This is a genomic window from Haloferax sp. Atlit-10N, from assembly GCF_003586325.1.
Classification (GTDB): Archaea; Halobacteriota; Halobacteria; order Halobacteriales; family Haloferacaceae; genus Haloferax; species Haloferax prahovense.
Genome location: NZ_PSYX01000003.1, coordinates 1 through 218,390 on the forward strand (window position 1 = coordinate 1; position 218,390 = coordinate 218,390).

Below are 218,390 nucleotides of genomic sequence, written 5' to 3' on the forward strand. Positions count from 1 at the left end.
TAAGCTCACCTGCGTTCTGGTCAGTACTGGAGTGAGCGATCCTCTGGGAAATCCAGTTCGCCGCCCCCACTCATACAGAGCCCACTGGACTTCGGTCCAGTGGGCTTTTTTCATTTATAGCGAGCGGCAATCGCTCGCTCGCACACTACACAGACAGCGACCGCTCTCTCGGTCGCGTCTCTCATGTCGTCCGAGAGTGGCAACGCTCTCGTCGAACGCACCGGTTCCGCCGACACCACTCGCGTTCGACCGTGACGGTGTTTCGACGGGACCCGGGCGGCCGTTCGGCTCGAAACTCGGCGAAATCGACAGACGAAGGCCCGATTTCGAACACGTTGATTGGGGTGAAATTCAGCGAAAACCGGGGTTACGATTCTCCCCTTTTACCGTATCAGGGTTAGAAGGGAGGGTTGCATGCGCGGCAGCAAACACCTCACCGTAGTCATGGTCGTTGCGATGCTCGCCGTCGCGATGGTCCCCGGGACCGTCAGTGCAGCGAGCACCGATGCCCTCCAGGTCGGCGTCACGCAGGACGCCGACACGGGCGACGCGACAGTGACCGTGACGCGGAACGAGACGGCCGTCGAGAACGCGACGGTCGTCGTCGAATCGAGCAGTAACTACTCCGGGAACGGAACGTACGCGACGGGTGCGAACGGCACCGTCGACCTCCCCAATCCGCAGGAGCGTGTGAACGCGACGTTCACCGTCACGGAGGGGAACAACACGACCACCGCGTCAGCCGTCCTCGTCCCGCTCGACGAGTCCCTCGATATCTCCGTCGAGGCTGACGACGCCAACGACACGCTCACCGCCACCGTCACTCAGTACGGCGACGCCGTCGAAGGTGCGTCAGTCGTGGTCAACGGAACCGCGTACGACAACGGAACGTACGAGACGGACGCGAACGGTACCGTCGAGGTTGGCGAACCGACGACCGCGACGAACCTGACGTTCGTCGCGATGGACGGCGACCTCTCCGCGGAGACCACGGTCGCGGTCGAGGCTGACGACCTCAACGTCTCTGTCGAGGTTGACGACGCCAACGACACGGTCGTCGCCACCGTCACGCAGGACGGAGAACCGGTCGAGAACGCGTCGGTTCAGGTCAACGGGACCGATTACGCCGACAACGGGACGTACGAGACGGATGAGAACGGTACCGTCGAGGTCGCCGAGCCGACGACCGCGACGAACCTGACGTTCGTCGCGACGGCCGACGGCCTCTCCGCCGAGACGACGGTCGCCGTGGAGGCTGACGACCTCGACGTCGCCGTCTCGCAGGACGAAAACGAGTCGGTCACCATCACCGTGACCGAAGACGGCGAACCCGTCGAGAACGCCTCGGTCGCGGTCGAGGGCAACTACACGGACGCGGGCGAGTACGAGACGGACGCGAACGGTACCGTCGAACTCACCGCGCCCCTGCAGACTGTCACGGTCGACGTGACCGCCGAGTACGACGGCCTCAGCGTCGAGACGACCGCCACCCTGCAGGGAGAGGTCGCCGAGGACGACCCGTTCGGCCAGCTCGTCAGCCGGTTCGTCGAGCGGCTCAAGGACACGGGCGGTGACGGCCCCATCGGACAGGCCGTCTCCGACTTCGTGACCGAGAACAACCCGGGTAACGCGGACGACAAGCGTCCGGACCACGCTGGCCCGAAGAACAGCAGCGATGACGCTGACGGCGAGGAGGACGCACCCGGAAACTCCGGCAAGGCCAAGAACGGTAGCGCCGGTGGCCCGCCGGAGCACGCGAACAACGACAAGGCGAGCGACGAGGACGAACAGCAGACCGCCGAGACTGAGGAGACCGACGAAGAGGAGACCGACGACGACTCGGACGACGAGTCAGAAGACGATGACGAGTCCAACGGTAATGGTAACGGCAACGGTGGTGGCCCGCCGGAGCACGCGAACAACAACTAACTAATCGAACACGGGTTCCCACGCATCAAGCGTGGGTTTGGGTTTCACCCTTCGCACGCGCCCGGGCGGGTACTGTGGACAGAGGCACCCCCACATCTCTTACGTCCCCGACCGTGGTTGTCAGAGCACGACGGTCGGGCTACTCACTCGCCCGACGCGACTTTTTCTGTGGAAACGTCACCGAGCGCGCCGACGAGCGCCGGGTCGACGTCGAACCGTCGAACCGCGAGCCGTGCGCCCGCGACCACGAGGTCGTCGTCGACGCGGGCGGGCGCGCCGCTGGGATACCACGCCGAGTCGTCGGACGCGCGGACGCTCGACTGGAGCGACTCGCGGAGCCGACGATGTGCGAACAGCGTCGAGACGAACGCGAGCGACGCCGCGAGTGTCACGCCGCCGCCGTCGAACCCCGTCTCGGTCGCTTCCGTTCTGGCCGTTTCGAGCGCACCGGCGACGGCGAGCGACTGTCTCGCGTGGTCGCCGTCGGTGAGCGCGCGGCTAAGCGCGGCGTCCTGAATCTCTCGAATCGCGCTTGCTGTCGTCGGGTCGGTCATCGGAGGAGAGACGGAGTTAGCTCACGCCCCGTCGAGCGGCGGCACGCGGAGCGTGTGGTCGACGACGGTCTCGTCCGGTCGCAGCGTCACCGTCCCGAGGAACACCGTCTCGCCCTCGGCGGCGTTGGTCGCGACGGTCTGAAGCGTCGCTCGCTGGTCGAGTTGCTCCCAGGTGACGCGCTCGACGAGGCGCTGGAACGCGTCGGGATCGGTCCACCCCGAATCGATATCGGACGGGACGTTGACCACGAACCGAAGTTCGGTCTCGGTGACGTGGATGCCGACGCGAAACGTGTCCGCGTCGATCGAATCGTCCGGCGAGGGCTCGGTGGCGGCCGCGTCGGAGTCCGTGTTCGACGCGGGTGCGGTTTCGCTCGCCGTCTCGTCGGGGTCGGTCATGCCCGGCTGTCGGAGACGTGGAGACAAAGATGCACCGGACGTGAGCCGAAAGGCGAACCACGAGCGTGCATCGTCGCCGACTCCCCGGCGTGGCCCGGCTACCGCGTGCTGCGAACCCGGCGACGAAGCCGCATCTCCGGCACTCGAACCGGGGCGTTGTGCGCGGAGAATCGCTCTCCTCGGCCCCGGAAGCGTGCGAATATCACGCATGCAGAGACGAACGTCGAACGGTTATTAGCGTTCGAGACACCAGTCCGACCAACGAATGAGTTACAAGATCGGTCTCGTCGGAAAACCGTCCGTCGGGAAGTCGAGTTTCTTCAACGCGGCGACGATGAACGACGTGCCCGAGGGCGCGTACCCGTTTACGACCATCGACCCCTCCATCGGCGAGGCGTACGTCCGCGTCGAGTGTGCGGCCCCGGAGTTCGACGAGTCGTGTACGCCCTCTGTCGGCTACTGCGACCACGGAATGCGATACGTCCCGGTCAAACTCGTCGACGTGGCGGGTCTCATCCCCGGCGCGCACGAGGGGAAAGGGCTCGGGAACCAGTTCCTCACCGACCTCAACGAGGCGGACGTGCTCGTCCACGTCGTGGACTTCTCCGGTGAGACGGACATCGAAGGCGAGGCGACGGAGGGCCACGACCCCCGAGAGGACATCGACTTCCTCGAGAACGAACTGGACATGTGGTACCTCGGCGTCCTCGAGAAGGGCATCGACCGCTACCGTTCGGGTTACCACGGCGAGGACAAAGACGTCGAAGTCGACCTCGCGGAGCAGATGTCCGCGTTCAAGACGAACAAAGACGAGATCAAGCAGATCATCCTTTCCCTCGGCCTGGAGCTCGACCCCGACGAGTGGGACGACGCGGACAAGGAATCGCTCGCCCGCGAGATTCGAAAGCGGACGAAGCCCATCATCATCGCGGCGAACAAGATGGACAAGCCGGTCTCCCAGGAGAACTACGAGGAAATAACGGCCGACGCCGACTACGAACACCTGACGTTCGTCCCGACCTCGGCGCACGCGGAGAAGGCGCTGAAGAAGGCCGACGAGGGCGGCGTCGTCGACTATCGCCCCGGCGACGACGACTTCGACATCGTCGGCGACGTGAGCGACGAACAGGAGGCGGGCCTCGAACAGATTCGCGAGTTCGTCGCGGAGTTCGGCGGCACGGGCGTCCAGCAGTCGCTCGAAAACGCGCTGTTCGACGTGATGGGTGCCATCGCTATCTTCCCCGGGAGCGCGAACGGCAAGAGCGACTCGCAGGGCGTCTTCCGCGACTGCTTTATCCTCCCCGAGGGCTCGACGACCGAGGATTTCGCGTACCACCTGCACTCGGACATCGGCGACGGTCTCCTCCACGGCATCGACTGCCACTCGAAGCGGCAAATCGGCTCGGACCACGAACTCGCGCACCGGGACGTGGTCGAAATCGTCTCGACGAACTGACTCTCTCGGACGCCAACCGCAACACCGTTATATCCGTGGCTGTAGGACCCGGGTATGGGTGAGGCCGAAACGACGGCCGCGACACTCGACGTCGAGATTGGGGGTCTCGGCGGCGAGGTGACGCTGGCCGACTTGTTCCCGTCGTCGTGGGTCGAGTCACATTGTCAGGCGGCATCGATTAGTGAATTCCTCGAAGAGAGCGGTTTCGCGGTCGCAGACCAGGAGTCCTTCGAGTCGATACCGGCCCACGAGTTGGACCGGTACGTCGACGCGAACACCGAGTTCGACGACTGGCAGGAGATGCTCTCCGCCGGCGTCGAGCGCTACGTGCTCGAACAGGCGGGGTCCGACGGCCCGGCTGCCGACGCGGCCGCCGAGGTTGACGACGTCGGCGAAGTCGAGGCGGTCGAGGGGAGCGACTCGGCGGAAACCGAGACGGAAGACTCCCTCGAAGCCGGCGTCTGAACGCGGGTGACGGGCCGGGAGATGGGAAGGAACCTCGGCTTAGGTAGTGCTGTTCTGTCCGGTGTCTTCGACGAGCGCAGCGCCGCGAGCGAGCGCGTCGTCCCACCAGTCGCATTCCCGAGCGTCGGCCACGGACAGCGGTGCTGCAGGTTCTTCGGGTCGCTCGCCGAGGTCGAGACTCCACCACTCCACGTCGTGCCACGCGTCGTGTTTGTAGCCGACGCGCTCGAAACGGCCGACGCGCTCGAAGCCGAACGACTCGTGGAAGGCGATGCTCGCGGGGTTCGGGGTCGTGACGACGGCGACGGCAGAGACGTAGCCCTGCCGTTCGAGCAGGTCTAAAAGCGCCGTGTAGAGGCCGCGGGCGACGCCCCGGCGCTGAAAGTCCGGGTGGACGTAAATCGAGGTCTCGACGGCCCACTGGTAGGCGATGCGCTCTCGAATCGTCCCGGCGTAGGCGTAGCCGGCCACCTCACCGTCGAGTTCGCAGACGAGCCACGGGTAGTCGGTCTTCTTCTCCAGCTTCGATTCGAGGTCCGCGACGCTCGGCGGGTCGTAGGCGAACGAAATCGCGGTGTCCTCGACGAACGGCGCGTAAATCTCCCGAATCGCGGGGAGGTCGGACGCCGTCGCCGTGCGGAGGCGGACAGTCATGACTCAGGAGGGGTCACGCGGAGAGAAAGATGCGACGATGGCGGCCGGTCTCGCGGGTGATTCGACTCGAGGTCGAACCGGCGCTCAGTCGCTCGTCGGCGCCGCGTCGAGGCCGTCGGCGACCGCCCGCGCCCGCTCGCGGATGTCGTCGGCGTCCGCGCGGACGTGTTCGCCACCATCGTAGAGCACGTCGCCGTCGACCATGGTGAACACCACGTCGTCGCCGTGGGCGGAGAAGACGAGGTGCGAAAGCACGTCGTGCATCGGCGTCGCGCGGGTGAGGTCGGTGTCGATACCGACGATGTCGGCTTTCCACCCCTCACGGAGCGCGCCGACCCGGTCGAAGCCGGCGGCCTTCGCGCCGTTTCGCGTCGCCATCTCGAAGACGGTCGCGGCCGGCGTGCTCGTCGAGTCGAACGAGTCGACTTTCTGGAGGAGGCTGGCCTGCCGCATCTCGGTGAAGGGGTCGAGCGTGTTGTTGCACGGCGGGCCGTCGTTGCCGAGGGCGACGTTGATGCCGCGGTCGAGGTAGTCCGGAATCGGCGCGATGCCCGACGCGAGCTTCATGTTCGACGACGGGCAGTAGGTGACGTGCGTGCCGGTCTCGGCGAGCACTTCGCGCTCGGACTCGTCGGTGTGGACGCAGTGGGCGAGCACCACGTCGTCGCCGGTGATTCCAACCTCGTCGAGCCAGTGGATGTTCCGCATGCCCGTCTCCTCCTCGACGGTGGCGATTTCGTCGCGGTTCTCGCTCGCGTGGGTGTGGATGCGGACGCCGTCGTACCGGTCTGCGAGTTCGCGGACGCCCCGCAGACACGCCTCCGAGCAGGTGACGGCGAACCGCGGCGTGACGGCGTACTGGATACGCCCGCCGAAGCCGTCGTGGTAGCGCTCGATGAGGCGCTCGGACTCGGCGAGGCCGGCGTCGGTGTCTTCCTGTAGTCCCTCGGGCGCGTTCGTGTCCATGAGCACCTTCCCGATTCGCCCGCGGATGCCCATCTCGCCCGCCGCCTCGAACGCCTCCTCGGCGTGTCGAACCGAGAGGTGGTCGACGACCGTCGTCGTCCCGGACTCGATACATTCGAGGTAGCCGAGCTCGGCGGCGACGCGCATCCCCGCCGCGTCGAGGCCGGCTTCCATCGGAAGCACGTGGTCGAAGAGCCAGTCGAGAAGCGACGTGTCGTCGGCGATACCGCGTCCGAGCGACTGTACCGAGTGGACGTGCCCGCCGACCAGCCCCGGCGCGATGACGTCGAACTCGCGTCGCTCGTGGCCCGGATACCGCTCTGTCAGGGTAGCGCGCCCTCCGACCGCGACGATGCGGTCGTCGTCGACGACTACGGCTCCCTCTTCGATGATAGTGGACGCGTCGGCGACCACGGTTCCCGCGAGTAACATCCTCGTGCGGGTAGACGACCGGGCGTGAAATAGGTGGTGACCCGGTCGCCGTCCGAGGTTGGTTGGAGTGAGCTTGCGGTCGGTGGCGGTGTGGGTGGTCGGGACCGGTTCTCGCGGGGCGAGCGGACCCCGCGTCACTCCGACTCTTGTTCCGTCCGCAACTTCCCTCACAATTCCGCTAGTATATGCTAACCAGTTCCGGCCCGAGCGGTATCGCTCCAGAAATACTCGGATAGGACTCCGAACACGCATGGGTAAGATTAGTACATGCTAAGTCAGTTCGCGACAGAGCGGAGACCGAATGCGCGAGTTCGAATTCGTCGTTCGCTTTTCCGAGGGCACCGACGTGCTGATGGACCTGTTTCACGAGTATCCGAGTCTGCGCTCCCGGTCGTCGGTCTGTTCGTCCACGGAGGACGTGATGTGGCGGGTCGACCACGTCGTCGGCACGCCGGAGGCGCTGTCGGCGTTCGAGGGGGTGTTCCTCGACGAGACGCGGTGCAACGAGTGTCTCGACGCACCCGACTGCCACACTCACCGCGACTACCACGTCCTCGACCGGTCGGACAACTCGATGACCGTCTACACCTACCGCGAGGAGGTGAGCAACTGCCACTCGATTCCGCGGTACGTCCTCGAACACGTCGGACCGGGCGTCATCTTCGAGTCGTCCCGCCGTGCGGGCGCGTACCGCTGGCGCATCCTCTACCCCGGCGACCACCCGCTCGGCGAACTGTACGAGACCATCGAGGCACAGCTCAGGGAGGGGCTACAGCTGGACGTCGAACACCTCACGAGCGCGGGCAACTGGGACGCCGAAGCGCGTATCGCGGCCGACCTCTCGTCGGCTCACTGGGAGGCGCTCGAAACCGCCGTCGAACACGGCTACTACGAGCGGCCGCGAAAAGTGACCGTCGAGGACCTCAGCGAGGTGCTCGACGTGCCGCGCTCGACGGTCCAGTACCGACTGCGAACCGCCGAAGACCTCGTGATGTCGAAACTCGGCGACCGGAATCGGTAAGGAATCGACGCCGCTCGGAAGCGAACGCTCGCTGTCGCTCGCGGTTCAGGGGTTGAGAGAAGTGCTCCGTCAGGGATTCGAACTCACTCGCAACGCGTCGCGTTGCTCGCTGCTCGAACCTTTCTGTCGCATTTCGGACCAGAACACGCTCGCTGTCGCTCGCGGTTCAGGGGTTGAGAGAAGTGCTCCGTCAGGGATTCGAACCCTGGTCATCACCGTGAGAGGGTGATATGATTGGCCGGACTACACCAACAGAGCACGTTGGTACATCCTTTCGTATTGCTCGTGATTGTAAAAGGTTGTCGCTTCAAATCGGGTATGATACCGACTGCCGTGTTGCGATTAGACGACCTGCTCGCCCTCGCGATACACCTGCTTGACCGTCCGCCACGCGCCCGCGTCCTCGCTCGGGTCGGCGTCGAGGACGACGAGGTCCGCGACGTAGCCCTCGGCGACCTTCCCCACGTCGTCCAGTCCGAGCAGGTCTGCGCCGCCGACGGTCGCGGCTTCGAGGGCCTCGGCGGGCGACAGGCCGTACTCGACGAGCAGGTCCATCTCGCGGAGCGCGTTCTCGCCGTGGTCGTTGAACGGCGTGCCCGCGTCGGTTCCCATGGCGATTTTCACGCCGGCGTCGAGCGCGTGTTCCCACGCGCCTTCGAAGCGCTCCACGGCGTCTTCGGCTTTCGCGACCGCCTCGGGCGGGATGCCGGCTTCGACGCCCGCCTCGACGATTTCCCGGACCGCCGAGGCCGTCGGGACCCAGTACGTACCGTGTTCGACCATGAGCGCCGCGGCCTCTTCGTCCATGAACATCCCGTGTTCGACGCTCGAAATCCCCGCGCGGACGGCGTTCTTGATACCTTCCTCGCCGTGGGCGTGGGCCGCGGTCGGGACGCCCTTCGCGCTCGCGGCGTCGACGAGGGCGCGAATCTCCGCCTCCGTGAACTCGGGCGCGCCCGTGACCGCGCCGGTGGTGAGGACGCCGCCGGTCGCCATGCACTTCACCACGTCGGCGCCGCGTTTCAGTTGCTCTCGGGCGGCCTTGCGGACCTCGGTCGGGCCGTCGGCCTCCCGACCGAACCAGTGGCCGTGGCCGCCGGTCATGGTGATGTTCTCCCCGGCGGCGAGGACGCGCGGCCCGTCGAGTTCGCCGTCGGCGACCGCGGCCTTCGCGCTCGTCGCGAGGTCGCCGGGAGAACCGAGGTCGCGGACGGTCGTGACGCCCGCTTCCAGCGTCTTCCGGAGGTTGGCCGCGGCTCGATAGCAGGCGCGTTCGACCGGCTCAGACTGGTAGGCCGCCACGTCGGGGCGGCCGTCCATCATGAGGTGGACGTGTGCGTCGACGAGTCCCGGCGCGACGACCGCGCCCGAGTGGTTCCGCGTCTCGCCTTCGGTCTCGTCGCCGACGGACGCGATGCGCCCGGTCGACTCGTCTACCACCACGTTCGCCTCGCGGGCCCCGTCGGCGTCGACGACCCGCACGCCGGTCAGCGTGAACATGGGTCTCTCAACCGAGCCAGACGACGTAAATCCGCGGGTGTCGGCGAGGCGGAACCGCTCGACTGCGGGGCGTTCGAACGCTACGAAAAACGGACCGACTCACTCGGAAACGACGTCGCCGACGGTGACCGCGTCGCCGACAGACAGCGTCTCACCCCACGAGGACTCCGGGACGGTGGTGTTGACCATGAGCCGGAAGTCGTGGTCGAACCAGTCGCCGCCGGACCACTCGGGGAGCGTCTCGCGGCGCTTCCTCATGAGCGTCGTCCGGAAGTCGGGCGTCTGCTCGCCCGTATCGGGGTCGCGGCTCGGAACGACACAGCGCTGGCAAGGGTTGACGCCCTCGAAAGCCACCCCGCCGATAGTGAACTCGACGACCGTCCCGCGCCGGTCGAACAGGTGGTCCTCCCAGAACGGCTCGGCCGCGTCGAGGACGAGGTTCGGCCGGAGGCGACGGCGCATCTCGTCGGCGTCGACGCCGTCGAACCACGAGGCGACCGCGTCGAGCGTCCCCGTCGAGATAACCGTCGGGCCGCTGGCCTCGGTGTCGTCGGGAAACCCGCCGGCGGGGTCGCGTCGGAGTTCGACCGGGTAGCCGAAGTACGCCGAGAGCCAGTCGTCGGCCTCGGCTATCGGGCCGTCGTAGTCGGTCATCTCGGGGGCCGAGAGTTCGACCGTGCCGTCGTCGAGCGAGACGGAACTCCGGATGCCGTGGACCGCCCGTTCGCGCTTCCCGTTGACGTACTCGCCGTCCTCGTCGAAGATGGCGTACTCGCGGTCGCCGCGGAGCCCGCCGTTCTCGACGATATCGGCGGCGTCGACGAACTCGGCGTCGAGCGACTTCACGGGGTAGACCGCGATGCGGTCGAGCGTCACGGCCGCCGCGCCGGCGGTCGCGCCCGCTCCCGAACCCGCCGATTCCGACGCGTCCGCGTCGGTCGTCTGGACGCTATCGTCGGTCGGGCTCCCGTCTGTCATCTACTCCTCGGCTTCGTCCGCGTCGTCGTCCTCTCCTTCCGTCGCGTCGGCGAACAGTTCGGCGATGGTCTCCTCGTCGACGATTTCGTAGCCCGCCTCGGAGACGGTGACGAGGTTCAGCTCGTCGCTCTCGATTTCGTCGTCGGCCGCGACGAGCGCCTGGACGGCGAGCGCGAGGCCGTCTTCGAGCGACAGGTCCTCGGCGTACCCGTCTTCGAGGGCGGCCTGTACGTCTTCGCGGTGCCCGCCGATGGCGACCGCCTTCCACTCTTGGGGCGTCCCCGACGGGTCGGTCGCAAAGAGGCGACCCGAGCCGTTCTCGACGCCGCCGATGAGGAGCGACGCGCCGTACGGGCGGGTGCCGCCGGACTGCGTGCTCTCTTGGATGTTGTCGGTGATGGTCTTCGTGAGCGTCTCGACGCCGATGGGCTCGCCGTAGCGCAGGTGCTCGCGCTGGGCGGTCGTCCGCGCGAAGTCGACGAGCTTCCGCGCGTCGGCGACGTGGCCGGCCGTGGCCGCGCCGAGCGCGTCGTCGAGCTTGTGGAGCTTCTCGATGCTTTCGGCTTCCATGAGTTCCGATGGGGTCGACCGGAGAGCGGCCAGAACGACGCCGTCGGCGGTACGGACGCCGAGGACCGGCGCGCCGCGCTTGACGGCCTCGCGGGCGTACTCGACCTGATAGATGCGTCCGTCGGGAGAGAAAAGCGACGTACCGCGGTCGTAGGCCTGCTTGTCGTTTCGGTTCATCGTGCGACCTCCTCGCTCGCGTCGGCGACGTTCGTCATTACTCCGTGGTCAGTTCCGGAGGCGGAAAAAGCCTCCACACCCGGCATCGGTGTGGGGGTAACGTTCGAATCGCCGCGAAATCCGACGATTCCCGACGAATCGAGGGCTGGAAGCCCCGAACTACGCCTCGACCACGTCCGCGTCGGGCGCGTTCCGCTTCACGCTCTCGATTCCCTGTTTCGCCTTCTGTTTCGACGCGTAGCCCTCGCCGGAATCGGCGAGGATGTTCCCGTTGTCGTGGACGAGTCGCCACCGGTACTTGTCCGCCGCGTCGACGAACACCTCGAAGTGCGCCTTGCTCATACTCGGACACTGTTGTCAGCAAATAAAAGTGTACCCGCCAAGACGGGATTCGAACGCCGACTTACGCCGCCTCGGGTTCGAGCGCGTCGGCGTCGACCTCCAACAGTCGTTCCTCGCAGTCGTCACAGCGGACGACGAACACCTCCCACGACCGGCAGCACGACTCGGCCGTCTCGGTGCCGAATCGAACGTCCCCGCCGCAGGCCGGACAGCGGTCGAGGTAGATGCGGAGCCCTCTCGCCAGCGCGCTCCGCTGTTCGCCCGTCAGGCGGTCCCAGTCGTCGAAGCGGTCGCCGAGGGCGGCGTCGGCGGCCACGTCGGCGACGAGCGCGGCGCGCGACTCCCACGTGCCGACGGTGGTACCGTCGACGACCGCGACGAACCACCGGTTCCGAGACCGGGATTCCAGCGAGATGTCGTCGGCGTCGAGGCCGGTGAGATCGGCGAGTCGCCGTCGAATCGTCGCGTCGTCGGTGCGCTCGATTTCGTCGTTCCACGCCGACTCGAACGCGGGGTCGAGGCGCAGTTCGTCGCCGCTTTCGTCCCAGTCGAGCGCGCCGGCCTCCAGGAGCGACGACTCCACGTCCAACTCCTCGGCAGACTCGCCGCCCTCGTCTAACTGGCCCGCCTCGACCTCGTCGCTCGGCGACTCGGCGTCAGCGTCGTTCTCCGTCGCCGGCGCGGCCGGCGCGGACCCGACGCGGGTCGGCGTCGGTTCCTTGTCGAACCACCGGAGGACCCGGTCGGGGAAGTACGTCTTCGTGAGCGTCGGCGTGCCGGGAATCAGGTAGCCGCGGAAGTAGATGGCCCCCGCGAAGACGGCGAACGAGACGAGCGCGAGCGGCGGCCACGCGACGCCGAGCAACAGGCTCAACGCGGCGGCGATGACGACGTTCACGACGGTACACGGGGTACACCGGTTCTCGCCGGTGTACTCGGGCTGACGGAGTCGGTCTGCGAGTGTCGAGGCGGTCATAGCGAGGGAAACTACGTTCCCTGTTATGAGGACTCACCCGTCAATAAACCTACCCGTCATCTGCCACGAATCGCGCGGACACTCCGCGCCGCGGATGTCCCGCCGGTCTCACAGACGACTTGCAGACGAACGTGTCAGTCGGCGACGACCCTTCCGATAGCACGCGTCACGCACTCGCTTATCGCTTCGTGGCGCGTGTATCGAGTATGGCTTCGTACTCCGCTGTCGCCCTTCTCGCGGTGTTCTTCGTCGGGCTCGTCGTCGGTGCCGGCGTCGTCGTCTACTCGCTTCCGACGGAGACGACGACCTCGCCGACCAGTTCGATGACCACCGCGACCGGCTGTCTGCTCGCCGACGAGACCGCGCCCAGTTCGTGGGTCGGTCGGATGCCCGCCGGCGAGCAGACGACCGTCGCGTTCAACCGGACCTTCACGCACGACGCGCCGAGCGTCGTCGTCCGCGGCGAACTCGACACGGCCGAAGACGGCGTCTACGTCTACCGAATCACGACCACACCCGACGAAGACGGCGAAAAGGAGCCGTCAGACGACTGCGTGCCGCGCACGACGCTCGACGCCGTGGTCTCGGTCCCCAGCGACTACGACTCGGTCACGGTCACCTTCGACGGCGAGGAGATGGTCCGGTTCGAGGGCGGCGACTCGTCACCGCTGTTCCGGACGCTCGAAGACTGAAGAGAGTAGGTAAAAACGGGGACCGAACGGAGAACGGCGAATCTCAGCGCTTCGGCCGCTTGAACACGAGCGCCGTCTGCCCGCTGTTCGCGCCGGCACCGCGCGAGTCGGAAATCGTGTCCACGAGCTCCCAGCCGTCGCCGCCGAGGGAGTTGAGGGCGTCTTCCATCGGGGAGGTATCGCCGCTGAACAGGCCGCCGTCGGCCGTGCGGACGATTTTGTACTCCCACTCGCTCGAGTTAGTCATCGGATTCCTCCGTGCCGCGGTCGGCTGCGTCGGGTTCCCGGCGTTCCCGGCGCTCGTACGTGACGAACGAGAAGCCGTCTCGGTCGTCGCGGTCGGCCTCGACCCACCCTTCGCGGTCCCACTCGGGGAACCGCGTGTCGCCCTCGTGGGTCTCGTCGAGTTCGGTGCGAACTAGCCCCGCGGCGCGGTCGAGGAACTGCTCGTAGACGGTCGCGCCGCCGACGACGTACACCGTCTCGACGCCCATCTCGTCGGCCGCGTTCTCGGCGGCGGCGACCGCCGATTCGACCGAATCGACCGCCTCAGCCCCCTCGGGGAGGTCGAGGTCGCGGGTCGTCAGAACGACGCTGTGGCGGTCCGGAAGCGGGCCGCCGAGCTGGCGGGCGATGCTCTCGTAGGTCTTGCGGCCCATCACGACCGGGTGGCCGGTCGTCGTCCGCTTGAAGTGCTTCAGGTCCTCGGGAATATGCCACGGCATGTCGCCGTCGCGGCCGATGACGCGGTTGTCGGCGACGGCGGCGACGAGGACGAACCGGACCGCGACGTCGCCCTCGGTTCCGGACCCAGCGGGCTCCTCGCCGCTCATTCGGCCACCGCGAAGCGAATCCCGTCGGCGGGGTCGTAGTCCCGGAGGACGATGTCCTCGAACGAGAGGTCTTCGAGCGGCACGTCGGCCACGTCGAGCGTGGGGCGCTCGCGGGGTTCGCGCGAGGCCTGCAGGAGCAGTCCGGGAACGTGGTCGTAGTCCTCCTCGCCCTCGGCCTCCTCGGGTGCCGCGTCGAGGAGCCACTCGCGCACGTCGAGGTACCCTTCGGGGGAGTCCACGTCGGCGAGGCGGGACTGGAGTTCGTCGAGGTGGTCGCCGTACCACGCGCCGCGCTCGCCGGTGCCGCAGTAGACGTGGGCGTCCACGATGGTGTGGGCGAACGACCCGAGTTCGAAACCGGCGCGCTGGGCGACGACCTGCGCGAGGATGGCGTACGCCGCGAGGTTGAACGGGACGCCGAGCGCGATGTCGCCGGAGCGCTGGGTCAGATGGAGGTTGAGTTCGTCGCCCTGCACGTTGAAGACGAAGGTGTAGTGACACGGCGGGAGCGTCGAGACGGCCGCGTTCGCGGGGTGCCACGCGTTGATGACCAGCCGGCGGGAGTTCGGGTTCTCGTCGAGCGTGTCGAGGACGTACGCGAGCTGGTCGAACGTCCCCTCGTCGTTCATCCAGCGGTGGTCGTCCTCGGGCCACGCCTCGCCTGCAAGCCCTTCCTCGGGGACCGGATAGCGTCGCCAGAACCGGCCGTAAGCCGTGTCGAGATGGCCGTCGTCGTCGGCCCACGCGTCCCAGATGCCCGTTTCCTCGCGCAGGGTGCGGATGTGTTCCTCGCCGGAGAGGTACCAGAGGAGTTCGTGGATGAGGGAGTTCCACCGGAAGCCCGAGAGGTCCTTGGTCGTGAGGAGCGGGAAGCCCTCCTGCAGGTCGACGGTGTAGTGCTTCGAAAAGCCCGAGATAGTGTCGACGCCCGTCCGATTCGGTTTGTGTCGCCCGGTTCCGAGAACGTCTGTCACGAGGTCGAGATATTGGCGCATGAGAGGTGCCCTGGTTGGATGTTGGTCGTCGTCGGCCCCTCTAAACCCTACCGTCCTCGGCCCGGATTTCCGCAGCGCCCACAACACGGAATAGCCCGCTTTTCGTACCTGTGCCCATGATTCGCAACCTCGCGCAGGGAATCCGGGTCTTCACGAGCAACGCCTTTCTCGTCGACGGCGAGACCACCGCGCTCGTCGACGCCGGCGCGAACTTCGACGTGGTGCCCAAAATCCGCGAGTTCACGGACTCGCTCGACGCGGTGTATCTGACCCACACCCACCCGGACCACATCGGAAACGTCGACGCCGTCCGCGACGCGTTCGACGTGCAGACGTGGGGTTACGACACCGGAAACCTCGCCGTGGACAAGCGCATCGACGACGGCGAGCGCATCCAAATCGGCGACGACGTGTACGAGGCGGTCCACACCCCGGGACACAAAGACGACCACCTGTGCTTTTTCTCCCGCGGGGCGGGCGTCTGCTTCGCGGGCGACCTGGTCTTCGCGAACGGCGGATTCGGCCGAACCGACCTCCCCGAGGGCGACCGCGGTGCGCTCGTCGAGAGCATCGACCGCCTGCGCGAGGTCGTCGGGGACGACCTGACCGAACTCCACACCGGTCACGGGCCGAGCGTCACCACTCGCCCAAAAGACGACATCGACCTCGCGGCGAAAGCGGCGCGGACGAGGTGAGTCGCCGAAGCGACCTCGCCGCCGGCTCGTCGTCCCGTTACGCCTCGCCAACTCGTTACGTCGCGCTAACTCGTTCTACCGACTCGTGTAGCCGCCGTCGACGGTGAGCGCCTCGCCCGTCGTGAACGACGCGCCGTCGGAACAGAGCCAGACGACCGCGGAGGCGATTTCGTCGACGTCGCCGAGGCGGTTCATCGGGTGGAGCGACTCGATTCCCTTCCGCGCCTCGGGGTCGTCGAGGCCGCCTTCTCCGAGTAGTGGCGTGTCGATGAAGCCCGGACACACCGCGTTGACGCGGACGCCCTGCTCGGCGTACTCGATGGCCGCGCTCTTCGTCAGTCCGAGGACGCCGTGCTTCGCGGCGACGTAGTGGCTCGCGTTCGCGAAGCCGACCTTTCCGAGAATCGACGCCATGTTGACGACGACGCCCCCGCCGTTTTCGAGCATCGCGGGAATCTCGTGCCGCATCGACCGCCAGACGCCGTTGAGGTTCACGTCGATGACCTGTTGCCACTCGTCGAACGAGAGGTCGGCGGCTGGTTTCTGCGCGCCGCCGATGCCCGCGTTGTTGCAGGCGAAGTCGAGTCGGCCGTACTCGGAGACCGCCGTCTCGACCATCGCGGCGACGGCGTCGCCGTCCGTCACGTCCGTCTCGACGAACGTCGCCGTCCCGCCGGCCTCCTCGATGCGCGCGACGGTCTCTTCGCCGCCCTCGACGTCCACGTCGGAGACGACGACTCGCGCACCCTCCGCGGCGAACGCCTCCGCCACCGCGCGGCCGATTCCCGAGCCAGCACCAGTTACGACCGCGACTTCGGTGTCGAATTGAGCCATAGTACGCTATAGTCAACAACCACCTGACAGATAACCGTTTGTGCGACTCTCAGGTCGGGAGAACGTCGCGACGCCGACCGGCGCGGTGGGTTCGTGGCGGCGGTTACTCCTCGTCTTCTTCGGGGATAGCGTCGGGGTGGAGGCCGAAGTAGCCCGGCTCGTCGCTCCGGGGGTCGTTGATGACGAAGTCCTCCTGGTTGGCGACGATCCACGGGATGGTCCACTGAACGATGCGGTCTTCGGTCTCCTCGCTGAGGTCGTCCTGCGGGGACAGCCCCTGCATCAGGCGGGCGATTTCGCCCACGGTGTACATGTAATCGGGGTCGAGGATGTCGGCGGGTTCGTACAGGAGATACCCGTAGAGGGTTTCGAACTCGTCTTTCGGCTTGGGCATACTCACGCTTCTCGGTCGACGGGCAAAACCCCGACGACCGCAGGCAGCGAGCGGCCGGCGGCGTGCTGGTCGACGGCGGGCGTCCGTCGCCCGTGCGACCGCCAGCGACCTCATGAGTAGGCTTATCAGGCGCGACGCGAGACCCGAAGCGATGAGCGACGCCGCTGCACGACTGGTTGAGACCTTCCGAGACTTCGGTGGGGACGACCTCCGAGACCTCTGGGTCTTCGACCACCACGGCTACGAACACCTCTATCTCCGGGCGGACGTCTCGAACGCGCTCGAATGCCTCGACATCTCCCGATTCATCGACAACGAACGGTTCGGCTACATCACGAGAGACACCTACGAGACGCTGTACTACGCCGACTACGGCTACACCGTCCGCGGATTCGACTCGTTCGAGCAGTTCCGAACGTTTCTCGGCGACCGTCCCGTCGGCATCTTGGCCAGCTTCGACCGCGGCACCGACGGCCGGGATTTCGCCGCCCTGAACGACCGAGTCTGCGAGCTGAACGAGGCGTTCGACGGAGCGGAACTGTTCGATGACGCGGCCGCCGGCGACCGACAGTCCTGAGAAGGCGACCGTACCCGCGAGAGACGACCCTCAGCACTTGGTTCGACGCGGAGAGCGCCGCCGCTGGCGACGTCGCGTCCGAAAGAAAAGTCGGGATGTACCGGGTCTACTCGAAGAGTTCGACGGCTTGGTCGTAGCGGGCGGCGGGTTCGTCCCAGTCGACGACCTCGAAGAACGCGGAGACGAAGTCGCCGCGGGCCGGGCCGTAGTCGTGGTAGTAGGAGTGCTCCCAGACGTCGAGCGCGAGGATGGGGTGGGAGCCCCAGAGCGCACCCTGGTCGTGCTTGTCGACGACGACGTTCCGAAGCTGGTTCGAGAACGAGTCGTAGACGAGAAGCGCCCAGCCGCCGGCTGCGCCGGCCGCCGCTTCGAATTCACCCTTCCAGGCTTCGTAGGAGCCGAAGTCCTCGGCGATGCGCTCTGCGAGCGCGCCTTCGGGCTCGTCGCCGCCTTCCGGCGACATGTTCTGCCAGAACAGGTCGTGCAGAATGTGTCCCGAGCCGTTGTGGGTGACGTTACGAAGCGCGCCGGCGGACGAGCCGAACTCGCCTGCTTCGCGGTTGTCGGCGAGGGTCTCCTCGGCCGCGTTCCAGCCGTTGACGTAGCCCTGATGGTGGGTGTCGTGATGCCACGTCAGCACCTGCTCGGAGATGTGCGGTTCGAGGGCGTCGTACTCGTACGGAAGCGGGTCGAGTTCGTAGCTCATACTGTGTAACCTCCGTATCACGGGTCGGGCGGAATCCTGTTAAAACTTGAGGAGAGGTATGCTAGCACAAACCACGCCGTGCGGGTCGCTGTCGGTCGATTTCTCCGATTCGAGAAACTCCGTTTCGCGCGAGCGTGTCAGCCGTCGAACGGGTCAGCTCGGCGCTCGTACTCGATTTCGGTCGAGACGGCGTCGGCGATGTCCGACCCGAACTCCCGTTCGACGACGTGTAACGACAGGTCCAGTCCGGAGGTGACGCCGCCCGCGGTGAGCACGTCGCCGTCGTCGACGACGCGGGCGGAGACGACTTCCGCGGCCGTCTTGCGGAGGTCCGAGAGCGCGCCGCCGTGGGTGACCGCGGGGCGGCCGTCGAGGATGCCGGCGCGGGCGAGGAGCATGCCGCCGGTACAGACGCCGGCGACGGTGGTTCCGGCCTCGTGGAGCGCCGCGATGGCGTCCGGAATCTCGCCTTTCTCGGCTTCGGCCCACGCGCTCTGTGCGGCCCGGGAGTTCCAGCCACCGCCGGGGACGACGAGGAGGTCCGGGCGGTCGGTCTCGGGGTCGAGGACGCCGTCGACGCCGACGCGCATCCCGTGGCTCGCGGTCACGAACTCGCGGTCGGAGAGCGCGACGAGTTGGGCCTCGCAGTCGGCCCCGGCCGCGCCGGCGTTCTGGAACACTTCGAACGGCGCGACGGCGTCGAGTTCGTCGAAGCCGTCGTAGAGGATGATAGCGACCTGCATGCTTGCGGAGTCGGTTTCCGGGGAGAAAGTCGTTCGCGCCGCGGCGACCGAGGGTGGAGAACAGCGGACGGGCTCGGTCGTCGGTCAGTCGTCGCCGCGGGCGGCCTCGAACATCGAAATCGCCCGCTCGCGGCGCTCGGAGTGGTCCACGATGGGTTCCGGATAGTCGGGCGCGAGGCGCTCGCGTTCGAGGTCGGTCAGCTCGTGCCACTCGTGGATGGTGTTGGCCGTCACGTCCGATAGCTCGGGGACGTACCGCGTGATGTACTCGCCGTCGGGGTCGTAGCGCTCGCCCTGCGTCATCGGGTTGAAGATGCGGAAGTACGGTTGGGCGTCGGTCCCGGTCGAGGCGGCCCACTGCCAGCCGCCGTTGTCGTTTGCGGTGTCGTGGTCCGCGAGGTGCTCGCGGAAGTGCGCGTAGCCGTGTCGCCAGTCGCACAGGAGGTCCTTCGTGAGGAACGACGCGACGATCATCCGGACGCGGTTGTGCATGTACGCCTCCTCGCGGAGCTGTCGCATCCCGGCGTCGACGATGGGGTAGCCGGTCTTCCCCTCCTTCCACGCCGCGAGTTCCTCGGCGTCGTCGCGCCACGCGATGTCGTTTTCGTACTCCTTGTAGTTCTCCGTGACGACGTTCGGATGCTCCCGGAGGACGTGGGCGTAGAACTCCCGCCACGCCAACTGCGACTGGAACTCCTCGACCGACTCGTCTCGCTCCCCGCCGACGCCCTCGCGGGCCGCCGCGGTCGCCGCGTACACCTCGCGGATGCCGATGGTCCCGAACTTGAGGTCCGTCGAGAGCCGCGACGTGGCGTCCCGCGTCGGGTAGTCGCGGTCGTCGGCGTAGCGGTAGATGGCGTCCGAACAGAACGCCGAGAGGCGCTCGCGGGCCGCCTCGGTCCCCGCCGGCTGGACCGATGCCGACGGCTCCTCGAAGCCGAGGTCCGAGATGGTCGGCAGGTCGCCGGCGGCGACGTCGAACTCGGCGTCAGCGAGCGCTTCCGCCGCGGTTTCGAGCGTGTTGGCGTCGGCGAGGTCGTCGGCGTCCGGTTCCGGATAGGGGTCGGGTTTGTCGCGGTCGCGCCACTTCTTCCAGAAGTAGGTGTAGACGGAGTAGGTGTCGCCCGCGTTTGTCGTAATGCTCCCCGGCGGGTGGAAGATGGCGTCGTGGACCGGCTCGCGGGCGACGCCGGCGTCGTCGAGGGCGAGTCGCACGTCGGCGTCGCGCTCGCGGGCGAGTCCGGAGTAATCGATTGCCCAGGTGGCCCGTTCGGCGTCGAGCGCCGCCGCGACCGCCGGGACGACGACTCGGGGGTCGCCGCGGGCGACGAGCAGGTCGCTCCCGCGCTCTTGGTACGCGCCGCGGAGTTCGGCGAGCGCGTCGAGTAAGTACCTGACGCGGGGCGCGCCGGCGTGGTCGAGCACGTCCCGGTCGAAGACGAAAAGCGGGGCGACGGGGCCGGCCTCGGCGGCCGTCGCGAGGCCGCGGTTGTCCGCGACTCGCAGGTCCCGGCGGTGCCAGTGCAGTTGCATAGCCGCGCCTCAGGACGGCGGCTATGTCAATGTAGCGGCAGTCCGACCCCCGACGCGAGAGCGAAGCCGCCTAACCCGTCCGTTCGAACGAACTTAATCAGCCTACGGCTCGGGAAACGGTATCCTACCGCGTCTAACGGCCGTCACTGCCCCGTTTTCGGACGCCTGCTGGCATGGATATGGTACGGTGGCCGACCCTCGGGACGGCGCGACTGTCTCGGGTAATATGATGTTATCGACCGAATTCCGGGACGGGAGCACGTTTACGTTCTTGCTATCTGGTGTACCCGGTTCATACCTATACCGCGTCGAACCCACGGTTCTGGTATGTCCGGGCATCGCCTCCTTCCTGACTCCGCGGTCCGACAACCGCGTCTCCGCTCCCCACTCGTGTTTCCGCTCCTCCTCTTGACGTTCGTCTGCGGAACGCTCGGGTGGCTCGTCTGGGTTCCCTACGGCGTGTTCCTCGGTGTGCTTCCGCCCCTGGTCGTCTTCGGCTTCGCGTTCGTCGAACTCTCGTCGGCCTCGCCGTCGCCGCCGATGCTCCCGTCGGCGCGTCCCTCACCGCCGCTCTCGCTCGACGGTCGCGTCGACCTCGCCGCCGCGCTACACGGTGCGGGCGTCTTCGCGACCGACGCGGACGACAACCTCTCGCTGTCGCCGCGGTTCGCTGAGGACTGGCGTGCCCGCATGCTCGAAACCGACGGGCGGGACCACGACCGCGAGGCGCTCGCGGCGCTCCTCGGCGTCGACCCAGACAGAATCGAGATGGGGTGGAACGAGCGGGGACTGTTCGCGCGACTCGACCGCGGAACCGTCGGCCAGTGGACCTCCCGGGCCGCGTTCGTCGCCGACCTCACGGCCGTCGCGACGTTCCGCCGGTACTATCCCGAGTGGTGGCGGTTGCCGACGGCGGACCGGAACCGCGTCCTCGGCGCTCTTCGGTTGTGTCTCCGCACGTGCCCGACCTGCGACGGTGCAGTCGCGGTCGAGAGCAAACGGGTGGCACGGCCCGACAGCGAGCGGACGAAGCGACGCGTCTCGGCGACCTGTCAGGGGTGCGATTCGGACCTGTTCGACGGCGTCGTCGAGCAGTCGGCGGGCGTGCCGTCCGGGTCCGACGAGGGGGCCGGCGTTCACCCGCAGAACACGCGCTGAGCGCGACGCTCCGCCCGACTGAGCCGCGACGGCGGGAACTCGGACTCGCGGCGGACCGCCGCTCTCAGGGGAGCGGGTCGATGCCGTCGCGTCGGCCGTCGAGAACCGAAAGACGCTCTCCGCGGCGTCGTTCGAGCCACCGGAGCAGGCGCTCGGCCCACCGGAGCTTCTGCGCTTTCACCGCCCCCACGCTCGGGTCGTCGAAGTCCCAGCCGACGAAGACGAGCCGTCCCGCGCCGAGTTCGTCGGCGATGAAGGCCGCTCGGTCGCCGTCGGTGAAGCCGCCCCAGTTGACGACGGGGCCGACCGGGGCCGCCTGCGTCGTCCCGAGGACGTTGTCGGCGTCGAACCGCGGCACCCACTCGCGGACCGCGGGGAGGTTGTCGCCGTGGGCGTGGGCCGCGACGGGCACGCCGGATTCCGTTAGCTCGATCGCAGTCTCGGGGTTCTTGTCGAGGTCGGTCACCATCAGGTCGAGGTCGAACCCGGCGGCTCGGACCGCGTCGGCGGCGGTGGAGGCGGCGACGACCACGTCCACGTCGGGGGCGTCGAGCCTGTCGAGTTCGTCGTCGAGCGTCGGGGCCGCCCCGCAGACGGCGACGGTCGCGTCCGCCCAGTCCAGTCGGTCGCGGTCGAAGGGGCTCACGAGGTCCGCGAGCGCGTCTCTGGCGCGCTCGTCCCCGGCTCGTTCGAAGCCGAAATCGTCGAGAATCCGCTCGTAGACGGGTTCCCAAGTGGTGAAATCCATGGTGTAGCTGTCGCTCAGAATGTAACTGTATGGGCCGGAATGGCACTCGTGTACCCCTACCCGCGTGCCCTTCCGGCGTCCACAGGACCGTTTTAGAGTCGGATGGTATAAGTTTTCTCTTAGTAGAACGGTCAACGTCTGCCGAACGTCAGACGGATAGACGGGTCTGGTACGAGATAGCGTACCAGTTAGTTCGTCGCCCGCTCGACGGTCTCTAAGGCGGCTTCGAGGGCGTCTGAGGCATCCGTGACGAGGTCCGAAAGTCGAGTGAGCGCGGCGGGACTTCCGACCAGAAGCGCCCCGGTGTCGCCGGCGGCCAAGACGGCTCCCGCGTCGCCGACGGCGGCGGCGAGAGATTCCCGGTCGTCGGACCCGAGCCCCTCCAGTTCGAAGACGCGCGTGACGCTCTCGGCGGCGACTTCGCGGTTCGCACCGACGCGGTCGAGGTGTCTGGCGGCCTCGCCGGAGGTCGTCACGTCGAGTTCCTCGACCGACACGTCGCCGGGTTCGCGGATGCGGCGGCGCTTGAACTCGTGGCCGATGAGGGCGGCGTCGCGGGTCTCTCTGACGTCGTGAGTCCGGACGACGTGCGCGCCGCGTTCGACCGCCATCGACGTGGCCGCGAGGCTGACGGGCAGCGCCTCCTCGGTCGAGCGGCCGGCCACGTCGCGGAGGAAGTTCTTGCGGTTGATGGAGACCAAGATGGGGTGTCCGTAGCCGCGGAACTCCCGCAGTCGGTCGAACGTCTCGCGGTCGTGTTCGAGCGTCTTCGCCTCCGACCAGCCGCCGAAGGCGGGGTCCACGATGGTCTTGTCGGTGAAGCCGTTCAGTTCGAGGGCGTCGTAGATGTCGTCGACCTCCGCTATCGCGCCGGGGCGGGTGAGGTCCGGCGGGCTCGCCATCTTGGCGACGGCGGCGTCGTGCGCCTCGCAGACGCGGGGCATCTCCGGGTCGGCGAAGCCGCAGATGTCGTTGACCATGTCGAAGCCGCCGTCGAGCGCCGCCTCGGCGACCTCGTGGTAGCGCGTCTCGATGGAGAAGACGGCGTCGCCGGAGACGCTGTCGAGGACCGAAAGCGCCGTGTCGAGCCTGTCGAGTTCGTCTTCGGCCGACAGCACGTCGAGGCGCTTGTTCGCCGATTCGAGGCCGACGTCGACGATGTCGGCCCCCTCGTCGATGAGTTCGCGGTCGACGTACTCGGCGGCCTCGCTCGGGTCGTTGAACACGCTCGGCTTGTACGGGGACTCCTTGGAGACGTTCAGCACACCCATGATTCGCGGCGGGTGGTCGTCGCCGATTTCGAGTCCTGCCGCATCGACGGTTCGCATACCCGCCGGTTGGACCACACGAACATATGCCGACCGGTCGCGGAAGACGCGTCGAGTCGCCCCCGCGGTGGCGGCTCGCCGTCTCTGGCGGACGGCTGACCGGCATCACGCCATTTTTATCCGCCGCTCGGCTACCTCGGATCATGGCGAAGGTCAGCGTCGGACTCCGCGGATGGCGGTTCGAAGAGTCCGAGATATTCACCGACGAGGGCGAGTTCAAACCGCTCGACGAGATTCCCGAGGACCCGCGGGAGCGACTCATGCGCCTCGTCTCGCTCGTCGAGGAACCGTGCGACGCCTGCTATCTGGTCCACGGCGACGAGGGGATACAGCAGTGCCGACAGGCGTCTATCGTCTACGGCGAGCCCCGCGAGGAGGTGCTCCTCTGCGAGCGCCACGAGCCGGACTTCCTCTACTGGTTCCGCGAGGAGGACGGCCGCGACCTCGTCGGCGACGCGGTGTTCGCCGACGCCTTCCACGAGTGGTTCGCGGACGGCGGTCGCGCCCCCGACGGCTACGGCGGACTGGACTACGTCGACACCGACCCCGACGAACTCCCGTCGCCGCCGGACGCCAACGAAATTCAGCGCCGGCTGGAGGAGAACTTCGTCGAGGGCGAGCGCATCAACCTCCGCGACTACGGTCCCGGCGCGGACGACGACGAGGACGTGACGCCCCTGACCGAAGACGACCTCGACGCCGTCGACCTCGACACGGACTACCCGACCAAATGAGCGGCGACCGAGACGCCGGTGCGGGCGGGAACCGCGAGTTCGTCGTCGTCGTCGTCGAACCCGAGACGCCCGGAAACGTCGGCACCATCGCGCGGGCGATGAAGAACTTCGGCATCTACGACCTCCGTCTCGTCGACCCGCCGGAGCTGGACCCCGACGGCGAGGCGTACGGCTTCGCCGGCCACGCTCGCGAGGACGTGCTCCCGAACGCCACCGAGACGACCCTGAAGGAGGTCGTCGAGGAGTTCCACACCATCGGGACGACCGCGGTCTCCCACGAGGACTCCACCCGGCACATCCGCTACCCGTTCAAGACGCCGGTCGAAATCGCCGACTCGCTCGAGTCGGTGGAGACGAAGACCGCGCTCGTCTTCGGCCGCGAGGGGACCGGCCTCGACAACGAGGAGTTGGCGATGCTCGACGAGGTCTGTTGCATCCCCGCCGACGACCGCTACCCCGTGCTCAACCTCGGGCAGGCGGCGACGATTCTCATGTACGAGCTTCGCCGCTTCACCGTCGAGGAGACGCAGCTTCCCGACGTGGAGCGCGAGCGCGCCTCCGAGGCCGAAATCGAGGTCGTCTACCGCTTCTTCGACGAGTTGCTCGACGCCGTGGACTACCGCGAGCACAAGCGGACCAAGACCTCGCGGATGATGCGGCGACTGCTCGGCCGCGCCCACCCGACCGAGCGCGAGGCCGCGACGCTCACGGGCGTGTTCCGCCGCGCCGCCGAGGCCGTCCGCGACCCGGACCGCTTCCGCGACGACGAGAACTGACGCGCCCCGCGCTATTCGCCGCCGTCTCGCCGGGCGAACATCACGTAGCTCACGAACGAACAGACGTCCTCGACTTCTCCGGACTCGCGCTCGGCGCGGGTCGTCGTCCGAATCTCCACGAGCCCTCGGTCGTCGGTCTCGGCGGTCGTCTCCAGCACTTCGGTTTCCACGACGAGCGTGTCGCCCGGGTACACCGGCTTCCACCAGCGGAGTTCGTCGACGCCCTTCGCGCCGAGGGACGCCGAGTCGGCCAGGAAGCCGTCCACGAGCAGGCGCATCGTCATCGCCGTGGTGTGCCAGCCGCTGGCGATGACGCCGCCGTACATCGACTCTGATTCGGCGCGCTCGGGGTCGGTGTGGAACCACTGCGGGTCGTACCGCCCGGCGAACTCCAGAATCTCCGATTCGGTCACGTCGTACTCGCCGAACTCGTGGGTGTCGCCGACCGCGAAATCCTCGAAGAACTGCATGACTCCTCTTCGGCCGCCCCCGTGGAGAAACTAGCGGTGCCGGCGGTCCGGGCGGCGCGGTCGCTCGGCCGCGTTCGACGACTCCGCTCCGCCGGCGCGCCAGACAGCTTTTGCGACCCGACGCCCTAACGTCACGCGAGATGGCATCGTCCCCGCGCCGCTCCCGCCTCCCGATGGTCGTCGTCGGCGTCGTCGTCCTCACGTTCTACCTCTCGCTCAGCGCGCTCAGCGCGTTCGCGGTGGTGACGCTGTGGCGGCTGCGTCCGGACCCCCTGACCGCCGCCGTGGTCGGCGTCGTCGTCGCCGTCGTCCTCGGCTACCTGAGCTTCCGCTTCGGCACGGTGCGACTGCTCAGCCAACTCGACGCACGCGACATGTCACCCGCAGAGTCGCCGTCGGTCCACCGCCTGCGCGACCGCCTCGCCGAGCGGATGGACCTCGACCCGCCGACGCTGAAGCTCGCGCGTTTCTCCGCGCCGAACGCGATGGCGCTCGACCCGATGGGGCGCGACGTGGTCGTCCTCGACGCCGCGCTGTTTCGCCTCCTCGACGCCGACGAGTTCGAGGCGCTGCTCGCGCACGAACTCGCGCACCTCGAACGGAAAGACGGGTTGGTCCAGTCGCTCGTGGCGAGCGTCCTCCAGACGGTCGTCGGCGTCGGCTACCTGTTCGTCTCGCCGGTGACGTTCCTGACGACGGGCGTCGCCCTCGGCTCGGCGTGGATTCGCGGCCAACCGGGGTCGTGGCACGAGACGCTCGCCGGGCGGCTTCGCCTCCGACTGGACGAGTTCGTCGGCCTGTTCGGCTTCGGACTCACCGTGTTCGTTCGGTCGCAGTCGAGAAAGCGGGAGTTCGCGGCCGACGCGCGGGCCGCCGAGGTGACGGGTAAGCCGATGGCGCTCGCGTCGGCCCTGCGAAAGTTAGAGCGGGCCGCCCGGCCGCAGTTCGGCCTGTCGCCGCTGTGGGTGTACGGCGAGGTCGAGGTCGAAGACCCGGTTTCGGACCTGCTTTCGACCCACCCCTCGACCGACGAGCGCGTCGAGCGACTGGCCACGATAGCCGAGGAGTCGATGACGCGAATCGAGGTGCGGTGAGATGCCCGGTTCGCCCGACCCGGTGCTCGGCGACTGGCTTCTCACCCACGTCGTCGCCGTCGCCGCCGCGCTCGGCACCGTCGGCGTCGTCTACGCGACTCGCGCCCGGAGCGCCCGTGGCTTCCTGATACCCGCGCTCCTCGGCGGCGGCTACGCCGTCGCCACGCTCGCCGTCTGGACCGCGGCGCGACTCGCCACCGACGCGTTCCCCTCGGGCTTCGTCGAGGACTCGCTGGCCGCGGCGGGCTTCTTCGGGTTCTCGTTCCTCCTGCTCGCCGGGTTCGTCGTCGTCGCGGCCCTGCTGTTCGCTCGCCGGGGACTGGTCGCGCCGCTCGTCGGCCTGTTCGGCGTGACGGAACTCGTCTGGTGGGCGTTCCTCCACGTCCGCGGCGAGACGGACGCACTCGGGATGTTCCTCATCGTCGGGCCGGCGCTGTTGGTCCTCCTCTTCGTCGCGGCCGGCGTCGAGTACGCGGGTCGATGGGTCTGGCGGCGGTTCGTCCGCGGTGGCGGGCGCTCGGCGTCGTGAGAACGGAGAGAAAATTGGATGCGGTCCGAAGCCTCGGCGTTCAGGCCCGCTTTTGAATCTCCTCGCGGAGCACGTCGCTGACGACGCCGCCGTCGGCCTTGCCGCGGAGCGCGCCCATCGCCTCGCCCATGAGCGCGGAGAACGCGCCCATGCCCTGTTCTTCGACCTGGTCGGCGTTGCGCTCGACGACCTCCGCGATGGCCTCGCGGACCTCGTCCTCGGAGACGCCGGAGAGGCCGGCCTCCTCGACGGCTTCCTCGGCCGTGAGGCTCGGGTCCTCGGCGATGGTGGCGAGCACGTCGTTGACGCCCTCTTTGGCGAGGTCGCCGTCCTCGACGAGGTGCATGACCGCGAGCAGGTGGTCGTCGGTGAGTTCCGAGACGGCCACGTCGTCGCGGCGGAGTTCGGTCAGCGTCGATTCGAGCAGGCCCGCCGCGAACGTCGCGTCGATGCCGGCGTCCACCGCTTCTTCGAACAGCGGCATCTTCCGGCCGTAGGCGACCTGTTCCGCGAGGCCGGCGTCGAGGCCGAACTCGTCTTGGTAGCGGTCGACCTTCTCGGTCAGGAGTTCGGGCGTCTCCACGTCGCTCGGGTCGAGGTCGACGGTGAGCACGTCCGTCTCGGGGTACATCCGGGCCGCGCCGGGGAGCGGGCGGAGGTAGCGCGTCGTCCCGTCGTCGTTAGCTCCGCGGGTCTCCTCGGGGACCTCCTCGATGGCGACGGCGGCGCGCTCGGCGACCGCGTCGATGGCGAGGTCGGCCGTCTCGGGGTCGTCGGCGACGATGGCGACCGCGTCTTCGGGACCGGCGTCGACCGCCTCGCGGAGCGCTTCGACCTCGGTCTCGGTGACGCCGTACGCCGGGAGTTCGTCGGTGTGGAAGATGCCGCCCGCGCCGTGGCGCTTGGCGTGGTCGGAGAGTTCGGTACCGAGGCGGCGGTCCGGCTGCAGCTCGCGGCCGACGAGGCCGTCGAAGCCGTACAGGGGGACGGCCGTGACCTTTCCGCCCGCGTCCAGCGCGCCGCGGATGACGCCCGAATCGCTGTCCTCGAACACGTCGGTCACGTCGGCCACGTCGCCGACCGAGGCGTCCCGCGACTGGAGTTCGTCGCGAATCTCGACCAGTTCGGCCTGTCGGCCGACCTCGAAGCGGACGATTTCGTCGATTTGGTCGAGCGCCTGCACGCCCTTGATTTCGACGCGCGCGCCGTCGGCGATGGAGACGTTCACGTCCTGCCGGATGGTGCCGAGGCCGCGTTTGACCGTGCCCGTCGAGCGCAGGAGCATGCCGATGGTCTGGGCCGCCTCGCGCGCCTGCTCGGGCGAGGAGATGTCCGGCCCGGTACCGATTTCGACGAGCGGGATGCCGAGGCGGTCGAGGCTGTAGAGGACGCCGTCGTCGCGCTCTTCGACCCGCTGGGCGGACTCCTCTTCGAGCATGAGGTCGACGACGGAGACGGGGCCCTCGCTGGTCTGAATTTCGCCTTCCTGCGCGATGAGCGACGAGCGCTGGAACCCCGAGGTGTTCGAGCCGTCGATGACGAGCTTGCGCATGACGTGCGCCTCGTCGACGACGTTCATGTCGAGCAGTTCGGCGATCTGCATGGCGACCGTGCGCGCCTCGTGGTCGAGTTCGTGCGGCGGCTCGTCGTCCTCTTCGACCAGACAGGTCGAGTCGTAGGCGAGGTACTCGAACTCGCGTTCGACGCGGCTCTCTTCGAGCGCGGCGTCGTCCAGTTCGCCCAGTTCGCTCTTGGTCGGGTGGAGGAAGCGCGTGAACGTGCGCGCCGCCTCGTCGGGCTCGCGGAGGTCGGTCGGACACCCGCAGAACAGCTTCGTCTCGGTGTCGAGTTGCTGGTGAATCTCCAGCCCAGCCACGAGGCCGAGGTCCTCGTAGTCGTAGTCGTAGTCGGTCATTGCTACTCCCTGCGTTCGGGGGGAGTAAAAAAGGATTCAGTCTGCCGTCAGAGGCGACGAAGCCCCTCGCCGATACCTTCGACCTGTTCACACTCGGGACAGACGTACGTCCACCCGTCGTTCGTCGCTCGTCCCTCCGGGAATACGGCCCCACAACCTCGACACTCCAACATGTCTCGCCCGCGGGCCCGCTGCTCTTGCAGTCCGGCCATACTGGTATAATCGTCAAAATCAGGCTTCAAAATACCGATTTTCGAGATTTCGTGACAGTTCTTCACTCGGGGGTGACTGTCACGGCGGTGCCGGAGTGCGATTGCTACCGCGAGCCGAGTAAATATAACGGTCTCTACGACTGAACCGACTGAAATCGTCGAGCGCGCGCCTCGAATCGGGGCGTCCACCCGCCCGCCCCGACGTATCAAAAAGTGGACTGCTTTTTCTCGGCCGGACTCAGTCGTCGCCGAGGATGCCGCGGTGGGTCATCTTCTCGGGGTCGAGCACCTCGTCGGCTTCCGCCTCGGTGAGGTAGCCTTCGTCGACGGCGACCTGCCGGACGCTCTTGCCGTCCGCGAGCGCCTTCTTGGCGACCTTCGAGGCCTTGTCGTAGCCGATTGCGGGGTTGAGCGCCGTCGCCAGCGCCATCGACTGTTCGACCCGCGTCTCGCAGTGTTCCTCGTTGGCTTCGAGCTTGGCGACGAACCGCTCGGCGAACACCTCGGAGGAGTTCGCCAGCAGCTTCGCCGATTCGAGGAAGTTGTGCGCGAGGACGGGCTTATAGAGGTTGAGGTCGATTTGGCCCTCGGCGGCACCGGCGGAGACGGCGGCGTCGTTGCCGACGACCTGCTTGTGGACCTGATTGACGGCCTCCGCGACGACCGGGTTGATTTTGCCGGGCATGATGGAGGAGCCGGGCTGGTTCTCCGGCTGTTCGAGTTCGCCGAGCCCGTTGCGCGGGCCGGACGCGAGCAGGCGGAGGTCGTTGGCGATTTTGTTGAGGGAGCCGGCGACCGTGCGGAGCGCGCCGTGGGCCTCGCTCATCGCGTCGTGGGCCGCCTGCGCCTCGAAGTGGTTGTCGGCCTCGCGGAACTCGACGCCGGTCTCCTCGGACATGTACTCTGCGGCCTTCGCCGGGAACTCGGGGTGCGTGTTCAGCCCCGTGCCGACCGCGGTGCCGCCGAGCGCGAGTTCGCCGAGGTGTTCACGGACGTTCTCGACGCGGCGGATGCCCTTTTCGACCTGCGTGCGGTAGCCGCCGAACTCCTGTCCGAGGCGGACGGGCGTGGCGTCCTGCAGGTGGGTGCGACCGGTCTTGACGACGCCGTCGAACTCGTCTTCCTTGTCGCCGAGCGCCTCGGCCAGCGTCTCCAGCGCGGGGAGGAGGTCCTTCTCGACGGCTTCGAGGGACGCGACGTGCATGGCCGTCGGAATCACGTCGTTCGAGGACTGTCCGAAGTTGACGTGGTCGTTCGGGTGGACGACGCGGTCGCCGATGCCCTCGCCCATAATCTCCGCGGCGCGGTTGGCGATGACCTCGTTGGCGTTCATGTTCGAGGAGGTCCCGGAGCCGGTCTGGAACACGTCCACGGGGAACTGGTCGTCGAGTTCGCCGGCGATGACCTCGTCGGCGGCCTCGACGATGGCGGCCGCGACGTCCTCGTCTATCATGCCGAGGTCGCGGTTAGCCTGCGCGGCGGCCTTCTTCACCACGCCGAGCGCGCGGACGAAGCGCCGCCCGAAGGTGATACCGGAGATAGGGAAGTTCTCGACCGCCCGCTGGGTCTGTGCGCCCCAGTAGGCGTCGACAGGAACTTCCATCTCGCCGAGACTGTCCCGCTCGATTCGATAATCATCGTCGCCCATGGTTCGGGGGTCGTTTTGGCAGGGGGTAAAATCCATTGGTCCGTGTGTCTGCCCCTCGTTCATGAAAATTTACTCATGTTTAAATACTTATTAATTGGTCTCGTGACTGGGTGCAGTCTTCCGATTCTAACCAGACAGTTCCTTGATGACAAAAAAATTTACTCGATTTCGAATTGTTGATTTGGAAAGTCTTAAGTAAATCGTGTAAAATTCATTGTCTGGACTTGTCACGGACCAACAATCATGACTGACACACCTGATTCGGACGACGTTTCCCGACGCACGTATCTCAAACTCGCCGGCGGTGCCGGAACCGCGACGTTCCTCGCGGGCTGTACCGGCGGCGGCGGAGAGTCGACGACGGAGTCCACGGAGAGTTCCGGCGACTCCGAGAGCACCGAGGAGACGAGCGGTGACGACTCCGACTCTTCGACGGAGTACAACGCGCTCGAAGTGCAGCACTGGTGGACCGGCGGCGACGGCGGCGCGGCGGTTCAGGCGCTGTTCGAGGGCTTCGAAGAGCAGCACCCCGACATCGAACTCACGGAGAACCCCGTCGCGGGCGGCGCGGGACAGAACCTCCGCGCGGTCATCAAAAAGCGCATCCTGAACAACGACCCGCCGAGCTCGTGGCAGGCGTGGCCCGGCGCGAACCTCCAGCCCTTCACGGACGCCGACAAACTGGAGGATATCGAGGAGTCCGTCTGGGGACACAACGACATGAAGAACGCCTACCTCGACGGCCCCCAGGAGGCGGCGCAACCGGCGGGCAACTACGTTTCGGTCCCGCTGAACATCCACCGCCTCAACAACCTCTTTTACAACGTCGAGGTCGTCGAGGACGCGGGCGTCGACCCCGCGAGCATCGACTCGCCGAGCGCCCTCGTGGACGCGATGGCGACCGTCGACGAGGCGGGCTACGTCGGGATGGCCCAGCAGACGAACTCCGCGTGGTCGACCGGCCAGCTCTGGGCGCAGGTGCTCCTCGGCGAGTACGGCGCGGACGTGTACGCCGACGTGACCGCGGGTAACGTCGAGGCCAACGCGGACGCCGTCCGCGACTCGCTCGACATCGTCAAGCAGTACTCCGAGTACTACCCGAACGACGCCGGCTCCATCTCGTGGCAGGACGCCAACTCGAAGATTATCGAGGGCGACGCGGCGTTCTTCCACCAGGGCGACTGGGCTGCGGGCATGTACCGCGGGCAGGACGGCTTCGAGTACGAGTCCAACTGGGACCACGTCCCGTTCCCGGGTACCGAGGGACTCTACTCGCTCAACATGGACTCGTTCCCGATGCCGACGAACAACCCGTCGCCCGAGGCGACGAAGGCGTTCCTCCGCTACGTCGGCTCGGTCGACGCCCAAGAGCGGTTCAACCCCAAGAAGGGCTCCATCCCGCCGCGCACCGACGTGCCGCAGGACGCCTTCGGACCGTTCCTCCAGAACCAGATGGACGACTTCTCCAACTCCGAGGCCCAGCCGCTTTCGATTCAGCACGGCCTCGCGGTCGCCCCCGACGCGCTCACCGCGTTCGAGGACGCGATGGCCTCGTTCATCTCCAACTACGACGTGGAGGCGGCCTACAGCGCCGTGCAGTCGGCGTTCCAGTAAGGGAGCACTCCCCCATTTCCGATTATGTCAACTCACATCCTCAAGCGACTCCTGGACCGTCTGCGAGACGGCGGTCCGCCGGTTCGAACCGACGGCGGGACGGCCGCCGCGGGGAGCGAAACGGCCGGGGGCGACTCCGACGTCGGGTCGGCGCTGTCGTCGCTCCGCGAGAGCGACGCGGTCCGCTCCGCGCCGTTTTGGCTCCCGCCGTTCCTGCTGATGGGCTTTTTCGTCTACGGCGCTATCAGCTGGAACATCGTCATCTCCCTCACCGACTTCGGCGGGCTCACACTGCCGACGTACGACCCCTCGACGTTCGACCTGGAGATGTACCGGCGGGCCTTCTCGGACGGCCAGTTCTGGATCGCCACCCGGAACACGTTCGTGCTCCTCATCTCGTTTACCGGCCTCTCGCTGGCCGGGGGGCTCGGCCTCGCCATCCTCGTCGACCGCGGCATCCGGTTCGAAAACTGGTTCCGCACCGTCTACCTCCTGCCGTTCAGCCTGTCGTTCGTCGTGACGGCGGTGTTCTGGCGGTGGATGTACAACTTCGACTCGGGGCTCATCAACGCGTTCCTGCGGGGAATCGGCCTCGACTTCGTCGCGTCGAAGTGGCTCACCGGCAGCATCGACACGGGCGCACTCGGGGCGATACCGCTCGTCCCCGACACGTTCTACTTCAAGCTGTTCGCCGTCATCTTCGCGCTGCTCTGGCAGTTCAGCGGCTACGCGATGGTCGTCTACCTCGCCGGTCTACGCGCGATTCCGAACGACCAGTACGAGGCCGCGCGGGTCGACGGGGCCTCCATCCTCCGGATGTACCGGCGGGTCATCCTGCCGCAACTCCGCGCCTCGACGGTGAGCGCCGCGGTCGTCCTCATGGTGTTCGCGCTCAAGGCGTTCGACTTCCTGTACGTCCTGTTCGGGAGCAACCCGGGCCCGACAGCGGACATCCTCTCGACGATGATGTACCGACAGGCCTTCTCGGCCAACGAGTGGGCCTACGGCTCCGCAATCGCCGTGGTGCTCTTCGTCGTCGCGCTGACCGTGGTCGCGCCGTACCTCTACGGCGAGTACCGGCGGGGTGAACTATGAGCGTCCGCGACGACCTCGCAGAGCGAGTCGGCGTCGACCTCGAAGCCATCGACCCGCTGCGCGTCGCCCTCTACGCGACGCTCGTCGGACTGGTGGTGTTCTACCTGTCGCCCCTCGAATCGGGGCTGATGACCGCGCTGAAGACCGAAGCCGAGTTCGCCACGTCGCCGCCGTTCGTGCCGCCGACGGTCGAGGGCTTCACGCTCGAACCGTTCGGCGTCGCCATCGACACGCTGTCGTCGGCTATCCTCAACAGCATCATGCTGGCCGTGCCGGCGACGGTGCTGTCGGCGCTGTTCGGCAGCTTCGCGGCGTACGGCCTCACGAACTTCGAGTGGCGCGGCCAACTCGGCGTCGTCGCGCTGTTCATCGCGGGTATCTTCATCCCGTACCAGGCGGTGCTCATCCCGCTGTCGCGGCTCTGGGCCATCGTGGACACACAGGAGTTGCTCGCGCCGCTTCTCGACATCACGGTGTTCTCGGCGCAGGTGCCCGTCCTCGGGACGGTCGAACTCGCCACCCACCCGCACTACGCGAGCATCATCAACCTCATCATCACCCACACGGCGTACGGGATTCCCATCACGACGCTGCTGTTCCGAGGCTACTACAAGAAGCTCTCGACGGAGATGCTGGAGGCCGCTCGCCTCGACGGCGCGGGCGCGTTCACCGTCTACCGCCGCATCGTGCTCCCGCTTTCGATGCCGATGTTCGCGGTGACGCTCATCTACCAGTTCACGCAGGTCTGGAACGACCTGCTGTTCGCGCTCATCATCATCCCCTCGGGGTCCGGCCCCGCGGCGGTGGCGACCATCGCGCTCAACGAACTGACCGGCGGCATCATCCAGACGTTCAACACGCAGATGGCCGGCGCGTTCGTCGCCGCCCTGCCGACGTTGCTCGTCTACGTCCTGTTCGGGGACAAGTTCGCGAAGGGGGTCGCGGGCGGCACATGAGCCGACTCGCACGCGGCGCGGTCGGCTTCCGCCGCTCCCGTCGCACCTCCCTCGTCGCATCGCAGACGACCACCACGACACGCACACAGACCCATGGCTGACCTCACGCTCGACCACGTATCGAAGTTCTTCGACGACGGCGGCTCCAAAGTCGTCGCCGTCGACGACGCCTCCGTGACCATCGAGGACGGCGAGTTCCTCGTCCTCGTCGGTCCCTCGGGGTGCGGGAAATCGACCACGCTCCGCATGATTGCGGGGCTGGAAACCGTCTCCGAGGGCGAGATTCGACTCGGCGACGACCGGATGGACAACCGCCCGCCGCGCGACCGGGACATCGCGATGGTGTTCCAGTCGTACGCGCTGTACCCGCACATGACCGTCCGCGGGAACATGCGCTTCGGGCTGGAGGAGTCGACTGACATGGGCGACGCCGACATCGACGAACTCGTCGAGGAGACGTCGTCCATGCTCGGCATCGCCGACCTGCTCGACCGCAAGCCCGGCGAACTCTCCGGCGGCCAGCAACAGCGGGTCGCCCTCGGGCGCGCCATCGTGCGCGACCCCGAGGTGTTCCTGATGGACGAGCCGCTGTCCAACCTGGACGCCAAACTTCGCTCGCAGATGCGGACGGAGCTCCAGCGCCTGCAGGAGGACCTCGGCGTCACCACCGTCTACGTCACTCACGACCAGACGGAGGCGATGACGATGGGCGACCGAATCGCCATCCTCAACGACGGCGAACTCCAGCAGGTCGCCACGCCGCTGGAGGCGTACCACCGTCCGGCGAACCGCTTCGTCGCGGGCTTCATCGGCGAGCCGTCGATGAACTTCTTCGAGATGGACGTCCAGGGCGACGAACTCGTCGGCGACGCCTTTTCGTACGAACTCTCGGCGAAGTCCGCGGAGGCGGTCGAGGGCTCGGAGCGCGTCACCCTCGGTATCCGCCCCGAGGACGTCGAAGTCATCGACGACGCGGCCGCGGACCACGCCTACGAGACGACCGTCGACGTGGTCGAACCGATGGGTAACGAGAACGCTGTCTACCTCGAACTCGGCGGCGAGCGCCGCTTCGTCGCCACCGTCGGCGGCATGCGCCGAGTCGAAGCCGGCGAGTCGGTCGTCGCCCGCATCCCCGAGGACGCGGTTCACCTGTTCGACGCGACCACCGGCGAGACGCTCCAGAACCGGTCGTTAGAATCGGCCGACCTCGACGCGCCGGAAGCGAACCTCTGAGCGGGCCGTTCGGGTTCAGTCGGGTTCAGGCGGGTCGGTCTCTTTTCGGTCCGTTCGCCGTTCTCAGTACGTCGGTCGCGGTGGTTCGTTCACTCCTCCAGCGCTGCGTACTCCTCGGGCGTGTACGTCTTCAGTTCCATCGCGTGGATGTCCGTCGTCATGTGGTCGCCGAGGGCGTCGTAGACGAGTTGGTGCTGCTTGACCAACGACTTCCCCTCGAAGGCGGGCGAGACGACGACGGCGGCGTAGTGGTCGTCCTCGTGGTTCTCGTCGACCGTTCGCGGCCGCGAGACTGTCGCGTCGGCGTCCTCGATGTTCGATTCGATGAGTTCCTCGATGGCGGCGAGTTCCATGTGCGTACTGGCGGCCCGCGCCGGCAAAAAGCGTCCGGGAAGTGACGGGCGTACTCGCGGAGGTTTTTATACGGCGACGACCCACCACGGCTCGTGACTGACGTGACATCTCACGACGGACTCGCCGAGGAGGCCGCTCGCGTGCTCCGCGACGAACACGAGCGACTGTTGACCGTCGTCGGCCAGTGCGCCACCGCCGTCGCCGCCGAGTGGGACGGCGATTCGGTGGCGGACCGCGAGCGCGTCATGCCGCCGTTCAGGCGCGCGCTCGACGGCTCCGGCGCGCTCTCTCGACTGCCGCGAGCCCTCGCCGACGCGGTGACGGCCACCGGCAGACCGATGGCCGCGCCGCCCGTCGCGGCCCCGCCGTACGTGGTCGTCACCGGCGAGGGCGTCGTCCTCCGCGCCAACCTCGGCGAGGAGCGACTGGTGGTGCTCCTCCGGGCGTTCGAAGTCGTCCGCGACGGCGACGACGGCTCCCACCGCTACCGCCGCATCGACGGCGTCGAAATCGAGGCCGAAATCGTCTGAGTCGAGCCGTCCCGTCTCGACCGCGGTTACATCTGGTAGCGGCGCACGTCGTCCCGCGGCGGGGCCTGCGACTGTCCGGTCATCTCCTCGTAGGTCATCCCCGCGAGGTACTCGTCGTAGGTCACGTCGTAGCCCTGCCGGAGGTGGAAGTCGAGTTGGCCGCGGTCGAGTTCCGACTGGAACAGCGCGTGGACCGCCCGGCGGACGAGTTCGTCGGCGTCGTCGGGGTCGAACAGGGCGACGAGCATGGCGAGTTCGTGTCGCGTCTCGCGGTCGAGCGACACGTCGAGGCTGTCGCCGAGGTCTCCGTAGGCCGCGTCAACGTCGTCTGTGAGTTCGTCGAGCGTCATCGCCCGGCGATGGGGTCGTCACGGGGATACGCGTTTCGACCGCGGAGAGGAGAGTCGACTTCTCGTCCTCGCGGCGTGACGACGCTCCGGCATCGCCACGGCTAAACGCGGGCCGTCCCAAGCCGGGGCGATGAGCGACGCGCCGTCCGAACTCCCCGCCGACCTCGACCGCGAAGCAGTCCAGTCCGCGCTCACCGAGTGGTACGAGGCCGACCACCGGGACTTCCCGTGGCGGCGCACCGACGACCCCTACGAGATTCTCGTCTCCGAGGTGATGAGCCAGCAGACCCAACTCGGCCGCGTGGTCGAGGCGTGGGAGGCGTTCCTCGACGAGTGGCCGACGACGGCCGACCTCGCGGCGGCCGACCGCGCCGACGTGGTGGGCTTCTGGACGAACCACCGACTGGGGTACAACAACCGCGCGAAGTACCTCCACGAGGCCGCCCGGCAAGTCGAAGAAGACCGCGGCGGCGAGTTCCCACGGACGCCCGACGGCCTCTCGGAGCTGATGGGCGTCGGCCCCTACACCGCCAACGCGGTCGCCTCCTTCGCGTTCAACAACGGCGACGCGGTGGTCGACACCAACGTCAAGCGGGTGCTGCACCGCGCCTTCGCGGTCCCCGACGACGACGCGGCCTTCGAGGCCGCCGCCTCGGAACTCATGCCCGACGGCGAGTCCCGCGTCTGGAACAACGCCATCATGGAACTCGGCGGGGTCGCCTGCGGGAAGACGCCGACGTGCGACGAGTCCGGCTGTCCGTGGCGGCGGTTCTGTCACGCCTACGAGACGGGCGACTTCACCGCGCCCGACGTGCCGACCCAGCCGAGTTTCGAAGGGAGTCGGCGGCAGTTCCGCGGTCGGGTCGTCAGAGTTCTCGGCGAGTACGACGAACTCGGCCTCTCGGAGTTGGGGCCGCGGGTCCGCGTCGACTACGGCGGCGACACGGGTACGGAGTGGCTCCGCGGCCTCGTGGACGACCTCGAATCCGACGGGTTAGTCGATGTCGCGGAGAACGACGACGGCGTCCGCGTCTCGCTGGCGAAGTAGTTCGCGCTCCGCCGGTGGTTCTCGCCGCGCTTGTTTCGCCGCTCGTAGTTATCCCACCGCACTAGTCCGGCACCAGTCGCACTCCTCGTCTCCGACTACGTACAGTCGATGGCAACACGCGACGCGTCGTCGTTCGACCCTCGCGAAGCCGCGGAGTCCGCCGAAGCAAAGACCCTCACGCTGGACGGCGGGCGGCGACTCGCCTACGCCGAGTACGGCGATTCCGACGGCATCCCGGTCGTGTTTCTCCACGGCGCGCCGGGGTCGCGCCTGCTCGGGGCACTGTTCGACGCGTCGGCCGAGGAACGCGGAATCAGAGTCCTCGCGCCCGATAGACCCGGCTACGGGTTGTCGTCGCCGCGCCCGACACCCGAGGAATCGGACGGCCCGAGCCAGCGACCCGCGACACCTGCACCCGCGGAGTTCTTCGACGCGCTTCTCGACGACATCGGCGCGCAGTCGGCGGGGCTGGTCGCGTTCTCCGGCGGGAGCCGCGACGCGCTGGCTGTCGCGGCGGCGCGGCCGGACAGGGTTCGGCACGTAAGCGTCGTCGCGGGGGCGGTTCCACCGGCAGCGAGCGAGGAAACGCCCCGAACGCAACGGCTCCTGTCGTGGCTGGCGACGAACGCGCCGGCGCTCCTCAGCTATCTCTTCCGCGGGCAGGCGTGGCTCGCCGGGAGGCTCGACCCCTCGCTCGTCGTCGCGCAGTACACGGCCGACGACGCGACCGGAGCAGTTCCAGACGGGGTCGCCGCGGTGGTTCGAGACGACTTCGCGGCGTCGGTCAGTCGCTCGCGGCGGGGCGTACTCTGCGACTTCCGGGCCGCGGCCGCGCCGTGGGGGATTCCCTTCGACGACATCGAGGCCGGCGTGTCTCTGTGGCACGGCGACGCCGACACGAACGTCCCGATAGCCGGCGCGAGACGCCTCGAACCGGAGGTACCAGGCGCGCGGCTTCGAGAGGTGCGCGGCGCAGACCACCTCCGGACGCTCCTCCGGAGCGCCCCCGGCGTGCTGGACGAACAACGCCGCGCCGCGGGGTCGCTCGACCCGGACGCTTCGGACGGCTCGTCGGAGCCGACCGCCGCCGCCGAATCGCACCACTGCGTTTGATATACCGGACCGAAAAACGGTCGTTCGAAACGGAATGAAACACGCCCAGTTCTCGGTCGACTACCCGGACCGGCTGGTCCACCCGCTCCAGCGCGGGATGATGCGCGACTCGCCGGTCGACCGGGCGGAGCTGTTGATGTGGAGTCCGACGGCCGACGCGACGACGCTGTTCTGGTTCGACGGCGACCGAGACGCGGCCGACGCGCTCGTTTCGGACGTCGATTCGCTCGTTCGGGCGCACTTCGTCGAGGGAGCTGAGGGGACCTACGGCTTCCTCCACCAGCGCGACTACGAGTTCGCGGACCCGCTTCTCGGGGTCATCGCCGACGCTCGAGTGATATTCCTCCCGCCGGTGGTGTTCCACGCCACCGGCTCCGTCCGGTTCGAGGCTGTCGGCGAGGTGTCGGCGCTCAGCGCGTTTTACGACGACATCGCGGCGCTCGGCGACCTCACGGTCGAGCGCGTGAAGCCCTTCGACCGGCGGCGGGCCCCCTCGCAGCTCACCGACCGACAGCGGGCCGCGCTGGAGACCGCGGTGTCGGCCGGCTACTACGAAATCCCTCGCGAGGGGTCGGTCGCGGACGTGGCGAACGCGCTCGACTGCTCGACGAGCACGGCCGGCGAGCTACTCCGAAAGGCCGAGGCGACGGTGCTCCGGGAGTTCGTCGGTTCGGGGTGACGCGCGCCGACGCCTACGGTACCTTCAGGTAGGCGTCGCCCGCCGCCTGTCGCGCCACGAGCTCGCCGACGCCCGAGGGAACGACCTCGACGCCGTCGGCCAGTTGGTCGGCGTCAAACCCGCGGCCGTCGAGCGAGTTTCGACAGGCGCAACAGCGAACGCCGGCCTCGAACAGCGGGTCGAGGCGGTCGCGGACGGGCGAGTCGGCGAGGAACAACAGCGCCGCGTCGCCGTTTGCGAGAAGCGTGACCTCGTCTGTCTCGACCGTCTCGTCGTCGAGCAGGTTTCGGACGTTGCGGATGGCGTGCCGCCAGTCGCCGAGGTCGGCGCTGGAGACGTGGAAGACGACGTTCACGGTTGGTTTTCGCGGTCCGGGTTCCTGTGTGTTGTGCCCGTCCGACACGCTCGACTGCGGCCGACGAGATTTTCACGGCGCTCTCGGAGATACAGGGTATGACGCAGCCACACGTGGTCGCCATCTGCGGCAGTCTCCGCGACCACAGCTACACCCGATTGGCGCTCGAACATGCCCTCGCCGGCGCGTCGGCCGCCGGCGGTACGACGGAACTCGTGGACCTCCGCGAGTACGACCTCCCGCCGCTCGACGCCGATTACGACGAGCAGGGCGATTCGGCCGAACTCGTCCGCGTCGTCGACGGCGCGGACGCGGTCATCCTCGGCACGCCGGTCTACCACGGCTCGTACTCCGGCGTCCTCAAGAACGCCCTCGACTACTGCGGCTTCGACGAGTTCGGCGAGAAGACCGTGGGCCTCCTCGCCGTCGCCGGCGGGTCGTTTCCCGTGACCGCCCTCGAACACCTCCGGTCGGTCTGCCGGTCGCTGAACTCGTGGGTGCTCCCCCATCAGGTCGCCATCCCTCGCGTCTCCTCGTCGTTCGACGGCGACGGCCTCGTGAGCGAGGACCTGCGCGAGCGGGTCGAGCGACTCGGCCGCGACGCGGTCGTCTACGCCAACATCGAGCCCGAGCCGCCGACGTTCGAAAGCGGCGAGAACGTCGGCGCGGACGACTGAGCAGTCGCCACGCGCTGTTTCGAACGCGGCGTGGGTTCGGTCGACCGACCCGTCTCGACTCCCGACCGTCGCGGCAGATGAACAATCGTTTTGACCCTCCTCGTCCCCCAGTCAGGATATGCACGCCATCACGCAGAGCGGATGGATAGAGGTCATCTCCGGCTCTATGTTCTCGGGGAAGACGGAGGAGCTCCTCCGACGCCTCCGCCGGGCCGAAATCGCGGGTCAGGAGATTTCGGTGTTCAAACCCCAGCTCGACGACCGCTACGGCGAGACGACGGTCGGCTCTCACGCCGGTCGTTCGTGGGAGGCGAGCGTCGTCCCCTCCGAGGGCGAGGGCGTCTGGCAAATCGCCGAGGAACTCAACGGCGAGGACGTGGTGGCCATCGACGAGGCCAACTTCTTCTCGGCCGAACTGGTCGACGTGTGCGAGGCGCTGGCCGCCGACGGCAAGCGCGTCGTCGTCTCCGGGACCGACCAGACGTTCCGCGCCGAACCGTTCGACCCGCTTCCCCAACTGATGGCGCTCGCCGAGTACGTCGACAAGCTGCAGGCCATCTGCACCGTCTGCGGCGAGCCGGCCACACGGAACCAGCGACTCATCGACGGCGAGCCCGCGCACGTAGACGACCCCACTATCCTCGTCGGCGCGGAGGAGTCCTACGAGGCGCGGTGCCGGAACTGTCATACCCTCCGGCGGGACTAGAGGCTAACGTGACTACTTGGGTCGAAACCCCACGCGAGGGCCGCGACCGCGGGCTGACCGGCATCCTCCGCGCGTGGGTCGCTGTGGTCGTTCGCCCCCGCCAGTTCTTCCGCGACGGCGTCGCCCCCGGCGACCAAGCGCCCGGCCTCGTGTTCGCCATCGCGGTGGCACTCGCCTATCAGGGCCTCGGGTTCGCCTTCGAGCCGGCGACGATTCCGGCCATCGAGGGCGGCCCGCTCGTCTCGGCGCTCGTCGCCCTGCTCGTCGTCGCGCTGTTCGTCGCGCCGGCGCTCCTCCACCTGACGGCGGCCATCCAGACGGCCCTTCTCATCCCGCTTTTGTCCCGCCGCGCGGGGGTGAGCGAGACGGTGCAGGTCATCGCCTACGCCGCCGCGCCGTGCGCCTTCGCCAGCCTCCCGATTCCCGGCGTCCGCGCGCTGTGCGCCGTCTACGGTGCGGTGCTCCTCGTCGTCGGCATCAGCGAGGTCCATCAGACGACGGTTCCGAAGGCGGCGCTCGCCGCGGCCGTCCCCGCCGGCGTGGTCTTCGGCTACGCCTTCGGCGGCTTCCGCGCCCTCTCGGAACTCGCCGCGGCGCTCGCGCTCGTCTGAGCCGAACCTCGCCTCGAATCCCCGCGTTTCGACCGACGGAGCGGCGGTTTCCCGCCCGCACACGCGCCACTCTCCCCTGAGCGTTTTTCGACAATCGTTTTAGTTAGGGGTTGTTTGCTCAACGCAATGGATTGGATTACGCACGAGGAGGACGTCTGGTTCGAATTCCGGGGCAATAGCCCCCACCAGCTCGTCCCCGGCCGATTTTACAAAGGCACCGTCGACGGGTACGCCGACTTCGGTGTCTTCGTCGACCTCGCTTCGAACGTGACCGGATTACTGCACCGCAGCGAACTCGACCGCCGCCTCGAATCCCTCGAATGGGAGCCGGGCGACGAGGTGTTCGTTCAGGTGAAGAACGTCCGTGACAACGGCAACATCGACCTCGGCTGGTCGATTCGCCAGTCCGACTCGGAGTTCCGCGGCGCTCGCATCCACGACCCCGACGGCGACGCCGACGGCCAGCCCGTCGAGCAGGAAGCCGAAAGCGACGGCCCGACGGCCGTCAAGACGCGCCCGAAGACGGGCAAGACCGCGAAGCCAGCCGGCGCGAGCACGTCGTCCGAGACGGTCGAAACCGAATCGGAGCCAGAACAGGAAGCCGAGCCCGAGCCCGAGCCCGAGCCCGAGCCCGAGCCCGAACAGGACGCCGCGTCCGAGTCCGAGTCCGACGCCGGAGACGAGGACCGCGCGCCGACCGCCGGGGACGTCGTCGACGACATCGCCGCCAACGGCGAGTCCGAGCAGGACGTCGAAGCGGAACCGGAGAGCGAACCCGAGTCCGAGTCGGAGCCCGAGCAGGACGACACCGACGCCGAGCAGGAAGCCGAGACCGAGGTTGACGCCGACGCCGACGAGGCGGAGCGCGTGACCCTCGGCAGCATCGACGACCGCGTCGGCGACGTGATTCGCGTCGAGGGCGAAATCGCCAGCGTCCGCCAGACCGGCGGCCCGACGGTGTTCGAACTCCGCGACGAGACGGCTATCGCCGACTGCGCGGCCTTCGTCGAGGCCGGCGTCCGTGCGTACCCCGAAGTCGAAGTGGGCGACTACGTCCGCATCGACGGCGAGGTCGAGCGCCGCCGCGGCGAACTGCAGATAGAGACCGAGGAGCTGACGATTCTCGACGGCGACGAGGCCGACACCGTCGCCCAGCGCCTCGCGGACGCCCTCTCGGACGAGGCCCGACCGGACGCCGTCGCGCCGCTCGCGGCCCACGAGCCGGTCGCCGCCGTCGGCAAGTCGCTGCTCGACGCCGCGGAGGCCATCCGCCGCGCCGTCCTCGAATCGCGCCCCATCGTCGTCCGCCACACGGCCACCGCCGACGGCTACGTCGCCGGCGCCGCCGTCGAGCGCGCCGTGCTCCCGCTCATCCGCGACGAGCACCCCCGTGACGACGCCGAGTACCACTACTTCACCCGTCGCCCGCTCGAGGAGGCCGTCTACGGCATGGACGCCGCCACGAACGACGTGACGCGGATGCTCGAAGACCGCGACCGCCACGACGAGAAGCTCCCGCTCGTGCTTCTCCTCGGTGCCGGCTCGACCGCCGAGTCCCTCGACGGCCTCGGCCTGCTCGGCGTCTACGGCTCCGAGCGCGTCGTCGTCGACGCCGCGCCCGCCGACGACGAGGTCGCCGAGGAAGTCGACGTGCTCGTCAACCCCGCCCGCGAGGGAGCCGACGCCCGCGACCTCTCGGTCGGCGCGCTCGCGTCGACGCTTTCTGTCGCCGTCAACGAGGACATCCGCGACGACGTGTCGCACCTCCCCGCCGTCAGCTACTGGGAGAACTGCCCGCAGCAGTACCTCGACCTCGCCGAGTCCCACGGCTTCGACGCCGACCGCGTCCGCGAACTCCGCGAGGCCGTCGCGCTGGAAGCCTACTACCAGTCCTATCAGGACAAACGCGAACTCATCGCCGACCTGCTGTTCGACGCCGACGAGGGCCTCGCCGGCCACGTCTCCGAGCAGTTCCGCATCAAGCTCGAAGACGAAATCGAGACGGCGCAGGCGAACCTCGAACGCCGCGACGTCGGCGCAATCTCCGTGGCCGTCCTCGATTCCGACGCCTACAGTCACCGCTTCGACTTCCCGCCGACGGGCCTGCTCGTGGACGAACTCCACCGCCGCACCCGCGAGGGTGACGCCTTCGTGACCGTCGCGCTCGGCATGGACGAACTCTACCTGCGCTCGACGGGCGACCTCGACCTCCGCGCGGTCGTCGAGTCGGCCGCCGAGAAAGCGCCCGCCGCCGGCCTCGCCGCCGCGGGCATCCGCGAAGGTCGCATCGAGTTCCTGACCGGCGCGCGCGACGAGGCGCTCGAAGCCGTCCTCGACGCCGCCGCCGAGCAGTTCTAAGCCGCAATCCAGACTCCTCCTCGCGCGGTTCGACGGAGGGCTGTATTCCAGCCTCCCGAGCGACACGCTTATCCACGAAACGACCCGATTCGCGCCCATGAACCGCCACCACGTCGCCGAACGGGAGGTGTGTCCGTGAGCGCCGAGACCGAGACGGAGTCCGAGGCGTTCGAGCGGACCTGCGAGGCGCTCGTCGACCGCATCCTCGCGGGCGACGTCGACCGCGACGACCTCGAATCGGCAAAGCTCGACGCCTGTTCGGAACACTCCTCGCCGAAAGTTCCGAAGAACGCCGAGATTCTGCAGTACGCGCCCGAGGACCGACGCGAGGAGGTCAAAGAGGTCGTCCAGCGCAAGCCCGTCCGGACCGCCTCCGGCGTCTCGCCGGTCGCCATCATGACCTCGCCGCACATGTGCCCCCACGGGAAGTGCCTCTACTGTCCCGGCGGCCCCGCGAGCGAGTTCTCCTCGTCGCAGTCGTACACGGGCCACGAGCCCGCGGCCGCCCGCGGCGTCCAGAACGACTACGACCCCTACGGGCAGGTCACGCTCCGCCTCGAACAGCTTCGACACATCGGCCACCCCGTGGACAAGGTCGAACTCATCTTGATGGGCGGGACGATGACCGCCCGGAGCCACGACTACCAGGAGTGGTTCGTCAAGCGGGCGCTCGAAGCCATGAACGACTACGACCTCGACAAGGAGCCCGAACCGGCGGAAGACCGGTCGTTCAAGCCCGACCCCGAGGATGTCGAGTTCGAGTACATCGAGGACGTCATCGCCGAGAACGAGACGAACGACATCCGTAACATCGGGACGACCTTCGAGACGAAGCCGGATTGGTGCGACCCCGAGCAGATAGACCGGATGCTCGACTTGGGCGCGACGAAGGTCGAAGTCGGCGTCCAGACGACCTACGAGCGAATCAACCGCGAGATGCACCGCGGTCACGGCGTGCAGGCCTCCATCGACGCCAACCGCCGGCTCCGCGACTCGGCGTTCAAGGTCGGCTTCCACATGATGCCCGGCCAGCCGGGCATGACCAAGGAGATGTGTCTGGAGGACTTCCGCCAGCTGTTCGAAAACAGCGACTGGCGGCCCGACTACCTCAAAATCTACCCGACGCTCATCGTCCGCGACACCATCACCTACGACATGTGGCGTCGCGACGAGTACGAGCCGCTGAACAACGAGGAGGCCGCCGACATCGTCGCGGAGGTCATGGGCATGATTCCGAAGTACACCCGCCTCCAGCGCGTCCAGCGGGACATCCCCGCGGACTTCATCGACGCCGGCGTCTGGAAGTCGAACCTCCGACAACTGGCCGCCCAGCGCGCCGAGGAACGAGGTATCGTCCAGCGGGACATCCGCGCCCGCGAGGTCGGCATGAACGAGGCCGACCCGGACCCAGAGCGCATCGAACTCGACGTGATGACCTACGAGGTCGCCGGCGGCACGGAGCACTTCATCTCGTTCGAGGACCCCGTCGAGGACCTGCTCGTCGGCTTCTGTCGCCTCCGGTTCCCCGGCAACCCGGTCCGCCGCGAACTGCAGGACGCGGCGCTCGTCCGCGAACTCCACGTCTACGGCTCCGAGGCGGGCATCGGTGCCGACGGCGACTGGCAGCACAAGGGCTACGGGAAGAAGCTCCTCGCGCACGCCGAGGAACTGTCCCGCGACGCCGGCTACGACAAGATTTCGGTCATTTCGGGCATCGGCGTCCGGCAGTACTACAAGGAGAAACTCGGCTACCACCAGGACGGTCCGTACGTGTCGAAGCGGCTGTAGGGAATAGTCGGATTTTTGGTCCACCGTGAGGCCGTGCCTCACGAGCCTTCGGTCGCAGTCGCTCCCGAAGACAGATTTTTGCGAGACGAGCGTAGCGAGTCCCGGAAAAAGTGGGCGCTACGTGTCGAAGCGGCTGTAGACTGAGCACCAGTTTTTTGGTCCAGATTTTTGCGAGACGAGCGCAGCGAGTCTCGGAAAAAGGTGGGCGCTACGTGTCGAAGCGGCTGTAGCCGACGAAAACACCAACCTCGGTCGATTCTCACCACTGATTGTCGCTCCGCCACGTTTTTACTTTTCGGCCGACCGCACTCGGTAGAATGGCACCACAGGGGGGTGCGGCGGTTCAGGGGCAGGCGACGACGTGGCTTCAGGACCTCCGCTCGGCGCTCGCACAGTTCGTTTCGACCGAAGAACGACTCGGTATCTCGGCGGCGCTCGTGGCGCTCGCGCTCGGAGTCGCGGTCTTCCTCGCGCCACGACTCGTCTCGCGGGCGACCGCCGAGTTCCGAACGCGAGTGTTGGCCCACCCGCGGGTTCCCGACGCCGTCACCGACGCGGCGTGGCTGTTCCCCGCGACGGTCGTCGTCCGGACGCTCCAACTCGCGGTCTTCGTCGGCGTGGCGCTGTCGCTGTTGCTTCTCTGGGGATACACCGGCCTCGCCGCGGATTTCGCCGAGGTACTCGCCGTCGCTATCCCGAACGCCGCCAAACTCGGGGCCACGGTCGCGCTGTTCGCCGGGGCGCTCGTCGGGACGAACGTCCTCGAAGAGAAACTGGACTCGTACGCGACCGCCTCGGACAACATCAACGCCCACCAGCAGGGCATCGTCTTCCGCGTCCTCCAACTGGTCGTCCTCCTCGCGGTCGGGATGGCGGCGCTCACGGTCTGGCAGGTCAGAATCGGCGGCCTGCTCGTCGGCGCTGGCTTCCTCGGCATCGTGGTCGGGATGGCCGCGCGACAGACCCTCGGGTCGCTCATCGCGGGCTTCGTGCTGATGTTCTCCCGGCCGTTCGAACTCGGCGACTGGGTGGAGATAGACGACGCCGAGGGCATCGTCACCGACATCACCATCATCAACACCCGGCTGAGCAACGCCGACGGCGAGACGGTCGTCTTCCCCAACGACCGCGTGACGAACGCGAAAATAACCAACCGGACGAAGCGCAACCGACTCCGACTTCGCCTCGATGTGGGCATCGACTACGAGGCCGATATCGAACACGCCGAGTCGGTGGCCGAGGAGGCGCTCACCGACCTCAAGTTCGTCGAGGACGTGCCGAAACCGCAGGTGATGCCGACGACGTTCGGCGACTCGTCAATCGGGCTCCAACTCCGCTTTTGGATTACGAACCCCTCGGCCCCGCGTCGGGCGCAGGCGAAAGCCGAGGTGCTTCGGAGCGTGAAACTCGCGTTCGACCGCGAGGGAATCAAGATACCCTACCCGCAGCGCGAACTGCTCGCCCGCGAGGAGGCCGACGGCTTCCAGCTCCGAGAGGCCCGTCGCAGTCGGCCGGTGGAGAAGTCGGTCTCGAAGGAGTAGGTGTCCCGGCTACAGCGATTTTCGCATCTCGACGTGCGGGATGCTGGCCTCGTCGAACTCGTCGCTCGTCGTCTCGTAGTCGAGGCCGTGGTAGAATCCCTCCGCGGTCGTCTGGCCGTGGAGCAGAAGCGAGTCGAACCCGCGCTCGCGCGCCTCGGCTTCGAGCGCGTCCATGAGTCGTCGCCCCCAGCCCTCGCCGCGAGCCGATTCGAGGACGGCGACGCGTTCGACCTTACCGACGCCGGGTTCGTACTCGCGCAGGCGGGCCGCGCCCACCGGGTCGCCGCCGCGGTAGGCGACGAAGTGGACCGCCTCGGCGACGGGGTCGTCGTGTTCGTCCCACTCCAGTTCCTCGTCGACGCCCTGTTCGTCCACGAAGACGGCCTTTCGGACGGCGAAGGCGTCGTCGCGCTCGCCTTCGCTGACCGCGACGCGGACCTCGGTTTCGCTCATGGAAGCAGTTCCGCGGGCGGCCACCTGACGGTTGCGGAGCGGGTTTTATCATGTCGTTCCACTGACTAACGTCCGTGAGTACGCTCGATAGGTTCTTCCTCGGACGCGAGGACGCGCCCGTCCGACAGCATCAACTGGGCGGCGTCGCCCTCTTCGCGCTCGTCTTCGCCACGCACCTCCCGCCGGACGCGGTCGGTCCGCTTTCGTACCCGTTCGGGCTCCGGCTGTGGCCCGTGGTCGCGCTCGGCCTCGGTGGCGGCGCGGTCGGTGCGCTCCGCGGCGACGGTGTCTTCGGGGCGCTCCCGCTCGGCGTCGGTCCGGTACTCGGGTTCTTCGCGGCGCTCGGCGCGGCCGAGTTGACGACGCCGAGCATGGGGCTCTGGCAGGGAGTCGCGACCGGCCTCGTCGCCGGTGGGGTCCTCGCGATCCTCGGGTTCGCGCTCGGTTTCGGCGGGCGCTACGCCGTCGCTCGCGTACTGTCGTCGGCGTGACCCCGCGCCGACTCGCCGCCGAGCGCCCAGCCGAGCCGGTAGACGAGCGACCCGGTCGCGAGCGTCACTAGCACCCAGACGACGAGCAGTATCCCGACGAACAGGACGCCGTAGCCGCCGAAGGGAACCAGCGGAAGTGCGAAGGTCACGGGTGCGGCGACGATGGCGAGCGACAGCGGGCGCGTGCTCCCGCCGCGCCGGGCCGCGTAGCCGAGGGGGAGAAACAGCACGACGGCGGCCTCTAACGCGAGCGCGCTGAGCGAGAACCACGGATTCGGTCCCGGCATCGCAATCGCGGTGGCGACCGCGAGCGCGACCTGCGGCCCGACGGTCGCGGCGACGAGACGACGGAATCCGAGCGCTTTGGGGCGAACCGCCGAGACGACGCCGAGCGCGACGAGTTGGAGTGCGAGGAGCCACGCCATCGCGGCGACGCTCCCGGAGAACGCCCGGACGACGAGGAGGCAGAGGCCCCACAGGACGCCGAGTCCCGCGACGACGGGGCCGAACCGCCGCGCCCCCCGGTCGCCGTCGAACCGGCGGTCGAAGTGCCGGATGAGGAGGACGCCGATGGTGAGCACGAGCGTCGGGACGAACGCGACCCACGCGACGTTCGTGAGGACGCCGGGGCCCGAGTCAGCGGCGAGGCTCGCGTAGGCCGCGGCCGTGGTCGCCAGCCCCGCGTCGGGGCCGAACGTGAGGTACGTCTGGCTTCCGACGCTGGACGGATCCCCGTCGTCGGCGCTCCAGACGGCGGCCGTCTCGTTGGTCCGCGTCCCGGGGGGCGCGGTGAGGAGCGCCGACTCCTCGGGGCCGGTGACGACGAATCGGTCAGCATCGACGTAGACGGTTCCGCTGACCTCGTCGTCGTGGAAGTAATCCACGACCAGCACGTCCCCGTAGCCGCGATACGCCATCCCGGGCACCTCGAAGGTCACGACCGCGGTGTCGCCGTCCATCCGGGTTTCGAGGCGTCTGCGGTCGTCGGTGAACACGCGGTGTTCTTCGAAGGTTCGGCGGACGACGCGTTCGAGTCGGTCGGGGCGCTCACGGAACGTCGCGGCCGACTCGTCGTCGAGTTCGACGCGGGCGGTCCACGCACCGACGCCATCGTCGCCGACGCGGACTCGAAGCGCGCTCGATTCGACGGTGAGCGGGACGCCTGCGGCGTCTCCTGCCTCCTCGAACGTCTCGCCGCAGACGCCGCAGACGGCCTCGGGCGGCGGTCGCGCCTCGGCGGGGACGCTCCCGACGGGGAGCGCGGCCAGCGCGACGAGGAGGGCGAGGGCGGCGAGAGCGAGGGTGCGGGGACGCATTCACCGAATACATTCTGTCTGGCTGATAAGTATCTTCTCCCCGATTCGGGCGGTCGCAGAACCCGCGGAAACGACACCCCTTTTCGTTCGCCGCCAAAAAGCGAGTCCATGGACCCGAAGCGGGAACTCACGAGCGTCGACCTCGCGGCCCTCGTCACCGAGTTGAACCGGTACGAGGGCGCGAAGGTCGACAAGGCGTACCTCTACGGCGACGACCTGCTTCGCCTCAAGATGCGGGACTTCGACCGCGGTCGGCTCGAACTCCTCCTCGAAGTGGGCGAGATAAAGCGCGCGCACCTCGCCGCACAGGAGCACGTGCCGGACGCTCCCGGTCGGCCGCCGAACTTCGCGATGATGCTCAGAAACCGGCTCAACGGGGCCGACTTCGCGGGCGTCGAGCAGTACGAGTTCGACCGCATCCTCACGTTCACGTTCGAGCGCGGCGACGAGAACACGAAAATCGTCGTCGAGCTGTTCGGACAGGGCAACATCGCGGTGCTCGACGAGACGGGTGAAGTCGTCCGCAGTCTGGAGACGGTGCGGCTCAAGTCGCGGACGGTCGCTCCGGGGTCGCAGTACGAGTACCCCGCCTCGCGGCTCGACCCCCTCACCGTCAGCCGCGATGCCCTCGGCCGGAATATGGAGCAGTCCGATACCGACGTGGTGCGGACGCTCGCCACCCAGTTGAACCTCGGCGGCCTCTACGCCGAAGAGCTGTGTACCCGCGCCGGCGTGGAGAAGACGCTCGATATCGCCGACGCGACCGCCGACGACTACGACGCCGTCTACGATGCCATCGTCGACCTCCGCCAGCAGGTGCGCTCCGGGGAGTTCGACCCGCGGCTCTATCTCGACGAGGACGGCGAGGTCGTGGACGTGACGCCCTTCCCCCTGCGCGAACACCAGAACGCCGGGCTCGACGAGGAGGCCTACGACACGTTCAACGACGCACTCGACGAGTACTTCTTCCGGCTCGATTTGACCGCCGACGAGCAGGAGGCGACCTCTGACCGCCCGGACTTCGAGGAGCAAATCGCCAAGCAACAGCGCATCATCGACCAGCAGGAGGGCGCAATCGAGGGCTTCGAACAGCAGGCCCAAGACGAGCGCGAGCGCGCCGAACTGCTGTACGCCAACTACGACCTCGTCGACGACGTGCTGTCGACCGTCCGCGGCGCGCGCGAGGAGGGCGTCCCGTGGGACGACATCGGCGAGACGCTTGCGGAGGGAGCCGAACAGGGTATCCCCGAGGCCGAGGCCGTCACGAACGTCGACGGCGCGAACGGCACGGTCACCGTCGACCTCGACGACGCGACCGTCACCCTCGAGGTGTCGATGGGCGTCGAGAAGAACGCCGACCGCCTCTACACCGAGGCCAAGCGTATCGAGGAGAAAAAGGAGGGCGCGCTGGCCGCCATCGAGGACACTCGCGAGGAGCTCGCGGCCGTGAAGAAGCGCCGCGACGAGTGGGAGGCCGACGACGACGAGGACGACGAGGACGACGAGGACGAAGAGCCGGAGGAGACAGACTGGCTCGCGCTCGATTCGGTCCCCGTCAAGTCCACGGAACACTGGTTCGAGCGGTTCCGTTGGTTCCACACCTCCAGCGGCTACCTCGTCGTCGGCGGCCGCAACGCCGACCAAAACGAGGAGTTGGTGAAGAAGTACATGAGCAAGCACGACCGCTTTTTCCACACGCAGGCCCACGGCGGGCCGGTGACGCTCCTGAAGGCGACGGGGCCCAGCGAGCCCGCGCAGGCGGTCGATTTCTCCGAGGAGACGCTCCGCGAGGCCGCGCAGTTCGCCGTCTCGTACTCCTCCATCTGGAAGGAGGGCCGCTTCGCCGACGACGCCTACATGGTCGAGCCCTCGCAGGTGTCGAAGACGCCCGAGTCGGGCGAGTACATCGAGAAGGGGAGCTTCGTCATCCGCGGCGACCGCGAGTACTTCGAGGACGTGGCCGCGAAAGTCGCGGTCGGCATCCAGTGCGAGGACGAGACGCGCGTCATCGGCGGTCCGCCGTCGGCAATCGAGGCGCGCGCGGAGACGACGCTGACGCTCACGCCGGGGCAGTACGCCCAGAACGACGCCGCGAAACTGTGTTATCGCCGGCTCCGCGAGCGCTTCGCCGACAAGTCGTTCGTCAGAAAAATCGCATCACCCGACCAGATTCAGGAGTTCCTCCCGCCGGGCGGCAGCGACATCGTCGACGAGTGAACGTCGACGCCGTCCCCCGGTAATCAGACGCTAGACGGCTTAATATTCAATTATTCGGTTGCGTCGGGTACAAGATTATATACTTTCTCGTCGTAATGTTGCTTCGAGCGCGCGTGTCAACCCGCGAATCTCACATTCGGCCGAACGGCCGGTGGGTGGGTGGGTGGTGGCGCTCGGTGAATCCCAATGCTTTCAGAATCACTCAATTACCTTCGAAACGGCGAGGACTGGGTAAAGACGGTCCTCATCGGCGGCGTCCTCGGCCTGTTGAGCTTCCTCATCGTCCCGACGTTCCTCGTCATCGGCTATCTCCTTCGGGTCGTTCGCGCGACCATGAAGGGCGACGAGGTTCCCCCGGTGTTCGACGACTGGGGCGACATGGCGATAGACGGCGTGAAAGGCTTCGCTATCGTGTTCGTCTACGCGCTCGTCCCGGCCATCATCGCGGGCGTGTTCGGCTTCGCCGGCATCGTCGGCGCGGCGGCCGGCGGCTCCGACGCCGCGGGCGCGCTGGGCGGCATCGTGGCGCTCGTGGGCCTCCTGCTCGCGTTCGTCCTCGGCCTGCTCGCCGCGTACCTCATCCCGGCGGCGCTGTCGAACTACGCCGAGACCGACCGCATGGGCGCGGCGTTCGACTTCGGCACGCTCCGGCCCATCCTGACCTCGGGCAAGTACGCCACCGCGTGGCTTACGGCCTTCGCGGTGCTGTTCGCGTCGTCCATCGTGGTCGGCGTCCTGAACGTCATCCCGCTTCTCGGCTTCGTCGTCGGGGCGTTCGTGACGTTCTACGCGGCCGTCGCAGCCTACTACATCATCGGCAAGACGTGGGGCGAACTCCACGACATCGAGATGATGGACGAGGGCGAGACGCCGGGCGAACAGCCCGCCGTCTGAACTGTCAGCGAAAAACCGAATTTTCGACGGAATATCTAAGCCGCTAGCGGCGCGACACCCCAACGGTATGCTCTCCGACGCGCTGTGGTTTCTCAAGCGAAGCGACGACTGGGTTGCGACGACGATTATCGGCGGGGTTCTCTCGCTGCTTTCTGTACTGATACTCCCGGGGATTATCCTGCAGGGCTACTTCGTCAGGGCGATGCAGGCGGCCGCGAACGGCGAGCGGGCCGCGCCCTCGTTCACCGACTGGGGCGGCCTGTTCGTCGACGGCCTGAAGCTGTTCGTGGTGACGTTCGTCTGGGCGTTAGTGGCCATCGTCCCGTCGATGCTGCTCTCGGTCATCATCGGCATCGGCACCTTCACCGTCTCCGAGGCGGCGACGGGGAGCGCGGCGGCGTCCTCCGCGGGCGGTGTCGGGCTCGGTATCGTCTCGGTCGTCCTCGGCCTCCTCGTGTTCGTGCTCAGCCTGCTCGCGGCCTACCTCGGGCCGGCCGCAGGGGCGAACTTCGCCATCGAGGGGAATCTCGCTGCCGGCTTCGACGTGCGTACTATCCTCTCGGGCGCGTTCACCGGCGAGTACGCCGTCGCGTGGTTGCTCGCGCTCGTCGTCGCGGTCGTGCTCGGCTTCATCGGGGGTCTCCTTTCGGTCATCGTCGTCGGGCTCTTCGTCCTGTTCTACGTGCAGGTGATTACGTACTACCTGTGGGCTCGCGGCTTCGCCGACGCCACCGGCAAGGGCCAGCAGCCGACGCAGTCGACTGGCTGGTGAGCGGCGCAGGGCGGCAGGCGGCGGCCGGGTTGGCGTCCGCGACGCCGACTCGCGACGGGTGACCGCGATAGCAGGACTCTTTTCCGTTCCCCGACGACCGGACGTGTATGCGCATTTCGAGCCGCGGTCGCGGCGAGGAGGGGCGCGAGCGAATCACGCTCGTCCCCGAGAACGTCGACGACCTCTGGCACCTCTCGTACGTCCTCGAACCGGGTGACCTCGTCTCCGGCGACACCACCCGCCGCATCCAGCGCGACGACGAGCAGATGCGGGACACCGGCGGCGAGCGCGAGCACCTCAACGTCACCATCGAGGTCGACGACGTGGAGTTCGCGCGCTTCGCCAACCGCCTCCGCGTCGGCGGCGTCATCGTCTCCTGTTCCCGCGAGGACCAACTCGGCCACCACCACACGCTCAACGTCGAGGAGCGCGCCGAGATAACCATCGAGAAGCACTTCAAGGCCGACCAGATAGACCGCATCGAGACGGCCGAACAGGCCGCCGAGAACCCCGACGTGGCCATCGCGACCGTCGAGGAGGGCGCGGCCTACATCCACACCGTCGCCCAGTACGGCACCGACGAGTACGCCTCGCTCACGAAGCCGACGGGGAAAGGCGAGTACGCCCGCCCGCGGTCCGAACTGTTCGACGAACTCGGGTCCGCGCTGTCACATCTCGACGTGGACGCCATCATCCTCGCCGGACCGGGCTTCACGAAGAACGACGCGATGGACTACTTCGAGAACAACTTCCCCGAGGTCGCAGAGACAATCGTCACGACCGTCGACACCGCCGGCGTCGGCGACCGCGGCGTCCACGAGGTGCTCAAGCGCGGCGCGGTCGACGACGTGCAGAAACAGACCCGCATCGCCGAGGAGGCTAACCTCATCGACGAACTGATGGAGAACATCTCGACGGGCGCGAAGGCGGCCTACGGCGTCGAACAGGTCGCGGAGGCCGCGGAGTTCGGCGCGGTCGAACACCTGCTTCTCCTCGACTCTCGACTCCGAGCCGAGCGACAGGGCGACGGCGACTGGGACGTGGACGTGAACGACATCATCGACTCGGTCGAACAGAAAGGTGGCGAGGTCACCGTGTTCTCGGCGGAGTTCCAGCCCGGCGAGCAGTTGAAGAATCTCGGCGGCATCGCCGCGGTCCTCCGGTACCGGCTCCAGTAGACCGCCTTCGCCGCCATCGCCGGAGAAACCGTTTAGCCGCCGGAAACCAACGTCTAGTCGTGATTCGGAGGGGGCTCTCGGAGGCGACGAGGCGGGTCGACCGCTGGCTCGACCAGGTGTTTTTCGCCGCGTGGGAGGTGTCGGTACTGGCGATTCCGACGCTCTGGCTCCTGCTTTTCGCGACCCCGAGAGCCGCGGTATCGCTGTCCGGTCTCACCGCCCTCGCAGCGAGCGCCGTCGCCGTCGGCACCTTCCGCGGCGGCTACGTCGGAACCGGGTCGTGGCCGCGGCCCGGCCACCTGCCGACGCTCCCGATTCGCTCGGCGTACTACAGCCTCGTCGTCGGTGGCACGGCCCTGCTCGGCGCGTTCGCGCAGACCGAACTGGGGGCGTTCTGGCCGGGCATCGTCGTCCCGGCGGTCGTCGGGGTCGGCGCGCTGGCGCTCGTTCCGGTCGTCCTCGTCGGGACCGAGCGGGTCGCGCGACTGACGATTTGACCGGCCGGCGGACGCTTACTGGCCGGTGAGTGACTCGCTCGCCGGCGAGAAGTCGATGGTCGTTCCGAGTCCCTCGTCGCGTGCCTTCTCGTAGAGCATGTGCGCCGCGGCGACCGTCTCGATGCCCGTGCCGCCGCTGTCGAAGACGGTTATCTCCTCGTCGTCCTCGCGCCCGGCGGCGACGCCCGCAACGACCTCGCCGAGTTCGGCGTGGATGTGGTCCTCGTCGACGACGCCGGCCTCGACGGCGGCGAGGAACGACCCGGCGTCCATCGTGGCGCGCTCGCGGAGGTCGGGGACGTACGTCGCGCGCTCGATGGTCGTCTCGTCGAGTTCGCGCTTTTCGGGGTGGTACTGACCCATCGCGGTGACGTGCGTGCCGGGTTCGAGCAGGTCGCCGTCGAACACCGGCTCCGCGGCGGTCGTGGCGGTGACGACGATGTCGGCACCCTCGACGGCCGCGGCGCTGGAGGCGACGGCGGCGACGCTGGCGTCGAGGGTGCGGTCCAGCTCGCCCGCGAACGACTCGCGGCTCTCCTTCGTCGGCGAGTAGACCCAGACGGTGTCGAGGTCGCGGACGGTCGCGGCGGCCCGGAGCTGTCCGCGGGCCTGCGCGCCGCTCCCGATGAGCGCGAGCGTCGAGGCGTCGTCGCGGGCGAGGGCGTCGATGGCGACTCCGCCCGCCGCCCCGGTCTTGAAGGGATTCATACTCGCGCCGTCGAGGAGCGCCAGCGGCTCGCCGCTCTCGGCGTCGAAAAGCGGCGTCATGAACCACGCGTCCTCCGCGCCGAAGCCGGCGGAGTACATGTAGCCGCCCATCGCGCCCGTCTCGGGGAGCACGGCCGCGTAGGAGGTGAGCATGCCCGGCGGCTCGCGGTTGAACAGTTTCGTCCGCGGCTCGGCCGGCGCGCCCTCGCCGCGCTGTCTGTAGCCCTCGCGGACGGCCTCGACGTACTCGGAAGGGGTCGCCAATCCGCTAACCTCGTCGCTCGTGAGGAACAAGGTCGCTGTCATGGTCGGAAAAACGAGACCTGCGGTCAAAACCCTGCGGGCCGGCGAACCGACCGGACGGGCGCGGGTTGGGGGTTAGTCTGCGTCGAGGACCGAAGGAGAGGGTGCGTCAGCGGCGTTGGGACCGGCGTGTTCGTCGAGGCGGGCGGGGGACGGCGACGAGGGCCCGTTCACGAAGAGCGCGTGGCCGGTGAGGAGCGCGGCCATGCCCGCTGCCATCGGCACTGCCGTGGTCAACTGCAACCCGGCGACGGTAAGCGTGCCGGTGATGCCGAGGAGTGTGAGCGGAATGAGCCCAAGAATGTAGTCGTAATATCCGGTCATAATATATAGCATACTACGGACGTAAGTGGTATAATTCTTTCCCATAGATGACCGATACTGTTTTTGTGACCTTCCGATACCTTTCTCATAACTTATGGCGAGATAATCGCAAGACGACGGAGGGTTTGTAGCCCCACGAGAACATCACAAATTCGATACTGTGGATTGTGCCTCTCGCCCGAACAGTCGGGCCGGCGCTCGCGTCGTCTGCCGGAACTCCACACGATTATGGGAGTCGGTGCCGTGGCCGGAGACGTGAACCGCAACGACCGCTCAATCGTCGCGTTGGTGATGCTCGCCCACGGGATGGTCCACACGTACGAACTGTCCATCCCCATCTTCGTGGCCATCTGGCTCGGGGAGTTCGCGAGTATCGACCTCGGCCTCGCGACGGTTCCCGTCACGACCGCCTCGCTGGGCGTGATGACCGGCCTCGGATTCGCGCTGTTCGGCCTCGGGGCGCTGCCCGGCGGCATCCTCGTCGACCGCGTTGGTTCCAAGCGTCTCATCGTCGCCTGTCTCCTCGGCATGGCCGGGTCGTTCGTCCTGCTCGCGCTGTCGCCGAACCTCGTCGTCGTCGCCCTCGCGCTCGTCGTCTGGGGTGCGGCGGCCAGCGTCTACCACCCCGCCGGACTCCGGCTCATCAGCACCGGCGTCGAGGAACGCGGAACCGGTTTCGCCTACCACGGCATCGCCGGGAACCTCGGCATCGGCTTCGGCCCCTTCCTCACCGCGCTCCTCTTATTGTTCTTCGACTGGCACCTCGTCGCCGGCGTGCTCGCGCTCCCGGCGCTCGTGGCCGCCGCGCTCGCTACCCGCGCCAACTTCGAAGAGCAGGCCGCGGTCGCCGCGACCGACGGCGGTGAGACGGGCGACACCGACGACGACAGCGACACCGGCGGCGACGGTAAAGCCGGCGCGGGCGTCTCCTCGTTCGCGGAACTGGTCTCGCAGTCGAAGCACCTCTTCGCCGGCGGGTTCGCGCTCGTCTTCGCGCTCGTGATGTTCTCGGGGCTCTACTACCGCGGCGTCACGACGTTCCTGCCGGACCTCCTCGGTTCGGTCATCGGCATCGAGCCGATACCCGTCTCCGAACTCCTCCCCGCCGCCCTCGCGTCCGGGTCGGCCGGTGGTGCGCCGACGCTCGACGTGGAACTGTTCGTCTACGCCGGTCTCCTGACGGTCGGCGTCTTCGGGCAGTACGTCGGTGGGAAGCTCACCGACCGCATCAGGACCGAACGCGGTATCGTCGCCGGCTTCGGCGCGCTCGCCGTCATCGCCGTCGCCTTTCTCCCCGTGGCGAGCCTCGGCGTCGGCCCGCTCCTCGCAATCTGTGCGCTCCTCGGCTTCTTCCTGTTCATGGTCCAGCCGTTCTATCAGGCGACCGTCGCGGAGTACACGCCCGCCGGGCTCCGCGGGCTCTCGTACGGGTTCACCTACCTCGGCGTGTTCGGCGTCGGCGCGCTCGGCGGTGCCATCGCCGGCTACATCCTCACCGTCGCCGACTCGACGGCGCTGTTCGTGGTCCTCGCCGGGTTCGCGACGGCCGCGACGCTCCTCGGCGTGACGTTGTTGCGACGACGGCCGACGCCCGCCTGAGGGCGGTCGATCGGCCGAAAAACAGTTTTTGACGGACGGATTCGGTCCGGTCTCCGCGCCTCAGACGAGTTTGAAGTACAGCGTCCGCCAGACGCCGAGCGCGACGGAGCCGAGCACCAGCATGACCGCGACGAACGTGAGTTCGACGCCGCCTTCGAAAAGCGGCGTCCAGCGAATCGCCATGCCGATGACGGTCGCCGCGAGCCAGGAGCGAATGCCGAGCGGGACGGCCGACTTCGCCGACTCGGCCGCGCCCGGCGAGTACGCGCCCAACAGCGGGGCGGTGACGAGCCATCCGATGAGGAACGGGACCGAGGTGAGTACCCAGCCGACCGGGTCGGCCGAGAGGTACGACACCCCGTTGTGCTGAACCACGCCGACGGTGACGAGGAGGAAGATGGCGAGCACGTCGCCCACCGCGATGGGTAACGCCCCGGCATCGAGTCGCTCCTCTAAGAACGAAGTCGAGGTTGCCATAGGCGAGGATTCGTCGCCCCCCTAATGGCTTTCCCGCTTTTTTCCGACCACCGTGTACTCGAAGCCCCGTTCGACCACGTCGGCCTCGAACCCGACGCGTTCGAGAAAGCGCACGAGCTCGTCGGGCGTGGCGAACGCCGAGCCGAAGCCGACGACCCGCTCGGCGGCGACGAGCCCCCGTCCGAGGAGCGTCTCGGGGTCGAACTCGTTGACGGCGAACACCCCACCGGGCGCGAGCACGCGGAAGACCTCCTCGGCGACGCCCCGCTGGTTCGGCATGTGGTGGAAGGCGTCCACGACGGTCACGGCGTCGAGTGAGTCGGCGGCGAAGGGAAGCCCTCGGGCGTCGCCGCGGACGCAGTCGAGGCCTCGTTCGCGCGCCCGACGGAGCATCCCGGCCGAGCGGTCGAGGACGACTCGCTCGGGAACGTCGAGCGCGAGAGTCGCCCGCCCGGAGCCGCCGCCGATGTCGACGACGCGCTCGACGGGGCGGTCGGCGCGGTCGAGCGCGGTCCCGAGCGCGCCGGGGTCGGCGGGCGGCATCACGAGGTCGTAAACGGGTGCGAAGCGGTCGAAGAACCGAACGTCGCCAGCGCCGTGCATGCCCGACTCCACGGCCCCGTCGGGGAAGGTTCTTGCGCGCGGCGGTCCCATCTCGGCCATGGAGTTCGACCTGCTCGGATGGCCCGAAGACGGGCCGCGACTCCGCCTCGACTACCGGCGGTTCGCCTACGCGGGGAAGTTCGTCACCGCGGGGACGGGCAAGACGGTGTTTCGCGACCCCGACGCGCCCCTGCCGGCGCTCGACGACGACCGACCCGCGCCGACCGGCGGCCCCGATTCCCTGCCGCCGCTGGCCGAGGGCGTGGTCGCCGCCGTCGCGTTCAACGAGGACCGAACGGACCCGACGACGCTCTGGCTCCGGTACGTCACGGTCCGGCGGGACCGCCGGGGCGACGGACTCGGTCCCGATCTCCTCCGGCGGACCTGCGAAGCCGCCGCGGACCGCGGCTACGAGACGGTCCGCATCGCCGCGAACAACCCCTTCGCCTACGAGGCGTGCCACAAGGCCGGGTTCGGATTCACGGGCCGCGAGACGGGCGTCGCCGAGTTGGTCTTGGAGCGCCCCGCCGACGTGCCCGTCGCGGTCTCACGCGAGACGTACCAGTCCGGCCTCGACCGTTACCGCGCCCGCGACCTCGGCGACCCGGAGCGGTCGTTTCTCGCGGCGCGCGAGGGGGCGGAGCCGCCCGGAGTCGGCGGACTTCACTCGGACGATTGAAACCCTCGGCCCCCGAAGGCCGAGCAAATGGGAAACGCAGACCTGCGGACGCTCGCCGCGCTCTCCGAGGTGTCGTTCGACGAGGTGGCCGGGAGCGTCGTCGCCGTCGACGCCCACAACTGGCTGTACCGGTATCTCACGACGACGGTCAAGTGGACGAGTTCGGAGAAGTACACGACCGACGCGGGAGAAGAAGTCGCCAACCTCGTCGGCATCGTCCAGGGGCTCCCCAAGTTCTTCGAACACGACCTGACGCCGGTGTTCGTCTTCGACGGCGGCGTCACGGAGATGAAAGACGACGAGGTTGCGAAGCGCCGCGAACAGCGCGAGAAGGCCGAAGCGCGGCTCGAAGAGGCCCGCGAGGCCGGCGACGCGGTCGAGGCAGCCCGGATGGAAGCGCGCACCCAGCGGCTCACCGAGACGATTCAGGACACCAGCCGCGAACTCCTCTCGCTGCTCGACGTGCCGGTGGTCGAAGCGCCCGCGGAAGGTGAGGCGCAGGCGTCCTACATGGCCCGCAAGGGCGACGCTGACTACGTGGGCAGCGAGGACTACGACACCCTCCTGTTCGGCGCGCCCTACACGCTCCGACAGCTCACGAGCAAGGGCGACCCCGAGCTGATGGACCTCGACGCGACGCTCGACAAACACGACATCACCTACGAGCAACTCGTCGATATCGCCATGCTCTGCGGGACCGACTTCAACGAGGGCATCACGGGAATCGGCCCGAAGACGGCCGTGAAAGTCGTCACGGAACACGGCGACCTCTGGTCGGTCCTCGAAGCCCGCGGCGCGAGCATCCCCAACGCCGACCGCGTGCGCGAGTTCTTCTTGGACCCGCCGGTCACCGACGACTACGACTACGACACCGACATCGACCCCGACGTGGCCGCCGCCCGCGAGTTCGTCACCGAGACGTGGGAGGTCGACCCCGAGGAAGTCCGCCGCGGCTTCGAGCGAATCGAGGAGTCGGTCACGCAGACCGGCCTCGACCGCTGGACGTAGGGCGCGTTCGCATCGAGACAACAGCCCGCCGACACGTTTACACGGACTGCTTCGGAACTCCGCCGTGTGTCCCCCGACGACGCTCCTCCCGCGGACGACGCCCCTCCCACAGACGACTCTCCCTCCGACGAACGCTCCTCGCTCTCGCGTCGCCAACTGCTCGGCCTCGTCGGCGGTGCGGGCGCGGTTGCCGGCGTCGGCTGGTTCAGACCGACGTGGCTCCCCGACCCGATTACGGACTGGCTGACGACGATGTACCCCGACCCGCCGAGCAACTACGTCTGGCAGCCGCCGGTGAGCGACGAACACGCCGACGCGGCGGTGGCGAACCTCGAAGAGACCGTCGAGCAGGCGAAGCAACTCCGCTCGCAGGTCGACCTCGACTCGGTGGACGAGGATATGCGGTTTCATCTCCGCGGGTCGCCCGCCGGCGGCCACCTCGACGCCGCGAAAGAGGAACGAGATGCCCGTGAGCGTCTCTTCTCGGCAACCTACGGAATGCTGTTCGCCGGCGAAGCCGTCGGTTACGCGAAGGTTGCACTCGGAGAGGAGGACCCGGATGCCCGTCTCGAACGCGGCCGTGAACTGTGGGAGGCGAGTGACGCGGTTGCGGACTCCATCTCTGCGTACCGTGTCTCCGACCCCGGCCGTGACCTCGGGTATCTCTACGCCATCGAACGCCAACTGGCCTTTGTGCGAATCAGTTCGAACTGGAATGGGACGTCCGTCGGCGGCGACCCCGACTCGGTAGACGAGTACTCTCCCCACGGACTCGCGAACACCTGGGGGTCGCAGTTGCAGGCGGAACAACGACTCGAAAACGCACGACACTACCGAGAGCAGTATCGCTCGGGTCTCGGAGACGACCCACAGCCGCATCGCGAGCGACTGGACGACGCGCTTCTCGGCCTCCTCGCCGAAACCGACCGGTTCCCGAGACGTGACCAGATGCGGACGAAACTCGAAGACGAACTCGAACTCGACCGGTCGTCGCCCTACGGTGCTGCCCGCTGGGAGTTGTACACGCTCTGCTTCGACAACGGCTTCAGATTCTACGGCAACGACCTCCGCCGAGACCTGACGGTCCTTCGCGTCGTGAAGACCGGTCAGGCCCTCCTCGCGCGACAGGCCCACGAGTACGCCCTCGAGGAACTCGGCGTTACTCCTGCCGACACCGGCTACGACTCGGGTCGAGCGTTCCGGGCGAAACGCCGTTCGATGCGCGACTTTCGGGCGACGCGCGACGAATACGACTCGAACTTCGCGGGCGTCGTCGCGAACGAGGCGGCGAGCATTATCCGCGCCGGCGACGTGAGTCTCGAAATGGGCGACGGTCCCGCGTGGAAAGAGCGCGTCGAGTCGGCGGTGTACTACCTCGTCGGTGCTGGAATGATGCGGGAACTCGGGAACGTGGTCGAACCCGTCGTCAGCCTCGACACGAACTGACCGACCACGTTACGACACGTCTTCGATGGCGTCCAGCAGCATCGTCGCGCCGAGGTCGATTTCGCGGGCGGTCACGTCGAGCGGCGGGAGGATTCGAAGCACCTTGTAGCCGCACGAGAGAGTGAGGAGACCGCGCTTGAGAGCGGCTTCCTGCACGGCGTCGCGGCGTTCTTTGGTATCGAACTCGACGGCGAGCAGCAGGCCCTTGCCGCGCACGTCGACGACGGTGTCGGGCGCGTCGTCGCGCATCCGCTCGATGAACTGGCGGCCGCGGGCGACGGCGTTGTCGAGTAGGTCGTACTCCTCGATGGCTTCGAGGGTGAACACGCCCTGCATCGAGGAGACGATGTCGCCCGCGCCCCACGTCGAGGAGAGCCGCGAGGTCTCGTCGGGGAATATCTCGTCGTTCGAGATGGTCGCGCCGACGCGGAGGCCCTTCGCGCCGGTGATGATGTCGGGCTCGATGGGGTAGTGGTCGGAGCCCCACAGCTCGCCGGTTCGGCCGACACCGGTCTGAATCTCGTCGGCGATGAGCGTCAGGTCGTAGTCGTCGACGACGGCGGCGAGTTCTTCTGCGAAGGCGTCCGACGGGAAGCGGTAGCCGCCCTCGCCCTGTATCGGTTCGACGATGACGTAGGAGACCTCGTCGGCGTCGATGTGGCCCTTCTTCGGGTGGAGCTTCTGCCGGAGTTTGGAGACCGCGGAGTCGGCGTCGGGAAAGAAGCCGCAGGAACACGTCTCGGGCGAGCAGGTCCGGTCGTCGCAGAACGGCACGTCGAGGACGCCCGAAATCTCGGGAAACTTGCGCCGGTAGACGGACTTCGAGCGGTTGAGCGAGAGCGCGCCGAGGGTGCGGCCGTGGAACGCGCCCTCGAAGGTGACGCCGTACTTCGCGCCGTCGGCGTGGTCGTAGGCGATTTTGATGGCGTTCTCGACGGCCTCGGCTCCGGAGTTCGACAGGAACACCGTGTCCATCCCGTAGTGGCTCGTGAGTTCGGTCAGTTTGTCCATGAGCGCGGCGGGGCCGGGAAGCCGCTCCTCGCCGGGCGCGGAGCCGTCGCTGACGTAGAAGTCCTGCCCGGCGATTTTCGTCGGGTCGACGAGGTCGAACTCGGCCATGCGGTCCAGTATCTTCGGGTTGTTGTAGCCGAGCGGGGCGGCCGCGACGTGGCTCGTGAAATCGAGGAGGACGTTGCCGTCGACGTCGGTGCAGAAGGGCCCCTCGGACTCCGCCGTGATGTCCCAGACGAAATCGTAGACGTACGTGCTCGGCGCGGCGTGCTCGTGGTGGTACTCGACCCACTGGCGCGCTTTCTCGCCGGGCATCGAATCGACGCGTGGCACCGCCGTCTCTCGGTCCATGCGGCTCGGTACGAAGACACGTGTGTTAAGATATTCGTTATTAATGGTGCAATATCGGCCGGGGCGCGGTCCAGTCGGTCGGTTTCGCCGCGCGAGAGGACGCCTTCGACGGCGGAACGTGACGGTGTGACGTCGTGACCTGTCGCTCCCGCGATAGGCTTTTGACGCCTCCGCGTCCGTGTTGGGTATGGCTCTCCCCGACATCCAGCGTTCCCGCGCGATGTGGTGGTCGCTCGCGTTGGTCCTCGCGGGCGCGCTCACCTACGTCGTCTACTCTTTTATCGGAACGTTCGTCTTCGGTCTCTTCATCTACTACGCCACGCGACCCATCTACCGGCGGATTCGGAGGCGGGTGAAGCCCCCGAGCCTCGCGGCGGCCGTGGCGCTTTTCGCCCTCGCGCTCCCCGCGCTCGGACTCGTCGTCTACGCCGCGACCATCGCCCTCCGCGAGTTCCTGAAATACGCCGACCAACTCTCTTCCGACGAGGTGCCCATCGACCTCGAAGCCTACGGCATCGACCCCACGCTGTTGGAGGGAATCGCCAGCCCGCAGGCGCTGTTGGAGTACGACTTCCGGTCGGTGTTGACTCCCGAGGCGATCAGCTCGGTGTTCGACTCGCTGAGCGTCGCCGCCAACACCTTCGCGTTCCTCGGTATCGGCGCGATTCACCTGTTCGTCATGATCGCGTTCGCGTTCTATCTCCTCCGCGACGGGCACCGACTCCGCCGGTGGGGCCAGTCGATGTTCGCCGACGACCACGGCATCCTCGAAGCCTACATGCGCGGCGTGGACCGCGATTTCAACAATATCTTCTTCGGCAACATCCTGAACGCCATCCTCACGGGCACTATCGGAGTCATCGCGTACTCGCTTTTGAACGTCATCGCGCCCGTGGGCGTCAACATCCCCGCACCGGCGCTTATCGGCCTGCTCGCCGGCGTCGCGAGCCTCATCCCCGTCGTCGGGATGAAGCTCGTCTACGTCCCCGTCGCTGCCTACATGGCTCTCGAAGCGACGATTGCCAACCCGCCCGGGTTCTGGTTCGTCCTGCTTTTCGCCGCCGTCTCGTTCGTCATCGTGGACACGATTCCCGACCTCGTGCTCCGGCCGTACGTCTCCGGACGGAGCCTCCACGTCGGGGCCGTGATGCTCGCCTACACGTTCGGTCCGCTCCTGTTCGGTTGGTACGGCATCTTCCTCATGCCGATGATACTCGTGCTGTTCGTGAACTTCGTCCGGCTCGTTCTGCCGGAGCTCCTGGCGGGGAAGCCGATTCGGCCGTACATGGTCGACCCCGGACATCTGGTCGACGGCCCGCCGGTCGAGGAGTTGACGGCCGACGAGGCGGACGACGCACCGCGAGAACCAGCCGCGACCGACCGACCGGAAGAGAGCGAATCGGACGAGCTAGAGACGTTTACCGACCGAGATGAGAAATCGAGTCGTGACTCACGGTCGCCGTCCGACGCCGGTGTGGACGGGTAGTCCGAGTCGCCCGCTCACGCTTCGAAGTCTTCGGGGACGTACTCCGCTTCCCACTCGTCGCGGGCCTTTATCTCGCGGCGACCGCGGCGGGTGAGCGTGTAGTAGTTGGTCCGGCGGTCGCGCTGGCCCTTGTCGACTAGCCCCTTCTCGACGAGCGTGTCGAGGTTGGGGTAGAGCCGCCCGTGGTGAATCTCCTTTTCGTAGTAGGCTTCGAGTTCTTCTTTGATGGCGAGTCCGTGCGGCTCTTCGAGACCCGCGATGACGTACAGCAGGTCTCGCTGGAATCCTGTCAGGTCGTACATCGGTAAATTCGACTCGTATGTTACTGTCTAATTCAGATAAGCATATCGGCCTCGACCGACGATTCTCCCTCGAAAACCCGCTAGTCTCCGAGATACTCCATCAGCAATTATGTAGTCCAAATTACTAATTCCCCGAAATTGCCGTTTCGATGTCCGGATATGTCCACAAATGGACGGCTCGGGCGCATTAAGGGAGTAGATTGTTAAGTGTTATCAATGAACAACCACTCGACTATCCAAAACGGAAATCCGAGGTGAGGTGGCGGCGTCACCACTCTCTCGGAACGACTGGCGGCGGGTCGAACACGTAGCCTGTGTGATAAGAACGAGCTGACGACTCGGATGACCACCGAGAACGGCCGGAGCCGGAGCTCGGGTGTACTCGAACGCGGCGCGAATGAAACAGTCGCTCTCGGGTCGTAGCTTCGCGCAGAAGGAAAGCAAGCCGTGCCGGAAATCTCCGGCACGGCATGCCGCCCTGAATTGGTCCCCGCTGACGCTTCGGCCCTCCAAAGCGAAGCGTCACTATCGGCTACTGTTCGGTTTCACTTAAAGATAACGACGCGTGCCAAACATTGACAATTCGGCCAACTGTCCGTCTGAGTGGCACGCACGCGCCGAATTCCGGAAACGATGCGGTTCCGCTCTGCTCGAAGATTTATGTTATGGAATTCACATGTGTTCCTCTTCCAAGACCCAGCCGAGTGCCCGCTTATAATGGGTCATGAGCTTTCTGACCCCCTCGTGTCGCATCTCGTCGGAGTCGAGTTCGTCCTTCAGGAACTCGTACTGCTCTCGGACCTCGGATTCGCTTCGCATATGCCGACGGTGGGCCGCCGGACGTATGTAGCCCGGCGGTCGTCTCGGCTGGCGACCGCTCGCGGCCGCGTCGACTCGCCTCGCACTTGATGCCCCGGCGTCGGGTCGCCGTGCTTTTGCGCCGCCGGGTCGAACCCAGTCGCATGGAGATACGCGGCGAGCGCGAGTGCAAGGAGTGCGACCACCGGTGGTCGTACTACGAGACGGGAAGCGTATCGTGCCCGCAGTGCGGGAGCCTCCGGAGCGTCGGCGTCGGCGACAGGGAACGCCACACCGCCATGCAGATCAACCTCGACCTCTCGGCGCACCGATCGGCCGTCGGCGACGGGTCGATTCGCGACGCCGCCCCGGCGTTGAAGTCCGACCTCCGCGACTACATCCGGCAGACGGGCTACATCCGCGGGGGCGAACTGCTCCCCCTCGGCGACACCCCGCTGGCGGCTCACGAACTGCTCCACGCAGTCGATGTGGTCGCCCGGTCGAACCGGCCCACGGACGACGAACAGCTGTACGTCATCACCCTGCTCCGCCGCGCCGACGAGGGAGAGCGCCCCGACCCCGACGCCGTGCCCAAGTCGATGGCCGACTCCCGCGGTCTCGCCTACGCCGAGGCCATCGACGACTACTGCCGCGACCTCTCGACGTGGCTCGACGACAACCCGAACCCCGAGGTCAGGACGACGCTCGAAACCCTCTCGAACCATCGCAAGCGCGTCGAAGCGCTCGACGGGGCCGTCTCGTTTTCGGAGTCCGAGGCGCTCGTCGAGGCCGCCCGCGAGATACACACCGCGCTCGTCGACGACGACCTCGACGCGCTCGCGTCGGCCCGCGACACGCTCGCGGCGCTGTTCTGACGCTTCCGAACGTTTTTCCTCCACGACGACCCTTCGCCGACGATGACTGCCGGATTCGACATCCACGACGTGCGCCACCGGGTGAAACTGCTTCGCGACGACGGCGACACGATGCTCGTCGAGAACCGCGACGGCGTGGCCTGTCCGGCCTGCGGCGACGACTTCTCGCAACTGCTCATCTCCGACCGAGCGGCCCACAGCTTCGACGTGGACGCCGACACCCGGTTCTGTGTTCGGCGGGGCGACGACCAGTTGCTCGTGGCGACGCACGAGTGAGAACAAGTTGCGGTCGGACGCGCGTCAGCGCCCGAGCAGGAACCGAATCAGCCCGCGGTCCAGCGTGTCGTCGGGGAGCGTCTCGAACCACGCTACGTCGGCGATGGCCTCGTCTTGGAGGCCGGGGTCGTCGGTGAGGTCGCCCGCGACGGTCGCCTCGTAAATCGCGAATCGAAAGCTTGCGGCGTCCTCACCGTAGTGGAACGACTGCTCCGTGACGACTCGAAGCGCGCCCGCGTCGGCGTCGAGGCCGGTCTCCTCGGCGACCTCGCGGACCAGCGCCTCGCGTCTCGTCTCGCCGGCTTCGACCCCGCCGCCGGGGAGGACCCACTGGCCGTCCTGCCGGACGAGAAGCACCGCGCCGTCGCGCTCGCAGAGCGCGCCGACGCCCCACTCGAGGCCGTCTTCGATACGCTCGACGGCGCGGGCGAACGCCTCGGCGTCGAGGTCGTGGCGGTTCCGACGCCGGACGACGCCGTCCACGTCGTACGTCCACTCGCCGTCGATGTCGGCGTCTGACGGGGGATTCACGTCCCGAACTCAGGGAAGGTCCACGTCGACGCCCTCGGCCTCGGCGGCGGCCTTCACGGTGTTCCAGAGGAGCATCGCGCGGGTCATCGGGCCGACGCCGCCGGGGACGGGCGTGATGGCGCTGGCCTTCTCCTTCGCGGACTCGAACTCCACGTCGCCGACGAGTTCGTAGCCTTTCTCATTGTCTGCATCGACGCGGTTGACGCCCACGTCGATGACGACGACGTCCTCGGAGAGCATGTCGCCGGTGACGAGTTCGGGGACGCCCGCGGCGGCGACGACGATGTCGGCCTCGCGGGTCTTCGCTGCGAGGTCGTCCGTGCGCGAGTGGCAGACCGTGACCGTGGCGTTGCCGCCCTCGGCCTTCTGGATGAGCAGGTTCGCCATGGGCTTGCCGACGATGTCCGAGCGGCCGACGACGACCACGTCAGCGCCCTCGGTCTCCACGTCGGCGGCGGCGAGGAGCTTCTGGACGCCGTGGGGCGTACAGGGCTTGAAGCGGGCGTCGCCGGCGACGAGGCGGCCCACGTTTTCGGGGTGGAAGCCGTCGACGTCCTTGGCGGGATCGATGCGACGGAGGACGGTCCGGTCGTCGACGTGGTCGGGGACGGGCATCTGGACGAGGATGCCGTGGACCTCGTCGTCGTCGTTGAGGTCGTCGACGAGCGAGTAGAGTTCGTCGGCGGGCGTCTCGGGGTCGAGTTCGTAGTCGAACGCCTCGATGCCGACCTCCTCGCAGTCGCGCTGTTTCATCGAGACGTACGTCTCGCTGGCGGGGTCGTCGCTCATCAGCACGGTCGCGAGCCCCGGCTTCACGCCGGCCTCGTCGAGCGCGTCGATAGCATCAGACAGCCCGTCGCGAATCTCCTCGGCGACGGCGTTGCCGTCGATGATGGTCGTCATTGTCTCAGACAGCGCGCCCCGCCCATTTCAAAGATTCGGATTCGTGCGTATTATCGGCCTCAATGAGTTCAAAATATACACGAATGTGGTCACAAACAGTCACCCGAACAGCAGGTTCACCGCGGCCACCGCGACGCCCGCGAGCGCCATCCGCAGGCCGGCGACGTACCACCGCTGGTCCGATATCGACCCCATGTACGCGCCGAACGAAAAGAGGATGCCCGTCCCGAGGCCGACCGAGGCGAGCGTCGCCCACGTCATCGACAACAGCGTGCCGACCGCGAGAAACGGGAGCAGCGGGACGACGATGCCGACGAGCGGTCCGAGTCCGCTAGCGGCCGCGTTGATTCCCCGCGCCGCGACCTTGTCGCGTTCGACCGCGGTCCCGCCGAGGTCGGTCAGCATGGCCTCTTCGATGCGGCCCAGTTCGGCCCGCTTCTCGGCGCGCTCTATCTCCCAGACGCTCCAGACGCCGGAGGTCGTCAGGCCCACCGCCGCGCCGACGCCGATTTTCACGACCGTCAGCCCCTCCGTGACGCCGGTGAGGTACGCGCCGATGACGAGACCGATGCAGGTCAGCGCGCCGTCGAAGCCGTTCGAGACGAAGTACCGGCGGGAGATGGCGCGGACGCGGTCGTCGCGCAGGAGCGAAGCGAGGCGAGCCGACATCACGACGACGACGGGTCCTGCGGCTGGTCCCGGTACGCAACCAGCGTCTCGCCCGCAACCACCTCGTCGACGGAGTGGACCGTCCCGCCGAGGTCGCGAATCCGCCGTTCCACCTCGTCGTCGTCGACGGCCTCTCCCTCCACGACGAGTCTGAGGTTCTGGACCTCGCGGTCGGTTTCGAGGAGCGTCGCGTTCACGCCGGCCACGCCGGCCGCGTCGGCGACCTCGCGGGCGAACTCGACCGTCGACGGCGAGTGCGGTTTCAACACGTCGAGAACGAGCCGACGAATCGGAGCCATATCGAGTGGTGATACGGCGGCCCGGGTAATAGTGTTACTCGGGTGAAGGGTTAGAAAAACCGGGCGGGTGCGACCGCGACGGTCGCCTGCGAGCGTCGCTTACTCGTACAGCGGATTCGCGTCGCAGAGTTCCTGCACGCGCTCGGAGACTTCCGCGAGCACGTCGTCGTCTTCGGGGGCGTTGACGACTTTCACGATGAGTTCGCCGACTTCGCGCATCTCATCCTCACCGAAGCCGCGGGTGGTGAGCGCGGGCGTGCCGGCACGGATGCCGCTGGGGTTGAACGCCGAGCGCGTCTCGCCGGGGACGGTGTTCGCGTTCAGCACGACACCCGTCGATTCGAGCGCCTCCTCGGCGGTGCCGCCGGTGAGGTCGGGGTGCGAGTCGCGGAGGTCGACGAGCACGAGATGCGTGTCGGTGCCGCCGGAGACGACGCTGAGGCCGTGGTCCTGGAACGTCTCAGCGAGGACCTTCGCGTTGTCGACGACCTGCTGAGCGTACTCCTCGAAGGCGGGTTCGAGCGCCTCTTTGAAGCCGACCGCCTTGCCGGCGATGTTGTGCATGAGGGGGCCGCCCTGACCGCCGGGGAAGACGGCGCTGTCGATGTCGGAGGCGTACTCCTCGTCGCACATGATGATGCCGCCGCGACCGGCACGGATGGTCTTGTGGGTCGAGCCGGTGACGAAGTCGGCGACGCCGACCGGCGAGGGGTGGACGCCGGCGGCGACGAGGCCCGTGATGTGGGCGATATCGGCGAGGTGGAGCGCGTCTACGTCGTCGGCGACCTCCTGAATCGTCTCCCACTCGACGGCGCGCGGGTACGCGGAGTAGCCGGAGACGATGATGTCCGGTTCGAACTCCGCGGCCTTCTCGGCGAGCTGGTCGTAGTCGATGTAGCCGCTTTCGGCGTCGACCTCGTACTGCTCGACGTCGTAGAGCTTCCCCGTGAAGTTCGCGGGGTGACCGTGGCTCAGGTGGCCGCCGTGAGTCAGGTCCAAGGAGAGAATCTTGTCGCCGGGTTCGAGCATGGCGAGGTAGACGCCCATGTTGGCCTGCGTGCCGGAGTGCGGCTGCACGTTGACGTGTTCCGCGCCCCAGAGTTCCTTGGCGCGCTCGATGGCGAGGTTCTCCACGTCGTCGGCGTACTCACAGCCAGCGTAGTAGCGCTTGCCGGGGTAGCCCTCGGCGTACTTGTTCGTCAGCGCGCTCCCCTGCGCTTCGAGGACCGCTTCGCTGACGTGGTTCTCCGAGGCGATCATCGCGAGCGTGTCGCGCTGGCGTTCGACCTCGCCGTCGAGGGCGTCTGCCACGGCGGGGTCGACGTCGCGGACGTGGCTGTAGTCCATACGTAGTATCCGGTCCAATTACGGCATAAATGTGTCCCATTTGGCTACGCCTGCCGGTGTTGTGTTGCACGCCCGTGTATATTCTGTGGTGTGCTACCGTGAACAGATACACGAACGCGCGATACCGACCGTCTCCGACGTGTCCCCGAGCCGAACTGACTGCCGAGGCCGACCGCCGCGGGCGACAACTCCCGGACGCACGGGGTTCTCGGTTCGCCATCGATTTTCCCGCTCGCCGATAGGAGTAAAATTTCTGAAACGAAATGCTCAATTCGCGCGATACAGCGTTGGTACAACTCGATTTCGAATACGTTCTGCCGGTCGTCTTGCGTTAATATTAAATATATTACTGGCGATATTCAAGCTATGGCTATTCGTTCTAATCTACTCGCTGAGGGGGTAGGAGACATCATCGAGTCCGTCCTTTCCTCGTCGGAAGACGAGGTGCTGGTCGCGAACCCGACCGCCGAGGTCATCGAGGGGCTCGTCGCCGTGGCGACCGACATCGATGGTGACCTGCCGAAAATCCGTCTCGTCGCCGACGAGGGCGTCCTGAAGGACGTGCTCGACGACTTCATCGTCGCCTCCAACGCCGCGAACCTCGTCGCCGACGGCACGCTCTCGATGCGGACCGCCGACGACGAAGTCGAGAACACGCTGTTCGTCACGCCGAACTCGGTCGTCGCGCTCGTCGCCGCCGGTGACAAAGTCGCCGGCCTCGTCACCGACGACGAGGCGTTCGTCGAGACGGCGTTCGAGGCCCATCAGGCCCACTGGGCGGACGCGCCCGAATTCAAGCTCCGGACTCCGCCGCTCTCGCGCGTCCGCGAGACCCTCGGCGAGGACATCGGCGAAGAGACGCTCGCCGACTTCGACGCCGTGCTCGCTTCGCTGTCGTCGGCTCGCGGCGACGGCGACGGCCTCGACGAGGTGACTATCTCCCTTCTCGTCGCCGCCCGCAACGAAGTTCTCCTCTACGACATCTCGAAGTGGGGCGAAGACGTGGGCATCGCCAGCAAGGCGACCTTCTCCCGGACGAAGACGAAGCTCGAAGAACTCGGCCTCATCGACACCGAGAAAGTACCCATCGACGTCGGTCGCCCGCGGCTCCGCCTGAAGCTCGGCGCGGACGCGCTCGTCGCGGCCGCCGCCGACGAACTGGCCGACGAGGCCCAGAAACTGCTCGACGCGTAGCCGACCGCGACCCCCTCGCTTTTTCCCGCCGCCGCTCGTCGTCGCGCGCATGAACATCGGACTCGTCGGGAGCGGCCCCGCCGCCGAGTCGATTCGCGCGGCGTGCGCCGACATCGACGCGACGGTCTCGGAGACGACCCCCGACTCGCTCGGTTCGTTCGACCTCGGCTTCGTCGTCGCCGCGGCCGGCAGCGACGCCTTCGACGCGGCCGACGAAGCCGCTTCGAGATGGTTCGCCGTCGAAATCGGCGGTGTCGGCGGCCACCCCGTGGACGACCTGGACGCGGCCGTCTCGGCGTTCGACCCCGCCAGCGCCGACTTCGCGGACCTCCGGGCGCGCGTCGCGTCCACCACGGAGTCGGAGGGCCGCCCCGGCGGTGACCGCGCGGCCGTTCGACTCGCCGGCGCGGTGGCCGGGCGGCGCGGTATCGCGCTCCTCTCGGGCGACGACGTGGCCGGGACCGTCGTCGAAGTCCCCGGTCCCGAGCGGTCGTTCCTCCCCGCGCCGTCGCCGATGGAGCGGGACCGAGCCCTCGACCGCGACTTCCGCGCCGTGGAGTTAGACGACGCGCTCGCGCGGGCCGAATCGGCCGTGGACGACCGCGTCGGCATCGTCACGCAGGTCGGCGAGCGCGAGTCGTTCCCGCTGCCGTACTACGTCGCGCAGACGGCGGACACGACGGTCTACGCCGACGCTCGGGCGGCCGAACTCGCCGGCGGCGCGGCCGCAGGCTGGGACGAGGCCTACATGAAGGCGCTCGGCGAGGCGCTCGAACGCTACTCGGCGGGCGTCTACCGCTCCAGCGAGTTCGCCGTCGCGCCCGCGGCGTCTCGGCCGGCCGCGGTGCCGCCGAGTCGCTTCGTCAGACCCGACTCCTTTCGCGACCCCGACCCCGAGGAGCCGATTCAGTGGGTCGAAGGCGAGGACCTCGCGACCGACTCGACCGTCTCGCTCCCGGCGGAGTTCGTCCACTACCCGCCGCCGTCCGAGCGACACAAGCCGTCGATTACGACCGGGCTCGGCCTCGGCAACTCCGGGACCGAGGCGATTCTCTCGGGGCTCTACGAGGTCGTCGAGCGCGACGCGACGATGCTCGCGTGGTACTCGACGTTCGACCCGCTCGGACTGGACGTGACCGACGAGACGTTCGAGACGCTGGCGGCCCGCGCCCGCTCGGAGTCCCTAGAAGTGACCGCGCTCCTCGTGACGCAGGACGTGGACGTGCCGGTCGTGGCGGTGGCCGTCCACCGCGACGGCGAGTGGCCGAAGTTCGCGATGGGCTCCGGCGCGGACCTCGATGCGAACCGCGCCGCTCGCTCCGCGCTGGCCGAGGCGCTCCAGAACTGGACCGAACTGCGCGGCATGGGACCGGAGCAGGCCGCGACGCAGGGCGGCGCGATTGCGACCTACGCCGACTTCCCGAAGCCGGCTCGGACGTTCGTCTCGCCGGACGCGACTATCCCAGCGGACTCGGTCGGCCCCGACGAGGTCCCCGAAGGCGCGGCCGAACTCGACGCGGTCGTCTCGGCGGTCACGGACGCCGACCTCGACGCGTACGCGGCGCGGACCACCCCGCGCGACGTGGAACGACTCGGCTTCGAGGCGGTCCGCGTGGTCGTTCCGGCCGCACAGCCGCTTTTCATCGGCGAGCCGTACTTCGCCGACCGCGCCGAGTCGGTGCCGCGAGACCTCGGCTTCGAGCCGCGACTGGACCGCGAGTTCCACCCGTTCCCGTAGCTGGCGGGTCCCGGGGGTCGCGGGCGTCAGAGCTGACAGCCGGCACGGGCGGCCGCGTGACAGGCGGGCCGTCGAATCCGCGCGCCGGTGTGCCGGACACCCGCAGGCCGCCGCACGGCGTGAGTCACAGAATAGCGGCGTTGGCCGCGGCTCGGTACTTGAACCTTCGCCGGGGGAGAAAACGAGTGGTCGGAAAGCGGGAGACGGCGGGGCGGTTAGACGCCGAACGTCGCGCGGAGCATGTCGCGGCTCCCCGGCCCGAGGCCGACTGCGAGGACGGCGATGAGGAGCAAAATCGCGTAGCGCGGGCTGTCTTCGAATATCTGCTCGTCGAACACCCAGACGACGGCCGTCGCGGCCACGAGTTTGACGAGCAGGAACGGCCACGCGTCGCCCGTGACGGCCAGCACCGACTCGGGGAGCGTGGAGGCGGTAAAGTCGACGACCGCCTGGTTCACCGGGTGCTTCGGGACGAGGTTGTTCCCCGCCCCGAGCGCGACCATCCAGTCGAGGCCGATGACGTTGGCCACGCCGTCGATGGCGTGGCCCCAGATGACGACGAGACCGATGTATCCCGTTCCCTCGTTGACCTCGGGAGCGAAGCGCTCGACGAGCCACCACGTCGCCGCGGTGACGAGCGTCGCGCCGACGAGGATGACGGCGAGCACCTGTGGATAGAACGTCGCGCCCTGCGCGCCGGTGAGGCCGGCCCACAGGAGGTAGCCGACCGCCACCGCGAGCACCGCGAGGCCGGCCACGAACAGCGGTTTCACGTAGTCGTCGACGAGGCCCTGCCGTTCGGCGAAGACGCTCCCGACGACGGCGACGAGCGTGATTGCGAAGACGGTCACGTAGATAACCGGGCTGATGACGAGCGTGTTCAGCGGGTAGCTGATGAGCGCGTCGGCGACGCCGGGCGAGTCGTTAGCGTCCTCGACCACGCGGAACGCGCCGCCGAACAGCATGAACGGAAAGAGCGCGTAGAAGAACCGCGGGCGCTCGCCGATGTCGAGGCGGCGGAGGAGGAACACGACGCCCGAGAGCGCGATGACGAGCGTGACCATGTAGCCGACCTCGGAGACGAGGGTGTAGCCGGGGTACGCGACGGGTTCGGCCGCCGCGGCGCAGGCCGACGCCGTGTCGAGATACTGCGTGACGCCGTTCGCCCGAACCGCACAGACGGCCGAGTTCGCGTCGGCTTGGACGGGGCCCCAGAAGTAGTGCCAGATGAAGCCGTCGTAGACGACACGAGGGAACGCGAGCGACCCGCCGACGAGGGCGACGAGGATGGCCGCGACGCCGAGCCCCCAGAGGCGCTCGGGGTCGAGACCCATTCGCTCTGCTACCGTTGCCATAGGCGATACCCCGACGGCGGGCCTGTTTAGGGTTCCGGTCTCTCGCATCCGCCGCGCACGCCTCGGCGTGGCGAGTCGGCGTCGCAGCGAGGTGGCGCTCCGCGGCGGGCGTGGTTCAGTCCTCGTCGTCGGGGTCGCGAATCGGCAGCACCGGGTCGTCGTACTCGGTCCCGAGGATGACCATCGTCTGGGACCGCGAGAACCCGTCGAGCTCGGCGATGTGGTCGAACATGAGCTCGCGCAGGGCGTCGGTGTCCTCGGCGTACACCCGGAGCATCACGTCCCACTCGCCGGTGGTGAGGTCGATTTCCTGGACGCCCTCGATGTCGCGAAGCTGTTGGAGCGCCTCCTTTTCGCGACCCTGCTTGACCCGGAAGCCGACCAGCGCGGAGGTGCCCAGCCCGACCTGCCGCGGGTCGACGTGGGCGTGGTAGCCCTCGATGACGCCGGCGTCTTCCATCCGACCGACCCGGTCGTGAACCGTCGCGCTCGACATGTCGATTCTGCGGGCGATTTCGCTGAACGGGGTCCGCGCGTCTTCCATCAGAATCCGGAGAATCGCCCGGTCCGTCGCGTCGAGGTCCATGCTATCCCTACTGATGGGGGGTGACTTCGCACTTGCGGATGGGAAGCACGCTCGCGCCCGCGGCGAGCGCCGTCCGGTTCCGGTTTTCGTCCGTCTACCGCCCGTCGATTTCGCGGGCCGCCTCCAGCACGACGTCGTGGACGCGCCCGTTCGACGCGACGAGTCCCTCCGAATCGTGTCGCCACTCGTTGCCGTCGAGGTCTGTGACCGTCCCCCCGGCCGTCCGAATGAGGTGTGCACCGGCGACCGAGTCCCACGGGTTCGCCCGCTTGTTCGTGATGACGCCGTCGAGCGAGCCGTCGGCGACGTACGAGAGCACGACCTGCATGCTCCCGTAGCGACGGAGGTCGCCGAAGCGCGTGACGATGGCGCGGGCCGCCGCGGCGTACTCGTCGCGGACGTCGTAATCCCACCAGAACGTCGGACAGACCGTACACGTCTCGGGGTCGTCGCGCTGGCTCACCGAAATCTCCTCGCCGTTGCGGTAGGCCGCCCCGTCGTCGGCCGCGTAGCAGTCGTCGAGGGCGGGCAGGTAGTTGGCCGCCGCGATAGGGTCGCCGTCGCGGACGGCGGCGACCGAGGTCGCCCAGACCGGCACGTTGCGCACGAAGTTGTTCGTCCCGTCGATGGGGTCGACGACCCACGCCGGTCCCGACTCGGGAACCGACTTGAGTTCGTCGTCCTCCTCGCCGACGATGGGGTCGTCGGGGAACGCCCCGCGGATTCGCTCGACGACGCGGCGCTGGGCGTCCTTGTCGGCTTGGGTGACAACGTCCGTTTTGCCGTCTTTCGTCTCGACGGCGATGCCGGTTCTGAAGGCCCGTCGCGCGACTGCGCCGCCGTCGCGGGCCGCGCGCTGTGCCCGGTCCGCCCGGGCATCGAGTTCGTTCATGGGCGTGACAGGACCGGCAGGTGCCTATATCCACCGACCCGACGCCGACGCGGCCCGGTGGCTTATGTCGATGGACGGTTTACCTCGTGTCGTGTCAGACGCTATCGACCTCCCGGCGCGGGTCCGCGAATCGCTCGCGGAGTCCTTCGACGACGCCAGAGCGGCCGTCAGAGCCGGCGACGCCGAAGCCGCGCTGGAACACGTCGAGACGGCGTCCCGCGTGCTCGGCCACAAGGTTCCGCCGAGCCCGCTCAAGGAGAAACTCCGGCACGGCGTGGCGGCCGTCGAGCGCACCGCGGCCGACGAACCGCTCGTGGCCTCGGAGTACCTCCGGCTCATGAGTCAGTTGGTTCGGCCGTAGCGTCGCGGACTGCGCCGTCCCGCCAGACGGCCGGCTCGCTCGGGGGTCGGAAAACGGAAAAAGCCAGAATCCGCAATTAGAACCCGGACGGAAGACGTTTTCCACAGCCCTCACGACCGTTTTCGGCTTGCGCCGAGTTCCCGAACTCCGATTCCTCGTGGTCCGGTACTTGGTCTTCCCGCCGCTCGCTCGCAGAGCGGTTTACGGGGCTGTTTCGGTTCCTCTTCGGCACTTTGACCTCGTCTTCCTGTTACGAAAGACTCGGTGTTCGTGTCGATCCCATTCCTCCGCGTCTTGCGATGCGTACCATCGTCGACGCCTTTCACGTCGCCCGACGGATTCGGTTTGGTCATCCGGTGCGTCCTTGCGCTTCCGGCAACACTACAGTAGGTCGGAGAATATAATGAATGTTTCTGATAAACTCTGGACTGTCCGGAGATACTGATAGTTCGGCCGACGGAACGGTGGTGACGCTCGTCGCCGAACGTCGTCCTCGGTCGGCCCCCTTCCGGCGCTTTTCACCGGAAACCCGGTCTGTTCATGATGAATCGTTCGGGATACTGGCGGCGGCGCTGTGGTGGCGTCGTAACCGGATGACCGGCGGGGGACAGAAGAGAACGTGTCCGCCATCGAGCGACCGGGTTTATACCGGGGTTGCGGGCCGCCTCGGTGCCCGCTTCCCGCCGTGGGGTGCGCTGCACTCGCCGCTCGTCACGTCGTTTCTCGCCATAAGTGCGAGGGGAGGGATTTGAACCCACGGACCCCTACGGGAGCGGATCTTGAGTCCGCCGCTTTTTCCTGACTTAGCTACCCTCGCGCGTACTCAAGTACGACAGGGGGACCGCTAAAACGTTGCGAAACGTCAGACGAGGCCGCCGAACTGTTCGACGACGAGGAGGCCGCCGACGGCGATGCCGACGACGCCGGCCGCGGCGCGGAGGACGCGCGTCCCGCCGACCGCCATCGAGCGGCCCCAGAGGAACGAGACGGTCGCCATCGTGGCGATGGTCAGGAGGCTGAACGCCGCGAGGAACGCGACGGCCTGCCCCACCGCGGGTGCGGTCGAGACCATCGCGATGACGAGCGCGCCGCTGCCGGCGAAGCCGTGGAGGACGCCGACCCCGAACGACTCGTCGTGGACGTGCGTGTGTTTCGTCCCGAACGCGACGTTCCCGAGCGAGAGGTGTCGGTGGACGCCGCTGTCGTGGTCGTGGTCGCGGAGCGTCGGCACGGAGACGCCGGCGGCCCGGAGAAGCATCCGCGCCCCGAGGAGGACGAGAATCGCACCGACGACGACTTCGAAGAAGTGCGTCACCGACTCGGGCAGGCGGACGCCGAGCGCGACGAAGGTGAGACCGACGACGGCAATCGGAATCGAGTGCCCGGCGCCCCACGAGGCGCCGACGATGCTCGGTCGGTCGCCGTCTTCGACCATCGTCGCGACGGCGGCGAGGTGGTCGGCTTCCAGCGCGTGCCGGACCCCGATAACCCCGCCGGCCACGAGTGCTGATGCGAGTGCCATACGCTCGAAAGGACGAATCGCGGTAAATAGGTCAGGGGTCCCGACGGGTACTCCGACCCGGTCGGAGCCTACTCCGGCCGCCACTCGCAGGACGCGCCGGTCGTCAGCCCCGCCGCGTCGATGTGCGACGAGAGGCACGCGTAGTTGCAGAACGCGCCCGCCGGCACGCGCTCGCCGGCTTCGAGCTCCGCCACGAAGACGGGGTCGTGACGCCGAACGTCGCTGCCGCAGTAGGTGCATTCGATTGTGTCCGTCACGTCCGACCGTTGTCGCGCTCGCACGAAAAAACTGCGCGGCCGGTGTCGCCACCGATGGAGTTACCGGCTTCCCGGTCGCCCTGACTCACATGGACGAACACACCCGCGACCCGAGCGTCGCCCCGCCGCTCGGCAACCCGACGGGGTGGAACGACGACCTGCGGCTGTGGGAGCACGCGACGCTCCGCCGGGCGGTCGAACACGGCGTCCGCCTGTTCAACTCCGGCGACTTCCACGAGAGCCACGACTGCTTCGAAGACGAGTGGTACAACTACGGCGCGGGGACCGCGGAAAGCGCCTTCCTCCACGGGATGGTGCAGGTCGCCGCCGGCGCGTACAAGCACTTCGACTTCGAGAACGACGCGGGGATGCGGTCGTTGTTCGAGACGGCACTCGAGTACATCCGCGGCGTTCCGAGCGACTTCTACGGCGTCGACGTGGACGACGTGCGCGACACCCTCCGGGCGGCGCTGGACGACCCGACGGCACTCCACGGCTGGCAAATCGAACTCGACGGCCACCGGGCGACCGCCTACCCCGCCGACTACGAGTACGTCGAGGGACTCGACCACTAACCGCGTCGGGCCGCGGTCTTCGCCCGCCACGAACCGTCTCCTCCGACTAACACGTCCGCGAAAGCGGCGCGAACCGGGAGAATCTAAAGGTCCATTAGCGTCCAGTTCTAGGAACCGGCAATGCGAATCTACGAACTCGGTGACGGCACGCCCGAAGTGTCTGTCGTCGGGTCGATCCACGGCGACGAACCGTGCGGCGCTCGCGCCATCGAGCGGTTCGTCGCGGAGGACCCCGACGTCGAGCGCCCGGTGAAGCTCATCGTCGCCAACGAGGAGGCGCTGGCGGCGGACGAGCGCTACCTCGACGAGGACCTCAACCGGGCGTTTCCGGGCGACCCCAACGCCGAGAGCCACGAGCGACGCCTCGCCCACGACCTCGGCCGCGAGGTCCGCGGCACCACCGCTTTCTCGCTTCACTCGACCCAGTCGTACGCCGAACCGTTCGCCATCGTGGACACGGTCGACGCCATCTCCCGGTCGATTCTCCCCCGGCTCCCGGTCGACGTGGCCGTCGAGACGAACCACTTCGCGGAGGGCCGACTCATCGAACACGCCCACACCATCGAGGTCGAAGCCGGCCTCCAGAAGTCCGACGAGGCGGCCGACAACGCCTACTGGCTCATCCGGGCGTTCCTCACCGCGACCAACGTTCTCCCCGCCCCCGCGGTTGCGAGCGACGGGAGCGGCGAGCTCGACGAGGAGTCCGAGTCGCAGACCGAAGACGACCGCCTGAAACTCGCGATTCCGGAGGAGAACAGCATCGACGTGTTCCGCCTGCTGGAACGGCTTCCCAAGCCGCCGGCGGACCAGTACGAGGTCCACGCGACCAACTTCGAACCCGTCGCCGCCGGCGAGACGTTCGCCCGCGCCGACGCCGAGCAGTTCGTCGCCGACCGGGACTTCTACCCCATTCTCCTCTCCGCGTACGGCTACGCGGACATCTTCGGCTACGCCGGCGACAAAGTCGGCACGCTCCCGTAGTCGGCAGACCGTCTCGTCTCTCCCGCGCTACGCGTCGTCCTCGCCGAGGATTCGAGCGGCCGCCTCGGCGACCGATTCGACCGCCGCCGGGTCGTCGCCGGGGCCGTCGTCGCCGACGTGGTACGCCTCCCACCCGGCGTCTCGCGCCCCGACAACGTCCTCGTCGTAGGTGTCGCCGACGTAGACGTAGTCGTCCGCCGGGAGGGCGGTCTCCGCGGCCTCGAAGACCCCCGAATCGGGCTTCCGCGAGGCGACCGCGGGGTCGTTCGAGACGACGACGGCGTCGACGACGCCCGCGAGGTCGTGGCGTTCGAGCTTCGCCCGCTGGACCGCCGGCGCGCCGTTCGTGAGAATCCCTGTCGGTCGACGGTCGGCGACGCGGACGAGCGCCTCGCGGGCCGACGCGGGGACCGTCGTGGCGGCGAGTTCGGCCTCCGCGTAGCGCGCCACGAGCGCCTCCGGGTCGCCGCCGATGTCGAACTCGTCGGTGATTGCCTCGAAGCCGACCGCGTAGGGGTCCACGGCGAGGTCCTCGAACGCGTCGAAGAAGACGGAGAGATACCGGTCGTAGGCACCGCCCGGAGCGTCCGGGACCGCGCGGTCGAAGATGGTCTCGAAGTCGGCGGTGTAGCGGAGGAGCGTCAGGTCGAGGTCGAAGAAGACGGCGGTCGTCATATCAGGGCCAGCGGCCGGGAACCACAAAAATCCCTACTCGTCGGCGGGTTCGAACTCGACGAGCGTCAGGTTTCGGTCGAGGTGGCAGTGGTCGTGCGGCGGGTCGCCGAGCACGTCGCTGATGCGGTACTCCTGGTCGAACTCGGCACCCTCGGGGACGCAGTACTCGTGGCTGGGGCACTCGGTGTGCGGACACGGGCCCTGCAGGCTGGCCTTGCTTCCGGCGTACGCCCCCTTCGAGGGGACGTTCGCCGTGACCGGTGCCGGTTCGACCTCGACGGCGCGGACGCCCTCGTCGTGGACGGCGCAGTCGAGGACCTGCGTGTTCTCGCGCACGCCGAGGACCCGGTAGCGGACGCCCTCGGTGAGGTTGAGGCACTGCTGGCGGTACGGACACCCCTCGCAGGCGCTCGATTCACCGTGGTAGACGAACTCGGTGCCGGGGTCGGTCAGGCGGGCACCGACAAGCGTGACGGAGGTCATAGCGGTGGTTCTCCTGCGAGGTGGTTAAGGCTCCCGCCCGGTCAGCTCGTCGAGCTTCTCGAAGTAGTCCTCCCGGGGGATTTGGTAGGCGCTCCGGTAGTCTATCTCGCCGTCTGAAAAGCGCCCGGCGATGTCGGTCGCGCCCTCGACGGCCGCCTCGCGGGAGTCGAACTCCTCGACGACGACCTCGATTTCCGGTTCGAGATAGAGCACCGCGTGCCACGTCTCGGTGCGTATCTGCGTCGCGCCCGGGCGGTTCGCCCGCGACCCGTTCCACACGAAGACGGTCGGCATGCACTCGGCGGGAAAGGCGCTCTCGTTGAACACGTCGGGGCGGAACGCGAGGATGCGCCGACCCTCGTGTTCGTCGTTCCAGAGGGTCCACCCGTCGGGCAGGTTGGTCATGGGTGTGCTAGTCCGCCGCGCGTCCTAAGCCTTCCCGCTTCCGCGCCGAAGGCCGGTCGTCTCGACCCGGCTCGAAGCGCGTGGTTCGGGCCTCGAACGCGACCCATCGGAGACGACATGAATCCCAGCCGACCCGATTAACGACACCGACAGTCGACTGAACCGCCGATTAAATCGATACACTTCGGCAGGTTGGAGGGTCACGAGACGTGGTACGTATCTGGATTGGTTGGCGTTCGAGACAATATGTTGACTACTTTCAGAGAAAGCGTTATATGTTAACGTCCCTCATTGATTGGTAGTCTCGGTCCCCGGGCCGAGCGAGCCGTCGCGCATCGTCCGCAAATTGCCGATTCTGTCGCCAGTCGCCGACCCGTCGTAAGCGCGCAGCGGCGGCGACGCACTTCGACCTACTGCCCGCGGTCTGCGCCGCGGGTCCGTGGTTCGCGGTGTGTCGTCTGCGACCCGCGAATGCGGGCGCGTCGCCCTCGGTCGTCTAACCGGACGGCTGGTCCGACGAGGCTCCACGAACAATGACCGGCGAAATTGAAACACTCGCAGACCTGAGCAAGCACTACAAAGACTCCGTGCCCGCGGACCTCCGCGAGGCGAAGAGCTTCGAGTGGTACTTGGAAGAGGTCTACGCTCACCCAAAGATCGCTCGCAACGCCCACCAGCGCGTGGCGGACATGTTCGACTTCTACGGCACCCGTTACGACGAGGACGCGGGCGTCGTGGAGTACCTCATGGCCTCCGAAGACCCCCTTCACGACGGTGAAAACGTCTTCTACGGCCGCGAAGTCCACGAGTCGATTCACGAGTTCGTCAACAAGGTGAAATCGGGGGCCCGCGGCCTCGGCCCCGAAAAACGCATCAAACTCCTCTTGGGTCCCGTCGGCTCCGGGAAGTCCCACTTCGACTGGATTTCCCGGCGCTACTTCGAGGATTACACGATGTCCGACGAGGGGCGGATGTACACCTTCCGGTGGACGAACCTCGGCGACGTCATCCGCGACCAGGACCCCTCCGACGACGTGGTCCAGTCACCGATGAACCAGGACCCGCTCGTGTTGCTCCCGCAGGAACAGCGCGACGTGGTCATCGAGCAGTTGAACGAGAACCTCGATGCGCCGTACACCATCCGGAACGACCAGGCGCTGGACCCCGCCTCGGAGTTCTACATGGACCGGCTGCTCGCCCACTACGACGACGACCTAGAGGAGGTCGTGGCGAACCACATCGAGGTTATCCGACTCGTCGCCTCCGAGAACAAACGGCAGTGCATCGAGACGTTCGAGCCGAAGGACAAGAAGAACCAAGACGAGACCGAACTCACCGGCGACGTCAACTACTCGAAACTCGCGGTGTACGGCGAGTCCGACCCGCGGGCGTTCGACTACGCCGGCGCGTTCTGTAACGCGAATCGCGGCATCTTCTCCGGCGAGGAACTGCTGAAGCTCCAGCGCGAGTTCCTCTACGACTTCCTGCACGCCTCGCAGGAACAGACCATCAAGCCGAAGAACAACCCCCGAATCGACATCGACCAGGTCATCGTCGGGCGGACGAACATGCCGGAGTACAGAGAGAAGAAGGGCGACGAGAAGATGGAGGCGTTCAACGACCGGACGAAGCGCATCGACTTCCCGTACGTCCTCGAGTACGAACAGGAGGCCGAAATCTACCGGAAGATGCTTCGGAACGCCGACGTTCCCGACATCCACGTCGAGCCGCACACCTTAGAGATGTCCGGGCTGTTCGGCGTTCTGACCCGCATCGTCGAACCCGACTCCGACACCATCTCGCTCGTCCAGAAGGCGAAGGCCTACAACGGCGAGTTGGACGACGGCGACGACGTAGACGTGCGAAAACTCCGCGAGGAGGGCGAGAAGAAAGCCGACATCGCCGAGGGGATGGACGGCGTCTCCGCCCGCTTCATCGGTGACGAAATCGCCGAGGCAATCATGGACGCGACCCACCGCGGCCGCGGTTACCTCTCGCCGCTGTCCTCGTTTACCCACCTCGAAGAGAACCTCGAGAACCACGGCTCGATTCCCGAGGAGAACCTCGAACGCTACCACCGCTACCTCGAGATGGTCCGCGAGGAGTACAAAGAGCGCGCCATCGAGGACGTGCGCCACGCCCTCGCCTACGACATCGACGAGATTCGCCGGCAGGGCGAGAAGTACATGGACCACGTCATGGCCTACATCGACGACGCGACGGTCGAAGACGAACTGACGGGCCGCGACCAGGAGCCCGACGAGAAGTTCCTCCGCGCGGTCGAAGAGAAGCTCAACATCCCCGAGGACCGCAAGGACGACTTCCGACAGGAGGTCTCCAACTGGGTCTCCCGGCGCGCCCGCGAGGGGACGTCGTTCAACCCGCAGGACAACGACCGCCTCCGCCGCGCCCTCGAACGCAAGCTCTGGGAGGACAAGAAGCACAACATCAACTTCTCGGCGCTCGTGAGCGCGAACGAGCTGGACGACGACGAACGCAACGCGTGGATAGACGCGCTCGTCGACCAGGGTTACTCGCGCGACGGCGCACGGGAGGTGCTCGAGTTCGCCGGTGCGGAGGTGGCGAAGACCGAACTCGAAGGGTGACCATGCGAGACTACATCCGCGAGGCGGACGAAGCGCTCCGCGGCACCTACGAGGAGCCGATGAGCCTCGGCGAGTACGTCGACGCCGCGTTCGAGTCCCCGTCTATCGCCTCCCACGCGTCGAAGTACCTCTTGGAAGCCATCGAGTCGATGGGGACCAGACAGGTGGTCGAACAGGGCGCGGAAAAACAGCGCTACCGCTTTTTCGACGACCCCGCCAACGACGGCGAGCACGCGGTCCTCGGCAACACGGAGGTGCTCAACGCTTTCGTGGACGACCTGCGGACCATCGCCGCCGACCGCGGCAAAGCCGAGAAAATCGTCTGGTTCGACGGCCCGACGGCCACGGGGAAATCCGAGTTGAAACGCTGTCTCATCAACGGGCTTCGGGAGTACTCGAAGACCGACGCGGGGCGACGCTACACCGTCGAGTGGAACGTCGCCAACGCCGACGACACCCGCGGGCTGTCCTACGGCGGCGAAGTCGACGCCGCCGACGAGGACTGGTACGAAAGTCCGGTCCAGTCGCACCCGCTTTCGGTGTTCCCCGCGGAGGTTCGCAAGCGGCTGCTCGCCGACCTCAACAGCAGGAACGGCGACCACATCCCCGTCGACGTCGACGAGGACCTCGACCCGTTCTGCCTGGAGGCGTACACCTTCCTCGAAGAGGAGTTCCGGAGAGCGGGCAAGCAGGACCTCTTCAGCGCCGTCACCGACCCGAAACACCTTCGGGTGAAAAACTACGTCGTCGACGTCGGCCGCGGCGTCGGCGTCCTCCACTCGGAGGACGACGGGTCGCCCAAGGAGCGACTGGTCGGGTCGTGGATGCCGAGCATGCTCCGCGAACTGAACTCCCGCGGCCGGAAGAACCCGCAGGCGTTCAGCTACGACGGCGTGCTGTCGCAGGGCAACGGCCTCCTCACCATCGTCGAGGACGCCACCCAGCACGCCGACCTGCTCCAGAAGCTCCTGAACGTCCCCGACGAGGGCCACGTCAAGCTGGACAAGGGAATCGGGATGGACATCGACACGCAACTCGTCATCATCTCGAACCCGGACCTCGACGCCGAACTCGACAAGTACGCCGACAGGAACGGCCGCGACCCGCTGAAGGCGCTCAAGCGCCGGCTCAACAAACACGAGTTCCGCTACCTGACGAACCTCTCGCTGGAGGCCGAGCTCATCCGCCGCGAGCTGACCAACGAGACGAGCGTCTGGACCGACGACCCCGAGGCGATGGCCGACCGCGTCGCCGAGGCCGTCTTGCTGGACGTCCGCGAGGGGCCGGGCGAGGTCCGTACGCGCGAACTCGCGCCCCACGCCGTCGAGGCCGCGGCGCTCTACAGCGTCGTGACCCGGCTCGACGGCGACGACGTGCCGCGCGACCCGGACATCGAGTTCGACCTCGTCGACAAGGCGCTGTTGTTCGACCGCGGCTACCTGCAGGTCGGCGACCAGCGCCGCGAGGTGTCGGCGTTCGAGTTCGTTGGCGACTCGGAGGGGACTCACGGGATTCCCGTGACGTTCACCCGGGACGTCATCGCCGACCTCCTGCACGACCGCGTCGACCGCAGACACCCCGACCTCGACGTGTCTTCGGTGGTGATGCCGACCGACGTGCTCGACGAGATGGTCGCCGAGCTGTCGGACGCGCCCGTGTTCTCGCGGGCGGAGTCCTCGGAGTACGAGGGCCGCATCGCCATGGTCAAAGAGTACATCTTCGACCAGCAGGAGGCGGACGTACTCGACGCGCTTCTCGCCGACAAGGGCGTCGAGCGCGAGACGGTCGAGGAGTACGTCGAACACGTCTACGCGTGGGCGTCCGACGGGCAGATAGAGACCGAGCGCGGGCCGGTCGACCCCGACCCGCTTCTCATGAAGCTGTTCGAGACCGAGCACCTCGGGCGCTTCTCGCCGAACGACTACGAGGGCAACGACCCCTCCGAGACGGTCGAAGACTTCCGCAATGAGAAGGTCATCACCGCGCTCAACCGCTACGCGTGGGAGAACCGCGACGAGGGCTTTACGGTCTCCGACGTGGACCTGACCGAGATTCCGGTCATCCGGACGGTGCTCGAAACCCACGACTGGGAGGACGTGCGCCGGCTGTTCTCTGACCTCGACCCCCGCCAGTGGGACGACCCACCGGCGAACACCGAGACGGCGCGCGTGAAAGCACGCACCATCGACGAGTTGGTCGACCGCGGTTACACCGCCGCGTCGGCCGAACTGACCAGCCGTGCCGTGATGAAGGAGGTGAGCCACACATGGGACTGAGAGACGACCTCGAACGATTCCGCGAAGTGGGCGAAGAGCGCCGCGAAGACCTCAAGGAGTTCATCTCCTACGGCGACCTCGGCGCGTCCGGCTCGAAAGACATCAAGATACCCATCAAGGTCGTGGACCTGCCGGAGTTCAAGTACGACCGCCTCGACATGGGCGGCGTCGGGCAGGGGAAAGGCGGCACGCCCGACGTGGGCCAACCGCTCGGCCAGCCCGAACCCGGTGACGGCGAGGGCGAAGACGGCGAACCCGGCGAGGAGGGGGCCGAACACGAGTACTACGAGATGGACCCCGAGCAGTTCGCCGAGGCGCTGGACGAGGAACTCGGCCTCGAACTCGAACCGAAGGGCAAAGAGGTCATCGAGGAGGTCGAAGGCGACTTCACCGACATCACCCGCAGCGGCCCCCACAGCACCCTCGACTTCGAGCGCCTGTTCAAGGAGGGCCTGAAGCGCAAGCTCGCGATGGACTTCGACGAGGAGTTCGTCCGCGAGGCGATGAAAGTCGACGGCACCTCGGCCCGCGAGGTGTTCCGGTGGTGCCGCGAGCACAACATCCTCGTCTCGATGGCGTGGATCGAAGACGAGTGGAGCCGCATCCCGGACGACGAACGCGGGACGTGGGCGTCCTTCGAGGAGATGGAGGAGAACGTCGAGCGGACGACGGCCATCCAGCGCATCCGCCGCGAGGGGCTCCGCGAGATTCCGTTCCGCCGCGAGGACGAGCGCTACCGCCACCCCGAAGTCATCGAGAAGAAGCAGTCGAACGTCGTGGTCGTCAACATCCGCGACGTGTCGGGGTCGATGCGGGAGACGAAGCGCGAACTCGTCGAACGCACGTTCACCCCGCTGGACTGGTACCTCACGGGCAAGTACGACCACGCCGAGTTCGTCTACATCGCCCACGACGCGGAGGCGTGGGAGGTCGAACGCGACGAGTTCTTCGGCATCCGCTCGGGCGGCGGGACGCGCATCTCGTCGGCCTACGAGCTGGCGAAGGAGGTGCTGGACGAGCGCTACCCGTGGCGCGAGTGGAACCGCTACGTCTTCGCCGCGGGCGACTCCGAGAACTCCTCGAACGACACCAAAGAGCGGGTCGTCCCGCTCATGCAGGAGATAGACGCGAACCTCCACGCCTACGTGGAGACCCAGCCCGGCGGGACCGCCATCAACGCCACGCACGCAGAAGAGGTCGAACGGAGCCTCGGCGAGCAGGGTAACGTCGTGGTCGCGTACGTCTCGGAGCCCGACGACGTCATCGACGCCATCTACACTATCCTCAGCACGGAGGCGACAGCAGAATGAGTTTCAGACGACACCGCAGAGACGCACAGCGCGAGGCCGCCAGACTCGACGAGCCCGTCCGGGAGGCCGGCGCGCTCGCGAAGAAGCTCGGACTCGACCCCTACCCGGTGAACTACTGGGTGGTCAACTACGACGAGATGAACCAGCTCATCGCCTACGGCGGCTTCCAAGAGCGGTATCCGCACTGGCGGTGGGGAATGACCTACGACCGCCAGCGGAAGACCGACCAGTTCGGCATGGGCAAGGCGTTCGAAATCGTCAACAACGACGACCCGGCGAACGCCTTCCTCCAGGAGTCGAACTCGCTGGCCGACCAGAAGGCCGTCATCACGCACGTCGAGGCGCACTCGGACTTCTTCAAGAACAACCAGTGGTTCGGGCTGTTCTCCGACGAGGGGCAGTTCGCCGCCGCGGCGATGCTCGAACGACACGCCCAGACCATCGAGCGGTACGTCCAGAACCCCGAAATCAGCCGGGACGACGTGGAGAAGTTCATCGACGCCGTCCTCTGTCTGGAAGACACCATCGACCAGCACCGGACCATCCGCGAGGCCGCCGCCGACGAGGACGGCCGCATCCCCGAGGACATCCGCGCGCAGTTGGACAGTCTCGACATCTCCGACGACGTGCGCCGCGAGGTGTTCGACGACGCGTGGCTCGAACAGGTCGAAGAGGCCGAACGCGAGGCCGCGAAGCTCACCGACCCCCGGAAGGACGTGCTCGCGTACGTCCGCGAACACGGGATGCGGTACGACGAGGAGACGGGCAAGGCCGAAGAGATGGAGCCGTGGCAGAAGGACGTCCTCGACATGCTCCGCGAGGAGGCGTACTACTTCGCCGCCCAGAAGATGACGAAGGTGATGAACGAAGGTTGGGCAGCCTACTGGGAGTCGCTCATGATGGGCGACGAGCGCTTCGCGGGCACGGACGAGTTCATCACCTACGCTGACCACCAGTCGCGCGTCCTCGGGTCCCCCGGGCTCAACCCCTACAAGCTCGGCAAGGAGCTGTGGGAGTACATCGAGAACTCGACGAACCGCGCGGAGGTCGCCGACAAACTCCTGCGCGTGAAGGGCGTCACGTGGCGCAACTTCCACGAGACGGTCGACTTCGACGAGGTGCAGACGCTCCTCCGGACGGACCCCGCTATCGACGGCGTCAGCGCCGACTCACTCGACGAACTGTCCGAACTCGGCCCCGACGACCCGAGAGTCGACCACGAGACCCTCGACAGGGCGCTGTCGGGCGACGAGTCGCTCGACCTCGAAGCGTACCCGTGGAAGCTCCTCACCTACGAGGGGCTCGCGGAGCGACACTACTCGCTCGTCAAAGCGCAGAACCGCGGGTTCCTCAGCCGGATTCGGCGCTCCGAACTCGAACAGCTCTCGCGGTACATGTTCGACGACGAGGTGTACGACAGCGTCGAGGAGGCCGTCGCCGACGTGGACAAGACCGCCGGCTGGGACCGGATGCGCGAGATTCGCGAGAGCCACAACGACGTGACGTTCCTCGACGCGTTCCTCTCCGAGGAGTTCGTCCGCGCGAACCACTACTTCGCCTACGAGTACTCCCAGTCGTCCCGGCAGTTCCGCGTCTCCTCGTCGGAGTACCGGGACGTGAAAAAGAAGCTCCTGTTCCAGTTCACCAACTTCGGAAAGCCGACTATCGCGGTGTACGACGGCAACTTCGACAACCGCGGGGAACTCCTGTTGGGACACCAGTACAACGGCGTCATCCTCGACATGAAGCAGGCGAAGGGCGTCTTGGAGCGCGTCTATCACCTCTGGGGCCGCCCGGTGAACCTGATGACCATCACGAAGGAGTTCGACGAGCACGAGGTCGAAGTCGCCCGTCGACGGGGGCGCGAGCCGACGCCCGAAGAGCGGGCCATCCGCATCCGCTACGACGGCGAATCGTTCGACGAACACGACCTCGACCCCGAACTGGAGGCGCGTATCGCCGCCAGCGAGGTCGACTACGACACGAAGCCCGATGATTGGCTCTGAACGGGGCGATGGCCGAGCCTGACTCGCCGACCGTCTCCGGCGAGCAGGCGGACGGCTCGCTCGACGAGGCCGACATCCACGACGTGCTCAGAAACGAGCGGCGGCGGCTCGCGCTCGAACGACTGCGCGACGGGGACGGTCCGGAGTCGGTCGGCGACCTCGCGGAGCACATCGCCGAGATAGAGTCCGGCGAGTCGCCACCTCCCAAGAACGTCCGCCAGAGCGTCTACATCTCGCTGCATCAGACCCATCTGCCCAAGCTCGATTCGCTCCGAATCGTCGCGTACGACTCGCGGGCGAAGACCGTCTCGCTCGGGTCGAGCGCGGCGGAGCTCGACCACTACTTGGCGGACGGGGAGCCGACGCAAGCTCCCTTCGCGCTCCTGTCGCTCGCGACGTGTCTCGCCGGGCTCGCGCTCCTCTTCGCCGGCTGGATGGGCGTCCCCGTCATCGACCGCGTGGACCCGCGGCTCGTCGCCGGCCTCGCGCTCACCGTCGCCGCCGTCGCCGCCGGCGCGGAACTCGGCCTGCAGACGCGAAGCCGGACGTAGACCCGGAGACACGGCCGGGGGTCGCCCCAGAACCGCCGTTCGACTCAAGTCAGCCCCATCCTAAGCGCCGCCGACGATGTCCGAGTCAACTTCGCTCGCGTGGTTCCGCCGCGACCTCCGTCTGCACGACAACGAGGCGCTCGCGGCCGCCTGCGACGCCGACGGCGTCCTCCCGGTCTACTGTCTCGACCCCCGCGAGTACGGCGACCGGCCCTTCGGCGGGTCCGACTCCTTCGACTTCGACAAGACCGGCGCGCACCGCGCCCGCTTCCGCCTCGAATCGCTGTCCGACCTCCGGGCGTCGCTCCGTGACCGCGGGAGCGACCTCGTCGTCCGCGAGGGAACACCCGAGTCCGTCCTTCCGGAGTTGGCGGCGACCGTCGACGCCGACTTCGTGACGGTCCACACGCGTCCGACCCCCGAGGAGTCGAGCGTCGAGTCGGCGGTCGAGCGAGGACTTCGAGACGACGGCGTCGACCTCCGTCGCTTCTGGGGCCACACGCTCACCCACCTCGACGACCTCCCGATGGCGCTCTCCGAACTTCCGGACACGTACACGACGTTCCGGAAGGCGGTCGAATCGGCCGCCGAAGGCGACGAGGGAGGTGACGCAGGCCAAAGTGGCGAGTCAGCGGGCGACGGCGACCCAGCCGGTCGTGACCCGCTCTCCGAACCGGACGTCCCGCCGCTCCCGGTCGACGCACCCGCCGCGGGCGACCTCCCCTCGCTTTCGGACCTCGTCGGGACTGGGGCCGCCGAGTCCCCCCGCACCCCCGACGACCGCGGCGTCCTCCCCTTCGACGGCGGTGAGACGGCCGCGTTCGATCGCGTGGAGTCGTACATCTGGACGGGCGACCACCTCCGCGAGTACAAGGAGACGCGAAACGGACTGCTCGGGGCCGACTACTCCTCGAAGCTCTCACCGTGGCTGAACGAGGGCTGTCTCTCGCCGCGGTACGTCAAGGCCGAGGTGGACCGCTACGAGGACCGACGGGTCGCAAACGACTCGACGTACTGGCTCGTCTTCGAACTCCGCTGGCGCGACTTCTTCCAGTTCCAGTTCGCCAAACACGGGAGCGACTTCTTCCGCCGCGGGGGCATCCGCGAGCGGACCGACATCGACTGGCGGGCGGACGAGACGCAGTTCGAGCGCTGGGCGGCGGGCGAGACGGGTATTCCTTTCGTCGACGCGAACATGCGGGAGTTGAACGCGACGGGCTACATGTCGAACCGCGGGCGGCAGAACGCGGCGTCGTTCCTCGCCAACGACCTCCGACTGGACTGGCGACGCGGTGCGGCGTACTTCGAGACGCAGCTCGTCGACTACGACCCCGCGTCGAACTACGGCAACTGGGCCTACATCGCGGGCGTCGGCAACGACTCGCGGGACCGCTCGTTCGACGTGCGCTGGCAGGCGAAGCGCTACGACGAGGACGCCGAGTACGTGAGGACGTGGCTCCCCGAACTCGACGTGTTGCCCGCCGAGTACGCCCACGAACCGTGGGAGCTAAGCGACGAAGAACAGGCGACCTACGGGGTCGAGTTGGGCGTGGACTACCCCGAACCGATGGTCGACCTCGACGGGAGTTAGAGCGGCGACGGCGCTCGGAGTGCGGGCCCAACCGCGGTCACATCCCCCACGCGTCGTCGGCCGACCCGCCGAGGCGGGCGGCGGCGAGCGCGAGGACCGTCACGAGCGCGAACCCGATGAACGCGAGTCGCGGAATGGTCAGGATGCCGCCGAGCATGGGATATTGGATGGACGTACACGGGCCGCCGACGGTACAGGTCGCGCCCGGTGCGACCTGCAGGTACGAGTGGTAGCCCGAGAGGGCGAGCCCTCCCAGCGAGAGGGGAAGCACCGTCTTCCAGACGCCGGGTCGGTCCTCGACCGCAGCGACTCCGAGCACCACGACGAGCGGGTACATCAGGATGCGCTGGTACCAACAGAGGTCGCAGGGCGTGAGTCCGAGACCGAGGCTGAAATAGAGGCTCCCGCTCGTCGCGGCGAGGGCGACGAGCGTTCCGGCGGCGAGCGCGGCGCGCGTCGTGTCCGACACGGTCAGACGCTCCCGAGATCGTTTCTCGCCCGGTTCGGCTTCGGGGCCGACTGTTGTCGCTTCGCGTGCGGTTCGCCACGGTCTCGTCGGGTCGGGTCGCGTATCATCGCTCGGTGGACGTAGAGCCACGATAGACGCCGGCGAACCTCAAGCCATCGGCTTCGCAGTCGAGCCGTCGGCGCGGACGGGGGTGGTCGGACGAATCGGGGTACTCAGACGAGCGCAGTCGCTCGGGAGGGTGGATACGTGGAGTGACCCTCGCCCGTCGGGGGACGACCGACGGGCGAATCTTCGTGGGTCGCTCGGTCACGGGATACGCGCCGAACCAGTGCGATTTGATTGCCGCGGCACGGTGCTATCAATGTTGTGTCGCTGACTGTTGTGTCGGTTCGGTAATTCCGCGTGCGCGTGTCTCCGTGCCGCCCGCCTTACGGGCGAAAGACGACGATAGCGACGCCGGCGACGCCCGCCGCCACGAGGAGCGCGCTCCGCCGGGCGACCGGCCCGAGGAGTTCGCGGTCGACGCTCGCCGCGAGAGCCACCTTGACCGCGATGCTCGCGGCGGTTCCGGCGAGGACGCCGACGACGGCGGTCGTCCCGTCGATGTTGCCGCCGCCGTAGAGCGTGACGGCGGTCGTGACGACCGACCCGCTCGACACCAGTCCGCCGAGGAAGCTCGTTACGACGAACCCGGTCGCGCCGAAGTACTCCTGTGCCGCCGCGGAGGCGAGCAACACGAGGAGGAAGAAGACGCCGAAGCGGAGGGCGCTTTCGAGGCTGAACGGCGACTCGAACGCGACGTCGAGGTCGACGCCCCACTCGCGGGAGTGAAGCGCGTAGCCCACCCCAACGAGCGCGACGAGTCCGAGGGGAATCCCCACTTGGACCGCGAGCTCCGGGACGAACACGACGACGAGCGAGAGGTTTCGAAGCGCCATCGCCGCGTCGGCCATGAGAATCGCGCCGGCCGCGAGCGGCCGAATCGACGGGTTTCGCCTCGTTCGTCCGGCGATCTCGCCGATGACGGCCGTCGAGTTCACCAGCCCCCCGAAAAACCCCGTGATGGCGATGCCGCGCTCGCCGTACCGCCGGATGATGACGTAGTTGATGAAGCCGATTGCGCTCACCGCGACGACGAGCAACCAGACGGTTCGGGGACTGACGGCGTCCCACGGCCCGATTCGCCCCTCGGGGAGCAACGGATAGACGACGAACGCGATGATGGCGAACTCGACGGCGCTTCGAGCCTCGTCGGTCGTCAGCCGCCGGGCGAACCCGTGGAGTTCACGCCGCAGGACCAACAGCAGCGACGACGTGAGCGCGACGACGACGCCCTCGATGACGAAGCCGCTCACGACAGCCGCGCCGACCGCGTAGGCGACCAGAAGCGACGTGGACGTGGTGAGCGAGAGGCTCACGCCGAGGTCGTCCAACCGTGCGGCTCTGGCGTCGTCGAGGCGGGCTTCCCCGGAGTCGGAATCTGAATCGACGTCGAAATCCGCGTCGGAGTCGGGTTGCGGGTCGTCGTGGCTGTCGGTGTCCCGGGCGTCCAACTGGTGCTCGACTAACCCACGGCTCCCGAGCAACACCGCCTGCACAACCACCAGTAACCCGCCGACCGCGAGGAGGATGTCGCTCCCGACCGCAACGGCGACACCACCGAGAAGGCTCGTCAGCGTGAACGTCCGCACGCCGGCGCTCTTTTTCGACCGCTCGCGCTCCAAGCCGAGGAACATCCCCAGCGCCGCCGCGACAAACAGGCGGACGACGACGGGGTCAACCTGCGAGACGAACTCTTCGAGCATCATCGAACTCCCGTCCCGGGACGCTCGTGCTCCATGCTATGTGTATATTTAATTGCTATCGTTAAAAACGTGTAAGCTAACTACTGTGGGCGCGAGTCGAGTCGGTCGGTGACCAAGAGACGCGGAAGTCTCTCGGAGGGTTGTGTTCGACAGAAGTGCTCGGTCAGGGATTTGAACCCTGGTCCTCGGCTCGAAAGGCCAAGATGATTGGCCGGACTACACCAACCGAGCGTCTGCATTCACGAGTGGTCGTTGGACTATTTTAAGCGTTGCGTTCCATCGTGGGTGAGTGAGAGGAACCCACCCACGGCTTCGACTTATTCGCCCGTGAACTCGGGGTCGCGGTCGCTCGTGAAGGCGGCGATGCCCTCCATCAAGTCCGAGGTGGTAAACAGCAGGCCGAACGCCTGCGCTTCGACTTCCAGCCCCGAATCGGTGTCTTCCCAGCCGTTGTGCATGGCGCGCTTGGTGTAGCGCTGGGCGACCGGCGGGCCCTGTGCGAACCGCTTCGCGTACTCGAAGGCCCGTTCTTCGAAGCCGTCGTTCTCGACGACCTCGTTGATGAAGCCGTAGTCGGCCATCGTCTCGGCGTCGTAGCGGTCGGCGCTGAAGATAATCTCCTTCGCGCGGCCGGTGCCGACGATGCGCTGGAGACGGACCGTGCCGCCCCAGCCGGGGAGGAGCCCGAGGTTGTGCTCCGGCTGGCCGAGTTCGGAGCGCTCCGTGGCGATGCGGAGGTCGGCGCACATGGCGAGTTCCATCCCGCCGCCGAGACAGAAGCCGTCGATGCCGGCGATGACCGGCTTGTCGAGTTCCTCGAGCTTTCCGAACGTCTGTTGGCCCTTCCGGGAGATTTCGACGCCCGAGACGGCGTCGCCGCCGCCCGCGGCGATGCTCGTCACGTCGGCCCCGGCGGAGAACGCGCGGTCGCCGGCCCCCGTGAGGAGCACGGCGCGGACCTCGTCGTCCTCGGCGAAGGCGTCGACTGCCTCGGAGAGTTCGTCCATCAGTTCGATGCTGATGGTGTTGAGTCGGTGCGGGCGGTCGAGGGTGATGTGACCGATGCCGTCGCGCACCTCGATGGAGATGTCGTCGAACGCGGGAGCCTCGTCGGATTCCTCCTCGCCGCCGTAGAAGCCCTCGCCGGACTGGGCGAGGTCGCGGAGGTACTGCACGGCCTCGTAGCGCTCCTCACCGGTTTCGTCGTGGAGGTTGTCGAGCGCGCCGACGAGGGTCGCGATGCCGGCGCTGTCGGCCATCTTCGCCGGGCCGTCGGGGAAGCGTCCGCCGAGTTTGACCGCGCGGTCGATGGCGGCCGGGTCGGCCACGTCGTTGCCGACGAGGCCGGCGACCTCGTTCGCCATGACGCCGAGGAGTCGGTTCTTGACCGCTTCGCTCCCTTTGTCGTGGGGAACTTCTGCGCCCTCGCCGTCCTCGTAGTCGTAGAATCCCGTGCCGGTCTTCTGGCCGAGGTCGCCCTCTTCGACCTTTTCGGAGAGGAGCGGGCACGGCTCGTAGGCGTCGCCGAGCACCTCGTGCATGTATTCGAGGACGTGATAGCCCACGTCGATGCCGACGTAGTCGGCGAGTTCGAAGCTCCCCATCGGGAGGCCCATGTCGTACTTCGTCGTGGAGTCCACTTCGGCCATCGTCGCGTCGCCGGCGTGGACGATCCACGCGGCCTCGTTCATCAGCGGGACGAGGATGCGGTTCACGATGAAGCCGGGGCTGTCCTTGCGGACGCGGACGGGCGTCTTGCCCATCTCTTCGGCGAGGTCCTCGACGAGTTCGAGCGTCTCGTCGGCGGTGTGCGCGCCGGAGATGACCTCGACGAGGTCCATGCGGACCGGCGGGTTGAAAAAGTGCATTCCGCAGAAGCGCTCGGGTCGCTCCGTCACTTCGGAGAGTTCGGTGATGGAGAGACTGGAGGTGTTGGTGGCGAACACCGTGTGGTCGGGAGCGTGTTCCTCCAACTCGGTGTACACCTCCTTTTTGATGGACATCTTCTCGGGGACAGCCTCGATGACCACGTCGGCGTCGACGACGGCCTCGCCGAGGTCCACCGCCGTCGAGACGCGGGCGAGCGCGGCGTCGGCGTCGTCCTGCGACAGTCGGTCCTTCTCGGCGAGTTTGTTCAGCGACCACTCGATCTGGTCGTAGCCCTTCTGGACGAACTCGTCTTTGATGTCGCGCAGTACGACGTCGTAGCCGGCGAGAGCCGCGACCTCCGCGATGCCGTGGCCCATGTTGCCCGCTCCGAGAACGGTGATACTGTTGACGTCATCTACGTTCATGGACGAACGTTATAGTGCGCGGCGGTTTCAACGTTTCCCTCGCGTGAAATATAAACGTAACAGTCGTTTATTCTCTCGATCGGAGAAGCCACCGCAGTCTGTCGATTATTCGACTCACTCTAGCTTTCCACCCGTTCGAAGTTAGTCCACACACCGCCAGAGATACCGGCTGGCGTAGCTTCGATAGGGGGCCCAGCGCTCGGCGCGCTCGCGCATCTCGCCGCGGGAGACGGCGTCGGGTTCGAACCCGAAGACGCGTTCCATGCCGCGTCGAATCCCGAGGTCCTCGACCGGGAACACGTCCTCGCGGGCGAGCACGAAGATGAGGAACATCTTCGCGGTCCAGTCGCCGACGCCGCGAATCTCGGTGAGCGCCGCGACGACCTCGTCGTCGTCCATCTCCCGGAGGGATTCGGCCGACAGGCCGTCTCGGAACGCGTCGGCGACGTTGCGGACGTAGCCGACCTTCTGAGTCGAGAGGCCGCAGTCGCGCAGGACGGCCTCGTCGGCGGCCAGTATCCCCTCGGGTGTGACCTCGACGCGGTCGAACAGGCGGTCCCGAATCGTCGCCGCCGCGGTCGTCGAGAGCTGTTGGTTGACAATCGAGACGACCAGTCGCTCGAAGGGGTCGTCGGCGGGGTCGAGCGAGAGCGGGCCGTGTTCCTCGACCACGTCGCCGAGGTGCGGGTCCGCCCGGAGTTCGCGGTAGGCGTCGTCGCTCATCGGCCAGTGGTTGGGTCGTCGAAGAGAAAAGTGCGCGTGTCTCGGGCGCGGTCGTCGGTCGTCGCGCCGATGGCGAGCGCGCCGATGGCCGTGGCGTGGCGCGGGCCGACTTACTCTTCGAGGAGTTCCTCTTCCTCGTCGTCGCTGTCGTTGCGGTCGGCGTTGGCGCGGCGGCGCACGTCCACGCGGTAGTGTTCGAGGATGTCGCGCCCGAGCAGCAGCGGGTAGTCCATGTGCGAGCGGTCCTCGACGCTGGCGGTCACGGTGTGCTGGGTGCCGCCGATACCGATGACGAGGTCGACCACGGGGCGGGCCTTCCCGCCCTTGAGGCTCCCGGACTTCACGCGCGTCATGCTCTTGATGGGCCCCGCGCCGATTTCGGCGGCGAGGCTCGTGTCGATGCTCGTCCGGGTCGCGCCGGTGTCGGACTTCGCGAGGGTCTGCTGGGAGCCGCTGGTCCCGTTGACGACGACCTCCTCGATATAGCCGATGATGGGCGCTTCGCCGTCGATGATGGGCGACTCGTTGGGGGCACACGAGGGGACGGAGTCGTCGAGCGTCGCGGACAGTTCCTCGACGCGTGCCTCGTCGACCTCGCCGCCCGCGCGCTCGATCGCGAGCTTCGCGATGTGCGGCGCGGGGCTCTTGCCCGTCGCCTGATAGAGGCCCTTGAAGCCGGCGGTCGGGTTGGCTTCGAGGACGAACCAGCCGTCTTCGCCCTCGACGAGGTCGACGCCGACGTAGTCCATCTCCATCACTTCGGCCGTGTAGAGCGCAGTTTCCCGCGCTTCCTCGGGCATCTCGTCGGTCGCGTTGAGCACGTCGCCGCCGAGGGCGACGTTGGTCCGCCAGTCGCCCTCCGGGGCGTAGCGGTACATCGCACCGATGATTTCGCCGTCGACGATGTAGACGCGCAGGTCGCGGTGGCGGTCGCCGTCACGGTCGATGAGCTTCTGCAGGAACGCCTGTCGGTTGCCGACCTTCGGGTTCACGGGCTCGGTCAGGTCGACCTTCCACGTCCCGCCGCCGTGGGTGCCGATGGCGGACTTGTAGACGCCGACGTCGCCGAAGCGCTCGCGGCCCTTGTTCAGCCGGTCGTTCGAGAGCGCGAGGAGCGCGTCCGGCACCTTGATATTCCAGTTAGCGAGCGTCGCGGCCGTGGCGAACTTGTGGATGGCCGCGAGGACCGCGTCGGGCTCGTTGAGCATCGGTCGGATGCGGTTGAACGTCGTCGCCAGCCCGAGCAGTTCCGCGGGTTCCTCGGTGTTCGAGAGGAGTAGCCGATTCGCGATGATGTCCACCTCAGGCTCGACCGTCACCTCGCCGTCTTCGATGCTGACCGCCGCGTTCTCCCGACGGAGCCACACCGGCTCGTGACCGAGGTCTTCGACCGCGTTGAGGATTGCCTTCGTCTCCTTGCTGTTGTGCAGAGAAAGCACGCCGACACGCACGGCGTCGTCTGTGGTGGACATACTCAGTTGATACCCTCCCGGTTTCAAAGACATGACGGTCGAGAGCCGGCCGCCCGCGGTTCGCAGCCGCGAGGTCGGCGTCGGGCGGTCCGTCGCGACCGTTTATAACCCCGGCCCTCCCATCGCATCACATGGCCGACAACGAGGCCTTCACCTACAACGGCGGGAAGGTCGAGCCGGGCGAGACACAGGACATCCGGTACGGCATCTCCGAGACGTATCTCGGCGACCCGGTTCGTATCCCCGTCACCATCATCAACGGGGAGCGGCCGGGGCCGACCGTGTTCCTCTCCGCCGCCGCCCACGGCGACGAACTGAACGGTATCGAGGTCGTCCGCGAGGTGGCCTACGAGTGGGACCTCTCGGACCTCGCGGGCACGCTCGTCTGTATGCCGGTGATGAACGTCCCCGCGTTCCTCGCCCAACAGCGGTACCTCCCCATCTACGACCGCGACCTGAACCGGTCGTTCCCGGGCTCCGAGACCTCCACGGGAGCAAAGCGGATGGCCCACCGCATCTACCAGAACTTCATCGCTCCCTGCGACCTCGGCATCGACTTCCACACCTCCACGCGGGGGCGAACTAACATGCTCCACGTCCGGGCGGACATGTCCGACCCCCCGGTTGCGCGCCTCGCCAACGCCTTCGGCTCGCACGTCATCATCGACAGTTCGGGGTCCAGCGGGATGCTCCGAACCGAGTCGTCGGCGAGCGGGACGCCGGCCATCACCGTCGAGATGGGCGAGGCCCACCGCTTCCAGCGCGAACTCATCGACGAGGCGCTCGCGGGCGTCGAGAGCGTCTTCGCCGAGTACGGCCTCCGAGAGACCTCGACGGTCAACTGGCCGGGCTGGCGGACCGTCATCTCGGACGAAAACGAGAAGACGTGGCTCCGCGCCGACGCGGGCGGCATCGTCGACATGCACCACGACCGCGGCGCGCTCGTCCACGAGGGCGACCGCATCTGCACGATTACGAACCCGTTCAAGGACGACAACGTCACCGTCGTCGCCCCCTTTACGGGCCTGCTCGTCGGCGTCCTCGAGAATCCGGTCGTCTACCCCGGGAACCCGCTTTGCCACCTCGTCGAACTGAAGGACAAGGTGCGGCGCGTCGTCGAGCGCGAGCAGTCCGGCACCCCCGAGCCGACGCTCTGAGACCGGCCGCCCCGCCCCGAGATATTCGGGGTCCGGCGACTTTTGCCAACCCTCACGAAACTCCATACACGTAAGTTCTATACCCTCCCCTTCCCGACACTCACAAGAGCATGAGTCAGTCTTACAATCGGGGCCTCATCGAGGACTTCAGCAGATGGCGGGAGTTCTCGGCCGGCATGTGGGCCTGGATATTCCACAAGTTCACCGGCTGGGTGCTTGTGGGTTATCTCTTTACCCACATCGCCGTGTTGTCGACGGCCCTCTCGGGCGCGGCGGCGTACACGAACACGATTCAGGCGCTGGAGAGTCTCTTGGTCGTGCGTATTCTGGAAGTCGGGCTGCTCGCGGTGGCGGTGTTTCACATCCTCAACGGACTGCGGCTGCTGTTCGTCGACCTGGGCGTCGGGCTGGAAGCGCAGGACAAGAGCTTCTACGCGTCGCTCATCCTGACGGGTGTCATCGTCGTTGCGAGCGTTCCCACGTTCCTCTCGGGGGTGAGCATCTAATGGCAGAACGATACACGTCCTTCGAGCCCGGCGGCCGGCGGTGGCTCTGGCAGCGGCTGACCGCCGCCTTCCTCGTCGTGGTGCTGGCGTTCCACTTCTTCCTGCTCCACTTCGTCAACCACGCCGACGAAGTGACGTTCGCCCTCTCGCAGGCGCGCATGGAGCAGTTGACGTACTTCTCGCTGATGATCCTGTTCCTCGTCACCGCGACGTTCCACGGGGTCAACGGCGTCTACAACGCCCTCGTCAACCAGGGCCTCTCTGGCACCCGGAAGACGGCGGTTAAGGCGATTCTCGGTCTCGCGAGCGTCCTGCTCATTGTGCAGGGCGTCCGCACGGCCCTCGCGTGGGCCGGAGGTGTTCCCATCTAATGAGCACGCAAGTTCCCGAATCAGTCGAAGAGGAATCGGCCACGGAGACGGCGTCTGCCGGCAAGCAGAAGCGCGACGCGAAAAAGCGCGAGCGCGCCGAGCGAGTCCAAGAGCAGCGCGAGGCCGAGGCGGCCGAGAAGGCGCGCTCCGCGGACGACACCTTCCACCTCAAGGTCTTCCGCTACGACCCCGAGGTGCCGGAGAAACAGGAGCCCCGCTTCGACGACTTCCACGTCCCGTACAAGCAAGGGATGACGGTCCTCGACGCGCTCATGTGGGCGCGGGACCACTACGACTCTTCTCTCACCTTCCGGCACTCCTGCCGGCAGGCCATCTGCGGATCCGACGCGCTGTTCGTCAACGGGTCGCAGCGACTCGGCTGTAAGACCCAGCTTTCGGACCTCTCGGAGCCGGTTCGGATCGAACCGCTCCCGCACGCCGACGTGGTCAAGGACCTCGTCGTCGACATGGAGCACTTCTACGACCAGATGGAGTCGGTCGAGCCGTACTTCCAGACGAACTCGCTTCCGGACGGCGAACTCGACGAGCAGCGCCAGACGCGCGAGAACCGCGAGAAGGTCAAGATGTCCACCCGCTGCATCTGGTGTAGCGCGTGTATGTCCTCGTGTAACATCGCCGCCGGCGACAACGAGTATCTCGGTCCCGCGGCCATCAACAAGGCCTACCGCTTCGCCATGGACGAACGCGAGGGCGAGGACATGAAGCAGCGCCGCCTCGAAATCCTCGAACAGGAACACGGCGTCTGGCGCTGTCAGACCCAGTTCTCCTGTACCGAGGTGTGCCCGAAGGACATCCCCCTCACGGAGCACATCCAGGAACTCAAGCGCGAGGCGATTAAGAACAACCTGAAGTTCTGGTGAACTTCCCGGTGAAACCCTGAAGTTCGACCAACCCTACGACACACCCAAACACACCATGTACGAACACGACGTTATCGTAGTCGGCGCGGGCGGGGCGGGCCTGCGCGCGGCGATTGCGGCACACGAGGAAGGGGCCGACGTGGCCATCGTGTCGAAGCTCCACCCGGTCCGAAGTCACACGGGCGCGGCGGAGGGCGGCATCAACGCCGCGCTCCGCGAAGGCGACTCGTGGGAGGACCACGCCTACGACACGATGAAGGGCTCGGACTATCTGGCCGACGCGCCGGCGGCCGAGACCCTCTGTAAGGACAGCCCGAAAGAGACCATCAAGCTCGAACACTGGGGGATGGCGTTCTCCCGTGACGACGACGGCCGCGTCAGCCAGCGGCCGTTCGGCGGGCTCTCGTTCCCGCGGACCACCTACGCGGGCGCGGAGACGGGCCACCAGCTGCTCCACACGATGTACGAGCAGCTCGTCAAGCGCGGCATCAAGGTCTACGACGAGTGGCACGTGACCCGACTGGCCGTCTCCGACGAGGAGAAGCCGGAGGACCGGAACTGCCACGGTATCGTCGCCTACGACGTTCAGACCGGACAGGTCGAGGGCTTCCGCGCCCGCAACGGCGTCATCCTCGCCACCGGCGGCCTCGGGCAGGTCTACGACCACACGACCAACGCGGTCGCCAACACCGGCGACGGCGTCGCGATGGCCTACCGCGCCGGCGCGCCGATGGAGGACATGGAGTTCATCCAGTTCCACCCGACGACGCTCCCCTCGACGGGCGTTCTCATCACCGAGGGCGTCCGCGGCGAGGGCGGCATCCTCTACAACGAAAACGGCGAGCGCTTCATGTTCGAGTACGGCTACGCGAACAACCTCGGCGAACTCGCCTCGCGCGACGTGGTCTCTCGGGCCGAACTCACGGAAGTCAACGAGGGCCGCGGCATCGAAGACGAGTACGTCCACCTCGACATGCGCCACCTCGGCGAAGAGCGCATCATCGACCGCCTCGAGAACATCATCCACCTCTCGGAGGACTTCGAGGGCGTCAACCCCCTCGACGCGCCGATGCCGGTCAAGCCCGGCCAGCACTACGCGATGGGCGGCATCGAGACCGACGAGAACGGCGAGACCTGTATCTCCGGTCTCTACGCGGCCGGCGAGTGCGCCTGCGCCTCCGTCCACGGCGGCAACCGCCTCGGCGGCAACGCGCTCCCCGAACTCATCGTCTTCGGCAAGCGCGCCGGCCACCACGCCGCGGGCAAGGACATGGAGGAGGCCAAAATCACGACCGGCAAAGAAGGCGAGTACGAACTCGGCGAGGTCGACTCGCCGGTCGAACTCGGCGAAGCGGGTATCGGTGAGGACGCCGTCGCCGACGGCGGGACGGCGGCGGACGCGGGTGCGACCGTCTCCGGAGCGGACCTCGTCCAGCGCGCCGTCGAAGACGAGCGCGAGACCATCGACACCCTCTTGGAGCGAGAAGACGGCATCCAGCAGGCCGAGATTCGCGAACGCGTCCAGAAGTCGATGACGCGCAACGTGAACGTCTTCCGCGAGGAGTCGGCCCTCAAGGACGCGCTCCGCGACATCCGCGAGGCGCGCGAACTCTACCAGGACGTGTTCGTGGCCGACAAGTCGCGGACGTTCAACACGGACCTGCTCCAGACGCTGGAGACGCGCAACATCCTCGACATCGCCGAGGCCATCACGCTCGGCGCGCTCGCGCGCAACGAGTTCCGCGGTGCCCACTGGCGCAAGGAGTACCAGGAGCGCCGCGACGAGGAGTGGCTCAAGCACACGCTGCTCTCGTGGAACGACGGCCGCCCGGAACTCTGGTACAAGCCGGTCATCCTCGAAGGCGAGGACAAGACGTACGAGCCGAAGGTCCGGAGCTACTGAGCCGACCGCGACTCAAGCGAGTCGCAGACGCCCTTTCTTTCGACGTCGACTCCCGAGCGGTGCCCCGACGCGCCACAGCGCGCCGAACCGCGCGACCGCGACCGGAGCCCACCAACGGCTATTTGCCCGCTCGACCCCTACGCCCGCCCGGAAGGGTGGCTCAGTGGTAGAGCACACCGGCGCAGGCCCTCGCGGTCGGTCCGGTGGTTTTCAATGGCTTCGCGTGGTTCGACTCCCGCCCCTTCCGTCTCGGAACCGCGCGCCGCCGGGCCTCGCCACCCGACGGCCCGCGACCCGTTCCCTTCGACGACAGTCGAAGTCGGCGGCGTCGAACACCGACAATTATCCGATGTACGTTCGTGACGAATACAACGATTCTCTCGAATTCGGGACGTTCGCGGCCTCACCCCCGACCTCGGTTCTTCGACGATTGTTGTAAGAGAGTTTTATTATCGTCGAAGCAAACAGGATGACAACGACCATGCAACAGACGGTTCCGACCATCGAAGTCCCCGGCGAACTCGAATCGCCCTCGGCCAAGCTCGTGTACCTCTATCTCACCACGCACGACGGCGCGTCCATCACCGACCTGCAAAACGGGCTGGAGATGAAGAAGATCGCCCTCTACAGCATCCTCAGTACGCTGTCGAAGCGCGGCTTCGTCCGACAGGACGCCGAACGCTACCACGTCGCTCAGTGACGGCTCGGCGAGTCAGTGATTTCTCGGTGACCGCGCCGCCCGTACCTGTGCGCCGTCGCGGACCATATCCTCGCAGTTCGGGCAGACACGCGGATTCTCCATGCCATCTGGAGTGAAGACTCGGGCGTATGCGGGCGTCACGAACGAACCACAGTTCTGACATTCCGGCATGGTATCTAGTATCCTCCATGAATATCACATAAGTTTTCTCCCTAGACGAGTGCGAGAAGGAGGCCGACGAGGAGGAGCGCGAAGATGAGAAGCGTCACGGCGAACATGAATTGATCGGTCCCGTTCATACCGAACACGACGTTCCGGATAAAGATAAAATCCCGTCTCGACGCCGCGTCCCCGCCGCGTTCGACGGGATTCTCTGATTTTCGACCGCGATAACGAGGGGGGTAGAACTAAATTCATCGCCACCGTCGGTCCCGTAACGGTCCTCCAATGGAGTTCGTGTACGCGTTATCTGGGTTGTTCGCCGGGCTCTTTCTCGGAGCGGTGGCTGTCGTCACTGCGCTCACGTACACCCCCTACGGCGCGTCGCTGTTCGACACCGCGATAACGGCGCTGACCGGTGTCACGCTCCAACTGGGAAACCTCCTGTTTATCTCGGCGCTCACCGCCCTCGCGTTCGAGGGGCTCGCGATGAGCGGCATCCGGTATCCGGTCGTCGTCCCCGCGGCGTTCGCGTACGTGCTCACTCACGTCACGGTTTACTACTCGTGCATCCGCATCACCGACCTCCAGTCGGAGCCGCTCGACCCCGACGTTATCATCAAGCATAATCCGTTTCGGGCGCTCGTCCTCGGCGTGCCGGGGTCGCTTCTCCTCATTCGGGTCCGGCCGCCCGCGGGGCGGAACTGAAACCGTATCGACGAACCGCGGGCGCGGCTCCGGCTCGCTGCGACTGAACGCGGGGCCCGCGTGGGGCGCAAAAAACGGTCGAACCGGCGAAGGAAGCCAGGAGTGGGATTTGAACCCACGAAGTCTCGATTACAAGTCGAGTGCATGAACCGCCCATGCTCTCCTGGCGCGTCCGTCGATTACCGGTCCTCCTTTGAGTGTGTATCGTTTCGCATCGATTTCTCCAGTTCGACGCGGTGCGGTCGGTAGCCGTGCCGCCGATAAAACCGACGGGCGGCGTCGTTGTCCGCCAGCACGTCCAGCGCGACGGTATCAGCGCCGGCGTCTCCGAGCGCGGTCTCCGCCGCCGCCAGCAGTCGCGCGCCGACCCCGGCGTCTCGGTACGCCGGGCGGACGAACAGGTTCCGAATCATCCCGCGGGTCGCGTCCTGCTCGTACGCCTCCGCCTCGATGTCGAACATGACGAAGCCGACGATATCGCCCGTCTCCGCGCCCTCCGCTTCGTCTCCGTCGTTCCTCTCGGTCCCATCGGTCCCCTCCTCGCGGGCGACGAGCACGCCGTCGGCGGCGACGTGTCGCGCCAGCGCCTCCCGTATCGGCGTCCGGTTAGCGTCGGCGCGGAGGTGCGACCCGAACGACCGCTGGTCCGCGGCGAGTTCGACCCACAGGTCGGCGAGGTCGTCGAGGTCGGAAAACGCCGCCGAACTGACGCGCATGGGCCCTGTCGGGGCTCTATCCGCTTTTAAGTGTCGGCGATTCGGGCCGAAATCGGGGAATCGCGGCCCTGCGGGGTGCCGAGCGGGGTCAGTAAAGACGACCGATGAAGAAAGATTTATCTATGTTTATCGTCCGCACATATCATGAGGATAGTTATCAATGGGTATTGCCGAAACCTACTCCCGTGGCAGGCAGTTCGCCATCGAGCGTCCGTTCGCGCTCGTCTTGGCGGTCATCGTAGTCGTACTATTCGGTGACTTGCTTCGCGGGTTAGCAACAGGGCAGACGCAGTTTGCCGACATTGGCACGCTGGTCTGGGATGGTCTGATGCGGGGGCTCGTAATCGGCCTCGCGGGCATCGGGTTGTCGATGACGTACAGCATTCTAAACTTCGCTAATTTCTCGCACGGCGACTACATCACAGCCGGGGCCTTCTCGGGGTGGGCAACGACGTACCTCATCGCCGGACTGGGACGCGCCGACATCGGCGCGCTCCTGCTCGTCGGGGCCGGGGGGTCGGTCTACGGCGGGACGCTCGGCATCGGAATGCTCTCGACGCCGCTCGCGGTCGTCGCCGGCATCGTCGTCTCCGGCGCGTTCGCTATCGCGCTGTCGCTCGCGGTCGACCGCACCATCTTCAAACCGATTCGGAACGAGGACGGCATCACCCTCCTCATCACGAGTATCGGCGTCGCGTTCGCGCTGCGCTACCTGATGCAGTTCGTCTTCGGATCTGACGTGCGCGGCACGACCGCCCAGCCGCCGTCGGTGTCGCTGTACTTCATCGATGGCACAGTCTTCATCAACGCCCACGACATCACGCTTCTCGTGGTCGCCTCGGCCTTGATGCTCGGCGTCCACGTCCTCTTACAGCGGACGAAACTCGGGAAGGCGATGCGCGCGATGGCCGACAACAAGGACCTCGCGCTCATCACCGGTATCTCGACCGAGCGCGTCGTCCGCGCGACGTGGATTATCGGCGGCGGGCTGACCGGCGTCGCGGGGTACATGTTCATCCTCTGGAAAGGGACGCTCGGGTTCAACGACGGGTGGCTCCTCTTGCTTCTCATCTTCGCCGCGGTCATCCTCGGCGGCATCGGCTCCATCTACGGGGCCATCGCCGGCGGCCTCGTCATCGGACTGACGGCGTCGATGTCGGTCCTGTGGATTCCCTCGGCGTTCTCGCGGGCCGCGGCCTTCGTCGTCATGATCGTCATCCTCCTCGTGAAACCGTCCGGGCTGTTCAGCGGGAGGGCGACCGCATGAGCGTCCGCGACGACTTCACCGCCCGCATCCCGGGCGGCGACGCGGGCCTCATCGTACTGGTCCTCCTCGGGACGTACCTCGCGTACGTCCTCGCGGGGGTCGTTCTCGGATACACGCTCCGCGGTCAACTCAACTCCATCGCGACGCTGACGTTCTACATCGGCGTCTTCGCCATGCTGTCGCTCGCGCTCAACCTCCATTGGGGGTACACCGGGCTGTTCAACATCGGCATCGTCGGCTTCATGGCCGTCGGCGTCTACGTCACGGCAATCGTGACGAAGCCGACGTACGTCGCCGGCGGCGCGGCGCAGGTCGGCGGCCTCGGCCTGCCGCTTTGGGTGGGTATCCTCGCCGGCATGACCGCGGCCGCGCTGTTGGGACTCGTGGTCGCGCTCCCGGCGCTTCGGTTGCGGGCCGACTACCTCGCAATCGTCACCATCGCGATGTCGGAAATCGTCCGGTTCAGCTTCCTCTCCGGGGAACTCCAGCAGTTCCAGCTGTTCGGTAACCGCGTCGGATTCGGCGGCGGGTCGGGTCTCATCCTCGACTTCGCCCCGCCGCTGGAGGCGCTGCTTCGTGGCGTCGGCCTCTGGAACGGATACCTCGGCTTCGTCGATGCCTTCCAAGTCCTCGTGCCGAGGAACCCCAAGCCGGTCGTCGACGGTCTCGTCTACGGGCTGTTGCTCCTCGGGTTCGTCGCGGGCTTCTACTGGCTGCTCAAGCGCACCGGCGAATCGCCGTTCGGTCGCGTGCTGAAGGCCATCCGCGAGGATGAGGACGTCGCGAACGCCCTCGGCAAGAACACCGACCGGTTCAAAATCAAGTCGTTCATGCTCGGCTGTGCGCTCATGGGGCTCGCCGGCATCCTCTGGCTCGTTCCACAGGGCGCGGTGACGCCGAACTTCTTCCGGCCGCGCGTGACGTTCTTCATTTGGATCGCGCTCATCATCGGCGGGGCCGGTTCGAACACGGGGAGCGTCCTCGGTGGGGCCGTCTTCGCGGCGGTGCTCTACCAGGGACCGCGGTACTTCCAGAACCTCGTGTCGGCGGTGTTCCCCAACCTCGACTCGCCGTCCGGCTTCGGGCAGGCAATCTCGCCGCTCATCTCGCAGTTCGACCCCGTGCCGTTCCTCCTGTACACGGTCGACAGCATCCGGCAGCTCCAACTGGTCGTGATGGGGCTCGTGCTCATCTGGCTGATGCACAACCGGCCGGAGGGGATGCTCGGCTACCGCAAGGAGACCGCGTCCGTCATCCCGCTGTCGCGGCCGAAGTCGATGGCCGTCGACGGCGGCGACGACGACTCGGTCCGCACCGACGGCGGCGTCGACGCCGCGGCTCAGGGAGGTGAGACCGATGAGTGACGCCGCGGACCAACCGGTCGAAGACGTGGCGAACAAGGTCGACGAAGGGGCGCTCGGCGCGTTCGCCTCCGGCGTCGACACGTCGGTCGACTACCCGCTCCGAGTCGAGGGACTGGAGAAGTCCTTCGGCGGCATCACCGCCGTCGACGGGGCGACCTTCGAGGTCGAAGCCGGGTCGCTCACGGGTCTCATCGGCCCGAACGGGGCCGGCAAGTCCACGACGTTCAACCTCTCACGGGCATGCTCAAGCCCGACGCCGGCACGGTCACGTTCAACGGCGAGGATATCACCGGCGAGGAGCCGCACGAAATCGCCAACCGCGGGATGGTTCGGACGTTCCAAATCGCCCGCGAGCTGAGCGAGATGACCGTCCTCGAGAACATGATGCTCGCGCCGAAACACCAGCGCGGCGAGACGCTGTGGCGCTCCGTCATGCCGGGCGTCCGCGACGACGTCCGCGAACAGGAAGAGGAACTCCTCGAACGCGTCTGGGAGGTGCTCGACTTCTTCGACATCGCCCACATCGCAGAGGAGTACGCAGGCAATCTCTCCGGCGGGCAGCGCAAACTCCTCGAGATGGCGCGGGCCCTCCTGACCGACCCCGACATGCTGCTCTTGGACGAGCCGTTCGCCGGGGTCAACCCCACGCTCGAGAAGAAACTGCTCGAACACGTACACGAACTCCGCGAGCAGGGCTACACGTTCCTGCTCGTCGAACACGACATGGACCTCATCATGAACAACTGTGAACACGTCATCGTCCTCCACCAGGGCTCGGTGCTCACGGAGGGGACGCCGGACGAGATTCGGAGCAACGAAGAGGTCATCGAGGCCTACCTCGGGGGTAACGTATGAGCGTCGACGCCAACACCGACGCGACGAGCGGCGCGGGCGTCGAAGGGCGCGACGACGTACTCCTGCGCGTCCGCGACCTCGACGCCGGCTACGGCGACCTCCAGATTCTCACCGACGTCGACATGGACGTGTTCGACGGCGAGTACGTCACCATCGTCGGCCCGAACGGGGCCGGCAAGTCCACGACGATGAAGTCCGTCTTCGGCCTGACCGCCCACATGGGTGGGACCGTCCGGTTCAAAGACGAGGACATCACCGGGCGTCGACCCGAGGACATCATCCACGTCGGCATCGGTTACGTCCCGCAGAACGACAACATCTTCCCGACGCTGACGGTCGAAGAGAACCTCGAGATGGGCGCGTACATCCTCGACGAGGTGCCGCAGGACGCCATGGAGGCGGTCTACGAGCGGTTCCCCATCCTCAGAGAGCGGAAAGACCAGAAGGCGGGCACGATGTCCGGCGGGCAACAGCAGATGCTCGCGATGGGTCGCGCGCTCATGCTCGACCCCGACTTGCTGCTTCTCGACGAACCCTCGGCGGGGCTCGCGCCCGACCTCGTCGAGGAGATGTTCGACAAAATCGACGAGATTAACGAGGCCGGCACGGCCGTCCTGATGGTCGAACAGAACGCGAAGGAAGCGCTCCGACGCTGCGACCGCGGTTACGTCTTAGCCAACGGACAGAACCGCTACATGGACACCGGCACGGCGCTCCTCGAAGACGAACAGGTCCGCCAAGACTTCCTCGGCGGGTAGTCCGTCTCGGCGGCCCACGCTCTTTTTCGGCAATCAACTGCAGACGTACTCGAATGACTCGACCGAGAGGTCGCCATCTCCACCGCCGCCTCCGTCGCCGTCGCCTCCGCCGCGACCATTGAGGGTCACCGTCACGTTCGTGTTCCAGCAGTAGCACGCCGCGTAGTCGACCGTTTCGGACCCCGCGGCCGTCTCGATAGTGAGTTCGTACACGTCACCGATGGGAACCTCGAAGCCGACGGTCGATTCGCCGGGCGGGGCAGTCCGGTTCGTCTCCGAGACGTCCGCGCCACCAGAGCCGGTCTCGCCGCCGGCGTCGTCACTAGCGGTGTCCGCGTCGGCGGGTCGAACGAGCGTCAGCGTCAGGTCGCGCTCCGCCTCGCCCTCGTGTTCGACGTGAACCGAGGCCGTCTTGGGCCAGCCAGACCCGACCCGAAGCGAGCCGTCTGCCGCGACGAGCACCGCGAGCGTCGGCCAGCCCCAGTTCTCCGGGATGTCCCACTCGTGGGTCGCGGTGCGGCCGTCTTCGGCCTCCACGACCACCTCGTAGGTCCCGTGGGACGCCACGAGCGCCGGCGTCGAAATCTCGCGGTCGGTCGCCGCGTCGAAGGCGCGTTCGAAAACGCGGCTCCCGTCGTGGTCGATGGCGACGGTGAGCCGAGCGTCGGCGTCGCTCCGATTCCGAATCGTCGCGCCCGGCGGTGCGAAGATGTCTTTCGCACCCGTGACGGTGTACGGGAGATCGGCAGCGTCGAGAGCCGGCCGCACGCGTTGTCGCGGTTCGAGGTCCGCGTCGGACGTGACGACGAGTTCGAGATGGCGCGCCTCGTCGGTGACCGTCCACTCGTAGTCGAGCGTCGCGCCCGCTTCGAGTTCCGCGACGACGCGGACAGTTCTCTCACCGACGAGGTCGTTCTCGACGCTCCGCCCGCGGCCGGGCCCCGCTCCGATGTCGAGCGACCCGACGAAACGCGTCTCGTCGCCGTCGGTCACACGGACCGACAGCGTGTGCGACTTGTCGTCCTCGTTGACGACCGAGAGGCCGATGCTGGAGTCCGGTTCCGACGTGTTCGTCTCGGTCGTCGTCTCGGTCGTCGTCTCGGTCGGCGGGTCGGTCGTCGCCATCGTCGTCTGTGGGTTCACGGGGGTCTCGACCGGTTCGTCCAAGTCGCTGAGACAGCCGGCGGCGAGCCCGAGGGCCGAACCGGCGACCGTCGAGAGGAGGGCGCGGCGCTTCATCGACTCACATCTGTCAGCGGTCGTATGAGTGTCTTGTGTCGGGGAGTCGTGTGCGGCAGTCGAGCGCAACCGCTCGCGTCGGCGGCGACGAAAGAAAAGTCGGGTCTGTCGAGTCGGTCTCAGTTGTCCGGGCCGGAGAGCGCCGTCTCGATGACGGAGGAGTACGACGACTCGCCGATGTTGAACGCGACCTGGTTGTACACTTCGCCGTCGAACGAGTCGCTGAACACGTTCGAGAAGCGCTCCGAGAGCTGCTGGCCGTAGTCGTTGTTGACGTACAGCGTCGAGACCGAACTGACTTCGAGGCGCTCGGCCATGACCTGCGCCATGACGCGGCCCTGCAGGAAGTCGGACGGTGCAGTTCGGAAGATGAAGTCGTTGTCTTCGAGGTTCGAGACGGACAGCGCCGTCGAGGACGGCGAGCACCCGACGATTTCGTTCGGGATGAACGCCTGCTGCGAGACGGGGACGTTCACGCCGGACGACGCGGACCCACAGACGGACGGAACACCCGCGGAGACGAGCGACTGCGCGGCGGAGACACCGGCGTCCGGGGACGTCTGGGTGTCTTCGATTTGGGCGTTGACGGAGAGCCCGGCCGGGTTGGCGTCGTTGACCTGCATGACAGGAATCTGTGCGGCCTGAATCATCGGCGCACCGACGGCAGCGAGGTCGCCGGTTTCGGGCAGCAGGATGCCGACCGACATCTCGCGGTCGGAACCGCCCGGACCGCTGTCCGCGGACGGGCCGTTCCCGTCGGGGTTCTCGCCGGCGAACGACTGCGTCTCGACGCTCGACGTGGCGTTGTTCTCGGCGTCGAACTCCCAGATGGCGTACGCGGCTTCCGCCGGGTCGCCGTTCTCGTCGAAGTTGACGGACGAGGACGCGCCCTGGTAGTCGATGTCTTCACCGTTCGCAGCGGCCTCGATGCCCTCGACGAGGTTGTCCGGTCCGACGGTCATTCCATCGGGGTTCGCCATCCGGCGCATCTGGTCTTTGATGGCCGGGCCGGAGTTCTCCCCGGCGGCGGCGTTCGAGAGCAGTTGAATCGCGACCGAGTCGTAGGTCTGCGACGTGAAGACGCCCGGGGCCGCGCCGTACTCGTCTTCGAACAGTTGGTTGAACGTGTCTTGGTTCGGACCGCCCGCGGCGGGTGCCGTCCCGGTCACGTTCGCCATGTCGTTGCCGACCTGTCCGGGCATCGACCCGGAGCGCATTCCGTCGGGCACGAGTATCTCCTCGCTCCCGTCGGACGCGCTGTAGTAGTCACGGAACAGTTGAATACCACTTTCGGGGTAGCCGATGACGACGAGCCCCTCGGGACCGCCGCCACCGCCGCCGCCACCGATGCATCCGGATAAGCCAGTCAAGCCTGCCGCGCCCGCGGCTCCCACTCCCTTGAGGAAGTCGCGGCGTACGATATCACGTACCATGTGAAAGGCAATGGCAACTCCCGCTTATAAAATTTACTCCCTGCGTTTGAAAAGCCACGATAATTGCGACCGACGGCGGTGCGAGAATCGGCTGTGTGAGAACGTCAGACATCGTGCTTTATATACTCACACGCCGAAGCCGGAGAACCGCTGCGTTCAAACCCGTTCGCGGGCGTCTTTGGGACAATGACTATCCCGTCGTTCGTCATCGGTATCGCGGGGGGGAGCGGTGCCGGCAAGACTACCGTGGCCCGACTCATCACGGAGAACGTCGGCGAGTCCGTGACGCGGATTCCGATTGACAACTACTACAAAGACCAGAGCCACCTCGAGATGACCGAACGCGAGCAGGTGAACTACGACCACCCCTCGGCGTTCGAGTGGGACCTCCTGTACGAACAGCTCTCGGAGCTGCTGGAGGGGAGAGCGGTCGAGATGCCGCAGTACGACTTCGAGATACACAACCGGAAGCCCGAGCGGAACACCGTCGAACCGACCGACGTCATCATCCTCGAGGGGATTCTCGCGCTCTACGACGAGGACGTAAACGAGATGCTCGACCTCCGGCTCTACGTCGAGACCGACGCCGACGTTCGCATCCTCCGGCGCATCCAGCGCGACGCCATCGACCGCGGACGCGACCTTCAGGGCGTCATCGACCAGTACCTCTCGACGGTCAAGCCGATGCACGAGCAGTTCATCGAGCCGACGAAGAAGCACGCGGACCTCATCATTCCCGAGGGGGCCAACAGCGTCGCCGTCACGCTGCTCGAAGAGAAAGTCCAAGCGGAAGTCGAAGGCGACGAGACGCGCACTTGGGAGCGCGACGCTATCGAACGGAAAGTCCAAGAGCGGACCTCGTCCCGCGGTCCCGACAACTAACGCGGCGTCGCGGGTCGAAAACCGGGGCCTCGAAGATTACGCTTTCTTGCCAGTGACGAACTGCGCTGCGCCCTCGTAGAACCAGAAGTCGTTTTCGCGCATCGCCTTGCCGACTGCCTTGTGCAGTTCGACGAAGTCGCCGAACTCCTCGCCTTCGACGTGCTCGAAGATGTCCGCGAGCGAGACGACGCGCTCGTAGTCGAGTCGGATGGGGTGGTCGCCGAACTCCTCGACGAACTCCGCTTTGTTCAGCGGGAAATCCTCGTCTTCGTCGATCTTCTTCGCGATGACCGCCTGGCCGTACTTGCGTCCGCCTTCGCTCCCCTCTTCGCCGTCCGGGTCGTGTGGCCAATCCATACCCGAGTGTTGGCAGGCCGATTCAAAGCCGTTACGCATTTGTGGGAATCTGTCATGCGGAACGCCGCGGTCGAGCTCTGCCCTTCGTGTCGTTTGCTACCGATGAACAAGAAATATACGCGTGGCACGCCATCGTTCTTGGAGTCATGCGAGCGACCGAGCGGCCGACGTTCGAATCCGAGGCCAGCAAGCTGATTTACGAGTACGTCGAGCGGCACGGCACCGCGAAACGGAACGTCCTTCTCGACGTCGCGCCCGTCTCGTCCGACGAGTTCAGAACCGAACTGGAGCGACTGAAATCCCGCGGCTATCTCCAAGAAGACGGCGGCACCCTTCAGTTGGCGCTCGACGTGGGCGCTATCGAGGAACACCAGACTGACGCGGGAATCGTCACCATCCGGCCCGCCCGTCAGCGCGACTTCGAGGGTCTGGTCGACGCCATTCGCGACGTGACGTCCGAAGAGACGTACGTCGTCGCCGAGGCAATCGCCGAACAGCTCCTCTACGACGAGACGGTCACGCGCCACAACCGGGTGGAGTCTCGGGTGTTCTTCGTCGCCACCATCGGCGAGGAGGTCGTCGGCTGGACGCACCTCGACCTCCCGCAGGTGTCGCGCATCCGCGAGACCGCCCAGCAGACCGTCGGCGTCAAGGGAGAGTACCGTGGTTCAGGCATCGGCAGCCTCCTGCTTCGCCGCGGGCTCGACTGGGCCGAAGCCAACGGCTTCCGGAAAGTGTACAACAGCGTTCCGATGACGAACGACCGCGCGCTGGAGTTCCTCGGCGACCACGACTGGGAGACCGAGGCGATTCGCAGGGACCACTACACTATCGGCGACGAGCACGTCGACGAAGTGATGATGGCGTACCGGTTCTGAGCGGGGCGGCGGCAGTGGGTCGGTTTTTGCGGGGTTGTCGGTCGATTCTCTGAGAACGCGGTGGGACTGGGATTTGAACAACGTCGAGACGGTCCCTCGCTCCGCTCGGGCTGCGACTCGTCTCGCTCAAATCCCAGTCCGTCTCCGAGTCACGCGTTCACCGGAGACGCGCAGCTAAACCTGCGCGTCTCGGTTCTCTGAGAATGCGGTGGGACTGGGATTTGAACCCCACTCGCTCCGCTCACACCGTTCGCGTCGCTCCCTGCTTCAAATCCCAGTTGACCGACTCGACGCTCACGCCGGCGAGCACACGCGACGCGGTGCTCGCCGAGTTGTTCGCGTCAGAATGCGGTGGGACTGGGATTTGAACCCAGGATTCCGTGAGGAAACCTGCTTTCAAGGCAGGCGCGTTAGGCCACTCCGCCATCCCACCTTCGCACGACAGTTTTGAGTCGGATACCTAAGTGTTGTCGCTTCGCTCAGTCGCGGACGAGCTCCAACACGCCGTCCGTCGATTCGACCCGAAGCCCCTTCTCGAAGACGAACGTCGTCGTGTGCTCGGGGACGACCCGCTCCGACTCGACCCGCGAGCGGAGCATCGGCACGACCGTGGCGAGGTCCGCGCCCGTTTCGAGGACGGGAAGCATCGGGACGTAGTCGAGGCCGTGGCCCGCGTCGTCGGCGCGCTCGGCGAGCGTTTCGACTTCCGGCTCCGCGTAGGCGTCGGTGAAATCGATGGGGTCGAGGAAGCCCGAGAAGTAGACGCGCCCTTCCGTCGAGGGGCCGAGGACGACGGGCGTGCTCCGGAGCTTCATCGCCGCGCTGTCGATGTGGGTGCGCCCGAGAAGCGGCGCGACCGGGCGGACGATAGCGGCCGAGTGGACCTCCTCCTCGTTGAGGAGATGCGAGACGGTGTTGCCCGCACGGGCGGAGAACGACGAGCCGACCTGCGGTTCGAACCGCACGCCATCGGTGCCGCCGAGGGCGTCGGCGACGACGCTCCGAATCTCGGCTTCCGAGTCGTGGTCCCCGGCGAACTCGTCCGGGAGGTCGTCCTCGGTACGGTAGTTGACGAGGAGGTCGCCGCCGGAGCGCTCGACGGCGATACAGGCGTCTTTGAGCATCGCGGCGTAGAGCTCCGCGGCTTCGGCTTCGGTGAGCGGACTCGTCTCCGCGAGTGCCGAAAGCACCAGTCCCGGCCGCGGCGGTTCGGCGAGTACGGCGATGACCGTCATACCCTCCCCTCGCGCCGGGGAACCCTTGAACCCGCCGCTTGTGGCCCGTCGAATCGGGGGGCCGCGGGGACGGAACGCTCCGCGCGCCGCCCCGTTTCAGCGACTCTGTCGTCCCTTCGTCTGTCGGTAGTCCCGGCCGAACACGGACTCGCGGACGTGTTCGACGAACGCCTCGGCGTCGGCGTCGGTCAATCGCTCCGGCTCCTTCATCGGGACGAGTTCGAAGCCGCGGCCGCGAATGGTCGTCGCGTGCTCCGCGTCGACGTCGAAGCTGTCGGCCGCGCGCGTGGTGTAGTCGAACGCGAGCGCCTCCAGCGCGGCCTGCCCGACGGGGACGATGATGTGCGGGTTTATCATCCGAATCTCCGCGTTCAGGTAGGGCTCGCAGGTCGCGACCTCGTCGTCGGTCGGCCCCCGTTCTGGGTGGCGACAGCGCGTGAGGTACGTGAAAAAGACGTTCTGCACGTCCGGCTCGTCGGCGTCCGGTTCGGACCGGACGAACCCGAGGTCGCCGAGGATGCGCTGGACGCGCGCTCCGGCCTCGTCGCCGGTGAAGGGGACGCCCGTCCGCTCCGCGGCCGCGGTCGGGGCCTCGCCGACGAACAGGAACTCCGCGCCCACGTCGCCGTAGCCGTGGACGACCTGCTCGCGCGTCTCGCAGAGCGCCGAGCAGTTCGTGCAGTCGGTGTCCATCGAGAAGGGGTTCCGGAACTGGCGTTGGTGTGCGTCCACACCCTCGAATTCGGCTCCGGGACCAAAACCCGCCCGGTCCGTGCAGATAGCCGGGCCGTCCCATCCCGCTCCGTCGCTGGCGGGGGTCAACCGAGTCGGCGAGTGCGTGGTGAAAGTGAACACGGGGCGAATGGGAGGAGACGCGGGCGAAGACGGCACAGTCGCTCGAATCGCGGCGTCGAGGAAAGCGGAAGTGAACCGAGCGGGGGCGAGCGCGAGTCGGACAGTCGGAGTGATTCGGCGGTCAGAGGTGGTTCAGCGGTCGATGCCGCCCTGCGCCTTGATGTCCATGATGTGGCGGACGTTCAGGTAAATCTCCTCGGGCGAGGTGTCGCCGTCGGGGTCGTAGAGGTCGCTGACGCGGTAGAGGATGGCCGACACCTGCCGGCTCTCGGAGGACTCGCCGTAGATGTCGTCGGCGATGTCGCGGAGGAACGCGACGCGCTCTGGGTCCGCGGGGAAGTCGGCGTCGGAGTCCGGGGCCATCTCCCAGTCGACCTCGTCGGGGTCCGCGTCTGAACTCGCATCCGCATCGGCGTCCCCGCCCGCGTCGGGCCGTCCGTCGTCGCTCATCGCTCGCTGACGGTCCGCCGCTGGACGACGCCGACCATGTCGGCGATGTTCTCGGTCATCACGCGGAACGCGTCGGCGGTCTCGTCGCCGTCTTCGAGGACGATGGGCTTGCCGCCGTCGCCGCCCTCGCGGACGGCCGGGTCGAGCGGGAGCGCCCCGAGGAACGGCAGGTCGTTCGAGGCCGCGAACTCACGGCCGCCGCCCGCGCCGAAGATGTCGTGGCGGTTCCCGCAGTCGGGACACCGGAACGTGCTCATGTTTTCGACGATGCCGAGGACGTTCGTGTCGTGCTTGCCGAACATCCGGAGTCCCTTGTTGGCGTCGTCGAGGGCGACGTTCTGCGGGGTCGTGACGATGACCGCACCCGTGAGCGGGAGCGTCTGAAGGATGGACAGTTGGGTGTCGCCCGTGCCCGGCGGCAGGTCGAGAACGAGGTAGTCGAGGCTGCCCCACTCCACGTCCTCGACCAGCTGCGTGAGAAGCTGGTGGACCATCGGGCCGCGCCAGATGACCGGGTCGTCGTCGCCGACGAGGAACGCCATCGACATGAGCTTCATCCCGTACTTCTCCGGCGGGACGATGGTCTGGTCTTGAGTCGCCTGCGGCGCTTCCTCGGCGGCGACCATCCGCGGGACGTTCGGCCCGTAAATGTCGGCGTCGAACAGGCCAACGCGCGCGCCGAGCTTCGAGAGGCCGGCCGCGAGGTTCACGGCGACCGTCGACTTCCCGACGCCGCCCTTCCCGGAGGCGACGGCGATGATGTTCTTCACGCCGGGGAGGACTTCCTCGTCGGGGTCGCGGTCGCTCGGAATCTTGGCGGTGAGGTCGGCCTCCAGCCCGTCCTCGACGAGTACCTCGCGGATTCGACGGCCGATGTCCGTCTCCGCCGGGGAGTACGGGGCACCGAGCGCGAGCGAGATGCGGGCGGTGTCGCCGTCGACCTCGACGGCGTTCACCAGTCCGAGCGAGACGATGTCGTCTCCGAGTTCGGGGTCCTCGACCGCACGCAAGCGGTCGCGTACGTCGGCTTCGTCCATGTCCGTCACTCCGGCGGTGCGGCCGATAAGGGTTTTGTAAGGTCCCGTCGCGCAGTGACGGACGCAATTGACGACCCGTCCCACCGCGGGTCGCGCCGGATTCTGGCCGACTGCGGAGCGTCGTCGACCCGTGCGGCTGCGGGGCGTCACTGCCCTGACCGCCACCGGGTTCGGGATGCGGCGGCCGTAACCCAATCCAGTTACGCCGCCCCAGTCATCGACAGCGAATTTATCAACGTACGCTTCCAGGATTCGGTATATGGTGCTGGTGGACGACTTTGGCCGCGAGGTAACCGGCGTTCGAATCTCTCTGACTGACCGGTGTAACTTCGATTGCGTCTACTGCCACAACGAGGGCTTGGGCGACACGCGCGGGCCGATGGACCCCGCCGACGAGGAGATGAGCGCCGACGACGTGGTTCGCTTTCTCGAAGTCGTCGAGGGGTACGGCGTCGAGAAGGTGAAGTTCACCGGGGGCGAGCCGATGCTCCGCTCGGACCTCGAAGAGATTATCCGGCGGACGCCGGATTCGATGGAGACGTCGCTCACCACCAACGGGACGTTCCTTGGCGACCGAGCGGAGGACCTCGTCGCGGCCGGACTCGACCGCGTGAACGTCTCGCAGGACGCTCTCGACCCCGAGGCGTTCGCTCAAATCACGAAGTCCGGCGCGTACGACAAGGTGATGGAGGGCGTCAAAGCCGCGGTCGATGCCGGCCTCACGCCCGTGAAACTCAACATGGTCGTGTTCACGAAGACCGCGGGCCACGTCGAGGAGATGGTCGAGTACGTCGCCGAGAACGAGGGGCTACAGCTCCAACTCATCCAGTACATGCCCGAACTGACGGGCCGCCCGGAGTGGAACATCGACATCGAACGGGTCCACCGCTGGCTGGCCGACCTCGCCGACGAGGTCGAAGTCCGCGACATGCACCACCGCCGCCGCTACTACGTCGGCGAGGGGATGGTCGAAATCGTCGACCCCGTCGAGAACCCCGAGTTCTGCGCCAACTGCCATCGCGTGCGCGTAACACACCAAGGATATCTCAAGGGCTGTCTCAACCGCAACGACGACCTGCGCCCGATGGGCGAGATGACGCGGGAGGAAATCCGCGAGACGTTCGAGGCGGTCGTCGCCAACCGCGTGCCGTACTACGGCGAGTACCTCGTCCGCGACGGCGACGACGGCTGGACCATCAACGAAGAGTACATCGGGGCCTGAGCGGCGACCGTCCTGACGCGCGAGCTTTTCTCCTCCGACGACTTTTCGGAGCCCATGACTGTCACCGTCGAGCGGGTGGTCCTTGCGACGGACGGAAGCGAACCCGCGAGAACGGCCGCGACCCACGCGCTGTTTCTCGCCCGCGTCCTCGACGCGCCGCTCCACGTCGTCTCCGCGACCGGCACGTCGCCGGCCGCCGCCGCCGAGACCGCCGAACCGTCCGTAAGCGCTGCTTTCGAAGCGGAGGAGGCCGTCAGCGCGGTCGTCCGTCGTGCGCTCCTCGCGGACGTCCGAGCGACCTCGGAAGTCGCCGACGGTCCGGCCGCGGCCGTCGTGGAGCGCGCCGTCGGCGAGGGAGACCTGCTCGTCATCGGGCGGCGCGGACAGACCGGTTCCGGTCGGTTTCTCGTCGGGTCGGTCGCGGAGCGGCTTCTCGGCGCGCCGCCGGTCCCGACGCTCGCGGTTCCGGCGGCGGCCACCGACCCGGAGTACCGGACGGTTGCGCTTCTCGCGGACGGCGAGTCGTCGTCGGGGTCGGCTGCGCCGCTTGCCCGCCGCATCGCCGCGGCGACCCGCGCGACGCTCCAACCGCTCACCATCGTTGACGGCCGCGATGCCGCAGTCGGGTCGCGGGAGACTCTCCGAGCGCTCGAAGCCGAGGCGCGAGCCCGACTGAACGACGTCGTCGCCGCGGCCGCGAGAGACGCCGTCGAATCCGGTGGAACCGTCCGAATCGGCGAGCCCGCGGCCGAACTGCTGGCGCACGTCGAACGGGTGGGAGCCGACGTGGTCGTCGTCGGCGTTGAGAGGTCCGGCCGCGAAATCCGACGATTCCGGCGCACGGAACACTGCGCCGACGGGGTCGTCGCCAGTCGAGTCGTCCGCCACGCGGGAGTTCCGGTCCTCGTCGCCCCGAGCGTGAGAGACAGTGTAAAACGCTGAACTAGTTTTTAGAAGTTCCATTCAATTTATACGTTCCCACTACTCAGGGTAGCGTGTTGATTGTACGTTCAGTCAGCCGGCGTTCGGCGTGGACGTACGACCGCGTTCGTCTCTCCCCCACCCCCACCGGCGGACGCGATTCAACATCCGAACCCCACCACCCCTCTACACTCCATGAAACTCTCACGTGCACTCGTGGTCTTGCTGGTCGTCTTGGTCGCCGTACCGAGCCCAGCGATGGCCGGTATCGTCGGCGAACCGAATCTTCAGGCGTACGCGCCGAGCAACAAACTCGTTCCCGGGCAGGAGACCTCCCTGAACGTCGTCGTGACTAACTACGGCGGCGACAGCGAGTACCGGAAGTTCTCCTCGTCGGAGAGTTCGGGAACGCTGAGCGACCAACAGCGCTCGGCGCTCGAAGCCCAGGTCAAATCGACGCGGAACGTCAGACTCACACTCGAATCCGGTGACGCGCCGGTCGAGGTGAACACCGCGACGCTCCCGGTCGGCGACATCCCGCACGCGACCCAGCGGGACGCCTCGTTCTCCGTCTCAGTCAAGGAGAACGCCACGCCGGGGACCTACGAGATGACGCTCGTCGCGAAGTACGAACACGACTCGTCCGTCCGCGACGACGGTGACGTGAAGAACGAAGAGGAAAAGACCGAGGAGATTCCCGTGACCGTCGTCGTCGAGCAGGCCCCGCGCTTCGAGGTCGTCTCCGTGAACACGACCGCGCAGGTCGGCGGTAGTGGGACCACCACCGTCACGATGCGCAACATCGGGACGCTCCCCGCGTTCGACTCGTCCGTCACCGCGACCTCGCAGAACCCCTCGATAACGTTCGGTCAGTCTGCTTCCGCGACCCGGTACGCCGGCTCGTGGGGCATCAACGAGACGCGCCAGCTCGAATACGAGACGAGCGTCGCGTCCTCCGCCGCCGTCCAGCAGTACGCCCTCTCGCTCGGCGTGAGCTACGAAGACGAAGACGGCGTCGCCAAGCAGTCGAAGAACATCGCCACTGGCGTGAGGCCGGTGGCCGAACAGGAGTTCTCCATCGACGCCGAGCAGTCGACGCTCCGCGTCGGCCGCGAGACCACCGTCAGCGGGACGCTCACGAACGACGGCCCGCAGACGGCCCGTGACGCCGTGCTCACTATCTCCTCGAAGTCGCCGAACACGAACATCAAGGAGACCGAGTACGCGCTCGGTACCCTCGACGTCGGCGAGTCTTCGGACTTCTCGTTCTCGGTGGAAGTCACCGACTCCGCGGACGCCGGCCAGCGGCAATTGAGCTACACGGTCGAGTACCGCAACTCCGAGGGCGACACCCAGCAGTCGAAGGCCCTCTTGATGAACGCCGAGGTGAAACCCAAGCAGAATCTCTTCGGCGTGACCGCGAAGAACGGGAGCATCGAGGCGGGCGGCTCGCAGACCGTCACGCTCGTCGTGACCAACAACGGCGACGAGACCTACCGCAACATCGACGCGAAGGCCTTCGCCGACAGCCCGCTGACGCTTAACGACGACACCGCGTTCATCCAGGAGCTCGGTCCCGGCGAGTCGACCGAGATTCCCCTCGAACTGAGCGTCGGTTCCTCGGCCAACCCGAAGGCCTACTCCTTCGACATCGACTTCCAGTACGAAAACGAGGACGGCGAACGCAAGCTCTCCGACCAGTATCCGGTCGCCATCGACGTCACCGAAGCGAGTGGCGGCGGCGGCCTCTCGATGCCCCTCGTCGGCGGTCTCATCGTCGTCGGACTCGGCGTCGTCGGCTTCCTCTGGTACCGCCGCTAACCGCCCCACTTTCCCCCCACAATGATAGACTACGAAGTGTACGTCGACCGCCTCGGCGGGTTCATCGTCGAGAACCCCGGGAGAGTCGTGGCGCTGTTCTTCGTGCTGACGCTCGTCTTCGGAGCCGGACTCGGAAACATCTCGACCGACTCCGGCACCTCGCAGTTCACCGAGGACTCGCCCGCACAGGAAGCGCTCGACGACGTCAACCGGGAGTTCTCACCCGCGTTCGAGACGAGTTCGGGGAGCACCCAACTCATCCAACGGGACGACAACGTCCTCTCCAAACCGGCGATGCTCGACATGTTGCGGCTCCAAGAACGCGTCTTGAGCCGGCCCGACCTCCGGGCGACCTCCGCGTCGAGCGTCGCGTCCACGGTCGCCCAGACGCTCGACCCGTCGGCGACGACCATCGACGAACAGATAGGCGCGCTCGAATCGGCCTCGCCGAGCGAGGTCCGCGCCGCGGCCAAGCAGGCGACCGCGAGCCCGCAGGTCTCGTCGCTCCTGAGCGACGACTTCAACCGCCAGTCCGTCGAGGCCTCCGCGACCATCGGCGTCGTCAGCCACGAGGTCCCCGGCCTCTCGTCGAGCGCCGGTACCTCCGGAACCAGCCCGATGACGGGCATCCAAGAGGAAATTCAGACGATGACCGCCGTCTCGAACAGCGATATCCGCGTGTTCGGGAGCGGCATCATCTCCGGCGAGTTAGGCAACGTCATCGCCGACTCGCTCCTGCTCGTGGTTCCGGCGGCGGTGCTCCTCATCTTCGGGTTCCTCGTCGTCGCCTACCGCGACCCCATCGACCTGCTACTCGGCGTCGTCTCGCTCGTCATCGCCGTCGTGTGGACGTTCGGGTTCATGGGCCTCGCGAACATCGCGTTCAGCCAGATGCTCATCGCGGTGCCGCCGCTGTTGCTCGCGGTCGGTATCGACTTCGGGCTCCACGCGGTGAACCGCTACCGCGAAGAGCGCGTCAAAGACCTCGCGCCGGTCCCCTCGATGCGGACCACTATCAAACAGCTCTCGGTCGCGTTCTTCATCGTCACCGGCACGACGGTCCTCGGGTTCCTCGCGAACGCCACGAGCGACCTCGCGCCCATCCGCGACTTCGGTCTCGTCGCGGCAGTCGGTATCATCTTCACGTTCCTCGTCTTCGGGGTGTTCCTTCCGGCGGCGAAGCTCTACGCCGACGAACTCCGCGAGAAGTACAACGTGCCCGAGTTCGCCTCCGAACCCCTCGGGAGCGAGGGTGGCATGCTCGCTCGCGTCCTGTCGGGCGGCGTCGTCATCGGTCGGAAAGCCCCGCGAGCGTTCCTCGTGGTCATCCTGCTCACGACGGTCGTCGCGGGCGCGTACGGGACCGGCGTCGACACGACGTTCTCCCAGGAGGACTTCCTCCCGCCGGAGGACCAACCCGCCTACCTCCAACAGCTTCCCGAGCCGTTCAAGCCCGGCGTCTACACCGTCACGAAGGACCTGAACTACCTCGAAGACAACTTCGAGAGCACGCAGGGTGACAGCGTGACGATATACGTCGAGGGACAGTTACGACAGGACTCGTCCCTCGAGATGATTCACCGCAACGGCGAGGACCCGCCGGAGTCGTTCGTGACGGACGACCGCCGCGCGGAGGCGACGAGCATCGTCACGGTCATCCGGAACTACGCGGAACAGGACCCCGAGTTCGCCGCGCTCGTCGACCGGAACGACGCCAACGGTAACGGCGTCCCCGACGACAACCTCGAGACGATATACGACGAACTCCTCAGTTCGCCGGCCTCCGACCAGGCGTCGTCGTACATCACGGAAGACTACCGGCAGACGCGCATCGTCTACACCGTCGAGGGCGACGCCACCCAGGACGCCATCGTCGCAGACGGGAAACTCGTCGCCGAGCGCCTCCGCATGGACGCCACGGCGACCGGAAGCACCGTCGTGTTCAAAGGCGTCTCCGACACCATCTTGCTGTCGGCCATCGAGAGCCTCACCGTCGCGCTCGCCGCGACCGCGCTGTTCTTGGTGGTCATCTACCAGGTCCTCGAAGGTCAATGGACGCTCGGCGTGGTGAACCTCGTGCCCATCGTCGTCTCCATCGCGCTCCTCGCTGGGACGATGCGCTATCTCGGCATCCCGCTGAACGCGCTGACGGCGACGATTCTCTCCATCGCCATCGGGCTGGGCATCGACTACTCGGCCCACGTGGTCCACCGGTTCGCCGACGAGTACAACGCCGAAGGTCACGACCTCGACGAGGCGCTTCGGCTGACCGTCGGCGGGACCGGTGGCGCGCTCACCGGGAGTATGCTCACCACGACCACGGGCCTCGGCGTCCTCGCCATCGCCATCACGCCCGTCCTCGGACAGTTCGGGGTCGTGACCGCGCTGAGTATCTTCTACTCGTATCTCACCGCGCTCCTCGTCACGCCCTCGGCAATCGTCCTCTGGGAGCGGTTGACCCAGCAGGACACCGCCACCGCGGCACCGACATCCCCCTGACGCATCGCCTTCCCAAATTCAGTTTGCCCCTGCCCCGGCCCCCACGCCCGTATCGCTCGCAGACCAGCCCACACGGACGAACCGCACGCCAACCAGCCCGCGAGGAACCGCGCGTCGAACAGCCCGCGACGAATCGCACGCGACCCGCCCACGACTCCCACGACACACCACGAACGGAACCCTCATGAGCGAGAATCAATCGAGTCCACGTATGTCCGCACTCACGAAGCTCCGTCCCTGGCTCGCCGCGATACTCGGACTGATATTCACCGGGTTCGGCCACATCTACCTGCGTCGCTGGCGACGGGCCGCCATGTGGGTGCTCCTCGTTCTCGCGGTGGCCGCGCTGTTCGTTCCTTCGGGGACGCTCGAGGCGTTGGACGCCGCCGAGACGATGTCTCCCTCGGAGTTCACCTCGGTTCTCACGGAGCTGTTGCCCCTCCTCGCGGTGAGCTTTGCGAGCGTCCTCGACGCGTTCGTCATCGGCCTCCGGCAGGCCGCCGAGGCGCAGGCGGCGCGCTCCGCCGTCGACGACGCCGACGACTCGGTGGCTGCCGTTTCCGACCCCGATTCGGACGCCGTCACGTGCCCCGAATGCGGCCGCGAGGTCGACGCCGACCTCGACTTCTGTCACTGGTGTACCACCCGCCTCGACGAACCAACTGACGACTGAGAATCCCAACGAGACACATCATGGACGACGACCGAATCGACACCGGCCGAAGCGAGACCGAGCAGGCGATTATGGACGCCACGCTCCGGGCGCTCGCGAAACACGGCTACGCTGATCTCTCGATAAAGAACATCGGCACGGAGTTCGAAAAGAGCACCTCGCTTCTGTACTACCACTACGAGAACAAAGACGAGCTGCTCCTCGCGTTCCTCGACTACATCATCGACCTGTTCGTCGAGACCATCGACCCGGAGACCGACGACCCCGACGCCGAGCTTCGCAACTTCGTCGAGTACGTCCTCCCCCCGGAGGGCGACCTTTCGACCTGCGAGTCGGTCCCTCCCGGCGTTCCGGAGCCGGTCGCGGACAGCGGCAGCGTTGACCCGTTCCAGCGGGCCATCTTCGAACTCCGCACGCAGACCGTCCACGACGAGCAGTACCGAAAGAAGTTCCGGCGCATGGAGACCCACATGGTCGAGACGGTCGCGACGCTCATCGCTCGGGAGATGGAGTCGGGCCACTACCGCGAGATGAACGCCGAGATGATGGCCGAGAATCTGATGGCCTTCCTCTTTCGGAGCCTGGACGTGCGCGTCACCGGGACGCGGCTCGAATCGGCGTACGCGATGCGCGACTCGGTGTACTTCCTCCTCGACAACGTGATGCCGAAAGGGAGCCATCCGGGCGAGGCCGCCGCACGCGACGCCGACGGTAATGACGCGGATTACGACGGGTAACCCGCATCGCCACCGTGCCGAACGGACTCCTTATCGCTCGTCGTTCTCGACGAAGTCGACGACCGCCTGCGCGCCCTGAAACCCGTCGGCGAGGCGGTCGACGAGTTCGCCGTCCTCGAACAGGAGGAGCGTCGGGACGCTCCGAATCGTGTACCGTTCCGCGACCGACATGTCTGTCTGCGGATTTATCATCGCGACGACCACGTCGGTCGCCTTCGCGACGTTGCCCAGCACCGGCTCGATGCTCTGACACAGCGTGCAGCCCTTGGTGTAGATGTCGAGGAGGACGCGGTCGTGTTCGGCCACGAGGGCGTCGAGCTCTTCGGCGGTCTCGATTCGGACTGGCTTCGTCGCCTCGGGAGCGGACTCTGTCGAACTCATTGAGCGGAATACGTAATCGTAGTTATTATGATTTTGGTGAGATTGTGTAACACCCCACAGTTCGACGGCGAGCGACGGTGACTCGGGCTCTCACGCGAGGCCCCTTTCGTGATGTTTAAGTAATGCCCCCGTCTCGTAACGGATGCAATCGATGTAGGGGAATGTCGTCCCCGAGTCCGGAAGGGCGAAACTAACACGACCGAAGTGTTGCGGTAGCCAAGCCTGGCCCAAGGCGCTGGGTTGCTAACTCAGTGGCGTCAAGCCCCCGGGGTTCGAATCCCCGCCGCAACGCTCACAACACGACTTCCAAAGTCATGAGTGCAGAAGAACCACAGGACGGCTCTCCGGAGGAGGAAGAGGACCTCCGTTACTTCATCCGAATTGGTCAGACCGACCTTGACGGAACGAAGACGGTAGAGCGCAGTCTGTCGGACATGAAGGGTATCGGCAAGCGCACAGCGCGCATCATCGCCGACGCCGCGGAAGTGGACCGAACGGCGCTGTTCGGTAAGCTTCCCGAAGACGAGATCGACGCCGTTGTCGATGTCGTCGAGAACTTTGAGGACCACGCCCCCGAGTGGATGGCAAACCGACGGAAGGACTTCTTCTCCGGTGAGACCGACCACATTACGGGTTCGGACCTCGAAGAAAAGCGGCGGCATGATATCAACCGCATGAAGATGATCAGCTCCTACAAGGGCGTTCGACACCAGCGCGGCCAGAAGGTTCGCGGCCAGCGGACGAAGTCCACTGGACGTACCGAAGGCACCATCGGTGTCAACGTCGAGGAGATCAAGGAGGCGCAGGCTGAAGAATGACGACGGGTAACAACACCAAGTTCTACGAGACCCCGAACCACCCGTTCCAGGGCGAGCGTATCGCGCAGGAATCGGACCTCCTCTCTCGGTACGGTCTCAAGAACAAGGAAGAACTCTGGCGCGCGCAGTCCGAACTGCGCAACCTCCGCCGCGAGGCGCGACGCCTCCTCGGCGAGGCCCAGGGTGACGTCGAAGAGGCCGAGTCGCTCGGTGCCGAGTTCATGGCGCGCATGCGCCGCTACGGCATCCTCTCTGCGGAGGACGACATCTCCCAGACGCTGCGTCTCGACGTGACCGACATCCTCGAACGTCGGTTCCAGACGGTCGCCTACCGCAAGGGGCTCGCACAGACGCCCCAGCAGGCCCGTCAGTTCATCGTCCACGGTCACGTGACCGTCGGCGGTGCTCGGACGACCGTCCCCTCCCGAAAGGTCGAGGTCAACGAAGAGGACACCGTGGCGTTCGACGAGACGTCGAAGCTCGCGGACGAACTGCACCCTGAGCGCGCGGAGGCCCAAGAATGAGCGAATCCGAAACCGGTGACAAGTGGGGAATCGCCCACGTCCACGCATCGTTCAACAACACGCTCATCACGGTGACTGACATCACGGGCGCCGAGACGATCGTCAAGTCGTCCGGCGGTTCCGTCGTCAAGCAGAACCGTGACGAGGCATCTCCGTACGCGGCCATGCAGATGGCAGAGAGCGTCGCCGACCAGATCAAGGCGGCCGGTATCGCCGGTCTGCACGTCCGTGTCCGCGGTCCCGGTGGCAACCGTAACAAGAGCCCCGGACCCGGCGCACAGGCAACGATTCGCGCCCTCGCTCGCGCCGGTCTCGAGATCGGTCGCATCGAGGACGTGACGCCGATTCCGCACGACGGAACTCGCGCGCCGAAAAACAGCCGACTCTAACACACCATGGTAAACGACTTCCAGGTCGAGTTCATCGAACGCGAAGACCGACGCGCCCGTTTCGTCGCGCGCGGTCTGACCCCGGCGCTAGCCAACGGCATTCGCCGGGCGATGGTCGCCGACGTGCCGACGTTCTCCATCGACACCGTTCGGTTCGTGGAGAACACCTCGGTCATGTTCGACGAGATGATCGGGCTTCGTCTCGGTCTGGTTCCGTTGACCACGCCTCTCGGCGACTTCGAACCCGGTGACACCGTCACCGTCGCGCTCGAAGTCGACGGGCCGGCAACCGCCTACTCCGGGGACATCGAATCCGCGGACGACATGGTCGTCCCGGCGGACGAGAACATCCCCATCATCGAGCTGAAGGAGGGCCAGCGCCTCGAGTTCGAGGCCGACGCCGTCCTCGGCTACGGAAAGGACCACGCCAAGAACCAAGGCGGGGTCGCCGTCGGCTATCGACACCTCCAGCGCGTGGAGGTCGTCGGCGACGCCGGCGAGTTCGATGAACAGGAGCCGAACATCCTCCGCGGCGTCATCGAAGAGGCCGCGGCGGAGCACGCCGAGGGGGACGCCGAAGACGGCGACCTCGTCGCAACCGAAACGTTCGGCAACGACCTGACGGAGCGGTACCCCGGTAAAGAGGTCGAAGTACACGACGTGCCCGGAGCGTTCGTCTTCAGTGTGGAGACGGACGGTTCGTTCGACGTCGACGAGCTCGTGACTCGCGCTGTCGCCTCCTTGGGCGACCGCGCGGCCGAGCTCGAAGAGAAGGTCGCACTGTAAGATGAATACTGCCCCGTCTCAACACCGACGTTCGCCCGCCCCGCGAGGGGTCACGACCACCGATAGCGTGGCGTGTGACTCACTCACGGCGGCGGGTCGGACCGAAGGTGTTTTTACGGGGCATGAAGTACAGCGGAATGCTTGCAGGGATAGCCAAGTCTGGCCAACGGCGCAGCGTTCAGGGCGCTGTCTCATAGGAGTCCGCAGGTTCAAATCCTGCTCCCTGCACTCCGCTTTCTCTCTGGAGGTAGACAATGAGTAAGACGAACCCGAGACTCAACAGTCTCATCGCCGAGCTGAAGGCGGTCTCGCGTGAGTCCGGTGCCAACGTCTGGCAGGATGTCGCGGACCGTCTCGAAAAGCCACGGCGCACCCACGCGGAAGTCAACCTTGGTCGTATCGAACGATACGCTCAGGAAGACGAGACCGTCGTCGTGCCCGGCAAGGTGCTGGGTAGCGGTGTGCTGCAGAAGAACGTCACAGTCGCGGCCGTGGACTTCTCGTCCACCGCTCGAAAGAAGATCGAGCAGGTCGGCGACACCGTGACGCTAGAACAACTCGCTGAACAGAACCCCGACGGGTCCAACGTACGGGTGATCCGATGAGCCTCGCAGAATTCGACGCAGACGTCGTTGTCGACGCTCGAAACTGCATCGTCGGCCGCGTCGCCTCGGAGGTCGCACAGCGCGCCCTCGCAGGGGAGACGGTCGCCGTCGTCAACGCAGAAGACGCCGTCATCACGGGCTCGGAACAGGACGTGATGGCCAAGTACAGAAAGCGCGTCGAAGTCGGTTCGGACCAGGGTCCGTACTACCCGAAGCGTCCCGACCGCATCTTCAAGCGTGCCATCCGCGGCATGCTTCCGTACAAGAAGCCCCGCGGCCGCGAGGCGCTCTCGAACGTCCGCGTCTACGTCGGCAATCCGTACGACGAAGACGGCGAGATGCTCGAAGACACCTCGCTGGACCGACTTTCGAACATCAAGTTCATCTCGCTCGGAGAGGTCTCCGAGAAGCTGGGTGCTAACGTCACATGGTAACGAACACGTCCGGTAAGAAGAAGACCGCAATCGCCCGCGCCACCGTGCGCGAGGGCGAAGGTCGAGTCCGAATCAACTCCCAGCCGGTCGAGCTGGTCGAGCCGGAGATGGCCCGCCTCAAGATGCTGGAACCGTTCCGCATCGCAGGCGAGGACCTCCGCTCGCAGGTCGACATCGACGTGCGCGTCAACGGCGGCGGCGTGGCCGGTCAGGCCGACGCAGTCCGCACCGCGCTCGCTCGTGGCCTGGTGCAGTACCTGAACGACGCGGAGCTTCGCGACGCGTACATGGAGTTCGACCGCTCGCTTCTGGTCAACGACGTCCGCCAGTCCGAACCCAAGAAGTGGGGCGGACCGGGCGCGCGCGCTCGTTACCAGAAGTCCTACCGCTGAGGTGATCTAACCATGATGATTCCCGTCCGGTGTTTCACCTGCGGCACAGTGATCGGCGAACACTGGGACGAGTTCAAAGCCCGTGCTCGCGAGGGAGACGAGGACCCCGCTGACGTCCTCGACGACCTCGGAGTCACGCGTGCCTGCTGCCGGCGGATGATGGTGTCGCACAAGGACCTCGTGGACGTCGTATCTCCCTACCAATGATTCAACGGTACAACCGATACGAGAAGGCACGAATCCTCGGCGCACGAGCGCTGCAGGTCTCCTACGGTGCACCCGTTCTCGTCGATTCGGAACAGACCGAACCGATATTAATCGCCGCTGAGGAGTACGACGCAGGTGTACTTCCGTTCACCGTCAAACGAGAGGGTAAGTGACAACATGACTCGAATCACATCCGTAGCTCTGCGCCGCGTGCTTGACTCCCGTGGGAACCCGACGGTCGAAGCCGACGTGCTCACCGAATCCGGTGGGTTCGGTCGCGCTGCGGCCCCGAGCGGGGCCTCCACCGGCGAGTACGAGGCAATCGAACTGCCGCCGACCGAAGCAATCGCCGCCGCGCGGCGACACGCCGTTCCCCGACTCGTGGACGAGGTCCACGCGGGCAACCAGCGTGAGGTCGACGCGACGCTCCGCGCCGCAGACGGCTCCGAGAACTTCTCGGAAATCGGCGCGAACAGTGCGGTCGCCATCTCGATGGCGGCCGCCAAGGCCGGTGCCGACGTGCTCGGTGCACCCCTGTACCAGCACCTCGGCGGCGCGTTCCGCGGCGACAACTTCCCGACGCCGCTCGGGAACGTCATCGGTGGCGGTGAACACGCCAAAGAAGCGACGAACATTCAGGAGTTCCTCGCCGCGCCGGTCGGCGCGCCGAGCGTCTCCGAAGCCGTCTTCGCCAACGCGAAGGTCCACGCCCGCGCGTCCGAGATTCTCGACGAGCGCGGCGTGCCCGCCGCGAAGGGCGACGAGGGTGCGTGGGCACCGCCGGTATCCGACGCCGACGCGTTCGAAATCATGGGCGAAGCGGTATCCGACGTCGAGGACGAACTCGGCTTCGAGATTCGCTTCGGTCTCGACATCGCGGCCTCGGAGATGTTCGAAGATGGCGTCTACCACTACGGTGACGAGACGAAGACGACCGACGAGCAGATCGACTACGTCGCCGAGATGGTCGACGAGTACGACCTCGTCTACGTCGAAGACCCCCTCGACGAGAACGACTACGAGGGCTTCGCGGAACTCACAGAGCGCGTGGGCGACCGCACGCTCATCTGCGGTGACGACCTGTTCGTCACCAACGTCGACCGTCTGCAGGACGGCATCGACGTGGGCGCCGCGAACTCCATCCTCATCAAGCCGAACCAGATCGGGACGCTGACCGACGCGTTCGACGCTGTCGAACTGGCCTCCCGAAACGGAATGGACGCCGTCATCTCTCACCGCTCCGGTGAGACGGAAGACGCGACCATCGCACACCTCGCCGTCGCAACCGACGCGCCGTTCATCAAGACTGGCACGGTGCAGGGCGAGCGAACCGCCAAACTGAACGAACTCATCCGCATCGCGGACGACGCAGTATGAGCGACAACGAAAACGACGCGGTGGAGGTCGCCGACGAGGAACCCGAGACGGAGACCGAAGCGGTCGCCGAGACGGAACCCGCCGAGGCCGCCACCGAAGACGAGACAGCAGAGACCGCCGAGGCGGCCGACGAAGCCGCCGAAGCCGAAGAAGCAGAGCCGGAACCGGCCTTCGACGAGGACGTTATGCCCGACGAAGACGCCGACCTGCTCATCCCGGTCGAGGACTACCTGGCCGCCGGTGTCCACATCGGTACCCAGCAGAAGACCAAGGACATGGTCCGGTTCATCCACCGTGTCCGCGACGACGGGCTCTACGTGCTCGACGTCAGCCAGACGGACTCGCGAATCCGCACCGCCGCGGACTTCCTCGCGAACTACAGTCCGGAGCAGATTCTGGTCACGTCCTCCCGCCAGTACGGTCGCTTCCCGGCCGAGAAGTTCGCCGACGCCGTCGGCGCTCGCGCCCGCACGGGCCGCTTCATCCCGGGAACCCTGACGAACCCCGACTACGCCGGCTACATCGAACCCGACGTGGTCGTCGTCACCGACCCGATTGGTGACGCGCAGGCCGTCAAGGAGGCCATCACGGTCGGCATCCCGGTCATCGCGATGTGCGACTCCAACAACCAGACGTCGAACGTCGACCTCGTCGTCCCGACGAACAACAAGGGTCGGCGCGCGCTGTCGGTCGTCTACTGGCTCCTCGCCAACGAGACGCTCGACCGCCGCGGCTCCGACACGGTCTACGCCCTCGAAGACTTCGAGGCCGAACTGTAGTTCGGGACGACATTTCGACTCGACTTTTCTGACGCCCGCCCGGTGAGCGGCGGCGCGTTCTCTCGGTTCGATAGCGGTACAGCGACGCCGACCCGAGAGCCGTGCGCATCGCGCCTGCCGCAAACGGTTTTGTGCGTCGTTCCCATAGCTAACCACATGAGTAAACTCCTCCACCAGCTCACCGTGGGCGAACTCGCTGACCGGGTAGACGCGGGCGACTCGTTCACCGTGGTCGACACGCGACCGCCCGAGAGCTTCGAGTCGTGGCATATCGAGGGCTCGGTTAACGTTCCCTTCCACCCCGCCGACGGACTCGGCGGCGACTGGGATTGGGATCGCGTCGACGACCTCGCCGAGGAAGGACCGGTCGTCGCCATCTGCGGGAAGGGGCTGTCCTCTACGTCGTTCGGGTTCGAACTCGCGGCGCGGGGCTACGACGAGGTTGAGGTCGTCAAAGGCGGCATGGAGGACTGGAGCAAGCTGTACGAGGTGGTCGAACTCGACACCGGCGACGACGACCTGTTCGTCGCGCAGGTCCAGCGGCGCGCGAAGGGCTGTCTCGGCTACGTCGTCGGCTCGCGGTCGGCCCGCGAGGCGGTCGTCGTGGACGCGACCCGGCAGGTCCACGAGTTCGAACTCGTCGCCGCCGACGCCGGCATGACGGTCTCGGGTGTGCTCGACACGCACGTCCACGCCGACCACGTCTCGGGCGGTCGGACCCTCGCCGACCGACTCGGCGTACCGTACTACCTCGGTTCGGAGGCGGCGGACCGCGACGTTGCATACGAGTTCACCGCGCTCGACGACGGCGAGACGCTGAGCGTCGGTGACTACGACATCGAGGCGATTCACGCGCCGGGCCACACCTCGGACATGACGAACTACCTCGTCGACGGTCGGCTCCTCCTCACCGGCGACACGCTGTTCGTCGAGTCGGTCGGCCGGACGGAGCTCCAGTTCGGCGACGCCGACACGGCGACGGGCGCGGAACTCCTCTACGAGACGCTCCACGACACGCTGTTGTCGCTTCCCGACGAGACGCGCGTCCTCCCCGGGCACGTCTCAGTCGGGGCGGACGGGCGCTACGGCGTCGCCGCGCCGGGCAAACTCGTGAGCGCGACGCTCGGCGACCTGCGCGGGGAACTCGACTTGCTGTCGATGGACGAGTCGGCGTTCGTCGACCGGGTGGCCGGAGATACGCCCGAAAAGCCCGCGAACTACGAGCGCGTCATCGCCATCAACACCGGGCGGGCCTCGGTCGGCGACGAGGAGGAGGCGACTGAACTCGAACTCGGACCGAACAACTGCGCCGCCTGAGCCGACCGTCAGACCTCGACTCGCGATTCAGGGCGATTCGGGCCGATTCAGGGGAGTTCCACCACGCCCAGTCGCCCCTCGAACAGGTCGTGGTCGAACCACGCCATGTGGCGGTCGCTGTAGCGAATCTCGGGGCCGAGCGACAGCGAGTTCCGCGCCCGGTCGAGGTCGGTGACGCCGACGAGAAACGCGCACGGTCCCTCGCCGACCTCGTCGATGCGCGCTTCGAGCGCGCCGCCGCCGGGTTCGCACAGGGCGAGCGGCGTGCCGGGAAGGACGGCGAACTCGGAGAACGGCCCGTTGATGTCGACCGGCGAAGGGTAGCGGTGCCGCCGGGCGAACAGCGCCGCGGTCGCCTCGCGGTCGCGGGTGGCGACGACGACGGTGTGGAGTCCGCGGACGGCGGCGTTTCGTGCGGCTTTCGGGACGCGGTAGCTCCGCGGGGTGCGGTCGCGGATGAAGAAGGGGAGTCGCTGGTCTGCACCCTCGAAGCTCATGTCCCACTCGACGAGGCGGCCGTCCGGCCGAGCGCGAGAGGCCTCGTGCGGGCCATCGACGGGGAGGCCGGCTTCGATGGCGCTTTTGGCGGTGGCGGCGGCGTCGTCGGTCTCCAGACACCACGATGCGGGGCCGGCGTCGGCCGCGAGGTGGGCTGGCCAGAATCCGGCGTCCGCCGCGTCGGTTCCGAGCGTCGGCGCGATGAGTTCGAGGTACGACCCGTCGGGGAACGGGACGACGGCCATGTGAGTCGTTCCGGTCCCGTGTTCGCCGCCGTAGGTTGGGGTGAGGCCGACTTCGTTCGCGGCCGCTCGGAGTTCGTACAGCTCGGTACCACCGAACGCGACGTGGTCGATGGTTCGGTCCATACGCTCCCCACGTCAGACTCGGTATAGTGTTTAGGGGCGTTCTGTCTGGGAGTCTGAGGGTTCGTTTCCCCGACCGAAGCGTTTTGCGTCCGGCCCGCCACGATACCGTATGAACCTCTTTCGGAGCGTCAAAGCGGTCGCGGACGCTTCGGCGACCGGCTCCGGCACCATCGACTGGGACGCCGTCGCCGAGGCCGCGAAAGCCGCGACCGACCCCGGCTCGCTCGACCTCTCGGAGGCGGAGCGAGCGGGGTACGCCGCGGACGTTCGCGACGCGCGCGACCGCCTTTCGACCGTCGCCGAGGTGGAGTTCGACGTGCCCGAAGTCGTCGAAGTCCAGAACCGACACCACTGGATAGACGCGAACGTGGCGACGTTCCGACGGGTGATGGTCCCGTTCGAGGAACACGGCCCGGCGCTCCTTCCCGGTGTCACCCGCGCCGTCAACACCGGCTCGTTCGCCTTCGTCCTCTCGTTCCTCGGGAACAACGTCCTCGGGCAGTACGACCCGCTGCTCCTCGCCGAGGGCGACGACGACCACGGCCTGTACTTCGTCCACCCGAACATCCGCCGGGTCGCCGACAGCCTCGACGTGGACTACCCGCGGTTCCGCCGCTGGATCGCCTTCCACGAGGTGTCCCACGCCGCGGAGTTCGGCGCGGCCCCGTGGCTCTCGACGCACCTCGAATCGCGGATGCAACGCGGCGTCGACGCGCTCGTCGAAGGCGACATCGACCGCAACGCGTTCCGCGAACTCGACACGGCGATGACCGCCGTCGAGGGCTACGCGGAACTGCTGATGGACCGGGCGTTCGACGACGACTACGAGGACCTCCGCCGGAAGCTCGACGAGCGACGACAGGGCGGCGGTCCCGTCGCGAAGCTCGCGCGTCGGCTCCTCGGACTCGGCCTCAAGCGCCGGCAGTACGAACGCGGCGCTCGGTTCTTCGAGCACGTCGCCGACGAACGCGGCGTCGCGGCCGCTTCGCGAGTGTGGGACCATCCGGAGAACTTACCGACCGACGCCGAATTGGACGCGCCCGAGCGATGGATCGCGCGGGTGTCGCCCTGAAGAGACTGCAACTCCATCGGCACGCGTACCCGATGCCCGAGCCGTGCTCGGGTCGCGCACGTACCTTGGGTAGGTCGCCGTGTTGCATCAGAGGCCCAATTCCGGTGCCCCACAGCGCTATCCGGTGAATAACCAGGTCATTGCCCCTGCCCTGGTTACCGGCAAGAATCTGTCCTCAGAGGACAGCTATATACTCTGCGATTCGATGCCACACGTTTAATCTGAAATATGTGTTTGTGTTCGAATTTCACAACAGACGATACGTCTAGCGTCGGTTCACCGCGGTGAACTCCTTGGCCCAGCGGCCCAGATACCACGTGAGGACCCCGCCGACGGCCAGGCCGGCGAGGAGCGCGATTGCGCTCTGAACGAGTGTCGCTCCGGCTTGGACGGCGACGAGGCCGGCCGACACGCCGACCAACAGAACGAATCCGATTTTGATTCGGTTGTTGGCGAGCCGCGTCTCCTCGTCGCTCATGCTGGAACCGACCATCGTTCCTCCGAAATCGCGCCGTGGGGCGGTTTTCGCGGCCGCGCGCGGAATCTATCGTCCATAGCAGTCCATTGGGTTGGGAGGGTTTGAAACCGGTGTCTCACTGGAACCCGCGGTCGACGCCGTCGGACTCGATGAGGTCGTCGAGGTCCGTGGACAGCAGTTCGTCAGCGTCGGCGAACTCGTCTGCGAGGTCGTCGAGGCGGTCGGGCCGGGCGTCGAACTCGTAGTCCATCGGGCCGAACGCCGGGCTTTCGAGCGCCTCCATCACGTCGGTGAAGAAGTCGTCGGCGGTGGTCGGCGTGTCGGCGTGGACTTTCACGGTCTCTTCGAGTCGCCGCGCCATCGATTCAGCCTGCGACTCGTCTTCGGGCGGTTGCTGGACGGCGAACCGGCCGGCGTCGTTCTCGCCGTCGTCGCCGCGCCGGCGCGGGAACAGCGGGTCGAGGTCGTCGTCGATGCGACGGGCGACGCGAGCGCCGACGCCGCGGACCTCGTAGGGGTTCTTCGCGTACGTCTTCAGTTGGTAGACACCGGCGTTCGGGTGGGCGAGAAAGAGGTCCTCACCGAGGCTCCGTCGCCGGGTGCCCGCGACGGCCCGCCACGCGTCGGGGTCGCGGCCACGGCCGTCTTCGACGACCTCCGAGAGGATGTCCTGCCAATCTCTGACGCGCATGGGTGGGCGTACCATGCGGGAGAGAAAGAACGTGACGGTCGGGGAGAGTCACGCACGCGAACCGCCGCGGGGCTCACACCCCACCGACGGCTATTTGGCCGCGCCTCACCGACGGTTCGGACGTGAACCTTCGCGGTCCGCTCGTCGAGGTCGGCGAGCCGCGTGACGTCGAAACGAAGTACGGCGAGCGCTCGCTGGCGGAGGTGACGCTCCGCCCCGAGCGCGGGACCGGAGACCCCGTGACCGTCACCCTCTGGGGGAAGTGGACCCACGCCGCCGAACACGCCGAACCGGGGATGGACCTGCTCGTCACCGACGCCGAGGAGTCCGAGTACCGCGGCGAGACGACCTATTCGACCGGCTCGGAGTCGTTCGTCGTCGTCGAACCCGACTTCCTCGTCGACGTGACCGACATCCGCTCGTGGGTGCAGTGCTCGCGGATGTACTACCTGAACAAGCTCTCGGGTATCCCGCTGAACTACCCGGTGGTGAAAGGGACCATCGTCCACGACGTGTTCGGCGACCTGCTCCGCGGCCGCGACCTCGACTCGTCCATCGACGAGCGCATCGACGAGCGCGGCCTCGAACTCGGCTTGCTCGGCCGCGAGGTCGACGAGGTCGCGGACGAGGTCCGCCGCAACGCCGCCGCCATCGAGGGCTGGCTCTCGCAGGGCGTCCTCACCGACGAAGACGAGTGGCGCTCCGAGTACACGCTCATCTCGCCGACGTTCGGCATCAAGGGCCGCGCCGACGCCCTCCGCCGGGGGTCGCCCGTCGAACTCAAGACCGGCAAGAACCTCAACCGCGACCCGCGGTTTCAGGACAAGATTCAGGCCGCCTCCTACGCGCTCATCCTCGAAGAGCGGGGCGTCCCGGTCGACACGGGGACGCTCCTCTACACCAAGAACACGACGCTCGACCGCACCGAGGAGTCTGGCGACCTCTCGCCGGCGAAGGACTTCTCCATCGGCCGCGGCCTCCTCGAGTTCGTCGTCCGCACCCGCAACGAAATCGCGGCGATGGAACACGACGCGTCGGTGCCGACCGGCTACGAGGTGAACTCGAAGTGCGAGTACTGCTTCGAGAAGGACACCTGCATGGTCGTCTCCGGCAGACTCGACCAGGAGTCGAAAGCCGGCGCAATCGGGAACCCGGTCCCCGAGGACGAACGCGACTACTTCGACCGCTTCTACCGCGCCGTCGAAGAAGAGCGCCGGGCGGTCCACAACGAATACCGAAAGCTCTGGGACCAGAGCGCCGAGGAGCGCGCCGACGACGACCGGGCGCTCATCGGCCTCGAACCCATCGGCCAGACCGAGCGCCCCGACGGCACGTGGGAACTCCGGGCGAAGCAGACCGACGACGCGGTGTCGAAGCTCCGCGCCGGCGACGTGGCGCTCGCCAGCGACGGCCACCCCGTCGAGGGGCACGCCGAACTCGCGCGCATCGTCGAACTCGGCGACGAGGTGGTCGTCACGACCGACGAACCCGTCCCGCTCCGCCGCCTCGACGTGTACCCCTCCGAACTCACCGTCGACCGCCTGCTCACCGCGCTCCACGACGCGGTGCTCAAGGGGTCGCCCGCCCGGAAAGACGTGCTGTTCGGCCGCCGCGACCCCGGGTTCTCGGACCGGTCTGTCGGCCGCACGTTCATCGACAACAACGACGCGCAGGACGACGCGGTGCGCCTCGCGGTCGACGCCGACGACCTCGCGCTCATCCACGGGCCGCCGGGGACGGGCAAGACCTACACCATCGCCCGGACCATCCGCGCGCTCGTCGAGGACGGCAACCGCGTCTTGCTTTCGGCCTTTACGAACCGCGCGGTTGACAACGCCCTCGAAGCTCTGCGCGACCAGGGGTTCGAGGATATTGTTCGTGTCGGAACCGAATCGGGCGTCCGCGAGGACATGCAGGACGTTCGGCTCTCGCGGAGCGGCGACCCGAACGCGCTCGCCGCCGCTCTCCACGACGCGCCGGTCGTCGCCGCGACCACCGCCTCCTGCGGGTCGCGCGTGATGCGCGAGCAGTCGTTCGACGCGGCGCTCGTCGACGAGGCGTCACAGATAACCGAACCGGGGACGCTCGCCGCCGTCAACCTCGCCGACCGGTTCGTCCTCGTCGGCGACCACAAACAGCTTCCGCCGGTCGTCCGCGCCGAAAACGGCCTCCAGAAATCGCTGTTCCAGCGACTCATCGAGACGTATCCCGACGCCTCGGTCATGCTCGACCGGCAGTACCGCATGTCCCAGCGGATTCAGGCCTTTGCCTCCAAGGAGTTCTACGACGGCGCGCTCCGCCCGGCCACGGGCGCTGTCGCGTCTCAGCACCTCCGCGACCTCGGCGTCGACACCGCGGACCTCCCCGCCGAACTCGCGGACCAAGTCGCCTTCGTCGACCCCGACGGCCGGCGCGTCGGCAACACGAATCCCATCGAAGCCGACCGCGTGGCCGAGGTCGTCGCCGCCTACGAGGCCGCCGGCGTCGATACCGACGACATTGGCGTCATCGCGCCGTTCCGGGCGCAGGTCGCAGAAATCTCCCGGAGAACCGACGCGACCGTCGACACGGTCGACCGGTTCCAGGGCTCCTCGAAGGAGGTCATCGTCGTCTCCTTCGTCGCCACCGGCGACTTGGACGGCCCGCTGTTCGAGGACCACCGCCGCATCAACGTCGCGCTGACGCGGGCGAAAAAGGCGCTGTGTCTCGTCGGCGACGCCGACGCGCTCGAATCCGACCCGTTCTACGACCGGATGCTCGCGTGGGCGCGGCGGTAGGACGCTCGCCCGCGACCCCGGTCTCTGCCCCGGCCCCGGCCTCGTACCCGGACCCCGTCAGTCCACGTCGATGCCGAGGTCCGCCTCGTCGTCGCCGATTTCGGCCTTGACGCGCTCGTGGAACTCCCGGAGTGCCGCGCTCTCGTCTTCGGCGAGGACCACGTCGCTCGCGGTCAGCGTGGCGAGGCCGAACGCCCGGGGCGTCGGCGACGAGACCTGGTGGCCGACCACGTCTACGTCGCCCGCCCGAATCGCCGCAACCGCGTCCTCGATGGCGGCGAGGTTCAGTTTGTCTTCGAGAAGCTCGCGGTAGGTCTCTTCCATCACGGCGAACTCGTCGAGGTCCTGCGCGAACGACAGCAGCATCTCCGAGGAGACCTGCTGTTGGGCGGCGGACTTCTCGTAGCCCTTGTAGCGCTTGAGAATCATGAGCGAGCGCGTCGCGTTGATTCGGAAGTAGCGTTTCAGGAGGTCGGTCCCGTCGAGGGCGGCCCGCAGGTCGTCCTCGACTTCCTCGGGCGTCAGGTCGCGGAGGACGCCCGCAAGGTCGACTTTGCGGTTGAGCGGCATCGAGAGCGAAAAGCCGTTGTCGGCGACCGCGACCTGCACGTTCGCGTTCGTCCGGCGGGCCGCGTGGTACGCGAGGAGCCGCGAGAGGCCGTCGTTGAACCGCCGGCCGTAGGTGCAGTGGACGTAGAAGTGCCGGCGGTAGGTGTCGCGGTCGAGTTCGGTCTCGACGACGAATCTGTCGGGGGTCGCCACGCTCTCGGGACCGGCGTATCTGACCTGCTCGTCGAACATCCGCGTGACGGCGCGGACGCTGTTCTCGTCGAGCGGGAACTCCCGGAACCACGACCTGACGGCGGGCGCGCCGCCGGCGTCGAGTCGGTCCACGAGGTCGGCCTGAAACGCGGCGAGTTCGCGGCCGAGGTCGTACGAAAGCGGCAGGCGTTCGGAGAACCACGAGGGGACCGTCGGGCGCTGTGCGGTGCGGTCGACGTACACCTTCGACCCGCGGCGGTAGCGGTACGCGAAGTGGTCGCCGCCGAGGACGAACACGTCGCCTTTCTCCAGCGTGTCGAGGTAGCCCTCGTCGAGCGTGCCGACCCACTGGTCGGCCCCGCGGACCAACACGTCGCAGGTAAAGGAGTCCGGAATCGTGCCGATGTTGGTCATGTAGATGACGCGGGCCATCCGACCGCGTTTGCCGATGAGGTGCTCGCCGACGGGGTACTCCTCGTAGTGGTGCTCGCCGTCCGGCGGGTCGTTGGTGTCGCGCCAGATTTTCGCGTAGACGTTCTTGTCTTCGAGGCCGTCGTAGTCGGCGGTGAGATAGCGGAACAGGCGCTCGAAGTCGTCGTCCGAGAAGTTCCGATACGGGTAGGCCCGCCGGAGCGTCTCGCGCAGTTCCGACTCGGGGCGAATCGCGTTGATGGCCATCCCGTACACCTGCTGGGCGGCCACGTCGAAGGCGTTCTCGGGGATGAACACCCGGTCGACGAAGCCCGACTCGGCCTTCGAGAGCATCACCGCGCACTCGACGAGTTCGTCCCTGTCGAGAGCGATGACGCGACCCTCGACCGTCTGGCCGAGCTGGTGGCCCGCGCGGCCGACCCGCTGGAGGAGCGCGGCGACGGATTTGGGAGAGCCGACCTGTACCACGAGGTCGATGTGGGGCATGTCGATGCCGAGTTCGAGGCTCGTGGAGGTGGTGACCACGCGCAGCTCGCCGGCCTTTAGCTTCGACTCTATCTCCTGTCTGCGCTCTTTCGAGAGGCTCCCGTGGTGACAACCCGAGTTCGATTCGTCGATGTCGTCGAATCCCTCGCGGAGGTTGTGGAGGACGCGCTCCGCGCCCGACCGCGTGTTGGTGAACACGAGCGTGTTCGTGTGCGAGGCGACGAGGTCGTGCAGGCGGTCGTAAAATCGGCTCTGGACCTCGCTTCGGGGCGTCCGAATCAGGTCGTCGGTCGGACACTCCAGTTGCACGTCGAAGTCGCGGACGAACCGCGTGTCGACGAGTTCGTAGTCGCGGGGCTCGCCGTTCTCGCCGTCCTCGCGGCCGACGAGGAACTCCGCGACCGTGTCGAGGGGCTCGACGGTGGCCGAACAGCCGATGCGCGTCGGCGACGACTCGGCCAGGTCCTCCAGTCGCTCTAACGACACCGACAGATGGGTGCCGCGTTTGTTCTCCGCGAGGCTGTGAATCTCGTCGACGACGACGTACTCGACGGTTCGGAGCTTCTCTTTGAACTTCGGCGAGTTGAGCAGAATTGCCAGCGTCTCGGGCGTCGTGTTGAGTATGTGCGGCGTCTCCGAGAGCATCTTCTGGCGGTCCGCCGAGGAGGTGTCGCCGTGGCGGATGGCGTGTCTGATATCCACCGTCTCCCCGCGGTCGGCGACGATGTCGGCGATACCCTCTAACGGCTCGGTCAGATTCCGGTGGATGTCGTTGGCGAGCGACTTCAGCGGCGAGACGTAGAGGCAGTACACCGAGTTGTCGAGGCCGTCAGGCGACTCGCGCTCCCGGCGGAACAGCTCGTTGATGATGGCCGTGAAGGAGGCGAGCGTCTTTCCCGACCCCGTCGGCGCGCAGATGAGGGCGTTGTCGCCGTCGTGGATGCGCGGGATGGCCCCGCGCTGGGGCGGAGTGAAAAAGCCGCCGTTGCCGGGGACGAACTCCCCGAACCGGTCGACCCACCACTCCTGGACGGCGGGCTCCAACAGGTCGAGTACGTCCTCGTCGGCGACCGTCACCGACTCGGGGTCGAACTCGTAGTCGCCGCCTCTCGACGCGAGAAGCGAGCGGCCGCGCCGGGTCATTACCTCGGGGTTAGCCTGCGCGGGTATGAGGGTTGTGCCCGCGGCCGAGCCAGCGGGCGCAAGGACTAACGCCGCCGCCGTGGTATCTCGGCGCATGCGCGTCACGTTCCTCGGCACCGGTAGTGCGATGCCCGTCACCGGCCGCGCCCAGACCGGGCTCCTCCTCGAATCGGACAGCAACGCCCTCCTCGTGGACTGCGGGTCGGGCGTCCTCGCCCGACTCGCGGAGACGGAGGTCGGCTACGAGGGCGTCTCGTCTGTCCTCCTCACGCACCACCACCTCGACCACGTGTCGGACCTGATGGCGCTCGTAAAGGCCCGGTGGCTCGCCGGACAGGACCGCCTCGAAATCGTCGGCCCGGAAGGGACCGAGGACCTCGTCGAGGGGCTGTTCGACGTTCACGACTACCTAAAGGGACGCCTCGACGTGCAGATTCGGGAGGTCGGGCCGACCGAGTTCGGCGTCGCCGGCTTCGACGTGATGGGGTTCGAGGTCCGCCACTCGATGCCGACGCTCGCCTACCGCTTCAGCAACGAGCGGGGCGAGGCCGACTTCGTCTTCTCGGGGGACACCGAGGCGTTCTCCGCCCTCGGCGACTTCGCCGACGGCGCGAGCGTCCTCGCGCACGACTGCTCGTTCCCCGACGACGTGGACGTGTCGAACCATCCGACGCCGTCGCAGGTTGGCGAGGCGCTCGCCGGCTGTGACATCGATTCGGTCTACCTGACGCACCTCTACCCGCACGCCGACCGCGTCACCGACGACCTCCGGGCGAGCGTGAGCGAACAGTTCGACGGCGAGGTCCGGGTCGCAAAAGACGGCTTGGTCGTCGAACTCTGAGTTCGAGTCCGATTACTCTCCGCGGATGACGGTCCCGGGCGACTCGCCGGCGACGAACGCCGACAGCCCCTCGGGGCCGAAGACGTGCGCCGGCGCGCCGAGCGCGAGCAGTTTTCTGACCTTCGCGGCCATCCCGCCGGTCACGTCGGTCGACTCCGACCCGCCGAGCGCGTCGGCCGCGTCCGCGAACGCCGTAATCTCGGGAATCACGTCGCCGTCGGCGTCGAGGACGCCGGGGACGGTCGAACAGAGTCCGACGCGGTCCGCGCCGAGTCCGGACGCGAGCGACACCACGAGGTCGTCGCCGCTGACGATAGTCGCGCCCTTGCCCGCGTGCGCGATGACATCACCGTGGAGGACCGGGACGAAGCCCTCGTCGAGCATCGTCTCGGTCGCCGCGAGGGGAAGCGATAGCGAGCCGTCGGCCTCGCGCGCGCCGACCGAAAGCGGGTGGACCGGCAGGGCCGAGACGCTGCGGTCGGCGAGGGCGTCGAGGACGGCGTCGTTGAGGCGCTTCATCGCGTCGTGGATGGCGCGGACCCCGCCGGCGTCGCGGGTTCCGGAGCCCGAGGAGACGCCGTGTTCGGCGGCGTGGTGGTGGCCGAAGCTCCCGCCGCCGTGGACGACGACGACGCGGCCCGACGCAGCGAGGGTCGCGACTGCGTCCGCCGCGGCCGCCAGCCCCGCCTCGTCCACCGTCTCCGGTTCGTCCTTGTCGGTGACGACGCTCCCACCGAGTTTGAGGACGACGAGGCTCACGCCGAGTCCTCCCCGTCTCCGTCGCGCTCGGCGTCCGCTTCGGGCGAGACCTCGACTCTGACGCCCTCGGTGGCGAGTTCGGCGCGGAAGGCGTCCTCGCAACCGGGGGTGAATCGGAGCGCGGTCTGGGTCTCGGGCGTCGGGTCGAGAGAGACGATACAGCCGCCGCCACCCGCGCCGGTCAGTTTCGCGCCGTACGCGCCGGCCTCGCGGGCGGCCCACACCATCGAGTCGAGCGAGCGCGAGGAGACGCCGAGGGCTTCGAGCAGGCCGTGGTTGAAGTTCATGAAGCGGCCGAGCTCCGAGAGGAGCTCCTCGGGCGGCTCGTCGGCGTCGGGGTCCGACTCGGCCAGCAGTTCCTCGCCCCGGCGGACGATGTCGCCGACGGTCGAGACCGTGTCGGCGGCGAAGTCGTACTCCTCGCGGAGCGCGCGGACGCCGGAGACGAGCGCACCGGTGTCGCCCGCACCGCCGTCGAAGCCGATGACGAACGGGAGCGGCGGCGCGTCGATGGTTCGGCAGTCGTCGCCCTCGACGCGGACGGCCCCGCCCATCGCGGAACAGAAGGTATCGGCGCGGGAGGCCTGTCCGTCCTGGACCTCGTGTTCGGCGCGGTAGGCGCGTTCTGCGATTTCGCGGGGTTCGAGTTCGACGCCGAGTTCGCGGGTCGCGGCGTCGATGCCGGCGACGACGACCGCCGCGGAGGAGCCGAGGCCGGCCCCGAGCGGGATATCGCTTTCGACGGTGATGTCGAAGCCGGCGTCGGGCGCGTCGGCGGCCTCGCGGGCCTGGTCGACCGCGGCGTCGATGTAGCCCATCGCGGCCTCCACGAGCGGTGCCGGAACGTCCACGTCGGGCCGGTCGCCGGTCGAGCCGCGGTACTCGACGGTGAAGCCGTTGAGACTCAGGTCCTCGGCGCGGACGCGGACGTGGTCGTCGTCGCGGGCGGCGACGGTGACGGTCGCCCGGCGCTCGACCGCGCAGGGGACCGCCGGTTCGCCGTAGACGACTGCGTGCTCCCCGAACAGGTACACCTTGCCGGGAGCGCTCGAAACGGTCATACCCCGGAGTTGCTACGGGATTCGCTTAAGGGTATCCGACCGCGGTCGAACCCGGCGGTGGTCGTCGGTGGGAACGGTCGCGGAAAAAGGTGTTCGGAGCCGCCGGCTCAGGCGTCGATTTCGACTTCGTCGCGCTCCTCGTCGTCGAGGTCGGCCAGTTCGTCGAGGTCGCCGCCGCCGCCGCGGATGTAGCGGACCGCCGCGGCGATGCCGACGAGGAGGACGAACCCGACGAGCAGCGCCATACCGGGGCCGCCGCTCGACTCGGATTCGTCGGTCTCGTCGGCGTCGAGTTCCGCGTCGTAGTCGTCGTACGATTCGTCCTCGGCTTCGAGTGCCGCCGCCTCGTCGCCGCCGCGCTTGGAGAGGAGCGGCGCGCTGTTGGTCGGGCTGAACTCGAAGCCGTCGTGCAGGTGGACCTCGAAGAGGGTGAAGTCGGCCATACCCATCAGTACGCTCACAAGATGGATATGCCTTGTGGCGACGGGACGACGCGGGTCGCCGTGAGACGCGAGGACCTCGACCCGCGGTGACTCCCGGTGGGGTGTGCTTGATTCGCTGTGTTCTTGTTTCGCCGCTCGTCAACGTCTCGTATGGACGACGACCGACGCGCCTTCCTCGAAGACCTGCTCACCACACCCAGTCCGTCCGGCTACGAAGTCGCCGGCCAGCGCGTGTGGGTGGACTACGTCTCGCAGTTCGCCGACGACGTGACGGTCGACGACTACGGCAACGCCGTCGCGGTCCACGAAGGCACCGGCGAGGGCCCCGAAATCGCCTTCACCGGCCACGCGGACCAAATCGGCTACATCGTCCGCGACATCGACGACGACGGCTTCGTCCGCATCGGTCCCATCGGCGGCGCGGACCGCACCGTCTCGAAGGGCCAGCACGTGACGGTCCACGGCGACGACGGCGACGTGGCCGGCGTCATCGGCCAGACCGCCATCCACCTCCGCGACGTGGGAAGCGAGGAGTACGACGACCTCGAAGAGCAGTTCGTCGACATCGGCGCGACGAGCAAGGGCGGCGCGAAAGACCACGTCGAGGTCGGCGACCCAGTGACGGTCGAAGCGCGGGTCCGCGACCTCGCGGGCGACCGCGTCGCCGCCAACGGGATGGACAACCGCGTCGGCACGTGGTCGGCCGCGGAGGGCCTCCGCGCCGCCGTCGAGGCCGACGTGGACGCGACGGTGTACGCCGTCAGCACGGTTCAGGAGGAAGTCGGCGTGCAGGGCGCGAAGATGGTCGGCTACGACCTCGACCCCGACGCGATGGTCGCCGTCGACGTGACCCACGCGACGGACAACCCCGACGTGCCCGGCAAGCGCAAGGGCCCGGTCGAACTCGGCGAGGGGCCGGTCGTCTCCCGCGGGAGCGCGAACCACCCCACCGTCGTCTCACTCGCCCGCGACGCGGCCAAAGACGCCGACATCGGCGTGCAGTTACAGGCCGCCGGCATCCGCACGGGCACCGACGCCGACGCCTTCTACACGAGTCGCTCCGGCATCCCGTCGCTCAACATCGGCATCCCGAACCGCTACATGCACACGCCCGTCGAAGTGGTCTCCACGAGCGACCTCGACGACGTGGCCGAACTGCTCGGGTCGATGGCCGCGCTCGCGGGCGACGTGGACTCGTTCGGCGTCGAACTGTAGACGGGCGCACGTCGGCCCCGCGCGCTGTGCGTAGTTGTCGCACACGTCTCCGGGCGAAAGAAAACCGTTAAAAGTCGCCACACGGTGTTTCCACGTATGGCTGGAACTATCGAAGTACTCGTTCCCGGCGGGAAGGCGAACCCCGGTCCGCCGCTCGGCCCGGAACTCGGCCCGACCCCTGTCGACGTCCAGGACGTCGTCAACGACATCAACGACCAGACGGCTGCCTTCGACGGCATGGAAGTCCCCGTCACCGTCGAGTACGACGACGACGGCTCGTTCAGCATCGAAGTCGGCGTCCCGCCGACGGCGGCGCTCATCAAGGACGAAGTCGGATTCGACACCGGCAGCGGCGAACCCCAGGAGAACTTCGTCGCCGACATGTCCATCGAACAGCTGAAGAAGGTCGCAGAGCAGAAGTCCTCTGACCTGCTCTCGTACGACCTCAAGAACGCCTCGAAGGAAGTCGCCGGGACGTGTGCGTCCCTCGGCGTCACCATCGAGGGCGAAGACGCCCGCACGTTCAAGCAGCGCATCGACGGCGGCGACTTCGACGACCACTTCGACGACGAGTAATCGTCTCGGAACCGTCTCGGCGGTTCGAACCGCCCTTTCCGTCGGGCCGAGTCGACTCGGCCCGCTTTCTTCTCTCCACAGACCCGACTCGGCCCGGAGCGGCCCGACCGTCGATGACCTCGCATCGCCCGCGTGCTCGCCAGCCCGCATGTGTGGCTGTGGCACGCGAAACCCCCGAATTCGGGGGTTTCGGCTCCCGTAGTTCGACGGACTTAAGTTGAGCCTACTCGTCCTGCCGGACGAGGCAGGCAGTAGCCTGTTTCACTGACCCGTAGGAGCAATCCTGCGTACTACGGAGGTGAATAATGGCAGACACAATAGTTGACGCAGTCTCTCGCGCACTCGACGAGGCACCTGGGCGGAACTTCCGCGAAACGGTTGACCTCGCCGTGAACTTGCGAGACTTAGATCTTAACGACCCGTCGAAGCGTGTCGACGAGAGCATCGTGCTCCCGTCTGGCACCGGCCAGGACACCCAGATTGTGGTGTTCGCGACCGGTGAAACCGCGCTCCGCGCAGAGGATGCCGCCGACGAAGTTCTCGGGCCCGATGAGCTCGAAGACTTCGGCGACGACACCGATGCGGCGAAAGACCTTGCCGACGAGACCGACTTCTTCGTTGCCGAGGCTGGACTGATGCAGGACATCGGTCGCTACCTCGGTACCGTGCTCGGTCCCCGTGGTAAGATGCCGACCCCGCTTCAGCCCGACGACGACGTCGTCGAGACGGTGAACCGGATGAAGAACACGGTGCAGCTCCGCTCGCGCGACCGTCGCACGTTCCACACGCGCGTCGGCGCAGACGACATGACGCCCGACGAAATCGCGGAGAACATCGACGTCATCGTCCGTCGTCTCGAAGCGACGCTCGAAAAGGGCCCGCTCAACATCGACTCCGTCTACGTGAAGACGACGATGGGGCCGTCCGTGGAGGTGCCCGAATGAGCGAGTCCGAGGTGCGGCAGACCGAGGTCATCCCGCAGTGGAAGCGTGAAGAGGTCGACGAGCTCGTCGACTTCATCGAATCCTACGAATCCGTCGGCGTCGTCGGCGTCGCGGGCATCCCGAGCCGCCAGCTCCAGGCCATGCGCCGCGAGCTTCACGGCTCGGCCGCGGTGCGCATGAGCCGCAACACGCTCGTGAACCGCGCGCTCGACGAAGTCGACGACGGCTTCGAGGACCTCAAGGAGTACATCGCCGGGCAGGTCGCCCTCATCGGCACGAACGACAACCCGTTCGCCCTGTTCAAGGAGCTCGAGGCGTCGAAGACGCCCGCGCCCATCAACGCCGGTGAAGTCGCCCCGAACGACATCGTCATCCCCGAGGGTGACACCGGTGTCGACCCGGGTCCGTTCGTCGGCGAACTCCAGCAGGTCGGGGCGTCCGCCCGCATCATGGACGGCTCGATCAAGGTGACCGAAGACTCCAACGTCCTCTCTGAGGGCGAGGAAGTCTCCGAGGAACTCGCAAACGTCCTGGCGGAGCTCGGCATCGAACCCAAGGAGGTCGGTCTCGACCTCCGCGGCGTCTTCTCCGAAGGCGTCCTGTTCGAGCCCGACGAACTCGCCATCGACGTGGACGAGTACCGCGCCGACATCCAGTCGGCCGTCTCCGCCGCGACGAACCTCTCTGTCAACGCGGTCTACCCGACCGCCCAGACCGCGCCGACGCTCATCGCCAAGGCGACGAGCGAGGCCAAGGCAGTCGGTCTGTTCGCCAACATCGAGAGCCCGGACTTCATGCCCGAGCTCATCTCGAAGGCGGACGCCCAGCTTCGGGCGCTCGCGGCGAACATCGACGACGAAGAGGCGCTTCCCGAGGAACTCCGCGGCGTGTCCGCGGCTGACACGGGTGCCGCCGAGGAAGAAGAATCGACTGACGAAGAAGCAGCGGACGCCGACGAGGCAGACGCCGACGCCGACGAAGACGCCGCCGAAGACGACGGCGACGACGACGAAGACGCTGGCGACGCCCTCGGCTCCCTGTTCTAACAACACACAAGGTACACAACAATGGAATACGTCTACGCTGCGCTCATCCTGAACGAGTCGGACGAAGAGGTCAACGAAGAGAACATCACCGCGGTCCTCGAGGCCGCCGGTGTCGATGTCGAGGAGTCCCGCGTCAAGGCGCTCGTCGCCGCGCTCGAGGACGTCGACATCGAAGAGGCCATCGAGACGGCCGCCGCTGCCCCCGCGCCCGCCGCGGGCGGTTCCGCCGGTGGCGAGGTCGAGGCCGCTGACGACGACGACGAGGAAGACGCCGAAGAAGAGGCCGCTGACGAAGGCGGCGACGACGACGACGACGACGAAGAAGCCGACGGCGAGGGCCTCGGCGCGCTCTTCGGCTAACTCCCGCGAGACTCAGCCGCATCCGCGGCGACGCTCGCTTCGAAACTCCGATTTCTTTCGACGCAACTCACCAGCGGCAGTTCTGGTCGCGTGTTCGCCGACTCGGACGCGGGCCACGGCGCAGTCGGTGTCGGCGTCGGCGTCAACCGCGTAGCTTCATATCGAAAGCCGAAGCCACTCCGGCGCGATGTTCCTCACCGGCGGGGCAGTCGTCCCCCTGTTCGCTCGAGCGGTGGCGCTCGCGTCGCCCGTCGCGACCGACCCGACGACCGCCGCCCTCCTCGGCGTGGTCGTCGGCGTCTGCCTCGGGACCTGCTCGGGCCTCATTCCCGGCCTTCACGCGAACGCGTTCGCGCTGCTCCTCGCCGGCGTCGCGTCCGAGTTCCCCGGGCCGCCGGTCGCCGTCGCGGCCGCCGTCCTCGCCGCGTCGACCGTCCACACCTTCCTCGACGTGGTGCCGGCGCTGACGCTCGGCGTACCCGACGCCGCGCTCGCGCCGGGCGCACTCCCGGCGCACAAACTCGTCCTCGGCGGGAGGGGGCGCGAGGCGCTTCGGCTGTCGGCGCTCGGAAGCGGCGCGGCGCTCTGTCTGGCGGTGCCGGTCGCGGTGCCGCTCACCGAGGTACTGGTCGAGGGCTATCCCGTCGTCCGGGACCACCTGTGGGTGGTGCTCGCCGCCGTCGCCGCCGCGCTCGTCTGGACCGAACCGAGTCGGCGGGCCAAACTGGCGGCCTGCGTGACCATCGTCGCCTCGACCGGGCTGGGCCTCGCGGTCCTCGACCGGCCGTTCGGGGGGCCGCTTCCGGTCGGTGGCGTCTTGGCCCCGCTCTTGGCCGGCCTGTTCGGCGTCCCGGTCCTCTTGGCGGCGCGACGCGGCGCGGGCGTTCCACCGCAGGACGATGCCGCACTCGCAACGTCGCCGCTGGCAGTCGCGCGGAGCGTCGCCGCGGGAACCGGCGGGGGCGCGTTCGTCGGCTACCTCCCGGGCGTTTCCGCCGGCGTCGCCGGGACGCTCGCGCTGGCCGCGCTCCCCGGCCGCGACCCCGACGAATCGACGCGGGCCTACGTCACGGCGACGAGCGCCGCCACGACGGCGACGACGGTGTTCGCGCTGTTCGCACTCGCCGGGTTGGGGACGCCCAGAACGGGCGCACTCGTCGCGCTCACGGAGGCGGAACTCCCGACCGGACTCGGTCTCGCGGTGCCGGTGACGGTCGTCTCGGGGCTCTGCGGGGCGGTGTTGGTGCCGGTCGTCGGCGACCGGGCGCTCGCAGTCGTCGGGAGACTCGACCAGCGCCGACTCGTCACCGCCGTCTGCGCCCTCCTCGTCGCGCTCTCGTGGGCGTTCGCCGGAGTCGGCGGCGTCGTCGTCCTCGCCGTCGCCGGGGCTGTCGGCCATCTCCCCGTTCGGTTCGGCTGTCGGCGCGTCCACCTGATGTGCGTCCTCATGGGGCCGCTGATAATCGGATGAGTCGTGTCCACGCGGGGCACGGATTTCCCCCAGCAGAACCCGGAAAGACAACGGTTAAAAGTCGCGCGCCGGTTTATGAGCGTATGAGCGAGTCCGAACAGCGACACGCGCACCAGTGTGTGTCCTGTGGCATCAACATCGCCGGCATGAGCGCGGCGACGTTCAAGTGCCCCGACTGTGGCCAGGAGATTTCGCGTTGTTCCAAGTGCCGCAAGCAGAGCAACCTCTACGAGTGCCCCGACTGCGGATTCATGGGTCCATAATCATGGGAAAAGTAGCTGCTAAAATCAAGGTCATGCCGAACAGCCCCGAGCTCGACCTCGACAACCTCGAGGACGCGCTCGAAGACTCCCTGCCCGAGGGTGCGAAAATCAAGGGCTTCGAACGCGACGACGTCGCGTTCGGACTCGTCGCCCTCCTGCCGACGGTCATCGTCCCCGACGACGCCGGTGGCACCGAGGCCGTCGAAGAGGCGTTCATCGAAGTCGAAGGCGTCGAGAGCGTCTCCGTCGAGAACGTCGGCCGTATCTGAACTGACGACCGACCTTTTTCGAAGTCCCGTCCCCGGAGCGACCGCGTTCGACCGCCGTCAGCGGCGCTCCATGAAGTAGACGCCGAGGACGACGCCGAACGTGAGCCCGAGCATCACGCCGATGGCCAGGGAGTCGCCGATGACGCCCGCGACGCCGCCGAGAAGGAAGCCGATGGCCAGCCCGATACCGAACTGCTCGGCGCTGTGGCTCGACCCCTCGTGGTCGTCGGAATCGACCATCACACGGTCGGTCGGTTCGGCGTAGCTCTGTCGCTGTACGGACTCCGCGCTCAGGGTGACTGACTCCTGGGACATACCTCATTATTCATCGTGCTATTCAATAACCCTTACTCGCGTTCTCAACTTTCGACAACGGCCGGTGCGCGAGGGCGCTCGAGAGCGCGTGAAGACGAGTCGAAGCGGACTTCGACGCCTCAGAACGCCGCGTCGAACGCCCGCTGCAGGTCGGTCTTCATGTCGTCGATGTGCTCGATGCCGACGGAGACGCGGACGAGGCCGTCGGTGAGACCCGCTTCGAGTCGCTCCTCGCGGGGGATGGCCGCGTGGGTCATCGCCGCGGGCTGTTCGATGAGGCTCTCGACGCCACCGAGGCTCTCGGCGAGCGTGAACACTTCGGTCTCCTCGACGACGGTCGAGGCCTGTTCGAGCGAGCCGTCGAGTTCGAACGAGAGCATCCCACCGAAGTCGTCCATCTGCTCGGCCGCGAGGTCGTGCTGCGGGTGCGAGTCGAGACCGGGGTAGAACACCTCGGAGACCGCCTCGTGGTCGTCGAGCCACGCGGCGAGTTCGCGGGCGTTGTCGCAGTGGCGGTCCATTCGAACCGGGAGCGTCTTCGTCCCGCGGAGGACGAGGAAGCAGTCGAACGGCGATGGCGTCGCGCCGACGGAGTTCTGGTAGAACGCTATCTCCTCGTCTAACTCCGCGTCGTCGGTGACGAGCGCGCCGCCGACGACGTCGGAGTGACCCCCGAGGTACTTCGTCAACGAGTGCGAGACGATGTCCGCGCCGTGGTCGAGCGGGCGCTGGAGATACGGCGTGGCGAAGGTGTTGTCGACGGCGCACAGCGCGTCGACCTCGTGGGCGATGTCAGCGAGCGCCTCGATGTCGTTGACGCGCATGAGCGGGTTCGTCGGCGTCTCGACCCACACGAGTTCGGTCCCGTCGCGGACGGTGTCGCGGACGGCGTCGTGGTCGGTGGTGTCGACGAAGTCGAACTCGAGGTCGTACTTCTCGTAGACCTGCGTGAAGATGCGGTGGGTGCCGCCGTAGACGTCGTTGCCGGCGACGACGTGGTCGCCCGCTTCGAGGAGGTTGAGAACGGTGTTTATCGCGCCCATCCCCGAGGAGAAGGCGCGGCCGTGCGAGCCGTGTTCGAGCGCCGCGAGGTTCGATTCGAGGTCGGTTCGTGTCGGGTTCCCCGTGCGGGAGTACTCGTATCCGCGGTGGTCACCCGGCCCGTCTTGGGCGTACGTCGAGTTCGCGTAGATGGGCGTCATGAGCGCCCCCGTCTCCTCGTCGGGCTCCTGTCCCGCGTGGATGGCGCGCGTCTCGATGCGTCGCTCGTCTTCGGACATACGAGAAGCGCCGCGCCGACTCGGGTTAAGTCCGTCCCTCCCGCGCGACCACGCGGGGGACACACACGCGCGGTTCGTAACGTGCAATTTATAATGGCGACGCAAGTATTCGTTCTCACGACTATGCCGAGCTCCAACGGTCCGATGAAGGGGACGCGAGGAAAGCTCTCGAACAAGCCGCGCGAGCGCGGCACTTCGCCGCCGCAGCGCGCTATCGCGGAATTCGAGGAGGGCCAGAAGGTCCACCTCAACATCGACCCGAGCGTTCGCGAGGGTCGTTTCCACCCGCGCTTCAACGGTCTCACCGGTGAAGTCACCGGGAAGCAGGGCCGCGCGTTCAAGGTCCAGATCAACGACGGCGGCAAAGAGAAGACGGTCATCGTCCGTCCCGCTCACCTGCGCGCCCAGCAGTAAGCGATGACCATCTTCAAAGAAAAGCTCGACGAGGAGTATCTGACGACCTCCGAGGTCAAGGAACTGCTCGCCGAGGTTGAGGCGGAACGCGCCGCCGACGAAGAGCGCGAGATGCGCTACGAACTGGCCCGTGCGATAGAACACGTCAACCGGTTCGCCCACCTCGACCCCGAGGAATCTCGCGAACTCGTCGAGGAGCTCGCCGAGCTCGAGAAGGTCGACGGTCCGACCGCCATCAAAATCGCGGACCTCCTCCCGCAGTCGCGCGACGAACTTCGCGCGGTGTTCGCCCAGCAGCGCTACGCGCTCTCGGGCGACGAACTCGACGAAATCCTCAACGTCGTCGCGAAGTACGTCTGACCGCGTGACAGCGCGGCCAACTATTTAAATATCGGCTCGCCGTAACTACTGGCATGACACGTACGGAGAGCGGTGACGCCGACGCCACGACCGAGTACGTCGTCGTACTCGACGTACTCCGCCACGGGCGTCAAGGAGACGACCGACGGCGCTTCGACGCGGCACCCATCGCGTACGCGCTCGGAGAGTCCGATTTCCGTCTCCTCGAGTTGACCCTCGTCGAAGACGCCGACGTGAGCATCGGCGACCGGCTCGTCGTCTCACCGGTCGCCGACCGCGAGCTGATTCAGTCCGTCGAAGAACTCTCGTACGGCGACCTCTCGAACACGGCGACGGCCGAAGTCGACTACGTCGTCGAGGACATCGTCGAGGCCGACGAACGGCGGTTCGTGGACTTCTACAACGACGCACAGCCCATCACACTGCGGCTCCACCAGCTCAACTTGCTTCCCGGCATCGGGAAGAAGCTCCGCGACAAGATTCTCGAATCGCGTAAGCGGCAGGGACCGTTCGAGTCGTTCGAAGACCTCGAAGAACGAGTCTCCGGGCTTCACCGCCCGAAGGAGGTCATCGTCGAGCGCATCCTCGACGAACTCCGCGACAACGACGTGAAGTACAAGACGTTCGTCGGACGCGACGGGCGGTAGCGGAACGGGACTTTTACCCGCTCCCGCACGATACCTCTCCCAATGACGAGCGACGGCAGCGAACAGGTCCGCGGGGCCGGCGCGCGCGACCCGGACGCCCTCATCCGGCGGGCGGGCGCTCGCGGGAACCCGGACCACGACCAGCACTTCCTCGTCGACGACCGCGTCGTCGACCGCATCCCGACGTACCTCCCCGAGGACGCGGACCGCTCGCACGTCCTCGAAATCGGCGGCGGACCGGGAGTCCTCACGGACCGACTGCTCGGCGTCGCCGACCGCGTGACCGTCGTCGAACAGGACCGGACGTTCGCCGAGCACCTGCGCCGCGAGTTCGCCGACGAGGTCGAAGCGGGACGGCTCACCGTCGTCGAGGGCGACGCGCTCGAGGTCGACCTGCCCGAGTTCACCGCGTGCGTCTCGAACCTCCCGTACGGCATCTCCTCGGAGATTTCGTTCCGGTTGCTCCCCCGCGGGAAGCCGCTGGTGTTGATGTTCCAAAAGGAGTTCGGCGAGCGGATGGCCGCCGAGTCGGGCACCTCGGAGTACGGCCGCCTCTCGGTGAGCACCCAGCACTACGGCGACGTCGAGGTCTGCGAGCACGTCCCCCGCGAGGCGTTCGACCCCAAGCCGGCGGTCCAGAGCGTCGTCGTCCGCATCACGCCGCGCGACCCGGAGTACGAGGTCGAAGACGAGGCGTTCTTCCTCGACTTCGTGAAGGCGCTGTTCACCCAGCGACGGAAGACCATCAGAAACGGCATCCGAAACACGGCGCACATCTCCGGGCTGTCGGACCCCGAAGCGGTCGTCGAGGCGGCCGACGAGGACGTGCTCCGAAAGCGCGCCGGCAACATGGCTCCCGCGGAGTTCGCCGAACTCGCGGAACTCGCCGCGTCGGTCGGCCGGTAACCTAACTCCATGATACGCCCCGCGCTCGCCGTGACCCTCTCTCGTCTCGCTTCCACCGGCACGCCCCTCCAGAGCGACACGGTTCTCGACATCGCGTCGCTGTTCCCGACGTTCGAACTCCGCGTCGCCGCGAGCCTCCTCGTGACCGTCGCCGTCGTCGCCGTCTGGCGGCTCGGCGCGCGGCTCCACGACAAGGAGGTCGACGCCGTCTCGATGCCAGTGTGGCACCTCTCGGTGACGGTGCTCCGACTCGTCGTCGTCGCCGGCGGCGGGGCGTTCGTCTTCGCGGTCTGGTCGCTGTCGGGCGACATCGGCACGATTTCGACGCAGTACGACCTCAACAGGCAGACGTTCGTCCGCATCGCGCTGTCGGCGGCGTTCGTCGTCGGCGCGTACGTCCTCACGAGCGTCCTCGGTCGGTTCATCGGCGAGATTGCGAGCACGCGCCCGGAGATTTCCGACCACCAGCGCGAAATCATCTACCGCATCGCGCAGGTGACGACCTACCTCGCCACGCTCGCGGTCATTCTCGGTATCTGGCGGGCCGACCTCGGCGGCTTCCTCGTCGGCGCTGGCTTCCTCGGTATCGTGGTCGGGATGGCCGCGAGACAGACTCTCGGCGCGCTCATCGCGGGCTTCGTCATCATGTTCTCCCGGCCGTTCGAAATCGGCGACTGGGTCGAAGTCGGCGACCACGAGGGCATCGTCACCGAAATCACGGTCGTGAACACGCGCATCCAGACGTTCGACGGCGAGTTCGTGATGATTCCGAACGACGTGGTGAGTTCAGAGAGCCTCGTCAACCGGAGCCGAAAGGGTCGACTCCGCCTCGACGTCGAGGTCGGCGTCGACTACGAGACCGACATCGACCACGCCGCGGACGTGGCGCAGGCGGCGGTGGAGGACCTCGACGAGGTGCTCTCGGTGCCGAAGCCGCAGGTCGTCGCCAAGCGGTTCGACGACTCCGCGGTCGTCCTCGGGGTTCGCCCGTGGATAGACCGCCCGAGCGCCCGCCGGTGGTGGCGCGCCCGCACGGCGACCATCTCGGCCGTCCGCGAGGCGTTCGCGGAGGAAGATATCACCATCCCGTTCCCGCAGCGCGCGCTGTCCGAGCGCGACCCCTCGGGGCCGATTCCCCTCACCGATACGCGGCCCGAAGCGAGCCCCGAAGCCGACGGCGGCGTCGAGGGCGACGATGGCGGCGCCTCGACTGGTTCCAAGGAGGCCGACGAATGACCGACCTCGCCGAGCGCCGCGGGATGAACACCTCGGTCTATCAGCCCGCGGAGGACTCTGGACTGCTCGCGCAGGCCGCGGTCGGGCGCGTCTCGGGACGCGTCCTCGAAGTCGGCACCGGCTCGGGCTGGGTCGCAGAACAACTCGCGACGAAGACCGACGCCGACGTGGTCGCGAGCGACCTCAACCCCCACGCCTGCCGGCAGGCGGCCGAGCGGGCCGCAGCCATCCGCGCCGAGGGCGGCCGCGGCTTCGAGGTCGTTCGCGGGAGCCTCGTCGAACCGTTCCGCGACGACGTCTTCGACGCGGTGGCGTTCAACCCGCCGTACCTTCCCGAGGATCTCGAAGCCGCGCGCGACGACTGGATGGAAGTCGCGCTCACCGGCGGCGAGGACGGCCGCGAAATCATCGACCCATTCCTCGACACGGTCGGCCGGGTCCTCAAGCCCGGCGGGACCGTCTTCCTCCTCGTGAGTAGCTTCACCGGCTACGACGAGGTGCTCGCCCGCGCCGAGGCGAACGGCTTCGGCCACGAGGTCGTCGTCCAGGAGTCGTACCCCTACGAGACGCTCACGGTGCTCGCGTTGGAATAACCAATGCGCATATGTTGATACAGGAAATATTATAGTCCGTCATTTCTTAGCCAGGAGTGATGACTGAACTCGTCTCGACGACACCGGGACTGTATCCCCTCCCGGATTGGGCGAAACAGGAGCTTTCCGACCTCAAGGGCCACCAGAAACACGACCTCATCTCCGGTAACGAGGGCGCAGATATCGTGAGCGCGTACGACCGCGCTCGCGAGGAAGTCGTCTCCGAACAGACTGACGCCGGCCTCGACCGCGTCGTCGAGGGGCAACTCCGCTGGGACGACATGCTCGCACACCCGCTTACGGTCCACGAGAACGTCGAGACCGGCGGTATCGTCCGCTACTACGACAACAACAACTTCTACCGCGACCCGCAGGTCCGCGGCGAACTCACCTTCTCCGGCGACGTCGCGGCCGAACTCGACGCCACCGCCGACCTCCTCGGCGACGAGTCGCTGCAGGCGGTCCTCCCCGGCCCGTACTCGCTTTCGGACCTCGCGACCGACGAGCACTACGGCGACGAGGCCGAATTCCTCGACGCTGTGAGCGAGTTCCTCGCCGGCGAGGTAGACGCCTTCCCGGAACACGAGACGCTGTTCCTCCTCGAACCCTCGCTCGTGTTCTCGCCGCCGGGCGAAGACGTCGACGACCGCGTCCCCGAGGCCATCTCCGCCGTCTCCGACGCGACCGACGCCGACGTAGTCGTCCACACCTACTGGGGCGCGCTCGACGAGAAGGTCTACGCGCACCTCATGGACGCCGACGTGGACGCCATTGGCTTCGACTTCGTCGCCGGCGACCGCGACCAGACGCTCTACAACATCAACGAGTACGGTACGAAAGACGACATCGCCCTGGGTCTCGTCGACGGCCAGAACACGCTGGTCGAAGACCCCGAGACGGTCCGCGAGCGCGTCGAGTGGACCCTCGACCAGGTCCAGAGCCAGACGTTCGACACCGCCTACGTGACCTCCAACACCGAACTGTTCTACCTGCCCGAGAACCGCGCGACGGAGAAACTCGCCGCCCTCGCGGCCGCCACCGAGGACGAACTGGAGGTGGAAGCATGAGCCGCGACGCCGAGAACCGCGAGCAGTTCCGCCCCGAGGCCCACGACAACGAGCACTTCCTGCTCACCACCGTCGTCGGCTCCTACCCGAAGCCCAAGTGGCTCAACCGCGCCAACGACCTCGCGGAGGACCCCGACTCCAAGTTCACCCAGGAGCACCTCCACGAGGCCCACGACGACGCCTGCCGCGTCATCACCAACGAGCACGAGCGCTCCGGCCTCGACACCGTCGTCGACGGCGAGATGCGCCGCGAGGAGATGGTCGAGTACTTCGCCCACCGCATCCCCGGCTACGAGTTCAACGGCCCGGTGAAGGTGTGGGGTCACAACTACTTCGACAAGCCCTCTGTCGTCGGCGAGGTCGAGTACGACGAGCCGTGGCTGGTCGACGAGTTCGAGTTCACGAGCGACGTGGCCTCCAAGCCCGTCAAGGTGCCCATCACGGGCCCGTACACGCTGGCTAGCTGGTCGTTCAACGAGCACTACGACTCCGAGGCCGACCTCGCGTACGCGCTGGCCGACCTCGTCAACGAGGAGATCGAACAACTCGTCGAGGCGGGCGCGACCTACATCCAGATCGACGAGCCCGCGCTGGCGACGACGCCGGACGACCACGCCATCGTCGGCGAGTGTCTCGAACGCATCGTCGCGGGCGTCCCCGACGAGGTCCGTATCGGCCTCCACGTCTGTTACGGCGACTACTCCCGTATCTACCCCGAACTCAACGACTACCCCATCGACGAGTTCGACGTGGAACTCTGCAACGGCGGTTACGAGCAGATAGACGTGTTCACCGACCCCGAGTTCGAGCCGGACCTCGCGCTCGGCGTCGTCGACGTTCACACCGCCGAAGTCGAGACTGTCGAGGAGATTAAGGAGAACATCAAGCAGGGTCTGAAGGTCGTCCCGCCGGAGAAACTCACCGTCTCCCCCGACTGCGGCGTGAAGCTCCTCCCCCGCGAGGTCGCCTACCAGAAGATGGAGAACATGGTCAAAGCCGCCCGCGAGGTCGAAGCCGAACTCGACGCCGGCGAAATCGACCTCGACGCGCCCGTCCCGCAGGCCGACTGAGCGGCTGAGTGTCCGAGCGACCGAACAACTCACGGCTCGTCTTTTTTGTCCGTATCGAACTCCAGAGTCGCAGAGTCCCATCGCGTTCTCGCCGTCGTGAGTGTCTCCCCGTTCTGTACGTGAAATAAATGTTAACATACCTCATGGCGTATCGCTCGGTATGGGCACCGAATCAGTCGCACCGGAACGGACGAACGTCGAACTGTGCCGCCGATACATCGAGGAGTTCGTCAACGAGGGGGACGCGGCGGCGGCAGAGGAGTTGGTCCACGAGGACGTCGTCACTCACCAGTTGGGCGTCGACGTCGACAGAGTGGGAAGAGACGCGCTGGTCGACCAGATACTCGGCTTCCGCGGGGCGGTCCCCGACTGGCACCTCGCTGTCGAAGACGCGGTCGGCGAGGGCGACCGGGTGATGATGCGGCTCACGGCGCGGGGAACGCCGCAGGAGCCGTGGGGTAACCTCGTCCCGACCGGGAAGTCGTTCGAGCAACCGGCGTTCTTCGTCTTCCGGCTCGAAGACGGCCGCATCGCCGAGCAGTGGAACCTGGTGAACCTGATGGGAATCGCGCGCCAACTCGGGTTGCTTCCGCCGGGGCCGCGGGTCGTCGCCAAACTGGCGGCCCGGCGGATTCGGTCGCGCCTCGGCGGCGGGCGACGACGACGCGCCTGACAACCCGCCAGTACTGGTCGCGCGAATTAGACGCGCTCGGTCTCGAACGAGCGTTCCCGAGTCGCGTCGTCTCCAACGTCGGCACCACCGAACCCGCGGTTGCCCTCACTCCCGATTCGCCACCCACCGTCGGCACCGCGGACTAACGGAAGCTCCGTCCCAACGGCGTCTGAAATCTCTTCGGGTGGCACGTCGCACGCCGCGGCGATGCGTTCGAACCGCGAGCCGCCGGTCAGGGCCTCGGGAACCGGCACCCAGACCGTCGCGGTCCGGTCGTCGGGCGTCGCGAGCGCGAGGTCGAGCCGCACGCCGTCCCGGCGAGAGAATCGGGCGAGGCCGCTCGCTCCGCGCCGCCGCTCGGGGACTACGTTCGTGACGACGCCCGAATCGACGTGGTCGAGCGCGCGCAGGCCGGCAACCCGGAGTTCGACGTCGCGGATGTCGGTCGGCCCGAGGACGACCGGACGCACGAGCGTCGAGAGCGTCGCCGCCAGTCGCGCGGTCGTCCACGCCGCCACCGCGGTCGCGCCGAGCATCGCCACCGCGCCGACGACGAACAGCGCCGCGAGCGCGAGGAGTACGAGTTCAACTTCGACCATATGACACGTTTCGCCGGGCGACGAGAAAACCGTTGTTCGCCGCGCGGTGGACGGTCAGGTCGCGGTGACGGTCGTCGCCGACCGTGGATGTCCAATGATAGTATCCCGCACACAGTACCCCCGAGGGGCCCGCTCGGGAGGTAGAGCGCGGACGAGAGGGGAGACGTGGCCGTCGCTCCTCTCGGCAGAAAACGTGAGAACCGCGAGACGAGACTTACTCGTAGAGCCAGGTCTCGTCGATGCGCTCGTAGTCGACGAGTTCGTCCTCGTCGAAGAAGAGCGCGATTTCGCGCTCGTTCGCGCCCTCGTCCTCGTGGTCGGAGCCGTGGATGACGTTCCGGCCGAGGTCGAGACCGTAGTCGCCGCGGATGGTGCCGGGAGCGGACTCTGCGGGGTCCGTCTCGCCCATCATGCCGCGAACCTGTCGCGTCGCGTCCTGTCCTTCCCAGACCATCGCGAAGACGGGACCGGACGTGATGAAGTCGACGAGACCCTCGAAGAAGGGCTTGCCCTCGTGCTCACCGTAGTGGTCGTGAGCGAGCTCCTCGTCGATCTGCATGAACTTGCCGGCGACCATCTTCAGACCGCGGTCCTCGAAGCGGGAGACGATGTCTCCGATGAGGCCGCGCTGGACGCCGTCGGGCTTGACCATCACGAAGGTGCGCTCTGCGTCGGACATCAGTTGTCCTCCGACTTGCCGCTCGCGCGGCGGCCGGCCTCCGTCCACTCGAGGTCGCGGGCCTCGCGGCCGAGGAAGTAGTTCTTCTCGGCCTTCGAGTCCTTGAAGTGGAGGATGGTGCCGTCGGTCTTGACGTACATCGTGCCCGTGCCGGGCTCGATTTCCTCACCACTGTAGTCGCACGTGCGCTTTTCGACCATTGTTACTGCCCTCCGATGGAGTCGGCGTCACGCTGAGTCTCGCGGAGCTGGAGGATGTCGCCCTCGCGGACGGGACCCAGCACGTTTCGCGTGATGATACGGCCCTGGTTGGAGCCTTCGCGGATGCGGCACTTGACCTGCATGGCCTCGCCGTGCATCCCAGTCTTTCCAACGACTTCGATGACTTCGGCAGGCGTCGAGTCGCTGGCTTGTTCGTCCGCGCTCATGGTCGGTTATCGAAGGTCCTCGACCTTAGTCGCGATGTCCTCGACATCGTCGGACGCGTCGCCGGCGTCGACGATGGCGGCCGCGGCACTGCCGACTTCGAGGCCGGCGGCGTGGCCGATGTCGTCCTGCGTCTCGACGAAGATGAACGGAATGCCCTTCTCGTCGGCGAGTTCGGGCAGGTGCATGACGATCTCCTCGGGGGAGACGTCTTCCGCGATGAGGACGAGCTGGGCGTTGCCCCGCTCGATGGACTTGGTCGTTTCGTTGGTTCCTTTCTTCACGATACCAGTATCTCGGGCGACCTCGAGCGCCTCGACGGCGCTGTCAGCGAGGTCGGCCGGTACGTCGAAGTCTACGTAGACAGCCATTGTTGTTCACCTATATCCTGCTCGCGGGCTCGACTCCCTCGCCGGTATCACACCGGTCGGTCGGTCGCGACCGGTCAACGATTTCCCTACGGCGAGGAGGTTCATCAACCCCGGACAGGCTGTAACCACTCTTTGCTTCGGCCCCCATAAAAGCGCTTTCAAAATCGTACCGCCGTGCGACGCGTCCGCACGACCCGCGAACACCCGATTTCTCGCCGACCGAAGCGCCCCGGATTCTCGTGTCGATTGCTCACACGAAACACCCGTGGCGGGGTGTGACACCCCACCGAAACCGCTGGCTGAACCGACTGGGGACGAGCGCGCTCGCACCCGACCGAAGGATGTGAATAGTCGCGCCGGCGTATCGCCCCCATGACCGAACTCGGCGACGACCCCGACGTCGAGGCGCTCGCCGCCGCCCGCCGCGCGGAGGCACTGGCGACGAACCAGCGACGCCTCCTCGTCCTCGCCGGCGACCGGGACGCCGGCATCGACGCCGCCTTCGACGCGGTCCGCGGGGCCGACGTCCCCGACGACGAGGTGACGTTCGTCACCGCCCGCGAGGGCTTTCGCTTCCACCGCGTCGAACCGAAGCGCGCCTCGTCGCTGCTCGGGACGACCCGGACGCTCGTCGTCCTCGACGCCCACGAGGACTTCTCGGCGAACGCGCTCGGCCGCGTCGCCGGCGCAGTCGACGGCGGCGGCCTGCTCGTCCTGCTCGCGCCACCCCTCGACGAGTGGCCCGCCCGCCGCGATTCCTTCGACGAGCGGTTGGCGGTCCCGCCGTTCTCCGTCGCGGACGTGACCGGGCGCTTCCGCGGCCGACTCGTCTCGACGCTCCGGGACCACCCCGGCGTCGCCCTCGTCGACCTCGATTCGGGGACCGTCGAGCGCGACGGCGCGTACCGACAGGGAATCAGTTTCGACGCCGCCCCGCCGCGGATACCGAGAGAGAAGAACCGACGGTTCCCGCGGCGCGCCTACGAGAACTGTCTCACCGCCGACCAGTCCGCCGCGCTCGAAGCGCTCGAAGCGCTGGCCGACCCTGGAAACGCCATCGTCGTGGAGGCCGACCGCGGCCGCGGGAAGTCGAGCGCGGCGGGCCTCGCCGCCGGGAGTCTCGCCGCGGAGGGCGCGGACGTGGTCGTGACCGCGCCCGGAAAGCGAAACGCCGCCGAGGTGTTCGCCCGCGCGGAGCGACTTCTCTCCGAACTCGGCGCGCTCCGAGGCGGCGGCGCGGACGACTTCGACCTCGCGGCCGAGAGCGGCGGTCGCGTCCGCTACGTCCCGCCCACGGAAGCCGGCGCGGCGGCGGCCGACGCCGACGCGCTCGTCGTGGACGAGGCGGCCGCCCTGCCCGTCAGGCTCCTCGAATCGTTCCTCGCCGCGCCCGCGGTCGCCTTCTGTACGACCGTCCGGGGCTACGAGGGCGCGGGCCGCGGCTTCGCTGTCCGCTTCCGCGACCGCCTCGACGACGCGGACCGCGAGGTGACCGACGCGCGCCTCGACGACCCGATTCGCTACGCCGCCGGCGACCCCGTCGAGTCGTGGACGTTCCGCGCGCTCCTCCTCGACGCTCGGCCGCCGGTCGACCAGCTCGTCGCTGACGCGACGCCCGATACCGTCTCCTACCGGACGCTTTCGCCCGACGACCTGCTGGCTGACGAACACCTGCTCCGCGAAGCGTTCGGCCTGCTCGTCCTCGCGCACTACCGGACCGAACCGGACGACCTCGCCCGACTTCTCGACGCTCCGAACCTGACGCTCCGGGCGCTCACCCACGAGGGGCGAGTCGTCTCGGTCGCGCTCCTCGCCCGCGAGGGCGGCCTCGACGCCGACACCCGCCGGCACATGTACGACGGCGGCCGCATCCGCGGGAACATGCTCCCCGACGTGTTCACGAGCCAACTCCGGGACGAAGCGGCCGGCGTCCCCGTCGGCTACCGCGTGATGCGCATCGCCACCCACCACGCGGTCCGGTCGTCCGGGCTCGGCTCGCGGCTCCTCTCGGAGATACGCGACGAGTTCGCGGGCGACGCGGACTACCTCGGCGTCGGCTTCGGCGCGACGCCCGAACTCCTCTCGTTCTGGCGCGACAACGGTTACGGGACGGTCCACCTCTCGACCACCAGAAACGACACCAGCGGCGAGTACTCGGCGCTCATGATGCACCCCCTGTCGCCCGCCGGCCGCGACCTCCGCGACCGCCACGCGGCGTGGTTCCTCGGCCGCGTCGGCGACGTGCTCGGCGACGCCCTCTCGGACCTCGACGCCGACGTGGCACGGGCGGCCCTCGCCGCCGTCGACACCGCGTTCTCACCGGACCTCTCCGAGTACGAGTGGCGCGTCGTCGTGGGCGCGTCCTACGGCCCGGGGCTCTACACGACCGCGCCCGGCGCGTTCCGTCGCCTCGGCCTCGCGCACCTCACGACCCCCGAGCGGGCCTCGCTCACGCCTCGGGAGGAGCGACTGCTGGTCCGCAAGGTCCTCCAGACCCGGCCGTGGGACGCCGTCGCCGACGAACTCGACTTCCACTCGACCGCGGGAGCCATGCGCGCGCTCGGCGACGCCTACGAACCGCTCGTGGACGAGTACGGCACCGACGCGGCCCACGAGGAACGCGAGCGATTCCGGTGAGCGCGAGGCGCGCGGCGGGCGGAGAGACGGCTGGGCCGCGACTCGCCGACACACCGATAGTCGTCGCGGCCGACGCTCTCCGTATGGCCGACTGTAGCGAACCCGACTGCGAGAACGTCGCGGCGGTCAGGCTCTACGTCCCGTGGGACGCCGACAGGAACGTCTGTACGGCCCACGCGAGGGCGCTCGTCCAACAGGACGGCGTCGTTGCCGAACCCCTCGACGGGGCCGAAGACGACTGGTCGTAAGTCGGCCGGTCGGAGCGCGACCCGTCGCGGATGGGGGGCTGCGAACCCACGCGTCGCTGGCCGGAGAAGACAGCGCGCAGAAATTCAGGGTCGGAGTGGGGCCGGTCTGCGCTCACCGGAGCGAGACGGCCATCATCACTTCGTCGACGTAGTCGCCGTCTATCTTGTAGTGGGCGTCGCGGACGGCTTCGGTCTCCCAGCCGTGGCCTTCGAGGAACGCGATTGCCTCCTCGTTGGTCGCCGGAACGCTGTTGTAGAGCTTCTCGAAGCCGCGCTCCCGAGCCCAGTCGACGCCGCGGTCGAGGAGCTTGCTCCCGATGCCGTGACCGCGGAACTCCGGCCGCGTGCCGACCGTCAGGACGGCGGTGTGGCTCAGCTTCTCCGCCTCGGGCAGGTCGAGGTGAACCCAGCCGGCGAGTTCGTCGCCGACGGTGGCGACGAACACCATCCGAGAACTGACCTCGTTGTGTCGGAGGACGACCTCCTCGTGGTCGAGTAGGTCGGCGACCGTCTCGGCCTCGATGTACCGGCCCTCGTCGGCGACCTCGTGAATGGCGTCGACGAGGCTCTCCAAGTCGACGTTCTGGGCCATCCGAATCGTCACGTCGAGGTCGCCGAGTTCGACCGTCTCCTCCTCGCCGGGCGCGTAGGCCACCTCTACGTAGTTGCCGACCTTTCGGATGTAGCCGTCCCGTCGCAGAACGGTCAGGTGCGCCCCCAGCGCCGCCGGTTCGAAGTTGAGCGCCCGCCGAACCTCGTCCTCGCGGACGGTCCCGTGCCGCTCGATGTACTCGTAGATGTCCTTGCGGTCTTTGTGTCCGAAGTTGAGACTGTCAGTTACTTCCATGGTACACAATCACACTCATGATTTATAATTGTTGTTCGTGCCGGACCCGACGACAGTCGGTGGAGCCGACGGGTGAATCGGGGTCCGTGCGCCGACCTCAGCGCCTCTCGGGGACACAGGTCAGCAGTTGGGCGGTGTCGAGCACGTCGTGGGTCCGCAGCAGGACTTCGGCTGCCTCGCGGACCGTGAAGTCCGCGTCGAGGTCGACCCCGTAGCACCGGGCGTACATGTCGAGCCAGTCGTTCATCGCCCGGTGGAGGAGCTCGAACTCCTCGCCGGTGAAGGAGACCTGCCGGTCGCCCGTCCGCGCGCTGACGTAGAGCGAGACCGCCGGGCCGACGCCGTCGCGGGCGCATTCGAGCGCGCGTTGGTCCGCGGCCGACGGCGGCGGCGGGTCGAACGACTCCCGCGCTTCTCGCGCCTCGGCGGCGAGGGCTCTGGCGCGCTCCCCGAACCGGACGTCTTCGGGGTGTCGCTCCTCGGCACCGCGACCGTCGGCGACGGCGCGGGACTTCGATTGAGCCACGTCGCGACTCATCGTCTCACCCCCGTCACCCCCACTTGAACTCGACGCCCTTGTCGCCGCGTGGGTGGGTCCACTCGGTGTCGGCGACGACGGCGCAGGTGCCGCACTCGACGCAGGGCTGGGTGTCGAGGCTGACGACGCGCTCCTCCGAGCCGTTGGTTCGGACGACTTCCTCACGGTAACAGCCGCCGCCGAAGTCGACCGCCGAGACGGGACAGGCCGCCACCGCAGCCCCGCTGGCCTCGTAGGACTCGTCGCGGAGCGTGATGTGCGGGTTGCCGATGTCGGTGTCGTAGGTCAACCCGCCGATGCGGGCTTCGAGGTCCGGCGGCGTCACCGAGCTCTGGTCACGGACCCGCGTCCCCAACTCCTCGGCGATGACCGTCGGGAGCGTGACGTAGGGCGTCCGCGTGTCCGGCATCAGCGCCGACAGCGTCGGGACGTTGTAGAGGCGTTCGAGCCGCCCCGAGAGCGCGCGGATGCCGGCGCGCCCGACCGCCGAGGCGAGCACGGTGTCGACCACGTCGGTCACGCCGTCGTCCTCGGCGACGCCGCGGAGCAGTTCGTAGCCGCGGGGCCGGAGCTTCTTCATCACGCCCTCGCTCCGGAGCTTGCGGGCGTAGCGAGTCCCCGCTTTTTCGGGCTCGTTGCGCGATTTAGCCTGCGCGTACGACTCCGCGGCGAGCGCCCCGGCGGTGACGGCGTGGTTCATGCCCTTGATTATCGGCCCCTGCGCCTGCATCTGGCCGGCCGCGTCGCCGACGAGGAGCAGGCGGCCGAAGTGCGGTTCGCGCAGGGCGACCTTCTTCGAGTCGGGTACGAGTTTCGCACTGTACTCCAGTTCCGTGTAGTCGTCGCCGAGCCACTGCGCGAGAAGCGGGTGAGTCAGGAGGGCGTCGAGGAGCTGGTGCGGTTCGGCCTCCTCCGCGACGAGGCTGTCGAGATGGAACACCGTCCCGAGCGACAGCGTGTCGCGGTTCGTGTAGAGGAAGCCGCCGCCCCGGACGCCCTCGAAGAGGTCGCCAGAAAACAGGTGTGCCGCGCCCTCGTCGTCCGCCACGTCGAACCGGTCGGCGATGGCGTCTTCCGGCATGTCGACGACGGCCTTGACGCCCTGGAACCACTCGTCGGGCTCGTCCCAGTCCATCAGGCCCGCGTCGCGGGCGAGTTCGGAGTTCACCCCGTCGGCCGCGACGATGATGTCGGCGGTTATCGGGTCGAGTTCGTCCAGCGTGACGCCGACGATGCGGCCCTCCTCGCGGAGCAGGCCGTTGACGTGGACGCCCGTCAGGAGGCCGCCGCCCGTCTCGCGGGTCCGTTCGTGGACGCGGTCTTCGAGCCACGAGTCCATCTTTCGCCGGAGGACGGAGTCGGACCACTCGGTGTCGTGCTCGTGGAGGTCCGTGAGGTCGAACGACTCGACCTTGTCGCCGGCGATGTTGTGGATGCGGTACTTCGTGATGGGCCGCTCGGCGGCCGCCTCTCGGAACCCCGGAAAGAGGTCGTCGATGGTGTACGGCGCGGACTCCTCGGCGTAGATGAGCCCGCCCGAGACGTTCTTCGACCCGGCCTCGACGCCGCGTTCGAGGACGAGCGTCTCGATGCCGTAGTTGGCGAACGTCGCGGCCGCCGCCGCGCCGCCGGGTCCGGCCCCGACGACGAGCGCTTCGTAGTGTTCGTAGTCGCTCATCGTGACTCACCTCGGTCGTCCGCTACCGAACCGCTGTCGGGCGTTTCGCCCGACGTAGCCGATGTCGTGTTCCCTCCGTCGCTCGCCACCGCCGCCTCGAACCGGCCCTCCTTGAGCGCCGTCGTCAGCCGCGGCAGCACCTCGAAGAGGTCGCCCTCGATGAAGTAGTCCGAGAAGTCGCGGATGCGGGCGTCGGGGTCGGTGTTGACCGCGACGATGGTGTCGGACTCGTCCATGCCGACCTTGTGCTGGATCGCGCCGGAGATGCCCGCCGCGACGTAGAGCTTCGGCGCGACGACCTGTCCGGTCTCGCCGATCTGTCTGTCCTCGTGGGTGTACTGCTCGACGTGGCCGTCGAAGTTGAACGACCCCGTGACGATGCCGCGGGTGACGCCAACCTCGGCGTCCTCGAACTGGTCGGCGAGGTCCAAGGCGAGTTCGATGCCCTTCGTCGGGTCGTCGCCGATGCCGCGGCCGACCGCGACGACGACGTCGTGGCCGGTCAGGTCGATACCCTCGTCGAGCTGGTCGAAGTCGGTGACGGTGACGCGGAACCAGTCGTCGTCGAGCGGGGCGTCGTGTTCGACCACGAGGCCCTCGCGCTCGGCGTCGGGTTCGGGCAGGTCGAAGCTCCCCGGGATGACCGACGCGCCCTGCGGGTGAAACTCCCGCGTCGGGTTGTCGATACAGAGAATCGTCGAGTACTCGAAGCCGGAGAAGTCCGGGCGCTTCATGTGCAGGACGCGCTGGAACTCCTTTTTCTCGCCGGCGACGCCGGTCTTGACCGGGTTCGAGATGACCTCCTCCGTGATGTAGAGCCCCGAGCAGTCGCTGGCGAGGCCGGAGTCGAGTTCGGCCTGCACGAGCGCCGAGAGGTCCCGACCGTTGTTCGTCGCCGGGAACAGCACGTACCGCGGCTTGTCGTAGTCGCGCCACGGCTCGTCGCGGCCGCCTTCGACCTCGAAGTTATCGTGGGTGGCCCCCGCGCGGGCCATGTCGCAGAATATCTCGGTGTACGGCTTGTGCTGGAAGCGTTCGAGCCGGGCGTCCTCGCGGACGACGACCACGTCCGCGCCGTAGGCGATGACGTCCTCGACGTGCTTCGACACGTCGGAGCCGATGAGGACCGCGACGACCCGCTCATCGGCAGCGCGAGACTCCGTCTCGCTGGCCTCCGAGCCCTGCTCTGAGACACTGTAATCGTCGTTGTAGGTGTCCATCAGCTCGCGGGCCTTCCCGAGCATCTCCTTGGACACGTCCACGAGTTCGCCCGCCTGCGTCTCGCAGTAGACCCACATGTCGCGGTAGGTCCCCCCGTGGAGCGACCGGACGTGCCGCTTGTCCCGGGTCGGATGGTCGAGGTCCGGGTGGCGCTCCTCGGGCGTCCGGTCATCCACCTCGATTTCCGTGTCCTCCTCGTCGCTTCCCTTCACGGAGTCGATGCGGCTTCTGATGAGCCGCTTCACCGGGTCGCGGTCCTCGCCGGCTTCCTCGCGTTCGAGGAGGGATTCGAGGTCCGAGACCTCCTCGACGCTCTGGAGGGCGTTTCCGACCTCCGCGGTGCTCATCGACGCGAGGTCCATCTCGTCGGCGTCGGCCGGTTCTTCGTCGTCCTCGGAAAACTTCTCGATGCGGCTCTCGATGAGGGCGATGGCCGGCGCGCGGTTCTGTCCGCGGTGTTCCACCTGTAGCATCTCCTCTAACTCGCCGAGGTCGTCGATGTCCTTGATGGCCGGGCCGAGCTCCGAAATCTCGTAGTCGCCGGGGTCGAAGTCGGTCACGTTCAGTCACCCCCCGCGGCCGCGGCGTCGCCGGCGTCGTCGCCGACCGCCGACTGCATCGCGCCCAGTACGTCCTGCATGGCTCCCGTATCCTCCGGGTCGACCATCGTCGCCTCCCGCTCCGCCGGGGCCTTCGGAATCGGGTCGACCGACGAGACGATGGTCGGCGAGCCGTCGAGGCCGATGTAGTCCGGGTCGACGTTGATGTCGGCGTGGTCCCGCACCGTCAGGTGCTCCTCGTAGTTCTCGGCGCGCGCTCGAGTCTCCTCGCGCAGGTCCTTCAGCGTCAGGCGTTCGCCCGCCGTCCGATACGACGGCTCGAACTCGGGGTCCGCGACGACGAACGCCGGAAGCTCCGTCTCGACGGTCTCTATCTCCTCGATATCGCCTTCGACCAGCCGCTTGGCGCGCAGCGTCCCCTCCGCTTCGTCGATGTCGAGGGAGATGACGTGCGTGACGAGCGGCATGTCGAGACACCAGTTCGTCTGCGGGCCGGTGTGGCCCGTCTCCCCGTCTGCGGTCTTGAACCCGGCGAACACCACGTCCGGCTCGCCGAGCGTCTCGATGCCCGCGCTGAGCGTGATGGCCGTCGCCCACGTGTCGGCGGCCGCCATCTCGCGGTCCGAGACGAGGTGGAGGTCGTCGGCGTACACCGTCTCCATCGCCTCGCGTAACACCTCCTTGTACCCCGGCGGCCCCATGCTCATTACGCTCACTCGCCCGCCGTGTCGAATCCGCGTCTGGAGCGCCGCCTCCAGCGCGAAGCGGTCGTTCGGATTCATCACTGTGGGCGTCTTCCCCCGTTCGAGGTGCCCGTCCTCGTCGAACGATACCTGGCCCTCCCGGAAGTCGGGCACGCCTTTTGTAAGTACCACCATGTGCATTGAGAACACTCTCCAGTTAATGCTAGCTCATATTCATAATAATCTTTTGTACTAGGTGACCGGAATGTCCGCGCCGCGTATCGACGTCGCTGTCGGCGGTGTCGCCCGCAAAAAATCGGGGTTTCTTCCCTCAGATGCGTCCCGCTCGCCCGGGGTCGACGTCGATGGCGTCGACCGGGCAGACGTCGACACAGAGCATGCAGTCGATGCACTGGTCTTCGTGGGTCGGTTCGGCCTTGATGTCGGACTCCGGGTGCCCCGGCGTGTCGACCCACGTGAACACGTCCACGGGGCAGTCTTCCAGACACGCTCCGTCGGCGAGACAGATGTCGAAGTCCACCGCGACGTGCGTGCCGTGGATGCCGTGTTTCTCCGGCGGGTCGACCGGTCCCCAGACGGCCACGCCGTTTTCCTCTCCGACCTTCTCCCTGTTTGTCTCGAACTGCGGGTCGATAGCCATGACTCTTAGTGACATATTTCGGTAGAGGCAATAAACTATCCCCCGAACGGGCGGAACCCGGGCGACGTGGCGCGCGAGTTAGAACCCGGTCACACCCGCCGTCCTTCCGCCGCGGCCTCGACGCGCCCACTCGGTGGGGTGAATAGCCCCCGGCCCGAACCACCCCGGTATGGACGTGTTCCTCTGGGTCGCGCTCGCCCTCTTGGTCCTCGGCGTCGTCGGGAGCGTGCTTCCGCTCCTCCCCGGCGCGCTCCTCTCCGTGCTCGGCGTGGTCGTCTACTGGGTATCGACCGGCTTTTCGGACCCCGGGCCCATCGCGTTCGTCGGTCTCACCCTCGTCGGCCTCGTCGCGCTCGTCACCGACTACGCGGGCGGGATGGTCGCCGCGCGGTTCGGCGGCGCGTCGACCCGAACGTCGATTGTCGCCGGAGTCGCCGGCTTCCTGCTCATGTTCCTCATCGGCCCGCTCGGCATCTTCGTCGGCGTCGCTGGCACGGTCTTCGCCCTCGAATATCTCGAACACCAAGACGCGGAAGAGAGCGGTCGGCGAGCCCTCGTCGCCACGGTCGGAGTCCTCGCCACAGCGGCGGTGCAGGCGCTGTTGACCTTCTCGATGCTCGTCGGCTTCGTCCTCGTCGTGGTGCTCTAACGCCGGCCGACTTCGCTTCGCTCCCGAGTTACCGCTCGTCTCGACGCCGAATCAGTCCCGTCTCCGCGTCGGCGACGACCCGAGCGGGCGCGCCGTCGGCGTCCACGCGCAGCGGCATGACGTACAAGTCGAACGTCCGGTCGGTCGGCAGCGCGTCCAATCCGCGGAGGTTCTCGACGACGAGCAGTCCCGCCCCGAGAATCGCATGGTGCGCCGGGACGCCGTCGCCGCCGGTCGGGTCCGGGCTGAGCGCGTCGATGCCGACAGAGAGCCCCCGTTCTGCGCAGCCCCGAGCCGTCTCGGGCGCGAGCGCCGGGTGGTCGGGCATACGCTCCGTACCCCACTCGTCCTCCCAGCCGGTTCGGAACACGAGGAAGTCCACGCGCGGTTCGAGGTGTTCCGGAATCGCGTCCGGCCCGATTCGACCGCGGGGGCCCGCGTCTCGGCAGTCGGCGACCCGAGCGGTGAACCGGAGTTCCTCGACCGGGAAGTCGTCGAGGGTCGCGCCGTCCGGTTCGGTGTGTGCGGGCGCGTCGACGTGCGTTCCGGCGTGAGTCCCGAGTTCGAGCCGCGAGACGCGGTAGCCGTCGGCCTCGAAGTCGGCGTGCGACTCGACTGCGACGGGCGGGTCGCCGGGGTACGTCGGCATCCCGGTCTCGACGCGTCGGGTGAGGTCGAGGAGGGTCATACCGCCCCTTAGGCGGGGGTGGGTAAAACGAGTGTTCGTGTCGAGAGCGACTGTCCGTCGCTCAGTTCACTTGTGCGCGAAGTAGACGACAGTCTCGTCGTCGCCGCGGTCGTCCACGCGGACGAAGCCGACGCGCTCGAACTGGACGAGTTCGTCCGCCGGTACGTCGCCGAAGTCGGGTTCAGCGACGCCCGTCACGTCGCCGTCCATGGTGCGCATGCGGACCGGGACGCCGTCGGTCGGTGCCCAGTGAATCACGGCCACGTCACCCTCGCGGACCACGTCGAGGTCGTCGCCGGTGGCGACGAGCGAGTCGCCCTCGCGGCGGACCGCACCGAAGCCCTTCAGCCAGACGCGCTCGCCCTCGGCGGGCACGTCGCCCGATTCGAGGAGGACGCTGTCGCCGACGGGGATGTCGCGGGTGCCGCGCTCCTCGAAGCTCGGGTGGAGCGGCGGGTGGGCGCTGTCGGAGCCGCCCTCGACGGCGAACTCCGTCCCATCGCGGACGAGGAAGTAGCGGTCCGTGTCGTCGTCGACGAGGTCGCGGTTGTTCGCGTAGACCGTCGACATCGAGAGGTCGACGTTCGAGGTGGAGGTGCCGAGACCGACCATCGCGTCTACGATAGCCTGTCCGCGGATGCCGCGGCGGCGGAGGCTCTTGATGGTCGGCACGCGCGGGTCGTCCCAGCCTTCGACTTCGCCCGAGTCGATGAGTTCCTTGATGCTCGACGTCGACATCTTCACGTCGTAGGCGTCGACCTGCACGTGGCCCCAGTGGACGACCTCGGGGTAGTCCCAGCCGAAGTAGTCGTAGACGAACTGCTGGCGCTTCGCGGAGTCCTGCAGGTCGATGCCGCGGATGATGTGGGTGACGCCCGTGAGGTGGTCGTCGACGCCGGACTGGAAGTCGAGCATCGGCCACGCGCGGTAGTCAGCCGCCTCCTCGCGGGGATGCGGCGTGTCTATCATGCGGAAGGCGACCCAGTCGCGCAGCGCGGGGTTCTTGTGTTCGATGTCGGTCTTGACGCGGAGGACCATCTCGCCCGAACTGTACTCGCCTTCGACCATGTCCTCGAACTCCTCGCGGGTCGTCTCAGGGTCCTTGTCGCGGTGCGGACACGGCTTCCCGTCGTTCTTCAGGTTCGAGAACTCCTCGCCCGAACACGAACAGGTGTACGCGCCGCCCATCTCGATGAGTTCGCGGGCGTAGTCGTAGTACGTCTTCACCCGGTCGGAGGCGCGAATCACGTCGTCGGGCTCGAACCCGAGGTAGTCGATGTCGTCGAGGATGGCGTCGTAGGCCGTCAGGTCCGGCCGCTTCGTCTCCGGGTCGGTGTCGTCGAACCGGACGATGAAGGAGCCGTCGTACATCTCCTTGTACGTCCCGATGACCGCGGGCATGCGGGCGTGGCCGAGGTGCCACGGACCGTTGGGGTTCGGCGCGGCGCGCATGCGGACCTCGTCGTCCGCCTCGACGTTGGGGAGGTCGGGGAGGAGCGAGTCGTCCGCTTCCTCCTCGGCTTCCATCTCGGCGAGTTCCTCGGGCGCGAGGTCTTCGAGTCGGTCGCGCTTTTCGCCCGCAGACAGCCGGTTGACCTCGGCGACGACGGGGCCGATGAGCCCCGGAATCTCGCCGCCGTGCTGTCGGAAGTCGGGGTTCTCGCCCATCAGCGGGCCCATAATCGCGCCCACGTCGGCGTCGCTGTCGTGTTTGACCGCGTTGAGAAGCGCGTGCTTTTCGGCCTCTCGCTCGATGCGCTCTCGAAGCTCGTCGTCCATTACCGTTGGCTTCCGCGGCGCGCCTAAAAACAGGCCCGGATTGCGGGGAAGGGACCTCGCGCGGGCAGGGGTACGTGGGATGTTAGCACTCCAGATCAGATATGCGTTACGGCGGCGGGGCTCGGGAGACGGACGGACCGAAGAGAAATCCTCGTGGCCGCGGTTCGCGGGCGCGTCGCGCTCTCAGTAGCCGCGGGTGATGAGGTAGTCCGCGATGTCGCAGAGCAGCTCGCGGGCCTCGTTGTCCGGAAGGACGTCGAGCCGCGACTTGGCCTGTTCGGTGAGGTCTTCGGCCATCTCGCGGGCGTAGTCGATGCTGCCCGCTTCGTTCAGCTCGGTGACGGCGGCCTCGACGGCCTCCTCGGTGAGCTCCTCGGCCGTCTCGGCGTCGACGAGGTCGTCTACGTCGATACCTTGCTGGCGCGCGTGGAGGGAGATGATGGTCTCTTTGTTCTCCACGAGGTCGGAGCCGCGCTGTTTGCCGAGCTGCTCCGACGGCACGGTCAGGTCGAGCACGTCGTCCTGAATCTGGAACGCGCTGCCGGACTCGATGCCGTACTGGTAGAGCGCCTCCACGACGTCGTCGTCTGCGCCCATGACGACCGCCGGAACGGCGGCCGCGGTCCCGTAGAGGACTGCCGTCTTCAGTTCGACCATCTGGAGGTACTCGTCGGGGAGCACCTCGGTGCGGCGCTCGAACTCGATGTCGAGCGCCTGCCCCTCGCAGATCTGCGTGCAGGTGGTCGCGAGTCGGCGGACGGCTTCGAGGCCGTCGGCCGGGTCAGCGCCGGTCTTCGTCAGGAGTTCGAACGCCTTGGCGTACAGCGTGTCGCCGGCGAGGATGGCGGTCGAGTTGTCGTACTCCTTGTGGACCGCCGGGACGCCGCGACGGAGGTCGTCGTCGTCCATGATGTCGTCGTGGATGAGCGTGAACGACTGGATGACCTCGATGCTCACGGCCGCGACCATCACGTCGATGGCGTCGCCCGCGAGCGTCGGGAACGCCCGGTAGTCCTCGGACATCGGTTCGACGTCCGCGAGCGACTCCGCGGTCAGGAGTGAGACGGTCGGCCGGAGACGCTTGCCGCCGGCTTTCAGGAGGTACCGGGAGGCCTCGTAGAGCCGTTCGGGCTCGGCCATCGGTACGTCCTCGTCGAGCGCGTCGTTGACGAGTTCGCGCCGCTCGCGAATCGCCTCGAGCACCCGCTTTTCCGTCGCGTCGGGAGTCATCACTCCACCAGCTGAATCATGTTGCCGTTCCGCGTGACGTGGACGTCGCGACCGAGGGCGTAGCCCTGACTCTCCGCGAGGTCCACGTACGGAGCGAAGCCTTTCAGGTTCTGGTGAGCCGGGATGACGTGCTGGGGCTGGAGCGCCTGCAGCATCTCGTAGTGCCCCTCCTCGCGGAGGTGGCCCGAGACGTGAATCTCGTCGTAGATGCGCGCGCCCTGCATGCGCAGGAGGCGCTCGGACTGGTAGCGCTGGCCCTCGTTCGTCGGCTCCGGGATGACCCGCGCCGAGAAGATGACCTTGTCGCCGTCCTCAATCTCGTACGGCGTCTCGCCGCGGCCCATGCGGGTGAGCATCGCGCGGGGCTCGCCCTGGTGGCCCGTGACGATGGGCAGGTAGTTCTCCTTGCCCTCCTTCATGATTCGCTTGAAGGTGCGGTCGACGGACTTGCGGTGGCCGTACATCCCGAGGTCGTCGGGGAGGTCGACGAAGCCGAGGCGCTCGGCGGTGCCGGAGTACTTCTCCATCGAGCGACCGAGGAGGACCGGCTGGCGGCCGATGTCCTTGGCGAACTCGACGAGCGAGGAGACCCGGGAGATGTGCGACGAGAACGTCGTCGCCACGATGCCGCCGTCGTAGTCCTCGACGGAGGTCATCACGTCTTTGAGGTGGCGGCGCGCGACGGACTCGGAGGGCGTGCGGCCCTTCCGGCCGGCGTTCGTACAGTCTTCGATGTACGCGAGCACGCCGTTGCCCTCGCGACCGATTTCGCGGAAGCGCTTCATGTCGATGGGGTCTTCGAGGACCGGCGAGTGGTCCATGCGCTTGTCGAGACCGTAGACGACGGCACCCTCGGGCGTGTGGACGACCGGGTTGATGGCGTCGATGATGGAGTGAGTGACGTGGACGAATTCGAGTTCCACGTTGCCGGAGTCGCCGATGGACATCGTCTCGCCGGCTTCCATCTTGACGAGGTCGTTGTTGACGTTGAACTTGTTCTCGCCTTCGATCTGCTGTTTCACCAGTTCGATGGTGAAGGGCGTCGCGACGACGGGGGCGTCGTAGCGGTGGGCGAGCTTGGAGATAGCACCGATGTGGTCGAGGTGACCGTGCGTGGGGACGATGGCCTGCACGTCTCCTTCGAGGTCGCTCATGACCCGGTCGTCCGGGATAGCGCCCATGTCGATGAGGTCGAGGCTGTGCATCTTTTCGGTCTCGACGTTGTCGTGGATGAGGACCTGCGACAGGTTGAGACCCATGTCGAAGACGACGACGTCGTCTCCGGCACGGACAGCCGTCATCTGACGGCCGACTTCTTCGTATCCGCCTATGGTTGCGATTTCGATTTCCATGGTTTGTGTCTCGATATTCCGAGCATCGAAAGCCACGATGTGGCGAAGGTGCTCACGGAAAGACGGGTGTCTGGGGGCCACCGGCCCCGGCGTCTTGCAGCTCGTCGGTCGAATGACCCCGCGTACGAGACGGCCCGAACCGGTCGAACTGGGCGCGCCCGCACTTACCCGCGGGTTTCTGGTACTGAGTTCTACTCACGGGGGTACTAAAAACCACGTGGGTTCACCGCGCCCGCACGCCCGGGATCGTGAGAGGAAGTCTCACGTGAGCCGGGTTTTTCCTCCGTTCGACGACGATTTCGACCCGGACGATCGGATTCGAGGGCCATCTCGCACTGTCGGTCCGGCACATTTAAGATAACTACGAGACGGGTTTGATGCATGAGCGGCCGACCCCTCGACGTCCTCGAAGCGTCACTCGACGAGCCGGTGACGGTTCTCCTCAAGGACGGAAACGCGTACTTCGGCGTCCTCGCTGGTTACGACCAGCACATGAACGTCGTACTCGAAGAAGCGCTGGACGAAGACACCGTGCCCGGGGATATCGAACTCGAGCAAGTCCAAGACACAACCATTATACGCGGCGATAACGTCGTCACCATCAAAGCATGACGGGTGCAGGAACCCCTAGCCAAGGAAAGAAGAACAAGACGACGCACGTCAAGTGCCGTCGCTGCGGCGAGAAGTCCTACCACGTGAAGAAGAAGGTCTGCTCGTCTTGCGGCTTCGGTAAGTCGAAGAAGCGTCGGAGCTACGCCTGGCAGTCGAAGTCCGGCGACAACTAACGACTCTCGACGGTCTCAGACCGTCTCTGTCTTCTCTCTCGCCGTCTGCGGCGAGAACGAACCCGCGTTCCTGACTCCCGGTTTGTCCCCGCGCCCGTGACACTCGCTAGCACCGAGTACGGCGTCGCTCCCCGCCCGTCCCACCCGAGTTCCTTCCTCGTGTTTTCCGGTTTCCCGAACTGTCACTTCATCTCGTCACCGCTCTCGGCTGGGTTGGTTTACCTCCGTTTTCAGCCCTCGCCGTCCATGCAGCGCATCTCCCGCTCTCGTCGAATTCCCGCCCCACCGAGCGGTCACCACCGCGTCCGAGATATGCACCCATGTGTATATTTGCCGGTTCCTGAACCCGTAGTTACTGCATAAGGACGGGTTTTTTACCCCCTCGACTCTCTACCATCTTCCATGGTAACTGGGCGGGACGACTCCCACCACCACATCGGCGGACCGACCGAGAAGTGCGGTGTCGTCGGCGTCGCACTCGGCGGTCGAGACGCCGCACGGCCCCTGTACTACTCGCTGTACGCCCTCCAGCACCGGGGCCAAGAGTCCGCAGGCATCGTCACCCACGACGGGTTCCAACAGCACAGTCACGTCCAGATGGGCCTCGTCGGCGACGCGTTCGGTGCCGACGACCTTGACGGCCTGAAGGGCGAGGCGGGCATCGGCCACGTCCGCTACCCCACCGCCGGCGACGTGTCGAAGTCGTGCGCCCAGCCGTTCGCCGTCTCGTTCAAGTCGGGGTCGCTCGGGCTCGCGCACAACGGTAACCTCGTCAACGCCAACGAACTCCGCGACGAACTGGAGAACTTCGGTCACGCCTTCACCTCGACGGGCGACACCGAGGTCATCGCCCACGACCTCGCGCGCAATCTCCTCGAAGAGGACCTCGTCCGCGCCGTCAAGCGGACTATGGAGCGCATTCACGGCTCGTACGCGCTCACCATCATGCACGACGAGACGGTCCTCGGCGTGCGTGACCCCGAAGGAAATCGTCCGCTCTGTATCGGCAAACTCGACGACGGCTACGTGCTCGCCTCCGAGTCGGCAGCCATCGACACGCTCGACGGCGAACTCGTCCGCGACGTGAAACCGGGCGAACTCGTCGTCCTCAACCCCGACGGAAGCGGCTTCGACTCGTATCAACTGGTCGAACGCGACAACACGGCCCACTGCTTTTTCGAACACATCTACTTCGCCCGCCCGGACTCTGTGATGAACGACACGCTCGTCTACGAGGTCCGCCGCGGGCTCGGCCGGAAGCTCTGGGAGGAAAACGGCGTCGACACCGACGTGGTCATGCCCGTTCCCGACTCGGGCCGCGCGTTCGCCTCCGGCTACGCGGAGGCCGCCCAAGAGGACGACGCGACCGTCGAGTTCGCCGAGGGACTGATGAAGAATCGCTACGTCGGCCGGACGTTCATCATGCCGACTCAGGACGAGCGCGAGCGCGCCGTCCGCCTCAAGCTCAACCCCATCAAGAGCACCGTCGAGGGCAAGTCCGTGACGCTCATCGACGACAGCATCGTCCGCGGGACGACCTCGAACCAGCTCGTCCAACTGCTGTACGACGCCGGTGCGACCGAGGTCCACATGCGCATCGGCGCGCCGCCCATCGTCGCGCCCTGTTACATGGGCATCAACATGGCCACCCGCGAGGAACTCATCGCTTCGGACAAGTCCGTCGAGGAGGTCCGCGACACCATCGACGCCGACAGTCTCGGCTACCTCTCTATCGACGCCGTCGCCGAAGTGCTCGAAAAGTCCCGCGCCGACCTCTGTCTCGGCTGTGTCACCGGCGAGTACCCGTACGACATCGACGGCGAGGAGACCGACCGCGACGTGAGTCGCCCCGTCGTCGGTGCCGAAGTGCCGCTGAGCGACTGAGTTCCGGTTCCGGACCCCGCCGGTTCCGCTCCCGTTCGTCCCCCCACGCCCAACCTGTCGCTCCGTCTGACAGTCAGCGGGAGCCTCGATAGCATAATCAACGGGGTCTTTCTTGTCTCTCGCACCCGTTGTTCGAACCGTACTCCGACTCGCCGAGGACCGGGTTGCGAGCGGAGTACGGAGTGCGAATCGACGGGGTGGTGGAGCGCCGCGGGAGGGCCCGCACATCCCGTCTCTGTGACCTGCCGGTCGCACCACGTACTACCGCCCGTCCGAATCGGCGGCCCTCGGGTCGCGCGCCCCGCCGCGGGCGTCGGACGGGTACTCCCTTTGAACGCCCGAGCGACGGCGCTCGCCGTCCCCGCTCAGTAGACGACGTAGAGGAGGACGTAGACGACGTTTCCGAGGACGAACGAGACGAGCCACAGCGAGGCCGCGACGCGGCCGAACCGGGCGTGTTCCGTCCCGAAGACCTCGGTTATCGGTCGCGTCAGCGCCAACAGCAGAGCGTAGTAGACGACGGGGACACAGACGACGGCCAAGAGGATGTGAACCGCCAGCGTCGGGAGGTAGACGAACTGGTAGACCACGTCGGGGCCGGGGAACTCCGCGGTTCCCTGGACGACGACCTTGTAGAGATAGAGGACGAGAAACGTCGCAAAGAGGAGGAACGAGGCGAGCATCATACGCCGGTGGCGCTCGATTTCGCCGCGGCGGACGAACCGGACGCCGGCGAGGATGGTGACGATGGCGACGGTGCTGATGACCGCGTTCACGTGCGGGATCGCGTTCAGCACGGCCTCGGGAGCAGTCGGAATCGCGGCGCGAGGAATCGCGCCGAGCGCCGCCCCGAAGACGAGCGCGAGCGACAGCACCGAGAGAATCGCAGTCAGTCCGCGGACGTGGTCGCGTGCTCGGAACTCCATAGGCGTATCCCGGTGCTGCGAGGCCAAAATCGTTCTGTCGCCCGCCCGTGGCACGGCGCCTGCAAACGCCCGACATTGCCGAGTCGAAAGGAAAGTCATTTAAATTACCGCGGGGTAAACGAGAGTGCAGCAAGACACAGCGAGCGTGGGTAGCCAAGCCAGGCCAACGGCGCAGCGTTGAGGGCGCTGTCCTGTAGAGGTCCGCCGGTTCAAATCCGGTCCCACGCATCGCAAGATGCAGGTGACGTCCCTACACGGACATCACCCACGCACAATCCTTCCACAAAACTACATCCCTGAGAGATTCCTCTCTGGGTTTCTCTGGCTGGTTGCACCCCGACAGCGAGAGCGCTGTCCTGTAGCGGTCCGCCGGTGAGAATCCGGCTCGCCGGATTCGAACGTCGAGACGAGCGAAGCGAGTCTCGGAAGTTCAAATCCGGTCCCACGCATCGCAAGATGCAGGTGACGTCCCTACACGGACATCACCCACGCACAATCCTTCCACGAAACTACATCCCTGAGAGATTCCTCTCTGGGTTTCTCTGCCCTGCTCCTCGCTGAGGAACACCTCTCTGAACGTCTCGTTATTCACCGGCCAGCGACCGTGCCGCCGCCGACTTCGACCATCGACCGCCGTCCCGTGCCGCGAGTTTAAAAGGGTCGAACGAGTAACACGCGGCATGGCCAAGTACTCGACGAACCGGGGCGGTGGCGGCGGCGACGGCGACAGTTGCGAACTCTGCGGTCGCAGCACCGCGAAGCTCCGGCGCGCGAACGTGGCCGGCGCGGACCTGTTGGTCTGTCCGGACTGCGCGCCGCACGGCGAGAACCGCCACGCGGACCGAAAAAGCGAGTCGACCGACGCCTCGCGCGACGGCTCCGAGCGGAACCGCAAGAAGCGCGCCGCCCAGCGCACCGCCAAGATGTACGACAGCGCGAAGGGAGACTCCAAACACTGGGAGGAAAAGGGGACGAACTACGAGAAAGACCGGCTCCCCTACCTCGTCTCCGGTTACGGCGGCGTCGTCGAGTCCGCCCGGCAGGACGCCGGCCTCCAACTCTCCGACCTCGCCGACGAACTCGAACTCGACGAGAAGCAACTGCTCGCCATCGAACAGGGCCGGGCCACGCGGGCGAACATCGGCGGCTCGGCCATCCGCGCGCTCGAAGAGCGCCTCGGCGTGACCCTCGTCGACGAGTAGCACGATTTTTCTCGGTCGGGCGTCTCGACGCGCATATGTCCGACTCACTCGCACCCGAGTCCCCGACGGTCCGGGCGTTCGACGCGACGGTGACGCGCGTCGACGGTCGGTCGGTCGTCCTCGACGAGACGTACTTCTACCCCGAAGGCGGCGGTCAGCCCGCCGACCGCGGTGTTCTCGGCGGCGTCGCCGTCGAACACGTCCGAAGCGAAGCCGACGGAACGATCGTCCACGACCTCGCGGCCGACCCCGACTTCGGCGTCGGCGACGAGGTGACCGGCGTCGTCGACGACGACTTCCGGACGTACTGTATGCGGGCGCACACCGCGAGTCACGTCCTCTACGGCGCGGGTCGCCGCATCTTCGACGACCTCGGCTACGGCGGCTTCGACATCTCCGCGGAGAAGGTCCGCGTCGATTTCGAGACCTCGACCGAGGTCGACGACGACGCGCTCGTCGAACTGGAGCGTCTCGTCAATCGAGCGGTGTGGGACAGCCGCGAGGTGTCGTGGGAGGAGATTCCCGTCTCGGAGGCCCGCGAGCGCGAGGAAATCGCGTTCAACGTCAAGACCGAGGAGGGCGTCTTTGCCGAGTCCGAAACCGTCCGGGTCGTCTCCATCGACGGCTGGGACTGGGCGGCCTGCGGCGGGACGCACGTCTCGAACACCGTCGAAATCGGGTCGGTCGAGGTGCTCGGTCGGTCGAACCCCGGCGAGGGACTCACCCGCGTCGAGTTCGCGGTCGGTGCCTCCGCTATCGACCGCCGTGCCGCAGTTCGAACGTCCGCCTACGAGGCCGCCCGAGCGCTCGGAACGAACCTCGACGGTCTCGGAGAGTCAGCCGCCACTGTCGCGGCCGCGCGCGAAGAACTGGAATCCGAACTCGCCGACCTGAAGTCCGAGGTACTGCGCTCCCGACTTGCGGACTTCGAGACGGTCGAACGCGACGGACTGACGTGGCGGGTCGGTGCGGTCTCCGGCTTCGACGCGAACGAGGTCGGCGACGCGGCCAAGGAGGCCCGCGACGGTGCGGACGTGGTCGTCGCCGTCGGCGAGTCCGACGCGCCGTTCGTCGTCGTCGCTAGCGCCGGCGACGCGGCCGCCGGCGACGTCGTCGCCGAGGTGACAGGCGAGTTCGGCGGCGGCGGCGGCGGCGGGCCGACCTTCGCGCAGGGCGGCGGTCTCGGCGCGCCGGCCGACGAGGTGCTGGCGTACTTACGCGACTGAGTTGACTCTGACCACCGATACTGTGGCGTGCTGACGCCCGACGGACGACCGGCGGTTCAATCATCTTTTTCAATGATGGTCCGTACTCATCACCATGGAAACCGTAGGGTCTGCCACGGGTCTGACCGACGAGCAACGGGCCATCCGCGACGTGGTCCACGAGTTCGCCGTCGAGGAGATTCGCCCGACCGCGCGCGAGGCCGACGAGACGGAGACGTTCCCGGAGGACGTGTGGGACGGCCTCGCCGAACTCGACCTGACCGGTCTGACCGTCCCCGAGGAGTACGGTGGGTTCGGCGCCGACCGCGCCACCTACGCCGTCGTCAACGAGGAGGTCGCCTACGGCCAACTCGCCGTTGCGACCGCGCTCTCCGTGCACTGTCTCGCGACCGAGTGCATCGCCGAGTTCGCTACCGAGGAGCAGAAGGAAACGTGGCTCCCCGAGATGGCTCGCGGCCGGCCGGTCGGCATGTTCGGACTCTCCGAACCGGACGCCGGGTCGAACCCCGCGGAGATGTCGACGGTCGCCCGACGAGAGGGCGACGAGTACGTCATCAACGGCAAAAAGCAGTGGATAACGAACGGCCAGCGCGGCGGCGTCTGCATCCTCTTCGCCAAGACCGACCCCGACGACCCGTCGTCGGTCACGCAGTTCCTCGTCCCGAAGGAGGCCGGCTACGAGGTCGGCAAGAAAGAGGAGAAACTCGGCCTCCGCGCCTCCGACACGACGGCGCTCCTCTTCGACGACGTTCGCATCCCTGCGGAAAACCGACTCACCGAGGAGGGCAAGGGACTCTCCGCCGCCTTCCGCATCCTGACCGGCGGCCGAATCGGCATCGCCTCGCAGGCCGTGGGACTCGCGCAGGCCGCGCTCGACGACGCCATCGACTACGCGAACGAGCGCGAGCAGTTCGACAACCCCATCTCGAAGATTCAGGCGATTCGCCACAAAATCGCCGACATGGGCACGCAGGTCCACGCCTCGCGGATGCTCGTCCGCGAGGCCGCTCGCGTCGCCGACGCCGGCGACGACCCGCGGACCGCGGCGTCCATCGCGAAGTACTTCGCCAGCGAGGCCGCGGTCGACGTGACGAACGAGGCCGTGCAGGTCCACGGCGGCTACGGCTACACCACCGACTTCGACGTGGAACGCTACTACCGCGACTCGAAGATTACGACCATCTACGAGGGGACCAGCGAGATTCAAAAGGAGATTATCGCGCGGTCGCTCCTCGACTGAAGGGGCGAGCCAGCCCGCTTTTTCACCCGGTCGGGTCGCTCACGGACTCCGGGCGAGCGTCGGCAGTCCCCGCTCGCGGACGACGTCGACCGCGGCGACGCCCGCGAGGAAGATACATCCGACGAGCGTCACCCACGCACCCGCCGCCGAGACGAACGTCTCGTCCCACAGTTGGATGAACCGCAGGACTGCGACGGTCCCGACGACGCCGACGACGAGTTCCGCGCGGCGGGACCGCCGTCCGGCGAGCGCGGCCACGGAGAGCAGGACGACTGTCGGGAGGAGGACGATGCCGTGGACGAGCTCCAGACCGTTTCCCATGCCGCCGTAGTAGACGGAGATAACCGGACCTTCGTGGGCTGGGTCGACCTGTATCCACGGGAGGAAGACGCCGGCCGCGACGACGAGCGACGGGAGGACTGGGGCGAGGCGTTCGCGGAGCGGAGATGCCATATCGGAGGCGACGCCGGTTTTCCGTATAGGCCTTCTCCCGAAGCGTCTTTTCCCCGCGGTTCCCTACTGCGGGCAATGACGCTCCCCGACCTCTCGGCGTTCGACGCCGTCGTCTACGACCTCGACGGCACGCTCGTTAACCTCCGCGTCGACTGGGACGACGCCGCCAGCGACGCCGCAGCCGTCCTGCGCGACGCTGGCGTCGACGCCGACTCGCTGGACCTCTGGAAGATGCTCGACGCGGCCGACGAGGCCGGCGTCCGCGACGAACTGGAGCGGGAGCTCGCGGCGCACGAGCGAGAGGGCGCGTGGGTCTCCGACCGTCTCCCGCTCGCGGACTACCTCGCTGACGACGGCGTCCCCTCCGGCGTCTGCTCGCTCAACGCCGAGGACGCCTGCCGGGTCGCGCTCGACGTGCACGACCTCACGGGGCACGTCGACGCCGTCGTCGGCCGCGACACCGTGGCGACCCGCAAGCCCGACCCGGAGCCGTTGCTCGCGACGCTCGAACGGATGGCGGTCGACCCCGACTCGGCCGTGTTCGTCGGCGATTCCGGTCGCGACGAGGTGACCGCCGACCGCGCGGGCGTCGCCTTCAGATACGTCGACGGCGGCCCGTCGGGCGTCTGAGACGAGGCTCTGAGGAAGCAGAAATCGAGAGATGCAGGGCGAACAGGCGGCACGTTCGCTCCGCCGGACGGCGTGCCGCGCTCCCGCGTCTCGCCCGGCGGCGATGCTCAACGCACGGGGGCGCTGGCCGCGGAATCGGTGATAAACCTCCGCTCCGGCGCGGCCGTTAAGCCCGCCGAGTCCTACGGTCACGCATGGGATTTCCGGTCTCGTACTACTGTCCGCACTGCGGCGCGGTCGTCGAACTCGAACGCGACGGCTACCTGGCCGACAAGTCGGTGACGCCGTACCCGCTCGAAGGCTGGTCGTACGCCGACCCGACCGACGACTTCGAAGACGCCGAGGGCGTCCGGTTCGCCTGCGGCGAGAGCGACGCCCCCGGCCTGTCGTGGACCGGTGACGTGGTCGATGCCGACGACGTGGAGAACCCCACGCTGGCGTCGCCGTGCGGCCGCGAGTTCTACCTCTCGTTCGTCAGATACGAGAATGGCCGCGAGGTCGAAGCCGTCCCCGAGAGCGACTACGTCGTCATCGGCGGGGGAGGCCCGTCCGGTCCGTCGGGCCCACGAGGTCCGGACGCGGGGCCGCGCGGTCCCGACGGGTTCTGAGTCTTCGGGAGCCTCCGCGCCCGCGACGTACGTCCGAGTCGTGCGAACGCGCGTCACTCCGTATTCAATAGCTCACGCGTCGACTATCTATCATGGTTCCCATTCAGTCCACGTTCGGTCTCGGTGACGCGCTGTTCTTCGTCCCGTTCGTCGTCATCGCCGTCGTCATCTTCGCGTTCGCCGGCGCGGTGGTCTACCTCGAACACAGAAAGGAGATGGCGCTCATCGAGAGCGGCCACTACGACGAGGTCGGCCGCGACTCGCGGGCGTGGATTCTCGGCGGCGGCCTGCTCGTCCTCGCGCTCGGCCTCGGAAGCGTCGTCTCGGCGCTCCTCTCCGGCGGCGCGGTCGGCGACGGCGTGACCGCGGTCTTCGTCGGTCTCGCGGCGCTCGCGTACTACTTCTACAAGCGCCGCACGGTCGGAACGACCGCCGCCTGAGCCGCGAACACGGGTCGGGAGCTCAGCCCTTGATGTTGCAGACGGGGAACGTCCGCGCGACCTTGTCGCCGATGCCCAGTTCGTCCGAGACGCGGACGACCTCGTCCACGTCCTTGTAGACGCCGGGCGCTTCTTCTGCGACCGTCGCGCCCGACTGGGCCTTCACGTATATCTTCTCCTGCTCGCGGAGTTCGTCCTGCACCGTCTCTCCCCAGTACTCCTGTTTCGCTTTGGTTCGGCTCATAAGTCGGCCCGCGCCGTGGGCCGTCGAGCCGAAGGTGAGGTCGAGCGACTGGTCGCCGCCCCGGAGGACGTAGCTCCCCGCGCCCATGCTGCCGGGGATGATGACCGGCTGACCCACCTCGGCGTAGGCGGGCGGCAGTTCGGGTCGCCCCGCGGGGAACGCCCGCGTCGCCCCCTTTCGGTGGACGTAGAGTTCGCGCTCCTCGCGCTCGACGGCGTCGCTGTCTCGCACAGGTCGCCCCTCCGGGTCGACCCCGACTTCATGGACTTCCTTCTTGGCGATGTTGTGCGCGACGTCGTACAGAAGGCGCATCTCCATGTCGCGCCAGTCGCGGTCGAACACGTCGGCGAACACCTCGCGCGTGCGGTGCATGATGAGCTGTCGGTTCACCCACGCGAAGTTGATGGCGGCGCACATCGCGCCGTAGTACTCTTCTGCGAGCGCGGAGCCGGCGGGCGCGGCCGCGAGCTCCTTGTCCGGGAGGTCGTCGAGCAGGTCCTTGTGTTCCTTCTCGATGCGTCGGAGGTAGTCGGTGCAGGTCTGGTGGCCGAGGCCGCGGGAGCCGCAGTGGATGAGCACGACGATTTGGTCGGCTTCGAGGCCGAACGACTCGGCCACGTCCTCGCGGTAGATGTCCGTGACGCGCTGGACTTCGAGGAAGTGGTTCCCGGAGCCGAGACTGCCGATTTGGTTACGGCCGCGGTCCTTCGCCTTCTGCGAGACGAACTCGGGGCGGGCGTCGTCGCGGAAGCCCTCGTCTTCGCAGTGGGCGAGGTCGTCGTCCGTGGCGTAGCCGGCGTCGACCGCCCAGCGCATCCCGCGGGCGAGGATGTCCTCGATGGTCTCTGCGTCGCCCGTGACGACGCCGCCGCCGCCGAGGCCCGAGGGTACCGCCTCGAACAGGGCGTCGACGAGTTCCTCCTCGTGTCCCTGGAGGTCCTCGTAGGTGAGGTTCGTCGTCATCATCCGGACGCCGCAGTTGATGTCGTAGCCGACCGCGCCGGGCGAGAGACAGCCGTCCGTGGCGTCGGTCGCGCCGACGCCGCCGACCGGGAACCCGTAGCCCTGGTGGCCGTCGGGCATGCAGATGGCGTGTTTGGTGATACCCGGCAGGTGCGTCGCGTTCCGCAGCTGTTCGAGCGTCTTGTCGTCGCCGATGTGGTCGAGCAGCGCCTCGGAGGCCAGCACCCGCGCGGGGGCGTTCATCTCGCCCTCCCGCGGAATCTCCCAGACGTGCTCGCGAACCCGTCGCAGTTCGATGTCGCCGAACTCGCGCGTTTCCATATCCGGACAATCGACGCGGCGACTCAATAGGATTCCGTCACGCGCCGGCGGACCGCCCAGACGCGTCGCCGTCGCTCTCGGCGTCGCCCGCGCCGCGGTCGGAGAGCGCGCGGTCGACGGACAGCGGCCCGCCGCCGGTCACGAGCAGCGCCGACACGAGACCGAAAAGCGAGATGTGCGCCAGCACGGGGTCGTCCGGCAGGCCGAACAGCGTCGTCGTGAACAGCAGGAAGGCGACGGCGGAGGCCGCTCGGGTGAACGCGCCGGCGACGAGCAGGACGCCGACGAGCGCCTCGGCCAGCCCCGCGCCGACGACCCACAGTTCTGGTGCGACCGGGACGACCGCGGTGAGGTCGTACTTGGCGACGACCGCAAGCGCGTCGCCCGGCTCCATGAGCTTCTGAGCGACGCCGAGGTAGACGAACGTGAGGCCGAGGCCGACCCGGAGAACCGCGGGCACGTAGGCTTCGAGGTGGCGAGTCCGCTCGACGAACGGGAGGGCGACCCGACGATAGAACGGGTCGATGCGGGAGTAGAACGTCCGGTCGTCGGCGGCCATCGAGGCGACGACGTGGTCAGCGCTGGGGCGGCCGCCGCCGACGAGTGCGATGGCGAGGAAGCCCGGCACGTACTCGAACGCGAGGACTAACGCCGGCTCGACCGCCAGTCCGACGAGGTAGGTTCCGAGGCCGACCGCGGCGACGAGGCGCGTCCCGAACCCGAACAGCAGGAGGAACCCGACCGTGATGCCGAACAGTCGGACGAAGACGGGCGACGAGGACTGGACTGCGGGCGAGAAGAAGTAGCCCGAAAACCCCGCGCCGACGAGCGGGAGCCCAACCGCGAGGCGGAGGAGCCACGGGAGAAGCGACTCGTAGGACGCCATCGTTCGGCGGAACGCCCGAACGTCGTTCGGGAGCGGTCGGAACCGAAGGTAGGCCGCACCGGCGACCGCGACACCGACGCCGCCCGCGCCGAGGACGGCGAGATTGAACGGGTCGATCAGCGCAGCCGACAGAAACGCCGCCACTTCGACGGGGTCGCTCCCCGGCGTCACGTACTTGACGTGCGCGCTCGCGCTCCCCGCCCCCGCCGCGAGGAGCGCGACGAGGCCGGCGAGTCGGGTCGCCCCGCGGACGTGCTGTGTCATGTCCCGGGTTACGACCGAACGAACATAACGGCGCGGGATGAATACAGCCGAAACCGGGCGAGAGAAGGTATGAAACGATTGAATCGGAACGTCACACGTCGAAGACGACGTACGCCTCCCACCCGGCGTCGGTCTCCGCCAGTCGCATCTCGGAGTAGGTGACAGCCTTCACGTCGCGGGCGTCCACGTCGGCGAAGGGGACGCCGCGTGCGGACGCCTCGACGACCCACTCGTCGCCCTCCAGCCGGACGGTTGCCTCGTGGGCCGCGGGGAGGACGCCGCGCACGTCGCGCTCGTAGATGAGTTGGTCGAGGTAGTCGAACAACAGCGCCTCGCGGCCCTCAGCGCGGACGGCGAACGAAAAGCGGTCGCCCGTCTCGGCGGGGTCGTCGCACATCGCGGCGGTGAGCCCGTCGGCGACGGCGGCGAAGACGGCACCGAGGCTCTCGCCGTCGGCCTCGACGGCCACGTCGGCGGTGTGGTCGCGGAGCGTGAATCCCATACCGGAGGGAGGGACGCCGCCGACCCTCGTCCTTTCGGTCGGCGACGGGTTCGCGTCCCGGACCCCCCGCGTTCGCGCGTCGTTCGTGTCGGTGAGCTATCCGGTTTGCCGACGGCGGCTTCGGTCGGACCTGCAAACGGACGGTGGAGTTATATTCTCGCTCCGGCTACGACGGGACGTGAGCGTCAACGTGGAGATGCGGGTCGACGCCCCCGGCCAGCGCGAGTACGCCGAGGAGGCGTGGGACCTGAAAGAGCGGATTCGGGTCGAGGAGGGGCTCCTGAAACAGCGCCGGGGCTTCTTCATGGACGCCTACCGCCGGTCGAACACGTATCTCCTCTACGAGAACGACGCGCTCGTCGCGTTCGCCTCCACGCGGCGCGACGGCTACATCCTCTTTCTCGCGGTCTCGCCCGACGCCCGCGGCGAGGGCTACGGCAAGCGACTCGTCGCCGAGGTCGCGAGGGAGCATCCGGTCGTGACCTGTCACGCCCGGACGACGAACACGAACGCCCTCGACTTCTACGAGCGGATGGGCTTCGAGGTCCGCCGCCGCATCGACAACTACTACGAGGACGGCGGGGCCGCCTTCTACCTCCGACTCGGCGAGGAAGCCGGCCTCAGAGAGAAGCTCTCGGAGTTCCTCCGCCGGTAATCGCCTGACAGAACCGTATTCGACGCCGATTCGGAGAGCCGCCGCGCCGTCGTCGACCCGGTTGCGTGTATCCTTAATTTTTATTCACTTCCTAGTATATGTGGTTGATATGTACATCGGAGTGCTCACCGTCCCGCTCGGAGACGAACCCCTCGACGACGCGCTCGACTACCTGTCCGGTATCGGCGTCGACGGCGTCGAACTCGCCGTCGGCGGCTGGCCCGGCGAGGACCACGTCGACCGAAGCGCCGTCCTCGCGGACGACGACGCGCAGGCCGACCTCCTCGACTCGGTCGAGAGCCGAGACCTGCAAATCAGCGCGCTCGCGACGCACAACAACCCGCTTCACCCCGTCGAGGAGACGGCCGCCGAGGCCGACACCGAACTCCGCGAGGCCATCGAACTCGCGGACGCCCTCGACGTGAACACCGTCACCTGTTTCTCGGGACTCCCCGCCGGCGGCCCGAACGACGAGGTACCGAACTGGATTACCGCGCCGTGGCCGACCGAGCACGCCGACGCCCACGACTACCAGTGGGAGGTCGCCGTCGACTACTGGTCGGACCTCGCCGCGTTCGCCGACGACCACGGCGTGGACATCGCCATCGAGATGCACCCGAACATGCTCGTCTACGAGCCCACGGGCATGCTGAAGCTCCGCGAGGCGACGAACGAGCGCATCGGCGCGAACTTCGACCCCTCGCACCTCTACTGGCAGGACATCTCCATCACCGACGCGATTCGGTTCCTCGGCGAGGAGGACGCCATCCACCACTTCCACGCGAAGGACACGAAGGTCTACGAGTCCGAGTCGCGCATCAAGGGTGTCCTCGACACGACCTCCTACGCGGACACCGCCGACCGCTCGTGGCTGTTCCGCTCTATCGGCTACGGCCACGACGAAGGCCACTGGAAGGACGTGGTCTCGACGCTCCGGATGGTCGGCTACGAGGGCGCGCTCTCCATCGAACACGAGGACGCGCTCACGTCGTCCAAGGAGGGGCTCGAAAAGGCCGTCGACGTGCTCTCGCGGGCCGTCTTCGAGACGCAACCCGGCGAAGCCTACTGGGCGGAATAACTCATGTCTGAACCCCTCAAAATCGGCGTTCTCGGCTACCGCTTCAGGCCCACCTTTTTGCGGTTCGGGGCCGCTTCGCGACCCGCTCACCCCAAAAATCTGGACCAAAAAGTGCCGCGAGACTCGGCCTCCGGCCTCGCCCGCGGTACCGCATCGGGCACGGAGGTGGCGCAATGACTGAACCGCTCTCAGTCGGCGTCCTCGGCTACCGCTTCATGGGGAAGGCCCACTCCAACGCGCTCGCCCGCCTGCCGATGTTCTTCCCCGACGCGCCCGACGTGGAGCGCTCCGTCATCGTCGGCCGCAACGAGGAGGCGCTCGCCGACGCCGCAGACCGATTCGGCTTCGAATCGACCGCGACCGACTGGCGCGACGTGGTCGACGACGTGGACGTGTTCTACAACCTCGGCCCGAACCACCTCCACGCCGAACCCTCCGTCGCCGCGCTCGAAGCCGGTGCTAGCGTCTTCTGCGAGAAGCCGCTCGCGCCGACGCTCGACGAGGCCAAGGCGATGCGCGACGCCGCCCGCGCGGCCGACGGCGTCGCCGGCTGCGCGTTCAACTACCGCTTCGTCCCCGCCATCCGGTACGCGAAGGGACTCATCGAAGACGGCGAACTCGGCGAGATTCGGCACGTCCGCGGGCGTTACCTGCAGGACTGGCTCGTCGACCCCGAAGCGCCGTGGTCGTGGCGGAACGACGAGGAACTCGCCGGCTCCGGCGCGCTCGGCGACCTCGGCGCGCACACGGTCGACCTCGCGCGCTTCCTCGTCCGCGACGCCGCGGGCGACATCGAACGCATCTCCGGGCACCTCCAGACGTTCGTCGACGAGCGGCCCGTGCCCGGCGCGGACGAGTACAAGCCCGTGACCGTCGACGACGCCTACACCGCGCAGGCGGAGTTCGGAAACGGCGCGGTCGGGAACTTCGAGGCTTCGCGGTTCGCCGACGGCCACAAGAACGACCACACCATCGAGATTCACGGCTCCGAGGGGAGCCTGCAGTTCTCGCTCGAACGCCTCAACGAACTGGAGGTGAAGACCGGCGACGCCCGCGGCTACGAGACGGTGCTGGTCACCGACGAGGACGACCCCTACCTCGACCACTGGTGGCCGCCGGGCCACGTCCTCGGCTGGGAACACACCTTCGTCCACGAGAACTACGAGTTCCTGTCGGCGGTCGCCGACGGCGGCGACTTCTCGCCCTCGTTCGAGGACGCCTACGAGGTTCAAGAAGTGCTCGACGCCATCGAGCGCTCCGACGAGACCGGCGAGTGGGTCAGCCTCGATTAAATCCTGATGCGAGACTTATCTGAGTGGATAAGCCTCGCACTTCTCGTCGGAATCGGTATCGCCGGTATCACGCTTTTTCCATGTGCAGTCACGTTCGCAGAAGCGGGTTCGTCGAGATGTGCGATGGGGGTTGTCCAGTCTCTTAGTATCCCACCGATTGGACTCATCGTTGTTACCGTTCTACTGGCTGTCTCGTACTGGTGTTATACGAAGATATTCAGCGATGATGCATTTTGAGCCCGCTCAGAACTCGATGACGCCCTCGTCGGTGATGACCTCGTCGATGAGTTCGACCGGTGTGGCGTCGTAGGCGGGGTTCTCCAGCTCGATGCCCTCGACGGGTTCGAGCATGACCTCGCTGGGCGAGCGAATCTCGTTTTCGAAGCGGAAGCCGCCGTCGACGACCTTCGCGCCCGAGCCGACGACCGTGACCGGCACGCCGACCTCGTTGGCGGCGGCGACGAGCGGGAACGTCCCGATGCGGTTGTAGAGCGTCTCCTCGACGATACAGTCCATGCCGATGATGACGCGGTCGCACTTCGGGAGGAACATCCCCGACGCGCCGTCGACCATCAGGTGCGGCTCGACGTCGTCGATGGCGGCGAGTTCGCGCGCGAACTTCCGGCCGAGGAAGCGCGGGCGGGCCTCGGTCACGTAGGCGGTGAGTTCCGCGCCGTCGGCGACGGCGAGTTCGACGGCCTCCATGACCGTCGAGGAGTAGTCGTGAGTGAGGAACGTCTGGCCGTCCTCGATGGTCGCGGCCGCCTGCTGGGCGGCGTGGCGCTTGCCCGTCTCGACGTTCTCGACCACGCGGTCGATAGTCGCCAAGGTGAGGTCCCGCGCCTCGTCGAGGTCGTCGACCTCGCCTTGGATGCTGTGAAGCACGTCCTGTAAGGCGTTGTACAACGACGCGTGCGACGGGTTCGCCCGCTTGAGCGCGCCGACGTTGCGCTCGAGGTCGCGTTCGAACTCCTCGACGGTCGCGTAGTCGCGCTCCGTCAACTCCGCGAGCGCCCGCGTGGCCTTGACGGCGACGACCGAGGAGCTGTGCGTCTGCATCTCGCGAATCTCCTCGATGGTCTCGTCTATCATACGAGAACGTCGCCGTATCGTGTGAAAGAGTTTCCGGGAGCGAGCGCCGTCGCGGTCGCGGGGGACGTCCCCGGTCGCCGCGTTCGCGCCGGCCTCAGTCCTCCGCGTCGATGTCGGTGTCTAACTCCGCCTCGGGGGGCGTCCCGCCGTCGCCCGCGTTGGTCCGCTTGGCGTAGACGAACAGGACGACGGCGGTCACGAACCAGATGACCGCGCCGACGCGAATCGCGAACTCGGCGCGCGCGCCCCACGTCTGGAGCCCCGCGTTCACGGAGAGGACCGCGACGATGGGCGACCCGACGAGAATCGTCGTGACGAAGGTCATCTGCATGACCCACCCGTAATCGACGCCGTCCGGATTCGAGCGCTCGACTGGTTGCACGGGTAGCAGTATCACGGGGACGGCTAATGCGTGCCGGTTCGCGCTCGCGACCCGCGGTGCCGGCGTTCCGGTGTGCCCCGTCGCTCAGCAGGCGGCGCTTTTGGAGGTCGGCTCGGTCGGAATCTCGTAGTCGACGAGGATACTCGACGACCCGTCTTCGTGTTCGATGACGACCCGGTAGCGCTGGCCCGCCTCGCAGATGGGCTTCAGCGCGCTGTCGGAGCCAGCACCGTCGATGTGGGCGTACTCGCCCGCGGGACCGACCGTCTCGCCGCCGGTCCACACGTCTTCCCACGCGATGCGGTTGTTGGCGTCGTCGACGACGAACACCCGACTGCCGTCTTCGAGACTGCCGAACTCGTGGGTGATGTTGATGTACGCGCCGTTCGCGCCGTTATCCGGGCCGTCGGGGTGGTAGTCCACGTCGAACGACACCTGCGGTTGTGGCTCGGAGAGCACGTCCTCGAACCCCATCACCATCACGCCGACCGTGGCGGCGAGGAGGACGACGATGACGACGAGGAGCGAGACGCCGACGACCGGCGAGAGGCCGCGGGCGGAGCGGTCGTTGGAGGGCGACGAGGCGGGCATGCGTCGTTCGCACAGGCGCGTTCCGCCGAGTAAAGTGTTCCCTCGGTCGCAGGTTCGGGTGAGCGGGCGCAACGAGCGAACCTCGCGCGGCGCGCTGGAGTTGGCTGATAAGGCTGATAACCCGGACGCGCGAACGGCACGCATGGTCACGGTACGGTCCATTCGAGCGAAGGCTGGTAGCGAGCCCATCACGATGCTCACGGCGTACGACGCGCCGACCGCGAGCGTCGTCGACGAGGCGGGAATCGACATCATCCTCGTCGGCGACAGCATGGGCAACACGGCGCTCGGCTACGACTCGACGCTGCCGGTGACCGTCGAGGACGTAGCAAGCCGGACCGCCGCGGTGGCGCGCGCGGCCGACGACGCCCTCGTCGTCGCCGACATGCCGTTCCTCTCGTTCGGCGTGGACGAGGCGTCGAGCGTCGAACACTGCGGTCGGATGCTCAAGGAGGCCGACGCCGACGCGGTCAAACTGGAGTGCGGCCCCCACACCGTCGAGCTGACAGAACACCTCGTCCGGCTCGGTATTCCCGTGATGGCCCACCTCGGCTTGACCCCCCAGCGCGTCAAGGAAGTCGGCTACGGCAGGCAGGGGACGGACCGCGACGACGCACAGGTGATTCTCGACCTCGCGAAGGCCCACGCCGACGCGGGCGCGTTCTCGCTCGTCCTCGAACACGTCCCGGCGAACCTCGCAAAACAGGTCACGGAGGCCATCGACATCCCGACGATTGGCATCGGCGCAGGCCCCGACTGCGACGGGCAGGTGCTCGTCGTCGACGACGTGGTCGGGATGAGCGACCGCACGCCGCCGTTTGCGGCCCAGTTCGGCGACGTGAAATCCGAGATGGAGACGGCGGTCGGCGCGTACAGGGACGCCGTCGAGGCCGGCGAGTTCCCGGCCGACGAACACAGCCACGTCGAGGACGACCTCGACGAACTGTACTGAGGAGGCTCGCGTCCGCGCGGCTTCAACTCACGCGACGCGGCTGTCGAGGAACGTTTTCACGGCCTCGTTGAACGCTGCCGGCTGTTCGAGCATCGCAAGGTGCGCGGCGTCTTCGACCGTCTCGAGTTCGCAGTCGGGCATCGTCTCGGCGAGGTACTCGTGGTACGACGGCGGCGTCAGCCGGTCGTACTCGCCGACGAGCGCGAGCGTCGGAACCGAAATCCCCTCGATTTCGTCGCGCACATCGAAGGTGTGACACGACCGGAAATCGCGGCGGGTGACGGCCTGTCCCGCGTCGTACATCGCTTCTTTGGAGCCCTCGACGAGTCGCTCGTCGTCGGTGTGGAACAGTTTGTCTTCCCCGTGAAGGAACGAGACGGCGCGGTCGAAGTCGTCGTCGAGCCAGTTCAGCAGGTCCGAGAGCACGGCGAGTTTCGCGCCCGTGCCGGCGAGGACCAGCGCGTCGAGGTCGAGGTCGCGTTCGAGCGCCAGCGTCAGGACGACCGCGCCGCCGAGCGAGTTGCCGACGAGGACGCTCGCGTCGGTTTCCTCGACCACGGCGACCACGTCGTCGACGTAGGCCGAGAGCGTCTCGTAGCCGACGTCGGCGTTCACGTCGTCGCTGTCGCCGTGGCCGCTCAGGTCCAGTGCGGCGACCGGGTAGTCGCTCGCGAGGCGGAACTGACCGCGCCAGACGCCGTGTGCGCCGCCGCTCCCGTGGACACAGAGAACCGTCGGTCCTTCTCCGCCCGCGTCGCGGTATCGATAGGCTGTCTCTCGTCCGTGGTGGTCCGCCGAGGCCGTCTCCATACCTCGAAACTGGTCGCCGCGAGCCAATAAACCCCCACGCCGGCACCGGGTTTCGGCGGCGGTCCGTCCCGCCTCGGCCGTGCGGGCGACTGCCGTGGCCACTAGTTTGACGTTACTCCGCCGCGAATAGCACGGTGAGGCGTGACGACTGTGAACCGCAATTCAACCGAAATGCAGCATATCGGTGTCGTCACCCGATTCGTCGGAGAAAGATTTATATATTCAAAACGCTAACCTTGGGTTAGACTTACCATGAGCATGCAACAGTTCGCCGGCGGGAACGAGCGGTTCATTCGCCGGTACGAATACGAAGACTGCTGGGTCATCGCGGCCGACGTGGGCCTCTCGGAAGACGAGGTCGACGTGGACATCGTCGGGTCGACGGCCATCGTCGTGGCCGACCTCGGCGACCGCGTGACCGAGACGGAGTTCGAACTCCCCGCCGGCGGCGACGCCGACGTGGCGGTTCGAAACGGCGTGCTCACCATCACCCTCACCAAGTAAATGAAACTCATCGTCAAACCCCTCAAACAGAAGGACGCCGGTCGCGGACTCGCCGCTATCGACCGAGCCGCGGCCGCGGAACTCGACCTCGAAGGCGGAGATTTCATCCGCATCGACGGTCCGAACGACGGGACCGCCATCGCCCGCGTCTGGCCCGGTTACCCCGAAGACCAGGGAACCGGCATCATCCGCATCGACGGTCGTCTCCGCCAGCAGGCCGGCGTCGGCATCGACGAGCGCGTGGACGTGGAGAAAGCCGACGTGAAGCCCGCAAAGCGCGTCACTATCGCGCTCCCGCAGAACCTCCGCATCGGCGGTAACATCGGGACTTACATCCGCGACAAGCTCTCCGGCCAGCCGGTCGCGCAGGGCCAGAGCGTCCAGCTTCCGCTCGGCTTCGGCTTCATGAGCGCGTCGAACCAGTCGGTGCCAATCAAAATCGCGTCGACCGACCCGGACGGCACCGTCGTCGTCACCGACAACACCGAATTCCAGGTGAGCCAGAAGCCCGCCGAGCAGATCAAGGACTCCGCGCCGGGCGACGACGGCGGTCCCTCCGTCACCTACGAGGACATCGGCGGCCTCGACAAGGAGCTCGAACAGGTCCGTGAGATGATCGAACTCCCGATGCGCCACCCCGAGCTGTTCAAGCGCCTCGGTATCGAGCCGCCGAAGGGCGTTCTCCTGCACGGCCCGCCGGGGACGGGGAAGACCCTCATCGCGAAGGCCGTCGCCAACGAAATCGACGCCTCGTTCCACACTATCTCCGGCCCGGAGATCATGTCGAAGTACTACGGGGAGTCCGAAGAGCAACTCCGCGAAATCTTCGAGGAGGCCACGGAGAACTCGCCCGCCATCGTCTTCATCGACGAGATAGACTCCATCGCGCCCAAGCGCAGCGAGGCCGGCGGTGACGTGGAACGCCGCGTCGTCGCCCAACTGCTGTCGCTCATGGACGGCCTCGACGAGCGCGGCGAAGTCGTCGTCATCGGCGCGACCAACCGCGTGGACGCCATCGACAACGCGCTCCGCCGCGGCGGGCGCTTCGACCGCGAAATCGAAATCGGCGTGCCGGACCGCGACGGACGCAAGGAAATCATGCAGGTCCACACGCGGAACATGCCGCTGACCGACGACGTGGACCTCGACGCCTACGCCGACAGCACTCACGGCTTCGTCGGGGCGGACCTCGAATCGCTGGCCAAGGAGTCGGCGATGCACGCCCTGCGGCGCATCCGGCCGCAACTCGACCTCGACGCCGAGGAGATAGACGCCGAGGTGCTCGAAGGCCTCAAGGTCACGGAAGACGATTTCAGACAGGCGCTCAAGAGCATCGAGCCCTCGGCGCTCCGCGAGGTGTTCGTCGAGGTTCCCGACGTGACGTGGGAGGACGTGGGCGGACTCGAACCCACGAAAGAGCGCCTCCGCGAGACCATCCAGTGGCCCCTCGAATACCCCGAGGTGTTCCAGCAGATGGACATGGACGCCGCCAAGGGCGTCCTGATGTACGGCCCGCCGGGGACGGGGAAGACCCTGCTGGCGAAGGCCGTCGCCAACGAGGCGGAGTCGAACTTCATCTCCATCAAGGGCCCCGAACTCCTGAACAAGTTCGTCGGGGAGTCCGAAAAGGGCGTCCGCGAGGTGTTCAAGAAGGCCCGCGAGAACGCCCCGACGGTGGTGTTCTTCGACGAAATCGACTCCATCGCGACCGAGCGCGGTCGCGACTCGTCGAGTTCGGGCGTCACCGAGCGCGTCGTCTCCCAACTGCTCACCGAACTCGACGGCCTCGAAGCGCTCGAAGACGTGGTCGTCATCGCGACGACCAACCGGCCGGACCTCATCGACTCGGCGCTCCTGCGCCCCGGCCGCCTCGACCGCCACGTCCACGTGCCCGTCCCCGACGAGGACGCCCGCCGCGCCATCCTCGACGTGCACACCCGCGAAAAGCCGTTGGCTGACGACGTCGACCTCGATAAAATCGCGTCGAAGACCGACGGCTACGTCGGTGCCGACCTCGAAGCGCTCGCCCGCGAGGCGTCGATGAACGCCTCCCGCGAGTTCATCCGGAGCGTCGAGAAGGAGGACATCGGCGAGAGCGTCGGTAACGTCCGCGTGACGATGGAACACTTCGAGAACGCCCTCGACGAAATCGGCGCGAGCGTCACCGACGACGTGCGCCGCCGCTACGAGGAGATCGAAGAGCGCTTCCAGAAGAGCGAGGTCGAACGCGACCGCGAGACCGAAGTCGGCCGCACCTTCCAGTAAGCGGCCCGCGGCCGTCGCGCGAACTCCCACGCGACCCCGACGACCCCCGCGATTCCGACGATTTTTCGAACTCGACCGCCGAGCGACGGCACCGTCGGCCGCGGACCGACCGGGCGGTTCGCGGTCGCGTTCATCCGACCTACCACCCGACGGGCCACCGCGACCGTCACGTTCATATCACTCCCATCTGCTACGTAGTGGTACGCGGTTCTCGGGATACGCAATAATCAACGAGTTCTACGTTTATTTCACCGGAAATGCGGTGTGTCTCCCGTCGTTTGTAAAGAATGTACTCGGTCAGTAGTTGTCGGTTCGACGCGAGACGGAAACCGGACGGTCCGCCGGGGCGGGGCAGTCGCCCGGTCGAGGCGGCGTCCCCGTTCAGCCGTCCAGTTCGTCGAGATCGGCGAGGATTTCGTCGGCGTGGCCGTCGGGCGAGACGCCCTCGTAGACCCGCTCGATGGTCCCGCCGGGGCCGACGAGATACGAGTTGCGGAAGACGCCGTCGAACGTCTTGCCGAACATGTTCTTTTCGCCGTACGAGCCGTACGCCGAGGAGACGCTGCCGTCTTCGTCCGACAGGAGCGTGAAGGGAAGGTCGTACTTCTCGGCGAACGAGTCGAGGTCCGAAACGGGGTCGTCGCTGATGCCGAGAACCGTCGCGTCGCGTTCCTCGAACTCGTCCCACGAGTCGCGGAAGCCGCAGGCTTCGGTGGTACAGCCCGGCGTGTCGGCGCGCGGGTAGAAGTAGACCACGACGTGCTCGCCGCGGAAGTCGGACAGCGAGACGAGGTCGCCGCGCTGGTCGGGCAGTTCGAAGTCGGGGGCGTCGTCGCCAATGTCGAGCATAGCCACCAGTTCCGGCGGCGGAAAGAAGGGTCTTTCTCAGTCGAGTTTCTCGGCCGCGCCGCGCTCGACCAGCGGGTCGGCGTTGGCCGCCGGAAGCGTCACCACGTCCTCGGTGGCGAGGTCGTACTCGCGCTCGTCGACGCCGAGGATGGTCCCTACGTCGGCGGTGATGCGGACCGTCTCGCGCTCGTCGGCGAGACCGGAAAGCGGGTCGTCGGCGGACGGTTCAACCGTGTCGGTATCGCCCGCTGACGGGGCCGCGGTCTCCGAGTCTGGTTCGTCCGGCGGAACCGCGGGACCGGAGTCCGAGGGGCCGGAATCGGTCGACACCGCGGCGGCCTCGGTGGCCGGTCGGCCGGGGTCCGGTTGGGGCGTCGACTGCGCGCCCGAAGCGTCGTCGCCGGTTCCGCCGCCCATCGCGTCCGCGAGCACGTCGCCCGCGGCCGAGTCGCCGGTGGGGGTCTCGGAGCCGTCAGCGTCGGTGCCAATGCCGGTCGGCGCGGTCTCCGGGTCGGGTTCGTCCGGTGGAACCGCGGGTCCGGAATCGCCGGGCGCGCCCGGTTCCGCGGTCGTCACGTCGGTCGCGGAAACGGCGTCCTTCGGGGAGTCGGCGGCCGACACGTCTTCGAGCGCGGAGAGCACCGTGCCGCGGTTCTCCTCGATGCGGTCGACGAGGTCGTCGAACAGCCGCTTTTCCTCGTGGGTCAGCCCGTCCGTCTCGGAGGACATCTCCGCGGCCGCGAAGCTCGCGGCCTTGACGACCTTGCCGACGCGGCGCTCGTAGATGGAGGTGACGACCTCCTCCGCGGTCTCGATTTCGTCCGTGAGCCGCCGAATCTCCGGCGAGTAGTGGGTGCCGAGCTGTTCGGCCTTCTGCTCGCGTTTCGCCTTCTGCTCGGCGATGAACTCCGCGACGTCCTCGTAGAACGACTCGCGGAGGTGCTGTAGGCTGTCTTTCTGTCGCTCCGTCCGAAGCACGCTCCTGAGGTCGTCTACGTTCATTCTGTCACCTTCTCGGCTCGACCGCGAGTCATGAGAAACACGCCGAGGCTCTCGTCTACCGACTGCACGCCGGAGTCGAGTGTAAAGCTATCGCCGTCGAACTCGACCTCGCCGGGGTCGGTCACTCTGACGGCGATGTCGCGGCCGCGGAAGCGGTCCGGGACCGCATCGGAGAGGGGGTCGAAGTCGTCGATTTCGTCGCGGTCGAGCGGTTCGACGACGAGTCCCGACCCGCCGTGGAGGCTCTTCGGGAGGCGAATCAGCCGTTTCGTGTCGGTCGTCACGGGTTCGTCTATCGGCGAGGTCTCGTCCTCGACGGTCTCGTGGGCGAGCGCCTCGACCAGCGTCCGGACGCCCGGGCCGCCGGCCTCGACGTTGCCCTCGCGGACGGCGTCGGGGTTGTTCCGGAACGCGCCGAGAATCGTTTTCGCGCGCCCGTCGCCGATACCGTCGAGTTCCTTCAACCGCGAGAGCGCGGCGTCTTCTTCCATCTCCAACAGCGCGTCCACGAACGCGAGGAGTCGCCGGTGGGTCCGCCGGCCCCACCCGCCCTCGGTTCGGAGGACGCGCTGGGTCGTCGTCCCGTGCTGTCGCGTCTCGACGAGCGCGTCGAAGTCGAGGTCGATGGCGCGGATGTAATCGACCACCTCGCGGCGGGCCTCGCTGTCGAGGCCGCGGACCGATTCGTCGCGCACGTGGACGTGGTAGCCGCGGCCGCCGGAGAATACGGCCTGCATCTCCTCGAACGCGAAGTCGTCTTCGAGGAGGCTCAGCAGGTCGAGAAGGGCCTCCTTCCCGGCGTCGAGCATATCGGCGTACCCCGTCGTCTCGGGGTCGACGCCGGGGAGGTGGTCCGCGTCGATGTCGAAGACGAGGTCGGCCTCGCGCCAGTCCTTGTCGTCCATCGAGGCCGCACCGGGGTCCGAAAACCGGGCCGACGAGAAGTAGACGTGCCGGGGCGCGCTCCGGGCGAGGTAGTCCGAGAGGTCGCCGAGGTCGAGAAGCGACTGGTGGCGGTGCATCCGCGTGCCGCCGGCCGACCACGGGATGACCCCCCACTCCCGTTCGCCCGGCGCGGGCGGGAGCGGAACGTCGGTGCTCCGGTAGTAGTCACCGAAGCGACCTTCGAGGTACTCACGAGTGCGCCCGTCCATACACCTCGGGTTCCAGAGGCGCGGGTAAAGCCATTACGTCTCCCCACGGCCGTGGTCGTTTCTCTCACGTCCGTGATGTGCGTATGCTTATCATTGACGTTCGTGTATGAAGCGGTGTGACCGACATGGAGTACACCTACCTCGGCGACACCGGCCTCGAAGTCTCACGGCTCTGTCTGGGCTGTATGAACTTCGGCTCCAGCGCGGAGTGGATGATGAACGACAGGCAGGCGAGTCTCGACCTCCTCGACAACGCGCTCGACGCCGGCATCAACTTCCTCGACACGGCGAACGCCTACTCCCGCGGGGAGTCGGAGGAAATCGTCGGCGAGGCCATCGCCGAGCGCGACCGCGAGGAGCTCGCCATCGCGACGAAGGTTTACTTCCCGATGGGTGACGGGCCGAACAAGTCCGGGCTCTCGCGCAAGCACATCATCGACCAGGCGCACGCGAGCCTCGACCGACTCGGCACCGACTACATCGACCTCTACCAGATACACCGCTGGGACGACGGCGTCCCCATCGAGGAGACGCTCTCGGCGCTCGACTACCTCGTCGAAGAGGGGCTCGTCCGCTACGTCGGCGCGAGCACGATGACCTCGTACCAGTTCACGAGGGCGCTGTACACCGCCGACGTGGAGAACTTCGAACGCTTCGCCTGCATGCAACCGGAGTACAACGCGGTCGACCGCCACGAGGAGGCGAACCTGCTTCCGGTCTGCGAGGGCGAGGGCATCGGCGTCATCCCGTGGTCGCCGCTCGCGGGCGGCTTCCTCACGGGCAAGTACGAGCGCAACGCCGAGGTCCCAGCGGACACGCGCGCGGACTCGGACGAGTACACGTCGAACCGCTTTACCGACGAGAACTGGGGCGTCCTCGACGCGATTCGCTCGCTCGCCGAGGAGAAAGGGGCGACGCCCGCGCAGGTGTCGCTCGCGTGGCTCCTCCACAAACCCGTCGTGGACGCGCCCATCATCGGGCCGCGCCGACTCGACCACCTCGAAGAGAACGTCGGCGCGCTCGACGTGGACCTGAGTGAAAACGATATCGAGCGAATCGAAGCCCCAAAGACGCCGCGGTGGCCCGCGCCGGGTAAAGACTAAGCGTCAACGGCGCTAACCTTTACGGACAATAGTTACAGATTCTCGACTGATTGAATTTCGGACTGCCGAGACTATTGACAAGTAATTTACTACAACACCGGTAGTGGCCAGCACCAAAACTATAAATAATCACTAATTGTAGAATACAGACTGTAATGGTTGATGCTGACTCACGCAAGGGCAAGCGTACTGGCGTCTCTCGACGCAGTTTTGTGAAGGCGGCCGGCGCATCGGGCGTCGCCGTCGGACTGGCCGGGTGCATTAGCACCGGCGGTGGAGACGGCAACGGCGGCGGAAACGGTGGCACCGACACCGACACCGACACGCCGATTAACACCGAAGAGACCACCGACGACATCACGCTTCAGTGGGCCGCCGACACCCGCGTCGCGGAGGCGGAAGAGGAAGTCGTGCAGGCGCTCCGGGACGCCGGCCTCCCGGAGAACATCGATATCGACATCCTCGCCGGGTCGCAGGTGACGGACAACCGGCAGGCACAGTACCAGCAGTGGCTCTCCGGTGGTCGCTCGGAGCCGACGCTGCTCATGATGGACAGCGGGTGGACGATTCCGTTCATCGCGCGGAACCAACTGCAGAACCTCTCGCAGTCGCTCCCGGAGGAGATGACCAGTACCATCGAAGAGGAGTACTTCGAGGCCAGCGTCTCGACGGCGAAGGGGTCGAACGGCGACCTCTACGGCCAGCCGCTGTTCCCCGACTTCCCGACGGTCCAGTACCGAAAGGACCTGCTCCGAAACGCGGGCTACACCGACGAGGACTTCTCGACGTGGGCGACCGAGTCCATGTCGTGGGAAGACTTCTCGCGCGTCACGAAAGAGGCGCTCGACGCCAACCCCGACATCGAGAACGGGTTCACGTTCCAGGCGAACGTCTACGAGGGCCTGTCGTGCTGTGACTTCAACGAGTTCATGACCTCGTACGGCGGCGCGTACTTCGGCGGCCGCGAGAACCTGTTCGGCCCCATCGGTGACCGCCCCATCACGGTCGAAGAAGAGCCGGTCATCAACGCGATTCGGATGGTCCGGACGCTCATCCACGGCGAGGACGATGAGTACGCCCTCGACGGCATCACGGGCGGCATCTCGCCCGAGGCGGTCCTCCAGTGGACCGAGGACCCGTCCCGACAGCCCTTCACGACGGGCAACGCGGTCATGCACCGCAACTGGCCGTACTCCATCGTCATCAACGGCGCGGAGCCGTCGGAGGAGAACGACCAGACCGGCTTCGGCGAGGACCTCGGCGTCATGCCGATTCCGTACGGCGTCACCGCCGACGAGGCCCAGTACGAGGGCACCGGCGGCCCCGTCGCCGCCCTCGGCGGCTGGCACATGACGATGAACCCGAACTCCTCGGACGAACAGAAGCAGGCCGCGGTGCAGGTGCTTCGGACGATGCAGACCGAGCAGTTCCAGCTGGACATGTTCCGCATCATCGGCTGGATTCCGCCGCGCCCGTCGCTGCTCGAATCCGACCAGGCCGCCGAGGTGCCCATCATCGGCCGCTACCTCGACGCCCTGAAGGTCGCCGGCGAGAACGCGATTCCCCGCCCGGTCACCGTCGTTTGGCCGCAGCAGTCCGGCCGCATCTCCCAGGAGGTCAACGCCGCGTTCGCCCAGGAGAAATCCCCCGAACAGGCGATGTCCGACCTCGCATCACAGCTCGAACAGATCGAGCAGAACGCGTAGAGCAACGTCTTTACCGAGACGTAACAAACATACACGTTATCATTTGACATGGCTACCGAACAACAATCAGGGGAGACACTTTCCGACACCCGGAGGAGCGGCCCGTACGCCTCGGCCATCAACTGGATGGAGTCGCTTTCCGAGACGCAGTTCGCGTACCTGCTTCTGACGCCCGCGCTCGTCCTCTTGGGGGTAATCGCCGTCTACCCGCTGGTCTCGACGTTCAGCATGTCGCTGTTCGCCGACCGGCTGACGGGGACCGCGCGACTCGGCGAGTTCGTCGGACTGCAGAACTACGTGGACCTGTTCACCGGCGCGCGCAACTACGCGCTTCCGTCGCAGTTCCTCCCGACGTTCAGCTCGGAGTTCCCCTTCGTCACGAACATCTACTCCAGCGCGCTCGCGGTGACGCTCATCTTCACCGTGTTCAGCGTGCTGTTCGAAACGCTCATCGGCTTCGGTCAGGCGCTCATCCTCGACCAGGACTTCCGCGGTCGCCGCTGGGTCCGCGTCGCCATCATCATCCCGTGGGCCGTTCCTATCGTCATCCAGGGGATGATCTGGTACCTGATGTTCCAGCCGAACATCGGATTCCTCGTCGGCACGAGCGAGAACCCGGCGCTGTTGAACCAGCTCGGTCTCATCGGCACGACGCCGCTTCGGAACACCGCCGACGCGCTGTTCCTCATCATCGTGGCCGACGTGTGGAAGACCTCGGCGTTCATGGCGCTTCTCATCCTCGCGGGGATGCAGAGCATCGACCGGTCGCTGTACGACGTGGCGAAGGTCGCCGGCGCGTCGCGCTGGCAGCAGTTCAAGCTCATCACCTTCCCGCTCATCCTGCCGACGGTGCTCGTGGCGATGCTGTTCCGCACCATCGACGCGATGCGCGTCTACGGTATCATCCAGACCATGGCCGGCTGTCAGACGGTCCCGTCGTTGTCGTGTCTCGTCGTCACGACGTTCAACACGCCGCTGTACGGGACCTCGGCGACCGTGGCGTTCGTCACCGCGGGCATCATCGCCGTCGTGGTCTCGGTGTACATCGTGAACTTCGCTAGCGAGGGTCTCTAAGATGTCCAGCGAAACTTCGGGAGCCGGCATCGGCTCCGACGACGCCGACATGGAACAGGGGCCGCTCGGCCGCTGGGTCGACTCCGCCATCAAGAACCCCGACAGGGTCTACCGCGCGATGTTCTACGTCGCGATGCTGTTCTTCCTGGTGACGACCCTGTTCCCGTTCTACTGGCTGCTCGTGCTCGCGCTCACGCCGAACAACCTCATCGCCAACATGGGGCTCGTACCGAAGGGGTTCAACCCCGAGGTGTTCCTCGCGATGTTCGAACGGGTGCCGTTCCACCTGTACATGTTCAACAGCTTCGTGCTGGGCATCACGACCACCGTGCTCGTGTTGCTCATCGCCAGCCTCGCGGGGTACGTCTTCGGCCGCCTCCGGTTCCCCGGAAAGGGCGTGCTGATGCTCGGCATCCTCGCCATCAGCTACTTCCCGCCGGCGGCGTTCCTCATCCCGCTTTTCGAACTGTTCACCGGGAACACGGCGATTAGCATCGGGATGGTGACGATATCGACGCCGGACCTGTTCAACACGCCGGCACCGATGGTGTTCCCGTTCAGCGCGCTGTTCCTGCCGCTGTCGATATTCATCCTCACAACCTTCTACGGGCAGATTCCCGATGGGTTGGAGGACGCGGCGCGGGTAGAGGGAACGACCCGACTGGGCGCGCTGTTCCGCGTCATCGTGCCGCTTTCGGCACCCGGCGTGGCGACCGCGGGCGTCCTCACGTTCATCAGCGTCTACAACGAGTTCTTCTTCTCGTTCCTGATGAACAACGGCGAGGCCGACTCGTGGGCGCCCATCGTCGCGGGTATCCTGAAGTATCAGGGGCAGTTCGACACCCCGTACAACCTGATGGCCGCCGCCTCCATCGTGGGGGTCTTACCCGTGGCCATCCTTGTCATCATCGCGCAGGAACGCATCGTGAGTGGACTGACTGCAGGAGCGCTGAAGGAGTAACCATGGGAGACGTAACACTCGAACACGTAAGCAAGTACTACGACGACGTAACGGCGGTCGACGACATGAACCTCGACATCGAAGACGGAGAATTCATCTGTCTCGTCGGTCCGTCGGGGTGCGGGAAGTCGACGACCATGGAGATGATTGCGGGCCTCACCATCCCCTCCGAGGGGAAGGTGTTCATCGGCGACCGCGAGGTGACGAACCTCCCGCCGAAGGACCGCGGGGTCGCGATGGTGTTCCAGAACATCGCGCTGTTCCCCCACATGGACGTCTACGACAACATCTCCTTCGGGCTCCGCCTCCGCAACTACGACAAGGAGGAAATCGAGCGCCGCGTCGAGCGCGCCGCCGAAATCGTTCAACTCCAGGGAATGCTCGAACGCATGCCCGACGAGATGTCCGGCGGGCAGCGACAGCGCGTCGCCATCGCCCGCGCCATCGTCCGCAATCCCGGCGTCTTTCTGATGGACGAGCCGCTGGCGAACCTCGACGCGAAGCTCCGGGTCCACATGCGGACCGAACTCCAGCGCCTGCACAAGGAACTGGACACGACCATCATCTACGTCACCCACGACCAGGCGGAGGCGATGACGATGTCCGACCGCATCGCGGTCATCGACTCGGGACAGCTCCAGCAGATCGACCCGCCGCTGGTCTGTTACAACGAACCCGCGAACCTGTTCGTCGCCGGCTTCATCGGCTCGCCGTCGATGAACTTCCTCAACGGCGAGGTCACGGAAGGCGGGTTCGTCTCGACCAACATCGACGTGGAGTTCGACCCCGCGAACCTCGGCATCGAGGCGGGGACCGACGTCACGATGGGCATCCGCCCCGAGGACGTGTACCTCGTCGGCGACGAGGCGCTCGTGTCGAACCCCAGCCACAGTATCGATGCCGTGACCGACGTGCTCGAACCGATGGGCGACGAGATATTCGTCTACCTGAAGCTCTCGGAGTCGGCCGAGACGAACCTCGAAGACACGAGCGGCGTCGCCAACGACCAACTGCTGATGAGCGTCGCACCCGACACCGACATCGAGGAGGACGAGGACGTGACGGTCGTCCTCGACCGCTCGCGCGTCCACCTCTTCGACACCGAGACGGGCGAGGCCATCAGCCACGGCATCGAGACGCCCGTCCAGACGAGCGGCGCGCCCGGCACGGAAGCGGAAAGCGACGACTGACGCGCCCGTAAAACGGCTCGTGTCGGTTCGTCTCCGGTCGCCCGCTCGCAACTCGCACAGCCCGCACAACGCTTATCGGAGCCACACCACATCACACATCCATGGTCAACGAACTCGGTCTGTTCTACCTCGGCGGGATGACGGTCCTGTTTTTCTTCTGGGCCTACGGCATCGTCTCGTTCCTCCTCGACCTGAAGAACAAGTTCATCCCGAAGGGCAAGCAGTACCTCCGCGGGCGACGCCGACTCAAGGAGGAAAAGCGCCGCGAGGAAGAGCGCAAAGAGCGCGAAGAACAGCTCTACTGACGCCCAGTCTCGACCCGTGCCAGTCGCCTCGTCCCGCCTCGTCGTTCGCCTCACCCCGCGTCCCGAACGCCGTCTGACCGGGCGCTCGCGGTCGATTCTGGCAATTCAGACCAAAGAACGTGAAACTTAACACCACCTGTAGTTAATCATCGAATCATGAGTACGGAATCATCGGTCCGAGTCGGTATCGTCGGACTCGGAAACATCGGACACCACCACGCAGACCGCCTCGCCGACCTCGGCGCGACTCTCGTCGGCGGCCTCGACATCCAGGCGGACGCCCGTCGCCGCTTCGCGGAGAAGTACGACGTGAACACCTACGAGGAGAAGTCGGAGCTGTTCGGGGAGGTCGACGCGGTCATCATCACCACGCCGAACCGCTTCCACGAGGAGTACGCCGTCGCCGCGCTCGACGCGGGCCTCGACGTGCTGCTCGAAAAGCCGCTCGCGCACTCGCTCGAATCGGCCGAGCGAATCGCCGAGGCGGCCGAGGAGGCCGACGGCTTCTGCATGGTCGGCTTCAACAACCGCTTTGCCAACCCCGTCGAGGTCGTCCGCCACCACTACGAGGAGGGCCGCTTCGGCGACGTCACCCACGTCGAGGCCAACTACGTCCGCCGCCGCGGCATCCCCGGCCGCGGGTCGTGGTTCACCTCCAAGAAAGTCGCCGGCGGCGGTTCGCTCATCGACATCGGCGTCCACGCCATCGACCTCGCGCTCTACTTCCTCGACTTCCCCGAGGTCGTCGAGGTCTCCGGCGTCACCCGCTCGGAGTTCGGCGACCGCGACGACTACACCTTCGTCGAGATGTGGGGCGACGACGTCGGGCCGGAGGCGTTCGACGTGGACGACTCCGCGAGCGCCTTCATCCGCACCGAGGAGGGGACGACCATCTCCCTCGAAGTCGCGTGGGCGACGAACCGCCCGACCAACGACGAGTTCTTCCTCCGCGGCACGGAGGGCGGCGTGCGCTTCGACCGCGCGAGCCACGACCTCCAGTTCTACGAGGACGGCGTCGGCGGCGGCAACCACCTCTCGACGGCCGACGTAGAGACGCAGGACAACGACACCCACAAGACCGAACAGGAGGCGTTCCTCGCGGCCGTCGCCGAGGGCGAACACCCCGGCCGCAACACGGTCGAACAGGGGCTCGCCGTCCAGCGCGTCATCGACGCCATCTACCGCTCGTCGGAGACGGGGAAGGCGGTCCGCCTCGACGCGGTCGAGACCGAGACGCCCCCGGCGAACTGACCACCGCGAACGCGAACACCTCTCAGTCCCACTTTTCACACCATGTCCGTCATCGACTCACTCAAGCGCCCGGAACACACCGGCGAGAACCGCTGTCTCCCGTGTACCGCCGTCAACGTCGCGCTGGTCGTCCTCATCGGCCTCGCGGTCAGCGTGCTCTCGCCGCTGGTCGGTTTCGTCGTCCTCGTCGGCGGCGCGCTCGCGGTGTACCTGCGGGGCTACGTCGTCCCCGGCACGCCCTCGTTCGCGCCCCGAGTCGTCTCTGCGCTCGGTCTCGCCGGCTACTTCGACCACGGCGTCGACGCCCCCGACCGCCGGTCGGAGTCGCTCGACGCCAACGTCGACCCCGACGTGATGCTCTCGACGCTCCTGAACGCCGGGGTGCTCGTCGAGGAGGAAGACGGCCTGTTCCTCGCCGACGACGCCCGCGAGGAGTGGGAGTCGACGATGGCGACGCTCCGGAAGACCACGGACGAGGAACTCGCCGAGGCAGTCGGCAACGCGGTCCCGTTCGAGGCGACCGTCGACGCCGAGTTCGGAGGCATCTCGCTAGACGGCCCCTCGATGTCCGTGTGGATTTCCCGGCCGCAGGCCATCGCGGACGTGGCGACGCTCTACACGGTCGTCGAGCGCGGCGTCGACCCGATGGTCGCGCTCGCGGCCACGGAACCGATGCGGATGTTCACCGAGGTCTGTCCGGACTGCGGCGGCGCGGTCGAGGAGACGACGACGCGCAACTGCTGCGGCGGCACCGCGGGGCTGTACGACTCGCCGGAACACGAGGTCCTCGGCTGTGCGGACTGCGGCGCGGTCGTCTACGAGTTCCCCGACGAGTAGCCGTCGCTGGCGGGGACTAGTCGAGCGGAAAAGACGCGAGCGGAAACTGACGACGCGGCTTCAGACGATTTCGTCGCGGTTCGGAACCTCGTCGCGGCCGAGCAGAATCTCCTGTCCTTCGACGTCTTCGAGCGCGGCGACCAGCCCGCCGACCTCGACGACGCCCTCTTCGGTCTCGATGTGGAGCGACGCGACCTCCTCCGTGTCCTCGAAGGCCGTCTCGATGACGCGCCCTTCGACCACGATGGGGTCGCCGGTCTCGATGTCGCGGCCGGAGACGGAGGCGTAGAAGTCGCCTTCTATCTCGCGGATGTCCTTGACGGCCCGGCGGATGGAGGCGTAGCGGCGCGGGAACGGCCGGCGCTTGCCGTTGGCGACGATGGTCTCGGCGGTGCTCCAGAGGACGGTCCCGAAGAAGCCGCTCACGAGGAAGCCGAGCGCGGAGCGGTTGAAGATGACGCCGTAGCGGTCGCGGTCGTCGCGGAGGGCGTCTTGGGTCGCGTAGATGGAGTACTCGCCGTCGGCGACCGCGAGGACGGGCGAGGTGATGCCGCGGCGGGCGCGGGCGATGGTCGCCACGTCGAGGTAGTTGAACTCGTCCGGGTCGGGCGCGCGGGAGGCGGGCGTGACGAGCAGGTCGATGCTGACGCCGCTGTCGATGGCCGCCGCGAGGTCATCGCGGAAGCGACGAAGCAGGTCGGGCGTCAACGAGAGCACGAGTTCGTACTCCGCGGCCTCGATAATCTCCTCGATGTAGCGGAGGATGGTCGACCGCGACTTGACGAGCGAGACGGCCTCGGTGTCGCGGGCCGGGGCGGTGTAGCGCGCCTCTAACTCCTCGATGAGCTCCTCCAGCGAGGTCTTGACGTTCGCGAAGGCGTCGTCGGGATCGACTGCGACGATTTTCATCGGCCGCGACTCGCGGAGTTCGACGAGGCCGCGGTCCGACAGGCTCCGGACCGTGTCGTACACCCGCGGCTGGGGGATGCTGGTTCGGTCGGCGATTTCGCTCGCCGTCAACTGTCCGTGTTCGAGGACGGCCAGATACGCGTCTATCTCGTACTCGCCGAGGTTGAAGCGCTCACCGACTCGCTCCATGGTGAGCCGCAGTTCGTCAGCCATGGTCGTGACGTGTACGGCATCACCTAAATCATTTACTGAAATCCGAGTAGCACAAAATTCCGAAAACAAGTGGCACAAACGGTAGCAGACCGGCTGTCGGACGCTATTTGACGGCGGGCGGGTCGGCGCTCACATGTACATCCGGTCGTCGGGGAGGTCGGCCTCGCTGTCGTGGAGTCGCTCGGCGAGTTCGGCGTAGTACTGCTGGACCTCGGCCGCGAACGACTCCAGCGGCGAGGAGTCGACGCCGAGGTCGTACACCTCGTTGGCGGCGTCGACGAGTCGAATCGTCGCCTCTACGTCGGGGACTTGAGCGTGAACCGGCGTGACGTAGACGCCGACGCCGAGGGGCGACCCGATGCCGCGCTCGACGAGCGCCGCGTTGGTGCCGTCGAAGAAGCCCCGACCCATCGGAGGGATGTCGCTGTCGGCGAGTCGCGCTTCGCGGTAGTCGTCGGTGGCGATGTAGAACACGCGGTGTTCGTCGGGGCCGTGAGCCATCGGAATCCCCGAGAGGACCGCGAGTTCCTCGACTTGATTGTGCTCTGTCCACTCGAGGATGGCGTTGCCGAACTGGGTGCCGTGGACGGCCGGGACGAACAGCTCGCCGACGAGGACGGTCACGTCGAGGTCCTCGCGGGAGAACAGCCGGGTGTGATGCCGAGGGCGGCCGTTCTCGAATGGAGTCACCGCCGGGAGGCCCTCGACGGTGAGGTGGCCAGTCTGTTCGAGGTCGAGGTGGTCGACGATGAAGTCGACGGCCGTGAGACCGGCGAGTCCGAACGACGAGAAGCCGCAGAGGAGCGCTCGGCTGGGCGGCGTCTCGTGGGTGATGCGGAAGTCCGGTCCGGGCGTCGTCACGTGGTTCATGCGCTCTCTACGCCCCGGTGACACTTAGCCGTTCACCGCGACCGGAACCCTCGGAGTAACAACCCTTTTTTCACCGCTCCCCGTTGCGGTTTCCATGGACGGAGTCGAGGGGGTTGCCGACGCGTCGGATGCGGTCGGCGGGACGCTGACGGCGGGGAGTCACGTCGCGGTCGCCCCGCTCCAGTCGACGGCAATCGAGCCGCCGGCGTTCGTGCCGGACTACCTCCTGTTTCCGGGGTGGCGCATCGCCGTCGCTCTCGTTATCGTCTCCCTGGCGGTCGGGCTCTCGAAGTACATCGTCCGCCTGCTCGGACGACCGATCGCCCGGCAGTTCCGGCGGCAGAGTGTCGCCCAGACGGTCCTCCGAATCGTCCGGCTCACCATCGTCCTCCTCGGCGTCGGCCTCGGGGCGAACGTCCTCGGCCTCGAACTCGGCGACATCGTCCTCTCGGTGACGGTGTTCTCGGCGGTGCTCGGTATCGTCCTCGCCCCCATCGTCGGGAGCATCATCAACGGGGTGTTCGTCCTCTCGGACCAGCCGTTCGAAATCGGCGACATGATAGAACTCGACGACGGCACGAAGGGCTTCATCGACGAGATAACCCTGAGCTACACGAAGATATTCACCCTCGACAACACGTTTCTGGTGATGTCGAACTCGAACATCCGCGACCGCGACGTCATCAACTACTCCGCGGAGGACGAGCGGACCCGCCTGTCGCTCGACGTGCTCGTCACCTACGAGTCCGACATCGACGCCGCCCGCGACCTCGTCGAGCGCGCCGCCCGCGACTGCGACGCCGTGGTCGAAGGCGGCCCCGACATCCGCATCGGGAGCGCCCGCTACCCGGCGAAGCCGACCGCCTACATCAACTCCTACGCCGACAACGGCGTCCTCCTGCGCCTCCGATACTGGGCGCTGAAGCCGTACAAAATCGGTCGCATCCAGTCAGAGGTCCAGACGCGGCTCTGGACGCTCGTCGAGGAGTCCGAGGCGACCGTCGAGTTCGCCTACCCGCACACCCACCTCGTCTTCGACGAGACGAGCGGGAGCCTCCACGTCACCGGCGACGAGGCCGCGAACCGGAGACACGCCACCGCGTCGCCGGCACCGGGAGCGCCCGTCCAGCAGGTCTCTGACGGCGAGGGTGTCGACACCCCGGAAACCCCAACTGATGCGACCGACGCCACGGAGTCGACGGACGCCGAGTTGACGGACGCCGAGTCGACGGACACCGCCGACGACTGACGAGAAACGGCGAACACAGTCGGGACTGAGGCCGCGTCGAAAGCGGAAAAACGAATCCGAACCGAGAGTCGCCGGCTCAGTCGTCCGCGCGGACGGTGATGACCGTGCAGTCGAGCTTTTCGCGGAGGAACACGTCGATGTCGGGGTCGTCGAGGAACCGCCGGAGCATCCGCCGCCAGCGGCTCGCCTGTTTCGACCCGATAACGACGATGTCGGCCTCCTCGGCGGCGACCTCTTCGAGAATCGTCTCCTCGACGAGGAAGCCTCGGCGGACCACGTAGCGCGCGCGGACGAGCGGGCCGAACTCGGCTTCGACCGCCCGCTTGAGTTCGGTCCGCGTGACGCCGCGGTTCGACTGGTAGAGGTCGACGTGGAGGACCGTCAGCTCGGCGTCGCGCTCGCGCGCGACGCGGACGGCCTCTTCGAGCGTCGCCCGGGAGTGTTTCGAGAGGGGGTACCGAACCGGGACCACGACCCGTGTCATACTCCGAGACCACTCGCCGGGCGTGCGTGAACCTTTCCCTCTCGGTCGGCTTGGCCGGCGGACGCGCGCCCGTCTCCGGCCCTTCGACCGCGCTCAGTCGTCGGCGCGGGTGGCCGACCGGCGCTCGATGCGCCCTTCGACCGCGGCGTCGAAGCCGACCTCGCGGGCGTAGCGCGCCAGCGCGTCGTGCTGTATCTCGAACTCGCCGACGCGGTGGGCCTGCGTGATGGCCGGGAACTCCTGTGTGCTGTGGAGCAGGTAGTCGCTCGTGGCGACGGTGTAGCGCGCCTCTGGGTCGATTGGCTCGCCGCCGACGAACGCCGCGACGACCTCGTCGCGGTCGTCGTCCCAGACGATGCGCGCGCCGCTGACGTGGGCGTGCCACCAGTCCGGTTCGCCGAATCCCATCTCGGCCCCGCGGGCGGCCCCGAACGCCGCCAGTAGCTCCGTGCCGGTCACCTCGGCGACGACGAGGTGCTCCTCGAAGGGGACGAGGCTCACGAGGTCGGCGTGGGTCACCTCGGGACCGATGGGCGGGCCGGAGCGGATGCCGCCGCTGTTCTGCAGCCCCACGTCCGCACCGGTCGCCCAGCGGTAGGCGTCGGCGATGGCGTTGCCGACGCGGCACTCGCCGGCCGCGACGGTCTCCTCGGCGCGGTCCATGGGGCGGTCGATTCGACAGAGCACCTCGTCGAGGCCGGCGGCGTCGACTCGACCCGCCAGCGCCGCGACCAGCCCCTCGTCGGCCCGGTACTCGGCGGTCCGGTGGCGGACCGTCTCGATTCTGTCGGCGGCGACGCGGACCTCCCAGACGACGTGGCCGTTCGCGCCGGGGCGGACGACCGGCACGCCGTCGACCACGTCGTCGCGCTCGGCGTGGACGTGGCCCCCGAGGACGAGGTCCACGTCGCACCGGGCGACGAGTTCGTCGTCGCCGCTGCCGAGGTGCGAGAGCGCGACGACGAGGTCCGCGCCGTCGTCTCTGAGCGCGGCGGCCGCGTCGGCGGCGGCCGCGTAGGGGTCGGAGAAGCCGACGTCGGCCGCCTCCGGGTTGATAGTGCCGGTCGCGGGGTCGGTGACGCCGAAGAAGCCGAGGGTCAGCCCGTCCACCTCTCGGGTCGTTCGCGGGACGGTTCCCTCGGCGGCGGCGAACCGGCCGCCGTCCTCGCCGTGGACGTTGCTCGTGACCCACGTCGGCCGGCTCGCGGCGACGAGTTCGCGGGTCCGGCTCGGCCCGTAGTCGAAGTCGTGGTTGCCGAACGTTTCGAGGTCGGCGTCCACGGCGTCGTAGAAGTCGAGCGCCTGTCCGCCGCGCTCGACGAGCGAGAGGACGCCCGGCGCGGTGTTGTCGCCGGTGCCGACCACGAGCGTGTCGTCGCCGTCGAGGGCGCTGACGCAACCCGCGAGGCGGCCGGCGCGCTCGGTGTCGTCGAAGACGTTCTCGATGTCGGAGTAGTGGAGGAGCCGAGGCATTCGCTTCTCGAATGTGGCGGTGCGGGCGGATAAGAAGCCGTCGGGACGGCCCGCGGGCGGGCGAGACGGCGCGGAACCGGCGCGGCCGTCATCGCCTCGACCGAGTGAGCGTCGTCTCTACTCGCCGTCTTCCCCTTCGAGTTCGAACGCGACTTCGACCTCGGCTTGGTACTCTCGGGTCTCGACGGACGCGAGTTCGACGCCGAGTTCCTTTACTTCGACCCAGTGGACGCCCGCGAGCGTCTCCTCGGCGCGGTTAATCGCGTCGTCGACGGCGGCGTCGAAACTCTCTGCACTCCGACCGACAAGGGTGATTTTCTTGAACACCATCTCGTCGGACCCTTCGTCTTACTATCACAAATAATCGTCCCCGATTCGGCGGCGATGGCGGGACGAGCCGGAAGGGTGCGCGGCGGTGCGTGGCGGCGCGCGGCTCACTCGTCGGGCCGATACGGACGCGCCGTCTCGGCTCGCGCCGCGACGCGCGTTCGACCCCACGCCACGGCCGCGGAGTCGTAACTCACGACCAGCGCCTCCGGCCCGCCCATGTGGTCGTAGACGACGAGCGTGACCGACGCCGTCGTCGGTCGGTCCACGACCACGACGCCGTACGACGGGTCGCCCTCGACC

Annotated in this window: 231 protein-coding genes, 9 tRNA genes and 1 pseudogene (1 of these 241 running past the window's edge); 132 read left to right on the forward strand and 109 right to left on the reverse strand. The window is 67.1% G+C overall.

Annotated features, from left to right (window positions below; translation table 11 throughout):
* Positions 1-414 precede the first annotated feature (414 nt).
* Positions 415-1,929, forward strand: coding sequence for a hypothetical protein (locus C5B91_RS10650; RefSeq protein WP_049967880.1), 1,515 nt, complete (start codon positions 415-417; stop codon positions 1,927-1,929).
* Between the two features lie 143 nt (positions 1,930-2,072).
* Here the strand turns inward: C5B91_RS10650 and C5B91_RS10655 are convergent, their stop codons facing one another.
* Positions 2,073-2,483, reverse strand: coding sequence for a hypothetical protein (locus C5B91_RS10655; protein WP_008094738.1), 411 nt, complete (start codon positions 2,481-2,483; stop codon positions 2,073-2,075).
* 21 nt (positions 2,484-2,504) lie between these two features.
* Positions 2,505-2,882 (reverse strand): hypothetical protein, encoded by a 378-nt coding sequence (locus C5B91_RS10660; RefSeq protein WP_115819316.1) that lies wholly within the window; start codon positions 2,880-2,882, stop codon positions 2,505-2,507.
* Positions 2,883-3,147: 265 nt separating this feature from the next.
* Here C5B91_RS10660 and C5B91_RS10665 point away from each other — a divergent pair, with 265 nt between their 5' ends.
* Entirely contained in the window at positions 3,148-4,338 is a 1,191-nt protein-coding gene (locus C5B91_RS10665; RefSeq protein ID WP_008094741.1) for a redox-regulated ATPase YchF, read from the forward strand.
* A 54-nt stretch (positions 4,339-4,392) separates the two neighbouring features.
* Positions 4,393-4,803, forward strand: coding sequence for a hypothetical protein (locus C5B91_RS10670; RefSeq protein ID WP_008094743.1), 411 nt, complete (start codon positions 4,393-4,395; stop codon positions 4,801-4,803).
* Positions 4,804-4,842: 39 nt separating this feature from the next.
* Here C5B91_RS10670 and C5B91_RS10675 read toward each other — a convergent pair whose 3' ends face one another.
* Together C5B91_RS10675 and C5B91_RS10680 are read right to left on the reverse strand one after the other, a co-directional pair.
* On the reverse strand, positions 4,843-5,457 hold the full coding sequence (locus C5B91_RS10675; RefSeq protein ID WP_008094746.1) for a GNAT family N-acetyltransferase: 615 nt from the start codon (positions 5,455-5,457) through the stop codon (positions 4,843-4,845).
* A gap of 84 nt (positions 5,458-5,541) precedes the next feature.
* The gene (locus tag C5B91_RS10680; protein ID WP_049967878.1) at positions 5,542-6,855 is read right to left on the reverse strand and encodes a 5'-deoxyadenosine deaminase; all 1,314 of its coding nucleotides are present in this window, start codon (positions 6,853-6,855) and stop codon (positions 5,542-5,544) included.
* Positions 6,856-7,156: 301 nt separating this feature from the next.
* Between C5B91_RS10680 and C5B91_RS10685 the strand changes: the two genes are divergently transcribed.
* The gene (locus C5B91_RS10685) at positions 7,157-7,876 is read left to right on the forward strand and encodes a helix-turn-helix domain-containing protein (protein WP_115819317.1); all 720 of its coding nucleotides are present in this window, start codon (positions 7,157-7,159) and stop codon (positions 7,874-7,876) included.
* Between the two features lie 183 nt (positions 7,877-8,059).
* On the opposite strand, the gene C5B91_RS10690 is transcribed toward C5B91_RS10685, so the two are convergent.
* The 6 genes from C5B91_RS10690 to C5B91_RS10715 form a co-directional block, all read right to left on the reverse strand.
* Positions 8,060-8,134: transfer RNA gene (locus C5B91_RS10690), tRNA-Glu, on the reverse strand.
* Positions 8,135-8,218: 84 nt separating this feature from the next.
* Entirely contained in the window at positions 8,219-9,376 is a 1,158-nt protein-coding gene (locus C5B91_RS10695) for an amidohydrolase family protein (RefSeq protein ID WP_008094749.1), read from the reverse strand.
* Between the two features lie 99 nt (positions 9,377-9,475).
* Positions 9,476-10,354 carry an MOSC domain-containing protein gene (locus tag C5B91_RS10700; RefSeq protein WP_008094750.1) on the reverse strand — a complete coding sequence of 293 codons (879 nt, stop codon included), beginning with the start codon at positions 10,352-10,354 and terminating at the stop codon, positions 9,476-9,478.
* Complete coding sequence (gene psmA2, locus C5B91_RS10705; protein ID WP_004974258.1) at positions 10,355-11,101, reverse strand: proteasome subunit alpha; 747 nt, start codon at positions 11,099-11,101, stop codon at positions 10,355-10,357.
* Between the two features lie 159 nt (positions 11,102-11,260).
* The gene (locus C5B91_RS10710) at positions 11,261-11,443 is read right to left on the reverse strand and encodes an HVO_2922 family protein (protein WP_004974266.1); all 183 of its coding nucleotides are present in this window, start codon (positions 11,441-11,443) and stop codon (positions 11,261-11,263) included.
* 61 nt (positions 11,444-11,504) lie between these two features.
* Positions 11,505-12,419 carry a hypothetical protein gene (locus C5B91_RS10715; protein WP_049967877.1) on the reverse strand — a complete coding sequence of 305 codons (915 nt, stop codon included), beginning with the start codon at positions 12,417-12,419 and terminating at the stop codon, positions 11,505-11,507.
* Between the two features lie 206 nt (positions 12,420-12,625).
* On the opposite strand from C5B91_RS10715, the gene C5B91_RS10720 reads away from it, so the two are divergent.
* On the forward strand, positions 12,626-13,111 hold the full coding sequence (locus C5B91_RS10720; RefSeq protein WP_115819318.1) for a hypothetical protein: 486 nt from the start codon (positions 12,626-12,628) through the stop codon (positions 13,109-13,111).
* Between the two features lie 43 nt (positions 13,112-13,154).
* On the opposite strand, the gene C5B91_RS10725 is transcribed toward C5B91_RS10720, so the two are convergent.
* From C5B91_RS10725 to thyA, 3 genes are read right to left on the reverse strand one after another with little or no spacing between them, the layout of a single operon-like run.
* Positions 13,155-13,358, reverse strand: coding sequence for a DUF4177 domain-containing protein (locus C5B91_RS10725; protein WP_008094753.1), 204 nt, complete (start codon positions 13,356-13,358; stop codon positions 13,155-13,157).
* The gene (locus C5B91_RS10730) at positions 13,351-13,944 is read right to left on the reverse strand and encodes a dihydrofolate reductase (RefSeq protein WP_115819319.1); all 594 of its coding nucleotides are present in this window, start codon (positions 13,942-13,944) and stop codon (positions 13,351-13,353) included. The genes C5B91_RS10725 and C5B91_RS10730 overlap by 8 nt, the downstream gene beginning before the upstream one ends.
* Entirely contained in the window at positions 13,941-14,939 is a 999-nt protein-coding gene (gene thyA / locus C5B91_RS10735) for a thymidylate synthase (protein WP_008094756.1), read from the reverse strand. Before thyA ends, C5B91_RS10730 begins: the two co-directional genes overlap by 4 nt.
* Before the next feature lie 116 nt (positions 14,940-15,055).
* Here thyA and C5B91_RS10740 point away from each other — a divergent pair, with 116 nt between their 5' ends.
* The gene (locus C5B91_RS10740) at positions 15,056-15,634 is read left to right on the forward strand and encodes an MBL fold metallo-hydrolase (RefSeq protein WP_115819320.1); all 579 of its coding nucleotides are present in this window, start codon (positions 15,056-15,058) and stop codon (positions 15,632-15,634) included.
* A 75-nt stretch (positions 15,635-15,709) separates the two neighbouring features.
* Here the strand turns inward: C5B91_RS10740 and C5B91_RS10745 are convergent, their stop codons facing one another.
* Together C5B91_RS10745 and C5B91_RS10750 are read right to left on the reverse strand one after the other, a co-directional pair.
* Positions 15,710-16,468, reverse strand: coding sequence for an SDR family oxidoreductase (locus C5B91_RS10745; protein WP_008094760.1), 759 nt, complete (start codon positions 16,466-16,468; stop codon positions 15,710-15,712).
* Positions 16,469-16,571: 103 nt separating this feature from the next.
* Complete coding sequence (locus tag C5B91_RS10750; RefSeq protein WP_115819321.1) at positions 16,572-16,862, reverse strand: DUF5827 family protein; 291 nt, start codon at positions 16,860-16,862, stop codon at positions 16,572-16,574.
* A 151-nt stretch (positions 16,863-17,013) separates the two neighbouring features.
* On the opposite strand from C5B91_RS10750, the gene C5B91_RS10755 reads away from it, so the two are divergent.
* A complete protein-coding gene (locus C5B91_RS10755) occupies positions 17,014-17,439 on the forward strand; it encodes a hypothetical protein (RefSeq protein WP_049967875.1) in 426 nt (141 codons plus the stop codon).
* Positions 17,440-17,545: 106 nt separating this feature from the next.
* Here C5B91_RS10755 and sod read toward each other — a convergent pair whose 3' ends face one another.
* The 3 genes from sod to C5B91_RS10770 form a co-directional block, all read right to left on the reverse strand.
* The gene (gene sod, locus C5B91_RS10760; RefSeq protein ID WP_049967874.1) at positions 17,546-18,145 is read right to left on the reverse strand and encodes a superoxide dismutase; all 600 of its coding nucleotides are present in this window, start codon (positions 18,143-18,145) and stop codon (positions 17,546-17,548) included.
* Between the two features lie 137 nt (positions 18,146-18,282).
* The gene (locus C5B91_RS10765; RefSeq protein WP_008094777.1) at positions 18,283-18,888 is read right to left on the reverse strand and encodes a DJ-1/PfpI family protein; all 606 of its coding nucleotides are present in this window, start codon (positions 18,886-18,888) and stop codon (positions 18,283-18,285) included.
* Between the two features lie 84 nt (positions 18,889-18,972).
* On the reverse strand, positions 18,973-20,421 hold the full coding sequence (locus tag C5B91_RS10770; protein WP_115819322.1) for a deoxyribodipyrimidine photo-lyase: 1,449 nt from the start codon (positions 20,419-20,421) through the stop codon (positions 18,973-18,975).
* Positions 20,422-20,811: 390 nt separating this feature from the next.
* Between C5B91_RS10770 and C5B91_RS10775 the strand changes: the two genes are divergently transcribed.
* The gene (locus C5B91_RS10775) at positions 20,812-21,579 is read left to right on the forward strand and encodes a hypothetical protein (RefSeq protein WP_081909229.1); all 768 of its coding nucleotides are present in this window, start codon (positions 20,812-20,814) and stop codon (positions 21,577-21,579) included.
* A 64-nt stretch (positions 21,580-21,643) separates the two neighbouring features.
* Here the strand turns inward: C5B91_RS10775 and C5B91_RS10780 are convergent, their stop codons facing one another.
* Entirely contained in the window at positions 21,644-22,327 is a 684-nt protein-coding gene (locus C5B91_RS10780) for a 6-hydroxymethylpterin diphosphokinase MptE-like protein (RefSeq protein WP_049967871.1), read from the reverse strand.
* A 188-nt stretch (positions 22,328-22,515) separates the two neighbouring features.
* Positions 22,516-23,655 carry a dihydropteroate synthase gene (locus tag C5B91_RS10785; RefSeq protein ID WP_008094782.1) on the reverse strand — a complete coding sequence of 380 codons (1,140 nt, stop codon included), beginning with the start codon at positions 23,653-23,655 and terminating at the stop codon, positions 22,516-22,518.
* Positions 23,656-23,798: 143 nt separating this feature from the next.
* Between C5B91_RS10785 and C5B91_RS10790 the strand changes: the two genes are divergently transcribed.
* Both C5B91_RS10790 and C5B91_RS10795 read left to right on the forward strand, forming a co-directional pair.
* Positions 23,799-24,389 (forward strand): hypothetical protein, encoded by a 591-nt coding sequence (locus C5B91_RS10790; RefSeq protein WP_049967870.1) that lies wholly within the window; start codon positions 23,799-23,801, stop codon positions 24,387-24,389.
* Positions 24,386-25,165, forward strand: a complete 780-nt coding sequence (locus C5B91_RS10795; protein WP_008094784.1) for an RNA methyltransferase — start codon at positions 24,386-24,388, stop codon at positions 25,163-25,165. Before C5B91_RS10790 ends, C5B91_RS10795 begins: the two co-directional genes overlap by 4 nt.
* Before the next feature lie 11 nt (positions 25,166-25,176).
* On the opposite strand, the gene C5B91_RS10800 is transcribed toward C5B91_RS10795, so the two are convergent.
* A complete protein-coding gene (locus tag C5B91_RS10800) occupies positions 25,177-25,635 on the reverse strand; it encodes a MaoC family dehydratase (protein WP_008094785.1) in 459 nt (152 codons plus the stop codon).
* Positions 25,636-25,808: 173 nt separating this feature from the next.
* Between C5B91_RS10800 and C5B91_RS10805 the strand changes: the two genes are divergently transcribed.
* A complete protein-coding gene (locus tag C5B91_RS10805) occupies positions 25,809-26,729 on the forward strand; it encodes a M48 family metallopeptidase (RefSeq protein ID WP_115819323.1) in 921 nt (306 codons plus the stop codon).
* Between the two features lies 1 nt (position 26,730).
* Positions 26,731-27,258: a hypothetical protein gene (locus tag C5B91_RS10810; protein WP_008094788.1), complete on the forward strand. Its 528-nt coding sequence runs from the start codon at positions 26,731-26,733 to the stop codon at positions 27,256-27,258.
* 40 nt (positions 27,259-27,298) lie between these two features.
* Here the strand turns inward: C5B91_RS10810 and gatE are convergent, their stop codons facing one another.
* The 3 genes from gatE to C5B91_RS10820 form a co-directional block, all read right to left on the reverse strand.
* Complete coding sequence (gene gatE / locus C5B91_RS10815; protein ID WP_008094789.1) at positions 27,299-29,173, reverse strand: Glu-tRNA(Gln) amidotransferase subunit GatE; 1,875 nt, start codon at positions 29,171-29,173, stop codon at positions 27,299-27,301.
* Between the two features lie 47 nt (positions 29,174-29,220).
* Positions 29,221-29,385, reverse strand: coding sequence for an HVO_2901 family zinc finger protein (locus C5B91_RS22425; RefSeq protein WP_191965854.1), 165 nt, complete (start codon positions 29,383-29,385; stop codon positions 29,221-29,223).
* 238 nt (positions 29,386-29,623) lie between these two features.
* Entirely contained in the window at positions 29,624-31,033 is a 1,410-nt protein-coding gene (locus tag C5B91_RS10820) for a class II fumarate hydratase (RefSeq protein WP_049967869.1), read from the reverse strand.
* A gap of 243 nt (positions 31,034-31,276) precedes the next feature.
* Between C5B91_RS10820 and C5B91_RS10825 the strand changes: the two genes are divergently transcribed.
* From C5B91_RS10825 to C5B91_RS10840, 4 genes are all read left to right on the forward strand, one after another.
* The gene (locus C5B91_RS10825; RefSeq protein WP_049967868.1) at positions 31,277-32,647 is read left to right on the forward strand and encodes an extracellular solute-binding protein; all 1,371 of its coding nucleotides are present in this window, start codon (positions 31,277-31,279) and stop codon (positions 32,645-32,647) included.
* 24 nt (positions 32,648-32,671) lie between these two features.
* Positions 32,672-33,742 carry a carbohydrate ABC transporter permease gene (locus C5B91_RS10830; protein ID WP_008094792.1) on the forward strand — a complete coding sequence of 357 codons (1,071 nt, stop codon included), beginning with the start codon at positions 32,672-32,674 and terminating at the stop codon, positions 33,740-33,742.
* Positions 33,739-34,698 carry a carbohydrate ABC transporter permease gene (locus C5B91_RS10835; RefSeq protein WP_049913559.1) on the forward strand — a complete coding sequence of 320 codons (960 nt, stop codon included), beginning with the start codon at positions 33,739-33,741 and terminating at the stop codon, positions 34,696-34,698. The genes C5B91_RS10830 and C5B91_RS10835 overlap by 4 nt, the downstream gene beginning before the upstream one ends.
* 93 nt (positions 34,699-34,791) lie before the next feature.
* On the forward strand, positions 34,792-35,931 hold the full coding sequence (locus C5B91_RS10840) for an ABC transporter ATP-binding protein (RefSeq protein WP_008094794.1): 1,140 nt from the start codon (positions 34,792-34,794) through the stop codon (positions 35,929-35,931).
* A gap of 89 nt (positions 35,932-36,020) precedes the next feature.
* Here the strand turns inward: C5B91_RS10840 and C5B91_RS10845 are convergent, their stop codons facing one another.
* The gene (locus C5B91_RS10845) at positions 36,021-36,284 is read right to left on the reverse strand and encodes a BolA family protein (RefSeq protein WP_008094795.1); all 264 of its coding nucleotides are present in this window, start codon (positions 36,282-36,284) and stop codon (positions 36,021-36,023) included.
* 93 nt (positions 36,285-36,377) lie between these two features.
* Between C5B91_RS10845 and C5B91_RS10850 the strand changes: the two genes are divergently transcribed.
* Positions 36,378-36,815, forward strand: a complete 438-nt coding sequence (locus C5B91_RS10850; RefSeq protein ID WP_115819324.1) for a hypothetical protein — start codon at positions 36,378-36,380, stop codon at positions 36,813-36,815.
* Between the two features lie 26 nt (positions 36,816-36,841).
* Here C5B91_RS10850 and C5B91_RS10855 read toward each other — a convergent pair whose 3' ends face one another.
* Positions 36,842-37,165, reverse strand: coding sequence for a hypothetical protein (locus tag C5B91_RS10855; RefSeq protein ID WP_004969267.1), 324 nt, complete (start codon positions 37,163-37,165; stop codon positions 36,842-36,844).
* 130 nt (positions 37,166-37,295) lie between these two features.
* On the opposite strand from C5B91_RS10855, the gene C5B91_RS10860 reads away from it, so the two are divergent.
* The 3 genes from C5B91_RS10860 to C5B91_RS10870 all read left to right on the forward strand — a co-directional run bounded on the left by C5B91_RS10860 (position 37,296) and on the right by C5B91_RS10870 (position 40,005).
* The gene (locus tag C5B91_RS10860) at positions 37,296-38,213 is read left to right on the forward strand and encodes an A/G-specific adenine glycosylase (RefSeq protein ID WP_115819325.1); all 918 of its coding nucleotides are present in this window, start codon (positions 37,296-37,298) and stop codon (positions 38,211-38,213) included.
* Between the two features lie 108 nt (positions 38,214-38,321).
* On the forward strand, positions 38,322-39,326 hold the full coding sequence (locus tag C5B91_RS10865) for an alpha/beta fold hydrolase (protein ID WP_115819326.1): 1,005 nt from the start codon (positions 38,322-38,324) through the stop codon (positions 39,324-39,326).
* 34 nt (positions 39,327-39,360) lie between these two features.
* Complete coding sequence (locus C5B91_RS10870; protein ID WP_008094809.1) at positions 39,361-40,005, forward strand: helix-turn-helix domain-containing protein; 645 nt, start codon at positions 39,361-39,363, stop codon at positions 40,003-40,005.
* A 13-nt stretch (positions 40,006-40,018) separates the two neighbouring features.
* On the opposite strand, the gene C5B91_RS10875 is transcribed toward C5B91_RS10870, so the two are convergent.
* A complete protein-coding gene (locus C5B91_RS10875; RefSeq protein WP_049913560.1) occupies positions 40,019-40,360 on the reverse strand; it encodes a DsrE family protein in 342 nt (113 codons plus the stop codon).
* A gap of 98 nt (positions 40,361-40,458) precedes the next feature.
* Between C5B91_RS10875 and C5B91_RS10880 the strand changes: the two genes are divergently transcribed.
* The 6 genes from C5B91_RS10880 to C5B91_RS10905 all read left to right on the forward strand — a co-directional run bounded on the left by C5B91_RS10880 (position 40,459) and on the right by C5B91_RS10905 (position 48,041).
* A complete protein-coding gene (locus C5B91_RS10880; protein WP_115819327.1) occupies positions 40,459-41,037 on the forward strand; it encodes an NADPH-dependent FMN reductase in 579 nt (192 codons plus the stop codon).
* Positions 41,038-41,155: 118 nt separating this feature from the next.
* Positions 41,156-41,743, forward strand: coding sequence for a thymidine kinase (locus C5B91_RS10885; protein WP_004061202.1), 588 nt, complete (start codon positions 41,156-41,158; stop codon positions 41,741-41,743).
* An 83-nt stretch (positions 41,744-41,826) separates the two neighbouring features.
* The gene (locus tag C5B91_RS10890; protein WP_008094818.1) at positions 41,827-42,354 is read left to right on the forward strand and encodes a YIP1 family protein; all 528 of its coding nucleotides are present in this window, start codon (positions 41,827-41,829) and stop codon (positions 42,352-42,354) included.
* Between the two features lie 126 nt (positions 42,355-42,480).
* A complete protein-coding gene (locus tag C5B91_RS10895) occupies positions 42,481-44,712 on the forward strand; it encodes a DHH family phosphoesterase (RefSeq protein WP_115819328.1) in 2,232 nt (743 codons plus the stop codon).
* A 129-nt stretch (positions 44,713-44,841) separates the two neighbouring features.
* Positions 44,842-46,500, forward strand: a complete 1,659-nt coding sequence (locus C5B91_RS10900) for a tRNA uridine(34) 5-carboxymethylaminomethyl modification radical SAM/GNAT enzyme Elp3 (protein ID WP_008094820.1) — start codon at positions 44,842-44,844, stop codon at positions 46,498-46,500.
* Positions 46,501-46,817: 317 nt separating this feature from the next.
* Complete coding sequence (locus tag C5B91_RS10905; RefSeq protein WP_049967863.1) at positions 46,818-48,041, forward strand: mechanosensitive ion channel family protein; 1,224 nt, start codon at positions 46,818-46,820, stop codon at positions 48,039-48,041.
* A gap of 9 nt (positions 48,042-48,050) precedes the next feature.
* Here the strand turns inward: C5B91_RS10905 and C5B91_RS10910 are convergent, their stop codons facing one another.
* Positions 48,051-48,494: a GNAT family N-acetyltransferase gene (locus C5B91_RS10910; protein WP_049967862.1), complete on the reverse strand. Its 444-nt coding sequence runs from the start codon at positions 48,492-48,494 to the stop codon at positions 48,051-48,053.
* Positions 48,495-48,568: 74 nt separating this feature from the next.
* Here C5B91_RS10910 and C5B91_RS10915 point away from each other — a divergent pair, with 74 nt between their 5' ends.
* Positions 48,569-48,985, forward strand: a complete 417-nt coding sequence (locus tag C5B91_RS10915) for a hypothetical protein (RefSeq protein WP_115819329.1) — start codon at positions 48,569-48,571, stop codon at positions 48,983-48,985.
* On the opposite strand, the gene C5B91_RS10920 is transcribed toward C5B91_RS10915, so the two are convergent.
* The gene (locus tag C5B91_RS10920; protein ID WP_115819330.1) at positions 48,952-50,301 is read right to left on the reverse strand and encodes a hypothetical protein; all 1,350 of its coding nucleotides are present in this window, start codon (positions 50,299-50,301) and stop codon (positions 48,952-48,954) included. The genes C5B91_RS10915 and C5B91_RS10920 overlap by 34 nt on opposite strands.
* Positions 50,302-50,409: 108 nt before the next feature.
* On the opposite strand from C5B91_RS10920, the gene rqcH reads away from it, so the two are divergent.
* From rqcH to C5B91_RS10945, 5 genes are all read left to right on the forward strand, one after another.
* On the forward strand, positions 50,410-52,518 hold the full coding sequence (gene rqcH / locus C5B91_RS10925) for a ribosome rescue protein RqcH (protein WP_008094827.1): 2,109 nt from the start codon (positions 50,410-50,412) through the stop codon (positions 52,516-52,518).
* A 186-nt stretch (positions 52,519-52,704) separates the two neighbouring features.
* On the forward strand, positions 52,705-53,412 hold the full coding sequence (locus tag C5B91_RS10930) for a DUF4013 domain-containing protein (protein ID WP_008094828.1): 708 nt from the start codon (positions 52,705-52,707) through the stop codon (positions 53,410-53,412).
* Positions 53,413-53,479: 67 nt separating this feature from the next.
* Positions 53,480-54,184 (forward strand): DUF4013 domain-containing protein, encoded by a 705-nt coding sequence (locus tag C5B91_RS10935; RefSeq protein ID WP_049967859.1) that lies wholly within the window; start codon positions 53,480-53,482, stop codon positions 54,182-54,184.
* A gap of 107 nt (positions 54,185-54,291) precedes the next feature.
* The gene (locus tag C5B91_RS10940; protein ID WP_008094832.1) at positions 54,292-55,362 is read left to right on the forward strand and encodes an mRNA surveillance protein pelota; all 1,071 of its coding nucleotides are present in this window, start codon (positions 54,292-54,294) and stop codon (positions 55,360-55,362) included.
* A gap of 62 nt (positions 55,363-55,424) precedes the next feature.
* Entirely contained in the window at positions 55,425-55,859 is a 435-nt protein-coding gene (locus tag C5B91_RS10945; RefSeq protein ID WP_115819780.1) for a hypothetical protein, read from the forward strand.
* 15 nt (positions 55,860-55,874) lie between these two features.
* Here C5B91_RS10945 and C5B91_RS10950 read toward each other — a convergent pair whose 3' ends face one another.
* Together C5B91_RS10950 and C5B91_RS10955 are read right to left on the reverse strand one after the other, a co-directional pair.
* Positions 55,875-56,873, reverse strand: coding sequence for an ornithine cyclodeaminase family protein (locus tag C5B91_RS10950; RefSeq protein WP_008094836.1), 999 nt, complete (start codon positions 56,871-56,873; stop codon positions 55,875-55,877).
* Between the two features lie 72 nt (positions 56,874-56,945).
* Complete coding sequence (locus C5B91_RS10955) at positions 56,946-57,194, reverse strand: hypothetical protein (RefSeq protein WP_049905039.1); 249 nt, start codon at positions 57,192-57,194, stop codon at positions 56,946-56,948.
* Positions 57,195-57,422: 228 nt separating this feature from the next.
* On the opposite strand from C5B91_RS10955, the gene C5B91_RS10960 reads away from it, so the two are divergent.
* The gene (locus tag C5B91_RS10960; protein ID WP_008094839.1) at positions 57,423-58,793 is read left to right on the forward strand and encodes an MFS transporter; all 1,371 of its coding nucleotides are present in this window, start codon (positions 57,423-57,425) and stop codon (positions 58,791-58,793) included.
* Positions 58,794-58,853: 60 nt separating this feature from the next.
* Here the strand turns inward: C5B91_RS10960 and C5B91_RS10965 are convergent, their stop codons facing one another.
* Together C5B91_RS10965 and C5B91_RS10970 are read right to left on the reverse strand one after the other, a co-directional pair.
* Positions 58,854-59,270: a DUF3054 domain-containing protein gene (locus tag C5B91_RS10965; RefSeq protein ID WP_008094841.1), complete on the reverse strand. Its 417-nt coding sequence runs from the start codon at positions 59,268-59,270 to the stop codon at positions 58,854-58,856.
* Between the two features lie 21 nt (positions 59,271-59,291).
* Positions 59,292-59,873, reverse strand: a complete 582-nt coding sequence (locus C5B91_RS10970) for a class I SAM-dependent methyltransferase (RefSeq protein ID WP_049913565.1) — start codon at positions 59,871-59,873, stop codon at positions 59,292-59,294.
* Between the two features lie 58 nt (positions 59,874-59,931).
* Here C5B91_RS10970 and C5B91_RS10975 point away from each other — a divergent pair, with 58 nt between their 5' ends.
* From C5B91_RS10975 to C5B91_RS10985, 3 genes are all read left to right on the forward strand, one after another.
* Complete coding sequence (locus C5B91_RS10975; protein WP_049967858.1) at positions 59,932-60,552, forward strand: GNAT family N-acetyltransferase; 621 nt, start codon at positions 59,932-59,934, stop codon at positions 60,550-60,552.
* 27 nt (positions 60,553-60,579) lie between these two features.
* Positions 60,580-61,560 carry a flap endonuclease-1 gene (fen, locus tag C5B91_RS10980; protein ID WP_115819331.1) on the forward strand — a complete coding sequence of 327 codons (981 nt, stop codon included), beginning with the start codon at positions 60,580-60,582 and terminating at the stop codon, positions 61,558-61,560.
* Between the two features lie 66 nt (positions 61,561-61,626).
* A complete protein-coding gene (locus tag C5B91_RS10985; protein WP_115819332.1) occupies positions 61,627-63,006 on the forward strand; it encodes a transcriptional initiation protein Tat in 1,380 nt (459 codons plus the stop codon).
* A 9-nt stretch (positions 63,007-63,015) separates the two neighbouring features.
* On the opposite strand, the gene C5B91_RS10990 is transcribed toward C5B91_RS10985, so the two are convergent.
* Positions 63,016-64,368 carry an aspartate aminotransferase family protein gene (locus C5B91_RS10990; protein WP_115819333.1) on the reverse strand — a complete coding sequence of 451 codons (1,353 nt, stop codon included), beginning with the start codon at positions 64,366-64,368 and terminating at the stop codon, positions 63,016-63,018.
* Between the two features lie 220 nt (positions 64,369-64,588).
* Between C5B91_RS10990 and C5B91_RS10995 the strand changes: the two genes are divergently transcribed.
* Complete coding sequence (locus C5B91_RS10995; protein ID WP_049968586.1) at positions 64,589-65,854, forward strand: AI-2E family transporter; 1,266 nt, start codon at positions 64,589-64,591, stop codon at positions 65,852-65,854.
* Positions 65,855-65,868: 14 nt separating this feature from the next.
* Here C5B91_RS10995 and C5B91_RS11000 read toward each other — a convergent pair whose 3' ends face one another.
* Both C5B91_RS11000 and C5B91_RS22430 read right to left on the reverse strand, forming a co-directional pair.
* Positions 65,869-66,156, reverse strand: a complete 288-nt coding sequence (locus C5B91_RS11000) for a PadR family transcriptional regulator (RefSeq protein WP_004044685.1) — start codon at positions 66,154-66,156, stop codon at positions 65,869-65,871.
* A gap of 672 nt (positions 66,157-66,828) precedes the next feature.
* Entirely contained in the window at positions 66,829-66,975 is a 147-nt protein-coding gene (locus C5B91_RS22430; protein ID WP_004974390.1) for a hypothetical protein, read from the reverse strand.
* A gap of 143 nt (positions 66,976-67,118) precedes the next feature.
* Between C5B91_RS22430 and C5B91_RS11005 the strand changes: the two genes are divergently transcribed.
* Together C5B91_RS11005 and C5B91_RS11010 are read left to right on the forward strand one after the other, a co-directional pair.
* Positions 67,119-67,829 carry a hypothetical protein gene (locus C5B91_RS11005; protein WP_115819334.1) on the forward strand — a complete coding sequence of 237 codons (711 nt, stop codon included), beginning with the start codon at positions 67,119-67,121 and terminating at the stop codon, positions 67,827-67,829.
* A gap of 42 nt (positions 67,830-67,871) precedes the next feature.
* A complete protein-coding gene (locus C5B91_RS11010; protein WP_008094860.1) occupies positions 67,872-68,105 on the forward strand; it encodes a hypothetical protein in 234 nt (77 codons plus the stop codon).
* 24 nt (positions 68,106-68,129) lie between these two features.
* On the opposite strand, the gene C5B91_RS11015 is transcribed toward C5B91_RS11010, so the two are convergent.
* From C5B91_RS11015 to glyA, 5 genes are all read right to left on the reverse strand, one after another.
* Complete coding sequence (locus C5B91_RS11015; protein WP_115819335.1) at positions 68,130-68,636, reverse strand: NUDIX domain-containing protein; 507 nt, start codon at positions 68,634-68,636, stop codon at positions 68,130-68,132.
* Positions 68,637-68,645: 9 nt separating this feature from the next.
* Entirely contained in the window at positions 68,646-69,539 is an 894-nt protein-coding gene (folD, locus tag C5B91_RS11020) for a bifunctional methylenetetrahydrofolate dehydrogenase/methenyltetrahydrofolate cyclohydrolase FolD (protein ID WP_008094863.1), read from the reverse strand.
* Positions 69,540-69,638: 99 nt separating this feature from the next.
* Positions 69,639-70,208, reverse strand: a complete 570-nt coding sequence (locus C5B91_RS11025; RefSeq protein ID WP_008094864.1) for a VIT1/CCC1 transporter family protein — start codon at positions 70,206-70,208, stop codon at positions 69,639-69,641.
* Entirely contained in the window at positions 70,208-70,507 is a 300-nt protein-coding gene (locus C5B91_RS11030; RefSeq protein WP_008094865.1) for a DUF211 domain-containing protein, read from the reverse strand. Before C5B91_RS11030 ends, C5B91_RS11025 begins: the two co-directional genes overlap by 1 nt.
* A 99-nt stretch (positions 70,508-70,606) precedes the next feature.
* On the reverse strand, positions 70,607-71,854 hold the full coding sequence (gene glyA / locus C5B91_RS11035; RefSeq protein ID WP_049967853.1) for a serine hydroxymethyltransferase: 1,248 nt from the start codon (positions 71,852-71,854) through the stop codon (positions 70,607-70,609).
* A gap of 366 nt (positions 71,855-72,220) precedes the next feature.
* Between glyA and tbsP the strand changes: the two genes are divergently transcribed.
* Both tbsP and C5B91_RS11045 read left to right on the forward strand, forming a co-directional pair.
* Positions 72,221-73,048, forward strand: a complete 828-nt coding sequence (tbsP, locus tag C5B91_RS11040; protein WP_049913562.1) for a transcriptional regulator TbsP — start codon at positions 72,221-72,223, stop codon at positions 73,046-73,048.
* A gap of 49 nt (positions 73,049-73,097) precedes the next feature.
* Complete coding sequence (locus tag C5B91_RS11045) at positions 73,098-74,786, forward strand: YcaO-like family protein (RefSeq protein ID WP_115819336.1); 1,689 nt, start codon at positions 73,098-73,100, stop codon at positions 74,784-74,786.
* A 215-nt stretch (positions 74,787-75,001) separates the two neighbouring features.
* Here C5B91_RS11045 and C5B91_RS11050 read toward each other — a convergent pair whose 3' ends face one another.
* The 3 genes from C5B91_RS11050 to C5B91_RS11060 all read right to left on the reverse strand — a co-directional run bounded on the left by C5B91_RS11050 (position 75,002) and on the right by C5B91_RS11060 (position 77,619).
* Entirely contained in the window at positions 75,002-76,120 is a 1,119-nt protein-coding gene (locus tag C5B91_RS11050; RefSeq protein WP_008094869.1) for a DUF63 family protein, read from the reverse strand.
* A 136-nt stretch (positions 76,121-76,256) separates the two neighbouring features.
* Positions 76,257-76,727: an Lrp/AsnC family transcriptional regulator gene (locus tag C5B91_RS11055; RefSeq protein WP_004974414.1), complete on the reverse strand. Its 471-nt coding sequence runs from the start codon at positions 76,725-76,727 to the stop codon at positions 76,257-76,259.
* A 94-nt stretch (positions 76,728-76,821) separates the two neighbouring features.
* Positions 76,822-77,619: an inositol monophosphatase gene (locus C5B91_RS11060; protein WP_008094871.1), complete on the reverse strand. Its 798-nt coding sequence runs from the start codon at positions 77,617-77,619 to the stop codon at positions 76,822-76,824.
* Positions 77,620-77,710: 91 nt separating this feature from the next.
* Here C5B91_RS11060 and C5B91_RS11065 point away from each other — a divergent pair, with 91 nt between their 5' ends.
* The gene (locus C5B91_RS11065; protein ID WP_008094873.1) at positions 77,711-77,980 is read left to right on the forward strand and encodes a hypothetical protein; all 270 of its coding nucleotides are present in this window, start codon (positions 77,711-77,713) and stop codon (positions 77,978-77,980) included.
* Between the two features lie 733 nt (positions 77,981-78,713).
* Here the strand turns inward: C5B91_RS11065 and C5B91_RS11070 are convergent.
* From C5B91_RS11070 to C5B91_RS11080, 3 genes are all read right to left on the reverse strand, one after another.
* Positions 78,714-78,797, reverse strand: a tRNA-Leu gene (locus tag C5B91_RS11070).
* A 45-nt stretch (positions 78,798-78,842) separates the two neighbouring features.
* Positions 78,843-79,502 carry a sulfite exporter TauE/SafE family protein gene (locus C5B91_RS11075; RefSeq protein ID WP_115819337.1) on the reverse strand — a complete coding sequence of 220 codons (660 nt, stop codon included), beginning with the start codon at positions 79,500-79,502 and terminating at the stop codon, positions 78,843-78,845.
* A gap of 68 nt (positions 79,503-79,570) precedes the next feature.
* Positions 79,571-79,759: a hypothetical protein gene (locus C5B91_RS11080; protein WP_008094876.1), complete on the reverse strand. Its 189-nt coding sequence runs from the start codon at positions 79,757-79,759 to the stop codon at positions 79,571-79,573.
* A gap of 89 nt (positions 79,760-79,848) precedes the next feature.
* Here C5B91_RS11080 and C5B91_RS11085 point away from each other — a divergent pair, with 89 nt between their 5' ends.
* Positions 79,849-80,334 (forward strand): DUF309 domain-containing protein, encoded by a 486-nt coding sequence (locus C5B91_RS11085; protein ID WP_008094877.1) that lies wholly within the window; start codon positions 79,849-79,851, stop codon positions 80,332-80,334.
* 120 nt (positions 80,335-80,454) lie between these two features.
* On the forward strand, positions 80,455-81,315 hold the full coding sequence (locus C5B91_RS11090; RefSeq protein ID WP_004974426.1) for a succinylglutamate desuccinylase/aspartoacylase family protein: 861 nt from the start codon (positions 80,455-80,457) through the stop codon (positions 81,313-81,315).
* Between the two features lie 27 nt (positions 81,316-81,342).
* Here C5B91_RS11090 and C5B91_RS11095 read toward each other — a convergent pair whose 3' ends face one another.
* The 3 genes from C5B91_RS11095 to C5B91_RS11105 are packed head-to-tail and all read right to left on the reverse strand — an operon-like array spanning position 81,343 to position 82,878.
* Complete coding sequence (locus C5B91_RS11095; protein WP_008094879.1) at positions 81,343-81,990, reverse strand: HAD family hydrolase; 648 nt, start codon at positions 81,988-81,990, stop codon at positions 81,343-81,345.
* Positions 81,991-82,023: 33 nt separating this feature from the next.
* Complete coding sequence (locus C5B91_RS11100) at positions 82,024-82,473, reverse strand: UPF0179 family protein (protein WP_004974429.1); 450 nt, start codon at positions 82,471-82,473, stop codon at positions 82,024-82,026.
* 24 nt (positions 82,474-82,497) lie between these two features.
* A complete protein-coding gene (locus C5B91_RS11105; RefSeq protein ID WP_008094880.1) occupies positions 82,498-82,878 on the reverse strand; it encodes a DUF5820 family protein in 381 nt (126 codons plus the stop codon).
* Between the two features lie 533 nt (positions 82,879-83,411).
* Between C5B91_RS11105 and C5B91_RS11110 the strand changes: the two genes are divergently transcribed.
* From C5B91_RS11110 to C5B91_RS11135, 6 genes are all read left to right on the forward strand, one after another.
* A complete protein-coding gene (locus C5B91_RS11110; RefSeq protein ID WP_008094882.1) occupies positions 83,412-85,484 on the forward strand; it encodes a PrkA family serine protein kinase in 2,073 nt (690 codons plus the stop codon).
* Positions 85,481-87,760 (forward strand): kinase anchor protein, encoded by a 2,280-nt coding sequence (locus C5B91_RS11115; RefSeq protein ID WP_181950687.1) that lies wholly within the window; start codon positions 85,481-85,483, stop codon positions 87,758-87,760. Before C5B91_RS11110 ends, C5B91_RS11115 begins: the two co-directional genes overlap by 4 nt.
* Positions 87,751-89,070 carry a YeaH/YhbH family protein gene (locus C5B91_RS11120; protein WP_008094885.1) on the forward strand — a complete coding sequence of 440 codons (1,320 nt, stop codon included), beginning with the start codon at positions 87,751-87,753 and terminating at the stop codon, positions 89,068-89,070. Before C5B91_RS11115 ends, C5B91_RS11120 begins: the two co-directional genes overlap by 10 nt.
* Entirely contained in the window at positions 89,067-91,076 is a 2,010-nt protein-coding gene (locus C5B91_RS11125) for a SpoVR family protein (protein ID WP_008094886.1), read from the forward strand. The genes C5B91_RS11120 and C5B91_RS11125 overlap by 4 nt, the downstream gene beginning before the upstream one ends.
* Positions 91,077-91,084: 8 nt before the next feature.
* Entirely contained in the window at positions 91,085-91,627 is a 543-nt protein-coding gene (locus C5B91_RS11130) for a hypothetical protein (protein ID WP_008094887.1), read from the forward strand.
* Positions 91,628-91,703: 76 nt separating this feature from the next.
* Positions 91,704-93,218 carry a DASH family cryptochrome gene (locus tag C5B91_RS11135; protein ID WP_115819338.1) on the forward strand — a complete coding sequence of 505 codons (1,515 nt, stop codon included), beginning with the start codon at positions 91,704-91,706 and terminating at the stop codon, positions 93,216-93,218.
* Between the two features lie 37 nt (positions 93,219-93,255).
* Here C5B91_RS11135 and C5B91_RS11140 read toward each other — a convergent pair whose 3' ends face one another.
* From C5B91_RS11140 to C5B91_RS11165, 6 genes are all read right to left on the reverse strand, one after another.
* Complete coding sequence (locus tag C5B91_RS11140; protein WP_008094895.1) at positions 93,256-93,687, reverse strand: disulfide bond formation protein B; 432 nt, start codon at positions 93,685-93,687, stop codon at positions 93,256-93,258.
* Positions 93,688-94,115: 428 nt separating this feature from the next.
* Entirely contained in the window at positions 94,116-95,492 is a 1,377-nt protein-coding gene (locus C5B91_RS11145) for an MgtC/SapB family protein (protein WP_115819781.1), read from the reverse strand.
* 156 nt (positions 95,493-95,648) lie between these two features.
* Positions 95,649-95,723 (reverse strand) — tRNA-Glu (locus C5B91_RS11150).
* Between the two features lie 86 nt (positions 95,724-95,809).
* Complete coding sequence (locus tag C5B91_RS11155; RefSeq protein ID WP_049967847.1) at positions 95,810-97,786, reverse strand: 3-hydroxyacyl-CoA dehydrogenase/enoyl-CoA hydratase family protein; 1,977 nt, start codon at positions 97,784-97,786, stop codon at positions 95,810-95,812.
* A gap of 141 nt (positions 97,787-97,927) precedes the next feature.
* Entirely contained in the window at positions 97,928-98,509 is a 582-nt protein-coding gene (locus C5B91_RS11160; RefSeq protein WP_049967846.1) for a DNA-3-methyladenine glycosylase, read from the reverse strand.
* A 110-nt stretch (positions 98,510-98,619) separates the two neighbouring features.
* Positions 98,620-99,981, reverse strand: coding sequence for a RimK/LysX family protein (locus C5B91_RS11165; protein WP_008094901.1), 1,362 nt, complete (start codon positions 99,979-99,981; stop codon positions 98,620-98,622).
* 131 nt (positions 99,982-100,112) lie between these two features.
* Here C5B91_RS11165 and C5B91_RS11170 point away from each other — a divergent pair, with 131 nt between their 5' ends.
* The 8 genes from C5B91_RS11170 (at position 100,113) to C5B91_RS11200 (ending at position 106,366) form a co-directional block, all read left to right on the forward strand.
* Entirely contained in the window at positions 100,113-101,138 is a 1,026-nt protein-coding gene (locus C5B91_RS11170; RefSeq protein WP_115819339.1) for a succinylglutamate desuccinylase/aspartoacylase family protein, read from the forward strand.
* Positions 101,139-101,248: 110 nt separating this feature from the next.
* Positions 101,249-101,644, forward strand: coding sequence for a succinate dehydrogenase, cytochrome b556 subunit (gene sdhC, locus C5B91_RS11175; RefSeq protein WP_004974453.1), 396 nt, complete (start codon positions 101,249-101,251; stop codon positions 101,642-101,644).
* Positions 101,644-102,015, forward strand: a complete 372-nt coding sequence (locus C5B91_RS11180) for a succinate dehydrogenase hydrophobic membrane anchor subunit (protein ID WP_008094908.1) — start codon at positions 101,644-101,646, stop codon at positions 102,013-102,015. Before sdhC ends, C5B91_RS11180 begins: the two co-directional genes overlap by 1 nt.
* Entirely contained in the window at positions 102,015-102,896 is an 882-nt protein-coding gene (locus tag C5B91_RS11185; RefSeq protein WP_008094909.1) for a succinate dehydrogenase/fumarate reductase iron-sulfur subunit, read from the forward strand. Before C5B91_RS11180 ends, C5B91_RS11185 begins: the two co-directional genes overlap by 1 nt.
* Before the next feature lie 55 nt (positions 102,897-102,951).
* The gene (locus tag C5B91_RS11190; protein WP_008094911.1) at positions 102,952-104,799 is read left to right on the forward strand and encodes an FAD-binding protein; all 1,848 of its coding nucleotides are present in this window, start codon (positions 102,952-102,954) and stop codon (positions 104,797-104,799) included.
* A gap of 149 nt (positions 104,800-104,948) precedes the next feature.
* Positions 104,949-105,046, forward strand: a tRNA-OTHER gene (locus C5B91_RS22090).
* Between the two features lie 234 nt (positions 105,047-105,280).
* Positions 105,281-105,499, forward strand: coding sequence for a helix-turn-helix domain-containing protein (locus C5B91_RS11195; protein WP_008094913.1), 219 nt, complete (start codon positions 105,281-105,283; stop codon positions 105,497-105,499).
* Between the two features lie 447 nt (positions 105,500-105,946).
* On the forward strand, positions 105,947-106,366 hold the full coding sequence (locus tag C5B91_RS11200) for a hypothetical protein (protein WP_115819340.1): 420 nt from the start codon (positions 105,947-105,949) through the stop codon (positions 106,364-106,366).
* Positions 106,367-106,460: 94 nt separating this feature from the next.
* Here C5B91_RS11200 and C5B91_RS11205 read toward each other — a convergent pair.
* Together C5B91_RS11205 and C5B91_RS11210 are read right to left on the reverse strand one after the other, a co-directional pair.
* Positions 106,461-106,534: transfer RNA gene (locus tag C5B91_RS11205), tRNA-Thr, on the reverse strand.
* 11 nt (positions 106,535-106,545) lie between these two features.
* Positions 106,546-107,082, reverse strand: coding sequence for a GNAT family N-acetyltransferase (locus C5B91_RS11210; RefSeq protein WP_008094916.1), 537 nt, complete (start codon positions 107,080-107,082; stop codon positions 106,546-106,548).
* A 328-nt stretch (positions 107,083-107,410) separates the two neighbouring features.
* On the opposite strand from C5B91_RS11210, the gene C5B91_RS11215 reads away from it, so the two are divergent.
* The 4 genes and pseudogenes from C5B91_RS11215 to C5B91_RS11230 all read left to right on the forward strand — a co-directional run bounded on the left by C5B91_RS11215 (position 107,411) and on the right by C5B91_RS11230 (position 111,326).
* Positions 107,411-108,349, forward strand: coding sequence for a branched-chain amino acid ABC transporter permease (locus C5B91_RS11215; protein ID WP_172795825.1), 939 nt, complete (start codon positions 107,411-107,413; stop codon positions 108,347-108,349).
* A complete protein-coding gene (locus C5B91_RS11220; protein WP_049967844.1) occupies positions 108,346-109,713 on the forward strand; it encodes a branched-chain amino acid ABC transporter permease in 1,368 nt (455 codons plus the stop codon). Before C5B91_RS11215 ends, C5B91_RS11220 begins: the two co-directional genes overlap by 4 nt.
* Positions 109,706-110,568: pseudogene (locus C5B91_RS11225) on the forward strand (ABC transporter ATP-binding protein). Before C5B91_RS11220 ends, C5B91_RS11225 begins: the two are co-directional and overlap by 8 nt.
* Complete coding sequence (locus tag C5B91_RS11230) at positions 110,565-111,326, forward strand: ABC transporter ATP-binding protein (protein ID WP_115819342.1); 762 nt, start codon at positions 110,565-110,567, stop codon at positions 111,324-111,326. Before C5B91_RS11225 ends, C5B91_RS11230 begins: the two are co-directional and overlap by 4 nt.
* A 33-nt stretch (positions 111,327-111,359) precedes the next feature.
* On the opposite strand, the gene C5B91_RS11235 is transcribed toward C5B91_RS11230, so the two are convergent.
* Both C5B91_RS11235 and C5B91_RS11240 read right to left on the reverse strand, forming a co-directional pair.
* Positions 111,360-112,565: a hypothetical protein gene (locus C5B91_RS11235; RefSeq protein WP_115819343.1), complete on the reverse strand. Its 1,206-nt coding sequence runs from the start codon at positions 112,563-112,565 to the stop codon at positions 111,360-111,362.
* Between the two features lie 119 nt (positions 112,566-112,684).
* On the reverse strand, positions 112,685-113,998 hold the full coding sequence (locus C5B91_RS11240) for an ABC transporter substrate-binding protein (RefSeq protein WP_049913567.1): 1,314 nt from the start codon (positions 113,996-113,998) through the stop codon (positions 112,685-112,687).
* Positions 113,999-114,184: 186 nt separating this feature from the next.
* On the opposite strand from C5B91_RS11240, the gene udk reads away from it, so the two are divergent.
* Complete coding sequence (udk, locus tag C5B91_RS11245) at positions 114,185-114,880, forward strand: uridine kinase (protein ID WP_008094926.1); 696 nt, start codon at positions 114,185-114,187, stop codon at positions 114,878-114,880.
* 36 nt (positions 114,881-114,916) lie between these two features.
* Here udk and C5B91_RS11250 read toward each other — a convergent pair whose 3' ends face one another.
* The gene (locus C5B91_RS11250; protein ID WP_008094928.1) at positions 114,917-115,237 is read right to left on the reverse strand and encodes a DUF5785 family protein; all 321 of its coding nucleotides are present in this window, start codon (positions 115,235-115,237) and stop codon (positions 114,917-114,919) included.
* 146 nt (positions 115,238-115,383) lie between these two features.
* Here C5B91_RS11250 and C5B91_RS11255 point away from each other — a divergent pair, with 146 nt between their 5' ends.
* On the forward strand, positions 115,384-116,115 hold the full coding sequence (locus C5B91_RS11255; protein ID WP_008094930.1) for a GNAT family N-acetyltransferase: 732 nt from the start codon (positions 115,384-115,386) through the stop codon (positions 116,113-116,115).
* Between the two features lie 349 nt (positions 116,116-116,464).
* Here the strand turns inward: C5B91_RS11255 and C5B91_RS11260 are convergent.
* The 5 genes from C5B91_RS11260 to C5B91_RS11280 form a co-directional block, all read right to left on the reverse strand.
* Positions 116,465-116,548, reverse strand: a tRNA-Ser gene (locus tag C5B91_RS11260).
* Positions 116,549-116,594: 46 nt separating this feature from the next.
* Positions 116,595-117,350 (reverse strand): hypothetical protein, encoded by a 756-nt coding sequence (locus C5B91_RS11265; protein WP_008094931.1) that lies wholly within the window; start codon positions 117,348-117,350, stop codon positions 116,595-116,597.
* A gap of 96 nt (positions 117,351-117,446) precedes the next feature.
* The gene (locus C5B91_RS11270; protein ID WP_008094933.1) at positions 117,447-118,082 is read right to left on the reverse strand and encodes a uracil-DNA glycosylase family protein; all 636 of its coding nucleotides are present in this window, start codon (positions 118,080-118,082) and stop codon (positions 117,447-117,449) included.
* 255 nt (positions 118,083-118,337) lie between these two features.
* Positions 118,338-118,655: a hypothetical protein gene (locus tag C5B91_RS11275; RefSeq protein ID WP_008094935.1), complete on the reverse strand. Its 318-nt coding sequence runs from the start codon at positions 118,653-118,655 to the stop codon at positions 118,338-118,340.
* Entirely contained in the window at positions 118,652-119,692 is a 1,041-nt protein-coding gene (locus C5B91_RS11280) for an Mrp/NBP35 family ATP-binding protein (protein ID WP_115819344.1), read from the reverse strand. Before C5B91_RS11280 ends, C5B91_RS11275 begins: the two co-directional genes overlap by 4 nt.
* Positions 119,693-119,951: 259 nt before the next feature.
* Between C5B91_RS11280 and moaA the strand changes: the two genes are divergently transcribed.
* The 6 genes from moaA (at position 119,952) to C5B91_RS11310 (ending at position 127,565) form a co-directional block, all read left to right on the forward strand.
* A complete protein-coding gene (gene moaA, locus C5B91_RS11285) occupies positions 119,952-120,914 on the forward strand; it encodes a GTP 3',8-cyclase MoaA (RefSeq protein ID WP_008094938.1) in 963 nt (320 codons plus the stop codon).
* Positions 120,915-120,968: 54 nt separating this feature from the next.
* The gene (locus C5B91_RS11290) at positions 120,969-121,856 is read left to right on the forward strand and encodes a universal stress protein (RefSeq protein ID WP_115819345.1); all 888 of its coding nucleotides are present in this window, start codon (positions 120,969-120,971) and stop codon (positions 121,854-121,856) included.
* Between the two features lie 174 nt (positions 121,857-122,030).
* Positions 122,031-123,656 (forward strand): COG1361 S-layer family protein, encoded by a 1,626-nt coding sequence (locus C5B91_RS11295; protein WP_049967840.1) that lies wholly within the window; start codon positions 122,031-122,033, stop codon positions 123,654-123,656.
* A gap of 21 nt (positions 123,657-123,677) precedes the next feature.
* Positions 123,678-126,155, forward strand: a complete 2,478-nt coding sequence (locus tag C5B91_RS11300) for an RND family transporter (protein WP_008094944.1) — start codon at positions 123,678-123,680, stop codon at positions 126,153-126,155.
* A gap of 211 nt (positions 126,156-126,366) precedes the next feature.
* Positions 126,367-126,828: a zinc ribbon domain-containing protein gene (locus C5B91_RS11305; protein ID WP_008094945.1), complete on the forward strand. Its 462-nt coding sequence runs from the start codon at positions 126,367-126,369 to the stop codon at positions 126,826-126,828.
* Between the two features lie 20 nt (positions 126,829-126,848).
* On the forward strand, positions 126,849-127,565 hold the full coding sequence (locus C5B91_RS11310; RefSeq protein WP_049967839.1) for a TetR/AcrR family transcriptional regulator: 717 nt from the start codon (positions 126,849-126,851) through the stop codon (positions 127,563-127,565).
* Between the two features lie 30 nt (positions 127,566-127,595).
* Here the strand turns inward: C5B91_RS11310 and C5B91_RS11315 are convergent, their stop codons facing one another.
* Positions 127,596-127,946 carry a co-chaperone YbbN gene (locus C5B91_RS11315; RefSeq protein ID WP_049967838.1) on the reverse strand — a complete coding sequence of 117 codons (351 nt, stop codon included), beginning with the start codon at positions 127,944-127,946 and terminating at the stop codon, positions 127,596-127,598.
* A gap of 206 nt (positions 127,947-128,152) precedes the next feature.
* On the opposite strand from C5B91_RS11315, the gene C5B91_RS11320 reads away from it, so the two are divergent.
* The 14 genes from C5B91_RS11320 (at position 128,153) to C5B91_RS11385 (ending at position 135,574) form a co-directional block, all read left to right on the forward strand.
* Positions 128,153-128,237 (forward strand) — tRNA-Ser (locus C5B91_RS11320).
* A gap of 23 nt (positions 128,238-128,260) precedes the next feature.
* Positions 128,261-128,764 (forward strand): 30S ribosomal protein S13, encoded by a 504-nt coding sequence (locus C5B91_RS11325; protein WP_008094948.1) that lies wholly within the window; start codon positions 128,261-128,263, stop codon positions 128,762-128,764.
* Positions 128,761-129,288 (forward strand): 30S ribosomal protein S4, encoded by a 528-nt coding sequence (locus C5B91_RS11330; RefSeq protein ID WP_049967837.1) that lies wholly within the window; start codon positions 128,761-128,763, stop codon positions 129,286-129,288. The genes C5B91_RS11325 and C5B91_RS11330 overlap by 4 nt, the downstream gene beginning before the upstream one ends.
* Complete coding sequence (locus C5B91_RS11335) at positions 129,285-129,677, forward strand: 30S ribosomal protein S11 (protein ID WP_008094950.1); 393 nt, start codon at positions 129,285-129,287, stop codon at positions 129,675-129,677. Before C5B91_RS11330 ends, C5B91_RS11335 begins: the two co-directional genes overlap by 4 nt.
* A 6-nt stretch (positions 129,678-129,683) precedes the next feature.
* Positions 129,684-130,463, forward strand: a complete 780-nt coding sequence (locus C5B91_RS11340) for a DNA-directed RNA polymerase subunit D (protein ID WP_008094951.1) — start codon at positions 129,684-129,686, stop codon at positions 130,461-130,463.
* A gap of 143 nt (positions 130,464-130,606) precedes the next feature.
* Positions 130,607-130,691 (forward strand) — tRNA-Leu (locus tag C5B91_RS11345).
* Positions 130,692-130,717: 26 nt separating this feature from the next.
* Complete coding sequence (locus C5B91_RS11350) at positions 130,718-131,068, forward strand: 50S ribosomal protein L18e (RefSeq protein WP_004043025.1); 351 nt, start codon at positions 130,718-130,720, stop codon at positions 131,066-131,068.
* The gene (locus C5B91_RS11355; protein ID WP_004974520.1) at positions 131,065-131,502 is read left to right on the forward strand and encodes a 50S ribosomal protein L13; all 438 of its coding nucleotides are present in this window, start codon (positions 131,065-131,067) and stop codon (positions 131,500-131,502) included. Before C5B91_RS11350 ends, C5B91_RS11355 begins: the two co-directional genes overlap by 4 nt.
* Positions 131,496-131,894 (forward strand): 30S ribosomal protein S9, encoded by a 399-nt coding sequence (locus C5B91_RS11360; protein WP_004043023.1) that lies wholly within the window; start codon positions 131,496-131,498, stop codon positions 131,892-131,894. Before C5B91_RS11355 ends, C5B91_RS11360 begins: the two co-directional genes overlap by 7 nt.
* A gap of 12 nt (positions 131,895-131,906) precedes the next feature.
* On the forward strand, positions 131,907-132,101 hold the full coding sequence (locus tag C5B91_RS11365) for a DNA-directed RNA polymerase subunit N (RefSeq protein ID WP_004061330.1): 195 nt from the start codon (positions 131,907-131,909) through the stop codon (positions 132,099-132,101).
* Positions 132,098-132,274, forward strand: coding sequence for a DNA-directed RNA polymerase subunit K (locus tag C5B91_RS11370; protein ID WP_008094957.1), 177 nt, complete (start codon positions 132,098-132,100; stop codon positions 132,272-132,274). The genes C5B91_RS11365 and C5B91_RS11370 overlap by 4 nt, the downstream gene beginning before the upstream one ends.
* Before the next feature lie 4 nt (positions 132,275-132,278).
* A complete protein-coding gene (gene eno, locus C5B91_RS11375; protein ID WP_008094958.1) occupies positions 132,279-133,478 on the forward strand; it encodes a phosphopyruvate hydratase in 1,200 nt (399 codons plus the stop codon).
* Positions 133,475-134,257, forward strand: a complete 783-nt coding sequence (rpsB, locus tag C5B91_RS11380; protein WP_004974538.1) for a 30S ribosomal protein S2 — start codon at positions 133,475-133,477, stop codon at positions 134,255-134,257. The genes eno and rpsB overlap by 4 nt, the downstream gene beginning before the upstream one ends.
* A 156-nt stretch (positions 134,258-134,413) precedes the next feature.
* On the forward strand, positions 134,414-135,574 hold the full coding sequence (locus tag C5B91_RS11385; protein ID WP_115819346.1) for a rhodanese-like domain-containing protein: 1,161 nt from the start codon (positions 134,414-134,416) through the stop codon (positions 135,572-135,574).
* 47 nt (positions 135,575-135,621) lie between these two features.
* Here the strand turns inward: C5B91_RS11385 and C5B91_RS11390 are convergent, their stop codons facing one another.
* Entirely contained in the window at positions 135,622-136,440 is an 819-nt protein-coding gene (locus tag C5B91_RS11390) for a VOC family protein (protein WP_115819347.1), read from the reverse strand.
* Between the two features lie 109 nt (positions 136,441-136,549).
* Here C5B91_RS11390 and C5B91_RS11395 point away from each other — a divergent pair, with 109 nt between their 5' ends.
* Positions 136,550-137,512 carry a zinc-dependent metalloprotease gene (locus C5B91_RS11395; RefSeq protein ID WP_008094961.1) on the forward strand — a complete coding sequence of 321 codons (963 nt, stop codon included), beginning with the start codon at positions 136,550-136,552 and terminating at the stop codon, positions 137,510-137,512.
* A gap of 265 nt (positions 137,513-137,777) precedes the next feature.
* Here C5B91_RS11395 and C5B91_RS11400 read toward each other — a convergent pair whose 3' ends face one another.
* Together C5B91_RS11400 and C5B91_RS11405 are read right to left on the reverse strand one after the other, a co-directional pair.
* Entirely contained in the window at positions 137,778-138,005 is a 228-nt protein-coding gene (locus C5B91_RS11400; protein ID WP_008094962.1) for a hypothetical protein, read from the reverse strand.
* A 100-nt stretch (positions 138,006-138,105) separates the two neighbouring features.
* The gene (locus C5B91_RS11405) at positions 138,106-138,681 is read right to left on the reverse strand and encodes a hypothetical protein (protein WP_049967835.1); all 576 of its coding nucleotides are present in this window, start codon (positions 138,679-138,681) and stop codon (positions 138,106-138,108) included.
* A gap of 122 nt (positions 138,682-138,803) precedes the next feature.
* Here C5B91_RS11405 and C5B91_RS11410 point away from each other — a divergent pair, with 122 nt between their 5' ends.
* Positions 138,804-141,458: an AAA domain-containing protein gene (locus C5B91_RS11410; RefSeq protein ID WP_115819348.1), complete on the forward strand. Its 2,655-nt coding sequence runs from the start codon at positions 138,804-138,806 to the stop codon at positions 141,456-141,458.
* A gap of 57 nt (positions 141,459-141,515) precedes the next feature.
* On the opposite strand, the gene C5B91_RS11415 is transcribed toward C5B91_RS11410, so the two are convergent.
* Complete coding sequence (locus C5B91_RS11415; protein WP_115819349.1) at positions 141,516-144,281, reverse strand: ATP-dependent helicase; 2,766 nt, start codon at positions 144,279-144,281, stop codon at positions 141,516-141,518.
* A 94-nt stretch (positions 144,282-144,375) separates the two neighbouring features.
* Between C5B91_RS11415 and C5B91_RS11420 the strand changes: the two genes are divergently transcribed.
* A complete protein-coding gene (locus C5B91_RS11420) occupies positions 144,376-145,122 on the forward strand; it encodes an MBL fold metallo-hydrolase (protein WP_008094966.1) in 747 nt (248 codons plus the stop codon).
* Positions 145,123-145,134: 12 nt separating this feature from the next.
* On the opposite strand, the gene C5B91_RS11425 is transcribed toward C5B91_RS11420, so the two are convergent.
* From C5B91_RS11425 to C5B91_RS11435, 3 genes are all read right to left on the reverse strand, one after another.
* Positions 145,135-145,881 carry an isopentenyl phosphate kinase gene (locus tag C5B91_RS11425; RefSeq protein ID WP_049967832.1) on the reverse strand — a complete coding sequence of 249 codons (747 nt, stop codon included), beginning with the start codon at positions 145,879-145,881 and terminating at the stop codon, positions 145,135-145,137.
* Positions 145,878-146,942, reverse strand: coding sequence for a mevalonate kinase (gene mvk / locus C5B91_RS11430; protein ID WP_049967831.1), 1,065 nt, complete (start codon positions 146,940-146,942; stop codon positions 145,878-145,880). Before mvk ends, C5B91_RS11425 begins: the two co-directional genes overlap by 4 nt.
* Before the next feature lie 107 nt (positions 146,943-147,049).
* Positions 147,050-147,385 (reverse strand): hypothetical protein, encoded by a 336-nt coding sequence (locus C5B91_RS11435; protein ID WP_049913569.1) that lies wholly within the window; start codon positions 147,383-147,385, stop codon positions 147,050-147,052.
* 150 nt (positions 147,386-147,535) lie between these two features.
* Between C5B91_RS11435 and C5B91_RS11440 the strand changes: the two genes are divergently transcribed.
* The 8 genes from C5B91_RS11440 (at position 147,536) to C5B91_RS11475 (ending at position 153,529) form a co-directional block, all read left to right on the forward strand.
* Positions 147,536-148,600 carry a M42 family peptidase gene (locus C5B91_RS11440; protein ID WP_115819350.1) on the forward strand — a complete coding sequence of 355 codons (1,065 nt, stop codon included), beginning with the start codon at positions 147,536-147,538 and terminating at the stop codon, positions 148,598-148,600.
* Positions 148,601-148,696: 96 nt separating this feature from the next.
* Positions 148,697-149,176 (forward strand): 50S ribosomal protein L11, encoded by a 480-nt coding sequence (locus C5B91_RS11445; protein WP_008094977.1) that lies wholly within the window; start codon positions 148,697-148,699, stop codon positions 149,174-149,176.
* 305 nt (positions 149,177-149,481) lie between these two features.
* On the forward strand, positions 149,482-150,120 hold the full coding sequence (locus tag C5B91_RS11450; protein ID WP_008094979.1) for a 50S ribosomal protein L1: 639 nt from the start codon (positions 149,482-149,484) through the stop codon (positions 150,118-150,120).
* Positions 150,117-151,166 carry a 50S ribosomal protein L10 gene (locus tag C5B91_RS11455; protein ID WP_115819351.1) on the forward strand — a complete coding sequence of 350 codons (1,050 nt, stop codon included), beginning with the start codon at positions 150,117-150,119 and terminating at the stop codon, positions 151,164-151,166. Before C5B91_RS11450 ends, C5B91_RS11455 begins: the two co-directional genes overlap by 4 nt.
* A 21-nt stretch (positions 151,167-151,187) precedes the next feature.
* The gene (rpl12p, locus tag C5B91_RS11460; RefSeq protein WP_004974573.1) at positions 151,188-151,526 is read left to right on the forward strand and encodes a 50S ribosomal protein P1; all 339 of its coding nucleotides are present in this window, start codon (positions 151,188-151,190) and stop codon (positions 151,524-151,526) included.
* A 187-nt stretch (positions 151,527-151,713) separates the two neighbouring features.
* Complete coding sequence (locus C5B91_RS11465; RefSeq protein ID WP_115819352.1) at positions 151,714-152,997, forward strand: tripartite tricarboxylate transporter permease; 1,284 nt, start codon at positions 151,714-151,716, stop codon at positions 152,995-152,997.
* 83 nt (positions 152,998-153,080) lie between these two features.
* On the forward strand, positions 153,081-153,260 hold the full coding sequence (locus C5B91_RS11470) for an HVO_2753 family zinc finger protein (RefSeq protein WP_004042997.1): 180 nt from the start codon (positions 153,081-153,083) through the stop codon (positions 153,258-153,260).
* A gap of 2 nt (positions 153,261-153,262) precedes the next feature.
* Entirely contained in the window at positions 153,263-153,529 is a 267-nt protein-coding gene (locus tag C5B91_RS11475; protein ID WP_004969379.1) for an elongation factor 1-beta, read from the forward strand.
* A 57-nt stretch (positions 153,530-153,586) separates the two neighbouring features.
* On the opposite strand, the gene C5B91_RS11480 is transcribed toward C5B91_RS11475, so the two are convergent.
* Together C5B91_RS11480 and C5B91_RS11485 are read right to left on the reverse strand one after the other, a co-directional pair.
* Entirely contained in the window at positions 153,587-153,844 is a 258-nt protein-coding gene (locus C5B91_RS11480) for a hypothetical protein (protein ID WP_004974577.1), read from the reverse strand.
* A 119-nt stretch (positions 153,845-153,963) separates the two neighbouring features.
* Positions 153,964-155,124 carry a cystathionine gamma-synthase gene (locus tag C5B91_RS11485; RefSeq protein WP_008094991.1) on the reverse strand — a complete coding sequence of 387 codons (1,161 nt, stop codon included), beginning with the start codon at positions 155,122-155,124 and terminating at the stop codon, positions 153,964-153,966.
* Positions 155,125-155,247: 123 nt separating this feature from the next.
* Here C5B91_RS11485 and C5B91_RS11490 point away from each other — a divergent pair, with 123 nt between their 5' ends.
* From C5B91_RS11490 to C5B91_RS11530, 9 genes are all read left to right on the forward strand, one after another.
* Positions 155,248-155,538 (forward strand): 50S ribosomal protein L21e, encoded by a 291-nt coding sequence (locus C5B91_RS11490; protein ID WP_004061361.1) that lies wholly within the window; start codon positions 155,248-155,250, stop codon positions 155,536-155,538.
* A 3-nt stretch (positions 155,539-155,541) separates the two neighbouring features.
* Positions 155,542-155,898, forward strand: coding sequence for an RNA polymerase Rpb4 family protein (locus tag C5B91_RS11495; protein ID WP_004042989.1), 357 nt, complete (start codon positions 155,542-155,544; stop codon positions 155,896-155,898).
* 53 nt (positions 155,899-155,951) lie between these two features.
* Positions 155,952-156,545: a DUF655 domain-containing protein gene (locus C5B91_RS11500; protein ID WP_004974581.1), complete on the forward strand. Its 594-nt coding sequence runs from the start codon at positions 155,952-155,954 to the stop codon at positions 156,543-156,545.
* A 42-nt stretch (positions 156,546-156,587) separates the two neighbouring features.
* The gene (locus tag C5B91_RS11505) at positions 156,588-157,451 is read left to right on the forward strand and encodes a 16S ribosomal RNA methyltransferase A (RefSeq protein ID WP_008094997.1); all 864 of its coding nucleotides are present in this window, start codon (positions 156,588-156,590) and stop codon (positions 157,449-157,451) included.
* A 9-nt stretch (positions 157,452-157,460) separates the two neighbouring features.
* Complete coding sequence (locus C5B91_RS11510; RefSeq protein WP_049967828.1) at positions 157,461-158,687, forward strand: mechanosensitive ion channel family protein; 1,227 nt, start codon at positions 157,461-157,463, stop codon at positions 158,685-158,687.
* Positions 158,684-159,280: a HemK2/MTQ2 family protein methyltransferase gene (locus C5B91_RS11515; RefSeq protein WP_049967827.1), complete on the forward strand. Its 597-nt coding sequence runs from the start codon at positions 158,684-158,686 to the stop codon at positions 159,278-159,280. Before C5B91_RS11510 ends, C5B91_RS11515 begins: the two co-directional genes overlap by 4 nt.
* A gap of 59 nt (positions 159,281-159,339) precedes the next feature.
* Complete coding sequence (locus C5B91_RS11520) at positions 159,340-160,347, forward strand: 5-methyltetrahydropteroyltriglutamate--homocysteine methyltransferase (protein WP_115819353.1); 1,008 nt, start codon at positions 159,340-159,342, stop codon at positions 160,345-160,347.
* Positions 160,344-161,417, forward strand: a complete 1,074-nt coding sequence (locus C5B91_RS11525; protein ID WP_049967825.1) for a methionine synthase — start codon at positions 160,344-160,346, stop codon at positions 161,415-161,417. The genes C5B91_RS11520 and C5B91_RS11525 overlap by 4 nt, the downstream gene beginning before the upstream one ends.
* Positions 161,418-161,577: 160 nt before the next feature.
* Positions 161,578-162,090, forward strand: a complete 513-nt coding sequence (locus tag C5B91_RS11530) for an ester cyclase (protein WP_008095008.1) — start codon at positions 161,578-161,580, stop codon at positions 162,088-162,090.
* Between the two features lie 26 nt (positions 162,091-162,116).
* On the opposite strand, the gene C5B91_RS11535 is transcribed toward C5B91_RS11530, so the two are convergent.
* The 5 genes from C5B91_RS11535 to rpl7ae all read right to left on the reverse strand — a co-directional run bounded on the left by C5B91_RS11535 (position 162,117) and on the right by rpl7ae (position 164,164).
* Positions 162,117-162,689, reverse strand: a complete 573-nt coding sequence (locus C5B91_RS11535) for a hypothetical protein (RefSeq protein ID WP_008095010.1) — start codon at positions 162,687-162,689, stop codon at positions 162,117-162,119.
* A gap of 214 nt (positions 162,690-162,903) precedes the next feature.
* Complete coding sequence (gene ndk / locus C5B91_RS11540; RefSeq protein WP_008095011.1) at positions 162,904-163,368, reverse strand: nucleoside-diphosphate kinase; 465 nt, start codon at positions 163,366-163,368, stop codon at positions 162,904-162,906.
* Entirely contained in the window at positions 163,368-163,568 is a 201-nt protein-coding gene (locus tag C5B91_RS11545; protein ID WP_004974594.1) for a 50S ribosomal protein L24e, read from the reverse strand. The genes ndk and C5B91_RS11545 overlap by 1 nt, the downstream gene beginning before the upstream one ends.
* A 2-nt stretch (positions 163,569-163,570) precedes the next feature.
* Positions 163,571-163,795: a 30S ribosomal protein S28e gene (locus C5B91_RS11550; RefSeq protein WP_004042966.1), complete on the reverse strand. Its 225-nt coding sequence runs from the start codon at positions 163,793-163,795 to the stop codon at positions 163,571-163,573.
* A 6-nt stretch (positions 163,796-163,801) separates the two neighbouring features.
* A complete protein-coding gene (gene rpl7ae / locus C5B91_RS11555) occupies positions 163,802-164,164 on the reverse strand; it encodes a 50S ribosomal protein L7Ae (RefSeq protein WP_004042964.1) in 363 nt (120 codons plus the stop codon).
* A gap of 372 nt (positions 164,165-164,536) precedes the next feature.
* On the opposite strand from rpl7ae, the gene tmcA reads away from it, so the two are divergent.
* Both tmcA and C5B91_RS22435 read left to right on the forward strand, forming a co-directional pair.
* The gene (gene tmcA / locus C5B91_RS11560; protein WP_115819354.1) at positions 164,537-166,801 is read left to right on the forward strand and encodes a tRNA(Met) cytidine acetyltransferase TmcA; all 2,265 of its coding nucleotides are present in this window, start codon (positions 164,537-164,539) and stop codon (positions 166,799-166,801) included.
* Between the two features lie 83 nt (positions 166,802-166,884).
* The gene (locus C5B91_RS22435) at positions 166,885-167,049 is read left to right on the forward strand and encodes a hypothetical protein (RefSeq protein WP_199514348.1); all 165 of its coding nucleotides are present in this window, start codon (positions 166,885-166,887) and stop codon (positions 167,047-167,049) included.
* Positions 167,050-167,161: 112 nt separating this feature from the next.
* Here the strand turns inward: C5B91_RS22435 and C5B91_RS11570 are convergent, their stop codons facing one another.
* The 6 genes from C5B91_RS11570 to C5B91_RS11595 form a co-directional block, all read right to left on the reverse strand.
* Entirely contained in the window at positions 167,162-167,896 is a 735-nt protein-coding gene (locus tag C5B91_RS11570) for a GNAT family N-acetyltransferase (RefSeq protein ID WP_049967823.1), read from the reverse strand.
* Between the two features lie 97 nt (positions 167,897-167,993).
* Positions 167,994-168,434, reverse strand: coding sequence for a hypothetical protein (locus C5B91_RS11575; RefSeq protein WP_008095023.1), 441 nt, complete (start codon positions 168,432-168,434; stop codon positions 167,994-167,996).
* Between the two features lie 13 nt (positions 168,435-168,447).
* The gene (locus C5B91_RS11580) at positions 168,448-170,112 is read right to left on the reverse strand and encodes an FAD-dependent monooxygenase (protein ID WP_115819355.1); all 1,665 of its coding nucleotides are present in this window, start codon (positions 170,110-170,112) and stop codon (positions 168,448-168,450) included.
* Positions 170,109-171,893, reverse strand: coding sequence for an electron transfer flavoprotein subunit alpha/FixB family protein (locus C5B91_RS11585; protein WP_115819356.1), 1,785 nt, complete (start codon positions 171,891-171,893; stop codon positions 170,109-170,111). The genes C5B91_RS11580 and C5B91_RS11585 overlap by 4 nt, the downstream gene beginning before the upstream one ends.
* 2 nt (positions 171,894-171,895) lie before the next feature.
* On the reverse strand, positions 171,896-172,777 hold the full coding sequence (locus tag C5B91_RS11590) for an electron transfer flavoprotein subunit beta (protein WP_049913602.1): 882 nt from the start codon (positions 172,775-172,777) through the stop codon (positions 171,896-171,898).
* Between the two features lie 130 nt (positions 172,778-172,907).
* Complete coding sequence (locus tag C5B91_RS11595) at positions 172,908-173,237, reverse strand: ferredoxin family protein (RefSeq protein WP_004974610.1); 330 nt, start codon at positions 173,235-173,237, stop codon at positions 172,908-172,910.
* Between the two features lie 169 nt (positions 173,238-173,406).
* Between C5B91_RS11595 and C5B91_RS11600 the strand changes: the two genes are divergently transcribed.
* Positions 173,407-173,886, forward strand: coding sequence for a DUF456 domain-containing protein (locus C5B91_RS11600; protein WP_004974612.1), 480 nt, complete (start codon positions 173,407-173,409; stop codon positions 173,884-173,886).
* Between the two features lie 28 nt (positions 173,887-173,914).
* On the opposite strand, the gene C5B91_RS11605 is transcribed toward C5B91_RS11600, so the two are convergent.
* The 4 genes from C5B91_RS11605 to C5B91_RS11620 all read right to left on the reverse strand — a co-directional run bounded on the left by C5B91_RS11605 (position 173,915) and on the right by C5B91_RS11620 (position 178,935).
* Positions 173,915-174,574: a cyclase family protein gene (locus tag C5B91_RS11605; RefSeq protein WP_008095027.1), complete on the reverse strand. Its 660-nt coding sequence runs from the start codon at positions 174,572-174,574 to the stop codon at positions 173,915-173,917.
* Between the two features lie 66 nt (positions 174,575-174,640).
* The gene (locus tag C5B91_RS11610; RefSeq protein ID WP_008095028.1) at positions 174,641-176,353 is read right to left on the reverse strand and encodes a glutamate--tRNA ligase; all 1,713 of its coding nucleotides are present in this window, start codon (positions 176,351-176,353) and stop codon (positions 174,641-174,643) included.
* A 183-nt stretch (positions 176,354-176,536) separates the two neighbouring features.
* Positions 176,537-177,583: a geranylfarnesyl diphosphate synthase gene (gene idsA3, locus C5B91_RS11615; protein WP_008095029.1), complete on the reverse strand. Its 1,047-nt coding sequence runs from the start codon at positions 177,581-177,583 to the stop codon at positions 176,537-176,539.
* The gene (locus C5B91_RS11620) at positions 177,583-178,935 is read right to left on the reverse strand and encodes a ribonuclease J (protein ID WP_008095031.1); all 1,353 of its coding nucleotides are present in this window, start codon (positions 178,933-178,935) and stop codon (positions 177,583-177,585) included. Before C5B91_RS11620 ends, idsA3 begins: the two co-directional genes overlap by 1 nt.
* Positions 178,936-179,316: 381 nt before the next feature.
* On the opposite strand from C5B91_RS11620, the gene C5B91_RS11625 reads away from it, so the two are divergent.
* The 3 genes from C5B91_RS11625 to purF all read left to right on the forward strand — a co-directional run bounded on the left by C5B91_RS11625 (position 179,317) and on the right by purF (position 181,604).
* On the forward strand, positions 179,317-179,547 hold the full coding sequence (locus tag C5B91_RS11625) for an LSM domain-containing protein (protein WP_004042938.1): 231 nt from the start codon (positions 179,317-179,319) through the stop codon (positions 179,545-179,547).
* Positions 179,544-179,720, forward strand: coding sequence for a 50S ribosomal protein L37e (locus C5B91_RS11630; RefSeq protein WP_004042936.1), 177 nt, complete (start codon positions 179,544-179,546; stop codon positions 179,718-179,720). Before C5B91_RS11625 ends, C5B91_RS11630 begins: the two co-directional genes overlap by 4 nt.
* 402 nt (positions 179,721-180,122) lie before the next feature.
* Positions 180,123-181,604: an amidophosphoribosyltransferase gene (gene purF, locus C5B91_RS11635; RefSeq protein ID WP_008095037.1), complete on the forward strand. Its 1,482-nt coding sequence runs from the start codon at positions 180,123-180,125 to the stop codon at positions 181,602-181,604.
* Between the two features lie 365 nt (positions 181,605-181,969).
* Here purF and C5B91_RS11640 read toward each other — a convergent pair whose 3' ends face one another.
* On the reverse strand, positions 181,970-182,530 hold the full coding sequence (locus tag C5B91_RS11640) for a DUF420 domain-containing protein (RefSeq protein WP_115819357.1): 561 nt from the start codon (positions 182,528-182,530) through the stop codon (positions 181,970-181,972).
* A 143-nt stretch (positions 182,531-182,673) separates the two neighbouring features.
* On the opposite strand from C5B91_RS11640, the gene C5B91_RS11645 reads away from it, so the two are divergent.
* The 4 genes from C5B91_RS11645 (at position 182,674) to C5B91_RS11660 (ending at position 186,198) form a co-directional block, all read left to right on the forward strand.
* Positions 182,674-182,758, forward strand: a tRNA-Leu gene (locus C5B91_RS11645).
* Positions 182,759-183,210: 452 nt separating this feature from the next.
* A complete protein-coding gene (locus C5B91_RS11650) occupies positions 183,211-183,732 on the forward strand; it encodes a multiprotein-bridging factor 1 family protein (protein ID WP_049967819.1) in 522 nt (173 codons plus the stop codon).
* Between the two features lie 35 nt (positions 183,733-183,767).
* A complete protein-coding gene (locus C5B91_RS11655) occupies positions 183,768-184,958 on the forward strand; it encodes a serine-tRNA(Ala) deacylase AlaX (RefSeq protein ID WP_049967818.1) in 1,191 nt (396 codons plus the stop codon).
* A gap of 94 nt (positions 184,959-185,052) precedes the next feature.
* Positions 185,053-186,198: an acyl-CoA dehydrogenase family protein gene (locus C5B91_RS11660; protein ID WP_008095045.1), complete on the forward strand. Its 1,146-nt coding sequence runs from the start codon at positions 185,053-185,055 to the stop codon at positions 186,196-186,198.
* Between the two features lie 39 nt (positions 186,199-186,237).
* Here the strand turns inward: C5B91_RS11660 and C5B91_RS11665 are convergent, their stop codons facing one another.
* Positions 186,238-186,651: a hypothetical protein gene (locus C5B91_RS11665; RefSeq protein ID WP_008095048.1), complete on the reverse strand. Its 414-nt coding sequence runs from the start codon at positions 186,649-186,651 to the stop codon at positions 186,238-186,240.
* A 75-nt stretch (positions 186,652-186,726) separates the two neighbouring features.
* Here C5B91_RS11665 and C5B91_RS11670 point away from each other — a divergent pair, with 75 nt between their 5' ends.
* The 3 genes from C5B91_RS11670 to C5B91_RS11680 all read left to right on the forward strand — a co-directional run bounded on the left by C5B91_RS11670 (position 186,727) and on the right by C5B91_RS11680 (position 188,329).
* Positions 186,727-187,281: an HAD family hydrolase gene (locus C5B91_RS11670; protein ID WP_008095050.1), complete on the forward strand. Its 555-nt coding sequence runs from the start codon at positions 186,727-186,729 to the stop codon at positions 187,279-187,281.
* Positions 187,282-187,475: 194 nt separating this feature from the next.
* Positions 187,476-187,889 (forward strand): hypothetical protein, encoded by a 414-nt coding sequence (locus C5B91_RS11675; RefSeq protein ID WP_008095052.1) that lies wholly within the window; start codon positions 187,476-187,478, stop codon positions 187,887-187,889.
* 92 nt (positions 187,890-187,981) lie between these two features.
* Entirely contained in the window at positions 187,982-188,329 is a 348-nt protein-coding gene (locus C5B91_RS11680) for a hypothetical protein (RefSeq protein ID WP_008095054.1), read from the forward strand.
* A 22-nt stretch (positions 188,330-188,351) separates the two neighbouring features.
* Here C5B91_RS11680 and C5B91_RS11685 read toward each other — a convergent pair whose 3' ends face one another.
* From C5B91_RS11685 to C5B91_RS11695, 3 genes are all read right to left on the reverse strand, one after another.
* Positions 188,352-189,857, reverse strand: a complete 1,506-nt coding sequence (locus tag C5B91_RS11685) for an RtcB family protein (protein ID WP_115819358.1) — start codon at positions 189,855-189,857, stop codon at positions 188,352-188,354.
* Positions 189,858-189,894: 37 nt separating this feature from the next.
* Positions 189,895-191,007 carry a DoxX family protein gene (locus tag C5B91_RS11690; RefSeq protein ID WP_115819359.1) on the reverse strand — a complete coding sequence of 371 codons (1,113 nt, stop codon included), beginning with the start codon at positions 191,005-191,007 and terminating at the stop codon, positions 189,895-189,897.
* Between the two features lie 91 nt (positions 191,008-191,098).
* Positions 191,099-191,509 (reverse strand): archease, encoded by a 411-nt coding sequence (locus C5B91_RS11695; protein WP_004042904.1) that lies wholly within the window; start codon positions 191,507-191,509, stop codon positions 191,099-191,101.
* A gap of 178 nt (positions 191,510-191,687) precedes the next feature.
* Here C5B91_RS11695 and C5B91_RS11700 point away from each other — a divergent pair, with 178 nt between their 5' ends.
* From C5B91_RS11700 to C5B91_RS11710, 3 genes are all read left to right on the forward strand, one after another.
* On the forward strand, positions 191,688-192,164 hold the full coding sequence (locus C5B91_RS11700; protein ID WP_004969418.1) for an N-acetyltransferase: 477 nt from the start codon (positions 191,688-191,690) through the stop codon (positions 192,162-192,164).
* A 109-nt stretch (positions 192,165-192,273) separates the two neighbouring features.
* Entirely contained in the window at positions 192,274-193,242 is a 969-nt protein-coding gene (locus tag C5B91_RS11705) for a sugar phosphate isomerase/epimerase (RefSeq protein WP_004974649.1), read from the forward strand.
* 173 nt (positions 193,243-193,415) lie between these two features.
* A complete protein-coding gene (locus tag C5B91_RS11710) occupies positions 193,416-194,534 on the forward strand; it encodes a Gfo/Idh/MocA family protein (protein ID WP_115819360.1) in 1,119 nt (372 codons plus the stop codon).
* A 243-nt stretch (positions 194,535-194,777) separates the two neighbouring features.
* On the opposite strand, the gene C5B91_RS11715 is transcribed toward C5B91_RS11710, so the two are convergent.
* The 3 genes from C5B91_RS11715 to C5B91_RS11725 form a co-directional block, all read right to left on the reverse strand.
* A complete protein-coding gene (locus C5B91_RS11715; protein ID WP_049967815.1) occupies positions 194,778-195,626 on the reverse strand; it encodes a translation initiation factor eIF-2B in 849 nt (282 codons plus the stop codon).
* 94 nt (positions 195,627-195,720) lie between these two features.
* On the reverse strand, positions 195,721-195,957 hold the full coding sequence (locus C5B91_RS23020) for a DUF5822 domain-containing protein (RefSeq protein WP_004042896.1): 237 nt from the start codon (positions 195,955-195,957) through the stop codon (positions 195,721-195,723).
* 135 nt (positions 195,958-196,092) lie between these two features.
* On the reverse strand, positions 196,093-196,599 hold the full coding sequence (locus C5B91_RS11725) for a type IV pilin (RefSeq protein WP_008095068.1): 507 nt from the start codon (positions 196,597-196,599) through the stop codon (positions 196,093-196,095).
* Between the two features lie 142 nt (positions 196,600-196,741).
* Between C5B91_RS11725 and panB the strand changes: the two genes are divergently transcribed.
* Entirely contained in the window at positions 196,742-197,551 is an 810-nt protein-coding gene (gene panB / locus C5B91_RS11730) for a 3-methyl-2-oxobutanoate hydroxymethyltransferase (protein ID WP_008095070.1), read from the forward strand.
* A gap of 27 nt (positions 197,552-197,578) precedes the next feature.
* On the opposite strand, the gene C5B91_RS11735 is transcribed toward panB, so the two are convergent.
* Positions 197,579-198,361, reverse strand: a complete 783-nt coding sequence (locus C5B91_RS11735; RefSeq protein ID WP_049967812.1) for an alpha/beta fold hydrolase — start codon at positions 198,359-198,361, stop codon at positions 197,579-197,581.
* 252 nt (positions 198,362-198,613) lie between these two features.
* Here C5B91_RS11735 and C5B91_RS11740 point away from each other — a divergent pair, with 252 nt between their 5' ends.
* Both C5B91_RS11740 and C5B91_RS11745 read left to right on the forward strand, forming a co-directional pair.
* On the forward strand, positions 198,614-198,865 hold the full coding sequence (locus tag C5B91_RS11740; RefSeq protein WP_008095074.1) for an Hsp20/alpha crystallin family protein: 252 nt from the start codon (positions 198,614-198,616) through the stop codon (positions 198,863-198,865).
* Positions 198,866-201,130 carry a CDC48 family AAA ATPase gene (locus C5B91_RS11745; RefSeq protein ID WP_008095076.1) on the forward strand — a complete coding sequence of 755 codons (2,265 nt, stop codon included), beginning with the start codon at positions 198,866-198,868 and terminating at the stop codon, positions 201,128-201,130.
* Positions 201,131-201,511: 381 nt separating this feature from the next.
* Here the strand turns inward: C5B91_RS11745 and bcp are convergent, their stop codons facing one another.
* From bcp to priS, 3 genes are read right to left on the reverse strand one after another with little or no spacing between them, the layout of a single operon-like run.
* Positions 201,512-201,979 (reverse strand): thioredoxin-dependent thiol peroxidase, encoded by a 468-nt coding sequence (gene bcp, locus C5B91_RS11750; protein WP_049967811.1) that lies wholly within the window; start codon positions 201,977-201,979, stop codon positions 201,512-201,514.
* Between the two features lie 36 nt (positions 201,980-202,015).
* Positions 202,016-202,981: a DNA replication protein gene (locus C5B91_RS11755; protein WP_115819361.1), complete on the reverse strand. Its 966-nt coding sequence runs from the start codon at positions 202,979-202,981 to the stop codon at positions 202,016-202,018.
* Positions 202,978-204,135 (reverse strand): DNA primase small subunit PriS, encoded by a 1,158-nt coding sequence (gene priS, locus C5B91_RS11760; protein WP_008095082.1) that lies wholly within the window; start codon positions 204,133-204,135, stop codon positions 202,978-202,980. Before priS ends, C5B91_RS11755 begins: the two co-directional genes overlap by 4 nt.
* Positions 204,136-204,260: 125 nt before the next feature.
* Between priS and C5B91_RS11765 the strand changes: the two genes are divergently transcribed.
* The 8 genes from C5B91_RS11765 to C5B91_RS11800 all read left to right on the forward strand — a co-directional run bounded on the left by C5B91_RS11765 (position 204,261) and on the right by C5B91_RS11800 (position 212,562).
* Positions 204,261-205,238: an aldo/keto reductase gene (locus C5B91_RS11765; RefSeq protein WP_049968584.1), complete on the forward strand. Its 978-nt coding sequence runs from the start codon at positions 204,261-204,263 to the stop codon at positions 205,236-205,238.
* A 155-nt stretch (positions 205,239-205,393) separates the two neighbouring features.
* Positions 205,394-206,944 (forward strand): substrate-binding domain-containing protein, encoded by a 1,551-nt coding sequence (locus tag C5B91_RS11770; protein WP_115819362.1) that lies wholly within the window; start codon positions 205,394-205,396, stop codon positions 206,942-206,944.
* Between the two features lie 126 nt (positions 206,945-207,070).
* The gene (locus C5B91_RS11775; protein WP_008095088.1) at positions 207,071-208,018 is read left to right on the forward strand and encodes a carbohydrate ABC transporter permease; all 948 of its coding nucleotides are present in this window, start codon (positions 207,071-207,073) and stop codon (positions 208,016-208,018) included.
* Between the two features lies 1 nt (position 208,019).
* A complete protein-coding gene (locus C5B91_RS11780) occupies positions 208,020-208,979 on the forward strand; it encodes a carbohydrate ABC transporter permease (protein WP_049967809.1) in 960 nt (319 codons plus the stop codon).
* Positions 208,980-208,981: 2 nt separating this feature from the next.
* Positions 208,982-210,169 (forward strand): ABC transporter ATP-binding protein, encoded by a 1,188-nt coding sequence (locus C5B91_RS11785; protein ID WP_008095091.1) that lies wholly within the window; start codon positions 208,982-208,984, stop codon positions 210,167-210,169.
* Between the two features lie 101 nt (positions 210,170-210,270).
* Positions 210,271-210,474 carry a hypothetical protein gene (locus C5B91_RS11790; RefSeq protein ID WP_004042869.1) on the forward strand — a complete coding sequence of 68 codons (204 nt, stop codon included), beginning with the start codon at positions 210,271-210,273 and terminating at the stop codon, positions 210,472-210,474.
* A gap of 156 nt (positions 210,475-210,630) precedes the next feature.
* The gene (locus C5B91_RS11795; RefSeq protein ID WP_008095092.1) at positions 210,631-211,725 is read left to right on the forward strand and encodes a Gfo/Idh/MocA family protein; all 1,095 of its coding nucleotides are present in this window, start codon (positions 210,631-210,633) and stop codon (positions 211,723-211,725) included.
* Between the two features lie 42 nt (positions 211,726-211,767).
* A complete protein-coding gene (locus tag C5B91_RS11800) occupies positions 211,768-212,562 on the forward strand; it encodes a hypothetical protein (RefSeq protein WP_115819363.1) in 795 nt (264 codons plus the stop codon).
* Positions 212,563-212,622: 60 nt separating this feature from the next.
* On the opposite strand, the gene trmB is transcribed toward C5B91_RS11800, so the two are convergent.
* Both trmB and C5B91_RS11810 read right to left on the reverse strand, forming a co-directional pair.
* The gene (gene trmB / locus C5B91_RS11805; protein ID WP_004974690.1) at positions 212,623-213,684 is read right to left on the reverse strand and encodes an HTH-type sugar sensing transcriptional regulator TrmB; all 1,062 of its coding nucleotides are present in this window, start codon (positions 213,682-213,684) and stop codon (positions 212,623-212,625) included.
* 129 nt (positions 213,685-213,813) lie between these two features.
* Positions 213,814-214,554, reverse strand: coding sequence for a proteasome assembly chaperone family protein (locus C5B91_RS11810; RefSeq protein ID WP_008095094.1), 741 nt, complete (start codon positions 214,552-214,554; stop codon positions 213,814-213,816).
* A 94-nt stretch (positions 214,555-214,648) separates the two neighbouring features.
* On the opposite strand from C5B91_RS11810, the gene C5B91_RS11815 reads away from it, so the two are divergent.
* Complete coding sequence (locus C5B91_RS11815; RefSeq protein ID WP_115819364.1) at positions 214,649-215,803, forward strand: mechanosensitive ion channel family protein; 1,155 nt, start codon at positions 214,649-214,651, stop codon at positions 215,801-215,803.
* A gap of 76 nt (positions 215,804-215,879) precedes the next feature.
* Here C5B91_RS11815 and C5B91_RS11820 read toward each other — a convergent pair whose 3' ends face one another.
* The 4 genes from C5B91_RS11820 to C5B91_RS11835 form a co-directional block, all read right to left on the reverse strand.
* Entirely contained in the window at positions 215,880-216,287 is a 408-nt protein-coding gene (locus C5B91_RS11820; protein ID WP_004974696.1) for a universal stress protein, read from the reverse strand.
* Positions 216,288-216,380: 93 nt separating this feature from the next.
* A complete protein-coding gene (locus tag C5B91_RS11825) occupies positions 216,381-217,760 on the reverse strand; it encodes a bifunctional UDP-sugar hydrolase/5'-nucleotidase (protein WP_008095096.1) in 1,380 nt (459 codons plus the stop codon).
* Positions 217,761-217,877: 117 nt separating this feature from the next.
* Positions 217,878-218,090: a dodecin gene (locus tag C5B91_RS11830; protein ID WP_004042852.1), complete on the reverse strand. Its 213-nt coding sequence runs from the start codon at positions 218,088-218,090 to the stop codon at positions 217,878-217,880.
* 104 nt (positions 218,091-218,194) lie between these two features.
* Positions 218,195-218,390, reverse strand: the end of a protein-coding gene (locus C5B91_RS11835; protein ID WP_049967806.1) for a winged helix-turn-helix domain-containing protein. It continues 614 nt past the right edge of the window; 196 of the gene's 810 nt are visible here — the last part of the coding sequence; the start codon falls outside the window, past its right edge — the gene reads right to left on this strand; the stop codon is at positions 218,195-218,197.

Coding starts and splice junctions, on each gene's coding strand:
- C5B91_RS10650 (WP_049967880.1), top strand. CDS start 415: ATGCGCGGCAGCAAACACCTCACCGTAGTCATGGTCGTTGCGATGCTC.
- C5B91_RS10655 (WP_008094738.1), bottom strand. CDS start 2,483: ATGACCGACCCGACGACAGCAAGCGCGATTCGAGAGATTCAGGACGCC.
- C5B91_RS10660 (WP_115819316.1), bottom strand. CDS start 2,882: ATGACCGACCCCGACGAGACGGCGAGCGAAACCGCACCCGCGTCGAAC.
- C5B91_RS10665 (WP_008094741.1), top strand. CDS start 3,148: ATGAGTTACAAGATCGGTCTCGTCGGAAAACCGTCCGTCGGGAAGTCG.
- C5B91_RS10670 (WP_008094743.1), top strand. CDS start 4,393: ATGGGTGAGGCCGAAACGACGGCCGCGACACTCGACGTCGAGATTGGG.
- C5B91_RS10675 (WP_008094746.1), bottom strand. CDS start 5,457: ATGACTGTCCGCCTCCGCACGGCGACGGCGTCCGACCTCCCCGCGATT.
- C5B91_RS10680 (WP_049967878.1), bottom strand. CDS start 6,855: ATGTTACTCGCGGGAACCGTGGTCGCCGACGCGTCCACTATCATCGAA.
- C5B91_RS10685 (WP_115819317.1), top strand. CDS start 7,157: ATGCGCGAGTTCGAATTCGTCGTTCGCTTTTCCGAGGGCACCGACGTG.
- C5B91_RS10695 (WP_008094749.1), bottom strand. CDS start 9,376: ATGTTCACGCTGACCGGCGTGCGGGTCGTCGACGCCGACGGGGCCCGC.
- C5B91_RS10700 (WP_008094750.1), bottom strand. CDS start 10,354: ATGACAGACGGGAGCCCGACCGACGATAGCGTCCAGACGACCGACGCG.
- psmA2 (WP_004974258.1), bottom strand. CDS start 11,101: ATGAACCGAAACGACAAGCAGGCCTACGACCGCGGTACGTCGCTTTTC.
- C5B91_RS10710 (WP_004974266.1), bottom strand. CDS start 11,443: ATGAGCAAGGCGCACTTCGAGGTGTTCGTCGACGCGGCGGACAAGTAC.
- C5B91_RS10715 (WP_049967877.1), bottom strand. CDS start 12,419: ATGACCGCCTCGACACTCGCAGACCGACTCCGTCAGCCCGAGTACACC.
- C5B91_RS10720 (WP_115819318.1), top strand. CDS start 12,626: ATGGCTTCGTACTCCGCTGTCGCCCTTCTCGCGGTGTTCTTCGTCGGG.
- C5B91_RS10725 (WP_008094753.1), bottom strand. CDS start 13,358: ATGACTAACTCGAGCGAGTGGGAGTACAAAATCGTCCGCACGGCCGAC.
- C5B91_RS10730 (WP_115819319.1), bottom strand. CDS start 13,944: ATGAGCGGCGAGGAGCCCGCTGGGTCCGGAACCGAGGGCGACGTCGCG.
- thyA (WP_008094756.1), bottom strand. CDS start 14,939: ATGCGCCAATATCTCGACCTCGTGACAGACGTTCTCGGAACCGGGCGA.
- C5B91_RS10740 (WP_115819320.1), top strand. CDS start 15,056: ATGATTCGCAACCTCGCGCAGGGAATCCGGGTCTTCACGAGCAACGCC.
- C5B91_RS10745 (WP_008094760.1), bottom strand. CDS start 16,468: ATGGCTCAATTCGACACCGAAGTCGCGGTCGTAACTGGTGCTGGCTCG.
- C5B91_RS10750 (WP_115819321.1), bottom strand. CDS start 16,862: ATGCCCAAGCCGAAAGACGAGTTCGAAACCCTCTACGGGTATCTCCTG.
- C5B91_RS10755 (WP_049967875.1), top strand. CDS start 17,014: ATGAGCGACGCCGCTGCACGACTGGTTGAGACCTTCCGAGACTTCGGT.
- sod (WP_049967874.1), bottom strand. CDS start 18,145: ATGAGCTACGAACTCGACCCGCTTCCGTACGAGTACGACGCCCTCGAA.
- C5B91_RS10765 (WP_008094777.1), bottom strand. CDS start 18,888: ATGCAGGTCGCTATCATCCTCTACGACGGCTTCGACGAACTCGACGCC.
- C5B91_RS10770 (WP_115819322.1), bottom strand. CDS start 20,421: ATGCAACTGCACTGGCACCGCCGGGACCTGCGAGTCGCGGACAACCGC.
- C5B91_RS10780 (WP_049967871.1), bottom strand. CDS start 22,327: ATGGATTTCACCACTTGGGAACCCGTCTACGAGCGGATTCTCGACGAT.
- C5B91_RS10785 (WP_008094782.1), bottom strand. CDS start 23,655: ATGCGAACCGTCGATGCGGCAGGACTCGAAATCGGCGACGACCACCCG.
- C5B91_RS10790 (WP_049967870.1), top strand. CDS start 23,799: ATGGCGAAGGTCAGCGTCGGACTCCGCGGATGGCGGTTCGAAGAGTCC.
- C5B91_RS10795 (WP_008094784.1), top strand. CDS start 24,386: ATGAGCGGCGACCGAGACGCCGGTGCGGGCGGGAACCGCGAGTTCGTC.
- C5B91_RS10800 (WP_008094785.1), bottom strand. CDS start 25,635: ATGCAGTTCTTCGAGGATTTCGCGGTCGGCGACACCCACGAGTTCGGC.
- C5B91_RS10805 (WP_115819323.1), top strand. CDS start 25,809: ATGGTCGTCGTCGGCGTCGTCGTCCTCACGTTCTACCTCTCGCTCAGC.
- C5B91_RS10810 (WP_008094788.1), top strand. CDS start 26,731: ATGCCCGGTTCGCCCGACCCGGTGCTCGGCGACTGGCTTCTCACCCAC.
- gatE (WP_008094789.1), bottom strand. CDS start 29,173: ATGACCGACTACGACTACGACTACGAGGACCTCGGCCTCGTGGCTGGG.
- C5B91_RS22425 (WP_191965854.1), bottom strand. CDS start 29,385: ATGGCCGGACTGCAAGAGCAGCGGGCCCGCGGGCGAGACATGTTGGAG.
- C5B91_RS10820 (WP_049967869.1), bottom strand. CDS start 31,033: ATGGGCGACGATGATTATCGAATCGAGCGGGACAGTCTCGGCGAGATG.
- C5B91_RS10825 (WP_049967868.1), top strand. CDS start 31,277: ATGACTGACACACCTGATTCGGACGACGTTTCCCGACGCACGTATCTC.
- C5B91_RS10830 (WP_008094792.1), top strand. CDS start 32,672: ATGTCAACTCACATCCTCAAGCGACTCCTGGACCGTCTGCGAGACGGC.
- C5B91_RS10835 (WP_049913559.1), top strand. CDS start 33,739: ATGAGCGTCCGCGACGACCTCGCAGAGCGAGTCGGCGTCGACCTCGAA.
- C5B91_RS10840 (WP_008094794.1), top strand. CDS start 34,792: ATGGCTGACCTCACGCTCGACCACGTATCGAAGTTCTTCGACGACGGC.
- C5B91_RS10845 (WP_008094795.1), bottom strand. CDS start 36,284: ATGGAACTCGCCGCCATCGAGGAACTCATCGAATCGAACATCGAGGAC.
- C5B91_RS10855 (WP_004969267.1), bottom strand. CDS start 37,165: ATGACGCTCGACGAACTCACAGACGACGTTGACGCGGCCTACGGAGAC.
- C5B91_RS10860 (WP_115819325.1), top strand. CDS start 37,296: ATGAGCGACGCGCCGTCCGAACTCCCCGCCGACCTCGACCGCGAAGCA.
- C5B91_RS10865 (WP_115819326.1), top strand. CDS start 38,322: ATGGCAACACGCGACGCGTCGTCGTTCGACCCTCGCGAAGCCGCGGAG.
- C5B91_RS10870 (WP_008094809.1), top strand. CDS start 39,361: ATGAAACACGCCCAGTTCTCGGTCGACTACCCGGACCGGCTGGTCCAC.
- C5B91_RS10880 (WP_115819327.1), top strand. CDS start 40,459: ATGACGCAGCCACACGTGGTCGCCATCTGCGGCAGTCTCCGCGACCAC.
- C5B91_RS10885 (WP_004061202.1), top strand. CDS start 41,156: ATGCACGCCATCACGCAGAGCGGATGGATAGAGGTCATCTCCGGCTCT.
- C5B91_RS10895 (WP_115819328.1), top strand. CDS start 42,481: ATGGATTGGATTACGCACGAGGAGGACGTCTGGTTCGAATTCCGGGGC.
- C5B91_RS10905 (WP_049967863.1), top strand. CDS start 46,818: ATGGCACCACAGGGGGGTGCGGCGGTTCAGGGGCAGGCGACGACGTGG.
- C5B91_RS10910 (WP_049967862.1), bottom strand. CDS start 48,494: ATGAGCGAAACCGAGGTCCGCGTCGCGGTCAGCGAAGGCGAGCGCGAC.
- C5B91_RS10920 (WP_115819330.1), bottom strand. CDS start 50,301: ATGCGTCCCCGCACCCTCGCTCTCGCCGCCCTCGCCCTCCTCGTCGCG.
- rqcH (WP_008094827.1), top strand. CDS start 50,410: ATGGACCCGAAGCGGGAACTCACGAGCGTCGACCTCGCGGCCCTCGTC.
- C5B91_RS10930 (WP_008094828.1), top strand. CDS start 52,705: ATGCTTTCAGAATCACTCAATTACCTTCGAAACGGCGAGGACTGGGTA.
- C5B91_RS10935 (WP_049967859.1), top strand. CDS start 53,480: ATGCTCTCCGACGCGCTGTGGTTTCTCAAGCGAAGCGACGACTGGGTT.
- C5B91_RS10940 (WP_008094832.1), top strand. CDS start 54,292: ATGCGCATTTCGAGCCGCGGTCGCGGCGAGGAGGGGCGCGAGCGAATC.
- C5B91_RS10950 (WP_008094836.1), bottom strand. CDS start 56,873: ATGACAGCGACCTTGTTCCTCACGAGCGACGAGGTTAGCGGATTGGCG.
- C5B91_RS10955 (WP_049905039.1), bottom strand. CDS start 57,194: ATGACCGGATATTACGACTACATTCTTGGGCTCATTCCGCTCACACTC.
- C5B91_RS10960 (WP_008094839.1), top strand. CDS start 57,423: ATGGGAGTCGGTGCCGTGGCCGGAGACGTGAACCGCAACGACCGCTCA.
- C5B91_RS10965 (WP_008094841.1), bottom strand. CDS start 59,270: ATGGCAACCTCGACTTCGTTCTTAGAGGAGCGACTCGATGCCGGGGCG.
- C5B91_RS10970 (WP_049913565.1), bottom strand. CDS start 59,873: ATGCACGGCGCTGGCGACGTTCGGTTCTTCGACCGCTTCGCACCCGTT.
- C5B91_RS10975 (WP_049967858.1), top strand. CDS start 59,932: ATGGAGTTCGACCTGCTCGGATGGCCCGAAGACGGGCCGCGACTCCGC.
- fen (WP_115819331.1), top strand. CDS start 60,580: ATGGGAAACGCAGACCTGCGGACGCTCGCCGCGCTCTCCGAGGTGTCG.
- C5B91_RS10990 (WP_115819333.1), bottom strand. CDS start 64,368: ATGGACCGAGAGACGGCGGTGCCACGCGTCGATTCGATGCCCGGCGAG.
- C5B91_RS10995 (WP_049968586.1), top strand. CDS start 64,589: ATGTGGTGGTCGCTCGCGTTGGTCCTCGCGGGCGCGCTCACCTACGTC.
- C5B91_RS11000 (WP_004044685.1), bottom strand. CDS start 66,156: ATGTACGACCTGACAGGATTCCAGCGAGACCTGCTGTACGTCATCGCG.
- C5B91_RS22430 (WP_004974390.1), bottom strand. CDS start 66,975: ATGCGAAGCGAATCCGAGGTCCGAGAGCAGTACGAGTTCCTGAAGGAC.
- C5B91_RS11005 (WP_115819334.1), top strand. CDS start 67,119: ATGGAGATACGCGGCGAGCGCGAGTGCAAGGAGTGCGACCACCGGTGG.
- C5B91_RS11010 (WP_008094860.1), top strand. CDS start 67,872: ATGACTGCCGGATTCGACATCCACGACGTGCGCCACCGGGTGAAACTG.
- folD (WP_008094863.1), bottom strand. CDS start 69,539: ATGACGACCATCATCGACGGCAACGCCGTCGCCGAGGAGATTCGCGAC.
- C5B91_RS11025 (WP_008094864.1), bottom strand. CDS start 70,208: ATGTCGGCTCGCCTCGCTTCGCTCCTGCGCGACGACCGCGTCCGCGCC.
- C5B91_RS11030 (WP_008094865.1), bottom strand. CDS start 70,507: ATGGCTCCGATTCGTCGGCTCGTTCTCGACGTGTTGAAACCGCACTCG.
- glyA (WP_049967853.1), bottom strand. CDS start 71,854: ATGGACTACAGCCACGTCCGCGACGTCGACCCCGCCGTGGCAGACGCC.
- tbsP (WP_049913562.1), top strand. CDS start 72,221: ATGGCTATTCGTTCTAATCTACTCGCTGAGGGGGTAGGAGACATCATC.
- C5B91_RS11045 (WP_115819336.1), top strand. CDS start 73,098: ATGAACATCGGACTCGTCGGGAGCGGCCCCGCCGCCGAGTCGATTCGC.
- C5B91_RS11050 (WP_008094869.1), bottom strand. CDS start 76,120: ATGGGTCTCGACCCCGAGCGCCTCTGGGGGCTCGGCGTCGCGGCCATC.
- C5B91_RS11055 (WP_004974414.1), bottom strand. CDS start 76,727: ATGGACCTCGACGCGACGGACCGGGCGATTCTCCGGATTCTGATGGAA.
- C5B91_RS11060 (WP_008094871.1), bottom strand. CDS start 77,619: ATGAACGAACTCGATGCCCGGGCGGACCGGGCACAGCGCGCGGCCCGC.
- C5B91_RS11075 (WP_115819337.1), bottom strand. CDS start 79,502: ATGGCACTCGCATCAGCACTCGTGGCCGGCGGGGTTATCGGGGTCCGG.
- C5B91_RS11085 (WP_008094877.1), top strand. CDS start 79,849: ATGGACGAACACACCCGCGACCCGAGCGTCGCCCCGCCGCTCGGCAAC.
- C5B91_RS11090 (WP_004974426.1), top strand. CDS start 80,455: ATGCGAATCTACGAACTCGGTGACGGCACGCCCGAAGTGTCTGTCGTC.
- C5B91_RS11095 (WP_008094879.1), bottom strand. CDS start 81,990: ATGACGACCGCCGTCTTCTTCGACCTCGACCTGACGCTCCTCCGCTAC.
- C5B91_RS11100 (WP_004974429.1), bottom strand. CDS start 82,473: ATGACCTCCGTCACGCTTGTCGGTGCCCGCCTGACCGACCCCGGCACC.
- C5B91_RS11105 (WP_008094880.1), bottom strand. CDS start 82,878: ATGACCAACCTGCCCGACGGGTGGACCCTCTGGAACGACGAACACGAG.
- C5B91_RS11110 (WP_008094882.1), top strand. CDS start 83,412: ATGACCGGCGAAATTGAAACACTCGCAGACCTGAGCAAGCACTACAAA.
- C5B91_RS11120 (WP_008094885.1), top strand. CDS start 87,751: ATGGGACTGAGAGACGACCTCGAACGATTCCGCGAAGTGGGCGAAGAG.
- C5B91_RS11125 (WP_008094886.1), top strand. CDS start 89,067: ATGAGTTTCAGACGACACCGCAGAGACGCACAGCGCGAGGCCGCCAGA.
- C5B91_RS11130 (WP_008094887.1), top strand. CDS start 91,085: ATGGCCGAGCCTGACTCGCCGACCGTCTCCGGCGAGCAGGCGGACGGC.
- C5B91_RS11135 (WP_115819338.1), top strand. CDS start 91,704: ATGTCCGAGTCAACTTCGCTCGCGTGGTTCCGCCGCGACCTCCGTCTG.
- C5B91_RS11145 (WP_115819781.1), bottom strand. CDS start 95,492: ATGCTCGAAGAGTTCGTCTCGCAGGTTGACCCCGTCGTCGTCCGCCTG.
- C5B91_RS11155 (WP_049967847.1), bottom strand. CDS start 97,786: ATGAACGTAGATGACGTCAACAGTATCACCGTTCTCGGAGCGGGCAAC.
- C5B91_RS11160 (WP_049967846.1), bottom strand. CDS start 98,509: ATGAGCGACGACGCCTACCGCGAACTCCGGGCGGACCCGCACCTCGGC.
- C5B91_RS11165 (WP_008094901.1), bottom strand. CDS start 99,981: ATGTCCACCACAGACGACGCCGTGCGTGTCGGCGTGCTTTCTCTGCAC.
- C5B91_RS11170 (WP_115819339.1), top strand. CDS start 100,113: ATGGCCGACAACGAGGCCTTCACCTACAACGGCGGGAAGGTCGAGCCG.
- sdhC (WP_004974453.1), top strand. CDS start 101,249: ATGAGTCAGTCTTACAATCGGGGCCTCATCGAGGACTTCAGCAGATGG.
- C5B91_RS11180 (WP_008094908.1), top strand. CDS start 101,644: ATGGCAGAACGATACACGTCCTTCGAGCCCGGCGGCCGGCGGTGGCTC.
- C5B91_RS11185 (WP_008094909.1), top strand. CDS start 102,015: ATGAGCACGCAAGTTCCCGAATCAGTCGAAGAGGAATCGGCCACGGAG.
- C5B91_RS11190 (WP_008094911.1), top strand. CDS start 102,952: ATGTACGAACACGACGTTATCGTAGTCGGCGCGGGCGGGGCGGGCCTG.
- C5B91_RS11195 (WP_008094913.1), top strand. CDS start 105,281: ATGCAACAGACGGTTCCGACCATCGAAGTCCCCGGCGAACTCGAATCG.
- C5B91_RS11200 (WP_115819340.1), top strand. CDS start 105,947: ATGGAGTTCGTGTACGCGTTATCTGGGTTGTTCGCCGGGCTCTTTCTC.
- C5B91_RS11210 (WP_008094916.1), bottom strand. CDS start 107,082: ATGCGCGTCAGTTCGGCGGCGTTTTCCGACCTCGACGACCTCGCCGAC.
- C5B91_RS11215 (WP_172795825.1), top strand. CDS start 107,411: ATGCGGGGGCTCGTAATCGGCCTCGCGGGCATCGGGTTGTCGATGACG.
- C5B91_RS11220 (WP_049967844.1), top strand. CDS start 108,346: ATGAGCGTCCGCGACGACTTCACCGCCCGCATCCCGGGCGGCGACGCG.
- C5B91_RS11230 (WP_115819342.1), top strand. CDS start 110,565: ATGAGCGTCGACGCCAACACCGACGCGACGAGCGGCGCGGGCGTCGAA.
- C5B91_RS11235 (WP_115819343.1), bottom strand. CDS start 112,565: ATGAAGCGCCGCGCCCTCCTCTCGACGGTCGCCGGTTCGGCCCTCGGG.
- C5B91_RS11240 (WP_049913567.1), bottom strand. CDS start 113,998: ATGGTACGTGATATCGTACGCCGCGACTTCCTCAAGGGAGTGGGAGCC.
- udk (WP_008094926.1), top strand. CDS start 114,185: ATGACTATCCCGTCGTTCGTCATCGGTATCGCGGGGGGGAGCGGTGCC.
- C5B91_RS11250 (WP_008094928.1), bottom strand. CDS start 115,237: ATGGATTGGCCACACGACCCGGACGGCGAAGAGGGGAGCGAAGGCGGA.
- C5B91_RS11255 (WP_008094930.1), top strand. CDS start 115,384: ATGCGAGCGACCGAGCGGCCGACGTTCGAATCCGAGGCCAGCAAGCTG.
- C5B91_RS11265 (WP_008094931.1), bottom strand. CDS start 117,350: ATGACGGTCATCGCCGTACTCGCCGAACCGCCGCGGCCGGGACTGGTG.
- C5B91_RS11275 (WP_008094935.1), bottom strand. CDS start 118,655: ATGAGCGACGACGGACGGCCCGACGCGGGCGGGGACGCCGATGCGGAT.
- C5B91_RS11280 (WP_115819344.1), bottom strand. CDS start 119,692: ATGGACGAAGCCGACGTACGCGACCGCTTGCGTGCGGTCGAGGACCCC.
- moaA (WP_008094938.1), top strand. CDS start 119,952: ATGGTGCTGGTGGACGACTTTGGCCGCGAGGTAACCGGCGTTCGAATC.
- C5B91_RS11290 (WP_115819345.1), top strand. CDS start 120,969: ATGACTGTCACCGTCGAGCGGGTGGTCCTTGCGACGGACGGAAGCGAA.
- C5B91_RS11295 (WP_049967840.1), top strand. CDS start 122,031: ATGAAACTCTCACGTGCACTCGTGGTCTTGCTGGTCGTCTTGGTCGCC.
- C5B91_RS11300 (WP_008094944.1), top strand. CDS start 123,678: ATGATAGACTACGAAGTGTACGTCGACCGCCTCGGCGGGTTCATCGTC.
- C5B91_RS11305 (WP_008094945.1), top strand. CDS start 126,367: ATGTCCGCACTCACGAAGCTCCGTCCCTGGCTCGCCGCGATACTCGGA.
- C5B91_RS11310 (WP_049967839.1), top strand. CDS start 126,849: ATGGACGACGACCGAATCGACACCGGCCGAAGCGAGACCGAGCAGGCG.
- C5B91_RS11315 (WP_049967838.1), bottom strand. CDS start 127,946: ATGAGTTCGACAGAGTCCGCTCCCGAGGCGACGAAGCCAGTCCGAATC.
- C5B91_RS11325 (WP_008094948.1), top strand. CDS start 128,261: ATGAGTGCAGAAGAACCACAGGACGGCTCTCCGGAGGAGGAAGAGGAC.
- C5B91_RS11330 (WP_049967837.1), top strand. CDS start 128,761: ATGACGACGGGTAACAACACCAAGTTCTACGAGACCCCGAACCACCCG.
- C5B91_RS11335 (WP_008094950.1), top strand. CDS start 129,285: ATGAGCGAATCCGAAACCGGTGACAAGTGGGGAATCGCCCACGTCCAC.
- C5B91_RS11340 (WP_008094951.1), top strand. CDS start 129,684: ATGGTAAACGACTTCCAGGTCGAGTTCATCGAACGCGAAGACCGACGC.
- C5B91_RS11350 (WP_004043025.1), top strand. CDS start 130,718: ATGAGTAAGACGAACCCGAGACTCAACAGTCTCATCGCCGAGCTGAAG.
- C5B91_RS11355 (WP_004974520.1), top strand. CDS start 131,065: ATGAGCCTCGCAGAATTCGACGCAGACGTCGTTGTCGACGCTCGAAAC.
- C5B91_RS11360 (WP_004043023.1), top strand. CDS start 131,496: ATGGTAACGAACACGTCCGGTAAGAAGAAGACCGCAATCGCCCGCGCC.
- C5B91_RS11365 (WP_004061330.1), top strand. CDS start 131,907: ATGATGATTCCCGTCCGGTGTTTCACCTGCGGCACAGTGATCGGCGAA.
- C5B91_RS11370 (WP_008094957.1), top strand. CDS start 132,098: ATGATTCAACGGTACAACCGATACGAGAAGGCACGAATCCTCGGCGCA.
- eno (WP_008094958.1), top strand. CDS start 132,279: ATGACTCGAATCACATCCGTAGCTCTGCGCCGCGTGCTTGACTCCCGT.
- rpsB (WP_004974538.1), top strand. CDS start 133,475: ATGAGCGACAACGAAAACGACGCGGTGGAGGTCGCCGACGAGGAACCC.
- C5B91_RS11385 (WP_115819346.1), top strand. CDS start 134,414: ATGAGTAAACTCCTCCACCAGCTCACCGTGGGCGAACTCGCTGACCGG.
- C5B91_RS11390 (WP_115819347.1), bottom strand. CDS start 136,440: ATGGACCGAACCATCGACCACGTCGCGTTCGGTGGTACCGAGCTGTAC.
- C5B91_RS11395 (WP_008094961.1), top strand. CDS start 136,550: ATGAACCTCTTTCGGAGCGTCAAAGCGGTCGCGGACGCTTCGGCGACC.
- C5B91_RS11400 (WP_008094962.1), bottom strand. CDS start 138,005: ATGGTCGGTTCCAGCATGAGCGACGAGGAGACGCGGCTCGCCAACAAC.
- C5B91_RS11405 (WP_049967835.1), bottom strand. CDS start 138,681: ATGCGCGTCAGAGATTGGCAGGACATCCTCTCGGAGGTCGTCGAAGAC.
- C5B91_RS11415 (WP_115819349.1), bottom strand. CDS start 144,281: ATGACCCGGCGCGGCCGCTCGCTTCTCGCGTCGAGAGGCGGCGACTAC.
- C5B91_RS11420 (WP_008094966.1), top strand. CDS start 144,376: ATGCGCGTCACGTTCCTCGGCACCGGTAGTGCGATGCCCGTCACCGGC.
- mvk (WP_049967831.1), bottom strand. CDS start 146,942: ATGACCGTTTCGAGCGCTCCCGGCAAGGTGTACCTGTTCGGGGAGCAC.
- C5B91_RS11435 (WP_049913569.1), bottom strand. CDS start 147,385: ATGGCCGACTTCACCCTCTTCGAGGTCCACCTGCACGACGGCTTCGAG.
- C5B91_RS11440 (WP_115819350.1), top strand. CDS start 147,536: ATGGACGACGACCGACGCGCCTTCCTCGAAGACCTGCTCACCACACCC.
- C5B91_RS11445 (WP_008094977.1), top strand. CDS start 148,697: ATGGCTGGAACTATCGAAGTACTCGTTCCCGGCGGGAAGGCGAACCCC.
- C5B91_RS11450 (WP_008094979.1), top strand. CDS start 149,482: ATGGCAGACACAATAGTTGACGCAGTCTCTCGCGCACTCGACGAGGCA.
- C5B91_RS11455 (WP_115819351.1), top strand. CDS start 150,117: ATGAGCGAGTCCGAGGTGCGGCAGACCGAGGTCATCCCGCAGTGGAAG.
- rpl12p (WP_004974573.1), top strand. CDS start 151,188: ATGGAATACGTCTACGCTGCGCTCATCCTGAACGAGTCGGACGAAGAG.
- C5B91_RS11465 (WP_115819352.1), top strand. CDS start 151,714: ATGTTCCTCACCGGCGGGGCAGTCGTCCCCCTGTTCGCTCGAGCGGTG.
- C5B91_RS11470 (WP_004042997.1), top strand. CDS start 153,081: ATGAGCGAGTCCGAACAGCGACACGCGCACCAGTGTGTGTCCTGTGGC.
- C5B91_RS11475 (WP_004969379.1), top strand. CDS start 153,263: ATGGGAAAAGTAGCTGCTAAAATCAAGGTCATGCCGAACAGCCCCGAG.
- C5B91_RS11480 (WP_004974577.1), bottom strand. CDS start 153,844: ATGTCCCAGGAGTCAGTCACCCTGAGCGCGGAGTCCGTACAGCGACAG.
- C5B91_RS11485 (WP_008094991.1), bottom strand. CDS start 155,124: ATGTCCGAAGACGAGCGACGCATCGAGACGCGCGCCATCCACGCGGGA.
- C5B91_RS11490 (WP_004061361.1), top strand. CDS start 155,248: ATGCCGAGCTCCAACGGTCCGATGAAGGGGACGCGAGGAAAGCTCTCG.
- C5B91_RS11495 (WP_004042989.1), top strand. CDS start 155,542: ATGACCATCTTCAAAGAAAAGCTCGACGAGGAGTATCTGACGACCTCC.
- C5B91_RS11500 (WP_004974581.1), top strand. CDS start 155,952: ATGACACGTACGGAGAGCGGTGACGCCGACGCCACGACCGAGTACGTC.
- C5B91_RS11505 (WP_008094997.1), top strand. CDS start 156,588: ATGACGAGCGACGGCAGCGAACAGGTCCGCGGGGCCGGCGCGCGCGAC.
- C5B91_RS11510 (WP_049967828.1), top strand. CDS start 157,461: ATGATACGCCCCGCGCTCGCCGTGACCCTCTCTCGTCTCGCTTCCACC.
- C5B91_RS11515 (WP_049967827.1), top strand. CDS start 158,684: ATGACCGACCTCGCCGAGCGCCGCGGGATGAACACCTCGGTCTATCAG.
- C5B91_RS11520 (WP_115819353.1), top strand. CDS start 159,340: ATGACTGAACTCGTCTCGACGACACCGGGACTGTATCCCCTCCCGGAT.
- C5B91_RS11525 (WP_049967825.1), top strand. CDS start 160,344: ATGAGCCGCGACGCCGAGAACCGCGAGCAGTTCCGCCCCGAGGCCCAC.
- C5B91_RS11530 (WP_008095008.1), top strand. CDS start 161,578: ATGGGCACCGAATCAGTCGCACCGGAACGGACGAACGTCGAACTGTGC.
- C5B91_RS11535 (WP_008095010.1), bottom strand. CDS start 162,689: ATGGTCGAAGTTGAACTCGTACTCCTCGCGCTCGCGGCGCTGTTCGTC.
- ndk (WP_008095011.1), bottom strand. CDS start 163,368: ATGTCCGACGCAGAGCGCACCTTCGTGATGGTCAAGCCCGACGGCGTC.
- C5B91_RS11545 (WP_004974594.1), bottom strand. CDS start 163,568: ATGGTCGAAAAGCGCACGTGCGACTACAGTGGTGAGGAAATCGAGCCC.
- C5B91_RS11550 (WP_004042966.1), bottom strand. CDS start 163,795: ATGAGCGCGGACGAACAAGCCAGCGACTCGACGCCTGCCGAAGTCATC.
- rpl7ae (WP_004042964.1), bottom strand. CDS start 164,164: ATGGCTGTCTACGTAGACTTCGACGTACCGGCCGACCTCGCTGACAGC.
- tmcA (WP_115819354.1), top strand. CDS start 164,537: ATGACCGAACTCGGCGACGACCCCGACGTCGAGGCGCTCGCCGCCGCC.
- C5B91_RS22435 (WP_199514348.1), top strand. CDS start 166,885: ATGGCCGACTGTAGCGAACCCGACTGCGAGAACGTCGCGGCGGTCAGG.
- C5B91_RS11570 (WP_049967823.1), bottom strand. CDS start 167,896: ATGGAAGTAACTGACAGTCTCAACTTCGGACACAAAGACCGCAAGGAC.
- C5B91_RS11575 (WP_008095023.1), bottom strand. CDS start 168,434: ATGAGTCGCGACGTGGCTCAATCGAAGTCCCGCGCCGTCGCCGACGGT.
- C5B91_RS11580 (WP_115819355.1), bottom strand. CDS start 170,112: ATGAGCGACTACGAACACTACGAAGCGCTCGTCGTCGGGGCCGGACCC.
- C5B91_RS11590 (WP_049913602.1), bottom strand. CDS start 172,777: ATGCACATGGTGGTACTTACAAAAGGCGTGCCCGACTTCCGGGAGGGC.
- C5B91_RS11595 (WP_004974610.1), bottom strand. CDS start 173,237: ATGGCTATCGACCCGCAGTTCGAGACAAACAGGGAGAAGGTCGGAGAG.
- C5B91_RS11600 (WP_004974612.1), top strand. CDS start 173,407: ATGGACGTGTTCCTCTGGGTCGCGCTCGCCCTCTTGGTCCTCGGCGTC.
- C5B91_RS11605 (WP_008095027.1), bottom strand. CDS start 174,574: ATGACCCTCCTCGACCTCACCCGACGCGTCGAGACCGGGATGCCGACG.
- C5B91_RS11610 (WP_008095028.1), bottom strand. CDS start 176,353: ATGGACGACGAGCTTCGAGAGCGCATCGAGCGAGAGGCCGAAAAGCAC.
- idsA3 (WP_008095029.1), bottom strand. CDS start 177,583: ATGACTCCCGACGCGACGGAAAAGCGGGTGCTCGAGGCGATTCGCGAG.
- C5B91_RS11620 (WP_008095031.1), bottom strand. CDS start 178,935: ATGGAAATCGAAATCGCAACCATAGGCGGATACGAAGAAGTCGGCCGT.
- C5B91_RS11625 (WP_004042938.1), top strand. CDS start 179,317: ATGAGCGGCCGACCCCTCGACGTCCTCGAAGCGTCACTCGACGAGCCG.
- C5B91_RS11630 (WP_004042936.1), top strand. CDS start 179,544: ATGACGGGTGCAGGAACCCCTAGCCAAGGAAAGAAGAACAAGACGACG.
- purF (WP_008095037.1), top strand. CDS start 180,123: ATGGTAACTGGGCGGGACGACTCCCACCACCACATCGGCGGACCGACC.
- C5B91_RS11640 (WP_115819357.1), bottom strand. CDS start 182,530: ATGGAGTTCCGAGCACGCGACCACGTCCGCGGACTGACTGCGATTCTC.
- C5B91_RS11650 (WP_049967819.1), top strand. CDS start 183,211: ATGGCCAAGTACTCGACGAACCGGGGCGGTGGCGGCGGCGACGGCGAC.
- C5B91_RS11655 (WP_049967818.1), top strand. CDS start 183,768: ATGTCCGACTCACTCGCACCCGAGTCCCCGACGGTCCGGGCGTTCGAC.
- C5B91_RS11660 (WP_008095045.1), top strand. CDS start 185,053: ATGGAAACCGTAGGGTCTGCCACGGGTCTGACCGACGAGCAACGGGCC.
- C5B91_RS11665 (WP_008095048.1), bottom strand. CDS start 186,651: ATGGCATCTCCGCTCCGCGAACGCCTCGCCCCAGTCCTCCCGTCGCTC.
- C5B91_RS11670 (WP_008095050.1), top strand. CDS start 186,727: ATGACGCTCCCCGACCTCTCGGCGTTCGACGCCGTCGTCTACGACCTC.
- C5B91_RS11675 (WP_008095052.1), top strand. CDS start 187,476: ATGGGATTTCCGGTCTCGTACTACTGTCCGCACTGCGGCGCGGTCGTC.
- C5B91_RS11680 (WP_008095054.1), top strand. CDS start 187,982: ATGGTTCCCATTCAGTCCACGTTCGGTCTCGGTGACGCGCTGTTCTTC.
- C5B91_RS11685 (WP_115819358.1), bottom strand. CDS start 189,857: ATGGAAACGCGCGAGTTCGGCGACATCGAACTGCGACGGGTTCGCGAG.
- C5B91_RS11690 (WP_115819359.1), bottom strand. CDS start 191,007: ATGACACAGCACGTCCGCGGGGCGACCCGACTCGCCGGCCTCGTCGCG.
- C5B91_RS11695 (WP_004042904.1), bottom strand. CDS start 191,509: ATGGGATTCACGCTCCGCGACCACACCGCCGACGTGGCCGTCGAGGCC.
- C5B91_RS11705 (WP_004974649.1), top strand. CDS start 192,274: ATGTACATCGGAGTGCTCACCGTCCCGCTCGGAGACGAACCCCTCGAC.
- C5B91_RS11710 (WP_115819360.1), top strand. CDS start 193,416: ATGACTGAACCGCTCTCAGTCGGCGTCCTCGGCTACCGCTTCATGGGG.
- C5B91_RS11715 (WP_049967815.1), bottom strand. CDS start 195,626: ATGATAGACGAGACCATCGAGGAGATTCGCGAGATGCAGACGCACAGC.
- C5B91_RS23020 (WP_004042896.1), bottom strand. CDS start 195,957: ATGCAGATGACCTTCGTCACGACGATTCTCGTCGGGTCGCCCATCGTC.
- C5B91_RS11725 (WP_008095068.1), bottom strand. CDS start 196,599: ATGCCCGCCTCGTCGCCCTCCAACGACCGCTCCGCCCGCGGCCTCTCG.
- panB (WP_008095070.1), top strand. CDS start 196,742: ATGGTCACGGTACGGTCCATTCGAGCGAAGGCTGGTAGCGAGCCCATC.
- C5B91_RS11735 (WP_049967812.1), bottom strand. CDS start 198,361: ATGGAGACGGCCTCGGCGGACCACCACGGACGAGAGACAGCCTATCGA.
- C5B91_RS11740 (WP_008095074.1), top strand. CDS start 198,614: ATGAGCATGCAACAGTTCGCCGGCGGGAACGAGCGGTTCATTCGCCGG.
- C5B91_RS11745 (WP_008095076.1), top strand. CDS start 198,866: ATGAAACTCATCGTCAAACCCCTCAAACAGAAGGACGCCGGTCGCGGA.
- bcp (WP_049967811.1), bottom strand. CDS start 201,979: ATGCTCGACATTGGCGACGACGCCCCCGACTTCGAACTGCCCGACCAG.
- C5B91_RS11755 (WP_115819361.1), bottom strand. CDS start 202,981: ATGAACGTAGACGACCTCAGGAGCGTGCTTCGGACGGAGCGACAGAAA.
- priS (WP_008095082.1), bottom strand. CDS start 204,135: ATGGACGGGCGCACTCGTGAGTACCTCGAAGGTCGCTTCGGTGACTAC.
- C5B91_RS11765 (WP_049968584.1), top strand. CDS start 204,261: ATGGAGTACACCTACCTCGGCGACACCGGCCTCGAAGTCTCACGGCTC.
- C5B91_RS11770 (WP_115819362.1), top strand. CDS start 205,394: ATGGTTGATGCTGACTCACGCAAGGGCAAGCGTACTGGCGTCTCTCGA.
- C5B91_RS11775 (WP_008095088.1), top strand. CDS start 207,071: ATGGAGTCGCTTTCCGAGACGCAGTTCGCGTACCTGCTTCTGACGCCC.
- C5B91_RS11780 (WP_049967809.1), top strand. CDS start 208,020: ATGTCCAGCGAAACTTCGGGAGCCGGCATCGGCTCCGACGACGCCGAC.
- C5B91_RS11785 (WP_008095091.1), top strand. CDS start 208,982: ATGGGAGACGTAACACTCGAACACGTAAGCAAGTACTACGACGACGTA.
- C5B91_RS11790 (WP_004042869.1), top strand. CDS start 210,271: ATGGTCAACGAACTCGGTCTGTTCTACCTCGGCGGGATGACGGTCCTG.
- C5B91_RS11795 (WP_008095092.1), top strand. CDS start 210,631: ATGAGTACGGAATCATCGGTCCGAGTCGGTATCGTCGGACTCGGAAAC.
- C5B91_RS11800 (WP_115819363.1), top strand. CDS start 211,768: ATGTCCGTCATCGACTCACTCAAGCGCCCGGAACACACCGGCGAGAAC.
- trmB (WP_004974690.1), bottom strand. CDS start 213,684: ATGGCTGACGAACTGCGGCTCACCATGGAGCGAGTCGGTGAGCGCTTC.
- C5B91_RS11810 (WP_008095094.1), bottom strand. CDS start 214,554: ATGAACCACGTGACGACGCCCGGACCGGACTTCCGCATCACCCACGAG.
- C5B91_RS11815 (WP_115819364.1), top strand. CDS start 214,649: ATGGACGGAGTCGAGGGGGTTGCCGACGCGTCGGATGCGGTCGGCGGG.
- C5B91_RS11820 (WP_004974696.1), bottom strand. CDS start 216,287: ATGACACGGGTCGTGGTCCCGGTTCGGTACCCCCTCTCGAAACACTCC.
- C5B91_RS11825 (WP_008095096.1), bottom strand. CDS start 217,760: ATGCCTCGGCTCCTCCACTACTCCGACATCGAGAACGTCTTCGACGAC.
- C5B91_RS11830 (WP_004042852.1), bottom strand. CDS start 218,090: ATGGTGTTCAAGAAAATCACCCTTGTCGGTCGGAGTGCAGAGAGTTTC.